This is a genomic window from Nostoc sp. (assembly GCF_036917375.1).
Classification (GTDB): Bacteria; Cyanobacteriota; Cyanobacteriia; order Cyanobacteriales; family Nostocaceae; genus Nostoc.
In genome coordinates, this window is record NZ_JBALDN010000094.1 from 1 (window position 1) to 230,686 (window position 230,686).

Consider the following 230,686-nt stretch of genomic DNA (forward strand, 5'->3'; position numbering starts at 1 on the left):
ACCAATAAGAAATCTTTGAGATGCACCACACGCTCATTTTCATTCTTGGACAATGCTTAATTTACACGACTTTCAGCCTTAACTGAACCGTATTGTGATAAAATTACAAGACAAAATGCAGGAGTATATCGATAACGGTGCATCATTAGGCTGGTTAATTGATCGGCAAAATCGAAAAGTCTACATTTACCGTCCTAATCGAGAACTTGAAGTTTTGGAAAATCCCGAAGCAGTTACAGGTAATCCAGAATTACCAGGGTTTGTCCTACGGATGGCCAAAATTTGGTAATTAGAGTCTTCCTAATGAGAAACTTGTGTTTTCAGAACGCTAGGAATTGCTTCAAGTATTCGCTGAGAGTAAAGTGGTGTTCGTTGTTCGAGGAGCGATCGCATTACGCTACGCCATAATCTGTATACTGACGCTTGTATGGAGCTTGCAAACCCAAGACAATATCCTCTCGCGGTACTCCCATCATCACTAATTCCTCGGCTGGATTGCGATCGGTTAAATTCTGTTGCAGCCAGATTTTGCCATCTTTAATATCAAAATGGATCGCGCATCGATAAATACGATTAAATCCTTGCCAACCAACATTCATCCATTGATAATGATTGCGTTCTGTGTCTAAAATGAGTTGGACTTCGACATCGTTATCTGAGACATCATCACTGGCATATTTCGTCAATAATGTTTTCACCAATTCTTGATATTTGGCTAATTTATCCACTGTATAATCACCTCATTTTCCGGCTCATAAACAATTAACAAGACCTGATACTGTTTTATCGCAGTTTTAGTAAATTCAAGTTGAAAAAATGTTTTGTACGTATCTAATGGAACTGCTAAGTATAATACTCGCTCTGGTTCATATCCTGCTAACGCTAGAGGGTAACTCAGGAATTGTCCCAAGGCTGAATAAAAATCTGTAATTGCAGAGGGATTTAAAAAACTTTTGATTTCAATTGCTATTTTTTCATTTCCTTTTTCTGCGGCAATTATTTTCTCTGCACCTAAATCAATTTGTAAGTTGACTTCCCCAAATTTGAATTTTAATGGATCGCTTGTAATTATTCATTGTTCTTTTTGCAAAGCTTTTTTAACTGATTCATGAAAAATATCTTTTGCAGACACAGTTAGATTAATATTCCCCATTAATGAGAAACAGCTTTTTTCAGGATGCCAGGAATTCCCTCAAGTACTCGCTTGGCAACATCTTCAGGCGTATCTCCCTCTCGCTCGGTGATGTGCAAATCGGCTTGAGAGTAAAGTGGTGTTCGTTGTTCGAGGAGCGATCGCAACTTAGCTTTAGGATCGGCATCTTGCAGCAATGGCCTTGTGGTATCCTCAGCTAAACGGCTGTAAATTATCTCCACTGGTGTATCTAGCCACACTATCAAACCGTGGTGCAAGTAACCCCAATTTTCTCGCCGCAGTACAATGCCCCCACCGGTTGCGATAGTTAACTTTGTAAAAGCACAAACTTGTGAAAGTACGTCGCTTTCTAACTGGCGAAACCTGGCTTCACCCTCTTGGGCAAATAACTGATTGATAGATTTACCTGTTACTTGGGCAATGACATCATCGGTATCTACAAACCCATAACCCAGTTCTTTTGCTAGTAAGCGCCCTACTGTCGTCTTACCAACGCCCATAATACCAATTAAGTACAGGTTGACTCCTTGTAATAAGCTGCTCACCAGTTGCTTCGCTCCAATTATAAGTTTTGAGTGCTGAGTCACAGTTTTAAATTATAAACTCAACGATTCAATCTAGGACTTAAAAATACGGAGTTTTATATTGCGCAAACTCTAACATACTACTACACGACTTGATGCCGATATTAGTAATTTACGCAGGCATACAAAAACAAAATAAATCTCCAATTAATTTATTTTCAACAGATATCAAAGTTTTTCACTTTGTGTATCTCAAATTTACTTGTAGCTTTTATAACTTACAATTATTTTTAAAACCTTTAAATTCATTTTCTATTTAATAGAAACTAACTGTCATAATTACTGTTATTAATGTATTTAAAGTAACTTAAGCAAGAAATTAACGATTCTTCTGTGAAATTACTATCAGTAATAACCGATGAATTTATTAGGAATGTAGTAATTGTTCTGAAGTAACTAGGTAATTGCTGCATAGTAATGCCTATGCTTAACCAAAAAATTAACTTAGCTTGTTTGAAACTTTATCCAAACAATATCTGTCTATCTGAATAATCAGGGTTTTTACTCTGGTGGGTAATTTTAAGTATACAAAATACTGTGTTTCTAACAGCACAGGGTCGTTATTCTAAAAGTTCAGTTATAACAAGACCCACTCAATTAAATGTTTCTAATAAAGGTGTAAATAATGACTGATTTACCGCGATCGCCCAAAAAAAGCTTGCAAAGAAATTGAAGTTTAGACACAAAGACTACTGCATATTCCACCCCGATAAGCCTGAATGAATAAATATAGAATGAATGAGGTGTCAACCATGACTCGAATTCGTGACGTTGTAGAAAGAGCTTTAGCAACTGGATATTTGACAGTTGAAGCTGAAGATCAACTACGACAACTGTTGACTACTCGATATGACTTGGAAGATTTTAATGCTTTCATGACTTTGCAGGAAGCTGCCATGACTGGTAGGGTCAAGCAGGAGTCTAGAGAACGGTGTGGCATTAAATAGAGATGTCGCCTGCTACATCTCACCGACGGGGGCGTTTACCATCATCTTCAAAATCATCATCATCCTCAAAAAATTCCCAATCATCATCATCGGCTTGATTGGTAGTTGGCGGCTGGTAAGGGGGGATAATTACCCGGTAATCAGCATCGTAAATTGATTCAGTTTTTCCCGCAGCTGTATTTTTTGGCTCGCGGTAGCTGTAGGAGTAAACTGAACCAGACCGGGAACTGCTTTTGGCTTCTGATTGACGTTCGTAAGTTGTAGAATCTTTAGGTTGTTGAGCTTGAGAATCAGGAATAGGCGCTTCCTGTGAGTTTTCATCAAAGTTCCAATCATCTCCACTGCTATTTGTCTCCCAATCATCAAATCCCTCACTGCTAGGCTCTTCATTTTTACTAGCTGGTGGTGGAGGACTAGCAGGACGAGATGTCGGTTCTTCTCTTTGGGTTGCCTTCGCACGAGTTGAAGTGGCGGTTGCTCTGCTAGGAGTTTGGCGTTGTCCTGCCACAAAATAATTGGATAAATTAAATAAGGTAGCAATCAATATCGATGTGAAAGCACCAGTGACAGTACTGAACAAAATCCATATCGCTAGTGGTAATGGTTGAGTTCGCACGCCCAAAAATACTAGCGATAGGGCAGGTGAGAAATTTTGGACTAATAACAGCGTTAGTCCTCCCAGTACTGCCACCAATAAAATTAAGCGAATTACAGCCATAGCAATTTTGTCAGTTGTCAATTATCAGTGGTAAGTTGTCAATAGTCAGCGAGCAGTCTGGTTATTCTTCACTAATTACTGTTCGCTGACTACTGACACTATCAGCCATCTCTATCATTACCTTTTTAGGACTATTGTGAAATTTACAATAAATCCACTCAGGGTGTTAGCGACGACCTTGCCACCGCTGAATTGGAATACAGTCAATATCTAGTTGATCTAAAGCACGGGCAACTACAAAATCAACTAAATCCTCGATGGTTTGGGGATTGTGATACCAGGCGGGAATAGCGGGGACAACTCTAACTCCAACTTCTGCTAAAGAGGTTAAGTTACGCAGGTGGATGAGGCTAAAAGGCGTTTCACGCGGTACAATAACCAGCTTTCGCCCTTCTTTGAGTTGGACATCCGCTGCCCGTTCTAGTAAATCGGAACTCAAGCCAACTGCTAGCTTTGCAACCGTACTCATGCTGCATGGAATAATCATCATCCCCAGAGTGGCAAAGGAACCGCTGGCAATTCCGGCTCCGACATCGCTCCAAGGATGACACCGGAGTTTACCAGAAAGTGCAACACCAGCTTGCTCTCGCCAGAATTGTTCTTGCCCGGTTGGTTCTGGTGGCATCCGAATTTCCTGTTCTGACTGCCAAACCATGTAAGTTGATTTAGAGGCAACCAATTCAATGCTATACTCCGCTTCTAGCAAAAATTTGATCGCGCGAACAGCGTAAATCAGACCAGATGCGCCTGATACGCCTAAAATTAAAGGTTTAGTGTTATTTGACACGTAATTATTAGTGGATTTTACTCGTCCTCAGAGTAAGGATCTAGGTCATCAGGCTCCATATCATTTGGTAAGTAGAGGTCTGAAAGGTCGTCACGAGAATCATTGCCAGTTAAACCTTTGGCGACGCCATCGCTGCCGACTGTTACCAAATCAATTTGCTGGCGGTAGTAATCGACACTCTTAACTTGTACGGCGACGCGATCGCCTAATCTATAAGAAGCGCGATTTTTGCGCCCAAATAGTGCCTGTTGTCTGGCGCGATATTCATACCAATCATCTTTGAGAGAACTGACGTGTACCAATCCCTCTACCCGCAAAGGCACACCAGGATTACTGCTAGACTCCACTTCAGCCGCAGGCACTTCAATTTCCACAAAGAAACCGTAGGATTGAACCCCGGTAATCACGCCTTGAAATACCTGACCGATGCGTTGCTTCATCAGTTGGGCTTTTTGCAGTCCGGCTAAATCGGCTTCGGCTTCTTGGACTTCTTTTTCTCGGTCGTTGATTTGAACAATTACCCTAGTTAAATCGCTTTGCAGTTCTTGTTGCAATTCTGGGGGTAAAACGTTCCAGTTAATTTCCTCGTGGCTAGAGGAGTGGCGCAGGTTAACCCGCTCCCTGACACGGGTATTGCGGCGATCGCGTCCGTTTTCGAGTAGCGTGTAATACACTCTCTGCATCAGCAAATCTGGGAAACGCCGCAAGGGAGCGCTAAAGTGGACATATTGCGGTAGTGCCAGACCAAAGTGAGATCCTTTGGTGGTGCTGTACGCAGACGGCTTAAGTGTATCTTGTAACAAGTAAGTAAGAACTTGCTCAGAAGGAGATTCAGCAAAAGCTGTAGTCAAATGTTGGTAATCTAAAGGTTGGATATCGACTTCTGGATCTAATGTGAGGTCAACGCCTAAATTGACTGCCAATTTCAGCATTTCCTGGACATCTTCAACATCAGGAGTACCTTGAACTCGCCAGATAGCCGGAACACCAAGAGCATTTAAGTGAGTTGCGAATAGTTGATTAACTAACAGTACCAACTCCGTGAGTAGCGATCGCACTGGCAAATCATTCACCACCACAGCGCCGAGAATCCCCTCATCATAGTAGGCGTTTTGGCTGGGCGGCAGATTCAACTGGAGGCTTCCACGATTTAAGCGTACCTGTTTCACGGCTGTTTGCAAGGCTTGGAGGTCTTGCAGTATTTGGGAAACCTGCGATGATTTATCTTGAGCTTCACCTGTGAGAATTGCTTGGGCTTGTTCTGTAGTCAGTGCAGTCTCGACATTGATGACGCTGGGTTGGATTTCCCATTCCAGGACTTCTCCCGATTTGGGATCGATGGTAATTAAAAAAGAGATGGTTAAGCGATCGCTCCCAGGTATTAAAGAACAGCGTTCAGCCACAGTTGGGGGTAAAATTGGCAACACCAATTCTCCTAAATAGACTGATTTGCCTCGTTTGAGTGCTTCTCTATCTAAAGCTTCGTCAGGTTGGACATAGTGAGAAACATCAGTGATATGAACGCCCAAAAGCCAATTTCCGGCTAAGTTTTTTTCTAAACTAAAAGCGTTTTCGATAATTTTGGTATCGCCATTTACCCCTTCAATCGTGAAAGTAAACAAATTACGTAAATCTAGCCGATTTTTTAGGTCTGCTTTGAGGAGCTTTTTGGGCAACCTCGCAGCTGCTTCTAGAACATTATCTGGAAAAGTCCGGGAAAGGTCGTGTTTGCACGTAACTAAATCTATATCAGCAGCGGCTTCGGCATCACTGCCGAGGATTTGCACGACTCGACCAAGGGGAGGATATTGTGCCAACGGGTAACGCAAAACTTCCACATGAACCAGATGATCGATCGCTTCTTCTAACTTTGCCCCGTTAGGTTGAATCTTGAGTTCAAACAGTAAGCGATCGTCTAAAGGCACAGCCCGAAAACCAGTTTCCACCTGCTTGATTCGTGCCAGTAAAGTGTGGTTAGAGCGTTCGAGAATCAGCTTCACTTCCCCTTCGGGAGAGCGACGGCGACTGCCTTCTTTCAAAACCCTCACTAAAACGCGATCGCCATTCCAAGCATTACTTAGATGACTTTCGCGGATGTAAATATCCTCAGCGCCTTCCACATCTTGAATAGCAAAGCAAAAGCCTTTACTAGAACAACGGAGTTTTGCCTCGATTATTCCCTCTTCTGAGACACGGCGGTACTTGCCCCGTTCTTTTACTAAAATACCGATTTTTTCCAGAACATCTAAGGCAATGTGAAGTTTTTGTAAACTTTTTTCATCTTCACAGCCAAGTTTCTTTTCTAAAACCTTCCGAGCTACCAATTTATCATCGGTGAAATTGGCAAGGAGTGTAGCGATTGAAAATTCCATGCAGTGAACCGACCTTTGGTCAAAACATCATTTGTTGTTTAATCTGGTTCTTTTCTGTATACCCTCACGGCTTACAGAAACAAGCTGGAAACTAATTGCCCTGAAGCAAGCTTCCTAAGTTCTAAGGAAAGGAAGCCCGACCCAGTAAGAGTGGGAAACTACTCTCGCAGTTCCTTTGCAAAGAAGCCGACCCACGGACAACTCTGGGCGTTTACGAACTTCTCACTGCACAATGCTCTCAGAATTTGCCTGCGTTCAACTTCCTTCACCTAACCAAACTTAAGATTGCACGCCTGATTATAATTTAGCCCCGCTAGGTAATTACGCGACGGGTTTTTGAGAAGTTGGGTTTAGAGAATCCATACTGCCCAAAAGCGCTATGCAGGGGAGCCACTGTGGTTTTTTCTAAGGGGAGACGCTAAAAGCGTTAGCGAATCTGCGAGCGTCTGGGGTCTCCCCCTCCGGGTTCGGTAGTCCCTCTTTGTTGGGACAACAAGACCGGGCTACCTCACCAAGTGGAGCAAGTGGCGTGGAAACTACAGGTGTTTGATTGTCTAGAGAGAAGGTAATTTTACGCCATTAGACTCTGATTTTTAACTAGGAGGAACTGCTGGTGAACCCAATTTTCCCACATGTAGAATCGGTAACAATTAGGTAAGCAGCTTAATTAGCAGCGAGGGCGAACCTTATCTCCATTATTGTAGATTTAGAGCGCACTTCCAGAAAATAGTTCTAGATATCGAGTTGGGTAATCAGTATAGCATTGCAAGCAAGACTACCCAGATAAGTTAGCACTCACTAAAAATTTCGTCAAAAAAGAGCTACTGCTACAATTGGGACACCAGGCAAAGCAAGAATATCACCTTGACGGCTCAGAGCAGAGAATTATACCTACTCATCGCCTGCCAAGAAACTAATGACAGATAGTAAGCAATTAAAAATGAATAAAAGGGGAAAGGGGAAAGGGGAAAGGGGAAGGGATGAACAGGTCGCCCACAAGGGGCGAGGTTTTTACCTTCCCCATAAAATTTGGATTATTTCGCGCCACTTGCGGGCGAGGTTTTTACTTTTTCCCCTTCTTTATAAATGCAATATTGGCAGGCATCCTGAGTATCGAGTGGATGTAAATTAAAGTAAGGGCATCTGAGCTAGCTTGAATAAACAAGCAGTATCAACCCCGTTATTAAAAATATTTAGATTGGTAGCAGTATTATGTTGGCTCAATTCCAGAGCTTGTATCCCCAGGGCAGTTTGATTTCTGAATTAGTGCAAATTTTTCAAGGAAAATATATTGTTCGGGCAAGCGTGCAAGTTGAAGGCGTAACCCGTGCTACGGGTATGGCAGCAGCAGAAACAGTAGAAGCAGCAGAAGACCAAGCTAGAACCAGGGCGCTGATAGTTTTGGGTATTACAAACGCGCCACCAGAATCAGTGGCGTTGACCTCAAATCCAGTTCCCCCAGCACAGCTAAATCCTGACTTGAATACTAAAGGTGGATTGAGTCAGCCTGCTGCTTATTCCTCTCCAAAAGCTGAGGATTTTGTTAGTAGTCAGTGGCCAGCAGTCAGCGACAAAGAAATCTCTATACCGCCTTCCAAAGAACGGAACATCAAACCAGAAGTAGTAACAAGTAGTAACGAACAATACGGGTACAGCAATGCTGCGCCTCTAAACGATACCTATAGCCAGGATTTAGTCCAAAACTTTCCTGTGACTGCCAAGCAGGAGCTAGAATTCGATCCGCCAGTTGAGAACTTGGAAATAAATTTTGATAACCAGCCAGAAAATCAAACCTTTCCGGCAATTTCTGCCAATAATGTCACACCATTTACACCCCGGAGTTACAGCCCTCAAGAAAATGCCACTACCCCGTCAGTGACAGGAAAGAGAAAGAAAAAAGCTGAACCCGTAGATTTATCAGATGTAATTGCTAAAACAGATGTCGAACTTCAGCGTTTAGGCTGGACACCAGAACAGGGAAGGGAGCATCTGATTGAAACCTACGGTAAGCGCGGGCGGACTTTGCTGACTGAAGAAGAATTACACGGATTTCTCAAATACTTACAATCTCAGCCAGACCCAATAGCGGGATTTTGATTAGTCATTAGTCTTTTGTCCTTTGTCATTTGTCCTTTTAATTGCTAAGGGTCAATGACAAAAGACGTAGGCTATTGAAACAGTGACAGACTTATGAAACCTGTGAATTTTTCTGAAGTAATTGCTCAAATACATGTCAAAATCCAGCAATTAGGCTGGACAAGAGACCAAGTACGAGAACATCTCAAAAAAAACTATAGGGGGCATACTTTGCTGACAGAAGTCGAATTACTAGACTTCCTCCAATATCTTGCACCTCAACCGATATCAGGATTAGACGAAGTTCTGATTGCCAAAATTAATCTTGAAATCGAACGGTTATGTTGGACACGACAGCAGGTACGGGAACATCTTAAAAAAACTTATAGGAAGCGATCGCGTACTTTACTGACAGAAGTAGAATTACTAGACTTCCTTCAATATCTTACAACTCTACCTACACCAGCATTAGACGAAGTTCTGATTGCCAAAATTAATGTTGAAATCGAACGGTTATTTTGGACACAAAAGGAGGAAGAACAGTATTTCATAACAACATATAACAAGCCTGTTCGCACTTTGCTTACCCAGGAAGAATTACTGGATTTCCTCAGATACTTGGAATCTCACCCCATACCAGAAGACAACTCCGAGCTTTACGCAGAATATGAAGAGTTACAAGATTTTTCTAGTGATTCAGAAGAATCAGACAATATAATCACTAAAATGTTTCCTGTGCATTTATTGTATCCTGTAGATTTTTTTGAAGTACTGATTAAAACTGATGCTGAAATGCAGCGTTTAGGGTTGACAGTAGAGTGGGGACGGGAACATCTCATAAAAAATTATGGGGAGCGATCGCGTTTTTTGCTGACCGATGAGGAATTGCATGAATTTCTCCAATATCTCCAATCTCAGCCAGACCCAAGAGCAGGATTTTGATTTCCAACTTTTAAATCAAGTTTTGAACTTCTAAATCGAGTTTTGAACTTCTAAATCAGGTTTTTAAATCAAATAACCCCTCTTCAGTTATGAAAAGGGGTTATTTTTAGGGTTTAAGGAAATTAAAAGTGGTAAATCACCATTTACCAATCGTAACTATTAATTAACAGCAGCAACGGCTGGACGGCTACCGGCGGCGTGACGGTCAATCACTTGGTCAATCAAACCGTAGTCCTTGGCTTCCTCTGGCGACATGAAAAAGTCACGTTCAGTATCTTCAGCAATGCGCTCAATTGGTTGACCTGTATGTTCAGCTAAATAGTCATTTAGCCGCCGCTTGTGGTACAGAATTTCCCGCGCTTGAATTTCAATATCAGTCGCCTGTCCTTGAGCGCCGCCTAAAGGTTGATGAATCATAATCCGAGAATGAGGTAGACTCATCCGCTTACCCTTAGCACCCGCGCTGAGGAGAAAAGCACCCATACTCGCCGCCAATCCGGTACAAATTGTACAGACATCAGGGCGAATATGCTTCATAGTGTCAAAAATGCCCATACCAGCCGTCACCGAACCACCGGGAGAATTGATGTACATATAAATGTCTTTCTCCGGGTCTTCAGCATCCAAATACAGCAGTTGGGCAACAATCAAGTTGGCAATATTGTTATCAACTTGTTGTCCCAAAAAGATGATGCGCTCACGTAACAGCCGTGAGTAGATGTCAAAGGCGCGTTCACCTCGACCCGATTGTTCAATAACGATAGGAATCATGGAAGCGTGTTTGTGGCTACTTTAAATACATTTTATCGGTGACAGCACGAAACTGGGGCTGATCTCTACTATTCCCAAGTAGAGATAAGTAAATCTTGGCTATTCTGTCTGATTCAACAAAGGAGCAAATGTGCTTTTGCAATAGATTCAACCTCCAAGGGCACTTTTTAGCAACAACAGCTGTCCAAGAAAATATCCCGGTTTAGGGAAGAATAAATCAAAAAACTTCAATTGTCGCCAATCTTATATCTCGGACTTTGCTGTACAACCTTGGCGATGTATTGACTAGACCGATAACCGAAATCCGATTTGCTTAGGGAATGATGTTAACTAGCAGTAACATTTTAAACATTTTTTTAGGATTTCCTTCGGCATTTATCAAGTTATTTTTGTTAGATTCGGTAAATCGGGAGTACGAGGTGTATTCAGAATAACCAGTCACAGTTGAAATGCTATCCATTCACAAGAGACGTGCCATGTTGGAAAAACTTATACAAGCCGCCATCATCACCTTCTTGCTCCATCTGATAGCAGGACTTAGCCCAAATACTTTAATACAAACAAAGACAGCATCACCTATGCAAGAAACGCCACCAAATATTGTTAGCTTGCTATTGCGATCTTTTCAATAAGAATGTTTCATAGGTTGCAGTGATGCAAGTAATAAGGCGTACATAAACCCAATTATTAGGGACTGACAAAAAATAAATTATCCCAAATTATTTGTAGATTTGTAGAGGCACAAGGCCTTGCGCCCCTACGTTCGCTGAAAGTCCCTTATATAAAGATAATTAATTGCCTTGTAGTTAGCGCTGGCTACAAAACTGCATTTTTTTACACCAACTTATTTAGGCGAGATTAAAAACAAAGGGATAACTTGCTCGTTGAGTTTCTTACTAAATGTATATAGCTGTCTAGGCTCACACTCCTGAGAACAGGCTAGACTGAGCAAAGAAGGCAACTACTTGCGTTTGATTATGACTAATCGCCTTGCTGAAGCTAAGAGCCTCTATCTCCGCAAACACGCCGAAAACCCCATTGATTGGTGGCCTTGGTGTGATGAAGCACTTGCAACTGCAAGGGCGCAAAATAAACCGATTTTTCTTTCCATTGGCTATTCTAGTTGCCACTGGTGTACTGTCATGGAAGGCGAGGCTTTTTCTGATATTGCGATCGCTGACTACATGAATACCAATTATCTTCCCATCAAAGTAGACAGGGAAGAAAGACCAGACCTCGATAGCATCTATATGCAAGCTTTGCAGATGATGAGCGGTCAAGGGGGTTGGCCTTTAAATATTTTTCTTTCCCCAGAAGATTTAGTGCCGTTTTACGCTGGTACTTATTTTCCTGTAGACCCCCGCTATGGTCGTCCGGGATTTTTGCAAGTTTTGCAAGCGCTTCGCCGTTATTACGATACAGAAAAAGCGGACTTACAACAACGTAAAGCCTTAATTGTTGAGTCTCTGCTCACGTCTGCGGTGTTGCAAGACGGTACAACAACCGAGCTTGAAGACCATGAATTACTCCGCCAAGGTTGGGAAACTTGTACAGGTGTAATTACTCCTAGTCAATCTGGCAACAGTTTTCCGATGATTCCCTACACAGAATTAGCTCTGCGGGGAACTCGATTTAATTTCAAATCTCGCTATGATGGCAAGCAAATTTGTACCCAGCGGGGACTAGACTTAGCGCTGGGCGGCATTTATGACCATGTAGCGGGTGGTTTTCATCGCTATACTGTTGACTCGACTTGGACAGTACCCCACTTTGAAAAGATGCTCTACGACAATGGACAGATTGTCGAGTATCTGGCTTCTTTATGGAGTGCAGGAATACAAGAGCCAGCCTTTGAGAGAGCGGTTGCTGGGACTGTGCAATGGCTGAAGCGGGAAATGACTGCGCCTGAAGGTTACTTCTATGCTGCTCAAGATGCCGATAGCTTCACTGAATCCACGGCGGTAGAACCAGAAGAAGGAGCCTTTTACGTCTGGAGTTACAGCGAATTACAACAACTGTTAACGCCTGAAGAATTAACGGAATTACAACAACAGTTTACGGTAACACCTAACGGCAACTTTGAAGGACGTAATGTTTTGCAAAGACGCCATTTAGGTCAACTAAGTGCAACGCTGGAAACGGCACTGAGTAAGCTGTTTACAGTTCGTTATGGCGTTAATTCTGAGTCGCTGGAAACTTTTCCCCCGGCTCGGAACAACCAGGAAGCAAAAACCACTAACTGGCCAGGTCGCATTCCCTCGGTGACAGATACAAAGATGATTGTCGCCTGGAATAGCTTGATGATTTCTGGGCTAGCTAAGGCTGCTGGGGTTTTCCAACAACCTTTGTATCTGGAATTAGCAGCACGAGCGGCAAATTTTATTTTGGAAAATCAGTTTGTCGATGGGCGTTTCCAGAGACTCAATTATCAAGGAGAACCAACTGTTTTAGCGCAGTCTGAAGATTACGCTTTGTTTGTTAAAGCTCTCTTGGATTTACAAGCTTGCAACCCTGAGCATAAGCAATGGTTAGAAAATGCGATCGCTATCCAAGATGAATTTAACGAATTTCTCTGGAGTGTAGAATTAGGTGGATACTATAACACATCAAGCGATTCTAGTCAAGATTTAATTGTTAGAGAGCGCAGTTACGTAGATAATGCTACACCGTCAGCTAATGGAATTGCGATCGCTAACCTTGTCCGTCTCGCCTTACTTACTGATAATCTAGATTATTTAGATTTAGCAGAACTTGGTTTAAAAGCTTTTCGGAGTGTGATGAATCGCGCTCCCCAAGCTTGTCCTAGTTTATTTACAGCGTTGGATTGGTATCGTAATTCTACTTTGATTCGTAGCACCACTGAGCAAATAAACTCTCTGATCCCCAAGTTTTTACCAACGGCTGTGTTTGCCATAACATCTGATTTACCAGAGGGAAGCGTTGGGTTAGTTTGCCAAGGTTTAAAATGTCTTGCACCAGCAGAAAATGTAGAGCATTTATTGCAGCAAGTGGAGAAAAGTCAGAATAGAGGGTAATTTTTAATTCGTAGCGGTTTTTAAACGCAGAGGGACGCTGAGGAAAGCGCAGAGGTACGCAGAGTTTTTTAAGAGAATTTGCTACGAACTTACAAAATTATGACTAACCAAAGCGAATTAACAGCAATTGTGTTAGCTGGCGGAAAAAGTTCTCGCATGGGTAAGGATAAAGCCTTAATTCCCATTGAAGGAGTACCGTTATTGCAGCGAGTTTGTGGGATTGCTCAAAGCTGTGCTGATGTTGTTTATGTAGTAACTCCCTGGCCAGAACGCTATCAAGACTTGCTTTTGCCTGGTTGTCAGTTTATCCGAGAAGTACCTTTATCTGGAGAATCTTTAGCCCACGGGCCTTTAGTTGGATTTGCTCAAGGACTAGCCGAAGTCGAGACAGAATGGGTGTTGTTGCTAGCTTGCGATTTGCCGAGGTTGCGAGTTGAGGTGTTGCAAGATTGGATAACTAGACTCGATGGCGTGGGGGATAATGCGATCGCAGCTTTAGCTTGTCATCCCAAAGGCTGGGAACCTTTGTGTGGTTTCTATCGCCGTAGCTGTTTGCCACAACTCCTAGAGTTTATCAACCAAGGCGGGCGATCGTTTCAGCAGTGGCTTCGGCAATATCCAGTAGAAGTTTTGCCCTTAGCAGAACCCGAAATGCTATTTAACTGTAATACACCAGAGGACTTGGCTTTAAATTGAGTTGAAAAGTGGGGACTTAATCCAATATGGTTCGGTTAAAGGGGAAAGGGACTCATGTTTTGAATACATCCTTTCCCTTTACCCGCAAACCCATTCCCCAGACCATAAGGAAAGTGAAAAATGCTTATCTGAACTATATTGGGACTTAATCGTGAACTGAACCTACGGAAACTCTGGTAATAAATTCATTTTTCGTATATCGAACAGAATTCAGTTGGGTATTCTATGACACTTCTCTACGAGACGCTGTGCGTATGCTTGGAGCGAGTCTACATCCGCACAGCGTCTTGTAGAGAGCGTCTTGATTCTAAATTCTGAATTCTGACTCCTAAATTCTTGCCTATTCAATGTTTTAGCCCTAACGTGGAACTGCTAACTATATGTATTAAGGATGTTAGGAGGAATCATGGGGCAGACACAGGAGCTAGGACAGATTATCATCCTGAATGGTGTCCCGCGATCGGGGAAGTCGAGCATTGTCGCAGTGATTCAGGAGACATTTGATGGTCTGTGGATGAATTTGGGTGTTGATAGATTTATGCAAATGACTCCCGCACGATACCTGCCTGGGATCGGTCTGCGGCCTGGGGGAGAACGCCAGGACATCGAACCCTTTGTTCCCATTCTGTACAGCGCTATGTATGAGTCTATCGCTGCCCACAGCCGCTTGGGTCTGAATGTCGTAGTTGATGTCGGACACCATGACGCCTACGCAATAGAGCGGGGCATTCTAGCTGATAGTGCCCGACGTTTGAAAGGATTGCCGGTCTTGTTCGTAGGCGTTCGCTGCCCCATCGAGATCGTTATGGAACGACGACAAAACACGGGGTGGAATGTGGGAAGTACAGCTGACTCCCCGATACCACATCCGGTTCAGTTATGGCAACGTGAAGTCCACATCCCTGGCATCTATGACCTTGAAGTGGATACCTCTTTGTTAAGCCCAGGTGCGTGTGCTGAGATGATACGCCAGTACCTCGCAGATAGTCCAGCACCGTCGGCATTCCAACGACTCGCTACACACTATACTTAAGCTGTAATTATGACTGTGTTAACTATATTTGGTATAAATTTGTAAAGTGTGTGACTCTATCAGTTAAAAGTTGAAAGGGAAATTCAATCCCTTTTTACTAATTCTGCAAGAAGTCTACTTAATTCGACAGAATTTGCGATCGCTATCATTCTGAGGATATTGCCAAGAATAGGCGAAGTGGCTAACTCCCTTTAATTGGGGGGCAAATTGGCGGAGTGCTTGCATTTGTACTTCTAGGGATGGACGATTACTAACAGATTTTCCCCACTGACCGGCTAAAGCTGGGATTATCTGCGTACCCGGTTTTGCCATACTCAAAACCCGTTGCACTTGGGACACGATACAACTAACATTACCGCAATTCCCATAAGCCATAGGATGCCACTCTAATGTATTGGGGAAACGATCCCAAGGTTGCAAACGGGAATCATACCCTTGTCCAACAGTTTGGTTGCCATCAGGAAAAAATACCACTCCTGTAGAAACACCTTGCTGTTTTGCTGGGTAACTAGCGATGGTGACAAAATCTAGAATTCCTTGCATAGCATGGGCAACGGCAAGCTGCCACAACTCCCATTGTAAAATTGGTTGTCTATCGGTTGCAGACAGGATTGACTTTTGCGCTAGTGGGATGCGTCCTTGCCAAAGAGGTTCTCCTTCCTGGGGATAAAGTTTATCAACTTCAGCTACATCTCCCCCAGTGACGAATCCCTTACTCAAAAAGCGGCGAATTAAGTCCAGCGCTTTGTAATTCTGTGCCCGTTTAAATAAAGCTTCTTGGGTTGCAGGGCTAAATAGCCATAAATCTGAAACTTTGGTGGCGATAGAATCACTTCCCGCTTGGCGGGGATAACGCACGTAATCCAATAGCAAGCCATCTGGGCGACGGCGCAAAACTTCTTGTACCAATTGGTAGTAATCGCGCTTTGCTTGCAGGTTGTAGGGGTCGATAAATACTTGAGAGCCGTTATCTACTACGTATAAACTTGTTTGACCTTTGCCATTACGAGCGATCGCACCTTCTCTATCTGGGCGTAAGGCGTAAGTATAGCCGAAATTTGTGGTAAACATCCAGGCATATACCTTCAAACCACGTTGCCGACCTTTTTTTATTGCTGTGGCAAGTATATCGGTGTTTTCTGTCCCTGGTGTACGAATCACAGCAGGCCAAACCGTCGGGTTAGCTTTTGCTGGTAATAGTACCTGCCCATCGTAAAATACTTCTAAATAAACTTGGTTATAGCCACCATTAACAATCCGATCCATAACCTGATCGATTATTCCTGGCTGAATGTCACAGGGATACAAGCGTAACCAAATGGCTTGGGTTTGCGGCCAAGTTCGAGACCGACATTGCTTTAATTTCTGCGCCTGTTCTTGTATTATGCTTTGGTAGCGTGTTTGAGCATCTTGTTTGCCTTTGAGCGCTGACAAACGTAAGTTTTCTTTTTGTTGCGCCGCTGCTGATGATAACTGACAATACTCAGTTACTTGCGCCCTTGCTGGTTCGCTTCTCAAGTTGGGGAGCAACAAACTACTAGTAAAAACAACAGCGAATAAGCGCCGCCAAAATAATATCGATCTTGCAACCTTCAAGGGACAGTTAGACATACCTACCAGTAGATGAACAAATTCAAAAGAGTTTCAGACAGGGATTTAAATTCCGACTGTAACTTGCTTACCACAGGGTAACTGAGCAAAGACGGAGTGGCTCTAACTCTGAGCTACGTGTTGACGTTCGGTCTTAAAGCCTTTAATTTGCGATAATCATCGATCCCAACTCAAATAATTGTGGGCAACGTGTATCGAATTATATAGTTAAATACTAAGGGTTTTAAAACCTATTTTTTTAAGACTCTCAAAGGTCTATTTCTGTTGCCGTATTCTTGTATAGCGGTTTCCAGTGCATGAAGTAGATATTAAAACTTCACCCTCAATATGAATGCATCGGCTTGCATTATGACAGCAGTTTTCAAGTAAATGAGCTATAAAATGCAGGACTTACGCAAAAGAGTAGACTTCTTGCATAAGTCGGGAAAAGGGAAAGGGGGAAGGGGAAAAGGTTCTGTATTATCCCCTTCCCCTTTAACCTTTACCCTTTTCCCCTCTCTTGCAAAAAGCACTTTTGCAAGAGGTTTAGTTTCTGCCTCCTGCCTCCTGCCTCCTGCCTCGTGCCCGGTTGTTGAGCGTAGTCGAAACACTGCCTCCTGCCTTCTACCTTCTGCCTCCTGCCTTGACAAACAAAATAGTCAGGAATCAAAAGTTTTGACACCTGACTATTGATGATGGAGTAAGCAATAGTTAATAGCTAACCGCCACGTTTCAACGCCGTCTCTACCTGTTGCAACTCTTTTTCTAAACGATTTTTGAGTTTTTCGGGTACGGGACGATTTGGGTAAGAACTGTAGTGTCCAGCTAGGGAATTGAGGGCTGTTCGTATGGTTGTAAACGAGCCAAGACCAGAAACAGAGTTAACCCGCTGGTAGCGAGCTGAAAAGTCATTAATTTTTTGACGCGCTTCTGCTTGAATGGCTGCCTTGTCTGGTGAATCTTGTGAAAGATCCAGAGCTTGTCTCATAATATTGACCACAGCTAAGGTGTCTTGACGATAATCCCCAGTCAAACTATCTGGACTGCCAGAACAACCCATTAAGCCGATAGCTACAACCAAAACCAGCGCAAGCAAACGCGACCAATAGCGCTTCATCTGCATAAGTAAAACAATACGTAAATCAACGTCCATCCTATCTTGGATTGGTAACTTGGGGATCAATTGAGTGAGGAGTGAAGAGTAGGGAGTAGGGAGCAGGGTTGTTTCACTCCCTCAAAGCTCCTAATCTACAAGCATCTTGGGCAAAAATCAGGTGATTAAAAAATCTGAAAAAATCTGATTGGACAATTATCATTGCTATGTTTTCTCTGGGAAGTTATAGAATTAGAGGCTGATAGGATTTAATCAACTAAATTTCTCTGCCTCAATCTTTGCAATTTCAGCATCGTAATACATATCATCAACCACAAAAAACCGACTCCATAACCTGCAATTATATCTGTGGGCCAATGGACTCCTAAATATAAGCGGCTGATACCAATAGCAGCAATTAAAATAACCGTCAAACTGTAAATAATTTTGGCAAAATTAGGATAGTGAATTGCTAATTCGTAAGCAATAAAGCCATAAAGCACCATAGAACCTAGTGCATGACCGCTAGGAAAACTAAAAGATTTTTCAGAAATCAATTGATGCCAGAGTTCCGGGCGAGGTTTAGAAAAAAACAACTTTAGCCCTGTATTTAAAATTAACCCTCCCAAGCAAACAAGTACAAAAATTTTTGCTTCTTCTCGGTAACGTTGCCACCAAAGTAACAAGAAAGTTGCGCCTGCAACTATAACCACTGTACTAGGATTACCAAGATTTGTAATAAACAGCATTAAATTATCTAAATGCGGATTAGCAAACTGATGTAGCCATAACAAAAAACTAGTATCAAATGCAAAAGCTTCTCGCTCCAAAACCTCTTCAGCTAATTTTGCTAAAACAAAAAGTATGAGCAGACAACTAGCAAGTCCAACAATACCAACTGTGGCAATTAAGGGAGCAAAACGAGGATGTATATGACGCAACCAGAAACTAGAAATTTTTCGGAGCATACTTAAATTTTATTCATCATTAGAAGTCTTAGCCATTATTAGTTTTTTCTGATTTAGAGTTGTAAATATAATACAAACTCCAAGTATTGACACAAGGACTATGGATGAGCCGATAGTTCCAAAATCGAGTCCACCTTTTGCGTGTGGTTTTGTCATAATATCCCCCAGTGTTGCACCAAATGGTCGTGTTAGGACAAACGCAATCCAAAACAACATGACTTGGGAAATTTGGGTATAATAATACGCTGCCAATACTAAGGCAAGCAAACCAGCAATTAGGAGCGCTCCTCCTGCAAATCCAAGTCCAGAAGTATCAGCTAGGAAATCGCCCAAGGCAGTTCCCAAAGTATTTGAAAATAAAATTGCAGTCCAATACAGCAACTCAATTTTAGGTGTTTTAATGTTATTAACGGATAGAGATCCAACACTAAATCGCCAGAATAACAAAATAGCCAAGAGAATGGTGACTAAAATTGTAGTCCCCGCAGCGTAGCCCAGACCTAAAGTGCGATCCATGTAATCTGACATTGTTGTACCAGCTGTACTGGTTGAAAGAATGACAGTCCAATAAAGTAATGGGTGATAGCTTTTCGATATCAATTGAGACACAAGAGTAGTTAAAAACACCCCAATTAATATCATGGAGCTAATTGCATAGCCGACATTTAGCGTCATCGATAAAAGGTCTCCTGCCGTCTCTCCCAGAGTTGTGGCACATATCTTCATGATCCAAAAGAAGGCAGTGATTTGTGGAAGTTTACTCATTTTAGCTCCTACTTACTGTCGGGTTATGATAATTTATTGGAACTTACGATTTCACCGTAGTGGAAAGAGTCAATAACCACCAAATTAACAGATTACAAACATAAAAATGCTCAAGATCGAGAAGGCGATCGCTAATTAGTCTTGTCGGTCAATCGGCTGTAAAGCTAATTTCTTTTGTTTAAGGCTTAAGTAAATAACCAGGCTGACGATTATAGAAAGAAAAAGTATACTGGTTCCGACAGTACCAAAACCAAAACCACCATTTGTAGGAGATTGGGATAGTAAATCACCTATCGATGCTCCAAGTGGACGAGTCAAGATGTAAGCTAACCAAAATGCTAAAACTGCATTCATCCACAAGTAATAATAACTGATCGCTATAATTGCAATTAAAGCACCAAATACCAGTGCTGATTGTGTATAACCTAATCTCAAAGACTCTGCCAATAGGTCTCCTGTTGCAGTGCCCAAGGCAAAGGTAAACAAAACAGCTACCCAATAAAAAAGCTCTCTTTTAGCTGTATTGATGGAGTGCATCGCTAATGTCTTTTCGTTTGAATACCAGAACGCAAAAACTGCTAACAAGGAACAACTAAAAATTACAGTAGTTGTTATCAAACTAACTCCAAGCTCGTCTACTAATCTATCAGTAATCAATGTGCCAACGATACTTATCAAAACAACCACAAACCAGAAACTTGCTGGAACATAACGTTTAAGCTTAAACTGATTCAACAGTGCAATCAGTAACACGCTGCTCATGATGTAAGATGTAATGCCTAAACCAAGGTTCAGGGTTGCTGACAGAAAATCTGCTGCGGTTTCACCTACTGTGGTTGCCAAAACTTTAATAATCCAGAAGTAAATTGTAACCTCTGGAACCCTGTTTAGAATCTTATTCATATTCTTTATCCTTCTTAATTTTTCCATAGAAGTGAGATGACATCACATCTTAAAGTTATCTGTGTTGTCAGAAATTACTGAGTGATTGTACTTTACACAGGAAAAGTCAAGAAATAGTCAAGATTTTATTGAAAAAGTAATTTTCTCCTAATATAGGCACTAGGAATAACTGAAATGTCTCATTAAAAATTAATTTCAACACTTGATATTAAATTTGTTAAATTAAAACCAATCTTGACTATTTCTTGACTTTTATTACCTACAGTGAAAATACAAACCCAGACTTCAAGGGATTTTACAAGTATGAAGACTTCAACAAAAATTATTTTGGCAGCAGCTTTTGTTGGTACTTTGGGATTTGCTGGATTGTCGAGAGTTGTTTCTGCAAAACAACCACAATCTTTCGTAGCAATTGCACGTCAGCATCATAGTGCTATCCAAGTTGCTGAAGCCAGTGATGGAGACGGTGAAACCAACGATGATGCACAAGAAGCGGCAAAACTGCAACCGCTAGCTAAAATTACAGCACAACAAGCACAGCAAGCAAGTGAAGCATCGGTGCGAGGTAAAGCCAAAAGCGTCAAACTCGAAAATGAAGATGGCAACTTAATTTATGCTGTAGAAATTGGTCAGCAAGAAGTTACAGTAGATGCTGGTAACGGCAAAGTTCTCTATGTTGAAAATGCCAATCAACAAGATGAGAAGAATGAAGCTACTCGTCCCAAGAGTAGTATTCAAGTTAAAGAAACTAGTGATGGCGATCGCGAAACCAATGATGATGGTAAGTAAGTAGAAAACTTAAAATCACATTACCTTAGTTGCCAGTATATAAGCCAGTAAAAAACTGTTGTAGCGCATACTAAATAAACTTTATGAAAACAAGGTAGAAGGATATGGGAACTAATTTATATGTTGCTATTGGGCATAGTCTGGACACAATTCAGATTTCTAATTTACCAACATCCCTAAACCAGTACTTTGCAGATCATATTGACAAAATTCAGATGCGGATAAGTCATGGTTATTCTGGTAATCTGTTGAACAGGGACAACAATGATTGGGTTTGGGAGCTAGTTGATGAGTTAGACTGGGATGCTCCTCATGAATTAGAAGGTGAAAATTTTTGGACTTGGATCGACAAGCCAAAACCTACTGAATCATTTGAACAATATTTGCAGGAAAATGGATATCTCTATATAAATGGCCCCTACTGTATGTCTATGTTTATTGGAAGGCGAGTAGCTATTCTAAGCACAGATGTTCATTGGGATCACTTTTTGTTTGACGAAATTGTTCAGACAGATATGCGTTGTTTTTCCCACTTTCTAATGAAGTTCTTTGGTAGTTATATTGCTGTATATATGCCAGATGACATTTCACCTACTGGTGACGCTGTTCATAATTGCCTGCATCAGGAATGGGATCTCGATCAAATGCTTTCTTGGTTGAAGAGCCAAAAGCCACCAGCCCAGTCTATCCAAACTATGATAAAAACTGTTTCCTACCAGATGACAGCGTGCTGGAAAGCAGAGGGCTACTACGTAGATGATTTTGCTAAATTTATTGCATGGTTGGGATGAACATAACAAATGTTTATCAAGTTTTGATAGTCAAGAAGTTGGTAAACGCACAGTAAAACAACTACCAACTTCTAATTGACTCGTAACACTAATTAATCCACCGTGATTTTGAGCAATAGTCTGAGCGATCGCTAGCCCTAAACCAGAACCACCTAACCAATAAGCACGAGATCGATCTGCTCGCCAAAAACGCTCAAAAACCTTATTGATATTCTCTGGTGCAATTCCCATACCTGTATCTTGCACGTTGATATAAAGGTGGGAACCGATACGTCTGGTTTTAATTTCTACTACGCCTCCTGATGGTGTATAGTAGATGGCGTTTTCAATTAAATTAGTAAACAGTCGCGTTAAGTGACTTGAATCACCTATTAGCTGAAGATTAGCAATTAATTGAATTTTCAAATTAATTTGTTTGGCTTCAGCTTGAGGTTTATACAGTTGGATTAGGTTCTCTAATATTGACGTTAAATTGAGAGTATCCCTATTTTGATTGGAAACTCTATCAGTGCGTGCTAACATCAGTAAGTCTTCTGTGAGGCGAGTCATCTGGTTGGTAGCGCTGGCGATCGCCTGAAATTTTTCTGCATCTTTTGGGCCTATTTCTTCTGGATATTCTAGCGGTAACTCAGCATTAATTTTGATAGCCATTAACGGACTGCGTAGTTCGTGGGAAGCATCAGCAGTAAATTGTTTAAGCTTTGCAAAACTCTCTTCAATGGGTTGCATTGCTTGATGAGTTAGTAAAATTCCGCCAATACCACTCAGAACCAAAGTTATAATAATCCCACCGCTTAATCCCCAATCCAATTTTTGGAGAGTTTCATCAAATTCTTCTAAAGATTGACTTACTCTTACATACCCAACTAGCTCACCATTATCACTAGCGATAATTGGTACATTTACTGCTTGGATAGGTATTTTACCAGTCTGAAATTGTACTATTTTGTTTGGTAAAAAAGGTAAAGTTAAAACATTTTTTCCCTGTTGGGTAATCAAATTTCCTTGAGTATCAAACCACTGTAATGCTTGATGAGAAGCAATTAAGTCTTGTGGACGAAAGTCACTTTCAACTGTCAGGCGACCTTTTTCCAACTCTACATTTGCAGCAGCACCTTTACCGATGGCTGTAAGTTTATCTGTGATTTGTTCAGTCAAGCTGCGAGTGAAAGCAAATCGGACTGCGATCGCAAATATTCCCAGTAGCGATGCAAACACAATTAAATAAGACAACAATAAACGATATCTAATTCGTTGAAACACATTTTTTCTGCTGTAAAAATTTATATCAATTTATTTTAATTGTGTCCTAAACGATAACCAATGCCATAGATATTTTCAATCAAATCTTCTGAACTTCCAGATGCTCTAAGTTTATTCCGCAAATTTGTGATATGAGTTTTAATACTTCCTTCTCCAGAAGATTTATCAAAATCCCACAATTTATCAAGAATTGCCGAACGAGTGATAACTTGATTTGGATTTTTTAGAAAATATTCTAATATCATATATTCTTTAGGAGTTAATGATATGATATTGCCTGCATAAGTAACCTGTTGAGTTGCTGGGTCTAGTTGCAAATCACCGTGGATTAAAATCTGGGGACGAATCTCTGGAGTTCTTCGAGCTAAAGCTCTGATGCGTGCTGCTAATTCTTTTAATTCAAATGGCTTAACCAAGTAATCATCAGCACCAGCATCGAGTCCGATAATTTTGTCACCTGTTGTATCTCGTGCTGTCAGCATTAAAATCAGAACATTAGATGAAGCAGCACGTAAACGCTTACATAAAGCAATTCCATCTAATTTAGGAAGCATTAAATCTAATAAAATTAGCTCATATAATGCTGATTGCGACCATTCCCAAGCTGCCAATCCATCAGTTGTTATATCCACAATATGGTGTTGTCTTCTTAAAAATTCGGCTAATGGCTTCGCAATGCGATCGTCATCTTCAACTAGCAAAATTCTCATAATACTCCATCCCTAAATTATTAAGGCTTTCTAATACGAACGAGGGTTATCTTACCTACAAGGTTAATCTTAATTTTTTTATCATATATTCTTAATTTGAACTTAATCTTATCTGATTAATGTTTCGTATGAGCGCTCAAGATATGCAATCCCAATCAAGCTGATTCATCAAATGATAAATTCCTAAATTAAATACTTACTTCAATAGGGGTAACGACAAATAGAGGAATTTAAACTTTTGCTATTTAGTAACCAAATACCTTTGTAACCAAGCGTATTCACAAATTTTCGTGTTGTTTTAGCTTAGTCATATTCGACTCTAGAACTGTTAATTGGCGTTGCTTCATAACGCTAATAACCACAAGCCTATAACAATACATAGGGTACTTTATCAGCAAAGGAAATAAATAGAATGACTCGATTTAGCAATTCTCATCTACCTACTGTTTTAAAAACAGTGATTTTTAGCACAGTTATTTTAACAGGGCAGACATTTTTACAATTTAATAACTCAGCAGCAACAGCAGCCAGCTTTTACCAACATGTATTACTCTTATCAGTTGATGGACTGCATGATGCTGACATCAACGATCCTTTGCTTCAACCTTACTTACCAAATATTAATAATTTGCAAGCAAATGGTGTTACTTACACTAATGCCTTTACCAGTACACCCTCCGATTCTTTTCCTGGTGAATTGAACTATCTCACAGGAGCAAGTCCAAAAACGACAGGGGTTTATTATGACAATTCATATAGTCGCTCATTATTAAGTAAAATCGGGAGTCCTGCTGGTACTGGAGTTCTATTTGATGAAAGTATTGATAAAAATCCAAATCTTATTAGTGGAGGTGGTGATTTTGGCAAAGGTAGCATTGATCCAAGTAAGTTGCCAGTAAATAGCACAGGAAAACCCATTTATCCTCATAACTACCTGAATGTTAATACAATTTTTGAGGTAGCTCACGATGCTGGTTTACACACGGCATTTATTGATAAACATCCTGCCTATGACCTTGCTAATGGGCCTTCAGGTAAGGGAATTGACGACTTTTATGCTCCAGAAATCAATGCTAAAGTAGCTTTGGAAAATGGCAAATTAGTCGATCGATCAACAGCCCAAAATCCTAGCAATCTAACATTTAAAACGACAACTAAAAGCACTAGTCTTACAGAAGCTTATGATGATTTGAAGGTAAATGCACTTTTAAACCAAATAGCTGGTAAAGATTCTCAAGGAATTACTACTCCGGGAACTCCTGCTATTTTTGGCATGAATTTTCAAGCTCTTAGTGTCGCTCAGAAAGATGCTACTAGCAATGGTGGAATTGCTGCTGATGGAACACCTTCACCAGGATTAATTAATGCCTTAGAACATACAGATGCTAGTATCGGAAACATAGTTAATGCATTGAAGCAACAAAATCTGTTTGATTCAACATTAGTAGTATTGACAGCAAAACACGGTCAAAGTCCCCGTCAAGGAACAGCTACCCTGATTTCCGAAAACACATTTACAGATGTTTTAGAAAAAGCTGGGATTACCGTAAATCATGCAACACAAGATGATATTGGGTTGTTTTGGCTTGCAGATCAAAGCCAAGCTGATACTGCGACAACTCTTTTAAAAAATCTCAAAAATCCGGCGATTAATGAGATTTTATCTGGTAGCACATTACAACAAGCAGGCTTTGGTAATCCTTTGTCAGATGACCGTACACCAGATTTCATTATCAAATTGAACCCTGGATATGTGATTTCAGATAGTACAAAAAGGGCTGAACATGGGGGTTTTTCAGATGACGATACCCATGTTGGATTGATTGCTGCTAGCGGGATTTTAGCTTCTGGATTTAAAGGTACAATCCAAACACAGGCGGTAAAAACAACTCAAATAGCTGTTACTGCTCTAGATGCGTTGGGGTTAAATCCCGATTTATTACAGGGTGCGGTGAAGGAAGGTACTAAAAAATTACCAGGTTTAGGAATTTCTGATACTCATACAGTACCAGAGCCAAATATAAGTCTTGGCTTGTTATCTTTTATGGGCTTGATGTTAACTGCCTCTCTATGGAAACAATGCAAACAAATCAGTTAAGCGTTGAAGATTAGCTTTTTTAAGCTGACTTGTAAAATCTGTTTTTTCTCTTTGAGCGCTCTGTGCCTTTGCGGTTGAAAAGCAATTTATTTAACCACGGAGGCACAAAGAACACAGACTAAGGAGATTGAAGAGGAATTTTTTCCTAATTCCTAATTTTCTGATAAAGAGTATCCCGTTGTTGATAAGGTCTTCCTAAAGAAGCGATCGCAGTTTGCAAGGTTTCCACTTCCATACACGTACCGCCCAAAGCACCTGCCATTGTGGTAATGTGTTCCTCCATCAAAGTGCCGCCAATATCGTTGCAACCCCAAGCTAAGGATTCTGCTGCACCTGCAAGCCCCAGTTTTACCCAACTCTGCTGATGGTTGGGAATCCAATTACCTAAATAAATCCGCGCCACAGCCCCTAAGAGCAGTGCATCATTCAAAACTGGTTGATCGCGTCCGACACGACGACGTAAGGATTTGGGGGCTTCTTGACCTACGAAGGGTAATAAAATAAACTCTGTGATCCTGGCTGGATATCCCCGATTGATGGCGGTTTTTTGGAGCCATCGCAATTTTTCTAAATGTCCGATTTGCTGTTCGTGGGTTTCAATATGCCCAGATAACATGGTGCTAGTGGTATGCAAGCCTAATTTGTGAGCGGTGCTAACAATTTCTAGCCAAGTAGCTGTGTCAATCTTCTCTGGACACAATATCCGCCTTACTTCATCGTCTAATACCTCAGCTGCTGTTCCCGGCATTGAGCCAACACCAGCATCGCGCAAAGCTGTAATCACATCAGCATATTCCAGTCCGTCAAGTCTGGCGATAAATTGCACTTCTTGGGGAGAGAAAGCGTGTAAATGTATCTGGGGAAATTCCTGTTTAATGGTTTCTACGACTTTCAGGTAGTAGGGCAAAGATTTACCATTTATCAGTGCTTGTGGATTTAATCCCCCCTGCATACAGATTTCTGTTGCACCCCGTTTTACTGCATCTGTGGCTTTTTCCAAAATTTGCGCCGAATCTAACCAGTATGCATCGGTATCACCATCATCTCGACGGAATGCACAAAAACTACAGTGCTGCTCACAAATATTAGTAAAGTTAATATTACGGTTAATTATGTAGGTGACAGTATCGCCTGCTTGAGTGTGGCGGAGTGTATCGGATGTAGTACGTATTGCTGCGATCGCCTCTGGCTCAGTTTGTTGTAACAATACCACTCCCTCTTCGGGGGATAAGTCGTATCCCATCAAAGCACGTTCTAGAATTGTTTCAAACGCAATTTTTGTCAGCATTACTTTCTTAATTTCTCGGTAAATATTAATTTTATGAGCTTGTAAATAATAAAATTCTACTTAATAAATATACCAATTTCTCGAAAATCCCACACTTGAACATAAGTTTTATCTTTAAAGCTATTAAAAGAGCTTATTTTGTTTGAGCGCACTATCTTTATCTAGTTTATACAACCCATTAACAAAAAAATAGTTGTGATTTAACCACAACTATTTTAATTGATTAATTTATATCTTTGTATTGGCAGGAATCTTTAGTACAATGATATTACTAATTTGTCCTTACTTGTGGTTTTCGTCGATGTTGTATTAGCAATCCAATCGCCATGCCAATGCCGACAAAGGCTGTAAAGTAGAATAAACCAATCAATCGGATGTAAATTGGTGGTGCGATCGCTTCAACTTCAACTTCCTGCGCTACCTTCAATGGTGTAAATTGACGGCTAGATCCTGGTAGAGGAGTGGCTTCCACCTCGATTTTGTGGGGTGAACCATCAAAAAACTGTTCAAGCCATGTTAATTTACCTTGTTCGTCGGGAATGCCTTTGTAGTCAAAAACTGTTAAATTGTGTTCTGTAGCGATCGCTTTCACTTGCAAAGCTACATCTGTTACAGGCTGTCCGGTTGCGGCATCTTTCACCTGTAACGCTAAGTTCGCAAGTTTTCCGACAGTTGCGTTTTTATCTCCGCCAAGGTTGATTTCTAATCCCTGAGATTTTTGAGATGATGGTGCAATGGCTTCGGTACTATTTGAGTGATGTTCGCTGCCATGAGCTTCTGCAACTTCTGCACTAATGTTGATAACTATTAGAGTTATTATAGCCACTACAGTTAATGCACTTAATAAAAGGCGGACTGACTGTGGTGCAATTTCTCCTTGTTGTAGTTCTTCTTGACCGCCAATAATCCAACCACCCAACAACCCAAGTGACAGTAAAATAGCTGCAATTACAGCAAAATATTTATATTTGATTGGATTTTCGTGGACATTTAGATTTAAGGTTTGTTCATAAGCAGCAAAAGTATTTGCTACCAAGGGTGATACTTTAACTAACAGTTGGTAATTACCACGGATGGGTAACATCTGCTGAATTTCTAGCTTACCATCAGGTGCATTGGCACTCATTTCCAACAATTTTGTCCCCTCAACAATGGGAAAATCTGTTGTTAACCAAGGATTACGCGGCGGTGTCAGAATTTGTAAACTAATTTTGGCATTTGTTAAAGATTTACCCGCAGCATCAACAGCTTGTACAGTCAAAGTAACAGGAGATTGAGGTTTTTCTGCCTCTGCTTCAAAGGGAAGAATACGTTCTAAAGGTGGGTTGGTAGAAAGTAGGACTCTAGATGCAGGAATTTGGGAACTTCCCACAAAGGAATAAAAAACTGACAAAACAATGCAAACAGCGCTGATAACTCCAAAAAGTCGATATTTTTTCATAAAAACTTACGGTAAATGTGAAGCTTATGTAATTTCTGCAAGTTAAGCTTTCATAGCAGTGGATGAAAGTTACTCCAGATGATTACTAAGTAAAAAAATCCCAGTCAAAGAATTAGTTAGAAATCAGACATCATCTTAAATCAAGTTAGGTGATGTAGAGATGGTTTGTTTATCATCTCTACAAAACCTAAAAGTTATTTTCCAGCAAAAAACTGGCGCGAAATTTGCACTATTTTAGCGTCGTAACTTTGTTATGCGATCTAGCAAAGCTTCATGCACCTAAAAATCTTGGGATTATGAGAATTTAGTGACATGCAACGCCTAATGTGTGGTGACGCGCTGAGTGTGCTGTGTTATGAACCGCAGGATAGGTGGAGAACAAAACAGTCCAGATAACTAAAGAAGATAGCATCATATAAAGTGTTACCTGCACAGGTTTGGATAAGGTAATACCTGCGGTTTTCTGCAATAGTGAAATATGAGAAAAACTAGTCATTTTTGACCTCCTAATAATAAATTTGGGTAATTCATCAATCAAAGGGCATAACGCCGCTTGATTGCAAAAAGATATACCATCAACTTTGTATTTGACAAGTGTGTATCAAATGTCTTGTGTAATTCGACTTTAGTGAATACTATACTATCCTTTGACATCGACCGATCGCGATGCAGAAATCTACACATAAAGTCCATACAAATAACAAAAGAATGACACATGATTTTGAGTGATGGCATTTTCAGCGCTGCTAACACGAAGGTAACAGATAAAAATTAAAAATTCTCATATTACCAAGCATTCAAAATTCCTTGAATAAAGGTAACTTATGTTATCTCTAAACCAATTCAATACACTAAAGATTAACAATAGTTTCTTGCTTGTGTCCATATTCAAGGTGCTATTATACTCATTGTTTATACTGGAAGTATTGCTGAAGCAATCAGCATATCAGGAATATGTATGAACAAGTTAGTTTTATCTGAATATTATTTATACATAGTAAATCGTATAAATACAGTTAAAGTGACGAAAATATTGCGAAAGTTTTTAGAGTTCATCTAGATTTAACAACTTAACTGATATTTATATGCGCTGAAAAATTATTGACAATAATTATTAATTCCTCTAGTATTTAAAAGCAATTGCAAAAGATTTGCAATTCTTTTTTGGTGCTAACCATAACTAAATCTCATGCCCAACAACTTCGCTCTAAGTAACGGAAAACCTTGGAGCCGCCGTCAATTGTTGAAGCTGGGCCTAGCAGGTGCTGGAATAACTGGTGCAGCTGGACTTTGGCAGATGCTAAATATACCAAGTAAGTCAATCGTTAAAGTGCCACCATTCGATAGGTCAGCACCAGACGATGTTACTAACCCAATGAAGATGTTGAGAGATTTTGATTATGGGACAGTGAAGCAAGAGAATGGGCGGACTATCCGGGAATTTCAGTTAACTGCTGGTTCTTCCATCATAAAACTCAATAGTGCTGTCTCTTACAACATCTGGGATTTAAACGGTCGCATACCAGGGCCAACGCTACGGGCAAAACAGGGCGATCGCATCCGGGTACTATTTCTCAACAACGCTGGACATTCTCACTCTTTACATTTTCATGGCGTTCATCCAGCAGAAATGGATGGTGTTCGCCCAATCAGCAATGGTAGCGCCACAATCTACGAATTTGATGCCGAACCTTACGGCGTTCATTTATACCACTGCCATATTGAACCAGTCACCCGTCACATTGCCAAGGGACTGTACGGAATGTTTATCATCGATCCACCGACTCCCCGTCCCCCAGCTGATGAAATCGTACTAGTGATGGGTGGATATGACGTGAATGATGATAGCCATAACGATTATTACGCCTTCAACGGTCTGCCCCACTATTACATGCATCATCCCATTGGCATTTACAAAGATCAGTTGATTCGGCTGTATGTTCTTAACATCATTGAATACGATCCGGCAGTGACGTTTCATCTCCACGCCAACTTCTTTGATGTCTATCGCTACGGCATGACTATGACACCTAGCGAGAAAGCAGATGTGATTACGATGGGTGTCGCAGAAAGACACATCTTAGAATTTGCTTTTCGTTATCCAGGTAAGTATATGTTCCATCCCCATCAAGATGCGATCGCAGAAAACGGTTGCATGGGTCAATTTGAAGTACTTACTGATAACAACTCTCAAAATAATGTTAAACATTCCTGACAATATTCTTAGTAATTTGTAATTAATTTATGAAAATTTTAGCAAACTAGTTGATAAAAAATCTCATTATATGCAACAGTAAAATCTATGACAATCTGTCAAACAAACTACTTTCTAGTAATAGTTTGAAATGTTTCAATTAATACCTTTTAAGTTGTGCGAGGAGCAAAGATGATAAAACTTCGTTATATATGTTTAGCAGCAGCAGCAGCGGTAATAGTTAGCTTGAGTTCCTGTAGTAATACCCCAACCGCAGAAAATCCATCAGCACCAGTTGCTAGCACTCCAGCTACAGAGGCAGTAAGTAATAACAGTCATAGTAGTCACGGTAGCAAAGAAAAAATTAACATTAATAACGCTATATTGTCAGAATTGGATAAATTTGAAGCCAAACTAGGTGTTCCGGCTTTATCCAACAAAATCCAGGCAAATCGTCCCTACGGTAGCCCAGAAGATTTAGTTACTAAAAAAGTAATTACTCAAGAACAGTTCGACCAAATTAAAGACCAGGTTGGCGTTCAAGAAGTGGTACTCACAGGTGAGGCAAAAGATGTTGATTATATGTCTAAATTAGGCTTAATGAAAGGGCATCTTTTGGTAGCCAAAGAACTGCTAGATCAGAATCAGCCGAAACAGGCAGAACCTCATATTGGGCATCCAGTTGAAGAGATTTACGTTGATGTCGAAGATCAACTTAATGAACGCAAAGTCAAAGAATTTAAGACAACTTTGGTGAGTTTGCAAGATTTAGTGAAATCTAGTCCGAAGGATAGCAAAGTTAAAACTAATTTTACTTCTTCAGTGCAAGCAGTTGATGGAGCGATCGCAGCTTTGCCAGAAGCTCAACGCTCAAAACCAGGATTTGCGCTCCAAGTAATTAACGAACTACTAGATTCAGCTAACTCCGAATATGGTGCGGCGATCGCCAATGGTAAAGTAACCGCGCCAATTGAGTATCAAGACTCCCGTGGTTTTGTCTTTTACGCTAATGAATTATACAAGGGGATTTCTAGTCAAGTAGCTCAAGCAGATCCCGAAGCACACAAAGCGATCGATGCTAGTTTTGCTGAACTAATAAAAGTTTGGCCCGCCGCTATCCCACCAGCAAAAGCAGTCAAAACACCTAATGATGTTACCAAGCTAGTGAAAACCATTGAGGAAAACTCTCAAAAAGTGGTTGATAAATCCAATACCCAAGCACAGCGATAACACTTTAATTTAATGGAAAGTATAGGTTAAGGAGTTTAAAATAGTTAGGAGTTAGGAGTTATGAATTATGAGTTATGAATCCCAAACTACTAACTCTTAACTTCCAACTCCTCACTCCTAACTAATACACTCCCTTCGTTACTTTAACTAACAACTGATGCAAGAACTTGACCAGAAAAAGACTATTGACCTGCTGAACGCCATTATGGAATTTGAACTAGCAGGAGTAGTGCGCTACACACATTATTCTTTGATGGTAACTGGCCCTAACCGGATTCCAATTGTGGCTTTTTTCAAAGCACAGGCAAGTGAATCTTTACTTCATGCCGAACAAGTGGGAGAAATTCTCACCGGTTTAGATGGGCATCCCTCCCTGAAAATCGCCCCAATGGAAGAAACCTACCAGCATAAAGTCAAGGATATCTTGGAAGAAAGTTTATCCCATGAAAAAAAGGCATTGGATCTGTATAAAAAATTGCTCGAAACTGTCACCAATGCCAGCATTTACCTGGAAGAATTCGCTCGCGGTATGATTGGACAAGAAGAGATGCATAATCTCGAACTGAAAAAGATGCTACGCGATTTTGGTTAATAGTCATTAGTCATTAGTCCTTAGTCATTAGTCAAAAAGAAATTCAAAGGACAGATGACAAAGGACAAAGGACTAATGACAAAGGACAAAAGACAAAGGACAAAAGATGAATTTTAGTACTGCTCTACCTACTTTTGTAATCACACTTCGAGAAGGAGTGGAAGCTGCCCTTGTTGTTGGTATTGTGCTAGCTTTGCTAAAAAAAGCTAAACAATCCCGACTCAATTCATGGGTATATGCTGGTGTCGGCGTTGGCATTGTCGTCAGTGCCTTAATAGGCGTGTTATTCAGTTGGATAATTCAAGTACTGGGAGCCGCGAATCCTCAATACACCACCGTAGTTGAGCCAGCGCTAGAAGGTGTATTTAGTGTATTAGCGATCGCAATGCTCAGTTGGATGCTAATCTGGATGACTAAACAAGCCAGATTCATGAAAGCTACAGTTGAGGGAGCAGTAACAGAAGCGCTGACACAAAACTCAAATGCTGGCTGGGGTGTTTTTACTTTAATTTTAATTGCCGTTGTCCGCGAAGGCTTTGAAACTGTTCTCTTCGTTGCAGCTAATTTCCAACAGGGATTAATGCCAGCCTTGGGCGCTATTGCTGGTTTGGTAGCCGCATCTGCCATTGGAGTGCTGCTATTTAAATGGGGTGTCAAAATTAACATCCGCCAGTTTTTCCAGGTAATGGGCGTTTTATTAGTGTTAATTGTCGCTGGGTTAGTAGTTTCAGCCTTGAAACATTTTGACGAAGCAGTAGCTAACCTTGCCCTTAGCAGTCGTGCCACAGAAGGACTTTGTTTCTATTACGAACGTTTTACAAAAGTCCACTCCTGTATTTTGGGGCCAATGGTTTCCAATACTTCCACAATCTTGCCTGACGAACAGTTTCCTGGAATTATTCTCAAATCTTTATTTGGCTATAGAGACAATCTCTATCTTGTGCAAGCAGTGGGATACGTGGGATTTTTACTCACCATTGGAGGACTATATTTCCGCAGCCTTGGGGGTGCTTCTCCTGAAAGTAAAAAGAATATCCCTTTTGGTCAAAAACCAATTAGTTCTGCAAAAGATTAAAAGCACAGTCAGTTACCTCGTTTGCAGTCTCCCCTATTCCCAGTCTATGGCTGGGAATCGCCTTTGGGATAGCTACGCTAATGTCCATTTAGAAGTAGCTGCCGTAGTTAAAGCCACAGTTAATATTTTTGCCATTGTAATTGAATACAAATGTTTTCAAGTAATACCAATTTAAAAAATAATGCAACAAATTAACTATTTTTAGAGACGCGATTCATCGCGTCTTTAGCCAAGGATGTGTTGCAATCATTAATTGAATTGGTGTAATCAAAAAAGTAAATGAGCAAAACTTTTATATTAAATTCTTTACTGTTACTTTCTCAAATACCCAATCAAGAAGCAAAATTTTTAGATTTAAAAAATAAACTAGAAAAAAAAGGGTTTCAGGTAGTCATTGCGCTACCACCAAAGCGAGGAGCTTATGGGTTACTAAGAGAAACTGACAAAAAAATCTGGATTAATCCCGTAGTGTTTGAATTACATATTGGAACTCAAACACTAATCCATGAAACTGTTCATGCAGCGCAAGTATGTGCCGGAAAAGGAAAAATAAAAACTTTAGGTTTAGACATTCAACCAAGCAATTATGCTCGTCCATTTTTTAGGCGCTATACCGATGTCAAACGACAAGATTTAGAAAGAGAAGCCTATGCAGTACAAACTCAACCTAATAGTTTTGAATTAGCTGTATCTCTTCTTCAACAACACTGTAAATAGCTAGTTTCGTAGATGCAAAAGCTAAAGCGCCCTGATTTAACTGCTTTCTAATACAAACTGTTGTTGAGTAATAATATAGAGTGCAAAGAATGCTTTAAAACACGAATTTATTAATGATAAATTTTATTTTTGAAAACATACTGACACTGAAAAGCCTGTTTTCTCAGGTTTTTATCTAAAATCACCTCCAATAAATGCATCCTTTATTGACTGTTCTCCCAGTATTGAGCTAATGCCCTATTGTGCAAACAACGCTTGTTTAAGCTGCTGACAAGCCTTTTCTATTGCATCTATACTACCCGGATTCACTAGGCCAAAATAATCAAACACATAGACTCGGTTATTTTTAGTTGCTTGTAGTTGCTGCCAAAAAGTTTCCTTTTTCAACAAATCTAAAAGCGTCGCTTCTGAATTTCCTTGTGGAGGATTAACTAAAATTATCACCTCTGGATTTGCTTCTAAAACTTTCTCAGCCGAAAGCGTCACATAGCCACCAATTGGGCTTTTTCCTTGTAAATCTGCTGCTATATTTCTCGCTTGAAATTTCGCCAGTAAATCTCCTGCCCAACTATTTTTATTTGGTGCTAAAATTGGTTGACGACTAACCAGTGCTAGTGTTGAAATAGTCTGAGTTGGTTTATTTGGTAAGAAAGCTTTATAACTATTTAACAAAGGCTGAGGATCGGCATTAATTAACTCAGCGAGCTTTTTAGTAAGTTCTTGTAGAGATTCCCAGCTATTAACCTTAGTGAGCAAAGTTTGAATACCTAGCTGCTGAAGTTTTTGAATTGGAATATTAGAAAAACCTTCAGCACCAATAACTAAATCTGGTTTTAGTGCTACTACTTTCTCTAAATTTGGCGGATTTTGCCCTTCACTAACGCGGGGAATATCTTTGAATCTTGAGTCATTCTTAAATAATCTACTCCCAGTAATTCCAACAAGTTTTGTTTGATCGAGTCGAGAAATGATATCAGCAGAAAGAGAAGAAAGGGCAACAACTCTTTTTGCCGAGTCTTTTGATAATTGTTGAGAGTTCGTATTAGTCGCCTCAGTACTATTTTCCACTTTGGTTTGTGGTTGCTGAGTATTTGCAGTGGTGCAAGCAACTAAAACTATACTCAACAAAATTGCTAAAGCAGATAAGAGCCAACGACGATACATATTAAAATTCCTTAATTCCTACTAGCAAATTAAATTTGGCAAAACTCTGCGTACCTTTGCGTTTACTTTGCGTTCCTCTGCGTTTAAAAACGCTACTAACTTGTGAAACTCTATGCTAGAGATGTATACCCATTTCAATGTAATTGTCCTAATACCCAATCAAGCTTACTTTGTCTCCATCCAATTGTCACCAACACGCGCCTCCACAAGCAAAGGCACACTCAAATTCGCTGCATTTTCCATCACCGATTTGATTTGTAGTTGTAATTCTTCCCACTCATGAGGGGGAATTTCAAACACTAATTCATCGTGAACTTGCAACAACAAACGCGCCTGATAGTTTTTCAAAACCTCATGCAATCTCACCATTGCAATTTTGATAATATCAGCGTTAGAACCTTGAATTGGTGCATTAGCCGCGGAGCGTAATAAACCTGCATCAAAAGCACCCAAATTCTTCAATTTACTCAAATCGATATCTTCTGGATTGCTGCCTTTTAATTTGCGTAAACTGTTATTAGTAAAGTCAAAATAGCGACGGCGGCCGAAAATAGTTTCTACATAACCAAGAGCGATCGCTTCTTTTTTCACTCGCTCCAAATACGCAAATACTTTCGGATATCGTTCATTAAACCGCTTAATAAACTCGTTGGCAATGGACTTATCTATCCCAGTTGAGCGCGAAAACCTGAGAGAACCCATTCCATAAATTACGCCAAAGTTGATAGTTTTTGCTATGCCTCGTTCTTCTGATGTGATATTTTCTTTTTCAAAAACTAACCGCGCTGTCACACTATGAACATCTTCATTTTGCTGATATGCTTGCACTAATATCGGCTCTTGACTCAAATGAGCCAAAATCCGTAATTCAATTTGTGAGTAATCAGCAGCCACCATTAACCAACCAGGTTCTGGTAAAAACGCCTTCCGAATTTGGCGACTAAAAGCTGTACGAATGGGAATATTTTGCAAATTCGGATTAGAAGAAGATAATCTACCAGTTGATGTTGCTGCTTGGTTAAAATCAGTATGCACTCGCTGAGTATCTGGACGTACTAATGCAGGTAATGCATCAACATAAGTAGACTTTAATTTAGATAGGGTGCGATATTCAACGATCGCTTTAACAAATCCAGTGTTATCATCTTCTTGAAGTCTTTCTAGTGTTGCTGCATCTGTAGAGTAGCCCGTTTGAATTTTACGAGAATGTCTGGTGCTTAACCCCAATTTTTCAAATATAATTAGGCTCAATTGTTTAGGAGAACCCAAGTTAAAATTTTCTCCTGCTATTTCAGTTGCTTCCTCTTTTAATCTGGCTAACTCAGTTTCTAAATGCTGCGAAAGTTCTTGTAAATAAGCGGAATTAATGCGAACGCCTGTATATTCCATTTCGGCTAAAACAGCTTCTAGCGGCTGTTCCACTTCCAAAAATAGCTTAGATAAAGCTGGAATTTTATCCAGATCCTCGCGCAACTTCGACACTAAACCAAAGGTAGAATAAGCATCCATCCCACAGTAATCTGCGACGGCGGGAATATCTATATCAGCGATATTTTTGCCTTTAGGAACTAAATCTAAGTAACTTTTAGCTATCAATCCCAAATATCGCTGCGACAAATCCATCAAATTATGGCTTGAATCGGGATTTAGAATATAACTCGCTAGCATGGGATCGAACACCACTCCCGCCAAGTTAATTCCTTGACTCCTAAGAACTAAGCGGTCAAATTTAGCATTTTGTAAAGCTTTGGGATAATCGGCACTTTCGAGAATTGGGCGTAGTGTTTCTAACACCAAATCTTTATTTATATTTTCTCCAGTTTTGTGCCCTACAGGAATATAGGCTACCTCATCTGGTTGCATTCCCCAACAGCAACCGATTCCTACTAATTCAGCATCTCTTGGTTCTAAATCGGTAGTTTCAGTATCCCAAGCAACGGGTGTTTCTGGATTAGTGAATTTTTGCAAAACTTTCACTAACTCAGTTAATTTGGCTTCGGTATTGATGATATGTGGTGTAATTGGGGAAGTAGATTGTTGTGGAACTGCGGCTGTATCACTAGCACTGAAAAACCACAAATCATTATCTTCATAATCACTGAATTCTAAGTTAGTAAATTTGGGATTATGTACGTCTGTTTTAGTTTCTTGCTTTTCTTCAACTTGGCCACCAAAACGCTGCTGAAGGTCGTTGATTCTCCCTAAAAAAGACTTAAATTCTAACTTTTCTAAAATTGGTGATAAGACGCTTGTATCAAAACCTTTTAATTTGCAATCTTCTAAATCAAATTCTATCGGAACATCTAAAACTATGGTTGCCAAATAGCGAGACTTATCGGCATCCTCTTTACCTGCTGCCAGTTTTTTCTGAGTTGCGCCTTTAATTTCATCTAACGCAGCATAAACATTCTCAAGTGAACCATAGGTATTCAGCAGCTGCACTGCTGTTTTTTCGCCAATTCCCTTGACACCAGGAATATTATCTGATTTATCACCACAAAGAGCTTTAAAATCAACAATTTGTGAAGGTAAAACGCCCATCTTCTCTTTGACTTGTTCTGCTTTAAATTCCGTGATGCTATTTGTAGAGCGCTTTAGGGCATCTGGACTAAAATTTAGAACAGTGATTTCTTTGTCAGAGTCGATTAGTTGAAATAAATCGCGATCGCCAGTGAGAATCTTCACCCTATACCCAGCCGCAGTTACTCGCTGTGCTAAGGTTCCCAAAACATCATCAGCCTCAAAACCAGGGGCAGTGAAAAAGGGTAGATTAAACCCATTCAGCAACTCATGCAGGTTTTCTAAGTCGGGAATGAAGTCTTCGGGCGTTTCCGGGCGATCGGCTTTATAAGTCTCGTCCGCTTCGTGACGAAAAGTTGCCTCAGCCAAATCAAAAGCGATCGCCATTGCTTGAGGCTGTTGTGTTGCCATTACCTCCAACAGGCACTTCACAAAACCAAAACATATACTGGTGGGAATCCCCGTTTTGGTACGCAGTCCTCCATCTCGCCCTTTGGCGAAAGCAAAGTATGAACGATAAGCCAAGGAGTGCCCATCTACAAGGATGAACGTGGGGCGTGTTGTAGTTGCAGAAGTAAAAGTTTCAGACATAGCCCTATTTTAGCCAGAAGCTTTGTCACATAGTCAGCAATTTCAAAGCTTTGGCTACCTTTATTGTCACTCGTTGATGTCAAGAAGCGAGTAAGCCCTCAGTTAACTGGTATCTTAAATTAAAGAACTTGAGGCAGACAACTGATTTAAAGGTAGATAAGCCACCTTCGCAAGCAATCAGGTCATCAAAATAAGAGTGCTGAAATCAGTTATGTATCAATCGATCGAGTAGCAATTTATCGATAAGTTGCCGATCTCGAATGCACTTATCTTTACGATCCGAACCAGATACAGATTGGGAAACGTTCACAATTTACATAAAAGCCACATGAGTACAATCACGACTAAGGATGGTACGCAAATCTATTACAAGGACTGGGGCACAGGACAGCCTATTGTCTTCAGCCACGGCTGGCCACTGAGCGCGGATGCTTGGGAATCGCAGATGTTTTTTCTCGCCTCACACGGCTACCGCTGCATCGCGCACGATCGTCGCGGTCATGGACGGTCGAGCCAACCGTGGAATGGCAATGACATGGATACTTACGCTGACGATCTAGCGGAGCTTTTCGAGGCACTGGATATTAAGGATGCGGTGATGATCGGACACTCTACCGGCGGCGGTGAAGTAGCGCGTTTCATTGGACGGCACGGCACCAAGCGCGTTTCCAAGGCAGTGCTGATGGGCGCGGTGCCGCCACTCATGCTCAAGACGGAGACGAATCCGGGTGGGCTACCCATTGAGGTCTTTGATGGCTTTCGAGCGGCGTTGTTGGCTGACCGATCGCAATTCTTCCTAGATGTACCCAGTGGGCCATTCTTTGGCTTCAATCGACCCGGTGCCAAAGTCTCCCAAGGGCTAATCTATTCGTGGTGGATGCAGGGGATGATGGCTGGACATAAAAACACCTATGACTGCATTAAGGCGTTTTCGGAAACAGATTTCACCGAGGATTTGAAGAAGTTTGATGTGCCGACGTTGATCATTCATGGTGATGACGATCAGATCGTGCCGATTGGTGCTTCTGCCCTCCTGTCTGCAAAGCTCGTCAAGAATTCGACTTTGAAAATCTATCCTGGGGGAGCGCACGCTCTGGGCGACACGAGCAAGGAACAGATTAACGCCGATCTGCTGGAATTTATCAAATCCTGATGCATGGATTTAAAAACCTCAATGGGTGCATTCTTGTAAGTTTGCACCTGTTTTGGACAGATATTTTCAACCCAACAACCACAGGAATCACAGGCATGACAACACTAGAGGGAAAAATCGCAGGCGTTACAGGTGCTTCTAAAGGCATCGGTGCTGCGATCGCCAAACATTTGGCAGCTGAAAGTGCAAGCGTTGTAGTTATGATTTCCACAATCATTGCACCCCTCCCTCAATAGCCCTATCCATTACCCGGATTTTTCTTAACATTTCAAGAGTATTGACTCAGGTTTTTATAACCCTTATTCGTTCGTTGTTCATTCTCAATAAAAACGCAGTTTTAGCGAGAAGATTAAAAGGGAATTTGTCAAGTATACCTAAATTCTCAGTGTCTAAGACGGTTATAGAATATGGGTTTCAAGATTGTAAAGAAAGATGTGGGTAACGCATAGCTCAATAGCCAGAGAGTTTTTAAATTTGAGTGTGAGAATCTGATGAAAGCAAACTATCTCTAAGGAGTTTTGCACTGATGGAAACAGCAGATGTCATTGTCATCGGCAGTGGTCAAGGAGGCATTCCACTAGCGGCTGATCTTGCCAATGAGGGACGTAAGGTTGTCTTGTTTGAGCGGGATGCTTTAGGTGGCAGTTGCATCAACTATGGCTGCACTCCGTCTAAAGCGTTCTTAGCTGCGGCTCATGCAGCAGGGCGATCGCGCCAGGCTCAGAAGTTAGGCATCCACACGGAAGTAGAAGTGGATTTTCCCGCTGTCATGGAGCGAGTTCGGGGAATCCGCAGCAGCTTTAATCAAGGGATTCGCCAGCGATTGGAGACTGCGGGTGTGAAAGTCATTTGTGCCGAAGCTGCTTTTGTGGGCGAACGGACGGTCAAAGGTGGGGATGTTACCCTTCAGGCTCCTCTGGTAATCATTAACACGGGTACGTCATCGCTGATTCCTGACATTCCCGGACTTGCAGGAACTCCCTACCTGACCAACCGCAATTTCTTCGACTTGAACACCTTACCACCCCGTTTATTGGTGATTGGAGGCGGGTATATTGGCTTGGAATTGGGACAAGGGCTAGCGCGCTTGGGCAGTCAGACCCACTTAATTGTCCGGGGCGATCGCGTGCTTGGGCAAGAAGAGTCTGATGTCAGCGAGGTCTTAGCAGAAGCATTAAAGCAGGATGGGATTGGGCTTCATTTCGGAGTTAATGTCAATCACGTTGCCCATGAGAATAATCTGTTTAAGCTGACCCTGAGCAGTGGCGAACAACTTCAAGGAGAAGCGTTGCTGGTTGCGATTGGACGGAAACCCAATACAAGTGCATTAAATACAGCTGCCAGTGGAATTGAGCTAGACGATCGAGGATTTATTAAAATTGACGACCAGTTCCACACTACCTGTTCTGGAGTCTATGCGATCGGGGATGCTGCCAAACAGCCTGCCTTTACGCATGTGTCGTGGGAGGACTATCGCCGCTTAAAAGCAATTTTGTGTGGAGAAAACCGGACACGGAGCGATCGCGTCCTTGGCTATGCGGTCTACACAGAACCCCAGGTAGGGCGAGTGGGTATGACGTTAGAACAGGCTCAGAAACAAGGCATCAACGCGCGTGCTGTCACGTTATCCATGAGCCAAATTGCGCGTGCGATCGAGTGGGGGCATGACCTCGGATTTTATCGTATGGCGATCGACAGCGACACAGACAAAATCCTGGGAGCAACCCTGGTGGGCTACGAAACTGCTGAACTAGTGCATGTTTTTTTATCCCTGATAGAAGCAGGCGCAACCTGGCAGTTGTTAGAGCGATCGGTTCACATCCATCCCACCTATGGTGAAGCTTTACCCAGTCTGGCACGGTTGCTGCTTGGAGATAATATGCCAGGGTGTCCGAATATGTGAAGAGGTTTTATTAGACCTCTTGGCATTTGTGCTTTTTGCACTCTTGGGGAAAAGGTTTTGGTTAAAGGGGAAAGGGACTTTTGCAGAACCTTTTCCAGTTCCCCTTGCCCCTTATCCCCAGAGGGGACCCCACCTTCCCCTTTTCCCGACAAATGCCAAGAAGTCTATTGATGTACAACGTCAGTTGACATTAATAATCTAGATGCACAAGCCAGGAAGACATCCTCCTGACTCGGCTACAAAACTGTTCTCTGTTTCGATTGCTCATTTATCCCCGGTATTAATGAGCTTTTTTGTGCTTTTTATACAACTTAATTTCTACGTATTTGCAGCTTTAGTACGGAAGCCAAGTAGAACCAACTCTTGGCGGGTATATCAGCCCAATTAAGTACGTGAGTATAAGCATAGTAACCAGATAGTAACTAGATCCCTAAGTTATCTACCAGAAGTCGGGAATCTATCTCCTGAGCCTTTTATGTTCAATTAGGTTGACCTAGCTTACATCTCAGGAACCAACAAAAACTAACTTAATATTTCGACATCATATTACCACTATCAAAACCACTTTATCTTAACAAAACTTTATATATACTGTTCAAAAAGTCTATTGTCGAAGGGATTTAAACATAATAACTTTACATAAAGTTACGTGTATTTATCAAGACTACAAGCAAAGTTTCAGAGTTACAAATAGGTTAATAATCCCGTAATGATTCGTTTCAGAAAGGTATCTTTTATCCATGACAACAAAACTATTCAATTCTCTAGCTGCTGCTACAACTTTGGCAGGAATTGTTGCAACATCTGGAGCAGCTAATGCAGCTTCTCTCTCCTACAGTAGTTCCACTAATTACGATTTCACAAATATCATTGATGCACCTCTGAGCGTCCAAAAATTTGACTCATCTTTGGGTACACTCAAGGGTGTAACGATAAGTTTTACTGGGGACATACTTGGAAATGCAGGTTTTGAAAACAGGAGTCCAACCGCGACTCAGGTGACAGTAAATCTCGCTAGTCAACTCAGTTTAAAACTAAATAATCAGTCTCTGTTTGCGCTCAATCCACAAGATATATCGAGTTATCAAGCTGCTAAATATGACGGTAAGACTGATTATCTTGGCACGTCTGGAAAGACTATTTCTAACTTAACTGCCACACAATCTGCTACTCAGTCTTTCACCAATACCCAATTCTTGCAGTCTTTCACTGGTAATGGCGACGTAGACTTTTTGTTCTCAGCTTTAGCCAACTCAGTAGTTACGGGTTCGGGCAATATGAGATCCTATATTGATACTTACGCAAAAGCAGGTATCAAAGTAACTTATGACTACGATGCTAAAGCAGTACCTGAGTCTTCTGCCACACTTGGAATTGGCTTAATTGCTGGGCTTTGTCTATTGTCACAACGTAAAAAAAGCTGGATCAAGATGTTTAATTAATAGACTTTCTTGAAGAGGTAGATTTCTTCTATCCTATCTATCAAGCAGACTCTCTAATTTAAATTAAAAAACCCGATTTTTTCGAGAATCGGGTTTTTTATTGTGTTTATTAGCCAGAATTTTTAATAAGATTTAAAAAATACTATTTATGGCGATCGCCATAAATAATTATTGATATGAAGTGGTTGATTAGATAACCCAATTTTTTATATGACTCTCTACTGGTCGCCAGAGCCTGTTAACCTCTTACTGGAACTTAAAATTTAGGAAATTATGCCGAAAGCATCTACCGATCGTCAGGCTGCTGCAAAAGACATTAAACTACTAGTTTTGGATATAGATGGCACGATCGCTGGACACTCTAACACGATCAGCGAACCTGTAAAGCAAGCAATCTTTGCAGCGCAAGCACGAGGAATTCAAGTGGCGATCGCCACAGGTAGAATGTATCGTTCAGCCTTGCGCTTCCACCAAGATATCGGCTCTACCCTACCATTAATGGCCTATCAAGGAGCCTGGATTCAAGACCCAAACACCCAAAAAATTCATCGCCATTGGGTTGTTTCTAGAGAAATCGCCCACCAGTTACTCGACTATTTTGAAAAGCCTGAGTTGCGATCGCTTCTATCTGTTCACTTTTACATCAACGATCGGCTATACGTTCGTGAGTTAACCAGAGAAACCAAAATTTATGCAGAACGTTCTGGTATTATTCCGATTCCTGTAGGCGATTTGCGTCAAGCCTTAGCGAATGAACCGACAAAAATTCTTGCTTTATCTGATGACACTGACGTAATCGACAAACTATTAGGAAATTTGCGCCGTCAATACACACCTGCTGAACTTTATATGACAACCTCTGTTGCTACCTTTTTTGAAGCAACTAACGCCTCTGTAAATAAGGGAACTGCTGTCCGTTACCTAGCCGAAGAATTGCTGGGATTACAGTTAGGCAACGTGATGGCGATTGGTGATAACTTCAATGATGTGGAAATGCTGGAGTATGCCGGACTTGGTGTAGCTATGGGCAACGCACCAGCAGGAGTGCAAGCGATCGCTAATTGGGTAGCTCCTAGCGTAGAGGAAGATGGGGCAGCTTTAGCAATTGAAAAGTTTTTGCTGTAGTGAAAGTACTTTTTCAAACCTAACCCATACAAATCAGAAAGGACACCGACGACTGGCCGTGTTTCGTCTCGGTGCCCCTGCTGGTTCGCTCCTCACACACCTGCTAATGTATCCGAGGTGGTGCATTGAGTCAATAGCTATATAAAAAGTTTTTATTTTTACCTAAGCGACATTACCGATTTATAGCTCCAAAGGCGCAAAAACCCCTAGATTTTCCTCTAAGACAAATTTTAATACTGACTGAGTAGCCATGAGCAATCCCAGTCTAGCTTGAGCTAGCTCTGGTGACGTAATTTTCACCTCACCCCAAATCCGGCAATTAGACCAAAACTTTTCAAAAGCTTGGCTCAAATTCAGCGCTACTTTTTCCCATTTCACAGAACCGCTAACATCAGGGCATTCTATGTTGTCTACCACTTGTATTAATTCGCCAATGAGACGACGCTCATCTGGGTGATTGAGTTGTAGTGTTCCGTCGCAATTAAGCCAAGGTAAAGGGTTAGGAAAAATAACATCCCAAAAAGCTGGACTAGTATTTGGAACTGGTTCTCTAAGTTTAATCAATCCCTCTCGATGAGCCAGTAGCACTAGCGAACAGCAGCGTGCATGAGCATATTCAACAGCAAACAATGAATTGGGCACTGGGCATTGGGCATCAATTGTCTCCTCTGCTCCTTGGTCACTGAGCGTAGCCGTTCGCGCAGCGTCTCGTAGAGAAGTGCTGCTCTCCTGTTCCCCTGCTCTCCCCAAACTCCCGACTACGAGACTTTGTAACCAAGTCGCTAAGGTTGAGTGAGTTAATTCAAAATTTATCCAACCAGGGGGAACTATTTGAATGCTAAAAACGTCCTCACAAATCCCTGATAAATCTGAAGCGATCGCACTGGCAAGCTCCATCGCTTTTCGATTCTGAGATTTTGATAGTCGCAAAGACACACTTGAGGTATAGATAACTCTATTGTCATCTCTACCTTTATGTAGAGGAATTTTTTCGTTTTTTATGCACTTATTTTCTATTCTATAAGTATCAATGCTTATCGATTTTATTAGATAACTATATAATAGCTGTTTGATTGACGTATATTTGCTAACTGGTAATTTATAATGCACGTAATATTATTGAAATTGTGATGTAAGATATATTTGTTACATTTCTGTCATCTACCTTGCGGTATAAATTTAATTTAGATAAAGAAAAATGAGAAGAGGATAAAATTTGATGAATAATCGATGAATAGTAAGTAAACTTTACTACCATCATTGTACAGTAGGAAGTATAACAAAAGAGTAGAGAGTAATTTGCTTTCTATTCTTTGGATTGGCTGGCGCTGTTAGGCGTTAAGCCTGCCTCGTCAACACAAAGACACTCCTTGCACCCTTTTATTTACGTCTTTGTCTTCAGCCGAACGCTCTTTGTTACCTATGCAATCTCCATCCTCCTTTTCTGAGGCATCACGGCCTTTTTTGACTTGGCAACGCATTCTTGACTGGGCTCAAGAACACTATCGTTGCCGCACCTTTAGCAAAGATGAGCGCATTCCAGCCCGGCCTGGATTGCTGTATTTGGTGCAAAGGGGTGCGATCCGCATGGTAGGAACCGCCCAAGTTAGTGCAACTGCTAGTCAGCTAACGTCTCGACGAATCAACAGAACTCCAGAAGAAGCGTTCTTGGGTTTTGTAGGAGCGGGACAGCCATTTGAAATTGTTGCTCAGTCACCATTCACACTCCAGGCTTATGCCCATGTCGATCAAACTGCGGTGCTGTGGATGTACTGGCATGATTTAGACAATTGGCCTCACTTCCGTCGCGAAGTTATGGATGCCTTTAGGTATCAGCACCAGCGTAAGCTGCTGTGGCTGAGTGCCTTGGGACAACGCCGCACAATTGACCGACTCTTAGGATTTCTCACATTGTTAATTGAGGAATATGGAGAGCCAGCAATGAGCGACACCGATCCTGATGTGATTCGCGGTTATTGTCTGCCCTTTCCCCTCACTCATGCCCAAATTGGTAGCGCGATTGGTTCCACTCGTGTCACCGTCACCCGCTTGATGGGTAAGCTGCGTCAACGCGGTTTAATCTTGACTCAAGGGGATAATCTCATTTGCTTGCCAGCAGAGTCGATTAATAGAGCTGGTTAAGGTAAAGTTCAGAGCGGCGATTTCCGCCACTCTGTCTTGAGTGCGATCCGCAGATGTCAGCGAATTTTGACAAATCCCGCTTGGGTAATCAATTGCTGTCCCTGCTCAGTCAGCAGTAAGTTGGCGTAAGCGACACCTGCTTGCTGCTCATTCTGACCATTCTGTTTGACCACCACAAACAGATTGCGGGTAATCGGGTATTTTCCTGATTGGAAGGCTTCAATGTTCAACTTGTTCCGTTTACCAGGACATTCAGACGGGAGGACAGAAGGTTCTTGGTATGGTGCAATGTATTGCCCTTGCGTGCGTCCCAACGGCAAGGCCTTGATTGAGCATTGAGGAATCACCTCTGGGGCAGAAGCGTAGTAAATGCTACCAGGACTATCAGCCAATTTTTGCAAGGCTTGGGTGGTTGTGGAGATAAATTCTACATTGGAGCTGAAAGCTTGACCACCCAAGATGTCTTGGACAAAAAGTTCGACAGTACCGCCATCAGCAATGCGGCGGGAATAGGGCTTGATCGGGATATTGGGGCCGCCCACCTGGCTCCAATTATTGATTTTGCCTGTGTAAATTGACTTTAATTGTTCTACCGTTAGTCCTGGGATATTCAGGTTTGGGCTAACTGCAACCGCTAAACCATCAATTGCCACAGGAATTTGTTTCAAACTGAACCCACGCTGCTGGGCACGGCTTAATTCCGGATCTAGAACTGGTCGGGAGGACTGGGCAAAAGCTAGTTGACCGTCTATCAAGGACTGAATGCCAGTACCAGAACCAGGCGATGCATTGCTGGGTTCTACATAGCGCAGCCGTAACTCTGGCCGCGCGGCTTGAATTGCCGGATCGACTACTAGTCGAATCGGTGCCCAAGATGTACTGCCTCCGTAATTGAATAATCCTGTAGGAACATCCTTTACTGAAGTGAAAGTATTGCCACTAGGTTGTTCTGAGCCAGTTTGGGGCGTTTTGGTGCTACTAGAATTAATTGTATTTAGATTGACACCAGATTTTCTAGTAAACCACCAAAAACCGCCAGCTATTAGCCCGACGGTGATTAGGATGGATAATACAAGAATAGTTGTTTCATTTTTTTGGGACATAGTATAATTACCCGCGCGTCCATTCAATATAAGTGCTTGACTTGACAAGTGCTTGCTACTTGAGATTGTATTTGGAGGACGGGGATTTTGTTAGCAAATCCTAACTTCTGAGTAATTTAGAAGTCAAGGTATAATAAATTTCATTTGGATTATTCGTTCCGATCTCAAGGTTTGAGTGGTGGTAAGAATAAATTGACAGTAAGATTTTTCTCCATAAAACCTAATTTCTCATCTTGAGAGGTTTTGCAGGTTAAGTATTGGTTAATTTTTGATTTTTTCTTGCTGATTAACGCAGTGGTTCAAAGTCATAACCAGTGCGAGAGCGAGAACCAGGAACAATTTTTACAAGTTGGACTGGGGCATTGCGATCGCCTGATGCTAAAAACCGAATTGTACCAGAAGCGCCAGTGGCAGAAAAGTCAGATGAGAAGAGTGCTTGCTGGACTCCAGCTCGCGTCGGATTACGTTTTAATGCCGCAATTAGAGCTACAGTGGCATCATAACTAAGGGCACTTCGCCAACTCACATCACCGCCCCATAACTGCCGCGATTTCTGGGGAAAATCTGACTTAGGATCGCTATCAATATGCCAGGGAACTGCTAATACCATCCCCACAGCTTGTTCTCTGCCAATTTCCAAAGTTTTAGCGGTGTAAACATCATCTCCCGCCAACAAAGTTAACTTTTTCTGATTAATCTGAATTACTTGCAGCGCTTTATCGAGAGTTTCAGTGTTAGCAGCTAACATCAAAACTTCTGCACCTTGTTTAGTTGCTTGTTCTACACTTTTAGCTGCACTAAAATCCGCCTTGGATAAGTCAAATTCGCTGGCTACCTGTCCACCCTCTAGGGAAACGGATGAAACAAACTCCGACTTTAAAGACTGGCTATAGTTACTCTGAGAATTAAAGAAAACCACTGCATTTTTTTTCTGCAAGGTTCTCACCATATAGTTAGCTAAAGTTCTCGCAGCCATAAAATCACTGGGAACTGTGCGAAAAACGTAGTGGCTAAAGTTAGAAATTTTGACAGATGTACTAGTAGGAGATATAGCTACAAGTTGTCCAGAAGTATAGATAGTACCTGCGGCTAAGGTGGAATCGCTAGTATTCGGCCCGACTACACCCAATACTTCGGAATTGCTGACTAGGTTGGAAGCGATTTGCTTTGCTATTTCTGGATTGTCGTCGTCATTAGCTATCCCTACCCTCAACGGTACTCCCTTGATTCCTCCTGAACTATTAACTTGATTTTGAGCTTGGGCGATGCCACGCAAAATTTCTAAAGCAGCATTAGGGTCAGTGCCAAATGGTACAGAAGCCACGATGGTATAGCTTTTGGAAGAACCGATGCGGGCATTGTTAAGAAAAATTAATGCTTCTGGATCGTTTCGGTTGAGTTTTAGAGCAGCTGTGAAATTGGCGATCGCTCGATCGTAACTTTTAGCTGCGATCGCCTGTACTCCTTCTTTTTTCACCGGAGAAATATCACCTGGAGTAAAAGATTTTTCCCCAAAACTAATACGGTCTTGTAAGGATGGATTGTTACCTGGTTGTTGATTTGGAATAATGTTATTAGCAATTTTGGCCCCATTGTTACTAAACCACCAAAACCCACCGCCAACTATGCCAACTGTCAGCAGCAGAGCCAAAGCTAAAATTGTGGTTTCATTCTTTTGTGACATAAATAAGTTTCAATAAAGTAAAAATATTTATTATGAATAATTCAGAACTCAGTAGCCAGTATGAATTCTGTACGACTGGGTGGTGAATATTGGTTTCAAACTGTACTTCTCTACGAGATGCTACCGCGAACGTCTCGCTACACGCTTTCGCCCTTAGTGGGCAGAACTATTATTAAATATACATTCCGTTTAATTGCGCCCACCGTTCCATAAGAAACTATAGACCACTAAAGATTAAACCAATAGTGATGACAACAGCTAAAAAAGACTAAGTGTTTCCTTTTTATGAGACATTTATTGTAGCTGTTAGCACCAGAAGTTTTTTAAAGTAAGAGAGATAATAATTTATAAATAAGTCGAAATACGGCTGTCAATGAAATAGCTACTAAGCCTGCTCCAACGGCTAAAATCACCACTGACGGAAGGTCAAGACCTCCCCGTAAAAAGGGGATAAAAAAAATAATTGCAAAACTAATTGTGGGAATAATTAATAAATCGAACTTTTCAATCCACCGCCTGGTTTGGGCAAAAATTAATATACCTAAAATCAGGGCAGAAGTAGTTAAAGTAACTATTGGTGATTTTACTAGACTGAAGAGGGCGATCGCGATCAATGCACCCTCAAATCCACTAAATGCCGCCCCACCCAATAATTCCAATGTCGAAAACGCTGGTTGAGTTGGCGGATGGCGGGGAACGACGGGATTAGAACCTTTTGCCGATTGTGGCGGAAGTGTTACAGAGGGTGAATTAATTTGTGTAGGGGCTTGAACCGCCTGTGAGTTAAGTGCATCTATAACCTCCTGGGCTGATTGGAAGCGCTGATTGGCAGCAGGTAGCAGCATTTTGTCTAATATATCAGCAAGGTGAGGGCTGACAGTCACTTGGGTTCGCCATTTCCACTGGTTGCTATAGGCATCAAACAGTTTAACTGCTTCCTGATTTGTCAACAAGGTAATAAGAGTTACAGCTAAGGCGTATAAATCTGTAGATGGGAATACTTGACCCCCAGCCATCTGCTCAGGCGGTGCAAATCCCATCGAATAAATTCCTGTGGAAGAAGCAGCAGACCCTAGTGCAACATTTGTTACTTGCTTAACTGCGCCAAAATCTAGTAAAAAAAGCCTACCATCGCGACGGCGCATGATGTTAGAAGGTTTAATATCTCTATGGATAATGCCTCTATGATGGACAAACTTTAGTACCTTCAGAATTTCTTGCAGCACCTCCAACACTTGCTGTTCAGAAAATTTGCCTTGTTGAACTAATTCTTCTTCTAAGTTTTGCCCATCAATATATTCTTGTACTAAGTAAAAAAATTGGTCTTGCTGTCCTGGTTGCAAACTATTAACTATCACTGGAAAGAAGGCAAACAAGTCTGGTATTTGCTCGTGATCGTTACCAAGTTGTGCTAAAACTTCTGCCTCTCTCTCAAACATCAACTGTGCTTGTTGCAGTTGATTTAAAGTTAAATTTCCCGCTGGTTGAAACTGCTTAACCACGCATTGACGCATTCCCGGTATTCGGCGATCGCGTGCCAAAAATGCTGCCCCAAACCCGCCCCTTCCCAGCAGTTTAGTTGGCACGTATCGACCATCTAGCATCAATGGCATACCACAGGTAGTGCAATACTTTTGCTGGGTTGTTTTCAGTGTCGTAACATCATCTAAATCGGCAAAATAGTTTTGTGGGCGTGGACAACGCGGACGAGTGCAGTAAACTTCCATTTTCGTGATTAGTCAAAATAATTCGTAATTGATAATACTTGCCTTCTCTACGAGATGCTACGCGAATGGCAAGAAGCAAGCTACGTAATTCGTAATTAGTTCAGGTTACAGAGAAACTAAATTTATTAATGGGGAACACGAAACTTTTTTCCTGATGTCAAACCCTTGGCTTGCCTACAGCACTCTGCACGAACACAATGGGTTAATAATTACGAATTAAGTTAGCGACAGAGGAGCGTGATTACGAATTATTTGGTCATTTACAAAAAACAAAGGAAAAATGACAAGGGACTAATAACTTGATTTTAGTCTTCGCCAGATAAAGTGGGTGTTGCTACCTCCAATGTAGTTAACACTAGACTTTTTTGTGTTAATTTTAACACATCTTGATTCCATCCTGGGTTGGCAAACTGGGGCAAAATTTCTTGACTAAAGGCTTCTGCGGCCTTGGATCTATAGCGATTGGGATTACAAATCAGCCACAGCGTCCGTTTGACGACAACGCCTTCAATGGGGGTACGGTGCAAAACGCCCATTTGTAACTCTTTAGCGATCGCACTAGTTGAAACAAAGGCAGCCCCTAAACCAGATTGCACGGCATTTTTAATCGCTTCAATGGAATTCAATTCCATTTCAACTTTAAAACGTCTGGTATCGATTTCACAGCGTGCTAGCACTTGGTCAATGACTTTGCGGATAGTCGATTGGGAATCTAGAGCAATGAATTGTAATTTATATAGGTCTTCTTTCTGGATTTTTTCAAGTTTGGTAAAAGGATGAAAGACAGGTAAAATCAGCGCTAGCTCGTCCTCAGCGTAAGGAATAACTTCTAAAGATTCTGATAGTTCACCGGGAATTTCACCACCGATAATTGCCAGATCGACTTGTCCGTTCGCAACACTCCAAGCAGTCCGCCGGGTAGAGTGGACGTGTAATTGCACTGCCACATCTGGATATTTTTGTCGAAACATACCGATCATTCTGGGCAAAAGATAAGTGCCGGTGGTTTGAGAAGCACCGACAATTAAAGTACCTCCTTGGAGATTTTGTAAATCCTCGATCGCCCGGCAGGTTTCCTGACACAGACTGAGGATTTTTTCACCGTAGTTTAAGAGTAGATGCCCAGCTTCGGTTAATTGGGCGCGTCGTCCTCCACGATCGAATAAGGGGACATCGAGTTGCCGTTCGAGATTTTGGACTTGCAAACTGACGGCAGGCTGGGAGACGTAAAGACTATCAGCGGCACGCTTGAAGCTTCCTTCTTGAGCGATCGCTTTCAGGATACGTAACTGATCTAAAGTGAAAGGAAGGTCAGACATAAGGCTCAACCCACAAACTTTTAAAGGAGCAGATGCACGTAATAAATCCGGTTTGGCAGCAATCAGCCGGACATGATTTGTTGCATATTAAACTTGAAGGCTTGACTCGAAAAAGACAGTAGCACAACATCTTGACTAAAGTCCCCTTTTGAATACTTTGTGGTATTGGTTGTACTGAATTCAGTTTTCTTTAAATTACTTCACCTGTGTATATGCTGCTGATTTCTTGGTTGACACCCAGTCATTTTGTCATACTGGGGTTACAAATAGTTTTTGCGATCGCTCACAGTGGAGGCGCTGCTTTACGCCCTTGGGCAGAAAAATATATTGGCCCAAGGTTTTATCGCATTCTCTTTGCATTAGTCAGCCTACCGTTGGCTGTGATATTAATTATTTACTTTTTTGGGCACCGTTATGATGGTTTGCAAATTTGGCAGGTACAAGGGGTGCCAGGAGTGCGAGAATTTGTTTGGCTGCTGTCAGCAATCTCGTTCTTGTTTTTATATCCTGCTACCTTCAATCTACTAGAAATTGCTGCTATTCAAAAGCCCCAAGTTCATCTCTACGAAACAGGAATTATTCGGATTACCCGTCATCCGCAGATGGTAGGACAAATAATTTGGTGTGTTGCCCACACTCTCTGGCTGGGTACTACCTTTACCCTTGTGACTTCCATTGGATTGATATTGCATCACTTGTTTGGGGTTTGGCACGGGGATCGCCGTTTGAGCGATCGTTATGGAGAAGCTTTTGAAATTGCCAAACAGCGGACTTCAATTATTCCCTTTAAAGCAATTATTGATGGGCGTCAATCTCTCAAATGGCAGGAATTTCTCCGCCCTGCCTATTTGGGAGTTGCCATTTTTATAGCTTTGCTTTGGTGGTCGCACCCTCTGTTACTAGAAGCAACTAGTAGGATAGGATGGTAACTTTAGACGATCCCCAATGTCAGCAGAAAATCCGAAATAGATGGAAATTTCAGCTTATCAATTGCTCCAAATCAATGTAGGATAAATTCAAACATCTATCAGTGGGGGGTACGTTCAGTCAGATTGAGATTTTATTATTGGTAGTCGTTGGTCAGTTGCCTTTGCTTTAAAGAAAGTGGCAGATTCAGTCAAATCCCCAGGCGGTCACGGCAATCAGGAGTTTAACGATCCAAAAAAGCCAACGCGACTTCTAAGGTCGCTTTTCTGTCAGAGACACATTAACGCGCTCAATTTTTGCCAATGATTCTGTGTCCTGAAACTTTTGTCCTGAAAGCATCTATCGGCAGTTACTGACTTGCCAATCCTCCACTGAAGCAGTAGCTGAGTCCTGAGTCCTGAGTAAAAGCAAGCAACTTAGTATTCATTGCTTGGTAAGTAGTCCCAATCCCCGCTTTACTCTAAAAGAAAAAGAAACGAGTTCCTCATTCAATCCTCTAACTTTTTGTTATGGACTTCTACTCAGCAACCAGAACTCGGAACTCAGCACTACTCAATTCAGTACTGATAGCTAGTTTGATATAAAAACCTTATAATCCAAGAGGCGTCATGGTGTTGTCGGTTAGTGAGCGGACATTTACTCAAGAAGTTTTAGAATCACCTATTCCTGTTTTAGTTAACTTTGAAGCACCTTGGTGTGGCTTGTGTCGGATTATCCATCCACTTTTATTGCAATTTCAAGCCCAGTGCGGCGATGAAATTAAATTAGTCGGGGTTAACGCCGATCAAAATTTTAAATTGTCTACTACCTATAGGCTAAAATCACTACCCACTTTACTATTGATTGAAAATGGCACTATTCGCCATCGCTTGGAATGCTTTCGCGGCAGGGAAGATTTACGTCTAGCTTTAGAAGAGATTAAAGCCAGCTACAGCAATTACCCCAAAATTTACAAAAGTTCAAAAACAGTGGACTTAGAATACCGATCGGCCTGATGGATATTGGGTGTGGGGCATGGCGGCATTGGGCATTGGACATTGAACAAATGACCAATGACTAATGACCAATGACTAATGACCAAATCTAAAACCATGCTTAATACCCCACCCAATCAGTCTTGGGTGGGTTATTTTATCCTAAAGGGTGTAGTCACAATTATTAACAGTTTCGACACGCTAATCAAGAATTGTAAAAGTAGGCGTCAGTGATGGAAGTAATCTATCAGTATGCCTGGCTGATTCCGGTGTTCCCTCTTTTTGGGGCAATGCTGGTCGGTCTAGGGTTAATCTCGTTGAATCAGGTGACAAACCGCCTCCGCCAGCTTAATGCTGTGGTGATTATCTCCATGATGGGAGCAGCTATGGCGCTGTCGCTTGCCTTGCTCTGGAGTCAAATTCAAGGACACCCGGCTTATATTCGCACCTTTGAGTGGGCGGCAGCAGGTAATTTTCACCTGAGCATGGGCTACACTATTGACCACCTGACAGCCCTAATGCTGGTGATTGTCACAACGGTAGCCTGCTTAGTCATGGTTTACACCGATGGCTACATGGCTCACGATCCCGGTTACGTGCGGTTTTACGCCTATCTCAGTTTGTTTGGCTCTTCAATGTTAGGTCTGGTGGTCAGCCCCAACCTAGTACAGATTTATATATTCTGGGAACTAGTCGGGATGTGTTCCTACTTGCTGGTCGGTTTTTGGTACGATCGCAAGTCAGCAGCAGATGCCGCTCAAAAAGCGTTTGTAACCAATAGGGTGGGCGACTTTGGTCTATTACTCGGCATTTTAGGGCTGTTCTGGGCAACAGGAAGCTTTGATTTTAATATCATGGGCGATCGCCTCGCCCAACTTGTCGAATCAGGTTCTATCAGCAATTTTCTCGCTGTCCTGTTTGCGATTTTAGTTTTCTTAGGCCCAGTTGCAAAATCAGCCCAATTCCCCCTCCACGTCTGGCTACCAGATGCGATGGAAGGCCCCACCCCCATTTCTGCCTTGATTCACGCGGCAACAATGGTGGCGGCGGGTGTTTTCCTGATTGCCCGGATGTACCCAGTATTTGAAGACGTTCCAGCCGCAATGAATGTCATTGCCTTTACTGGGGCGTTTACGGCGTTTTTGGGGGCAACCATTGCCATTACCCAAAACGACATCAAAAAGGGCTTGGCTTACTCCACCATTTCCCAACTTGGTTACATGGTGATGGCAATGGGAATAGGTTCCTACAGTGCTGGACTATTCCACCTGATGACCCACGCCTATTTCAAGGCGATGCTGTTCTTGGGTTCAGGTTCTGTAATTCACGGTATGGAAGGTGTCGTTGGACACGACCCCGCCTTAGCGCAAGATATGCGCTTGATGGGTGGACTGCGAAAGTATATGCCCGTCACAGCAACTACCTTTTTGATTGGTTGCTTGGCAATTTCTGGTATTCCACCCTTTGCTGGTTTCTGGTCAAAAGATGAAATTCTAGGGAAGGCTTTTGAAGCTAACCCACTCCTCTGGTTTATCGGCTGGCTAACTGCCGGGATTACTGCTTTCTATATGTTTAGAATGTATTTCTCAACATTTGAAGGCAAGTTCCGGGGTACTGACGAGAAAATCAAGGAAAAACTCAAGAAAGCAGCGACAATTGTTCTGGAGTTAGAGTCAGAAGAACTAGCCCCCAATTTTGGGCCTGGGGCGATGAAGAAAGGAGAATTGGCGGCAACTAGTCAGCATCATGATTCCCATGACTCCCACGGGCATCACAGCGACTCTCCCCACGAATCGCCGTGGACAATGACCCTGCCGTTGGCACTGTTGGCTGTGCCTTCGATTTTGATTGGTTTGGTGGGAACTCCTTACGCCAATTATTTTGAAGAGTTTATCTTTCCTCCTAGCGAAACTCTCTCCGAAGTTATAGAAAAAGCTTCCGAGTTCAATCCGACGGAATTCTACATCATGGCAGGTGCCTCAGTGGGAATTTCTTTGGTTGCGATTACCTTAGCCTCGCTGATGTATTTGGGCCGTAAGATTGATCCGGCTGCGATCGCTGCTAAAATCCAACCACTTTACGAGTTATCCCTCAACAAGTGGTACTTTGATGACATTTACCATCGGGTTTTTGTCCTCGGCTTGCGTCGCGTAGCTAGACAAGTTATGGAAGTTGACTTCCGCGTTGTAGATGGTGCTGTTAACCTCACAGGCTTTTTCACCCTTGTTAGCGGTGAAGGTCTGAAGTACCTAGAAAACGGTCGCGCTCAATTCTATGCCTTGATTGTATTTGGGGCTGTTTTGGGTTTAGTGATTGTTTTTGGTGTTACCTAATTTTCATAGGGGTGGGCGACTGTCCGCCCCTACATTATTTTTTATCTCACGCAGAGGCCCGGAGTCGCAGAGAAGAATTGAGAGTTGAGTCTGAAAAGATCACAAGATTTTTTAATACAACCTATATAACCCACATTCCGTTTTTTGAAGCAAATGAATGATAGTAATATCATTGAAAACGGTGACGTATATATAAAAATCTCCAATCCTAACCTTATAGTCTTGCCTATTCCCGAAAAGAATACAAACACCTTTGTGCAGTTTGGTATTTGTATTACTAACAAAAGGTTACAGGATTTTTACCTAAATTTATATGAAGTATTTACACCAGTTCTCGTGACATCGGAGGGACAGGAAATACAGAGGCAATTAATAACCGATCTTTCGCTTCCAAGTATTCAACCAAACATATCTATTTTCCGAAGATGGAAGAATATAGTAGCTGAATTAAGAAATAACTTAACTAGCCAAGTTCAGCATAGTAGTCCTAGAGAAATTTCTTATTTATTAGTCCCTCCTAGAGATTCAAAATCATTTTCGCTAACTGGAAATCTTTATTGGCAAAATAACTTGCTTATTTTTCAGATTTCTGCTGTCCCAGAAGTCTTCCAAAGTCCTAATCTACCTAGCAGATTTTGGTCTTTTACTTCACTTCAGCCCGCAACATATAAGCTTCGATTCATATATAAAAGTGAGCATCAAACTACAGATGGCTTAAAGTTAGCTAAAAGTCAAGAAGAAATAAGATTAGGGCAATTAGCAACACAGGTTGTAAATTTCCATTTAGTTCAACATAATGAACCTGATTGTAGTACTTTAGTTGTCGATGGTATCGGCTTTGAAACTATAGTCCCGGAATTGGTTTTGCTCGCACCAAAAAAAAACTTGCTGTGTAAGTTTTTACACATATTTAAATCTCTGTTAATAATAGGACAGCAACATCCGCAACATCCTTATCCTTATGTGTTCAACCAAATTGGTCTTCGGATTGTTAATAACAAGTCAATTCCACTTCGCTTTAACTTCGGCGACATCTTGATTCCAGAGCTTGTAGAAGCGGATAGACAAATTTTGTGGAATGGCGACTGCATTAGACCTGAAGGCACATTAGACTCTGATTTTCCCTTAGTCATGCCAGGAGAATCTCTCACTTTCTTTCAAGACATTACTATTTTTTGGCTGAAAGATAACCAGTTTGGACTTAGTATATTTGCTCAAAATGGCTTCCACTGGATCTCTGAACCTCTTAGGTTAGGGACATATTATGTTCGATTTACGTACATAAATACAATGGAAGTTGTAACAAGATATAGCTCCATAAATACAGATACTAAGTCAAGAGAAAGTTTCTGGATAGGTCAGGTATCAACTCCTTTTGTGGAGATTCGCTTGGTTTCGTCTTCTTGAAGAAACATTAAATTAATTTCAAGGGAGGTGTAAACCGAACTTCTGCCATAAATCTAGGCTTCGATATCGTCCCAAAGCTCTGAAACGGGGAAAGTTTGTCCTGCTGCTTGTCGCAGGGACTCTTGCAAATCGGCTAATATTTGTGCTTTTGGCTCTTGTTCATCAATCCAAGCTAAACCACTGACGTTATCAGAATTTATGGAACTTATAAGCTGTTGCCAAAGTTCTATAGGGACGAGTACATCTGTTGTTTCTCCATCTACGTTAGTGACATAACAAATTTGACTTTTAATTTGTGCCATTATCATTATGGTTATTTCCTCTTTGATGCATTTTTGCACCAAATCGCTTTTTTCAAGAACCACGCATACAGCATCGTGTATTTTTAGCGATGGGTTAGGCTATGCGTAGACGCAAAACGGCTTGTCCTAGACATCGCACCCCTAAGCTATAATTTTACCAACTTTTTTAGAGTAAATTTTTGACTTGACTGGGAGTATCACAACGCACATCCCGCACCCGCAAATGTCAAAAAAGACTCCCAAGAGTAAAAATCGGGGATTGCCAATTTAATTAAATCAACCTAACGAGGAAGACGAAATCCTCAAAAAGCTGTTACTTAATAACTAGTGACTTTTTGCCAAACATGATTTTGATAGCAGACGAATTGTGATGAATACAGCTAATTTTCCGTGGCTGACGACGATTATTCTGTTGCCGATAGCCGCTTCACTACTGATTCCCATCATCCCAGATAAAGAAGGCAAAACAGTGCGCTGGTACTCCCTGATCGTAGGGCTGATAGATTTTGCACTAATTGTTTATGCTTTTTATACTGGGTATGATTTCTCCAATCCAGATTTGCAGTTGGTCGAAAGTTACGCCTGGGTACCTCAACTAGATTTGAATTGGTCAGTAGGGGCAGATGGCTTATCTATGCCCCTAATTATTTTGACTGGATTCATTACCACGCTGGCGATTTTAGCAGCTTGGCCTGTCACCTTCAAGCCGAAGCTATTTTACTTCTTGATTTTGGCGATGTATGGCGGTCAGATTGCCGTGTTCGCCGTCCAGGATATGCTGTTATTTTTCCTGGTGTGGGAACTGGAACTAGTGCCGATATACTTTCTGCTGTCGATATGGGGAGGCAAAAGACGGCAGTATGCAGCGACTAAATTTATTTTATACACCGCCGGCGGTTCGCTGTTTATTTTGCTGTCTGCCCTGACAATGGGATTTTACGGCGATACGGTGACGTTTGACATGCGATCGCTCGGTTTAAAAGACTTCGCCCTCAATTTCCAACTTGCCGTCTATGCTGGCTTCCTGATTGCCTACGCCGTTAAGTTGCCGATTATTCCCTTGCACACCTGGCTACCTGATGCCCACGGTGAAGCAACAGCCCCCGTACACATGCTATTGGCAGGTATTCTTTTGAAGATGGGCGGTTACGCCTTAATTCGGATGAATGCCCAAATGCTCCCCGATGCCCACGCTCTTTTTGCACCAGTGTTGGTGGTTTTGGGGGTAGTTAATATCATCTACGCTGCCTTAACATCCTTTGCCCAGCGCAACCTGAAGCGAAAAATTGCTTACTCCTCAATTTCTCACATGGGCTTTGTGATGATTGGTATTGCCTCCTTCACCGATTTGGGATTGAGTGGGGCAGTGTTACAAATGGTTTCGCACGGGTTAATTGGGGCGAGTTTGTTCTTCCTGGTAGGGGCAACTTACGATCGCACCCACACCCTAATGTTGGATGAGATGGGCGGTGTTGCCAAAAGAATGCCGAAGATTTTCGCCATGTTCACCACTTGTTCAATGGCTTCTTTGGCATTGCCAGGGATGAGCGGTTTTGTGGCAGAATTAATGGTATTTGTGGGCTTTGCTACTAGCGATGCTTATAGCTCTACCTTCAAAGTTATCGTGGTGTTCTTGATGGCAGTGGGAGTAATTTTAACTCCGATTTATCTGCTGTCAATGTTGCGAGAAATTTTCTACGGTAAAGAGAACGAGGAATTAGTTTCTCATCAAGCTTTGATAGATGCCGAACCCCGTGAAGTATTTATCATTGCCTGTTTGTTAATTCCAATTATTGGTATTGGTTTCTATCCAAAATTGCTGACTCAGATGTACGACGCTACAACTGTACAATTGACTGCAAGATTGCGTGATTCCGTGCCGACATTAGCACAACAAAAAGACGACGCACTAAAGGTTTCTTTGAGTGCGCCTCAAATTGGTAATTAAGTTGCGAGTTTAAATATTAATTACTTTAAGGGCGGGTTTTGTACCTGCCCTTTTTGTTATTCACTCAAAATTTTCGATTCAGTGAAGTAAAAATAACCCATCGAACTTAGTTAAAAAAATTTTGTATTGGTAAATAATGAGATGTATTTTTTACAATTATCATAAAAAGAGATTTTAAGCTGATTGATTTGTTTGGAACCAGTTAAGTAAATCTTCCATAGCAGTAAAATCTAACAAAGCTTCGCCAAGGTTTTCTAACTGATTTAAAGAAAGAGATTGGATGCGCTCTTGCAATTCTGGTGATAATTCTCCCACTCGTCTTTGTAGTAACCTTAAAATAAGTCGTTGTTCACCTTTTTGTTCACCTTCTTGTTTTCCGCGCTCATAGCCGATGCGCTCACCTGTAGTTACATATCTCATAGTCCGCTCCTGTTCAAATTGTTTAACCTCTTCCCAAAACTGATTTTCCAATGCCTTTGGTAATATCATAACCCAATCAATAAATCGATATTGGTTGCGAATATCCTGCTCTCCTAACCCCAAATCATATAGTCTGCGAATTAAGCTGAATTTCCATATTTTGCGTTGTTCGGGTGATGAGCGTGTCTGCTGCGTTTTCAAATGCGCCATGACGACAGTTGCAAATGGATTCTGGCTATTTTCTAACTCATGAAATCGGTTTTCGTAATCCAAAAGTTTAATACTGCCAAACTCAAACTTTAAGCGAGTATTGGGATAATTGTAACTGTAATTGCTTGGTCGCCATTCGCGGTTTGAATCGCAGAGAATTGCAAGACTTATTGCTGGTCGATCGAAGCGGTCAAATATGCGAAAGTTGTAGGTAAACATCCAATACTTTTCGGTTAAGGGGGAAAGGGGAAAGGGAAAGGGTTTGAATTTACCTTTCCCCTTTCCCCTTTAACCTTTTCCCAGACCAAAAGAGAGATTGTTAGGCTTATCTGAAAAGTATTGGGTAAACATCCGCTTAGGAAAGTTATCTTCTTTTTGTCCCTGAATTTCAACATGCATTAATAACCAAAGTTCTTCCCCTTGGGTTTGCCAAACTTTGACTAATTGATCGGCATATCTTTTACCCTGTCAGCTTCACGAGCAAGTTGATTGAAATTCTTTATCTAGAAATTAGTAGGGACGTTCCCAATCAATTAATGCAGAAGTTTCTGGAAAAAAGAAATGCATTGCTTGGGGAAAATAAGCTTCTATTATTTCTTTCCAAGGGCTATCAAAATCAGCGCGTAGGCGTAGCCCGTCGTAGACATCGCTAATATTAGTCATGTCATTTTTCAAATTATGGATAGAGTAGCAGTACTTGCAGTCGCTAGTTTAGAACTTTGCTTAATCGGAATCTCAACCCAAAATTCTGCTCCCTGTCCAGGTTCGGAAATACACCAAATAGCTCCGTTGTGTTTTTCTGTGACTATCTGAGCGCTAATTGCTAATCCTAATCCAGTGCCTTTACCTGCGGCTTTTGTGGTGAAGAAAGGGTCAAATAATCGTTGCTTAACTGCTTCAGTCATGCCAGGGCCATTATCTGCAATTTTTACAGTTATCCGATCCAAGTTGCGTAACTCAGTACGAATTACAATCTGGCTGGGGTTAGCTTCTATCTCCTCCAGAGTTCGCTTACTGTTATAACTATCCAGGGCATCAATGGCATTACTGATGAGATTCATAAATACCTGATTTAGTTGTCCGGCATAGCATTCTACTAAGGGAATATCACCATAATCCTTGACTATTTCAATTCCGGGATTTCCAGACGTTTGTTTGAAGCGATTTTGTAAAATCAGTAGTGTGCTATCAATACCTTCGTGAATGTTGACAGGCTTCATATCTGCTTCGTCAAGTCGAGAAAAATTCCGCAAGGAGAGAACTATTTCACGAATGCGATTAGCTCCCATTTTCATTGAAATTAGTATTTTAGGTAGATCCTCAACCATAAAGTCAAGGTCGATCGCTTCGATATGAGCTTGTACTTCAGATGTTGAATGAGCATTAGACTGTTGATAAAGTTCTACCAATTTCAATAATCCCAATGTATATTCACTTACATGGGTCAAATTACCGTAGATAAAATTAACTGGATTATTGATTTCATGAGCGACACCCGCCACTAATTGACCTAAACTGGACATTTTTTCAGTCTGAATCAGTTGAGCTTGAGTCTGTTTGAGATTGTGTAAAACTTGGTTGAGTTGTTCTGCCTGAGTAGTAGCAGCAGCAGTAGCAGCGCGGCTTTGATTATACAATTGGGCTTGGTCAATAGCGATCGCTAGCTGGTCAGCCACACCTCGAATGATTTCCACCTCATCATCACTCCAGGGGCGAAGCTCTCTACTATGTTCGCAGACAATCACACCCAAGTGACCCGACTGAGTTTGAACCGAAACTGTTAGTAGAGACTTAAGCCCCAATGTCACCAGTAAATTCCGACTCTTGAAATCAAGCCACGAATCTGCGGCAATGTCATCAAAGCAAAGCAAATTCCCTTGCATAACAGCTTCACTCAGCGCTTCCACATTCTGGATAGGAGAACAGCCTAAAGGTTCTGTTAAATCGGGAGCACAAGCTTGCTGACTCAGTTCCAAGCTAATAGATTCATCTTCTTGATGACACCAAAAAAACTGGCATCGATCGATCTGTAGCAGTTGCCGAACTTCAACCACTACTGTACTCAAAATCGTATTTAGATCCAGCGAGTTGCGAATTTGACTAGATAAACGAGTTTTAAGAATTTTCTCCCGTTCAACTAGCTTTCGCAATTCGACTTCAGACTGCTTTAACTCTAGCTGGGCCATCTGACGATTGACACTAGCTTTTGCTAGTAGCCAAGAACCAATGCCAATTAGTCCTACTAACCCAGCATATAGCGGTAGCAATTGACTCAAAAATCGGTTTGATTTGGTTGTCAACGTCTCTGGCGACAACCACGAGACAATCTTCCAGTGATAGGATTTAGGATCAATTTGATTTTGACTTGGTGCAAACGCTTGTCCTGCTCCCGTACTAGATTTTTCTCCTTCGACAAGTGGGTAAACTGTGGTAAAAGTGAACATTCCCTCAGCAGTTTGGAATTGTCCCGATTCTTGTTGAGAAATCTGCTGCCATGCTTGGGGAAAAGTTTTGCCAAAAGTGCGGTTTTTGCGTAAGCGAAGCTCGTCGTAGACATCGGGAAACATAAATCCCCATTCATCTTCGGGCTTTGTCCCTTTTAACCAGTAGCCATCAGCATTCAGTAGCATTCCCTCACTAGAGGCGTTAGCGAAAGCTTGATTAAAATTGTCCAGCAGTTTTGCACCGAAATAATTTAACACCACAATGCCTCGTTTCTGCCCACGGCGATCAAAAACGGGAGTGCCAAAGCGGATCATTGGCTTCAAGGGTTGTTCAACCTGACCTCGTTCGATGTTGAGGTCAAGGGGAGAGACAAATACTTGTCCTTGATTCAGCCGCAAAGTGTCATTAAACCAGTAGCGCTTGGCTTGAACTTGCAGTTTTTCTTCGGGGACAATTGCTGGTTCACCCTGGTTAAAGTTGACTCTGACAACTTCCTTACCCGATCGATCTAAAAAGCGAATTTGGTCGTAAAGTTTTTTATATCCAGAAAATAATAAAAATTCTTGAGAAAGTGCCTGTTGTTGCCCATCCACTCCGTCTAAAATTCTTTCTAGCTCGTTTTGTTTAGAGATAAACATCAAATCTGAGACAACCGAGTGAAAGTCTCCGCTGATTACTTTAGTTTGTAAATCTACCTTACGGAGTTCATTTGTTTTGAACAGAACTTGCTCGGTTTGTACTTGTTGGCAGTAGATAGTCCCAATAACAACCCCAACTAATGCTGATAATGGCAAAAAAACCTTTAGGAAGTTTTTGATTAAAACTCGTGAATGGATCTGTGGTGACATATCTGATACTTAGATACAACTCAAAAATCGGGCTGAAAATTAGCTAAGTTCCAGCTGCGCCACATTTTCTGAGTCAAGGTTGAGAGAAAACTTTTTCTCCTGGTAGATATAGATAATCAGCCTAACTACCAAATTCACCATGAAATTGAATACTCTGCGACCTCTGGAATGTTCTATTTGAACAATGTTCCGCCCTTTTTTGCTATTGTCAGTTAGACGCTCTAGTAATCAGTACCGAAAAACCACGAATCTAATGTAAAGATTTTACACTTATAACTGTTTTCCTACTGAGATGGTTTTTCATTCTTGTGCTGCGATCGCACATCACATATCAATAGATTACCTACAATCTATCTAGAATCAAATTTGGCAAAACCGCTCATGTTAAACTACAATCCACTGCATTGTTTGCCATCTTCCGAAGAACTACCCGACTCAGATGATACTGCTGTGGATAATGAACTCCAAAATTTAATTCCCGGCTTGCTAAAAACGATACTAGCTTTGGTTTGGTGCGATCGCTGGGATTGGTTCTTTGGTGTTGACATGGGTATTTATTATCACCCAGACAAACCAGCTGTTGTTCCTGATGGATTTCTCAGTTTAGGAGTTAAACGCTTCGTTGATGAGGATTTACGCCTAAGTTATGTGCTGTGGGAAGAAAAGCAACTGCCAATTTTAGCGCTAGAAGTTGTTTCCCAAATATATCGAGAAGAATATAGCATCAAGAAAGAATTTTATGCCAAAGATTTAGGAATTTTGTACTACATTGTGTATAGTCCCCTGCGGCGTAAAAAGTCGCCTTTGGAAGTGTATCGCTTAGTCGATGGGGAATATATCTTAATGTCAGGAAATCCCGCTTGGCTACCAGAAATTGGTTTAGGAATTGGGCGAGAACGGGGAATTTATCAAGGTATAGTGCGGGAGTGGCTGTACTGGTATGACGAAGAAGGGCAAAGATTGCTGACACCAGAAGAACGCATTAGAGAAGCGGAAGAACGCACAGCTTTTGAAGAACAGCGACGAGTGGAAGCAGAACAACAGGTGAAAATGTTAATTGAAAAATTGAATGCGCTAGGTGTCGATCCAGAAACTTTGTTATAGATTCACCAAATTTTGTATTTTTTACTGCCTTAATGTTAATTAGCTTCCTAGCTAGGGAATTATATTTATAAAGCAACTAATAGCTTGAGGTACAAATCGTCATGTCTGGTTGCTCAATAAATATATTTACCAAAACCTTCATCAAAAATATGGAAGTTAAATTAGGATTTGGAGCAGTCCCAAAACCTCAATATGTTTTTGTCAGCAGAGAAGCCGATCACTGCTGGTATATGCTTGCTGAAGATGAAAAACGCATCCCAATTTATGAAAAAGCCTTGACTGGGGTAATAACAGGGATAGAAGTTAATAAAAAGGTTGAAAATACATTTGGCCCAGATGAAAAAATAAATCTGTTTATCCTAGCAGATAAACCTTATATTATCCAATCAGGAAACGATACTTACTTTTCTAAAAGTTTATTGCTGTCTTTGGATGCTCTTACTTCTGAACAATTACGTCATCCACTTACTATTGCCGTTAGTCCTGGAGATAAAAAAGTAGTATTCTGTAATATTTACGATCCAGTCACTTATCGCTCTGTAGGTGTTAGTTGGGATGGACATAGGGAAATTTACTGGCAAACTATAGGGCAAAAAGTAAGTTTAAAAGTTCTAATAGCTCAAACCGACAGATATTTAGCTCAATTAAATTGGACTCCAGAGCAGGGAAGGGATTATTTGCAGCGGAAATATGGCAGGCGATCGCGTCTACAACTCACTGATACAGAAATACTGGAATTCATTGATTACCTGAAGCTACAACTAACCCAAAACTGCCCAACTTAGCTACTGTTATCTGAACTTTGGATAATTGCGATCGCTTTTAGTTCAAATCTTCTTCGGTAAGTCCAGCATCTTTCATAATGCTTTTCAAAGTTCCAATCGGTAAATTTCGATTACTATGAACCGGAACGGAGAGGATTACATCAACACCTTCTTTTATGTAGATATGATGACTGCCAGTAATCCGTTTCAATTCCCAACCCTGCCGTTCCAAAATTTTACAAAGTGCTTTACCTGAAACCGCTTTCATAGCGATATTTCAACCAACTCTTTCTCCGGGTCAAGTTCTTCTCGTTCGCTAGCAACTTCCAACCAACCTTGAACTGCATCTTGCAGCATCTCTAACAAATGTTCATAGCTGTCTCCCCAAGTATGGCATCCGGGTAGGGCGGGTACAGAAGCACACCACACACCGTCTTCTTGCCAGATAACTGCTTTAATTTTCATTACCAATCATCTCCACAAGATTGCGACTAATATTCTAGCGTCAAGCCGAGTGCGTAGGCGTAGCCCGTTGTAGACATCGCTTGTCCATTGTATTGAGGTGTTAGCCTCCCTGCGATCGCAGCCACATACTTAATGAAGCGGTAGCCACTTATCTAGATATGTATCAGTGGCAAACCGAGGAAATTCAAAAAGGGATTGGTCAAGCGAATACTGGAGACTTTGCCGATGATGAAGAAGTAAAAGCGACTTTTGCAAGACTCACCAATGTATATTAAGTGGCTGCGTAATGCGTTTCATACCACACAGTCACAATTACACTTATCAAATATCGCTTGCTTCCGGTAGCCAGTCTTCATCTAACACTAACTCTACAGAATATAAACATTCTTCTGGAAACACGGATATAAGTATCCCCGTTTGCTTGGCTGCTTGCCGACGCGCCCTTTGATAACTTTCCTCAAGTTGCTCTGTAGGATAGCTGTTAAGACTAGGACTATCTTCTATTGCTAACTCAATTTGGGTACGAGAATCAGTGATGGAATCGAGCCAACTATCTGAGCGACGCTGGAGTTGATATTGCCACTTGAGCAGATGCAAGAGTAAGCGAGTTAATTGACTGGCAATAGCCCGCCGTTCACTTTTGCCCAAGCCTTCAACCTCTTCAATCAGATTTTCTACATCAACTTCTTGCCAGCGATGCGATCGCAATAGTTGGGCTGTCTGTTGAATCCACAAGTTAAAATCTGCTTTATAAGTTGCGCTCATAGCCTTTATCGATCTTGCATAGTTTAAGCCATAGCACGTAGCTTTTCGGGCAGAAATCAATCTCATCAGTTTTTTTCAAGCCTCAAAAATCTTCATCATCAACAAAAAACTCGGCATCGTCTTCCAATCGAGAATTACGCTGCCCAATACCAGCAAGTCCCCACAGAGGTTGCAGCAGTGCCATACCAATTAACCCGACACCGGCACTAAAAGCTAGCACCAAACCCATTGGTATCTGAATTGATTGGAATGTTAAGAACTTTAACGATACGGGTGTGGCGTTTTGGACTGAAATAATTGCGATCGCAATTACCCAAACTGCTACAACTAGAGATGTCAAAAAAGGCGCAATTTTCATAGTTTGATCGAAATGAGAAGTTAGGAGTTAGAAGTTATATTTTGCTCGAAATTAGAAACGAGGAGTTAAGAATTGTAAATTTACAACTCTTAACTCCTAATTCATAACTCTTAACTTTTAATTCCTAACTCTGGCAAATTAAACTGCTACTGCCTCTAGTTTAGCAATGGCACTCTCTAACTCTTGGGCGATTTGGGTGAGTTTTTCGGGAGTGTTGGTTTCTAGGTAGACGCGTACCAGTGGTTCTGTACCGGAAGGACGCAGTAAAACCCAGCTACCTTCTTCTAAATACAGCTTAATACCGTCTTTACGCCCCACTTCCTTGACTTTAATTCCTGCTACCTCTGTAGGTGGATTTTTGGTAAAGGAGTCGATGACGGCGATTTTGTGCGCCTCTGTGAGGTGCAAGTCTAGGCGGTTGTTGTAAAGTGGGCCATCGGCTTCAGCGATCGCTTCTTTGACAAGTTGACTTAGCGGTTTGCCTTCATAGGCGATCGCTTCTGCCACCAGCATATCGGCTAATACCCCGTCTTTTTCGGGAATATGCCCAATAATACTCAAACCACCTGATTCCTCTCCACCGATTAACACCGCAGTTTCCCGCATTTTTTCGCCGATGTATTTAAAGCCAACTGCTGTTTCGTAAATTTGCAGCCCATTTTTAGCAGCAAAATTATCTAGCAGGTGGGTTGTAGCGACAGTACGGACTATGGCGCCAGTTTTACCTTTGTTTTTGATTAAATGACGTGCCAGAAGTAGCAGCACAGTATTGGGAGTGAGGACATTTCCTTGTTCATCAACGATACCAAAGCGATCGCTATCTCCATCCGTTGCCAAGCCCAAATCAGCTTGATCTCGAACTACTGCTTCCACTAACTCAACTAACTGTTCTCCTTTGGGTTCTGGCATTCCACCCCCAAATAAAACATCTCTCCAATCGTGGAAACTTTCTAGTTGAACGCCACTATGTTGCAAAACTTCATCTAAATAGCCGCGAGAGGTAGAATACAAAGCATCGTACTTTACCTTTAAATTAGCGCTTCTGATCTTTTCTACATCAAGTAGAGTGTAGATAAATTTCAGGTAATCTGGTTTCGGATCGAAAATTGAAATTGAACCTGATGGGTTGCTCCCAGGTAACTCATCCGATGCACCTTCTATATTTGCCACAATAGTATCAGTAATCTCTGGAGTGGCAGGCCCAGCATAATCAGGTATATATTTAATTCCACAGTAGGGTGCTGGATTATGGCTAGCAGTAAACATTAATGCCCCAGCGGAATTTAGGTGACGGGCATTGTAGGCAATTACTGGTGTGGGACAATCCCGATCGGTAATTTTCACAGTCCAACCCAAGTCTGCTAATACTTGGGCCGCTGTTTGGGCAAACTGGTCAGCTAAAAAGCGAGTATCGTAGGCAATAAGTACTGGTCTATCTTTTGTGTAGGCTGTTTCTAAGTAAGTGGCGATCGCCCTTGTCACTTTCCGCACATTGGGGAAAGTAAAGTCATCGGCAATAATCCCTCGCCATCCATCGGTACCAAATTTTATCTTGCTAGACATTTTTGCCACTTGCTCCGGTACATTATCAGTACTATAAAAGCTTCCCGCAAAGCGTGTGTAGCAGCAAGTATCCTCCGAAGTTCTTTTCTAAGCAAGCCTTAGCTTAAACTTCTCCCCACCGTATTTTCTCTCACTGTTTCTGAGCAATGTCAACCCCCGATCGACCTTTTGCCAGTTATCACCTTTGGTCTCTAGTTGCCCCAGCGACTGGGCAAGAACGCTGGCATTGCCAGATGAGACGGGGGTTTATCAAAGCACGGCAACACGAACCACAAGTCAAAGCGCTTTTAACGCAAGCCACTGCGCCTCAGCGGATTGGCATACTAGCCCAAAAAGGCGTTTATGAATTTCATCATCACACGCATCTGTTGAAGCAAGCAGATGGTGTAGAAAGAGTTGCCCAGCTACTAAAATTAGGCAACTCAAGCCTTCAAGTTCAGCAACGCGTGCTGCAAATTTTGCAAAAATATCATGATGCGCCATTGCTTTTGGATAAAGATATTATCCAATTAACACCGGGTGATGAAGGCTTTCCCAAACCGATAGTAGTTGAACAAGAAGATTATTGCTTTCGCTTATACGCGGCTATGGACTGCGTTTTTATTGAGTCTGATAGCACTTTACATATTTTGGATTTCAAAACTGGTAAATCAGCTTTTGACAAACGACAGGCATTAGTTTACTTATTAGCTGCTCGTTATCTTTACCCTGGACGAGAAGCTGTTGCATCATTTTATAATTTAGAAATATGTAAAAAATCAGAGTTAATTAGTATTAATAGTAGCGAATTAGAATCCTTAAAATTTGAGTTAGCGAATATTGCTCATAAACATCAGCACGATTTGCAAAAATATCAGGAAGAAACTACTAACTTCAGTAAAATATTCCCTCCTAATCCTGGCTCTCACTGCCGCTTTTGCCCATTTAACTCCATCTGTGAGTTTGCCGATTTTAAGCAGCATCAATCATATCCACTGCCCAGTTTAAGAAGTTTAAGAGTTAATAGCTAATTAGTTTATTTATTTACCTTGGTTCGATTTTCAAAAAAATCTACTAAATACTCGTATTTTTACTGGACTGATTCTCTTCTCCTATCAGACAACCTAGATGTCAGATACACCAATTTTTATCTTTGGTTGTAAGGAGTTAAGACTAGTGCGATTAACCGCAAATAAATCTGTATTTAGATTAGTAGGAATTTCCACCTTTATTTTACTTCTAATATTTAAGGGGATTTTACCTCAAACTGTTTATGCATTGCTGTCGTCTCTAGATGCTTGTGCTGTTCAACCTGAATGTGCTGCTGCTGGCTCGGAATTAGCTCCTACTGCTAAGGCTACAATTAGCAGTACAACTAAAGCTCAAAATGAGCAGGTTCCAAATAAAGCTCAAGAGAGATATTGTTCTTTCTATCCACTTAATTTAGTTTGTGGGCCACAAGGTCAATCTTCAGTTCTTTATAATTACAAATTTCACCAAACAGTACATTACAGGAGGTCTGGTTCTCCTGACAAATTTGTAACTCATCATTTTAAAAGTTGGCGACCTGCGCCAGGGCCAATTAGAAGTTTAGCTCAACCTCCAGGTATTGAATTTGGTGGTGGTTATCCTCCATCTGGTGATTATGTAACGTGGATTCGTTTAAATGATGGAGATGGTAATAATCAAACTCGTGGAGTCGTTTATGAATATTCAACTGGCGACACCATGACATGGGATGATTATGCAAATTATTATAACAATAATATTGAGGGAGAATGGATTAGTGATGTGGTTCGTGCTGATACACTGCCAGATAATTCATCCCCTCGTGATAGGAAAGATTGACTTCAATAAAAGCGCAATATGGCTGTTCAATTAATAAATCTTCATTAAATTATAGGTTGCTGGCATGAATGAGCTGTTTACACTTCTCCAAAACATTAAAGAAAATCCAGTTATCTACATAGACAAGCCATCAATTACTTGTCTTGATTCATTCTTAACTGGGTATATAGATGGTCTAATCACACTAGGATTTACTGATATAAGCTCTTGTGGAATGGAAGGGTTTCAAGAGTGGATACAAGAAAAAGCAAAAACTAATGTGAGTCAATCTTGGGCTGGGATAATTCTCTTTGGCTCTGGAAGTGAACGAACTGCTTTTTATAGGTTCTTTGAAGAGTTTGAGCAGTTCTTAAAGCAGAAAGATGATTCAAAAATTCAAAAAAGTGAAGATATTTTAAGGCTTAGTGAGGATATGAGTTTTCCTCGGTTTGATATTTACAACGAGATTCTAACTAATATAAAGAAAAGACCAGGAATGTATTTAGGAGCTAATTCACCAATTACTATACTAGATATGCTTTTGCGAGGATTTAGTCTGGCTCGAAGAGAAGTTGGCGTACCCCCAACTGAGCCAGAAAAGGAATTTGCAGGTTTTCAATCATGGGTTGAAGAAAAATATGGAATTAACTCAGGTCAGTCATGGTCTAAAATAATTCTTTTCTATTCTGTAGATGAGCATGAGGCACTACAGAAATTTTTTGAATTATTTGAAGAATACTTGAATAGGAATAAGAGCGTAGATGTAGACGAAAATAGTGGTTAAGCAGAAATTATTAAAGTGCTTTAGCTTACAGCATAATACACTCTAGTCCTTAAATTAAATTGGAATAATCAATATGATGAATCTTTCTACGCTTCTCCAAAAGATTAAAGAAAATCCCGTTATGTATATAGATAAGCCATCAATTACTTGTCTTGATTTCTTTGTTGGTGGGTATTTAGGTCAACTAAGTGATTTAGGATTAACTCCTGAAGGCGACCCAATGGAAGGATTTCAAGAATGGATACAAGAAAGAGCAAAGACTAATTTGACTCAATCTTGGGCTGGAATACTTATATTTTCCTGTGGTAGTGACAGAAATGCTTTCTATAGTTTTTTTGAACTATTTGAAAAATTTTTAAAACAGAAAAATGATTCAAAAAGGCAAGAAAGTGAAGACATTTTAAGGCTTCATCAGGATTTGAGGTTTCCTCGGTTTGATATTTACAAAGAGATTCTAGGTGCTATAAAGAAAAGACCAGGAATGTATTTAGGGACTAGTTCAATCACTAGACTTGATATGTGTTTGCGAGGATATAGTCTGGCTCGAAGAGAAGTTGGCGTACCTCCAACAGAGCCAGAAAAGGAATTTGAAGGTTTTCAGTTATGGGTTCAAGAAAAATATGGGATTAACTCAGGTCAGTCATGGTCTAAAATAATTCTTTTCTATTCTGTAGACGAGCATGAGGCACTACAGAAATTTTTTGAATTGTTTGAAGAATACTTGAATAGGAATAAGAGCTTAGAAGTAGACGAAAATAATAGTTAAGCAGACAGTATTAAGGTGCGTTAGCCTACGGCATAACACACCCTACTTACTTTCTCATGGTCTTTCCCCAATTCCCAATGCCCTAATTTAAAAAGGTGGTAATTCTTTAAGAATTGTGAACCGGATATGATTAATTGCTAAATCACCGATAGGAATATCTTCTTTGGTTAGCCGTTCACCTTGACTTGTGACGGTTTCAAAGGTGATACCTTTGCCAATTTCAATGTGATACCAGCATAAGCCCATAAAAAAGCGCGTTGGATAAGGGCCACCTTCACCTATATCGTCAGGATTTGATTCCATTGGCAACCAGCCAAAATTCGGGACGTAGAATTCTAGCCAAACATGATTAAAGTCTGGTTGTAGCGGTACTCCTACGAAGTCGCTGTGGGGAGGACATTTGTACCTGCCTACGGTGCGGCAAGGGATGCCATTTAAACGGGATAGGGCAAGTAAAACGCCAACATATTCGCCACAAGAACCAACACCCCGCTCTAAAACCGTATCTGGCGTGTCAATGTAAGGTTTAATACCGTAGGATAACTCGTCATAAACGTAGTTGCGGATGCTGTGCATTTTGCGTAGCACATTGGTTTCAGAACCAATCGCTTCTCTGGCAGCACGGCGAACAATGGTAGTATCCATTGCTAAATCGTCGTCGTCCACTAGGTAGCGTGTTTGTAATTCTGGGGACAGTTCGGGTATATTTTCCACATCTCTGGGTGTGATGCGATACTTAATACCTCGAACTTCCAAAAGTGCTTTCCAGCCAAAGATATGCCGTTCGCCTGGGGCAAGAGAATCAAATTTAAAGACTGCTACACGTTGCCCCTGTATCACTTCTTCGGTGAAGGGTATACCAATAGGTTCAACGTGTTTCACCTTTTGACGCTCAGTCTCCGATGGTAGGGCGATGCGCCATTCGACATCGGGTAAATAAACCTCGTCTAGAGGTGCAATTTCCTCAGCATAAGACATTTCAATCAGATAGCCGTTAGAGAGGGCGTAACGCTTATCTGGTTGGTAATGATAATACAGAGGGTGAATAAAAGTGCGATCGCGGAATGTTAATTCATGACTCGGATCGGCATTGGGGTTATCCCGGATATAAGGCTCTTCTGAGGCGTAGGCAACGTAAATACTTTCTTTGCCTGTTTCGGCATTTTTATGGAGTGCTATGCCTGTAGGACATTCAAAGGGTGTGAGAACGCTAAATTGCAGTTCTCCTGTGGCTCTGTCCATTGCGTAAACTGATTGTTCGGTGCGATCGCAAATCCATAGCATTTCTTGGTTGACTGCCAAATTCTCTATCCCAACTCCAGGGGCATAAAATCTGGTAATTTCTTTTCGGGTTTCGCGGTCAAAAACCAGAATGTAGCCTAGCCTTTGGCAACTAACATAAACTGTTGTTTCCCAAACAGCAACGCCATCAGCCGGATAAGGCAATGTCACAAAATGTTCTAGATTCAAAGCATCGAGCTTGCACGAGTAAACACTATTTTCTCGGCTCACCCACAGGGTATCATCCCACGCCGCTAAACCAGTGACATCAGTAAATTCTTCAACTTGATGGGAATTGAGAATTTTACTGTTGTCAGAGGTGGGATCGATCTCTAGTAGATGCCCTTTGATACTGTCAATAGCAATCAATCTATCTTTGATGAAAGTAATGCCACACAGAGCAGCAGCAGTAAGCGGTCGAATTGTTTTTTGCCCAAACATCTGGCTAACGGTCAAAGTGGGGAGTGCAAAACTCATAAAACCTTGTGGTAAGTGTAAAAAACCCTCACCTTTAGGTAGGGGAGGAAACATGACTCAAGCGGTTTTACCGCCGTCACACCAATTGCTGGAGATGGAAAATCCTAGTCGAGCAATGGCTCCCCCGATCGGGGTGGATGAAGAGTGCTGAGTTAAAAGACTGCCCGCAATGGGCGTTGCTCTTACCAAGTACATCAATAGACCTCTTGCAAAAGTAACTTTTGCAAGAGGGGGGAAAGGGAAAAGGTTAAAGGGGAAAGGTTTTGGGAGCCTTTTCCCCTTACCCCTTACCCTTTCCCCGACTTCTGCAAGAAGTCCAATTAGTGGTTTTCGATCGCTACGTTTACAGCGGGGTACTAATAATTATCGGTACTAATGTGTTCCGATCGACTCTTTCGTGAGAAATAATACTATGTCAAAATAGGAGGAATTTACAAATGTTAAGAATTACATATACACTCATACAGCTGGGCGATCGGCTTAATGTAACTTTAGAAGATGGAATTCCTGCCATCACTAAATTATGATCGAATTTTGTAACCATTTGCTGTGACCTACACGATGTCTGCTAATTCTCTGCCTGAAGGTGCCGCCGTTTGGCATAGTTTAGAAGTTGATAAAGCGCTAGACCTGCTTGATAGTAATGCAGACAGCGGCTTAACACCCCAAGAAACTCAACAGAGATTGCAAAAATACGGCCCCAACGAACTTGAAGAAACTGCTGGCCGTAGTGCTTGGGAAATTCTGCTAGATCAGTTCAAGAACATTATGTTGTTGATGCTGATTGGCGTAGCTCTCATTTCTGGGTTTTTAGACCTAATGGCTTTGCGGGAGGGCAGATTAAAGCCCGGTGAAGTGCCATTTAAAGATACGATCGCGATTTTAGCAATTGTCATCCTCAATGGCATACTCGGCTACGTCCAAGAAAGCCGCGCTGAAAAAGCCTTGGCAGCCTTGAAAAAAATGACTTCTCCCTTAGTGCGGGTGCTCCGCGACGCCAGACTGGTGGAGATAGCAGCTAAAGAACTAGTTCCAGGGGATGTAATGCTGCTGGAAGCTGGGATGCAGATAGCCGCAGATGGACGCTTGATCGAACAATCTAATTTACAAGTGCGGGAGTCGGCATTAACCGGTGAAGCCGAAGCGGTGAATAAACAGGCATCACTAAAATTGCCGGAGGAAACATCATTAGGCGATCGCCTCAATGTCGTGTATCAAGGAACTGAAGTAGTCCAAGGACGCGCTAAGGTTCTGGTGACGAACACCGGCATGACTACAGAACTAGGCAAAATTGCCACCATGTTGCAGGCGGTGGAAAGTGAACCGACACCGTTACAACAACGGATGACTCAACTGGGTAATGTCCTAGTTACGGGTTCTTTAATTCTGGTGGCGATCGTTGTTGCTGGTGGTGTAATCAGGGACGGAGGTTTTAAAAACATCCAAGAACTCTTAGAAGTTTCCTTGAGTATGGCGGTTGCTGTAGTTCCAGAAGGTTTACCAGCTGTAATTACCGTCACCTTGGCACTGGGAACCCAGCGAATGGTGCGCCAAAATGCCTTGATTCGCAAATTGCCAGCAGTGGAAACGTTGGGTTCTGTAACGACCATCTGTTCTGATAAAACCGGCACCCTAACTCAAAATAAAATGGTGGTGCAATCGATTTCCACCAATAACAAAACTTTTCGCGTCATCGGCGAAGGTTATGCTCCCACAGGAGACTTTCAGTTAAATGGTCAGAAAATTTCTCTGGAGGAATCTCCAGAAATCTCCGCGTTAGCAGTCGCCTGTGCAGTTTGTAATGATTCAGTATTGCAAAAAGAACAAGGTGAATGGGCAATTTTGGGAGATCCGACAGAGGGAGCATTGTTAACACTGGCGGGAAAAGCTGGAATCGAAAAAGACCAGTGGAACAGTAAGTTACCTCGCGTTGCAGAGTTCCCCTTTTCCTCAGAACGCAAGCGGATGAGCGTGATTTCTCAGGTGGAGGGAGTCGCCACAGGTGAAGCATCTTCGAGAGGTGTTGACCCAGCGATCGCTGGTTTTCTCCAATCGGAACCTTATTTGATGTTTACCAAAGGTTCTCCAGAGTTAACCTTGGCACGTTGCACTCAGATTCATTTGGGTAATGACACGGGTATTTTAACCGAACAACAACGCCAGAAAATTTTGGCAGAAAATGACCTGATGGCGAGTAAAGGTTTACGGGTACTAGGTTTTGCCTACAAACCTTTGTTAGAGATTCCACCGTCAGGTTCAGACGAAACCTCTGAGCAAGGCTTAGTATGGCTGGGATTGGTGGGAATGCTAGATGCGCCACGCCCAGAAGTAAGGGCAGCTGTGCAAGAGTGTCGAGAAGCAGGTATTCGCCCAGTGATGATTACTGGCGACCACCAATTAACAGCACGAGCGATCGCTACCGATTTGGGAATTGCCCAAGAAGGCGATCGCGTTCTCACAGGTCAAGAATTGCAACGGATGACTGACCAGGAATTAGAGCAAAACGTTGACCTGGTGAGCATCTATGCCAGAGTTTCCCCAGAACACAAACTGCGAATTGTCCAAGCACTGCAACGCCGGGGTCGATTTGTGGCGATGACAGGCGATGGTGTTAACGATGCTCCAGCCCTCAAACAAGCCGACATTGGTATTGCAATGGGTATTACTGGCACTGATGTCAGTAAAGAAGCCAGTGACATGGTGTTACTTGATGATAACTTCGCCACCATTGTCAGCGCCACCAAGGAAGGTAGAGTTGTTTATACCAACATTCGCCGCTTTATTAAATACATCCTCGGCAGTAACATTGGTGAAGTTCTGACAATTGCAGCCGCACCCTTAATCGGCTTGGGAGGCGTTCCCCTGACTCCCTTACAAATTTTGTGGATGAACTTGGTGACAGACGGTTTACCAGCCTTAGCATTAGCTGTGGAACCTCCAGAACCGGATGTCATGCAACGTCCACCTTTTAGTCCCCGCGAAAGTATTTTCGCTAGGGGATTGGGTTCTTATATGATTCGTATTGGCATCATCTTTGCCATTATTACCATTGCCTTGATGTGGTGGGCTTATCAACATAGCCATGCTCCAGGCTACCAGGGCGATCGTGATAGTTGGAAAACAATGGTATTTACTAGCTTGTGTATTGCCCAAATGGGTCATGCGATCGCTATTCGCTCCAACAACCGACTGACAATCGAGATGAATCCCTTCTCCAATATTTTTGTACTAGCGGCTGTTGTCGTCACCACAATTTTGCAGTTGATGCTAGTTTATGTTCCACCTCTGCGAGATTTCTTTGGTACTCACTACCTCAATATGCAGGAATTGGGGGTTTGTATTGGCTTCAGTGCCTTAATGTTCGTCTGGATTGAAGGGGAGAAGATATTTTTGCGGATTATGGGCAAGAAGGCTGTGTAACATGGGGCATGGGGCATAGGGAATGGGGCATGGGGAAGAAGCAGGGGAGCAGGGGAGCAGGGGAGCAGGGGAGCAGGGGAAAGTTGCAGTAAGTTTTTCCCTTCTGCCCCTGGTCACTGAGCGGAGCCGAAGTGTGCCCCTCTGCCTTTTGTGCCCAATGCCCAATATTTCGACTTTGCTCAGTACAAGTGCCCAATGCCCAATCCCCAATGCCCCATGCCCAATTATCACCATGTACCTAAAAACTCTAAACCTCCGACAATTTCGCAATTATCAAGACCAAAAGGTTGAGTTTACTGCTGCCAAAACAATTTTGGTAGGTAATAATGCTCAGGGAAAGTCAAATTTGTTGGAGGCGGTGGAGTTACTGGCGACATTGCGATCGCACCGCATGACCCGCGATCGCGATTTAGTTCAAGAAGGGGAAGCCATAGCCCAAATTGATGCCACCCTTGAACGACAAACAGGTGTTAGCGACCTGACCTTAACCCTGCGCCGCAATGGTCGCCGTAGTGTTGCTCTCAATGGCGAATCTATCCGCCGTCAAATGGACTTTCTCGGCGTTCTCAATGCAGTTCAATTTTCCAGCTTAGATTTAGAACTAGTACGCGGCGGCCCGGAAGGTCGCCGCAACTGGTTAGATACACTCTTAATTCAACTCGAACCAGTTTATGCTCACATTTTGCAGCAGTATAACCATGTGTTACGTCAGCGCAATGCCTTTTTAAAAAAAACTCAAGACTCAGCACTGGATACAGAGCAATCAGAACTAGCAGTGTGGGATGCACAATTAGCGACCACAGGAACTAGAGTAATTAGACGACGCGATCGCGCCATCCAAAGATTAGCTCCCATTGCTACCACCTGGCACGGCAGTATTAGCGGTAGTACAGAAGTTCTGCAAATCAAGTACGTGCCGAATATTCCTTTAGAGGATAACCATCCAGAAGAAGTACAGCAAGCTTTTTTAGCAAAAATTCAGCAGCGAGCCGTTGCTGAAATGCACCAAGGCACGACTCTTGTCGGCCCGCATCGAGACGAAATAGAATTAACTATTAACCAGACACCCGCTCGCCAATATGGTTCTCAAGGTCAGCAACGAACGCTGGTTTTAGCCTTAAAATTAGCCGAATTACAATTAATTGAAGAAGTCGTCAAAGAGCCACCATTACTATTACTAGATGATGTTCTTGCCGAACTAGATTTATCCCGCCAAAATCAATTACTTGATGCCATTCAAGACCGCTTTCAAACCCTGATTACTACGACTCATTTGGGTTCTTTTGATTCCCAATGGTTGAAGTCATCTCAAATTCTTTTGGTGAAAGCAGGAGAATTAACAATTAAAAATTAAAAATTAAAAATTTCTTTAAAGACATTTTCATCTGGGCATTTATATAGTACTCATATTTGATTGCGTGAAAAAGCTCAGTAGAACTAGGAAGCCTTCTTTCCCCTTGCAAAAGTGCCTATTCCCTATCTACGCAAATCAGTATGGGTACGCCACGCTGCGCGAACAGAAATCAAAGCGTATTCCTATAGCATCTATCTGTATGCCTCTACTCTGATTTTTTGTGATGTTTTTCAAACCTTTTAAAAACATTGAGAACCAAAAAAGTCAGGATAGCACTGATTAATCCTAACTGCCATAAACCACAGCCAGCAGCAATTCCCAATGCAGACGAAACCCAAATAGCCGCTGCTGAGGTGAGTCCGTGAATTTCAAGTTGCTGTGATTCTTGGGAAGATTGGCGCACAATTTCTCCAGCACCGAGAAATCCTACACCAGCCGCAATCCCTTGAATCACACGGCTAAGTGCATCAGGACTAGCTTGCAGTCCTCCTGTTTGCATGATTATCAAGGTAAATAAGGCTGAACCTAAACTCACTAGCATGTGAGTTCTTAAACCCGCTGGTTTGTGCCTAATTTGACGTTCTAAGCCAATGACTGCTCCAATAAGCAATGCAACACATAGCCGGAAGCTGATATTCAGCCAATCATTAGTTGCAAGGTAGTAAGTGTTTGCCAATGTTTAGTCTGATATGAAGAATTCTATATACTAGGTTAAATCGCAATATTTTTATAAAAATAGTACAAAACTATTCTAATGTTTTATTAATGGAGTTTAATCCAATGGGTATAGTGCAAGAACCTACCTCATATTTGGATTCTATCAATTCAGGAATGGTTTTGAAACTGATAATTAATATTTCCCCTTATGAGGATTATTTTTCAATAAGATATTGTTTTGGTCAATGAATGGAGATTTGCATTATTAAATTGTGGTAACGATCGTATTTGGCCGAACTACATTTAAAAATACTTAGCCAGAGAATTATACCTTAAATTGTTAGATTTAAGCGATACACTCAACAATTAAATATGATAAGGATATGTACAAGTCGAGCAAATCAGCTATAAAACGTATTTAAAGTTACTGAAGTACACAACGATTCGTCTCAAAGCCAGCTATCAAGCCTGTTTTACTTCTGATTTCTGACTTCTGAATTCTGAATTCTCCTCTATCCTGCTTCAAAACCCGTAACTTTGTAATTCATCCAAAAGAAAACTGCTGTCAGCCCTGAGTACTTTTTATTCAGAAGTCAGTGGATTAACCTGATAACATACCAAAAAGAAATGGCTGTGGTTACAAATAGACAACTAACAAATTGAGTGAATAAACTCTACTGGCTAGATCAAATTAAACTACAAGACCGCGCCAAAGTAGGTGACAAAGCCTTTTACTTGAGCAAAATTATCCAGCGTGGCTATCCGGTGATGCCTGGTTTTGTAGTTTCGGCAGAAATTTTGCGGCAATTTCTCGAAAATCTCAATAGTTCAGAATCATTAGTAGCTGACTTACCCCATTCTTCGCTACACCTGGATATCACTAATTGGCGTCAACTTCAGCAGGTAGCAAGTCGCTTGCGCCAAGAAATTCTGACTGCGACTGTAACCCAGGAGTGGGTGAGTCCAATTTTCCAAGCCGCTAGAGAATGGCAAACTAGCTGTTTGATTCTTCGACCTTCCTTGGCAGTATCAACTGCTACGCCAGGTATAAACAACAATATATCGGGTTTACTAGAGTCGGTATTTTGCCAGTGCGAACCGGAAGCGATCGCACTGGCTCTAAAGCGTACCTGGAGCCAAATATTTCGGGCCCGGAGTCTATTATATTGGCAGCACTTAGGAATTAATCTGCAACAAATTAATCTCGCAGTTTTGGTGCAACCTGTTGAAAATGCGATCGCCAGTGGCTCGCTCACAACAAATGCCTCTGGGTGGGAAATTGAAGCTACTTTGGGATTGGGAATTGCGATCGCTCTTGGGGAAGTCCAGCCAGATGTTTACTACATTCAACCGACAACTGGGGTTGTGCTTGAGCAACAACTGGGCAATAAAATGCTGGGTTATGGCGTTGATGATGCAGCCTCTGGAGCTTTTTTGCAATCCTTGCCGAACTCAGCGTTAACACCAGATCGTACCTGTCTGATTACCTATATGCTTCCAGAAGCCCAACAAAAACAGTACTCTTTACAAGAAGAATACTTACAACAAATAATTGCTCTGGGAACTCAACTGGTAAGCGAACTAGGTAAAACCTTTACCATTAAATGGACTATCGCCGGGCAAACTACATCTGGAAAGCTTTTCATCACACAAGTTAGTCCTTCGCAATCTGCAATTCCCCACTCACACTTCATTCGGGGACTAGGGGCAGCCGGGGGACGTGTTGCAGCCACTGCGCTGGTAATTATTAATCCGCAACAGAAACCCGAACAACTACCGAAGGGAGTAATTTTAGTAGTACCAATGATTACACCTGATTGGTTGCCATTATTGCAACAAGTTGGTGGTATTATCACTGAACAAGGGGGATTAACCAGTCACGCGGCAATTCTAGCTAGAGAATTAGGTATCACAGCAGTAGTAAACGCAACATCTGCCACAACTTTAATCCAGACTGGCGAACGATTGCTGCTTGATGGCGACAGAGGAGAAGTTTATCGCATCAAAGGAGACTCAAAGGAAGAGATGGAGAAAGGGAAAGAAGAAAATCTTCTTCCCTTCCATCAACCTAACCCGAAAGCACCTCATTCTGCTGTTACGTCTCATCTACCTATGATTGCTACCCAACTGCTGGTTAACTTGAGTCAATCCACTTTAATAGAACAAGTGCAAAACCTGCCTGTGGATGGAGTGGGATTGTTGCGTTCCGAATTGATGGTACTAAATATATTGAACGGGCAACATCCTAATAGTTGGATTTTAAGCGGGCGTCAGGCAGAATTGTTAGAGCTATGGTCTGAGCAGATTATGCAATTTGCTCGTGCTTTTGCACCAAGACCAGTTTTTTATCGTTCTTTAGATTGGCGATCGCAAGATTTACCATCATTGCGTGATAGTTTAGAATCTTCGCCCCAGTCGATGTTAGGCGAACGCGGCACTTTTAGCTATTTACGAAATCCCGCAGTATTTGAGTTGGAACTGCAAGCTTTGGCGAGTGTACAGGAAGCTGGCTACAGCAATGTCAATCTATTGTTACCCTTTGTGCGGACTGTAGAAGAATTTGTGTTTTGCCGTCGCAAAGTCGAGCAAGCTTTTTTAACCGAGGTGGCGCAGTTTCAATTGTGGATGATGGCAGAAGTGCCAAGTGTACTGTTTTTATTACCAGAATATGTAAAAGCAGGTGTAGCCGGAATTTCTATTGGTACAAATGACCTGACTCAATTATTGCTAGGAGTCGATCGAGAACAAGGACAGCTAGCAAAAGTATTTAATGAGCGTCATCCAGCTGTTATGAGTGCGATCGCTCAACTGATCCAAATGGCTAAAAGCGCCGGTATACCTTGTTCAATCTGCGGTCAAGCACCAGCCCTTTATCCAGAAATTATTGATAAATTAGTGGAATGGGGTATAACTTCGATTTCTGTTGAACCGGAAGCAGTCGAGCGAACATATCAAGCGATCGCTCGTGCTGAACAACGGATAATTTTAGCAGCAGCACGACATGAATTAAAACAGGGAAAAAAGTAATTTTACTTAATGTAGCCAGTTTCGCGCAAAAACTTCCGTAAATCGGCAAAGAATTTGGTGCGATCGCTTTTTTTATAAGCTTGTTGTACTCGCCCCCATCCATCCTGTCCTTGATTCAGCAAATATTTATCTGCCAAATAAGCTGCTAAAAAGCCCTTGCCATCATCACCTTGTTGCTGTGCCTGGGTATAAGTTTGCCATAGCTCTGAAGCATGATTGAAGATTAATTTGGGATAGCTACGAGTCACATCAACCATTTTTCCTTGGCGATAACGCCAAATTTGCAAGGGGTATGCAGAAGCAGCATAAGCTGTAAAAGCATAGGCAAAGCGATCGTCTCGACTATAAAACTCTGGTAGTCCATCTTTGTCTAAATCTTTGAGTTGATAACCACCATTACCCCATTCATGACGAATCTTAAGATACTTTTGAGATTTGCTGTCGTAGCGGTAAATTAATGAATAAGTACAACAGTGCGCTCCACCTGTAAAGAAATCGGCAATTATTTCTGGTTCTTTGTTACCGTCCAAGTCTTGCACTGGTAAGTTGTTTTCTTGTCCAGATATATTCCCCACAGGTCTGTCATATTCATCTTCTTGCGGCAGTTTTTGCTCCAAAACAGTTTTATCTGCTCGGATAATTTTCAATCGGACATTTTTATACTGATATTCCTCTGGTTTTTCGTAAGATATTTCTGCCCGCACATTGCCTGATTGCCCAGTTATTGTTTCTGCTATTGCAGGCTGGGTAAATATAGCCGTTGCACTCAAAAGAGCTAAACCGATTAGAGATTGAGTGCTAAAGGAGCGAATAGTAATCATCGTTGGTGTTGTACATAGCACATTCAACTTTATACAACACCATCAAAATGTCAATATCGATAAATTGCCGCAACGGCTGTGCTATATGGAATCTCTTCAAAGGGAACAGCGTAAACCGTGCCACCGTTTAATAAAGTATGAGCAGCAACAAAATCCAATAAATCTTCATCACCAGCTTCTTTTTCTGGGTGCAAATAAACCGTTTCTGAGGTTGGATCGAATAAACCCCACTGTTGCTTACCAACTGCAACTAGTAATGAATCCACGCGTTGGTAATAAGCTGCTGAGATAACTTCTTGGAGGTTGTTAGATGCTTTACCAGTATCACCACCAAACAGTTCGTGAAATTGCTCCAAAACTGCTTGCTGTGACTTTTGGAAATCAGCCTCGACAATCGGCCAAGCTTGATTGTGTAACTCTTGGGCGCTGAGAATTTCTGGATTACCGGTAATAGCTTCATCCATCAAATGCTGGTAAGTATTTGCCTGTCTATATAAAGGCAAGAGATACTCTACCCCAGCCAGCACCAAAGGCGCTTTTTGCAATTTCAGTTTTTCATGTAATGCGCGATCGACAATTTGAAAGAATTGGAGGATGTCTTCTTGGCGTTTATCCTTGTCAGGGCTTCCTTGTCCGTGAAACGTACCCGGCTGTGAAAAAGAATTAGAGGTTCCCCCTTTTGGTGTTGCAATGCGAAACTGACCTTCTTTAGCAGTTTCGTCTCTTTGCAAAGCTTCATCTAGACTTTTAGGGAGATTTTCTACTTCTACCTCTTTGACGCTGTAGCGTGTTCCTTCAAAGAACCTGACATCTTGTTGGCTCAAAGCCAGGATATAGAAGCGACCATTGCCATTTAAAATTGGCAGCAGTGGCTTGATGTGAAAGCGGTCTGTAACTACAACCAACTCTTGAAAATCAATTGGTAAAGGATAATAGCGAAAAATGTCTTCAGAAATAAAAATCGCCAGCCCTTGTCCCATTTGCTCCCAAAACTCTTGGGTATCAAGTTCCTGGGATTTTTCCAACAATGCGATCGCATCTTCCTGTGTCAAACCCGCATCAATTAAACGAGTCTCTGCTTCTCTGATCAAATTTTTAAAGCGAATTGGGTCTTGTCGCACTTCTGGCCCGGCTGGGTGCGTTGGCATATAAATGGAAACACAATTTCCTTTTGGCTGTTCTATTAATGTCTTGATTTCCTCTTTCGAGATTAATTGCATATTATATCCCTCCTATCAACATGACTAGATACATCAGACCAGACCATTAATATTTAACGATCTGATAGGACGTTATTCTCAGGTGATGGCGGTTGAAGTTCAACCATTTGTTTATTGAGTTTATTTCACTTTAAGGAGGGTTTTGTTGCATCTTTCTTTTGATAGGCAATATTCATCAAGGGAATTACTAATTAAAATTCCTAAATTAAAAGCCAAAATTGCCACATAGATCAAATGTTTGGCGTATTAGAGTTTGTGCGTCCTGAGTTTATCCCTATTCTGCTATTTGATTGGCTAAGACCTAAAGTTACTCGTTTCATAATCCAGTACAAACCTGCAAGTACCACAAAGGTGATAGCAATAATCACCAGGGGTTGTTTTCCCAGAATTTCTTCTACTCCCTTGGTAAGTACGGCATCGGGTTGAGTAATAAAATCCCAACTGTTGAAACGCAAAAATCGCCCCCAATAAACACCAACAGCACAGAGAAAATGTGTAATTGTCTCAACGCGCCAAATCCATTGGCTCTTACCGATACGATGTAAGTAGTAACCCCAATTAATTAGCGATATTACATAAGCTTCAAATCCACTTAAAATTACTAGCAAATACAGAGGAATAAGTACTAAAGTAATCATCCATACCGATTGAATCTTACGGATATCATCTATCAAATGAATTACATCGGTTAACAAATACGGTGCATTTGGTAAGAAAGCATAGAAAACTAAGAATCCTAGCCACCAAAGCCAAGTGCCACCTCGCCTCATGCGAAATAGCCAGACACTCAAAGCCAAAGGTATAAAAGCCAGAAACAAATTCCAAGTCATCCAACTCATATTAATTCGCAAGACCTGCACGACTCTGGCTATCAGTTCTTCTTTCATAGGTGCTTATTCGGAAGATGTTTGATTGATGTATATTCACTCTGTAGTGTTAGTGTTAACCTTAGCGATCGAGTTTTTGGAGCCTCCAAGAAAATTAATTTTCTCCAAGATCGGACAAGATTTTTATGTCAGTTAAAAGTAAATGCATACTGATATATGTCCAAAATTTAGAGTTTTTGTGTATTTTATGCTGGAGGATGAATTTTATCAATCAATCGGCTTAAGTCTACTAGTATAGCCAGAAAATCATCAGGGTAAAAGATACCACCGAAAGGTAGTCTGAGCAACAAAAACGCTGCGAATAAGTGATAGTGGACTTTTTAAATTGCAATGTATGCCTCTGTGCTAACTATTATATTGATTTCATTTTGCCCTACTAGAGTTCCAGAAGCATTCAAAATTTTGGTCAAGTTAGCTTTTGCTTAGGGGCGGACGAGACGCCATTGGTGTCAACTTAACGTGAAACCCCTCGTCCGCCGGGAATTGAAATTCCCGTCTCATAGCTAAAGTCATCTTCAGATGACTAAAATATTGCCAAAAATCTCCAGTCTACTTCAGTAGACTTAAGCTATTAGCCCGAAAATTTATTGACGGGCGGGGATGTCAGCCAACAGATAAGCTATTTCCAGCTTAAGTTGACACCTATGACGAGACGCCTACCCCACAACTAGTAGTTGGATATTTTTATATTGAAAAGTCCCTAACTAACGCAGTAGCACTCGACTACGAGGGCCGATCGCTTGTTTTGGTGAAGTGGGCATTGTACAACTCTTGGCAGTATCTTGCGAACAAGCAGCTTGAGCAAGGGTTGCAGGGTTGACAACTACTTGATTGACTTCTAGAGAATTACCGCTACTGAATTCCATATTAGGTGTAGTAGAAATTGATGGTGAATTAGACCTAGATGTGTACGTTGTAGGTGTCGAGGAAGCGCCACTATCAACTATTGGTGTAACAGTGAATGTGTTACCGCCATCAACTATTGGCGTAACAGTGAATGTGTTTCCACTATCAACTATGGTTGCAAGAGTGGGTGTGCTACCACCACTAACTACAGGTGTAGGAGCGATCGCACTACCATCAATTACTGATGGGGGAATGGGTGTACTACCACCACTAATTACTGGCGGGGGAGTGGGTGTACTACCACCGCTAATTACTGGTGGGGGAGTGGTTGTACTACCACCACCAGTAGTTGGTGTAGGAGTTATGAGAGTTGCTGTTGCAGGTACTTTGATTTGTATTCTTGCTAGGGGTGAGTTAGTCATTTCCAAAGATGTCACCTTTGGCGAACCTGGGAGATCGGATTTGAAATCAAAGACTGTGGGGGTGGCGCTACCATTGCGATCGCTATATCGGACTCCATATCCACTCACTTCAAAAGTACCCTGATACTGGTTTCCAGTGTTTGGATCGGTGACAGTACCAGTGTATAAGGCTTTTGTGAGATTAAATTCATCCTGAACTACTCCTTGAAATGTGGTTCCTGCCAATTGTCCCTGGTATTTATAGGGTGTCAACTCACCGCCAGAAAGAATTGGAGAATTGAGAACGCCATTAAAGGAGACAATCGGAATGCCTTTAAAGTCAACAAAATAATGCAGACTACCATCACTACGCGTTCTTACCTGCACATAGTCTGACTTGTATATAGGAACATAATTAGGATTGTTCTTAGTACCTAAGTTCCGCGAGTAAGTCCCCGTGTCGTCTGTATCAACACGAGTAATGCTTTGATTGAAATTGGGATTATTTCTGGGGAGTTGGATAGTACCCGATAATGTACCAGTACTTTGAATTGTGATTTGAGCAGAAGCACTTGTTCCACCTAAACCGATGAAGACTGCGGCTAAACTGCTGCTGCTAACAAGAAGACAACCCAACTGAACTGATGAATTTAATTTCATGAAAAATTTGCTCCTTTAATCACATACAAAAAAATACGCGTATGTTTACGCATGACTTTTCCTTGCTCCTAACGGATCGTGAAAGCATCTAATACTGAATTAGTCAGTATTTAAATAGCGTATTTTATTACTTTTACATCAGTACAAAATTAAAACCGGAAACTTGCTCTTAATGTCCCAACGATTAAGGCATCGTTAGCGGCATTGTGATCGGGATTGAAAATAACGAATAAGCCTGGAGTCAAGGCGATATTGTCGCTGAGTTGAGCGCGGTAAAAAACTTCTACGTGAATTGATGTGTCACTACGTCCACCTGCTGTCCCCCCATCAGAAAAGTTGGGAAAATTGAAGCCGTCGGGTAAAGTACTGGAAGTAATTTTGGGCGGTTGTCCAACGAGAACGCCCCCTAAATTCCCAGGACGTAGCAAATTAGGAAAAGCCGCGAATACCATCCAGTTGGTAGTTTCTACACTTCCCGAAAGGTTAGATGGCTTGGAGGAAGTAAAGCCACCCCAACCGCCCAAATGTAAGTTAGGGTTAATTCGCCAAGCAACGGTAGCACCAATGGCTTGAGTATCGAAAGCTGTAGGATTTGCAAAAGGTGAAATCAGTTGAGAATCGCCAATACCACCTCCCAGTAAGCCATCTGGGGAGTGGGAATAGAGATAATGTACGCCGACATCGATATTATTTGTGGGTGCTAAACTTAACTGAGCGCCAGCAGTATATCTACCGCCAAATAGTCCGCCCTGCTTGGTGTCGCCAGGGAAATTGGGTATTTCTGCACTATAAACGCCTTGCAAACTGATGCGATCGCTAATCTGCCAGTCAAAGCCTATACCACCACTGCCGTTACCAATACTTAAAATCGGGTTACGCTGACCAAATAGAGAAATTGCACCATCGCTAGAACCTTCTAAAGGGCTAATACCGCGAAAGGTGTTAATCGGGTTGACTCCCGCCGTACCTACGACAATTCCCAAGTTATGCGAGGCGAGAAATCGATAAGATAAGTCACTAATAACTAGATTGTTGCCTGTATTTGACTCGAATCCCAACCGCCCCATATTGGTAGATAACAACGATGCATTAGAACCCAAATTACCCGCAGACAACCCTGTTAACAGCAAATCTCGCCCTGTAAATGAAGTTGCTAAGGTTAGTTGGGCGCTACTTGTGAAAGTCAGATTGGTTTTTCCCTGGCGTTCAGGTACTCCATCTCTCGGAAACAAATCGACATCGGGACTATTGGTTCCCTGAACGCTAAAAATGGCTTGACCAAATAATCTGGTAGTTGTGGAAAACCGATTTCCTTGTAATTCACTAGTCTGCTTTTCCACAGTTTCGACGCGCTGCTGTAATTGCTGCAACTCTGCTTTGAATTCGCCTTGCAATCTTTGCAGCAGGATTAAATCTTCATTATCAACAGTATTAATTTTATTATTAGCGTAGGCGTAGCCCGCCGCAGGCATCGCTTCGTTAATCTTCTCTAAACAAGCATTTAAACCAGCCGCAAATTCATAACGGCTGATGCTGCGATTTCCCAGATAAGTCCCATCAGCGTATCCTGCAATGCAGCCATAGCGTTCTACTAAAGACTGCAAAGCACCAAAAGCCCAGTCGGAGGGTTGCACGTCCTGGAGTTGCGATACTGAGGTGACTTGAGACATTGGGTTGTCTGAGTCTGGAGGATGAAGAGATTGGGAAAATTCTTCTGTACTTTCCTGGTTCTGTACAACTTCTGTTACAGGTTGAGTATCTTTTAATTCAGGTAAGTTAGGTGAACTGATAAGTTGAATTTTGTCTCTACTTTTTCTAAGTATATTCTCGTACTTATTTTTTATAGCTGACGAGGTGGTTATATCTGGTTGCACGAATTCAGGTGGTGTAATTTCAGCAGGTGAGACAACTTCAGATAAATTATTCTGTGTTGACTGCTGCACCGGGTTTTCTGGCAGAATTACGGCCTGTCCTGGTAAATTGACCGCAGATATTGGCACTGTTGTCAGCACACTCGCCATCAGTAGACTCATATCACTCCTGGTATTTCATTTGACTTGCACCAATACTTCTTTTGACAGATAAAGTTGGTGTATATCAGGAAATTTTTTGAAAAAAAAGTGATAAAAGTTACTGTGTTCTGAGAGCGATCGCTGTATCAGTAGGAGAATAGACTTCTTGGCATTTGTGCTTTTTGCACTCTTGGGGAAAAGGGTAAAGGTTAAAGGGGAAAGGGACAATACAGAACCTTTTCCCCTTCCCCTTTCCCCTTTTCCCGACTTATGCAAGAAGTCTAATGAAAGAGCAGAGGAGAAGTTGCAGTAAGTTCTTCCCCTCTGCCCCTCTGCCCCAGATAGATTATTCTGGCTCGCTACAATACTTATTCATCTGATTCACTAATGTATCTGACTGTTTGCCAAGAGTTGTAGCTGTTGTCAGTGCTGAATCAATTTCGGCTCTAGCCTTTTGGATTTTTTCTCTTCCAGATTCTGAGGCTTGTGCTGTCTTGGTTGCACCAAGCGCCTTACCTGCCTTGGCGATCGCTTGGCTAAGATTTTGAAAAATCTTCACAAAACCGCTTTGAAATTCTTTTAGCTTTGGATCTTTTAACTTCAGTTCTCCAATGGATTTAGTCACAAAGTCTAAATCTTTAGATAACTGTATGCTAGTTATCACTTGCGTTCCTTTATTTTTATCAATTAGAGAAGTTCCAGCATTCACAACTCGAATCAGTCGCTGGCACTGGGAAACTTTATTCTCACTGCAACTAGCAACTAACAAAGCAATACTTAGGCTCACAGGAGCAAGAACAGTATATTTACGTAAAACAGACATTAACACCCCAACAGCAATTCAACCCACAATCCCACAATATAGTATCCAATATTACGGGTAAATGAGAGGATTGGGCACAAGAGGCAGGGGGGCAGGGGGGCAGAGGGGCAGAGGGGCAGCACTTCTCTACAAGATGCTGCGCGTAGCTTGCTTCTCCGGAGGGGTACGGCTACGCTCAGTGACCGAGGGGAAAAACTTACTGTAATTTCTCCCCTGCTCCCCTGCTCCCCTGCTCCCCTGCTCCCTTGCCCAATGCCCCATGCCCAAATCACCAATCTATCGGCAAACCCAACTGGTCTAAAGTAGCACCATCTTGTAACAATGCTTGAATATCGCTGTCTATTTGAATACGACCACCAGACAATACCAAAGCGCGTTGAGTGACTCTGCCCAACCAATTTAGATCGTGGGAAGCAATTAAAATCGCTTGCACGGGTAATTTTAATAATACTTGCCCCAAATGACGACGCCATGCTGGATCGAGACCGTTAGTTGGCTCATCCAAAATTAGAATTGTTGGTTCTAGGGCTAAAATTGAGGCTAGGGCGGCTAGGCGTCTTTGTCCACCAGAAAGTTCGTGGGCGGAACGATTGGCGTAAGCTTCTAGACCAAAATCAGCTAATAACTGCCTAGCGCGATCGCTAGCCTCTGCTGCTTTGATCCCATAGTTACGTGGCCCAAAGGTAATATCTTCCAAGATGGTGGGCATAAATAGTTGGTCGTTGGCATCTTGGAAGCTAAAACCAATTTGACGACGCACTTGGGCTAAAGTTTGCGGTTCTACGGGAATGCCATTAATAGTAATTGTTCCTGTTTGCGGTTGTTTTAAACCGATTAAGTTCTCCAACAAGGTGCTTTTTCCAGAACCAGTTACTCCCATCAATGCAACGCGATCGCCTTTGTTCAAGGTAAAAGATATTTCCTGTAATACTGGCTCCTGGCGAGAATATGCATACACCAGGTTCTCAACCTTGACTACAGCGGCATGGGGATTATGGGTTGATAATTGGGGATTAGAAGTTAATGATTTCAAAATTGACAAACTCAATATGTAAGGGAGTAGAGAGGCGATTAATCGCGTCTTAGCTAGAGACACGATTAGTCGCGTCTCTAGTAGGGAGTGGGTTAAATTTTGTAAGAAGTTAGGGTTACACTAGCAGCGATCGCCCAAGCTAGTAACAGAGCAAAACGTTCTTTTGGTCTAAGGGTCGAATCTATAGGTAATTGTCCGTTGTAACCACGAGCTACCATTGCCGCATAGACTCGCTCTGCTCGATCTAAACTGCGGAGATATAAAGCTCCAATCATGGCAGCACTGGCATAGCGCAACCATCCCGTAGTTCCATTCAGACCGCGTAGTTGGGCGCTGCGCCGCATCCGCGTTACTTCTGAGAGCAAAATTTCCATATATTGCCCAGCTAATAACAAGTTTTCCTTTAAAGGTGCTGGTACTGGTAATGTTTTCAAGGCAATGCCGAAACTGTGGGGCGGTAAGGTTAACAAAAAACTATTCATCGTCACTAGACAAACCAGCGAACGAACTAGCAAAAAACTGGCTCGTTCCCATCCCAAAGGCAATGCTAGCAATGACAAAAAAATCAATTCTGTGCCGAGTAATCCTCCCAATTGGCGAATTGGTACGCGCAAGAAGCAAGCCCATAAAAGTGCGATCGCGCCATATACACTTAGTCCATACCAGGCATGATGCTTTAATAAAGCTGCTCCCACCACGATCGCTAGAGACAGTTGTAAGCGTAGCGGTAAGGAAAGTTTAAGCATTATTCGGTTTCACTACTTTGGCAATTCCAAAGGCAACAGCAAAGCAAACCGCAGCTCCCACCAGCCCAGCGATACTAGTGCCAATTGGCCCCAAACCCTCAATTCCATAGTTAGCTAAGGGAGTCGGCATAATTATCCGTACTTGACTTGCTAAGTTGATGAAGCCCTTATTTTGGGCAACTTTCTCCAAACCATCAGGCCATGCTGAGGCAAAGAGTGACAGCACCCCTGCAATCAAAAAAATGGTGACAATAGGCACTGACCAGCCGCGAAACTCTTGCTGTTCGCCTGGTAACAAATCTGGTCGAGCGGTAGCCAGATAAGTCAGCACACCCCCGGTAATCAGCCCTTCGCCAATGCCAATCAAAATATGCACGCCAGTCATGGCTGGTAAAACTATCGCTACCGGTGCAGTTGCAGAGAGGGCTAATTCAATGGCACAAGCGATCGCAGCTACCACTACACTTACACCAGCTGCGATCCCAGCAGCCAAGGGTAAGCGCCCTTTAGACCCCCCAAACAGCCGTTGCAAGGTTTCGGTTAAAACCCAGCCAACCCAAACTCCAACTACTGCCATGTTAAAAATATTTGCTCCCAAGGCTGTAATGCCACCATCAGCAAATAGCACGGCTTGAATAATTAAAACTGTGGCGAGACACAACGTTCCAGCCCAAGGACTACCCAAAACGATCGCAGCTAAGGTTCCCCCTAACAAGTGACCACTAGTACCTCCTGCTACTGGAAAATTGATCATCTGGGCAGCAAAAATAAAGGCGGTGGTTAGTCCCAATATCGGGGCACGACGAATACCAAAAGCCTCTTGCGATCGCCCGAAGGCAACAAACAGCGCTGCCGCACTCGCTAAACCAGTAGCCCCGGCCACCGGAATAGAAACAAATCCATCAGGAATATGCATGATCTAACCTGTATTTTTAGAGGTTCATTTAACTCAAAACAAGCAATAAAACTACGCCATCTAATTTAATAACAAACAAAACTTTTGTCTTTTTTGCAATGCTCTACCGGGGGATTTTCTAGTGCTACTTTTGACATATTTACAATCCACTGTTTACTAAATAGTATACTTATTTAGTAACATATTAGTTTTTGTTAAGCTGGATTTTTTATATTGCTAAACCTTGACAAATATTCCAAAACGAGACTGTACATATCTAGTCTCATTTGGTTCATTAAATTACTCCTAAAAACAGGTAATAAAGAAACATTCACTGCTTGTTACCCTTATGGAGTAGTTAGTTTTTTCAAAAATTAAATAGGAATTTTTAACTGCTCTTACAGTTAATAAATAGCTATAACTATTTATCAAAAGAATGTTTTGATTTTTATTTGTTTTGTAGTGTTTAATTAATTCAATACTTGTTGCATCAATAAATAATTTTTTACGCGTGTAACAAGCTTATGTAATCAGCATTTGCACTTTATTCTTAACCTTGCTATAAAAACAACAATCTATAAGCACATTAATAAAATTTCCGATACTCTATATTAAATTAATATTCTCTGTAGTATCATTAAAAAATTATAAAGAGATGCTGAATAAACTGTATATTTGCTGACTTACTTTACTTAAAAATACAGGATGTTTTGCTTAAAATACGTAATTTTTCGTATATTATCATAAAACAAGGGGTAAGATGTAAAATTTAGATGAAATTTAGGAAAATACGGAAATAGAAGTGCGGAAATTACTAAACTTTCAGGGCAACTAACTGTAACAAAAGGATTCCTCAACTTTTGAGTAACTAGGTTCAGTCACTAAAGTCACCAGATGTTTGATTCTATTTTCCACAGACTTTACACACCCTCGTTTTGCAATTTGCAATATGAAAACAAACTCATCGACCTCGCTGTTAACAGTATCAACTGGCCCGCTAAAGATTTCAGAGTTGCCCCCCAACCCCGTGGGTACAGACGATGATTCTATTCATCTTTCTCTAGTAATTCCTACTTATAAAGAGCGTGACAACATCAAGAATGTAGTCAGCATATTGAGTCAATTACTAGATGAATCGATTGCAGGAAAGTATGAACTAATAGTGGTAGATGATGATAGCCCAGACCGAACCTGGGAGATAGCGCAATCTTTGACGACAGAATACCCCCAGTTGCGGGTGATGCGACGCCAACAGGAACGAGGGCTATCCTCAGCAGTGATTCGTGGATGGCAAGCAGCTACGGGCAGTGTGTTGGGGGTGATTGATGGAGATTTGCAGCATCCACCAGAGGTACTAATACAACTGTTGCGTAATATTGAGCAGGGAGCAGATTTGGCAGTAGCTAGCCGTCATGTAGAAGGAGGCGGTGTTAGTAGCTGGAGTGTTGTTAGGCGTTTCTTGTCTCGTGGCGCCCAGTTGTTAGGCTTGGTAATCTTACCGGGGGTATTGGGCAGAGTTTCTGACCCGATGAGTGGTTATTTTATGGTGCGCCGGAGTGCGATCGCAGGTGTAACACTCAATCCAGTTGGATATAAAATTCTCCTAGAAGTAATTGGCCGGGGAAAAGTAGACCAAGTTGCCGAAGTTGGGTATGTATTTTGCGAACGCAAAGAGGGCGAGAGTAAGGTGACATGGAAGCAATATATAGATTACATCCACCACTTAGTGCGATTGCGGCTTTCCACAGGGAAAGTAGGACGATTGCAAAGAAAAGTCAATTTCCCCATCGGTCGATTTGTCCGTTTTGGGTTTGTTGGCTTTAGTGGTGTATTTGTGGATTTAACGGTGTTTCACTTGCTGCGTACTGTAATTCATTTAGGTTTAACCCGCAGTACGATTCTTTCGGCCGGAGTAGCAATCGTCAATAATTTCCTATGGAATGATATATGGACTTTTAGTGATATTTCTCAGAGGCAACGTGCTTCGCATCAACGTTTCAAGCGATTCTTGAAGTTCAGTGCGGTCTGTTTGGCAGGAGTTATATTACAAGCTCTAATAATTAACTTTCTCTATAATATCTTGGAAATAAATCAGTATTTAGCTAAGTTGATAGCGATCGCAGTTGCTACCATCTGGAATTTCTGGGTTAATTTGAAACTTAGCTGGCGCGTCACAGACGTGAAATAATCACAACGAGGGATTTGAGCTTTAGATTTTTGTTTTTAGATTTTAGAACGAACTTAAATCTCAAACGTCAAATCTACAAATCCATGACTGTGAGGCCCAGCAATGAGAGTTCTTTTCCAAGGTGCATTTTATTTTTACAAAAAAATTATCTCGTTGCTACCTGCATCTGCTATACATTTCCTGCCTCTGGCAGATAAAAACTCTGGCTCACAACGCAAGCATTGGCATAATTGGCATCGCCTTCCTCCTTCCTGGGTTAATCCCTTGCTGATTTTAATATGGTTGATTGTCGGCATCAGCTTGCGCCTAATCAACTTGACTGCAAAGCCTCCTTGGACTGATGAGTTTGCCACCTTGGTGTTTAGCTTGGGGAATACTTTTATATCAGTTCCCCTCGATCGAGCGATCGCACCTGATATCCTATTACAACCACTGCAACTAAACCCAGCGGCTAGTATTGGTGATGTCATTCATAACTTAGCGACACAAGATAATCATCCACCACTGTATTTTGTCCTGGCTTACCTGTGGATGAAATTATTTAAGAGCGATGGAGGATTAATATCGCTGTTTGGGGCGCGATTGCTACCAGCTATATTTGGCGCAGCCTCAATTCCGTGTGTTTACGTATTAGGTAGAGTAGCATTTCGTTCGCGCTTAGTAGGAAACTTGACTGCTGCCATGATGGCAGTATCACCTTATGGCGTATTTTTAGCACAAGAAGCGCGTCATTACACTTTGGCAATCTTATGGGTAATTGGTTCCCTCACCTGCTTAGTAATTGCCACACGTCATATTCAAAACCGCACACCTCTACCTATATGGGTAGCACTTTTCTGGATCGGAATTAATGCTTTAGGTATTGCTACTCATTATTTTTTCACCCTTACCCTCTGCACAGAAGTCGTAGTTTTGATTTTTCTGGCTTGGCTTCAATTGCAAACTAGCAGTTCGCCAAGTGAACTTGGCAGGGTAAAGGGTAAGGGGGAAGGTGGGGTCCCCTCTGGGGATAAGGGGCAGGGGGGAAAAGTTTTAAATCCCTTACCCTTTAACCTTTCCCCTTTCCCCAGCCCTCACCCAGCATTTTTGGGTTGGCAGACTACTAGCAGCAAATTTTCTCTGCTCTTTTCTCCTTCTTGGCGGCGCATCTATGCCGTTGCGATAGGTACTTGTGTAGCAGGTTTAATTTGGATACCAACCTTATTAGAGAATGAAAATCGTGGTGCTTTGACCGAGTGGATTCGAGGTTCGCGCGTTGGACTAGATTGGTTAAGCCCAATTTTTCAAGCTTTAGGAACATTGATTGCAATGATTTCCCTATTACCAGTTGAATCTTCTCAAGCTTTGGTTGTGATTCCTTCTGGAATAGTGATGCTAACTTTCTTTATTTGGGCAGTACCAATTTTGCTGCGTGGGATTAAAATTCAACTACAGCACCCAGAAAACCGGATGATGATTCAGGTACTTGCTGGAGTAGTTATCAGTGCGATCGCAATATTCTTTATCTTTACGTACTTTTTGGGTATTGACCTCACCAGAGGTGCTAGATATAACTTTGTTTACTTTCCCGCGATCGTGGTTTTATTAGGTGCAAGTCTCGCAGTTTGTTGGCATCCTCCCCAAATGGAAACAGAGGCAGGGAAAAATGGGATAACAAGCATCGGGAAATGGGGAATAAACGGGAAAAAAGCCGTAATGGTAATTTGGTTAATGGGATTTTTCAGTGCAGTTACAGTAATTTGCAATCTCGGCTATCAAAAATATTATCGCCCTGACCTGTTTGTGCAACTAATTCAACAAACATCCCCAACACCAGTACTGATTGCCACTACCCACAAAACTTATGTACACACTGGGGAAATGATGGGAGTTGCGAGGGAAATTAAACTTGCAAATTCACTCCAAAATCCTCTGTTTCTCCTTGCTCATCAAGATCGAGATCCAAATGCTTCCACCATTGCTTTGGAAAATACTTTAAAAAAATTACCACGACCTTTTGACTTATGGCTGGTAAACTTTCATGCACCCGTAGCAGAAACCGTCAAAACATGCACTATATCTGATACTCAATCTTTGCCAACCGTAGACGGCTACGAATATGAACTTTACCATTGCCAATAAGCTGAGAACTGGGGGAAATAGGGCAGGGGAAGCAGGGGAAGTAGGGGAGTAGGGGAGCAGGGGAGAAGTTATAGTAAGTTTTTCTCCTCTGCCCCTCTGCCTCTTTCCCATACCCCATACCCAATCTAGTACAGCGCAGCAAAAATCAAGCTATCATTTTAAAACTTGCAAAAGCCTTGTACAAAACTTTTGACTTTTGACTTTTAAATTTTGACTTCCGGCTTGCGGTAATGCATCTTGTGGAAGTTCCTCAAATATGAATATCCATAGGAGACTAGAGAAAGAAAAACAAAATATATCTGACACGCTTTCAAATAGCGAAAGCTGTAACTAGTTAAGGAGGATTTATGCGTGCAGTACTGATGGCAGGCGGTTCGGGAACGCGGCTTCGCCCGTTAACTTGCGATCTGCCGAAACCGATGGTGCCAATTCTAAATCGACCAATTGCCGAACATATTATCAATCTCCTCAAACGACATCAAATTACAGAAGTTATTGCAACATTGCATTATTTACCTGATGTCTTGCGAGACTATTTTCAAGATGGCAGCGATTTTGGCGTCCAAATGACTTATGCTGTCGAAGAAGATCAGCCTTTGGGTACGGCAGGCTGTGTAAAAAACATTGCCGAACTTCTTGATGAAACCTTTTTAGTCATTAGCGGGGATAGCATAACAGATTTTGACCTGACGGCAGCGATCGCATTTCACAAACAAAATAAGTCAAAAGCTACTTTGATTTTAACCAGGGTTCCCAACCCGATTGAATTTGGAGTGGTGATTACCGATGAGGAAGCACGGATTCGGCGATTTTTAGAAAAACCCTCTAGTAGTGAAATTTTTTCTGATACCGTCAACACTGGTACTTACATTCTCGAACCAGAAGTTTTGGAATATCTGCCAGCAAACGTTGAATGTGACTTTTCTAAAGATTTATTCCCTTTACTGCTTGCAAAAGATGAGCCAATGTATGGTTACATTGCTCAAGGTTACTGGTGTGATGTCGGTCATTTAGATGCCTATCGTGAGGCTCAGTATGACGCGTTAGATCGGAAAGTGCAGTTGGATTTTGCCTATAAAGAAGTTTCTCATGAATTATGGGTAGGCCAAAATACTTACATCGATCGCACGGCTGTGATTGAAACCCCGGCTGTGATTGGTGACAATTGCCGTATTGGGGCAAGAGTACAGATTGAGGCAGGAACCGTAATTGGGGATAATGTCACTATTGGCGCTGATGCTAATCTCAAACGTCCCATCGTGTGGAATGGGGCATTTATTGGCGAAGAAGCACATCTTTCTGCCTGTGTAATTTCCCGTGGCACTCGTGTAGACCGCCGCGCCCATGTATTAGAAGCTGCTGTTGTGGGTTCGCTTTCTACGGTGGGAGAAGAAGCCCAAATTAGCCCTGGTGTACGCGTTTGGCCCAGTAAAAAGATTGAGTCAGGAGCAGTTTTAAACATTAACTTAATTTGGGGAAACACAGCCCAACGCAATTTATTTGGGCAACGTGGTGTCCAAGGATTAGCTAATATCGACATCACCCCAGAATTCGCTGTGAAATTGGGAGCTGCTTACGGTTCTACTTTGAAACCTGGTTCTAAAGTAACGGTTTCCCGCGACCAGCGTAATGTTTCTCGGATGGTGACGCGATCGCTGATTGCAGGTTTAATGTCAGTAGGTGTTGACATTCAAAACCTCGATGCCACAGCTATCCCCATCGCCCGTACAGTTATACCCACAATGTCGGTAGCTGGTGGTATCCACGTTCGGGTACACCCCGATCGCCCTGACTACATTTTGATTGAATTCATGGATGCCAAGGGCATTAATATCACCAAAGCCCTAGAAAAGAAAATTGAAGGGGCTTACTTTAAGGAGGATATGCGACGAGCACTAATTCATGAAATTGGCGATGTGTCTTACCCTAGCCAAGTCATGGATCGCTACTGTACTGCTTTTGAGAAACTATTGCATGTGCATACACTCCGTAACAGCCGCGCAAAAGTGGTGATTGACTATGTTTATGCCGTATCAGGGGCAGTTTTACCCCAAATGTTGGATAAATTTGGCGCAGATGCAGTCGTATTGAATGCCAGTGTCAATAAAACGGCGATGTCAATCACCGATCGCGAAGGATTGCTGACTCAGTTAGGCCATGTAGTAGAGGCATTGAAAGCTAACTTTGGGGTGCAAGTTTCGGCTAATGGAGAACAGCTAATTTTAGTTGATGAATCAGGCTACCCAATTCGCGGGGAAATGTTAACAGCACTGATGGTAGACATGATATTAACTGCTAACCCCAGAGGAACAGTAGTAGTGCCAGTTCATGCTTCTAGTGCTATTGAACAAGTCGCCCGTCGCCACGATGGCAGGGTGATTCGCACTAAAGCCAACCCTACAGCTTTAATGGAAGCTTGCCAGAAAAACCCGAATGTGGTGCTTGGAGGTAGTGGAGAGACTGGTTTTATTTTCCCGCAACTGCATCCGGGATTTGATTCCATGTTCTGCATTGCGAAGATAATTGAGATGTTGACTATACAAGAGCGATCGCTTGCTGCTGCGCGGTCAGAATTGCCCCGTGTAATTCACAAAAGTTATACAGTCCGTTGCCCGTGGACAGCTAAGGGTGCTTTGATGCGTTACTTAGTGGAAACTCACCCAGCTCAAAATCTAGAATTAATTGATGGAGTAAAAATTTGTCAACCCTACGATGACAGTTGGCTATTAGTTTTACCAGATGCCAGCGAACCACTGGTGCATTTGTATGCAAATAGCAACGATCGCGAATGGGTAGATGAGACTGTGAGAAACTACCGCACCCGTGTTCAGACTTTTGTGGAAAGACAACAAGAATATCAACCCGCCGAAGTGTAACTCATAATTCGTAATTCGTAATTGAATTCTTTAATTACGAACTACGAATTATGTTGAGGGGATTCTAAATTCTCATTGAGAACATTCTGGTAAATTTTTCTCAGCAAAATTGCAATCAAAATAAATTAAAGCTTCTCTACTAGAAGGGAATGCTCTAGTTGTGGAGTATGGGTTACTTTCTGGACTTGCTTCATATAGCCAAACTTTTAAATAGTAATAACTATTATCATCTGTAGACCATAATTCATAACGGTAATTACCTCCTGAACCCTGACTATTTAAATAGTCAGCTAGTGCTGTATTTGATGTAGACACAAAGCTAAATACAGTCAAAACTGGAATTACAGCTAGTTTTAGTATTTGGATTAATTTCATAAATGCACAAAAAACTTACTCCCTTAGCTTCCTTTACCGAAGTAATTTTTGAAACCAGTAATTATCAGGGATGTTTTGTGAGGATATCGTAAGACGCAATTTAATACGGTTCAGTTAAGCCTAAAAACTAAAACTGGCGTAGGTTGGGTTGAGGAACGAAACCCAACATTATCAAGGCTTTGTTGGGTAACGCTTAAGCTCAACCCAACCTACTATTCTTCTTAACCCAAGCGTATTGAGACATTGAGACGCGATTTATCACGTCTTTACAAGCGTTATCGATATTTATTAGCGATTTAAATTATTTTCTTGCAGAGTGCGTTATTCACTCTTAAGATAAAAATACGGTAACTTGACTGACTTAGCGTAGTTTAGGCGGACAAAGGACGATATCGCATAACTCCAGTCTTGTATCGCTTTTAGTCTAAGCTCTTTTGTTCAGGCGTCACTACTTGTATTCGAGTAAGTGCGAGGTTTTTGACCCAATACAGTTCAGTTAAGCTTTTTTCTCTCCCCCTGCCTCCCCTGCCTCCCCTGCTCCCCCTGCCTGCCTTAACAGATAAATTTGCTTAACTGAACCGTATTGGTTTTTGACCAATTAAGGTATGAAAATTCTTGCTGCCTCGTCTAGTTTGCGGTTTGTTTCCTGAAATACTTAACAAAAGTTAACATAGTTAAATAAAAAAGACTCTCAATAAGTCTGGTAGTATATCTTCAGATTTATTGAGAGTAATATTCATTAAGCAAATCGTGTATTTCAGCTATTTGCAAACTTTCTGAAAAGATAACGCTTTTGACTTGCGTGGCTGTTCAAACACTGGAGTCGATGCCTTGATGGGCAGATTAACCAACCTCTCAGGGCGACTTTTCAGCAGAACACACAACTATTTATCAGGTGTCAATATGTCAAAAAAAATTGGTTTGTTTTACGGTACTCAAACAGGCAACACTGAATCTGATGCTGAAAAAATTCGGGATGAGTTTGGTGATGATATTGTGACATTACATCCCATTTACGAGGCGGATAGTAGCACTTTTGATGAGTATGACTTGCTAATTATTGGCTCTCCTACTTGGGATATTGGTCAACTTCAGAGCGATTGGGAAGGCTTTTTCTCCGATCTGGATCAAATAGATTTTAGTGGTAAGCTGGTTGCCTATTTTGGTGACGGAGACCAATATGGCTATAGCGATAACTTCCAGGATGCAATAGGAATTCTAGAAGAAAAAATTTCCCAACGAGGCGGTAAAACTGTTGGTTACTGGCCAACTGATGGATATGAATTTGAGAATTCTAGAGCTTTGAGAAATGGCAAATTTGTCGGATTGGCGCTTGATGAAGGTAGTCAATCTGATTTAACAGACGAGCGAATTAAAACTTGGGTTGCTCAGTTAAAGACAGAATTTGGTTTGTAGAAGAGATTTGGGGCGCACAGCTAGCTGTGCGCCTTTATTGAAATTGAGAATTTAGAAGTTATAGGTATTTATGTCTGATTCATTTGATATTTTATGGTTAAGTGCCAGTCCTGTTTTGCAGCGTTTTGATAAACCATTACTTGAATATTTATCTGGGTATATAAATGTCGCCCAGTGGGAATATCAGCAAACTAAAGATGAAGCCAGTTCCATAGATCAAGCTGTGGATTTGCTATATGAGTTTTTAGAATGGCGCGATCGCCCCGTGCATTTAGCAGGTCATGCTATGGGTGGTACGATCGCTTTAACCTTTGCGCGGCGATTTCCGCAAAAAGTGCGATCGCTAACCTTGCTAGCTGTAGCAGCTCAACCTGCAAATAATTGGCAAGCTCACTATTACTTTCAACGACAACTTTTTAGCATCAGCCGTGAGCTAGTTTTAGCAAGTAGCGTTCGCAGTCTTTTTGGAAATCAACCAGCTCATACCACTAAAAAGTTAGTAGCTGCCTTAGATAAAGATTTAGAACAATCTCCCTCGTCACACTCTTTATTTAAGTTGGTTTATTTACCCAAGGGTGGAGTTTCTATGCCAATGATGGTATGTGGTAGCAAGAGCGATCCGGTAGTCAACCCAACTGTATTACATGATTGGTTGAATTGGTTGAAGCCAGAAGATAAACTCTGGGAATGCCCACAAGGGTATCATTTTTTTCATTACTTCTATCCTCAACAAGTTGGCGAACAAATTTTGAGTTTTTGGCAACACCACCATCCGCATTTACTGGAAACATCTGCACTATCTTTTAGCAGTTCTACAAATTAGTAACTTTGAGAGTAGGATGTCTAAGGACAAGCCTTACGGCTACGTACTTGTGAAATTTGGGTGTACTGGGTGCGATCGCTACTTTACAGTTGAAAGCACTTTTTTACCAAATTGATTAATAAACTATTTTTACTAAAAATTAAGAATTTTAAACTTTTTTCTAAATTTAACGCAGAATATAGGCGTTAAAGCAGCAACTGTCAATTTTAAGTTGGAACAAAAATTATGCAAAATCTCACTAGAATTACTCGCAATCCTGAAGTGATGGGCGGCAAACCCTGTATTCGCGGAATGCGTGTCACGGTTGGTACTGTCGTTGGCTTAATGGCATCTGGACATAGCAATAGCGACATCCTTAAGGCATATCCCTACCTCGAAGAAGCCGACATCTATGAAGCACTTGCCTACGCTGCATGGAGAGCTGAAGAGATTGAAGTGCCTCTTAGAAGTGCATGAAAATTTTGATTGATATGAATGAACCTTTCTCCTGATTGGGTTGCGGTTTTTGAGAAGTACAATATTTCCTCTGTCCACTGGTCTACAGTTGGCGATCCGCGTGAGAAAGATTCAATAATTATGGAGTGGGCAAGAACTAATGGATATATCGTCTTTACTCATGATTTAGACTTCGGGTCCCTATTAGCTGCTACAGGTGCCGATACTCCCAGTGTCATTCAGGTTCGTACCCAGGATGTTTTGCCGAACAGTATTGAAAATCTAGTTATTTCAGCCCTGAATCAATTTGAGTCTTCACTAGAGACAGGCGCATTAGTCACTGTTGACCAAGCTCAATCTAGGGTGCGTATTCTACCAATTAGGCGCGGATAGTTTTAGGGAAATATCGCTAACTCGGTTTCTGGGTCAAAAAAGTGAATTTTCTCTGGAGTTAGCGATAACCATAGTTGCTCACCAGCTTTTACAAATCGGTCTGGTGGGATTCGTACTTGTAAGTAATTGGCTGTAGTAGCAGGTTTAGATCCTGGTTCGGCAATCTTAACAGCGAGAAAGGAATCGTTACCGAGATTTTCTACCAAATCTACTTGCACGGGTAGATTTTTGGTTGCAGGCATACTCAAATTCAAGTGTTCTGGGCGAATGCCTAAAATTAGAGTTTTCCCATCGTATTTTTGTAAAGCTTTTCCCCAAACTTCGGGCAGGGTGAAACGCAACTGGGAATGAGTAATCAACTGCGGGGCATGAAATTCCACAGGAATAAAATTCATTGGTGGCGAACCAATGAATTCTGCTACAAAAAGATTGGCAGGACGGTTGTAAAGCTCTAGGGGAGAAGCAACTTGCTGAATTTTACCCTCAGACATAATCGCAATGCGATCGCCCATTGTCATTGCTTCTGTTTGATCGTGGGTAACGTAAATTGTCGTCGTCCCCAGTTGGCGCTGCAATTTGACAATTTGGGCGCGGGTTTCCGCCCGCAATTTGGCATCTAAATTAGAAAGTGGTTCATCCATTAAAAATACTTGGGGGTCACGCGCGATCGCTCTCCCCAATGCAACCCGTTGTCTTTGTCCCCCAGATAGCTGTTTAGGTAAGCGATTCAGCAATGTTTCCATTTGTAACAGTTGGGCAACACTACGCACCTGCTCATTCACCGCCCGTTCTTTGTCAGAAATATAGCGCAGTCCTTTAGGTAATTTTCTAGTCGCCCCCACAAAAATATTTTCCGCCCACGTCTGAAGATATTGAGATGAGGTAGTTATTTCTTCCTCTGCTTTCCCAAAACGGCGGCGTAAACCAAAAGCAATGTTGTCATACACCGTCATGTGGGGATAAAGGGCGTAATTTTGAAACACCATTGCGATGTCGCGTTCTTTGGGTGGTAAGTCATTGATCAAGCGATCGCCTACCCAGATATTACCGCCAGTCATTGTTTCCAAGCCAGCGATTAATCGCAGTAGGGTGCTTTTACCACAACCAGAAGGGCCCACCAGCACCATAAACTCGCCATCTGCGATCGTTAGGTTAATCCGCCGCAAGACATTGACACTTTCCGCCCGCTCTTGGGCTACATCGATTTTTTCCCCAGGCGTGAGAGAAGATTGGGTTTGTGAGCTAACATTTTCCCCTTTACGCGAGGAAAAACTTTTATAAACGTTTTCTAAAATAACTTGGGACACAACTAATTATTGTCATTGGGATTTGGCATTGGACATGGAGGAGACGCTAAAAGCGATTGGGTCTCCCCAAGTAGAGCAAGTGGCGTCATTGGGCATTGGATTTGGACTAATGACTAATGACCAATGACAGTTTAGCGCCCATCATAATATACCTTCTATGTAAATACGAAAAGTTAAAAAAACAGCTTGCACTATCAAAAGCAAATTACCCTAACAGGACTTACGTAACTGGCACACTGCGATCGCCCTTTAGTAGTACACAAGTATTACTTAATCCTCGTACTGAAAGTTTTGTATTCGGAATAGAAACAGCATTAGTGAAACACTATTGAAACATTTATGAGAAAATAAGTATCTTAGTGTATTAAATAAAATTTATTCTACAAGTTCGTTGCCAAATTATTTATACAAGTCATAACAAGCACCAGTAATACCAACAATGACAAAGGGCGATGAGGCTTGTTTGATCTGCATCCTAGCCTTTTTGTAGCCCCGTAAGCTCGCACAGAGACGTAAAGGACAGAGAAAGAAACTCTCTGGATTCTCCGCGTCTCTGGGATTCTTTTTATCTTGGGCGTCCCAATGTAGTGATATATAAAACAGCTTCATCAGCAGGAATACCCAAAACTTCATTTACTCGATCGTCAAAGAATCCACCGATACCACTGACGCCTACATTCAGGTGCATTGCTGCTAAATTCAGGCGTTGTCCCAAATGACCGGCATCCATGTGCAAGTAACGGTAAACGCGATCGCCATATTGTGCGATCGCAGCTTTCAAATCGGCTGTGTGAAATAATACCGCTGCCGCATCCCGTCCTAATTCTTGTCCTAAACAGAGAAAATGTAACTCTCGCCGAAAGTTTTTAAACCGAATTTGGCGTAATTCTTGAGCTTTGGGTGCGTAATAGTAACAACCCGCCTCCAGTCCTTTGACTCCGCAAACAGCAATGAATGTTTCGATTAAATTTAAATCGAAGTAATCGGGAGAAATATCTAAACTTTGCTCGATGTAATTTTGCGGTTGGTAAGTGAAATCGAGTAAACTTTTCAATTCATCGAAGCTTAAATCATCACCATTGTAAGCGCGGGTAGAGCGTCGCTTATACATAGTGCTTTCCAGTTCTGATAGTTTTTGTCCCCAATTTATAGGTGCAGTGATAGTGGGAATTTTTAAACAGAAAGGAAAATTGTATTTATCCTCCAAAGATTTTTCTTGCTTAATAGTTGGTAGATTAAGATTACCAGTTACACCTGGTTGGATCTGAGTGTGTCGATGGAAATATGTTAGAAGTTCGCCATCAGGGATTTGAGGATAACTGGTTTCAGTAGCGGAAGGTAAAGCTGTACATCCCAATGGTAAATTTTGATTAATATCTAACAAGTCTGCCAAAGGTAAGACAGCGATCGCACCTTCTTGTTGCGGATCGACATAAAGCAGATCGTTGACCGATTCATCCACAAAGCCGCCGATTAAATGGGGGCGATAATCAGTAATCGCACCAGCTAACTCGATATTGCCCAACAGATGTCCCGTATCCAGAAAAATCCGTCGGTAAGCCCGATCTTCATAGCGCCACGCAGAACGGTAGAAAACCGCAGTCACAATAATTGCTAATTGGGTATTTTCTAAAGAAGGATGCCAAAAACAAGCTGCTTGGAGAGTTTGCCAAACATCACTTTCCCAATAATGCATGAGAGAATGAGTTCGACACTGGTAGTTATATAGACCAGGCGGCAATAACGACGTACCACGGGAAACCACATACACCTCAGCAGGGTATAGTCCGCCTGCACTGGGAGCAGCGCGTAAATACACTGCACTACCCATAGAAGGCATTTTCGCCGTCAATCCATAACTGCGAAACAATAGTCGTGAAAGTCTTTGCCACCATTGAGCATCTGGATTATTAGCATAAGCCTCTGCTTTTTCTTGGATATAGGGTTTGAGATCAAAAGTAGAGCCAATTTTGTACTCTTTGAAGGGCACTGGCTGTTTAGTCCAGTCTAACCGCTGACTTTTGGAAGCGAGAGTTTCAGGGTTGTATTTAGTCCGTTCGTGATAATGCTGGGCAATCGATTGGTGTAATTCTGGCATAGTACTTTTAATATCCTTGGGGCATCCTTTTCTTGATCTTGGCATTCATTAGCCTCATTATTTCGTGTCAATTGGTACAATCCTCAGAGTCATAAAGTGGTAAATGGTAACAATTGAATTGGGCATACGAGGCAGAGGGGCACACTTCGGCTGCGCTCAGTGACCAGGGGCAGAGGGGAAAAACTGACTACAATTTCTTTTCTCCCCTGCTCAAGACTTGTCGGCTTTTGGGGGAAAGGGACTCATGTTCAAGGGGAAAAAACCTTATATATCGAGCCTTCCAATCCTTTTCCCTTACCCTTTTCCCTTTAACCGAGCAGTATTGCTCCCCTGCTCCCCATCTTCTTCCGCAGTACTATATAAACGCAAAACTATCTACGCCTGGATGTGCAATGATGCCTGTACGTCAAACTTTATCAAAGCCTGATATCCAACTTTCTTATTTAGAATGGAATCAAGGTCAAGAACCTTTACTGCTGCTACATGGCTTAGGCGATCATGCTCTAGTGTGGTCTAGTTTAGGAGATTACTTGGCGGCGGATTACCACATAGTTGCGCCAGATATGCGCGGACACGGCCAAAGTAGTAAACCAGAGATAGATTATAGCTTTGAAAGTGCGATCGCAGACCTTGAAGCACTCATGGATAGTCTTGGATGGACTTTTGCCCATATTGTAAGTCACTCTTGGACAGGCAAATTAGCCGCCATCTGGGCAAGACAAAACCCAAAGCGTTTACGGAGTATAATTCTCGTCGATCCGATTTTTATCTGGAAAATGCCCAGTCTTTTCAGGGTAACTTTCCCGATGTTATATCGCTTCTTGCCTTTTCTTAAAAGTATGGGACCCTTTGCCAATCAGCAAGAAGCCGAACAACAAGCACGGCAATTAAAGCAATATCAAGGATGGACTTCTTTACAAGAGCAAGTCTTCCAAGCAGGAATAGAACAAAAACCCGATGGTAGTTGGGGCAGCAAATTTACCATAGCCGCCCGCGACGGAATTTTTGAGGCAGTAATGCAAGTCCCAGGTTTTACAATTCCCCTTGACACCCCTGCCCTATTCGTCCAGCCAAAACAAGGGCTGAACCGCCAAAATTGGCAAATTCAACCTTACAAAACCTATCTTCAAAACTTACGTATCTGCCAAGTTCCCGGCAATCATTGGCCGTTTTTGACACAACCAGAGGCATTTAACCAAACTGTGGCAGCTTTCTTGGCAGAACACAGATCAAAAATCTCATGATTATTAGACGGGATTAGTCATACAGCAACAGAAGAATTAATAGGAGCGATGTCTAGGGGAATTGGGCATCCCTTCTCTGCGAGACGCTACGCGTAGCTTGCTTCCCCGCAGGGGTACGCTCAGGGCAAGTGGGCATAAGAGGCAGAGGTGCAAAGGAGCGGAAAAACTTACTGCAATTTCTCCCCTGCTCAATACTTGTCGGCTTTTGGGGGAAAGGGACTCATGTTAAAGGGGAAAAAACCTTATATATCGAGCCTTCCAATCCTTTTCCCCTTACCCTTTTCCCTTTAACCGAGCAGTATCGTTCCCCTGCTCCTCCACTTCCCACTCCCCACTCCCCTGTCATGAGCCTTTGTATCAACCCTGTTTGCCCTAAACCAAATCACCCAAATAATCATCAAAACCGCTTTTGTCAAAGTTGTGGTTCCCATCTAGAATTGCTAGGGCGTTATCGGGTGACGTGCCTGTTGAGTGACAAAACAGGTTTTAGTAAAGTTTATGAGGCATACGAGCAAGATACCCCCAAAATTCTCAAAATACTCAAAGAGGATTTATCAGGCGACGCCAAAGCAGTAGAACTATTTCAGCAAGAAGTAACGGTGTTGGGACAATTCAAGCATCCCGGAATTCCCAAAGAAGATAGTTACTTCCAGTATCAAACCCGAAATGGTTTAGTATTGCATTGCATTGCAATGGAAAAAATCGATGGCTACAACTTAGAACAGTGGTTACAACAGCAAAATAGCCCCATATCCCAAGAACAAGCCATAGACTGGTTAAGGCAGTTGATAGAAATTTTAGATGTAGTACATAGCAAACAGTACCTACATCGAGATATTAAGCCATCTAACATCATGATTAGATCCCCCCTTGAGGAGGGTTGGGGGAATCTAGTACTGATTGATTTTGGCACCGCCAATGAAATTAATAAAACCTATCAAGACCAAATAAGCAATGGCGACAAGATGACAGCACTTATGTCATCTGGCTACAGCGCCCCAGAACAAATGAATGGTCAAGCAGTACCGCAGTCAGATTTATTTGCTTTGGGACGCACTTTTGTATTTTTGCTGACAGGACACCATCCTTTGGAGATGTATGATGTCCAGCAAAATTTATTGCACTGGCAAAATCATGCTATCCATATTTCACCCTTACTATTGAATTTAATTGATTGGCTAACAGCATCAGATATAGAACAACGTCCTGCCAGTACTCAAGAAATTTTGCATTCCCTAGAAGAAATAGAAACTCAATTAACAGACACGACTCCGACAAATAGTAATATCTTAGAAGCTTCTAACCTTGAAGATTTACCTGTAGATATTAATAACAACTCATTACCTCCAAACAAGCAGCCGGAAAAAGTGCCGCTATTAGCATTTTTTGCAGTTCTATTAGTAATATTAGGATTACTTAGTATAGTGGTTTTAGCCACACGGAAATCAGATGTTTATGAAACATCTTATTACAGACAATATCCAGAAAAAAAAGGTAATATAGATTATTTTCCCTATCAAGAAGGTAGAGATAGTCAGGGAAGGATAGCTGAATTTAATATAGCGGTTTTATCACTAAAGTATAAATGGCTTTTAGGTAGCAACTTTCAAATTAAATCCAATGATGAAATTATTAGTGTTGACCTTTTAAAGTTGAATTTAGAACAAGAAGGTATAGAGAATATAATGGAAGCTCCCAATGAGATTATCTCTGTCGGTACAGCTTCTTGTAAAGGTGATACATCAGTTCAAGAACGTGTGGCTTTAGAACGTTCTAAACAAATACAACTTTTGGTTAAAAAATTATTTATTAATACACCAAGTGTCAAAAGTTATCGCTTATTGAATTTGGGTCAATTTCAACGGAGTGATTGTCAGGCAAATCAGGATTTAACTACATATCAGACAAGTGTGATAATTATTGGGGTTAAAAGAGAATCATCAGGTGTTATTCTTGACGAGGCGCTACGGAATAGGTTAGAAAAGAAGCCTTTTGCTGATTTTAAATTAGAAGATTACTCTTTGGGATCTGCACAGAAGTTTAAGACTATACCGAGTAATTTATAAAATCTCTAGCAAAATAAAAAATCAGTCTATAGGCATATCTCTTATGGCTAGAGCAGCAGATATCAGCACTCATCGATTAATCAGCCTTATAAATAAACAACTGTTGCCTGTTTGGGATGAACCCGCTACCTACCTACTTATTTATCTTTATTGACAAATTACTAGTAGCGTCTTCCAGACTAACTAGGACGGTTATTCGCACCGTGAATTTTTACCATGATTTGTCAAAATAAAAGATAACTGGAGGTTCAGAATATGAAATTTTCAATCCAATCGCTTTACGCCTGGTATCGCAGTGTGCTTCGTAACCCCAAATACCGTTGGTGGGTAATTTTAGGAACGTTGGTTTATTTGGTCAGTCCGTTTGATATTCTCCCAGATTTTATACCCGTTGCGGGACAGATTGATGATGTTTTCCTTTTGACTCTGCTAGTTAGTGAAGTTTCTGGGCTAGTAATTGAGGGCTGGAAAGCTCGTAAGGGTGAGGTGGGTGCTGAAGTACCTAATACTACTGAGGGTTCTACCTCTAGTGGAAGCACTATTGATGTTGATGCTGTTTCTGTTAAGTAGTTTTAATAAAACCCCTGCTTTTGGAATCTGAGGTGGGGGATATTTTTTTTCAACGCATAGGCGCTTCTCTACGAGACGCTACGCGAACGCCTTCCCGCAGGGTAGGGGCGCGGAGGGAAGCGCGGAGGTTCGCGGAGGATGAGAGGGAGTAAGAGGAGGGGTTAGAGGTTGTTGGCTACGCGTTTGATGCCTTCTTTGAGGTGGAGGACGTTAAAGTTAAAGAGAAGACCTAGTTTGCAGTTTGCTAGTTTGAGATAGGTTAGGAGTTGAACGGAGTGAATCGGGTGGAAGGACTCTACAGATTTAATCTCTATAATTACTTGGTTTTCGACAATCAAATCTAATGGATAAACACATTCCAATTGCACATCTTGATAAACTAAGGGCAATGTAATTTGCTTACCAATTATTCAATCCGGCTTTCTTCAACTCATAATCCAAGCACTCTTCATAAGCCGACTCCAATAAACCAGGCCCCAAAGCAGTATGCACCCTCATCGCACACCCAATAATCACCCCACTCAACTCATTCTCTCTCATCCTCTGCGTACCTCTGCGCTTCCCTTTGCGCCCCTCTGCGTTTAAAAATCTTTCACAAATTCCGTTAAGAACCTGAATGCCTTCAAAATATAACTAGCGCAATCTCTAGGTGAAGTATTGTAAAACGATCGCCACGCACTCGCTTTATCCTCGTCATAGCGATCGCTGCGTTGACTATGATTTTCCAGCCACGCCAATCGCACTGCATGGCCGATTAACACATCCAACACGATATATTCTTCAATTTGCAGCTTGGGATTATTGGCAGCGATCGCTCCTAATTCGATTAATGCTTCAATATTTACTTGGCGGTATTCTGGAGCTTCAATTTTATTCAGCAAATGCTCAACTAACAGCGCAAAATTTCTTTCTCCGGCTGTCATTTCCGACAGCATGATCTCGCTATCTAAACGATTGCGGCGCTCTAGTTTATCGCCAATTACTAGACCCTTGCAATGTTGCATTAATAGCCAAACTTGCTTAAAAAATTGTTTTGGTACGCGTCCCGTTGCACCTTCAGCTTGACGAAACCGTCGCCAACCACCTGGCGGAACTTCTATCCCTTCGGCGATTCCTGGTGACACTACCCAAGCAATATCACTTTCTTTTTGTTTGACGTGGAGTGATTCTTGCTGGCGCAACAGGTTACTCATGCCAGTATATCCAGTTAATACCTGACGCAAGCGCATTTTCACTTCAAAGGGTGAAAGTTGCATTAGGTAATCGTAAGCTTCATCTTGAGTAACGTGTAATTCTCGCGCTAGTTCGCTGGTTATTAACAGGATGAGATAGCCGACTCTTACAGTTAGTAATCCCTGAAATAGTTCGGGTTCTGAGCGAATTAAGATACCAACATAGATTAAAATCTCTTGAGTAAGGACGCGATCGCGGATATCTTCACGACAAAAATGGTTAATTTTATCGGCAATTTCATCGTGGGACATGGGTACGGTAATCAAAGACGCTTCGCTGTAAGCTTTACCGACAGCAATTTGCTTACCCCGCACCAAAATACTCGTTACTGCATCTGATAGGCTGATATCAACCATTTGGCGCAACCCCGCAGCCCGACGCACTACTGCCCAAATGCCTAAATCTCCAGCTTTGGTGTAAACTTCATCGAGCAAATCGCCTACTGTAACAGGATATCCTGGGCCACCATATCCCGTATCAAATTTCATTCCCTGCAAGCGAGTTAAAGTTTGCAATAACTCAATTTGTTCGTAGATATTCTCTGATGAGCGCAAATGAAAAAGTAATAACCCAAAGTTGGTTTCACACTCCATTTGAAATTCTTGGGTATGTCCTAAGCGCCAGTTTTTATCAGGATGATAAGCTAGATAATAGCAACGTGGACTAGCATTTTTTACTGGCGATCGCGAGAATTCTGCATTTGGTAGAAAATCAATTCTTTGAATTCCGGCTGTTAGCATTAGCTGATTTAACCGCCCTAATTTCACCCGCACGCCGTTACAAACACCATCTTTGAGTTCTTGCATCAGTTCTAGTAATGCTTCAGAACCACTTTCTAACATGGTGTGCGTCAACATTAAAGTCAGAGTAGGACGCCCTAAATCGCTCCAATATTTTTGAATGTAAGCTAGTTCGCTTCTAATTTGATCCAGCAAAAAATGGTAATCAAGAGTTAAGTAAAATTGTTGAGAGTCGGAAAATGAAGGCAAAAATACAATTGTTTCACCACTAATCCGAAAGATTCTAGATGTTGTTAAACTCCGCAATCTTCGCACTGGCCGTCCAGTTAAACCAAGTTTATCGTTACGTCCAATTTGGGTATAAATAGTTGAAAATTCTCCAGCTTTTCTCACCTGAATCGGTTCTACCTGAGTAGGCGTTTGCGCTTCAATTCCGTGAACTTCTAGTTTCGTCTGTAAATCTTCATCTTCTGCCAATAAAGCAATTTGTACCAACGATTCGCGCTGTTTACCCACACACAAATGTCTTCCCAAAGGGTCGATATCACCAACTGCCAATAATCCTTCACTCAACATTTCACCGAGAAAATATAAGCTCTGTGCCCATACCAAAGGAATATTTTCATTGGGCAAACGTGCTTGCGTTTGAGGTGCTAACTTTTCTGCCTCTATGTTTTCTGCCGGAACATAATAAAGTTCTGGCAATAAACGCAAACCATCTTGTTCTATAAGTAATGATTCTAAAAGCTCTTGGTATTTTTTAACTTGTTCTTGTTCGCCGCGAAATAATCCATCTAGAACTAAATAAGTGAAAAATAACGGCCATTCGCATTCAATATGCTCGAATTGCTTGAGTTCCCACGGTTCGTAGTGTAAGCGGTGATGATCTTCTAAAACGGTTTGGTGTCCATCACGCAGAAAGCGTTTGCAGCCGTATTTACCTGCGAGTTTATTGATAATATCGTTTAAAGTGCGATCGCGTAACTCCAAATCTTCCACTGCAAAGGCAGGATAACTAATAATACTTAACAGCGCCGCATCAATTTCTTTAGAACCAGATTCCCTCGGTAATAGCGATTCTAAAGTAATCCGGGCGCGGGCGATTTCATCTGGTAGCACATGAATCACCGATGCTTGACTACCATGCACACCAAACAAATCCAATCCATTGATAGCTTCTAAAGCAGCTTTTGCCATGCCTACAGAACTGGCATTTAACTCAGCACTACCACGATTAATTTTATTACCGCGTTCCCAAATGCCGTAATCTGGTGTGCGGTAAGCTCGTCCAATGTAGTAAACTAGATTTTGGACGAAATTAACTTCATCAATGCTATAAATTATTGGCAATCCTGCTGCCGTCATTTGCGCCAACATTAGCAAAAATATAGATGTGGCATCAAGTTGCAAATGTCCCCATTCATCATCACCAACAACAATGTCACCGGTTGCGGTATTATATTTGGCGTGCAGTCCATCCAATAGCGACTGAGTATGTTTAAATGTCTCTACTTTATGAGCCTGTCGCATCATCGCAAATAGCAACCCGCGCATCAGTTTGATGACACTGTGTTCTAATTCATAGGTGCGTCCTTTGTCGTCGTCAATCTTGCGGTATGCAAGTCCTAAACCCCAAACTGCCAAAATGCTGTAAACGTTGTCTCGTACCCAGGCATCTGTATAATCGCCGTGGGCTGTAATCGCTGTACTCGCAGGTAGTAAACCAGTAATCGGATTTTGGCGAGTCAGGATAATCGTTTTGATTTGCTGGTAGTAATAGTCTAGGCGAGTTAGCAATTTGGTAGATGTTTTCATGGTTTGGTTTAGAACAACTTGCAAAATTTGACCCTGTGACTGTCAAGTGAATTACCTAAACCAAGCCAGAATAAGTTCTGTAATGGTTGATGGGACAACAGCTAAGGGTGGTGTGAGTTTATTATTATCTCGTGTTAATAGACTTCTGGGTACTTAATTTTGGTGATTCCCAACTAAAATATGATACTTGCTCAAACTCCTTTCAATACTTATAACAATTTATACTTAAATTGCGGTTTTCTTAAGGCATAATGAATGAATTATTTTTGTTGATAGTTTAAATTAGATAAACGAGTGCTAATTTCAGCGAGCGATCGCAGAACGTTTAGGATGTTATGAAGCGGAAAGAATTTATTACGATATCTTTTACAGCACTACTACTGAAAGCCTGCAATCTAAATCCAATAAAAAAAGTTATGAAGGATGAATTTTTCTCTTATGGGCTAGATAACAAAGCTTCTTTACCTTGGATCAAGCTATCTGAAGATGAGAGAAAAAAATATTTATCACCATTAAAACTGTTTAAAGTTTTGCGCTCGCATAAAGTAGGTAATTCAGTTAAAACAATCACAAAGATTGCTATTGATGAATCCCAAGAAGTTATTGCTTGTTCATCAATAGATGGAAAGGTAAGTGTTTGGCATCTTTTATCTGGTGAGCTTATCTCATCTTACTCTCATGAGAGTTATAGTCGTTCGGTTGTAATTGGAGAGCAGGGTAATGTAATTAGTGGAGGTTCAGACAAGAGAATAAAAATCTGGAATTATTTGTCTAATCAGCTTTTACAAACCTTAGAGACACCAAATAATGTGGATGTTTGGCGAACAATCTTAAAGCTAATTACTTGGCTGCGGGGATAAATTACTCAGATAAAGTAATTATATGGAATTTGAAAACACTTAAACAAATTGCTGAAATTAGTGGCGAAAGATTCTGGGAATTTGAGCTATTAGAATTTAATGATACTGGAGAACAGTTATATGCACGATTTAGACTTGGAGAAAATCGAGTCTGGGAAATGCCTTCTACAAAGCTTATTAGAGCTTTCCCTGATAGTCATTATGGAGAATGGAGTTACTCCTCAATTGATGATAGAGGAAGGGTTCTAGCTACTGCATCAGATCGAGAGAACGAAGTTTATCTATGGGATACTGTGAGTGGCAAAAGAATACAAGTAATTGAAGCAGCACCAGCATCGGATGGTGGCCCATTTGATCCCAACGTTCTTTTAAATCATAACGGTAGTATTCTCATAACTGCTGCACTAAACGGAAATATCAGAATCTCATCTACTGAAAGCAAAGAACTTTTGCAAGAATTTCCAGGTGAACACGAATCAGAGATCAGTTCATTAGCTATCAGTAATAAGTATTTGGTATCTGGAGATTATGATGGAAATCTTAAACTTTGGCAATTTACTGCCTAAGAAACCATTTATAAAATTTTTGTTTGTTCTAACTATAGAGAAAACTAGACACACCCAAGAGCGATCGCCAAAGCTCAAACACATTACCACGACTATGAGGTGAAATCTGCTAACCCATTTCTGATTCTCCGTCGTCCAGGTGACTACGTATGAAGTTGCTTGATACCAGATACTACTTGTATAGATGTGGTAATACTCCAGACTAACTCAAAATTTGGTAGATGTTTTCATGGTTGGGTTTAGAAATACTTGCAAAATTTGACCCCTTAAAGGAGTGGGTTTCTTGCACTTGGGCTATGGAGAATGGGACATTGAGATGGGATTCTATGCTGGAGAGCATACGGAAACGTAAATCTTCTCTAGAAATCTCGATCTCTGCGTGGGTGGAAAAATCCCTCCAAGTAAGTCGAGTTTTAGAAAGAGGAACTCTCAAGAGTGGTCTTGGGAATCCACTATTGAATTGATTGGGTGTACTAAATCATATCGTGTCCGGTTGAAGACTTATCATTAAGACCGCCGAGGTGAGGGCTTTTTGGGCTTTGTGCATAGATTCGGGAATTATAATTAATTAGCCGAACATAATATTTCAGTGCTGGGATGATGTCAAAAAATCAAGAGTGCCTAACTCCGAAAGATGAGCTTATGGTAGTCTAAACTAAATCATTACTCCGAGGTTATGCTTATGCTGGTATAAATTAAATCATTTTTTAACAAAAATATTTATTTAAATAAATATAATTTTAATGTAGATATGTTTTAAGATTGATGTGTTTGTGTTAAATATTCAGCAAATAATTGCAGCCAAGAAAGGGAGGCTATCCTCAACCCAATCAAGTTTGATAAAAATAGGGTTTATGCACTTTACAAATAAATCATTTTGTGCATTCACGTCAAAACCTCGGTTCAGCCTTTTACAAAGCATATTTTATTAGTTGCGTAGGCAGCATTTACCGCAGGCATCGCAAAAATTTACCTATAAGCCTTGAAAAGCGTAGTTGCTATTTTGGCTTTCCTGTCAATGCCTAAGTCATAAAAAATTAATCAGTTTTTTGACATAATCAATATCCTAGTTTGCTTTATTAGAGCCTAAGATATTTACTAAATAATAGTTTCAGAAAAAATTATTATTTCACTTACTAACATAAATAACTGAAGCCCTGATTTAGACTAGTCTTAGCTTGAAAAAACTACAAATTGGTATTGTTACTGCTGTTCGGAATAAATCAGGTAATTACCATTTTATACAAAATAGCAGTGGATAAAAGCAAGGGCGTAAATATATAAAGAAATTAAAAGTTTTTTACCAAACATTTTGTTCATTTTTTGGAAAGAGAAATATTAATCTTATAAAAGGAGTAACACAATGAAAACAGTTGGGATGTATCGTCGAGCTTATCCGAGAGTATCAGAAACTTTTATCGGAGAACAAGCTCATAATTTACAAACATACAAACCGTTATTTCTGACTTGTAAACTATTAGCAGAAATTCCTTTTGACAATATTGCTATTAGCGATAATGACCAATGGAAGATTAAGCAATTATTTCATATAATTTCTGCTTCGCCAAATGTGTTTGGAAAAGAAGCGGAACTAAAAAATCTAAAATTAATTCACGGACATTTTGGGCCAGATGGTATTTACGCAATGCGATTGGCAGAGAAATTAAATATTCCATTCCTCGTTACATTTTACGGTTTTGATATCACAGTTTCACGCCGATCTATGTGGCTGTCAGGTAATCCAGCATTCTATCAATTTCTTTTGCATGAAGAAGAATTAAAACAAAAAGCATCTAAATTTATCGCTTTTTCTAGTTTTTTGTATAAAAAAATGATTGAATATGGTTATCCTGAAGATAAAATTATTAAACTAAATAGTGGTATAGATTTAGAAAAATTTGCCCCAGCCAGTGAATCAAAAGGTGAAAGATATATTTTATGTGTAGGCAGACATACTGAAAAAAAAGGAATTGATACCCTATTAAAAGCCTTTGCCCGGATTGCCAGTAAGCATCCAGATGTGTCAGTTATTCAAATTGGAAGCGGCACAATGACTGAAAAATTCAAAACTCTAGCAGATGAGCTTGGTATTAGTAATAGAGTGAATTTTATGGGGGCAAAACCTTATGAAGTGATTCAAAAAACCATGAGAAATGCAGAAGTATTTTCTCTACCCAGCCAAACAGCAAAAAACGGTGATAGCGAAGGTTTACCGCTTTCAATATTGGAAGCCGCCGCTTCTGGTTTACCAATAGCTTCTACCTGGCATAGCGCTATCCCTGATGCTATTTTAGATGGAGAAACTGGCTTTTTAGTTGAAGAAAAAGACGATCGATCTCTCGCGGAAAAATTAGATATTCTTTTGTCCGATCGGGCTTTAGCTAAAAGTATGGGTAAAAAAGGACGAGAGTTTATTTGCGAAAATTTTGATATTCGCAAGCAAACTGCCAAGCTAGAAGCTATTTATGATTTAGTAATTAGTTAATGACACTCAAGTAAGAGTATCTCAATTTAGATTACTGAACCTCAAGCATTTGTTAATGAGCAGAAGTTTTTTAATGCCTTGTTTGGAGACAACTCCCCTTTTTTAGCCATCTGTATGGTTATTTATTCGCGATCGCCAGAGATCGCAGATTCTATAAGTAGAAAAACTTACTCGGATTAGAGAATGATTCCCCCAAAAATCAAGGTAGCAAGCTAAAAATTTATATAAAGCTACTAAAGAGATAAAATTTCCTCAGTATCTACCGGACAGCGCTGTTCCGGGTTAGGATGATGACTAGCAATGCTTTAATTTAGCTATCGATATTGATTTGTTGAAATTTTATGGACCATAGTCCACAAGATGGCAGTATCAACCTCCTCTAAGCTGTGGCGAGGAAGTCTCCCAGCGCGGGGGAGACTTAGGAGATATATATCATGCTTACAGAAGATATTCGTGATTTGTTGACTGATACTACCGATTTAAACCAGTTGAAATGGGATTTAAATCGCTTGCAACCTGTGGATGTGGGAGACTACATTACACAATTGCCCGAACAACAACGCGCGATCGCATTCCGTTTACTCAACAAAGCTCAGGCAATTGATGTATTTGAGTATCTACCCACAGAGGTGCAAGAAGAACTAATTAATTCTCTCCATGATGTCCAAGTAGTGCAACTTGTAGAAGCGATGAGTCCCGACGAACGGGCAGAATTGTTTGATGAACTACCTGCTGGGGTAATCAAACGGCTATTGCAAGAACTCAGTCCAGAAGAAAGGCAAGCAACAGCAACGATTCTCGGCTATCCAGAAGGCACGGCTGGGCGGGTGATGACAACCGAATATGTCCGGTTGCGCCAAGGATTGACTGTAGGTGAAGCCTTGAGCAAAATCCGCCGTCAGGATGAAGATAAGGAGACGATTTACTACGCCTACGTTACAGATGACAACCGGACGCTGGTGAGAGTAGTTTCTCTACGGCAATTGCTGTTTACCTTTCCCGATGTTTTCATTAAAGATATTGCTAGCGATCGCGTCATCAAAGTTAGAACTGAAACTCCTCAAGAAGAAGTGGCGCGAATTATGCAGCGTTACGACTTAATCGCTATCCCCGTTGTAGATCGAGAAGACCGATTGGTGGGCATTGTCACCATTGATGATGTCATGGATATTTTGGAAGAGGAAGCCACAGAAGATATCCAAAAACTGGCGGGTGTAAGTGGTGATGAAGCAGCTTTATCCTCTCCCTTACTCACCATTCGCAATCGCTTACCTTGGCTATTGGGGATCATGGCTCTGTATATTGGTGCAGCCAGTGCGATCGCCCCTTTTCAATCTGTAATTGCCGCAGTGCCAGTTCTAGCAGTAATCATGCCGATATTTTCTAACACTGGTGGTACTGTCGGTATTCAATCATTAACGGTAACAATTCGTGGCTTGGGAGTGGGAGAGGTAACACCCAAAGATACCTTAAAAATTCTCCGCAAGGAACTTCTAGCTGGTTTAGGTACAGCTCTCGCTTTAGCCACAACGATGATCCTGCTTTCCTTAATTTGGGCGCGACCTCAAGAACGATGGGTAGCTTTAATAGCCGGAATGGTAATGGCAACTAATACAATTGTGGCTGTTACACTCGGCACTTTACTGCCAATGGCTTTGAAACGACTGAAGCTTGACCCTGCCTTGGTTAGTGGCCCGTTAGTGACTACAATGCTAGATACAATTGGGTTTTTAACATTCCTCAGCCTAATTTCTCTAGCTTTAAACGTTTTCCATTTACCAGCATGAAGGGATTGGGCATTGGGCATTGGGCATGGAGAAGAGACAAGGTAGACCAAGAAGAGGGGGGAGATAAGGGAGAGACTTGTTCAATAATTCCCCCTTGTCCTCCTTGTCCTCCTTGTCCCCCTTGTCCCCTTGTCCCCTTGTCCCCTTGCCCCCTTGTCCCCTTGTCCCTCCCCAAATCCTATGCCTACTACCACTTGGAATCGTCATCACATTCTTTCCCTAGCTGACTTTACTACTACTGAATACGATACAGTTTTGCAAACTGCTGCCAGTTTTCAAGAAGTGCTATCACGGCGGACAAAGAAAGTGCCAACTTTGCAGGGACAAGTGGTGGCGAATTTATTTTTTGAATCGTCTACCCGCACCCGCAGCAGTTTTGAACTTGCAGCGAAACGCTTAAGTGCAGATACGCTGAACTTTGCCGCCGCCACTTCTTCTATGACCAAGGGAGAAACAATTCTCGACACGGCGAAAACCTATTTGGCGATGGGAACTGATATTATGGTAGTCCGCCATCGAGAGGCAGGAGTACCGAATGCGATCGCGGCTGAAATGGATCGTCTAGGTGTACGAGTTAGCGTCCTCAATGCTGGTGATGGTCAACATGAGCATCCTTCCCAAGCACTCCTGGATTTATTTACCATAACTACTCTCATTGACCCAGATCATCCGCGACTGGAACTTTTGAAGGGGAAAAAGATTGCCATTGTTGGGGATATTCTTCATTCTCGCGTGGCGCGATCGAATATTTGGAGTTTAATAGCTAGTGGTGCCGAAGTGCATCTGGCAGCACCGCCAACCCTCTTACCTAAATTCTTTGCCGAGTTTATCTCGGAGGAAGTAGAAGGCAGAAGTTATTCCCCCAATCCTCAACTATTTGTACATTGGCAGCTAGAACCAGCTTTGCAGAATGCCGATTTTGTCATGACTTTACGTCTGCAAAAGGAACGGATGACAGCACATTTGCTGCCAAGTTTGCGAGAATATCATCAACTGTTTGGCATTACACGCACAAAACTGCAACTTTGTAAACCTAACGTCAAAGTTTTGCATCCAGGCCCAGTCAACCGTGGTGTTGAAATTAGTTCTGAATTGATGGATGACCCAGAGTTTAGTCTCATTCAATCACAAGTTACCAGCGGTGTTGCTGTTCGGATGGCACTCTTGTACCTATTAGGTAGCGGCAAGGCTTAATATAATCTCAGTTGGAAATTTACTCCCATCGGACTACATTACGGAACAATATCTAATCTGATCGAATTTATTATTCCTTTATTATTCCTCCGATCGCATGAGGACAGAATTCTCTAATCTTGGCACACTGGTATCGTAGAAGATCGGGATTTAATGACTTCTAGAAGTGTCGGAGGTAAATTATGAAACGAATTTTTTTGACGGCAGCAGCCTTACTCAGCACGCTATCTTTAGCTGCTCCCATTCCCGTCAAAGCAGAAAATTCCGCCCCTGTCCGCCGCTTGTTAGAAACTAGAGAATGTTCCGGATGCAATCTAGCAGGAGCTAACCTCAAAGGCGCTCATCTAATCGGTGTTGACTTGAGAAATGCAAATTTAAAAGGAGCTAATCTAGAAGGTGCTAACTTAGAAGGTGCAGATTTAACCGGTGCTAATTTAAAGTCTGCTAATCTCACAGAAGCATTCGTTAGCGATACGATGTTAAATAATGCCAATCTTACCAACGTAAATTTGAGTAATTCCCGTTTATATAACAGTGACGTAGATGGCGCTGTTTTAGCTAATATTGATTTAAGCGGTGCTGATGTATTTAATACTGCCATTAGCATTGGTGGTGAATACTAATGATGAGTGATGATTTCCAAGTGAAGAGTTAAGAGTTATATTCAACTCCTAACTCTTCACTTCCTAAGTTTTATTCGCCAGTAATCGATAGTTCATTAACCCAGATTTTCGGGCAAACTCCCCCTGGCGTTAACTCTGGCTCTTTTTCTACATAAATAATTGACTTCAAAAGTTCCAAGAAATCGCCAGCAACAGTTGCTGACTCAATACTCGTCCTCACTCCCTGATTAACTAGCCAACCATCAAACGGCAAAGAAAAGGAACCTTGTAAGGATTTAACTCCAGCATGGAGAGCTTGTAAATCATCGATAAAAATCACATTTTCAGCAGTTTCTAAGCTCAACTCTTGCTCAGGAGTTGCTGTTGAAAATACGTGATAAAAATTGGGACTGACGCTGACTTTTGCACCAATACTAGCATTACCTGTGGGCTGGGCATTTAACCTTTTAGCAGTGCCAGCACTATGAAGAAATCCTGTTAAAATGCCATTTTCAATCAGCGAAATTTGACGAGTGGGAGTTCCTTCCCCATCAAAAGTTTCAGCACCTACGTTAGCTGGGTGCAGTGCATCATCATAAACTGAAAGTAGAGGAGAAGCAATTTCCTTACCTAAATCATCAGGCGTAGATAGACTTTGATTGTCTAAAATACTTTGGGCATTGAATAAGTTAGAAAAAGCACCCAACAGACTTAAGAAAGCTTCCGGTGAGAAAACAACTCGATATTTACCAGTTTTGATTTTTTCATAATTCAAGTGACTGATAGTTTTATCGGCGGTTTCTTTAATGCAACCATGAATATCTAGATTATCTAAACTCTGGTTGATTCTATAAGCGCCTGCACTGCGCGGTTTTTTGCCATCTTCCTCAGTTTTACTATAAAGATAAACTGATGCCAAAGAGTGAGATTCAGTTCTTACTGCACCGTCGCTATTGAGATAAAATCTGTCAATATCTCTTTGAGACAAACCATTATAAGGTACACCTTTAATTGCTGGGTGAGCTGCCAGTAATTCTTTTTCAGCTACCAACAATTTTTCTATAAGTTCAGCAACAGGTGCTTGAGGTGCCTTATGCAGAGGTTTACTTGGAATAGGAACAGTAGCCTCTGGACTAAAATCAGGAACATTTTCTTTAACACCAAAGAAACTGGCTTCGTAGGCAGTTTTCAAAGCTAACTCCAGTCCCTTGGGGTCTACATCTGTGGTGCTGGTGACACCCATTGTATTATCTTCATTCCAAACACGAACAGTAACACCAGAGCGGTTTGAAGCTTTAACTTGTTTTGGCTCACCTTGGTCTACTTGCACGCTAGTGTCATCTACAGTTGAGCCGTAAATGTCGAATTTCTTAATGCCAAGCTTATCAGCATTGTCCTTGGCAGAATTTGCAATCTCATTGATATTCGGCATAGTCAATTTTGGATTTTGGATTTTAGACTTCGGCTACGCTCAGTCGAGCGATTTTGGATTGGAAACGATTCCATTTTTGATATTAGAGTTTGGATTTTGGATGTTATGACTTATATTTTTCTCGTAGTGTTTTTATTGATGCAACAGTCATAGCTAGAATTTCGTTAGCTTCTTGCATTAGGCTTTTTAGTTTTTCTGCTGTCATTAATCCAGAATCAATAACAAGCTCTAACCAGTAAAGCGTTTCATCAGCTTCTTCTTCCACGATACTGAGTTTGGCAATTAAATCAGCTTTTGATTTAGCTCTACAGGCTGCTCGATAATTAGCACCAACTGAAGTTGCGGAACGTAATAACTGTTTGCTAATGACATCAGAAATTCTAGTTTGTGGCAATTGCTCAACTAGACGAATGACTGGTAATGCCAGCTGCTTTGTTCTAGCCTTAAACTCCTGCTCATTCACAATCCAAAATCCAAAATCTAAAATCTAAAATTCTTATCGTCCACCTACGGTAATAGAATCGACCTTGATGTGGGGTTGTCCCACTGTGGTGTAAATACTGCCACTGACGGAGCCACAAAAACCTGGTGCAATTTCCAAATCTTGAGAACACATGGAAATTTTATTCATGATTTCCTTGGCTTCACCGATTAAAATTGCTCCTTTCAGTGGTTTGGTGATTTTGCCATTTTCAATTAAATAAGCTTCATCAACACTAAAGTTAAATTGACCTGTGGCACCAACGCTACCACCACCCATCTTTTTACAGTAAATACCTTTATCAACAGAGGCAAATAATTCATCATTGCTATATTCGCCAGAATCAATATAAGTATTACGCATCCGGCTAGCAGCAGCATAGGTATAATTTTGGCGGCGTCCACTTCCAGTTCTGGGGTGTCCGGTGCGTGAGGAACCTGTTCTATCTGCTAAAAAGTTTTTCAGAACGCCTTTTTCAATTAAGAGGGTTCTTTGAGCGGGCATACCTTCGTCATCCATGTCAATAGTCCCGAAGGCATTTTCAGAGCGCCCTTCATCCCAGGCTGTCAAACTTTCGTGGGCAATTTTTTCGCCTTTTTTGTCAGCAAAGGGAGTGGTATTGCGTTCAATTTGAGTGGTTTCTAATAGGTGTCCGCAAGCTTCGTGAAAGATTACGCCGCCAAAGTGATTGGCCATAATGATGGGATAAGTACCCGATTCCACGTAATCTGCGTAGAGCATTTTTCCAGCCGATTCTGCTATTTTCTCGGCGGCTTGTTGAGAATCCCAAGTTCGCAAGAAGTTGGCATCGCTAGTATTACCCGCGCGATCGCCAATTGAGGTACGATTAGCACCATCAGCACACAACAGGTTAAATCCTACTGACTGGGTGAGGCGAATATCACGAGCAAAAGTCCCGTCACTGGCAGCGATTAAAACTTCTTGCCAATCCCGGAAATAGGTAGCACGGCGCGATTGGATGTGGCTAGCTTTTTGCTTCAGGTGGGCAGTACCATCTAGAAGGATTTCTCCCATTTCTCGGATGGAGCTACACACTGGTAGCCATGCATCTTTACCTCTTTTGGTGGCGTAATCTCTGAGTAATTCTAAGTTGATTTCTGGGATGAAAGCCTTAGCAGTGGGTAGTTGCAATCCCAAGATAGAAAGACCTTTTTCTAAGGCTGCTTTCAAACCGGAAAACGAAAGGTCATTGGTGCTAACGTAGCAGTCAGCTTTACCACGAAAGACTCTGACTCCCGCGCCTGTAGACAGACTGGGTGAAATACTCGTGATGGCGTCATCTTCTGCAAGAGAACTAATATAGTTGCGACGCTCTAAAAATAATTCGATGAAGTCAGCACCAGCGGCGCGTCCTAGTCCCAGAAGGGTAGCCAGGGGGGCTTCCCAGGTTTCATCGAAACGCTCTGGTGTGGAGGAATATTGGAGAGTGGGAAGTTGATTCGAGAGAAGTAGCGTACTTGTAAGCATGGGGTAGCCTCGTCTGCTGGCGTAGTTCAGAGATTTGACTGAAAAAATCCTGGTGTGTTCAGTCTAACAAATGAGCAAAAGCCACAGTTGCTAGAAAAACGTGTGGATTTCCCTCCCCTTTCATAACGCCTTGGCAAATCCGCCCCCAGACTAGAAATTTCGAGCTATTTGACGAAGAATTCAAAAGTCAGAATACAAAAGCGGAGCAAGGAAAGCTCCGCTGAGAGTTTGAGTGTCAAATAAAAAGAATCCAGACTTTTCTTCTCAGGTTTATTTACGATTTGCCATTCTCAGTGGAATTCTGAGTGTTTCTTGCTGTTTGAAAGTCTGACCTAAATTGGGCGTTGGCTCTGTTGATGCTAGATTCTTAAACAAGAGCTTTAGCGTTCGAGTAATAGTTTTAAGAATTTTCATTTTGCTAGCAGTCGGCTTTTCATCGTATCTCAAAACCATTGGGATTTCTACGATTTTTGGTTTGAGGACTTTGGCTTTCAGCAGTAAATCTATCATGCAAGCAAATCCACTTTCAGTGAATAGATTGTCCCCATAATACATATCCAGTTTACTAAGGAAAGTACGGTTATACAGTCTGTAACCGCAAGTGTAGTCTTTTACCCCTGGTACGCGGGCGGCAATTCTGAAAAGCCAGCTGGCTCCATAACTCATCAGCTCTCTAAATTTTGATAAGCCTATGACTTTAGAACCTTTGCGATATCTAGACGCGATCGCTATATCATAGCTACCAGCTATCATAGTGTCATACATTTTTATTAATAGCTCTGGTGGTTGAGTATTATCACAATCCATCGCCGCTAAAAAATCACCTTCTTTGGAAATTTCTAAGAAAGTCGTGAAACCTGTTTTAATTGCTTGGCCTAAACCAGCATTTTTGGGATGTTGGACTAATTTCAGTAATAGACCTAGTGATTGAGATTCATCTATTGCAGTCTGAGCAGTTCGATCGCTACTGCCATCATCGACAAGAATTAGTTCTATCTCTATATTAAAGATTTGCTGCAATGTTTGAAACTTTTTGAACAAGGGTCGAATTGATTCTTGCTCGTTATATGCGGGTAAAAGAACAAAAAGACTCATAAAGACCTCGTGTGATTTTTAAAATAAAGTGCGATTACTCAAATTTCAAGAATTCAGTAATGCTGATTTTTTGAGAAATTCATCGACTTGTCGAACTACTGCGTTGTTGTTGACGCTATCATTGACCAACTGTGAGGTATTGACGACGAAAAAATCATCGTTTTCAGTACTCACTTTTGGAACAAGGCTGGAATAATTTAAAACTTGTAGTGGCTGTACTTTAATCGCTCGATTAATATGTGCTGCTACAATGTCATCGGCTTTAAGTTCGGGGAACATTGAACGTATACCTTGGAAAAATATTGGACGTAATTCCTCATCTGGTTGTTTTAACAACGGGTCAGTGGAAAGGATATATTTTGGTAGAAATGTAATGTTATACCCTGCTGTCTCTTGTAAAGAAACTAAGTTACTCATACCGATAACTCCGGTAAAAGGAATATTTTTATCGGCAATGTTTACTACGTAATAAGGAACTAGAGGCTTACGAGTAATCAGTACCATGCAGATTACACCCAGGTATTCTACTGTTTTACCAGTGTCTGAAACTTTCACCAGTTCCCTCGCAGCAACCTGTTGCAAGATATTAACTGGGCCAGTAAAGATGACTTTATCAAAATGCTCTTTTTTACCCTGAGATTCTACCCACATTCCACCCCCTGGATGAGGTGCGATATATTCAACCGCAACACCTTTGTGGATATGACCTCCAGCCGCGTAAACTAATTTTTCTATATGGTCAAAAACAGTTTTATAACCGCCGGAGACATAACCAAGTTGTTCTTTGTTTAATGAAGAATCGCGCGCTGAAAATAGTCGTTTGATATAAGCCCAGATAAAAACTGCTGAGATTCGCTTATAGTTTTCTCCTAATTTGGATAAAAGCAAAGGTTTCCAGAGCTTTTCGTATGTGTTTTTACCACCTAGTTTCAATAGCCAATCTTCAACTAAAATTTTCTCTAAGCGCCGCCAGTTATTCAGGCGTGAACCATATATAAGAGTAAAAGCTAATCTGATTTTACCTATAAGTCCAAATAGAGGAAAACGCAAGAATTCTATACTATTACTAATAGAATAAAACTTTTTGTTGTCATAAAAACCTGTTAAACTTCGATGCCAACGTAGTTTATCTCCAAGACCAATATCTCTCAGAAAATTTATTAAGTGAGTATCAGAAGGTAAAATAACGTGATAAAAGCGATCCCAGGTAAATAATCCGTAATCATGATAAGTAGTAAGTCCACCAAGCTGCTTGTTGCTATCAAAGACAGTGACTTTATGCCCTTGGTGTGAAAGACGTTGAGCTAATACTAGTCCAGTGATGCCTCCGCCAACTATGCCTATATTCATAAATTAAATTTAGATTTTGTGAAAATGTTTTACAGGATGATGTTCGGAAACTGTTAATATTAATAATCTAATGATAAAAGATTAATGTCCAACTAGAATGACGCCAGTTATAATAACGGAAATTCCTAACCACTGGCTAAAAACAACTTCTTCTTTTAAAATATAGTGAGAAGCAATTGGTACAAATGCATACATTAATCCTAAAACTGGAAATGCTTGACTTAAAGGAATTGTCCGCAATACATAAAGCCATAATATAGTCATAAATGTATAGCAGATAAACCAAATCAAAAAATAACGAGATAATAAGAGATTTTTAAGAGATCCGTTTTCTCCTTTATTAGAGTTAGAGATGTAAAATCCATACTTGAGTGAGAGTTGAGCTGTTGTTCCAAACAAAACAACAAGCATTAAATTGAGCCAAGTAAAAATACTCATTTTTAACTTTTCAAGTAATTACCTAAATTTGAGATTTTTTATAGGGTTAACTACTAAGAGAACACCCAAGAAGATAGTGATGACTCCTACTATTCGAGTTAGCGTAATCACCTCATGAAAAAAGTAGTATGAGCCGAAAAGTATCCCGACATAGTTTAAACTTGTGAGTGGATAAGCAATACTCAATTTTACAGATCGCAGAGCCAATATCCAATTTACTATACCTAAACAATAGACAGTAATAGCTAATGATAATTTTGTAAGAAAATCCCAATTCAATACTCCCTCATTTGTATAAATCATGGCATTTTTCATCAGCAGTTGTCCAGAGATACTAAGTAAAATACTTACAAATAAAATAATATAAGGGATTATATTAAAGTTTGAACTTGGAGACATGGATTTCATAGTACTTTGCCTTAATCAAGATGGTAGGTATGAACCAAATAGTAAAAAACTAGTCGTTTAAAACGTTTTATATCTCAGCAACACTTCTCTACAATTCGATCTTCACTTCAGTACATAGACAACAAATTAGGAAGGCTATGTTGAAGTGACTGATATCAAAATGATCGTTGAAGCTTATGCCCTAGATTTAAAAACTAAATACTATGTAATATTCCAGGATAGTTGCTCTATCATGGCAGCATTCGAGATGATTCGGAGTAAACACTTAATTGTTTTACTAGGTTATACTCTCAAGCAAACCAGTTTATTGCTTGACAATGAGCACAATGAATTTAAAGTTTGCCCAAGTGTAAATTACGGATATTTTCTGTGCTACCCAGTTTTGATCTAACAGTGTTTTCAGCGCGATCGCGATAATCTAATAGTAGATGCAGATATAGAGAAGATTGAGAACTTTGTCATAATTTCTCTATACATACACAAATTTGGCAGTGTGCGTAGGTGTAGCCAGTCTTAGACATCGCTGATGTTGAACTCTGATTCCACCCACATATTCAACAGATGCACCTAAATGAAAATGGATTACCAGAATTTTTGATTAATCCATTCATTAACTTTTATCAGTTGTATGCTGTTTTAAAAATCTTTTGAAGATATTATCGATCTTCTCAAGCTATAAAACCTAGCTAGATTGAGAAATATTCTCTATTTGCTCCAAAAAAGTTGATTAATGTACTGAACATATCATAAAATTTCTCCCAGCTCACAGACATATCTGTAATTTCGGCTGGCAATTAAGCCGATTTATAAAAGTAAAAGTTTTTACTCAAATTGAGTATGTATACGCGCTCTTTTTGGGCATGGGAATACAAGAAGTAATACAAGTCTGGCTGGCTGCGTAAATTATAGAGTGATAAATTAATCTACACTACAGTAATACGCTTTACAGGTTTATGGGGAATTTTACTGGATGTCCAAATGGAGCTTTTTTACAAAACGATTAATGCAAACTAGAGTCGGCTAATCAAGTTTAAATTGACGTTGCTTGCATTGAATTTGAGATATTTCTACATCACCTAGTATTAGGTTGGCTTGGCTTTTCCGCGTAATTTTATTTAAATAGGCTTTTTCCTCCAAATTTATTGTTACATGTAATTACTTACTAGAATACCATGAGAAAGGTATGTTGCAAATTTATCGCTATACTTTATCAAAAATTTATCTACTGACAAATACACTTAAACAAAAACTTCATAAAATAAAAATCTTCCTCTATTATGAATTTTTGCCTGGGAAATTTGTACATATACATATATGAAGTAATTAATGGTATTCAACTTGTATAAGTAAAGAGTTAGTATTAGACTCGATAAATGCAAAGCTAAGAGTTGCTCCAAGGAAGATTGAGACTCGAACAAGACTACTTGTGCTGATAATATTACACAACGCTACACTAAATTACAGCCTGAATTTTTAGATGACAATCGAGAGTTTGAATTGTTTTTGATCTATTCACAAGAATATTCATCTAAATTTACATATTTCAGATAGAGTTAGTAGTCTGCCAATTTTCCTTCGCTGGGTAGAGGTTTTTTTATTATTTGGACTGATTTTTTTCATCAAAGTCTATTGGTAATCATGATTAACAATCCAAACGGAATCTGCCAAGATATTAATGCTTGAGATAAAATCAAGCTAATAGCTGCAAAGTAGGCAATTTCATTAGTACTCTTTTTGAACGAGTAGGCAGTAGTTTGAACAGTATATAGTAGTATAAAGAAAAACAACGCTAAGTTTCGTTGTCTCTCTAGGTTGTTTTCCTATTGTTTGGACTCATTATCCTGCAAAAGTCTGTTGGTAATGACGAAGACAATGATTAATAATCCAAACTGAATCTGCCAAGGTGCTAATACTAAACTTAAGATCAAGCTAATCGCTGCGAATACACCTGCAAGATATGCTATTTCATCAGTACTCTTTTTGAACAAGTAGCCTGTAGCTAAAGCAGTACATAGTGGTATCAAGAAAAACAAAGGCATTTTACTAACCTCTGAACTAAAGGTTGTAGTGTTTTTAGAACAAATTTTTTGGAAGTGTGGTTAATCTTACATCCAATAAGGTTTTGGCTACAACAGTCGAGCGAAATAAATATTATAGAAAATTAAGATTATGCAAGGTTGTATTTTATGCCAATTGGAATAATTATTGCAATAGATAAAGCGCCAAAAGTTTGACAACTCTTTTTTCTGTGTTCGGGTGTGTACGTAGTAAGCTTTACAATTAGGTATGAGATGTTACGCGAGATTGCGTGGTGTTTAGTAACAGACAATTCCTGTGGGTGATGCTACTTTTGTCCTTCTCTTGACTCAGCCTAGACAAATTCTCGTTCATCTAAGCAAATTGTAAGGGTTATAAAACTTGCGTAGGTGAATTTTGTCTATTTCGCCAATTGCACTCTTGCGAGCAATCATTTGGTAAATTAGCTTAAAACTTTGGACTTGCGCCAGGATAAGGATCTAGCATATTACCTTTAGAAGTAGCATTTTCATTTTAGACACTTAATGCTGAACATTCCTCAAATACTGGCAACTGAAATAAACCTCAAATCCCATCAGGTGCAAAACGCGCTGGAACTTTTGGCGGAGGGTGCAACAATTCCTTTTATTGCACGTTACCGCAAAGAACGCACTGACGAGATGAATGAAGTGCAACTACGCGAACTGGCCGATCGATATACTTATTTAACAGAACTGGAAGAACGAAAATCGGTGATTTTAAGTGCGATCGCACAACTTGGTAAACTTACAGATGAACTCAAAGCCAAAATCTCATCCTGCTTACAAAAAACCGAACTTGAGGATTTATACTTACCCTATCGTCCAAAGCGCCGCACCCGTGCCACTATCGCCAGAGAAAAAGGACTCGAACCACTAGCAGAGTTCATCAAGTCGTTAAATGTCAAAAATGCTGCAATTGCATCCTTGAATGAAGAAGCGGCTAAGTATATTTCGGAAACGCAAGGAGTAAAAACAGTAGAAGAAGCGCTCAAAGGTGCTGCTGATATTTTGGCGGAAGAAGTAGCTGAAAAAGCTGAGTTACGTGCATATATCCGCGATTATCTTTTAGAAGAAGGGGTATTTGTCTCTCGCATCAAAGATGATTATCCTGAAGGTACAACCAAATTTGAGATGTACCGTAACTATCAAATTAAGGTAAAAAATATTGCACCACACAATATGCTGGCGTTGTGTCGGGGTGAAACTGAGAAAGTATTAAGCTTTGAAATTGCTTTCGATGAAGATACGGTACTTTACTATCTTGAGTCAAAAGAAATTAAAACCAAAGTACGGACAATTCGAGATTTTTATCAGGCAATGCTGAAGGATGCATTCAATCGTTTGATGAAAGTCTCTCTTATGGGAGAGGTTATTGCTGAGAAAAAAGTTTATGCAGACATAGAATCAATTAAGACATTTGAAACTAATCTGCGGGAGTTGCTGCTATCTGCACCAGCAGGAATGAAACCAACCCTAGCGATAGACCCCGGATTTAGAACTGGGTGTAAGGTTGCTGTCCTCGACCAAACCGGACAATTTTTGGAATATCAGGCAGTATTTCCCCACCAAGCAGCTGAACAGCGACTCAAAGCTGCACAAACTCTCAAAAATCTGATTGAAAAGTACAAAATTGAGTTAATCGCCATCGGTAACGGTACAGCGTCCCGCGAGACAGAAGAATTTGTCACGCAAGTATTGCAAAATATAGAACGCAAACCAGTTAAGGTGATGGTGAATGAATCCGGCGCATCTATATATTCTGCTAGTATTGTAGCGCTAGAAGAGTTTCCCGATTTAGATGTTACCGTGCGCGGTGCAATTAGTATCGGTCGCCGTTTGCAAGACCCCTTAGCAGAACTAGTGAAAATCGATCCCAAATCTATTGGTGTGGGACAATATCAGCACGATGTCGATCAGAAGTTGTTGAAAAAGAAATTGGATGACACTGTAGAAAGCTGCGTCAACTACGTCGGCGTAGACTTAAACACGGCCTCTAAAGAACTTCTGACATCCGTCTCTGGGATTACGGCAACAGTTGCCAATAACATTGTCGCTTATCGTAACCAGCATGGAGCCTTTAAAAATCGCCGACAACTGTTAAAAGTTCCGAAGTTGGGGCCAAAAGCCTATGAACAAGCGGCGGGTTTTCTGCGGATTCGCGGCGGTGATAACCCATTGGATAATACAGCAGTGCATCCAGAGAGTTATTCTGTAGTAGAAGCGATCGCATCCGATCTAAATGTGCCATTAAATCAGGTAACACAAATTGCCGAAAAACTCAAAAAGACCAACCTGAAGAAATACGTTACCGATAGCGTCGGCGAACCCACACTGCGCGACATCCTCAGCGAACTAGAAAAACCAGGTAGAGATCCTCGTGCTGAGTTTAAGTATGCCACCTTCAGAGAAGGAATTAAAGAAATCAGGGACTTAAATGTGGGCATGGAATTAGAGGGAATTGTGACAAACGTCGCCAACTTCGGTGCTTTTGTCGATATCGGCGTACATCAAGATGGCTTGGTGCATATATCCCAACTTGCTGATAGATTTGTAGACGATCCCAACAAAATTGTCAAAGTTGGCCAAGTAGTCAAAGTGCAGGTGTTAGAAATCAACGAGAAACTCAAACGGATTAGTTTGTCGATGAAAGCAGTCAAACAATAATTAGAAACAGCAGATGGCAGTTTATCAAGTTCGATTTATCAATCCTACACTTGGATTAGATCGCACCATTCCAGTACCAGACGATCAATATATTCTAGATATGGCGGAAGAAGCTGGTATCCGCCTACCATCTGGGTGTAAACAAGGCGAATGTTCTGCGTGTATTGCTAAACTTATTAGTGGTGAAATCGATCAAAGCGAGCAAAAATTTTTACGCCCAAGTGAAATACAGGCTGGTTATGTTGTTACTTGTGTAACTTATCCTTTGTCTGATTGCACTTTAGAAACCCATCAAGAACAAGTCTTATATAAATCAGCCCTTTACTATAAGCCTGAGTCTGGAAAATCTGAGCGATCGCCATAATAATCGGTTCAGAAAATTTGTAGGTTGGGTTAAAGGTAGTGAAACCCGACAAAGCATGAAAATGTAGGGTTTCGTTCCTCAACCCTACCTACTCAGAGTGCTTTTTGAAGTAAAACCTACGCAGTATTAAAACAGCTATATTTTTCTCAACGATCGGTCTAACGGTAGAAGCAAATTCTATCTTGCAAGAGAGGTTAAAACCTAGAACATAGCTGAAGATGAGATAAGAAGTTACAAAAAATCTTTAGTGATTAGGTAAGAAAAATGTTAACACCATTATTAACCGCCCTAGCTACTGCTTTAAGCTTGTTGATTGTTGATTTAGTTGTTCCAGGCGTTAATATTGCTAACTTTCCCGCAGCTATCATTGCTGCTTTAGTAATTGGTCTAATTAACGGTTCAGTTAAACCAGTTCTGTCTGCTCTTTCTCTACCACTTAACTTTCTCTCATTTGGAGCATTTTCGCTCGTCGTTAACGGTTTATGTTTTTGGTTAGCAGCAGTAATAGTTCCGGGGTTCGCAGTTCGCGGAATTATTGGTTTCCTGCTTGGACCAGTAATTCTAACTTTTGCTAACACATTTATTAACAACTACTTTGTTGAAAGAAACCTTTTGACTAGTAGTGGTGATGTAAAGAATCAAGGCGAATTACCTTCTTCTAGATAATTTGAGAACGAGTAGAAGTGCTTGTGAGAGCGCGTTTCTCACCTAGATAAAATCTCCGAAGGTGGATTTCCTAATTCGGCATCCTCAAATGAATGTAATTAAACAAAATCACAAAGTTGTAAAATCATGAAATTAGTTCGTTTTCTTCTAGGTTTGTTAGTTCCTCCTTTAGGCGTTTTCTTGACAGTTGGAGTAGGCCCTACTCTGTTTATTAACATTTTGCTCACAGTTCTAGGTTGGCTTCCTGGTAGTATTCATGCGATTTGGGTTATAGCCAAGCATGACGAACAACTTAATCGAGAAGGGCGTATTTACTAATACGCAATATTAAAGCCCTCATTCCCCAACCCCTTCTCCCAAATTGGGAGAAGGGGAGTCAATTTTAAAGTCCCTCTCCCAAGCTTGGGAGAGGGACTTTAATTCATGTCAGAAGTCTAATGAATGAAAAATGCTATTTCAACAAAAAAAATAGGGTGAGAATTTCCCACCCTATTTTTTCTAAGTCAATAAAATACCAAAGCAGTCTATTTATGAATAGTCTCGCGTTCTTTAGCAGCAGGTTCCTTATCTTTGAATAAGTCAGCCGCCGTTAAAAGTAACTCTCTTAAGGTTTGTTTGATTTGGCGCTCTTTTCTGGCTAGAGATGTACCAGCTTCACCCAGTTTATCTTCTAACTGCGATCGCTTCTGTTCTACCTGTACAGCCATCGATTCTGCTTGAGGACGAGCTTTATCGTACCAGTGTTTAGCCTCGTTTAGATAATCTTGAACCTCCATATTACGTCCGCCGTAGCGTGCAGCCATATTAGCTCGGACAATGGCTAGCTGTGCTTGCAGTTGCGCGTAACGTTTCTTTAATAATCCGACTTCTTCACTATCTTTAAGAGCATTGACAGCAGAATCAATTGCAGTTTTAGTACTAGCAGGTTTTTCCTTACCCGTCTCTTCAATCTCTGCCAAAATTACATCAACCTCTTGTTGGAGTTGTTCTTCTTCACCATCTAGTTGAGCTTGTAACCTTTTTATATCTGTTTGAGTTTGAGCAATACTTTCGTGTCTTTTGCTATTAATCCCTTCCAGCGCTCCTTCAATGGAAGCTGTCACTTCATCTTTGAGTTCAGTACCCTTTTCTTTAAGTTCGCTACCTTTTTCTTGGAAGTTTTCAATTACAGCAGAAACTGCATCTCTCACAATGCCACGAACTTCACTAGAACCTTGTTTAAACTCAGAAGCTACTTGAGAAACTGCGGATTTTACAATTTCTCGAATCCGCTCAGTTCTTAATTGTCCAGTTTCTTTTGCTTGTTGCAAGTCGGCTTGAATTTGTTGCTTGATATTGTTAGGCATTTTCAACTCTTGGGATTTAACTAATTTGGATAAAATTTTCTAGAAATGTTCCTACATCCACATTATGGCGTAGCCCGATCTGGCTCGGTACTTCCTTTAGATAGAAAATTCTAGCCCCAAAGAGGTGATGTGTAGTATGTTGCCCATTTATGAGATGATGAATATTTAGTGGTAGTAATTGGGAGTGAAATATGTGGCAAGTCAATATTACTTGTTCGGATGATGCCTGGAAAATTTATAGTACTGAATTTAAAGCGATCGCAGAGAAATATCAAGGTGAATTGATTGGTTCCAAAAAGATGCCAGATGGTACGCGCATTATGTCTTATAAAATTGAGGATGTTAGTGATGCAGAGTCTTTTCAAGAAGATTGTGCAAATTTTGCTGGATTTACAACTGACTTTGAATCCCTCTAGTATTGGTTCTGATACTTATGCCTACAACTAGTCTGTCCAAATATGGAGAAATTAATTGAAGAAACTACTTACATTAGTATTAGTAACTTTTTTGTTATTAATCAGTACTTTTACTTTGCCTGTTAGTGCAGCAGACACAGTTAACGGCGAACAAATATTTAGCGTTCATTGTGCTGGTTGTCATATCAATGGCAGCAACATAATTAGGCGAGGTAAAAACCTTAAAAAGCCAGCCCTGAAAAAGTATGGCATGGATTCAATAGAGGCAGTTACATCTATAGTTACCAATGGTAAAAATAATATGTCAGCCTACAAAGAACGCCTCAGCGAACAGCAAATTCAAGACGTTGCTGCTTACGTTCTCGAACAAGCTGAAAAAGGCTGGCGTTAAAAAGTTAGGAGTTGGGAGTGAGAAGTTGGGAATTAGGAATTATCAGTTATGATTTATCTATTAGTAATTGTTAAGTCTTCCCATTCCTAACTTTTCACTCATAAATTGAAAATGAACTTACCCGCAGCTAGTCGTCTCCAATTTACTCCCGATTTGAACATCTGCCGTATATTAAATGGTATGTGGCAAGTATCCGGCGGACACGGACAGATCAATCCCCAAGCCGCTATTGAGACTATGTTCAAATATTTAGATGCTGGCTTTACTACTTGGGATTTAGCTGATCATTATGGCCCTGCGGAAGACTTTATTGGTGAGTTTCGTTGCCAACTAATTGATACTCGTGGGAAAGATGCTTTATCTCAGGTACAAGCCTTTACGAAATGGGTACCTCGTGCAGGCAAAATGACGAAAAAACTCGTCGAGGAAAATATTGATATTTCCTTGAGAAGAATGAATGTACAATCGTTAGATTTGATGCAATTCCACTGGTGGGAATATCAGGATAAAAATTATCTAGATGCCCTCAAATATATGGTAGAACTTCAGACTGAGGGTAAAATTAAGCATCTAGGTTTAACTAATTTTGACACGGAAAACTTGAAGATTATTACTGAAGCAGGGATCAAAATTGTTTCTAATCAAGTGCAATTTTCACTTATTGACCGCCGTCCTGAAGTTAATATGGTAGAGTTTTGTCAACAGCATGACATAAAGCTTTTTACTTACGGTACGCTGTGCGGCGGTTTGTTATCAGAAAACTATTTAGGTAAACCGGAACCACAAGGATTTGATCTCTCCACTGCTAGTTTGAAAAAATATAAAAATATGATCGATGCTTGGGGTGGTTGGCGATTATTTCAAGAGTTGCTGGCTATCCTCAAAGAAATTGCTAATAAGCAAGGGGTAAGTATTTCTAATGTGGCAGTGCGTTACATTTTAGATCAGCCAACTGTGGGCGGTGTGATAGTTGGTGCCAGACTTGGTGTCTCTGAACATATAGAAGATAACGCCAAAGTATTTAGTTTTAGTTTAGATGCAGACGATCGCGATCGCATCAGTGCAGTATCTCGCCAGTCACGTGATTTGTACCAGCTAATCGGCGATTGCGGCGACGAATATCGGCGATAACCATTAAGGCGTTGGCTTTGTTGACGATTGAATTTCCTGATAATACGGTGAAGGTTATTGTGCAATCTACCCTTGCAAACCATGCCGCTAAACTTTGCCTTCGCTCTCAGTCAACAGCAAACTTTTGAACTGCGCTGTGATTATGGCTCACGTCGCCTGGATAAAACGGAGTTGGTAGCGCTGATTGATTTGTGTGAGCAAAATTACTATGCTCAACAAAGAGATCATTTACCCTATCTCATCCAGTTGGGACGGCAACTTTATCAATGGCTGGATGGTAAAGAAGGATGGCTGAGAAGGGCGCTGGATGAGGCGGATGAGCAAACGATTAATCTAGATTTGATTAAAACCAGCGAAGCACAGGGGTTAAACCCAGAAACAGAACGGGTAGCGTTGGGATTGGCACATTTGCCTTGGGAATTGCTACATGATGGTGCAGGGTTTTTAATCGAACGCCAGAACCTTTCCGTCTTACCAGTGCGTTCTGTGCAACAGCGTCAAACCCAAGTTATCGGCGTGCAAAATCGCCCGTTGCGGTTGCTGTTCATGGCGACTTCTCCTGAAGATCCCAGAGTTCCACCACTAGGGTTTGAGCAGGAAGAAGCGAACATTCTGCAAGCAATCAAAGATCAGAATCAGACCATAGATTTGATTGTCGAGGAAAGCGGCTCGGTTGTAGAGTTTGCTAACTTGGTAAAATCCTATCCAGAAAACTATTTTGATGTCTTTCATCTCACGGGACACGGGATAATTTATACCCAAAAAGATTACGGCTCTTTGCTGCCAAAAGGTACAAAACTGGCAGACAATGCCCCCTGCTTCATCACTGAGGATGAGGTGGGGAATATGCAACTTACTACTGTTAATGATTTAGCTAGAGCCTTTCGGGGACGCTGGCCGCGTGTAACTTTTCTCTCTGGTTGTCATACGGGACAGGTTCCTAACCAGGGGACAGTACCCTCGATGGCGCAAGCATTGGTGAAGGCGGGGGCAGGTATAGTTTTAGGCTGGGCGCGTCCGGTGTATGACCGCACAGGTATTGTAGCGGCACAGGCACTTTATCAAGCTTTAGCGACGGGGGCAAGTGTTGAAGAAGCAGTCAAAGCAGCGCAGCAGAAGATGATTGAGAAAGAATGCACCGACTGGCATCTGTTGCGGATGTATCGGGATACACGCCCCATTGCAGAACTGGTAACACCTCTGAGAACAAGAAATCGTGAAAAGCTGAAGTTTACACCGTCAGAGCAAGAATTTTTGGATGAGAATAATCAAGTTAAAGTTGCCAGTCGGTTCGAGTTTGTGGGACGCAGGCGGCATTTGCAACGGTGTCTCAAAGCTTTGCAGGAAACCAGCGACCAAATCGGCGTGTTTATTGCGGGGATGGGTGGACTGGGTAAAAGTAGCTTGGCGGCGCGGTTATGTACGCGGGTGCAGATGCAGCGTCCCAATTTTGCGCGAGTCGTGTTGATTGGCACTCTGGATGAGAAAGGTTTGCTGAATAAGCTTTCTAATAAGTATGAGCGGTTTGCAGATGTTCCCGCACTGTTGAACGAACCAAAGGTGTCTCTTAAAGGACGGTTGCAAAACTTTTTTGAAGCAATTGAAAACGAACACAACCAACCTTTGCTGCTGGTACTGGATGACTTTGAGCAAAACATCCCCATAGCTAACGTTGAAGATGGCTCACTGCGGATAACGGTTGAAGCTTACGAGATTTTAGAGGCGATTTGTGCAGCATTGGCAGAAACCGGGGCAGAAAGTCGGCTGATTGTCACCTGTCGCTATTTGAAAGAAGACACCTTGCCAAATCATCGCTTGCGCTCAGAATCTTTGGCACCGATGAGCAGTAGTGATATAGATAAAATCTGCTTTCCCTTAGATAAAGAAGTTAGGCAACAGTTAAAAACTCAGAGGATTATCCACATTGCCGATGGTAATCCCCGGTTGCTGAAGTGGTTGTTAGAGGTGATTCAGCAACCAAGTATAGAGGCGGATGAATTATTGAATCGGCTGGAGGCGACTGAGGATAAGTTCCTCCGCGAAAATATCTTGGCACAAACTCTGCTGGATGCTTTGGAACCCGAAGAACAAAAGTTTCTGGCACAGTTGAGTGTGTTTCACCTTCCCGTTACTGTTGAAATCATCAATGCCATTTCCCCCTCTGCCTCTTTTCTGCAAAAACTTATCAGTCTTAGCCTAGTCGAGTCTGCCATCACTCACCCCACCCAGCCAGCTAATTACCGGGTAACGACAATTTTAGAACCTTTGTTGGAAAACTTATTGAGTGAGAAAGAGTGGCAAAAGACACGGCAGAAAGCGGTAAGGGAAGTCTATCAAGTTTGGTGGGAGGAGACAAATAAGTCCTGCGCGGATGACAAAGCAATTGAGATTATACGATTAGGACTGCTGGCAGAACAATGGGAGATTGCCATCCGTGTTGGTGATATCGTCGCTGTTGATTGGGACAACAATTATCGCTTTTTAGAAGCTCTAGAACTATGCCAGCAAATTTTAGCAGTTGTTCGGGACTACCGCATATTGGGAAGTATAGCCCGTGCTAAATACAATTTAGGTTTAGTGGAAGACGCTTTTGCTAATTATCAGCAAGCTTTAGACCTTTGCCCTACCGATGACTTGAAAGAAAAATCTATAATTTTAAGCAACATGGCATGGTTAATTGCCCAACAAGGAGATACTAATACAGCAGTTTCTTATTGGCAGGAATCCTTAGAAATAGATGAGCGCATTGGGAATGTCCTTGGCAAATGCGCGACTCTTAATAACATGGCAGATGTAATAGCTCGTCAAGGGAAGATAGAACAAGCGCTTTGTTTCTGGCAGCAATCTTTGGAAATTGCAGAACATATTGGAGAGTTTAAACATAAAGCCACCATACTCAACAATATGGCAAATGCAATTGTCAATCAAGGAGATATTGAGCAAGGGCTATCTTTGTTGGATCAATCTTTAAACATAAATAAGAACGTTGGTAATATTTTAGGACAAGCTGAGAATCTGGTGAATATAGGTTGTGTTGCTGGTAAAACTAGAGATATACCCAGACAAATAGAGTTAAATCTGCAAGCAATTGAATTATTTGCACAGGTTAAGGCTTATGGGCAGATGGCTACAGTTCTCCGTTATATAGGCGTAGCAGATGAAAGTAACGGTTTGGTTTACCTAGCTCAAGCAATCTGGTTGACGCTGAGAATTCAAGCACCTTTAGTAGATACCATTCAGTTAATCCGTGTTTTATATAATAAAGTGCCTCAAGGAGATGAACTAGAAGCTGTGTTAGGAGCAGCGGCAATATTTTTTTGTACCCGCCGAGATGAAGGTCATCCCCAGTTAGAGGAACTTCAGGAGGATAGTTTCAAAATTATATTAGGTGCAGCAAATGCCCAAGGAATTGAAACAGAGGAAGCGTTTGGTAATTGGTTTACTCAGCAACGGCTAAATGATCCAGAATATTTCCTCCCCCGACTTAATCAACGCCTAGAGGAGATTGTCGGCGATGGGTGGTTGTTTGACCGTAGTCAATTTGAGGTGGAGGGATAAGGAGAAATGCGATCGCGATTACACCGTAAAGTCAAAAATTCACTCTGCTGTAAAAGCAAATACCGCCCTTAGTGTTTCTGAGGTAAGAGTCGGATAATTTTTTAACACTTGTTGTTGTGTCCATCCCGCAGCAAATAAACCCAACAAAAACTCTACAGATAAACGAGTTCCTTTCACAGTGGGCTTACCTAGCAGAATCTTAGGGTCTGAATGAATGTACTGTCGCCAGTCCATAGTTTGTACCCTGACTAAACTACAGCTATTGTTGCACAGTCTGCTGTATGTTGTATTGCTGAGGGTAAATGCGATCGCGTTTTTCTTAAATTAATTGCCGACAAGACCACGTTCACGAGTATCAAACACTCATTAATGAAGCTCAAAGACTCATTAAAGGAGATCAAAGGCTCATTCACAAGACTTCAAAAGCAACGCGGGGACTCTCACAAAAATAACTTTAACTTGACACACAGCTAGTTTACTTCATACATCTGCTTATGCTTGGCTAAAAGCTCTTGATATTTCTCGTTTGTCTTTGCTTCTATCCACTTAGCTTTAAATATTGCTGCTGATTCCGCTTTAACTGGATCTACTTCATAGGGAAGAATTTCTTTTTTGTCACCTGAATCTTCCGAATTTTGTTTATACTTCCTGCCGCTTTTATGATTGGCATAACGGCGAGAGCGAGTATAACCCATTTGGATAAACTTGCGTGCCATATCTGCGCCGACAAAATCATCTTTCTCTAAATAATCAAGAAAAATCTCGTAGATTTTTTCACTCGAATCTCTAGCAATCTCAGGATTTTTGAACCGCCAGTAAGGAAGAATTTCTGATTTGTATGGTTCAACCAAAAGTACACCCTGCTCGCCCTTCCCAACGCGATAGAGTTCAGGATGTTGGCGAAAATCAATATTTTTAAAGTCTAAAGAATAATCAAAAGCCATGATAGATTTTTATTAGCAATAGTAAACTTTAAATAAAAGTTCAACTTCTATCTAAGTATTGAGATTTTGTTGATTATGCTATCTAGCACCCAATCTCTAAACAGTGTGCTTGCGCCAGGAAATCTGCGCAAAGTACATCACATTGCCCTCAACGTCAAGGATATGCAAGCTTCCCGCTACTTTTATGGCACAATCCTGGGTTTGCACGAACTTACAGGCGACGAAGTACCCGCAACCCTGGTGGAACTAGTTGCATCTGGGAAAGTAGCCAACTTCATCACCCCCGATGGAACAATTTTGGATTTATTTGGGGAACCAGAGTTATCACCACCAGATCCCAATCCAGAAAAGACCTTCACTAGAGCGTACCATCTTGCCTTTGATATCGATCCGCAGTTATTCGATCGCGCGGTGACAGTGATCGGAGAAAATAAAATAGCGATCGCACATGGCCCAGTCACTCGTCCTACTGGTAGAGGAGTGTATTTTTACGATCCAGATGGCTTTATGATTGAAATTCGTTGCGATCCAGAAGCTAGTTAACTTAAGGGTAATAACAAAAGTATCTACTATGACCGCGAAACTCACGGAAATATTTAAAGTAATTGAAGACACGATCGCAAAACCACCAATTCCACACGAACCATACAAGCAATCATTGAAAGCCTGGGCGATGTATTGTTTACGAGACAAAGGTTTTATAGTCTCTTATGCTCAAAATGCCGACTTTGCCATTGAAAGAAAACGTGAAGAAAAGCTATATTTCAAAGTTTCAAACAGCCGCGATGATTTAGATAATTCTTTTAACTGGATTGTTTGGGATAGTGTCACCAAAAGCGCCAGTCTTATTCCCCAAAAAATAGACTGATGCTAAAGTATTGCGTCGTTCAAATTCGTGGCGAGTGAGGCGATCGCCATTTTCTAAATGAGGAATTCGCTGCTTGAATGATAGGTTGACTATGATTTTTTGCTCTGGCAAGGAGTCTTAATTTATTATGGCTTGGTAGATATTTTTATTGTGATGTACTGCCTAAGCTCGATCGGGTTTCTCAAACACCATTAAATGCTGTTGAGGTAACGAGTTTTTAGTTTCCCGCCAAACTAAACCAACAGCTTGCATTTCTTTGCGAACTTGCTTTTGAGTCATCTTGTGCAGACGTTTAATCGTGATAAAAGGATTTTCACCCCGATACTCAACCAGCACCACCTTCCCACCTGGTTTAAGTGCTTTGACAATTCCTTGCATCACTTCTTGGGGATACTCAAGTTCATGATAAGCATCCACCATTAAGGCTAAATCGATACTTTCAGATGGTAAATTAGGGTCAGTAAAAGTGGCTAAAACAGGCTCAACATTGGTGATATTTTTCTCTTTTTTGAATAACTCAATAATATCCAACATTTCTGGCTGAACATCTACAGCCAACACCTTACCTGTTGTTAATAACGGCGCGATACGAAAGCTTAAGTAACCTGTACCGGCGCCAATATCCGCCACCACATCATTAGGTTTCAGATTGAGGAGGCTGACTACTTTACTTGGCTGTTCTTCTCGCTCTCGGCTGGAACGTTCTAGCCAGCCAGCGCCAGTGTATCCCATAACGTGGGCAATTTCGCGCCCCATGTAGTATTTGCCGATACCATCTGGACTATGGATAAAACGCTGTTCGTAAACAGTGGTAGATGAAGACGCAGCTTGTGCTGTCAGGGTTGGGTTCAGCAGCAAACAACTCAAGATCGCAACAAGGGTTACTATAAAGTGGAGAAAATTTGACATTTGGTTATGACCGATATGGATATTTATAAGCAGCAACTAAAAGAATTTTATGGTAGTAGAACGACTTATGACCATGAAAAAGATACTCGCCATCCTCTAGAAGCCAAGCTTTTAATTGAATTTGTTGGGCTACATCCGGGACAAAAAATCCTTGATGTGGCAACTGGAACGGGTTTAGTTGCGATACCCGCAGCTGAAAAAGTTGGTTCAGATGGCTCTGTGATTGGAATTGACATGACCCCTGGAATGTTGCATCAAGCAAGACAAAAAATTGCAGCAGCAAAATTACAAAACATCGAGTTGATTGAGGCAGATGCAGAATATTTCAACTTTAGTGATAGTAGTTTTGATGTTGTCTTTTGCTGTGAGGCAATTGTACTTTTTCCCGATCTAATTGCTATTTTAAAAAAGTGGTATCGCTTCTTGAAACCAGGAGGATTTGTGGCATTCACCTGTCCTCCTGAAAATGCTATTATGGCATCTCTTCAGCAGAGGATCTGCGCTAGAGTTTTGGGTGTATCGCTACCACATATCCTTGAACCACTGGGAACTCCAGAAAAATGTCGGAAATTGCTTGCTCAGGTAGGTTTTAGAGATATCGAAATTAAGATTGAGCCATCAGGACGTTATCACCCTCTTAGTGATAACAGATTATCGATGACAGTAATTAATATAAATTTTAAAAGCAATCCTCTGTTGTCAAAATTATCACAAGAACAATTAAATCAATTGCAAGTTGAGTACAAAGCAGAAATTGAGAAATTAGCAACCGATCGAGGTCTTTGGATAGACACTACAAAGTTCTTTGTTCGCGCTCAAAAATAAGTTGATGAGCAAAGCTTTGTTCTTGAACTTACAGCTTCGGGCGATCGCAGATGATAATCTTGCGATTAATAATGACAATCACAGTTTAATCTCCTAGACCGATGTGCAAGTAAACATTTTCAGGATTTACTTGAACAGCCCCTTTAAAAATTTGTAATCCAGCCTTTGGACGCTTATATGCAAAACCTGTCCCTAATATTAGTGCCTGTACTCGCTGCCCAGAAAGCAGCAGGTGACGGTTTAATTAAACCTCTCGGTCATCACGAGCTGCTGTTGGTGCTAGTGCAACTGTCACTATTGCTTCTGGTAGCGCGGGGATTAGGTGAGTTGATGCGCCGGATTAGCCTACCGCCTGTTGTTGGGGAATTACTGGCGGGTGTGCTACTTGGCCCTTCTCTATTTGGTTTGCTCCTTCCAGACTTACAGGCGCACATCTTTCCCAAAAGTCAAGAACAGTCTAATTTACTTTCGGTGATTTCTTGGTTAGGCGTGTTATTTTTGCTGATTGTAACTGGGTTGGAGACGGATCTCAAGCTGATTCTTCGTAAGGGTAAAACGGCTCTTTTGATTTCACTGGGCGGAATTATTATCCCGTTTATCACCGGATTTGGACTGGGCTGGCTATTGCCAGATAGTTTTTTAGCCGACCCAGAAAAACGATTGGTATTTAGTCTATTTATCGCCACAGCAATGAGTATTTCAGCAGTACCAGTGATTGCGAAGGTGCTGATGGACTTAAACCTGATTCGGCGTGACATTGGTCAAGTCACCTTAGCTGCTGGAATGACTGACGACACCATCGGCTGGATTTTACTTTCTGTGGTTTCAGGTTTAGCTAGTAGCGGCAAATTTGACCTGGGGACAATTTTCCATTCTGTGAGCGCGGCCATATTATTTTTAGCGATCGCCTTCACAATTGGGCGTACCATTGTAGACCAGATTTTACGCTGGGTTGATGACTACGTTGGCGGCATCGCCGCTAGTATGTCGGTTGTGCTGATTCTTGCGCTCTCGGCAGCAGCATTTACCCACGCATTAGGTTTAGAAGCAGCATTAGGTGCTTTCGTGCTGGGGATTCTAGCAGGTCAATCCCGCCGCTTTAGCAATGAAGCTGGACACATGTTAGAAGTCTTCACAGCAGCCTTTCTAGCGCCAATTTTCTTTGCTTCAGCGGGCTTGAAAGTTAATTTACTCGCTCTGTTAGTCCCTCAAACATTGATATTTGGCTTGATTGTTCTCGCTGTCGCTTGTGTTGGCAAATTTACAGGTGCTTACCTTGGTTCTCGTGCGGGTGGCTTGAGTCATTGGGAAGGTTTGGCGATGGGTTCCGGGATGAATGCTCGCGGGGCGATGGAAATTGTCGTTGCCACCATTGGTTTATCTTTGGGAGTGCTAAATCCCCAGATGTATTCGATTATTGTCATGGTAGCGATCGTCACTTCCTTAATGGCTCCACCCTTGCTGCGGTGGTGTTTGTCGAAGGTGGTTATGGGTGAAGAGGAAGCTCGACGTTTGGAACAAGAAGAACAGGATAGCCGCAGCTTTATCAAGCAGATTCACCGTATCTTAATACCTACTAGTGGTGGCCCCAACATCCAACTGGCGGCGCAACTAGTCGGTTACATGGCTCACCAAAACTCGATAGAAGTTACATCTCTATATGCCCTGAGTGATAAGCAACCTCAAAGCAAAGCCCGCCGGATGGAGGCAACCCAGGTTAAAGATACTGCCGCAGACCTTGCTCTGGCTGCTGTTACTGAGGAAATGCAGCTACCTGCTGATACCACCCTGCAAACAAAAACGGAGTCGGGGCGTAATAAAGCAGAAGTAATTTTGAATGAAGCGAACAAAAACTATGACTTGATTGTACTGGGAGCTTCGGAACAGATCCGCCCCCAGAAAGCATTGTTCAATTTGCTTGTCGATCGGGTTGTTCAAGAAGCACCTTGTGCAACGATGGTGGTAAAGTCGCACCTACCCCAATCGAAAGGCGAGATATGCAAAATTCCTCAACAACAACTCAAAAAGATTTTGGTGCCAACGGTGGGGACAGAATATAGTAAAAATGCTGTAGAGATCGCAAGTACGATCGCAGCTCAAACCGGGGCATTAGTAACGATCGTTAACGTGATTAATTTGCCACAGGTTGAGTATATTCTTTACGAACAGCGATCGCTAGCTCCAGTCAAGGAAATTGCTCACGATATGCTCGAACAGCAAGCAGAAATTGCCCGCAATCTGGGTGCTGATGTCAAAACCTATATTCTTCAAGGAAGTAGCCCAGAAAGGGAAATCCTCAAGTTTGCCAAAACTCAGGAAGTTGACCTAATTATTCTAGGGAGTAATATCCGCATGGTTACGGGTCGCGTTTTCTTCGGTCATAGAGTCGATGCAATTCTGAGTAAAGCTCATTGCCCAGTAGCGGTAATTACTGTACCTTAAGAGTGCTGAGTGATGAGTGATGAGTGATGAGTAATGAGTAATGAGTAATGAGTGATGAGAGTTATCAAAAAAACTCAACCCCCACCACTAAAAAAGTGTTGAGTGCTGAGTAGTGAGTATAAACCCAGTTGCTTCAAAGCTTTGAGCAATCAACTATACATTAATTTGATAGACATTGCAGTCAAAAAGAATGTAGAGACGTAGCACTGCTATGTCTCTATAAGGGTTCTGGATAACGCATATTTAATTTCACCAGATATAGCAGTTGCCAGGTAGATTAGGACATAATGACAAGCGTAAATCTCAGGAATAGCAGGGTTTTACATCCTGCCTTCTGCCTCCTGCGCGGTTGGTGAGCGAAGCCGAACCACTGCCTCCTGCTATATCTAATGATTTGGTCTTAGCGCGAAGCTCTGGATGTTACGGATCTTTGTAAATTAGCTAGAGCGCGATTGTAATCCAAAATAGCTGCGACTCGATTACCTTCTGCTCTTGTCAGGTCATTTTCAGCATCAATTACCTCTGTTTGAGTACCCACACCAGCTTGAAACCTCAACCTTGCTAAATTCAGAGCTTCCCTGGCTTGATTTAAAGCCACACTAGAAGTCTGCACATTATTTAAATTGGATTGCAATTGAGCGTAGTACTGTTCTACATCAAAGCGAATTTGGTCGCGCTGGGTAGCAAATTGAGTCTCTGCGATCGCAATATTAGCTCTCGACTGAGCTGCCCTTGCTCTTGCTGCTCCCCCATCAAACACCGTTAGATTTCCTGCAAGTCCCACTGAATAACCATCAGTAATGCTCGCGCCATCGTTATACCGATCTAGGAGATTGTAGTTTCCTGCTAAACTAACTTGCGGCCCTAGCTGTGAAAGTGCCTGTCGTCGCTGTTGCTCGTAAATATTACGTTGTCCCAAATACTGTTGCAACTCTGGACGATTTTGAAACGCTTGGACAATACTTTGTTCTACCGTCTGCGGCCAAAGACCTGCTAACTGTACGGGATCTGAGGCACTGATATCAACTGACTGCGACAAACTTAACAACGTGGCAAGCTGACGACGGGCAATTTGCTGCTGTGAGATCGCATTAGTCAGTTGTTGTTGGGCGTTTGCTAAATTCACCTGAGCTTGCAGCACATCGAACCGCGTCCCCACTCCAGCCTGCTCTCTAGCTTGAGTATCCCGCAAACTAGCCTGGGCATTTTGCACAGCAGACCGATTAATTCGGACTTGTTCATCTGCTTGTTGCAAATCGTAGTATTGAGTGGTCGCATTCAAACTTATTGTTAAAGACTGACTTTCAACATTTAATTGATCTATTCGTAGCTGTTCTTCTGCGGCTCGGATAGTCGCTTGTGTGTTCCCAGAAGTATAGAGATTATAATTCAGTTGTGCTGAACCATTGAAAGAGGTGCTGCTTTGAGATGAACTGTTACTAAAACCATTACCATTATTAGTCACACTACTGTTAATACCAAGAGTAGGAAATAAAGCAGCTTGAGACTCGCGGAGCGCCGAGCGACTGCGTTCTAGCTGTAATATAGCTACCTGTAAGTCTCGATTGTTGCGTTTTGCGAGTTCCAAAGCTTGTGCCAAACTGATTGGTACAGTTCCCTGAATCCTTACTTCCTCCGGTTTAGTTGGAAATTGCAGAGGATTGGGATTGGGGTTGAGGCGATCGGGAACTTGTACGGAGCTTGAAGAATTCTGTGCTTTAGGCGGAGTTGCTGCACTTACTAAAGTTGGAAGAAGAATCGCGATCGCGACAGGAACCCAGGCAGAATGCACGAATAATAAGCTGAAATTCATAATCTAGATATAGTCATTAATTAGGTTTTTTGAGGATATAATCAAAAGTTTTCATCCTGATTGACCTACAGAGATTTAAATCTTAAATTCCTCCTCCAAGGGTTGATCTTAACAAATCAGCCGACAATCAAACCATCCTGAACTCGAATAATCCGTTGGGTTTGAGCAGCGATATCAGGTTCATGAGTGACAATCACAATTGTGATCCCTTGGTTATTAAGTTCAGTTAGTAAATTCATCACCTCATGGGAAGTTTCAGTATCTAAAGCTCCTGTTGGCTCATCTGCTAAAACTAATGCAGGTCGGTTGACCAAAGCACGAGCGATCGCTACCCGTTGTTGTTGTCCCCCAGAGAGTTGACTGGGACGGTTAGCGATGCGTCCTCCTAATCCCACCTTTTCTAAGGCTTCTAATGCCCTTTCCCGGCGTTTTGGCTTGGGTAAATTGGCGTAAACCATTGGCAACATGACGTTTTCCAATGCTGTCGCCCGCGCCAATAGGTTAAATTGTTGGAAAACAAAACCGATCCTTTGGTTACGAATATAGGCTAATTCATCATCATCAAAAGTCGTCAGGTTTCTGCCTTCAAAAATATAATCTCCAGTTGTCGGACGATCCAGACATCCCAAAATATTCATGAGTGTAGATTTACCCGAACCTGACGCACCCATGATTGAGACATATTCCCCTTCCTCAATAGAGAGTTCAATTCCCTTGAGTATGGGAACACTAACTTCTCCCAAGTGGTAAGTTTTAGTAATAGATTCCATCCAAATCATTGTTGGCATAAGTGAGTGCTGAGTGGTGAGTGCTGAGTAGTAAGTGGTAGTGATGAATAATGAGTAATGAGTGATAAGAGTTCATTTAGTGGTGGTGACTGAATTTTTTTGATGTTTTTGTTTACTAACTGAGACCCGAAGACCGCCAATAATTTTGCCCACTTCTTCTGCTTGATTTAAAAGTTGGTTGAATTTGATTTGATCGAGGTAGCCAACATCTAGAGCTACATAAAGTTGAGAACGCAATTCTGCACAAGATGACTTCGCTATCGAAAGAAACTGAAAAAATTCTCCTAAATAACTTCTTTCAAAACCCTCAGCAATGTTAGACATGATAGATACTGCTGCCCTTTGTATTTGTCCTGATAGTCCAAAGTCTCTAGCAAATGCACCCTGCTGAGTAACCTGATAAATATCTTTAGTAAGGATTCTTGCTTTTTGCCAAGCAATCAAATCTTCAAAACGCTCAACTTTACTCATTCTACTAAATACTCAAATTTAAAAATTGACACTCAACACTCAGCACTCAGCACTCTTAGTCACTACGTAAAGCATTGATTGGATCTAATTTAGATGCGTTCCGTGCTGGAATTACCCCAGCCACTAAGCCAACGCTCAATGAGAGTGCAAAGCCAGCAACGATCGACAATAAAGAAATTACAAAGGGAAATTTGAAAGTGTTTGCAGCTATAAAGGCTAATAAAACACCAGTGACCATGCCAATACCTCCGCCGACAATGGAAATCACGATCGCTTCGGCTAAAAATTGATTGAGAATGGCTGAATTAGTTGCTCCTACGGCTTTGCGAATCCCGATTTCTCGCGTCCGCTCGACCACAGAAACTAGCATAATGTTAGCAATACCAATGCCACCAACTACCAGAGAAATTCCAGCGATCGCTACCACCATGACTGTAAATAAACCCACAATACTAGTGAAGGTACTAACAATATCAGCTTGATTAGTCAGCCGAAAATCATCAGCTTGTGGCGGATAAATATTATGACGCAGCCGTAAGAGATTGGTGACTTGAAACTGAGCGGCTTCTAACTGCTCCTGATTAGCGCCTTTGACTAAAATTCCACTTACAGAAACGCCCACCAGAGCATTGTTCCCAACTAATCTCTTCGACATACTAGTTAGAGGAATAAAAATCTGGTCATCTCGATCCATCGGCCCCTGAGCGCCTTTAGGTTCCATCACCCCAATCACTTCATAAGCCTCTCCTTGAATCCGAATTCTCTCACCGATCGGATTTACACCCTGTGCAAAAAGTGTTTTTTGAACTGTTGGGCCAAGAATGGCAAGCTGTGCGGCAATATCTAGTTCTTCTTGGGTAAAATATCTCCCTTGTTGGGGGTGAGTATTTCTGACTTCTGGGTAGTTCAAATCAGTGCCATAAATGGTTGTTGAGGTGTTCTGTCCTGCATAGACAACTTGAGCAGTCCGTTGGAGATAAGCAGAAACCAACTGTGCTGATGGCGCTTGTGTAGCGATCGCCTTCGCATCTTCCCAAGTCAAGGTACTGCTAGAACCTACTCCTTGACGGACATTTCCGCTTCTTGCCGCACCAGCTAAGATTTGGATCACATCTGTACCCAATGCTTGTATCTGTTGCTCAACCCCTTTTTGTACTCCCTGACCGACAGAAGTAATGGCAATAACTGAAGAAATCCCAATAATCACGCCCAACATAGTTAGACCTGTGCGTAATTTGTTACTCCACAGAGTCTCTGCCGCCATTGTCAATATTTCCAGCAATGGTACTGTGCGGGTATTCTTCGCTTTATAAAAGCCCTTAAATATCTTAAACATAATGTTCTATTTAAAGAAGAATGCAGAATTCAGAATTCAGAATCCAGAAGCAATTAGTGGAGGAATTAAACCCACATATTTACCCGCCAGTCAAACTTGAATTCATACTGAATTCTGACTTTTTACTCCTGAATTCTTTATTGTTAAAACTAATTTTAAGGGGAACCACCGCCTTGAGAACGACCACCACCGCTAGAACTGCCGCCGGAACGACTTCCCCCGCCACCACCTCCGGCTCCTCCACCTCCACCTAGACCAGGGAAAACTCCTCCTCTTGGTGTTGATTGCGGACGCGATCCTGGTGGGAAACTGAGCAATACCCTTTCGTCTCCTGTCAATCCAGACTTAACTTCGGTAAAGTTATTCGCAGTAACGCCAGTCTCAATGCGAGTGAACACAGGTTTGTTATTTTTTCCTTGCACAAACACGCCTGTGGCATTTTCTTGGCGTACCACTGAGGCTGTTGGCACTACTAAAACATTTTGAACTTGACCGACTTGAAAATCTACTTCTGCATTCATCCCAGATCGCAGTAGTCTTTGAGGGTCTGAAAGTGATACTCTCACTTCAAAACTGGTGACGTTTTGCTCTACTATTGCTTGGGCAGCAATTTGGCTTACTTTACCTTCAAAGGTTTTTCCTGGGTAGGCATCTGCTTTAATCGAGACTTTTTGACCAAGGCTGATTTTGGAAATATTTGTTTCCGCTAGATTGGCGACAACTTCATTTGTGGAAGCTAGAGACAAGATTGAAGAAGAAGAAGAAGAAGCTACTTCACTACTGGCAGTTGTGGGTGTCACGAAAGCACCGGGATCGGCATATTTCTTTGTCACCACACCATCAAAGGGTGCGCGAATAATCGTGTCATTGATTTCGGCTTGGATGTTTTGCAGCGAACCACGAGCCGATGTTACTTGGGCACGAGCGGCATTAATATCTTCTTGACGCGTTCCGGCTTTCAGGAGTGCCAAAGCTTGCTGTCTCTGCTTCACTACAGCTCGTGCTTGCTCAACGTCTTCTGGACGCGATCCGGCTTTTTGCAGAGCCAGTGCTTGCTGTGCTTCATTTACATTAGCTTGGGCGCTATCGCGATTGGAGCGGTTTTGGTTAAGAGTCTGAAGGGAAATACCGCCTGCATTGTAAAGTTGCTGATTGCGAGCAAAATCATCTTCTGCTTGGCGCAGAGCGGCTTGAGCGCTTTGCAAGCGTGCCTGTGCTTGGGCAATATCTTGAGAGCGATTACCTGCGATCGCTTTTTGCAGATTCGCTTCGGCTTCGTCTAATGCTCCCTGTGATTGGGCAATATCTTGAGGGCGATTACCTGCGATCGCTTTTTGCAAATTCGCCTCGGCTTGTGCCAATTGTCCTTGTGCAGAGGTAAGTTGCCCTCGGAGGTTGGAATCATCCATGTAAGCGACAATCTGTCCTTGTTTGACGATATCTCCTTCTTTCGCCAGCAGGCTTTTCAAGATGCCGGAATTTTTCGGGCTGAGGTTGATTGACCGCTCAGGCTTCACCGTTCCGTTTGCTGAAACTGTGATTGTTAAACTCTGCCTTTGTACAGGTCTTGTCAGCACCCGGCGGCTGGCTTGTTGACGGGGAGCAACCGTTACTTGGTAATAAACGGCATAGCCAATTCCACCCAAAAGGCAAAGAGCAATTACCCAAGAGAGCCAATTACGTCTGCCCTTTTTTTTCTTTACCTCTGGAACTAAAACTGATGATGAGGAATCTACGGTATTTGGTGTATCAATTTTCATATCCATTTTGTCTATAAGGAACGGCTACCGAGCTACTTATTCACGGCTAAAACTATAGCCTGGTAGCCTAATACTGACAATGATTTTGAGTTTTTAGTGTTTTAAAGGTTTATTTGCAGTACTAATCCACTAGGAAGTCTGAAGTAATCATCACGCACTCTCACTAATCTCCCAGCAGGAACAATTTCCTGATTGGGAAGCAGAATATCTCCGTTAGGAAGTCTGAAGTAACCTCGATCGCGCAGTCTAACTATGGATCTAGCAGGAATAATTTGCCCATTAGGATATCTGATATCACCATTACCAAGTCTGACTACTCTGTTATAGGATTGGTTGTCACGGTTCCAATTATCCCGATCTCTAGGGTTTCTGACTTCTACAGGATAGGATCTGCTGTCGCGGTTCCAATTATCCCTGTCTCTAGAGTTTCTGATTTCCCTAGAATTGGATCTGCCGTCACGATCCCAATTATCCCTGTCTCTAGCATTGGATCTGCCGTCGCGGTTCCAATCTCGATCGCGATCGCCACCAACGTAGACTTTCGTCTGGGCACTTGCAGGCGCAGTCAAGAGAGTAGGAACAATTATCAAGGCAGCAGCAGCTAATACTATCGATATACGATTTGGTTTCAACATGAAATTGACTCCTTATTTGTATTAAAGTTCTAGTTTGCTGAGGTATGGATTAAGCAATCTTAGACAGTTGCTTTTTTGCATATCAAAGTGTTTAATATTCACCTCATCGTATAAATTCATACATAATAATTATCATTCAAAATATCTAAACTGATGTATGACCAAAGTCACTAGTAATTCCAGACTGATGTATGACCAAAGTCATCAATTGTTTAATGGGTATGGGCCAAACAGGGCATGGGGAAGAGACAAGGTAGATGAAGAAGACAGGGGAGAAAAGGGAGAGACTTGTTCAATAATTCCTCCTTGTCCCCCTTGTCCCCTTGTCTCCCTCATCTCCCCAAGATTGGTAAGATTTTGCTACCGTCAAGAGCGCAGATCGTTTAAGCTAGCTGAAAGATTCTTTGATTAGTGGCTTAAAGGCGGTAATGTGCCTAAACATGTTCGTTTGATTTCTCTTTTAATGGTCTGTAGTTTATGGAGTATGCCAAAAGCCGCTAACGCGCAGGCATTAATACCCCATACACTGCAACTAGATGCGACAAAGTTAGAAAAACAGGGGTTGAGCTTGGCACAAGAGGCGGCTCAACTAGCTCAGTTTCAACAGGTTGACTTAGCTTTGCCACGAGCGCGGCTGGCTAGTCAACTGGCTCCTGGGAATGATAAAGTGTGGTTGCTGTTAGGTGGATTGCAGTTGCAATCCAAAGAGTATGATGGGGCGATCGCTAGTCTGAAAAAAGCACAATCTCTCAACCCTAAAAATGGTGATATTCTGTTTGCTTTGGGTTCAGCGAATTTCCAGCAGAAAAATTACCAAGCTGCTGTTGTCAATTATCAAGATGGTTTGAAATTAAAACCCAACGATCCAGAGGGGTTATTTGATTTGGGTAATGCTTACTATTTGCTGGGGAAATTGCCAGATGCGATCGCCCAGTACGATAAAGCCGTCTCCCAAGATAAAAAATTCTGGCCCGCGCTCAACAATATTGGCTTAATCAACTACGAACAGGGTAATATCCCCGAAGCGATTAAGCGATGGCAATCTGCTGTAACCCTTGAGAAACAAGCCGCAGAACCTTTATTGGCCTTAGCCGTGGCACTGTACACTAAAGGCGATCGCCAACAAGGACTAACCTTGGGAGAAGCTGCACTCCGTATCGATTCGCGCTATGCTAATTTGAATTTCCTCAAAGAAAATCTCTGGGGCGATCGTCTACTGTCTGATACGAAAAAATTCCTAGAATTACCCCGTATTCAAACAGCCATACAGCAACGAGAAAATTCATCATCAGCGCCTACGCCTAGAAAACAGCCGACTCAATAGATAGTGCTGAGTAAAGAGTGCTGAGTGCTGAGTAAAGAGTACTGAGTGAGGAATTATGAATTTACAAGTTCAAATATTTAACTGTTAATTCCAAACTTCTAACTCCAAACTCCAAACTCTTTACTCAGCACTCACTACTCAGCACTCCTCCTTACCACTTGCCTAATAGTACCTTTTCGTAGTACATCTATACTAGATAAATACAGGAACTAATCGCCCAAAAACATTTGCGGGCGAGTATTCCTGAAATAAGTCTTTAATTCTCAGTGTTAGTCTGTGGGTAGAAGTGCGATGATTTGGTCAACGAACTGTTGATGGTCAACAACTGGCTTAGAAATGTAGCCATCAGCACCGCTTTGCTTGAGAAAGTTCTCGCGATCGCCTTCCATAGCATGTGCTGTCACCAGAATCACAGGTAAGTTTGCTGTTTTTGGATCGGATTTTAACATTTGTGTAATCTTAATTCCATCAACCGACTTGCCTTGGTAAACACTTCTGGAGAGAGAAACATCCATCAAAATTAGGTCGGCTTCTCCTGATTGGGCAATTTTGATGACTTCTTCCACATTTTCAGTGTGTTTTACACCCAAGCCACCACGCTTGGACAAAATTTTGGAAAAAACACGAGCATTAATTAGATCGTCTTCGACAATTAAAACAGTTTTCATGAGAATTTTAGTTATAGAGGTGAGGAGATTCAAGAATTCCAGAATACAAAATTAAAGATTTGCAATCATGGTAAGTATTATGGCTACTAAGTTTATGTAGATTATACTCGTGTGCATCCTTTTTAATAGTCAATGTGGATCTTCGTCATCAAGGATGATACTACTGCTTTTTCTTCTGTGACTATCAAAATTTTGTTATGAATCTCATTTCATCCGTTATGCTGTGGTTGCCGCAGTGTTGAGTTCCATCGGCTTTTGTGTAGTTAAATTTCAGGGAAAAAACTCATGGCAAAACAGTTAAACCTTCTCTCAACGGGACAGGTAATTCCAACAGCCCTGCACACCGAGATGCAACGGTCTTATCTAGAATATGCCATGAGCGTGATTGTCGGGCGAGCGCTACCAGACGTGCGTGATGGCTTAAAACCAGTGCATCGGCGCATTTTGTATGCAATGCACGAACTCGGTTTGATCCCAGATAGACCTTATCGGAAATGTGCCCGTGTAGTGGGTGATGTGTTGGGTAAATACCATCCCCACGGCGACCAATCAGTTTACGATGCTTTAGTCAGGCTGGTACAGGATTTTTCTAGTCGCTATCCTTTACTAGCAGGACACGGTAACTTTGGCAGCGTCGATAATGACCCGCCAGCAGCGATGCGCTACACAGAAACGCGCCTCGCACCCATCAGTCATGAGGGAATGCTGACAGAAATTGGTGAAGAAACTGTGGAATTTGTCGGGAACTTCGATAATTCCCAGCAAGAACCAACAGTATTACCTGCTCAGTTGCCGTTTCTGTTACTCAATGGCTGTTCTGGTATTGCCGTGGGAATGGCGACAAATGTCCCACCCCATAATTTGGGGGAAGTTGTCGATGGGTTAATTGCTTTAATCGACAACCCAGATTTGCCAGATGAAAAATTATTTGAGCTAATTCCAGGGCCAGATTTTCCCACTGGTGGGGAAATAGTTGGTGAAGCGGGAATTCGGGAAGCATATACCACTGGTAAAGGTGGAATTCTGCTGCGGGGAGTCGCAACTCTAGAGGAAATTCCAGCCGCGAGGGGAAGCAAGCGACGGACGGCAATTATCATTACAGAATTGCCTTATCAAGTTAATAAAGCTGCCTGGATTGAGAAGGTAGCGGACTTAGTAAATCAAGGACGCTTGCAAGGAATTTCCGATCTTCGGGATGAAAGCGATCGCGAAGGGATGCGGGTGGTAATTGAACTCAAACGCGATACCAATCCTCAAGAAGTTCTCCAGAATTTATATCACCAAACTGCTTTACAAATGACTTTTGGGGCGATTCTGCTGGCAATAGTGGATGGACAACCCCGCCAGTTAAGTTTGCGTCAACTGTTGCAGGAGTTTTTGAGATTCCGAGAAGAGACGCTGAACCGTCGCTACAATTACGAGTTGGGTAAGGCCCAAAGTCGCGTACATTTGGTAGAAGGTTTGCTGAAAGCGCTGTCTAATTTGGATGAGGTAATTCAAATTTTGCGCCAAGCTCCCGATGGTAGTACGGCAAAAATTAACCTTTGTAGCCGACTCGACTTGAGTGAGGTACAAGGAGATGCAATTCTTGCTATGCCGTTGCGTCGCCTCACTAGTTTAGAACAGCAAAATTTGCAGCAGGAATTTGAGCAGATCAGCGAACAAATTAGTTTATTAGAGCAATTACTCAACGATCGCCGCGAATTATTGAAGGCGCTGAAAAAAGATTTGCGATCGCTCAAGCGCAAGTACAACGATCCCCGGCGGACGAAAATTGCAGAGGAGCAGAAGTCTAAGGTAGAGGAGCAGAGGGGCAGAGGAGCAGAGGGGCAGAGGAGCAGAGGGGCAGAGGAGCAGGAACTTAAATCTTCTGAACCAGTAGAGGAAGCAATTTTAGAATTTACTCAACGGGGTTATGTCCGCCGCACCCAGCCATCTGGGAGAAAGTCAAAAGGTGAAAATGGTCTACACGATAATGACTTCATTATCCAAACTGTTTTAACTGACACAGGGAAAGACTTGCTAATACTAACTGGTGGTGGCAAAGTGTATCCGGTGAATGTGGGAGAAATTCCGCCAACGACTGGGCGTTCTCCACGCGGAAAACCTTTGATTACAATGCTCAGTAGTACTGCTCAAGGCGCTCAAGAAGCTGTAGTTAGCCGCTTTTTGCTGCCGGAAAATCTCGAAACTAGGCAGATGATTCTTCTAACAAAACAGGGAAGAATTAAGCGTCTGTCTCTGGAAGAATTTACTAACCTGACTCGGCGCGGAATCACGATTTTGAAGCTCAAAGACGATGATGAATTGTCATTTACCCAGTTCACCAAACCAGGGGATCATCTGATTTTAGCTAGTTCCGGTGGGCGACTGTTGCGCTTTGCAGTTAATGATGAACAATTGCCGGTCATGGGACGTACAGCAATGGGTTTACAAGCATTTCGACTATTGAGAAATCAGCAAATGGTTGGCTGTGTCACTGTCGGTAAAGATGACCAACTGTTGCTAGTTACTCAAGAAGGATATGCCAAGCGAATGGCTGCGAGTCAGTTAAGAGCGGCTAATCGCGGTGATTTAGGCACGCAAGCGCTGAAATTTGCTAGCAAAACTGATAACTTAGCTGGTATGGTCATGGCGATGCCAACTCTTGGAGACGCTACGCGAACGGCGGGCTACGCTAACGCATCTGGCGAGATAGCTTTAGTAACGAATAAGGAGCGGGTCGTGCGGATACCTGTGGAAACAGTGCCGCTTTTAGGTAGAGATGTCAAAGGTGAAAGCATCCTCCAACTCAACCGCGATGAAAAAATCATCACCGTGGCGGAAGTGCGATCGTAAATTAGGGTGATGTTCAACTTGCGACAAGCGAACTTGCAGGATTTAGAGGCGCTAATCCAACTAGCGTCTCGAACTCCTGCGGGAGGTTGGCGAAATTAAATGTGATTCTGACACTGCAAACCTAGCAAAAGCAACTCGAAAATATCTTGGCGAAAAAATGCCGTCGGGTGAGTTTTTAGCTTGGGTAGCTGAAGTGGATTGTCAAATTATTGCCACTAGCGGCTTGGTATTTTTTCAACGACCCCCTTACAACGGCAATCTCTCAGGCTTAGAAGCTTACCTTATGAACGTTTATACAATTCCGATGTGGCGAGGACAGGGAATTGCAACAGCATTATTAAAGGAAATTATCAGCTTTGTGAGAGCAATTTGAAAAATGATTGCGACAGATGGAAAACTGAAACACTTATCCAATAGATGTTTCACAATCCAAAATCTAAAATCTAAAATCCAAAATAGTATGAGGCAAAACGCCTCTGGCTTCACGCCACTGAGGATGGTAAACATATCTACGAAAAGCTTGGTTTTATCTTGACTGCAAAAGAAATGGAAATTGTCTGGTACTAACTTAAATTATCAATAATTTTTCTATTTTAAAAGGCAAAATATATTTAAAATCAAGCAATTTAACTAAAATAGTTGATAATTATTTTCAATAAACTTATATGTTTATAAAACTAAAAATCTATACAACATTTCTTCTACGTCAGTAAATCTCACTGAAGGCTGATGTTTTAATACGTATAAATAGCTATTTCTATTTATGTCAAGGTCTGGAAATAAAAGTATAGAAAATGTTGCCTTTATGAAAATATTTGTTATATTAGTTTACATAAGGCAATAAACCTTAAAAATTAAATTTGGAGTTCTAACTATGACAAATGCAACCACAACAAAAGTCACTACTCCCGTAATTGAAGATCGCAACGCTTGGCGTTGGGGCTTTACTCCCCAAGCAGAAATTTGGAACGGTCGCTTGGCAATGATTGGCTTTTTAGCTGCCGTTTTGGTTGAGCTTTTTTCTGGTCAAGGCTTTCTACATTTTTGGGGCATCCTATAAGTTTTAATATCCAAGATGACTTATAAATAAAAAAACCTGGAGTGCTAATTCACTACCAGGTTTTTATTTTTTTGTCATTTGTTAGTTGTCATTAGTAATTTGTTTATTCACTAATGACCAATGACTAATGACTAATTGACTACCGAATATATTCTTTGAGAACGCTGTTACGATTTGGGTGGCGTAACTTGCGGAGTGCCTTCGCCTCAATTTGACGAATCCGTTCGCGGGTGACGTTGAAAATCTGGCCGATTTCCTCAAGGGTTTTCATCCGACCATCATCCAAGCCGTAACGCAATCTAAGAACATCGCGTTCGCGGGGGCTGAGACTGTCGAGGACTTTTTCAAGGTCTTCGCGCAGAAGATTTTTGGAAACTTGGTCTTCTGGTGTCTCACCATCGGATTCAATAAAATCGCCCAATCGAGAATCTTCTTCTTTACCAATTGGCGTTTCTAATGAAATTGGTAACTGGGCAGATTTCGCAATGAACCGCAACTTCTCAATGGTCATTTCCATGCGAGTGGCGATTTCTTCTTCAGTGGGTTTGCGACCCATTTCTTGAGATAGTAACTTGGTAGTTTTCTTAATTCGAGAAATGGTTTCGTAAAGGTGAACTGGAAGACGAATTGTGCGAGATTGATCTGCGATCGCGCGGGTAATTGCTTGACGAATCCACCATGTAGCGTATGTAGAAAACTTATAACCTTTTTCGTGGTCAAACTTTTCAGCGGCACGAATCAAACCGAGACTGCCTTCCTGAATTAAGTCCTGGAACGACAAACCACGATTCATGTATTTCTTAGCAATTGAAACTACAAGACGGAGGTTAGATTGCACCATCTTGTCTTTCGCCCGACGACCAACATGGAGGCGATAACGAAAGGCTGGTAGTGGCAGTTGTACTGCTTCTGCCCATTCGCTATCTCGAGGATCGCGATCTAATTGCTCGCAGAGTCTTTCGCGTACTCTCTCTAATTCCAGCAAATCGGCGATTTTCCGCGCCAATTCAATTTCTTCGTCTGCCCGCAACAGACGAATTCTACCAATTTCTTGCAAGTAAAGCCGAATTGAATCTTCGGTATAGTGCTTTTTCTTGCTTTGTGTCCGACGACGCGATTTAGCGGCTTTTCCAGACTTTGCGTCGTCCTCATCAGACTGAGGCTCTAAAAATTCCTCGTCACCTTCATCTACGATCAGCAAGTCCTCTTCATCGTCTATTAAGAGTTCTTCTAACTCGAGCTCAGGCTGATTCATTATTTCTAGGTCAGGCTGATATATGCTTTCGAGTACGTTGTTAGCCTGGTTCATGCCGCGTTCCTCATGCTCCTTGCAGAATCAATTACTCAAGATGTGTTTACTGCTCTTTTAAACGAGCCAATTGACAACCGAAAATAAGCTTTTTGGCAGATTTGCCAGAGATATTTTCGGAGGTTTTAGACCTCCGGTAGGAGGGTTTTTACTTTAGTTTAAGCAACTACTAAAGGTGATTTGCTCACTTTAGTAAATGTTATATGTGTTGCTATCACATATTGCTTTCAACTAACTGGTCAAAAGAAAGACTCGCCATTATCAAAAAATTTGCCACTCTATACAAATGAGTTCATACTGTTGGCAGATTTTTGTATAAAGACTCTTCCGATTGTAGCCTGTTTCACAGAAATTGCACTCTTTTTGTGTATTAATCATGAATTCATTAAGCAACTTTTAGCTACTTTCACCAAAAAGACATTGAAAACGGGATTTATACCCTGAAATTTTTTCTCTACTTTTCGGAATTGCAGTGACGCTCTTATTACATTACGAAGTAAGTACGCTTGCTCCTGCCGAATTTCATGTATTTTACACAACATTAATTACTGAGAAAGAGTGCATTATATGTTAACTCAGACTATCGTCTTAACCTACCCATTTTTACATTTCCTTCATAAATTAAGCATCCCTTAGACTAAAACGGGTATTGTCCTTGGGTAAATACAACAACAACGGTGGTGCTTGCCTGAAAGCAGTTAACCTTCTGCGTACTAACTACCTTAACTGAGGAGTTGAGGCGGTGGCAGAATCGACCCGATCGCAGATCAATTTAGGTTTACTAATTTGGTCTTATTCACACGTTAGCGCACTGTGGTGATTTCAGCCCTATGAAACTTGACAAACTTTTTTTATTGTATACAAGGATATTTTAATCAATTAAAAAACAATTTGTCCTGCGAACTTGCCAATCTCGTCTTATCTTAGGCAAAAGTACATTAGATACATATAAGACGATCGCGATCGCCACAGCACTACATGAAGATATTAACAAGTTTTCAGCCTTATGGTGTGTACTTTCAACAGCTATTACCTCGAACACAGAGAACCTAGCAGATTACCTGATGATTTAGTTACAAAGATTTTTTGCGTAAATCAGTTGTAAATTTAAATACTTTTATTTCGGTAATTTTCTGTCATCTGATGATGAGAAATCCTCAAAATACTTATTAATTGCTGTTGGATAGATGATATTTAGTTATTTTCTTAAAGCATAACAAATGTGTTTCTAGCTGGTGGTTCAAATTAATCAGCGAGTCAGAGCAAAAAGTATTATCTGGACTAACTTTCCAATAAAGTTGGTAGTTTTGCTAACAATCGAGTATTGATTGTTTCGACAATATTGACAATTGGTAAATTATATGGTTTTGCAAGCAGAAAAATTGAAGTATTTGTAACTTTTGTAGTGTAAATTGATCGCTTGTATGACAAGTCAACTTAATTTTTTTAATTGATTAGTAGAGATTAATTCAAAATCACAGTGGCTTTCAAAGTTGAAAACTGGAGACTATGAACTTTGCAAAACTAGCGTGGTGTTGGGGTGGTGTTTAGACTTGCAGGAAAATTAGGTGGCACAAGTACCTGGTCAACTACATGAACAATGCCGTTGCTAGCTGGGATGTCTGGCTGAGTCACCTTAGCGTTGTTGACTGTGATTGAGTTGCTGGCGCCATCGACTGTGATTTTAACGGGACTACCCTCAACTGTTTTAACTTCTCCAGATGTCAATTGCTGGGAGGTAATTCCTCCAGGTATGACGTGGTAGGACAGAAGCTTGACTAATTGTTGTTTGTTTGCTGGTTGTAAGAGTTGGTCTAGAGTAGCTTTTGGTAAAGCCGAGAAAGCGGCGTCAGTAGGTGCAAATATTGTATAAGGGCCTGGTGTAGCCAATTGTTCAGTTAATCCGGCAGCTTGCACTGCTTGGATGAGAGTTTTAAACTGTCCTTGACTAGCTGCTGACTTTGCCAATTCTGCTAAATTTTGGGTGGCAATAGTGGGAGTAGAAGTTGGCGTGACCGGCGGGACAGTTGTTGAAGGGACAGTTGCTGTAGGAGTTTCTACAACAGGTTGAGCGCAGGCAGACAAAGCAACTAAGCTACCGATGCCAATAATATTGAACAATATTCCTACTATAGACTTCTTGCATAAGTCGGGAAAAGGGAAAGGGGGAAGGGGAAAAGGTTCTGTATTATCCTCTTCCCCTTTAACCTTTACCCTTTTCCCCTCTCTTGCAAAAAGCACTTTTGCAAGAGGTTTTATGCCTTTGCTCGCTTTCATAGCTTTGTGTAGAATCCAGTTAAATAAATAAGGAATTATTAACAATAGTTAATGAATTTGTGAATATAGTCACTCATCTAACGACATAATTTGTAGTGGTAAAAATATTAATACAATAAATTTATAAATTACATAGTTTGCCATCAGCCAAAAGAAATAGTTTTTACAAAAGTTTTGGATATAAAGTCTTTATTAAAATCTGTTGCAGGAATGTCAAGCAATATTTCAAAGTTAAAGATCCCCGATTTCTGTGGTAAATCGGGGATCTTAATTTTTTACGAATGATTTAGGACTGCTGAGATTAGATATCTAAATCGGTGAAGTTGAGTTTAGAACCATAGGTTTCGATAAATTCTCGTCTGGGTGCGACCCGATCGCCCATTAAAATTGTGAAGATGCGATCGGCTTCGGCAGCATCTTCAATTTCGACTTGCTTCATTTTACGAGTTTCTGGGTTCATGGTGGTGTCCCAGAGTTGTTGTGGCATCATTTCACCCAAACCTTTGAAGCGTTGGATGGTATAGTTGGCGTTAGCCGGGAATTTGGCGATCGCTTGATTTTTTTCGCGATCGCTATAGCAATACTCGTGATTACGTCCCCGTTCTACTTTATACAGTGGGGGACAAGCAATATAAATAAAGCCTTGTTCGATGAGCGATCGCTGATATCGATAGAAGAATGTTAACAACAAAGTCCGAATGTGCGCTCCATCTACGTCAGCGTCCGTCATGATGACTATCCGGTGATAACGTAGTTGGGTAGAATCAAATTCATCACCTTTGACACCTAAACCGAGTGCTGTAATTAACGCTTGAACTTCGTTGTTTTTATAAATTTTCGCGTCGTCGGTTTTTTCAATGTTGAGAATTTTACCACGTAGAGGCAAGATAGCTTGAGTACGGCGATCGCGTCCTTGTTTTGCACTCCCGCCTGCTGAGTCCCCTTCTACGATGAATATCTCAGATTCGCTAGGATCGCGAGAACTACAGTCTGCTAATTTACCAGGTAATGGCGAAGATTCTAGTACAGATTTGCGGCGAACTAATTCCCGCGCATGACGCGCTGCTTCAGCGGCTTTGAAAGCTTGGATAGCTTTATCTAAAATTGAATCTGCTATGGCAGGATGAAATTCTAAATACTCGGTGAGGACTTCTCCCACTAAAGAATCGACAATCCCGCGAACTTCGGTGTTACCGAGTTTGGTTTTGGTTTGTCCTTCAAATTCTGGATCGGGGACTTTAACGGAAATAACGGCTGTCAAACCTTCGCGGACGTGTTCGCCACTGAGGTTAGGTTCATTCTCTTTAATTTTATTGCGCTTGCGAGCGATCGCATTTAATGTCCGAGTCAGAACTGCCTTCAAGCCTTCTAAGTGCGTACCACCATCCACTGTCCGAATATTGTTGGCAAAACCTAGCACGTTATCCGTATAAGCATCAGTACACCACTGTAATGAAACTTCCACTTGTACGTTATTGCGTTCGCCCTGCACATAGATAATTTCTTCATGCAGTGGTTGCTTCTCGCGGTTCATGTACGCAATGTACTCTTTAATCCCACCCTTGTACTCGTAGGTTTCTACCTTGGCTGTATCGCTTTTTAGTAGTTCTAAACGGTGGTCAGTAAAAGTAATTTTGACACCTGCATTCAGATATGCTAATTCCCGTAGGCGACCTGATAAAGTGATGTAATCAAACTCAATGCTAGTTGTAAAGATTTGGGTATCTGGCTTAAAGGTGACAGAAGTTCCAGTTCTAGCTTCTTTATAAGGCTTGACTTGCAGTTCGCTAACTGGGACACCACGTTCATAGCGCTGAAGATGAACCTTTTTATCTCGCCAAACCGTAACTTCTACAACTTCAGATAGGGCATTAACAACAGAAATACCAACCCCGTGCAATCCTCCAGAAACTTTGTAACCACCACCGCCAAACTTACCACCGGCGTGCAGTACCGTCATTACAGTTTCCAAAGCCGATTTTCCGGTGCGCGAGTGAGTATCGACGGGAATACCGCGACCATCATCTGTTACAGTCACCGAACCATCAGCGTTGATATCCACTTCTATATGAGTGCAATGACCCGCCAAAGCCTCATCGATTGAATTGTCCACCACCTCGTAAACTAAATGGTGGAGTCCTCGCGGCCCAGTGGTACCGATGTACATTCCTGGTCTTTTGCGGACGGCTTCCAGACCTTCCAGAACTTGAATCTGATCGGCACTGTAACTGCTCGTCATGTAAACTCTCCTGATGCGTGGGGTTAAAATCGCCGAAAGGCAAATAAAAGTAAAAACACTCCAAAATTGTAACACAAAAGCCTTGCTGGCGTCTGTAGGGCATTTTCAAGAGAAGTTTATACTGGGGTTGCAGTACCGTGGAAGAGGGGCAGAGGAGCAGAGGGGCAGGGGAGCAGGGGGAGATGAGGGGTCAAGGGAGAATTATTGAACAATTTTATGCCTTATGCCCAATGTCCCATAACAAATGACTAATGACTAATGACTAATGACCAAATTAATTGTGATTTGTGGGGCGACGGCAACGGGGAAATCGGGTTTGGCTTTGGCTTTGGCGATGCGGTTGGGTTCTGTAATTCTTAGTGCTGATTCTCGTCAAGTTTACCGTGAATTTGATATTGGGACGGCGAAACCAACTGTAGCTGAACAAAAATTGGTGGCGCACTATCTAATAGATATCTGCGATCCAACAGACATGATGACAGTAGCAGACTACCAGGAACAAACACAAGCCTTAATTGCTTCTGTTGGTGTTACACCACCGTTGCTGGTTGGTGGCACTGGTTTATACATCCGTTCGATTGTTCAAGGGATGAAAATTCCGAGAGTTGCACCACAAACGGAATTGCGATCGCAGCTTGAATCTCTCGGACAACCACAACTCCACGCAATTTTACAACAAGTTGATCCAGTTGCAGCACAAAAGATTCATGGAAATGATTCAGTGCGAACTTTACGAGCATTAGAGGTATTTTACGTCACCGGATATCCAATTTCCGAACAGCAAGGGGAAAATCCACCCGATTATCCGATTCTGCAAATTGGTTTAGATTGCGATGTTGAAAAATTGGATGTTCGGATTAAACAGCGTACTGAGGAAATGATAGCAAATGGTTTGGTTGCTGAGGTGGAGAATCTTTGTCAAAAATATGGCGCTGATTTGTCTTTGTTGAATACTTTGGGCTATCAAGAAATTAAACAATATTTGGCTGGGGATATTTCCTTAGATGAAGCGAAAGAATTAACAATTTTGCATACACGACAATTTGCCAAGCGACAACGTACTTGGTTTCGAGCCTATCCACAAATTGAATGGTTTGATGCAGATGATCCTAATTTATTAGAGAAGGTTTGGCATCGGATAAATGAGTTTATAAGTTGCACAATTTCCTGAGAATTATAAACTCATGCAAAGACGCAAAAAACTTTGCGCCTTTACAGTGAGTGTTCTACAGATTGTCGGGATCTACGCCCATAGCCCGTAGCCTGTCTGCTAGTAATTGGGTACGTTGTTCTGCTTGTTCGGCACGTTGTCGTTCCTGTTCGGCGCGTTCATCTCCAGTCGATAAAACATTACCATCTTGGTAGCACCAGCGTAACCAAGTATCTTGTCTGTCTTCAAATTTCCCTTCCCACAAAGTTACACCTATATCAACTTGTTCTAACCAATTTTCGGAAGTTTCAAAGTAGCGCCTTCCTCTAAGTTCATAAACGCGTAATAGTTTTTCTCCTAATTGCTGGTTTTGGTCATATACGATGTAGTAACTAGCCCGCATATGTTCATAAATTTCCAGCTTTTTGCCAAGTTCATCACCTTCTTTATTAGAGACAATTTCTAGGATAACTTCTGGAGGTTTGCCAAAACGCCAAACCATATAACAACGATTTTGTTTTTCCCACCAATTTTGAGGTACTTGTACATCCAAGCTGAGAAAAACGTCAGGTACAATTGCGGGTTGAGCGTCTGCATGGTAAATACCGACATTAGCTGCTGCTAAAAAAGTCTGCTGCTGTAGAGTACTGTAAAGAGAGCCAATTAAAAGGCGTTTCTGTTTAGAAGTAGCAAAATTATCTAAAGTGTCATTTTCAGTGATTAACTGGTTGGCATCTGGCACATAGTAATCATCATTATTGATTAAAACTTCCTGAACCATGATTTTATCCAGTATTTGAGAGCGTTATTTCTAGGTTAGTTAATTGTAAGTGAGGCGGTGCAATTACAGATCATCTACTTGTATTCACAACATGGTTTTGATTAAATGCGTGTCAAAATATACTTTATATTTTATATTAAAACAGGCCAATTATCAGGTAAGGAAGCTTAATGACTAACAACTTAGAACCATTCCAGCTAGACAACAAGTGGGGCTACAAAGACCAGAAAAGACTGGAAGTTATAGAACCAAAATTTGATTATGCTCGTAACTTTTCCGAAGGGTTGGCAGCAGTCAAAATTAATGACAAGTGGGGTTATATCAATCAGACAGGGGGTGAGGTTATCTCATTCTGGTTTGATAAAGCAGATAGCTTTTCTGAAGGGCTAGCACGGGTCAAAGTTGGTTCAAAGTGGGGCTATATCGACAAGAACAAGAAGATGGTTATTGATCTCCAGTTTGATTGGGCTGGGGACTTTGCTGAAAGAGTAGCCCCTATCCAAGTTGGTGAGAAATCCGGCTACATTGATCATTCAGGGAAAATTGTCATTCCCTTGCAGTTTGACAGGGCTTATAGCTTTTTTGAGGGGCTAGCAGCAGTCAAAATTAATGACAAGTGGGGCTATATAGACAAGAAAGGGCGGGTAGTCACCGAACCCCATTTTGATGAAGCAGATAATTTTTCCGAAGGGATGGCGCGGATTAAACTTGGTTCCAAGTGGGGCTATATAGACAAGAAAGGGGAAGTGTTTATCCAGCCACAGTTTAATGAAGCTGACAGCTTTTACAATGGCATGGCAAGGGTTAAGGTTGATAACGATGAACGCTATATTGATACTATGGGAGATTTTATGTGGTAAGCCTATAAAAGAGTGATTTGATGATGCCATCGTTACCCATTGAAATCATCACTTATCCAAATCTTACCTTGATTTAAACCTAGTACCCGTTTCTGTGGTGGTTGTTGGGATTGAGCATATTTTTGTGCTAAAAATTCAACAAAATCTAACACCTGTTGTTGCTGTTCGGGTGCTAGGGTTTGCAGCTTTGCAATTAATTTTGAGGTGGAATCTAAAACTTGGTAAGGCATTTCACCCTCTGCTGTTAAATGGCTGACTCTATGTTACTGTAACCCTACAATTTACAAAATATCTGAATCCTACATCATTCAACGCATTCGTTAAGAGACATCGCACCTTCCGTACTCAAATTATGCGATCGCTTTTACTTACCTTTGACTGCTATTCTTGCAACAATAGTAATTACAGCTATACTAACCAGCCTGCAACATCTACCTTGAAGTTTAAAAACTATGCTTACCCAAGATAAAAAACAACGCAACTGGAAACCCATTCTCAAAGCATTCGAGGCTGTCCTTGGCAAAAATGGTGTGGTGCAACGCCGCGAAGAACTCATTACCTATGAATGTGATGGTTTAACTGGTTATCGCCAACGTCCGGCTGTGGTAGTTTTACCCAGAACTACAGAACAAGTTGCCCAAGTTGTGAAGATATGCAATCAATATTCTATACCCTTCATCGCACGCGGCTCTGGTACTGGTCTATCTGGTGGCGCTTTACCAGTAGAAGATTCTGTTCTAATTGTCACTTCATTAATGCGGCAAATCCTCAACATTGATTTAGAAAATCAACGGACAGTTGTACAACCAGGGGTAATTAATAGTTGGGTAACACAAGCTGTTAGTGGTGCTGGATTTTACTACGCTCCTGACCCTTCCAGTCAAATTATCTGCTCTATTGGGGGTAACATTGCCGAAAATTCTGGTGGCGTACATTGTCTTAAATACGGTGTTACTACTAACCACGTTTTAGGATTAAAAATTGTCACGCCGGAAGGGGAAATTATCGATTTAGGTGGACAAATCCCAGAAATGCCTGGTTATGATTTAACAGGTGTTTTTGTTGGTTCAGAAGGCACTTTAGGAATTGCCACAGAAATTACTTTGCGAATTCTCAAAAGTGCAGAATCAATTTGTGTGCTATTGGCAGATTTTACTAGCATTGAAGCTGCGGGAGCAACTGTTTCTGACATTATCAGCGCCGGGATTATTCCTGGTGGTATGGAAATGATGGATAACTTCAGTATCAATGCAGTTGAAGATGTTGTCGCAACTAATTGTTATCCCCGCGATGCTACTGCTATTTTACTAATAGAAATTGACGGTTTAGAAGTGGAAGTCGCAGGGAATAAGCAGCGAGTTACCGAAATTTGTAAAAAGAATGGTGCGCGGAATGTCACTTCTGCTACTGACCCAGAAACTCGTTTGAAATTATGGAAAGGACGCAAAGCTGCTTTTGCTGCGGCTGGACATTTAAGCCCAGATTATTATGTGCAAGATGGTGTAATTCCCCGGACTCAGTTGCCTTATGTTTTACATGAAATTGAGGCATTAAGTGAACAATATGGTTATCGTGTCGCTAATGTATTTCATGCTGGCGATGGCAATCTTCATCCGCTAATTCTTTATGATAATTCTGTGCATGGAGCATTAGAGCAAGTAGAAGAAATGGGTGGAAAAATTCTTAAACTTTGTGTCCAAGTTGGTGGTAGTATTTCTGGTGAACATGGCATTGGTGCAGAGAAAAGGTGCTATATGCCACAGATGTTTAGCCAGGTTGATTTAGAAACTATGCAATGGGTGCGGCAAGTTTTTAATCCTAAAGGGTTAGCAAATCCTGAAAAGATATTCCCTACACCACGGACTTGTGGTGAAGCAGCAAATGCATCGGCACTCAAACAATTTGAAGGTGTGGAAAGATTTTAAGAAGAAAGAATTCAGAAGTCAGAATTCAGGAGTCAGGAGTTAAGAATTACAAGTTAGGAGTAAGAGTTAGAGTTTTAAGTCCTAATTTATTAGGTTTTGATATCGTTAGGTATATTCATAACCAGAACTGGCTCCGTATTATTTCAACTATTCTGACTCCTGAGTTCTGAATTCTGAGTTCTTAATCATCATTTCTTTACATCATCCGGAGGATTACAACTTTATTTTGTAGTTATATATATTCCGATCGCACTAGGTCACGCTTACAAATGAATCGGGTTGCTCGCCGTTGTGTTGCTTACTTGCTGTGTTTGGGATTAGTAGTCACTTTAACAGTTTTTTTACCCTCTTCACTGCCAGTTTATTCCCAAAAAACCAGCCCTTTAACTACAGAAATTCGCGGCGTTTGGCTTACTAATGTTGCTAGTGGTGTACTATTTGTTCCTTGGGGTATTAATCGTGCCATAAATCAATTATCGACTCTTAACTTTAATACGATTTATCCTGTAGTTTGGAACCGAGGACATACTTTTTATAAGAGTACTGTAGCCAAAATCACTACAGGTTCAGAAACTCAACCTTTGCTTAACTTCATGCACGGGGGACAAGATGTCTTAGCAAAAATAGTAACACTTGCCAAAAATAAAGATTTGAGAGTCATTCCCTGGTTTGAATACGGATTCATGACGCCGCATTATTCACAATTAGCAAGGCGTTATCCTGACTGGCTGACAATTGGGCAAGAAGGTATAAATTCTATTCAAGATGCCCCACCAGAAGAAATCGACAATCTTTTAATCACTAAACAAGCTTGGTTGAATCCCTTACATCCACAAGTACAAGAGTTTATCCAAGGGTTAATTTTAGAAGTAGTCAGGGATTACGATGTGGATGGTATTCAGCTTGACGACCATTTTGGGATGCCTGTACAGTTCGGTTACGATCGCTTCACTATAGAACTCTACCAGCAAGAACATCAAGGCAAAAGTCCCCCTAATGACCCTTTTAACCCAGAATGGATGCGGTGGCGGGCAGATAAAATTACTGATTTTATGGCAGAAATCTATCAAGCTGTGAAGGCAGTTAAGCCCAAACTCAAAATATCTCTGTCTCCCAACTATCAAGCTTTTGCCTATAAATACTATTTGCAAGATTGGGAAAATTGGGTAAAAAAAGGTTTAGTTAATGAGTTAATTTTGCAGGTGTATCGAAATGACAAAAAGTCTTTTATCGCTCAACTAGAACTTCCATCGATAAAATTGGCTCAAAGTCTAATTCCTGTAGGTATTGGGATATCAACAGGAACGGTAGGTAATCCGGTGAAAATGGCACAAGTTAGAGAACAGGTTCAAGTAGTGCGCGATCGCAATTTTGATGGTATCTCCTTTTTCTACTGGGAGAGTCTGTGGGGTTACATCGTACCAGAATCACCCCAACAGCGACGCAAAGGTTTTTTTGAGATGTTTAATGCAAAAACTGTCAGACTATTACAAACAAAGAAACTTTGATGCCATTCGCGCCTAATAATACTAGATTTGGCTTTACATTGCTGTGGACTTTAGCTACTTTTGGCGGATTTTTATTGAGTTTACTCTTAATTGAAGTCGGCGAAAAGCCAGATGTTGGAGTGGTAGAGGCTGCTATCGGCGGATTTGCGATCGCACTTCCTCAAGGTTGTCTTCTCAAACAACCTATATTTTGCATCAGGTGGATTTTGTCAAGTCTGTTGGGTTGGAGTATTATCACTGCGATCGGTATTGGTGCGGTGGGTTGGATTGTACCTAGCACTCAGATTCTTCCCCTGAGAATTTTGTCTGGGGCGGTTTATGGTGCCCTTGGCGGCTTGGGGATCGGATTGGCACAATGGTTAGCAATTCCTCAGCCTGTAGCGTGGCGATGGATATTTGTCTCTGCGGCAAGTTGGGCTGTTGCTGTCCCCGTTGGTTCTGCTGTGGGGATCATCTGGCGCTACTTAAGCCAGTTATTTTTAGGTGAAGTCATCGGCTTAGGCATCACTTGGCTACTAGTTGGTATCCTCACAGGAATCAATGCTCACAAATTGCGATTGTAAGTTGCCACAGACGCGATTAATCGCATTTCTCCTCTTATTAAGAATTATAAATTTAATTGATGTATACTGAAGTTTGCACTTAGATATATGCAAAAATTTTGAAAAACTGTTAAAAAATTTCAGTAAATTTGCCCTAACCTGCAAATGTATTTTCACCTTCAAAAAGCAGGATTTTGTTAAGCTGACTCCTATTAGCTTTCCTAGATTTCTGACAAGAAGTAGAGAAAGATCAAAATTTCGATGAGCAACAGCTGACAATACTTTGCTATAGGCGCTAAAGTGCATCTACTACAAACTTAACGACAAGAGAGCGCCTAGAAGAGTCAGTAATACAAGAGTGGGACTCTCGCATGAATATAAATCCAGTGGAATCAACTATGGAGTTGACAAAATTATCACCACCTCAAATTCTTTTTGGCACAGAAGTAGATGAAAAAAGTAGTAGCGAGCAGTTTCTACTCAGCATGTATGATTCTGTACAGGCATCAATATTTGTAGTTGATGTTTTGGAGGATGGAGATTTTCAATATGTAGCCCTTAATCCTACTCATGAGCGGTGGATAGGGATTCGCTCAGACGATCTCCGGGGCAAAAAGCCAGAGGATATCCTCTCTGCTATTGATGCTGCAAAGGTGCGTCAACATTATGTGGACTGCGTGCAATTTGGCACAACTATTTCTTACGAACAATGTTTGCAATTTCAAGGAGTTCCCACTTGGTGGAGTACGACTCTCACCCCACTAAAAGATGCTAACTCCAAGGTTTATCGATTGATTGGTACTAGTAGCAATATTACCCCTGTGAAGCAAGCAGAACAAGCAGTTGGACTCCAGGTTGAACGAGAGCAACTGCTAGAAGCGATCGCTGGACGGATTCACCAATCTGTAGAATTAGAGACAATTCTGCATCAAACTACAATTGAACTGCGGCAAGTTTTGAATTGCGATCGCGTGTTGATTTATCGTTTCGAGGCTGATGGCAGTGGAGTAATCATTGCCGAATCAACTGTAGTTACAAGCGATTCACTATTGGGCAAAAACATCACCGATCCCTGCTTGGGTGGCAAACATCCAGAACACCACGGACAAGGTTGCATTCAAGTTATCGAAGATATTTATGCAGCAGGCTTGCATCCTGGCCATATAGATTTCCTGACATCTTTGCAGATAAGAGCCAATGTCGTCGTGCCGATTTTCCAAGAGCAAGATATGTGGGGGCTATTGATTGCCCAGCATTGCCGTGAATCGCGGCAATGGCAGCAAACGGAAACTGACTTACTCAAGCAGTTGGCAACTCAAATCGGCATTGCAGTCCAACAGGCAGAACTGCATCAGCAACTCCAGAATCTCACAGCCAAGATGGAGTTACAGAAGCAGAAGCACATTAGTCAGTTGCAGCAGGTGCGAAACTTTGAAGCCTTGGTGCGACGGATGACAGAACAAATCCGCGACAGTCTGGATCAAACTCAGGTATTGCAGACACTTACCCAGGAATTAGCAAAGTTACTAAACCTTGAGCGTTGCCAAATTGAACTCTACAGTACCTGTCAAACTCTAGTTACTATTATTTACGAATACAGTATTAATTTACCTCAGTGTCAAGGATTAACCAAACAGATTGCAGACCATCTTGAAGTTTATCAGCCGCTGTTGCAAAAACAACCATTGCAATTTTTGGAAATTTTACCAGGATGGGAACCAAAGTTGCGAGTTATGTCCCAGATGGCTTGTCCAATTTTTGATACTCAAGGGATTTTGGGAAATATTTGGTTGACAAGGCCATCGCAAGAGGCTTTTGACGAATTTGAAATTGAGCTAATGCAACAGGTAGCAAATGAATGTGCGATCGCTATTCGTCAAGCCCAGCTTTACAAACAAAACCAGGCACAGGTAAAAGAACTAGAAAAAAGCGATCGGCTCAAAAACCAATTTCTCAGAACCCTATCCCAAGAACTGCGGACACCAATAACAAGCATTAGCCTTGCAGTCCAAACTCTAGAAAGTGTCCTCACACCAGCAGAAATATCAGAGATAGAAATAGTGCCGCAACTCTTGCAGATTCTGCATAACGAGTGTGGGCGAGAAAGCAAGTTAATTAACGACCTACTCACACTCACATATCTCGAAGCCGAACCCGATCCCCCAACCTTGATTGCCATTGACTTTCAAAGCTGGCTTCACCCCATTATCGAGTCTTTTCGAGACCTCACCAACTGCCAGCGACAACAGTTAAACCTGACTGTCGATCGGGCGCTGCCCCCTTTGGAGACAGATATCACTGATTTGGAGCGGATTGTCACCGAACTGCTCAACCATGCCTGCAAATACACCCCAGCCGGGGAAGCGATCGCAGTCTCTGCTCAGTTGATCGGGGATGCAGTCGAGCTTAATATTACCAATTCGGGAATAGAGCTTACCAGCAATGAACTCTCGCGGATTTTTGAACCTTTCTATCACCTTTCCAAACACGATCCTTGGAAACATAGCGGTACGGGGCTTGAATTGGCATTAGTGCAAAAAATGGTCAGACATTTAGGCGGCTCAATTTATGTAGAGAGTGCAGCAGGTCAAACCACCTTCACCGTCAAATTCCCCTTTTAATTCCTTTTTTGGGCATAGCACTAGCTAAATTGTCAGAAGTTATGCTAGTATTGTTATTCGTGTGGGTGACTAGCTCAACGGTAGAGCAGTAGACTCTTAATCTATTGGTTGCGGGTTCAAATCCCTCGTCACCCACTCTCTTCAGCCTTCCAAAATTTACCCTTGACTAATTCTTGACTAAATCGAGCGAAGGCTCTCCTCCCAAAGCCTTGTTTGTCAAGGATAAACAGTAATAAAGCTTTGACCAATTTCAAGAAAAACGCTTACTGCCCAGTGGACTTTCTCTCGTGTCCACTGGGCAGTTAAAATGTGACTTGAAGTTTTACTCTCGAACCTTAGTGACGCCCCACGTGCCGAGTCGAACGGCGCACCACATTCCCTGTTTGGGCGAGGACAGCTACCGGCTGATATCCTCCCACTGGATGTAGGGCAATCAAAAATCATTATAAAATTCTTAAAATGGATGGCTGTTATCATTCCTTTCTCTATTTCAGAAAGTGTCATCCGAATGAAATTTTTTGTATTTAAAATTAATAAAAGTTGAACGCAAAAAATCTTTAATGGCAAGGTTTTTAGCGATTGATCTGATTTCTTAGCGTATAAAACTCCCAATTTGGCACAGTCTAGCCTATAATAAATGTCTTATTAAAAAAAATTGTATTATGAATAATAATATTAAGGTTAAAGTCCCGGATAATTTCAATCAAAACTATTTACATCCTTTCTTTGAATCTCTGTATAACGTACAAGATGAAGAAGAAGTTATTATTGACTTTTCTCAACTATCTTATTCATTTCCAATAGGTATGTTAGTCTTTGGAAGTTATTTAAGGCGGTGGGCAAGAAATAGAAAAAAAATGGATTTCGTACATCAGCAGAAGGAATCGACACCTCAAAAAGCGTACATAACTATCTTATGCACCTTGGGTTTTTCCAATTTATAAACATTAATCTAGGTAAAGCTATCGGTGAAGCTAGTGGTTCAAATACGTATATCCCGATACGGCAGATTACACGTACCGAATTAGAAAATTATGCTATAAAAAATAATGAACAATTGGTGGATGCCATCGAGTTTCAGTCTCGAAGTCTAGCTTTTATTTTAGCTGGTTCTAATCAGAACAGCCAAGATATTACTACATATAGCTATGCAATAAGAGAAATACTTAGAAACGTATTTGAGCATTCTGGAATTGATAAATGTTTTTTGTGTGGGCAGCGTTGGCATGACGGAAGTTCAGAAATTGCTATTGTTGATGAGGGTGTTGGGATATATGAAACAATTAAACAAGCATTTAGTGTAAGTAATGCTGAAGAAGCAATTCAACTTGCTATCCAACCAGGAATTACAAGAGCTATTTCACTATCCGAACAAGAAAATATTTATAATAATTCAGGGTATGGATTATATGTTCTTTCTGAGCTTGGAAACAGCTTTGGGTGGTTTTGTATTGGAAGCGATTCTGCAAAACTTACATATAAATCAAAAAATAAATCTATAGAATCTTTCAACTTTAAAGGCACATTTATTGGTGTTCATCTTGATAGGACACCTTTTAATTTTAAAGGTGTTTTAGACGATATTATTTTTGAAGGTGAACAGGAAGCTTTGTCTAAAGGTAGGTTAAGTCTTGCTTCTTCAATTTCAAAATCACTGAGTTATAATCAAACTGAGCAGCAGTTATAGATACAGCAGTTTTCATTTGCATGAAGTACAAAGTTACGGGTTTTGAGGCAGCAGGCAGAAGGTAGAAACTCTTTATATCTGATGAATCATTCCTGCATTTTGTACCTCACTTACTTGCAATCTGCTGTATTAATAAAAAGTTAATAAAATGACTGGTTTTTAAAAAAACTCTACTATCGGCTGAATACCCCTACATTATTCAAAAGTCCAAAGCAGAGATCGCGTTTTGCCTCTGCTTCTCAGTTACACCCAGATATCGCTCTAAAGCTGCCAAAGTCCGATGTCCCGATATCTCCTGAATGTGGATATGTAAGAGTCCATGCCTACCGTTAACGAGGGATTAAAGGAATTGGGGCTAAAGTGACAAAATGGAGATTATGTTTAGTCGTTATTGCAAGCTGGAAGGACAAAGCCCAGTTATCGCTGAATCTTTTATAGATTGATGCTTATGGATGGTATCAGCCGACACTAGGGTTATGGTCAACGAGATTAATGATGTCAACATTTCAACTGTTTTTCTTAGGTCGACTTAACGAGCTTTACTTCTGACTCAATACGGTTTAGTTAAGGTTTTTTGATGAAAATTCTAGATCGCAAAGATGCAATAAATCGCCGTCAAGACGAAAGACTAATTATTATAGAAACGGCGATTCATCGCGTCTATTGCCTTAACCGAACAGTATTGACTCCCAACTAATCTCAAAGTACACGCAGTAAGCTGGGAATGCTTTCGATCGCTTCTAAATTCTGAATTTCTGCCAAAGCTTGCCGAAAGTTGCCTTCTAGCACATCATGAGTGACAACCACAATCTCTGCTAGTTCCCCTTGAAAGCCAGTTTGGACAACTGACTCTAAGCTAACGCCATAGTTGCCAAAGCAAGTACCCAATTTACCGATAACTCCAGGTTGGTCATTAGTAAGAAAACGGGTGTAAAATCGAGTTATCAATTCTGCCATCGGCGCAATTTGGCAGTATTCCTGATGCCCACAAGCCAATAATGGATTTGTAACTGCTGTATTAGTTTTGAGGACAGCAACTAAATTCAAAATATCTGACGTGACAGCACTGGCGGTTGCACCAGCACCAGCACCGGGGCCAAAAAACATTACTTGCCCTATAGGTTCTCCTTCGACAAGAATGGCATTGTAAACGCCGTTGATGCTAGCCAAAGGGTGGGCTTGAGGCACTAAAGTAGGATGAACTCTGACAGAGAGGGGAGATGAAGGAGTATCACGTTTAGCGATCGCTAATAATTTAATCACAAATCCCAATTTTTCGGCGTAGGCAATATCTGTTTTGCTTACTTGCCGAATCCCCTCAGTATAAACATCTTGTAAGTTGATGCGTCCGCCAAAGCCTAATGATGCGAGGATGGCAATTTTATCGGCTGCGTCTAAACCATCTACATCAGCTGTCGGGTCAGCCTCAGCATAACCCAAACGTTGGGCATCAGCTAAGACATCATTGAAGTTACTGCCTTCTGTTTGCATCCGCGTCAGGATGTAGTTTGTTGTACCGTTAACAATACCCGTTACAGTATGAATTCGGTTAACACTTAAAGATTGCTTTAGGGGTTGAATCACTGGAATACCACCACCCACGGCGGCTTCTAGCATGACGTATACACCTGCTTGATTGGCAGTTGTGAAAATTTCTGCTCCGAAGCGGGCGATCGCTGCTTTATTGGCTGTGACTACATGCTTACCATTACTTAAAGCTTTGAGAATTAGCGATCGCGCCGGCTCCAATCCACCCATCACCTCGACAACTATATCTACCGCCGGATCGTTGACAATAGATTCTAAATCTGTAGTTAAAACTCCTGTAGACAATTCTACTGTACGGGGTTTCTCTAGCGATCGGACTCCCACCCGATAAATTTCTATCTCTTGCAACAATGGGTGACGCCCAGCGCTATCTTGCAACAACTGCACTGTTCCCGTTCCCACGGTGCCTAATCCCAGTATTCCTAGTTTCACACCCACAATTTTTGCACCTAATTCATTTTTAAGTGCTGAGTGCTGAGTGCTGAGTGCTGAGTAGTTATCAGTACTTAGTACTTGACCACACAGAACTGAGAACTCTTTCCTCAGCTATTTACAATATTCATAACAAAACAATTGTAGGGTGAGCATTGCCCACCCTACTAATTCATAACTTAGAACTCAAAACTCAGCACTTAGTAAGTTTCTACTTCATAATTTAGAACTCAAAACTCAGCACTCAGCACTCAGCACTTAATAAGTTTCTACGTGCCAGCGATGAGCTTTCTTAAGTTGCTTCTGGTAATCACTCCAGGTTACGCCTTCCTTAGCAGCAGCAGTAGTTAAGGCTGCATCAATACCTTCTTCCATACCTCGCAAACCGCAGATGTATGTGTGGGTTTTTTCATTTTTAATCAACTGCCACAATTCATCAGCATGTTCTGCTACGCGGTCTTGGATGTACATTCTACCGCCTTGAGGATTTTTTTGTTCCCGGCTAATGGCAGCAGTCAGGCGGAAGTTATCAGGATATTGTTGTTCAATTTCTTCCAGTTCTTCCTTATATAAAAGGTTTGGAGTTGTCGGCACACCAAATATTAGCCAAGAAAATCCTTTAAATTGGTATTCTGGATTAGCTGCTCTTTCCGCATCTTTGAACTGACGCCACAGATAAGCCCGCATCGGCGCAATACCTGTTCCAGTTGCCAACATGATCACATTAGCTTCAGGGTCATCGGGTAACAACATTTCCTTACCCACAGGCCCTGTAATTTTTACCTCTTCCCCTGGCTTGAGGAAACATAGGTGTGTAGAGCAAACACCGTAGACTGTTTCGCCAGTTTCTGGGTGCTTATATTCTAATTGGCGGACGCACAGTGATACTGTCTTATCATCCACATCATCGCCATGACGAGTTGAGGCGATGGAATAGAGTCTAAGTTTTTCTGGCTTACCGTTCTTGTCTAATCCTGGTGGAATAATCCCAATACTTTGACCTTCTATATACTTCAAATCCCCGGCGGAAATGTCAAATTTAAGGTGTTGAACAATACCAATACCACCTTCTTTGACTAGCGGTTCATTAGATATTACCTTGCCAATAAACGGAGCATTGGGACGGTAAGTGTTAACAGGAACGTCACCGTGGTCTTTTTTGGCTTTCGCTTGAGTCATGGTGTTGCCTTTCTTGTCCTTGTTCTTGAGCTGTTCTTCAGCTGATGATTTAGCGAAGCCTTTGGCTTCACTACCAGCATTTACAGGTGTGGCTTTACCATTTCCTTCACTGTCAGCAGTTTCCCCAGATGTCGCTAACTCGCTGACAACGCTTGTAGCATTCCCATGTGAGGCTTTACCATTAACTGGCTCTAGAGCAGTTACGGGTTGGATGCTAACAATTGTGCCGCCTAGACGAGTGATACGTCGCATTTCTTGATTCATGCGGTTGTAAGGCACTCTGATGAACACACTGCCACTTTTCCGAATTGGGTAGTTAGTTTGATCGGTTTCTTCACTCTGACGCAAACCCACTACTTCATAAAGGAAGATGCGGCTACCTAATTCTGTGTTGGCAGCACCCTCAACAGCACCTTGATTGTACATTCGTTCTACCACTCCGATAATTTACTTAACCGTTTTTCAAAAAAAACTATTCCCATCCCATGCCAGCTTTAGTTTACCGGATTTTCGTTTCACAAAACTGGCCCTGGAGGAAAAACGGCATCATTAAATTAATGCCTTGCTAAGTACACTCACCAAAGACATGCAGGCATAGCAAAAAACACACCTGTTCACCTTCTAAAGTAAAGGATAAGTCTTGTGGAGAATGTTAATAATGAATCAATTTAATCTTTTTTTCGTTAACTACCACCCCCATTAGGGAGATAGCTTTTTACCTTAGTACCCAATGAGCAACTCACAATAGTAGATATTCTTGGAGGGCTACCTCGATCGGTGGAAGCTACCGCTCAGTTTACCTCCAAAAGCTTCCCTTGTGCTTGCTTACTCCAGGGGTTTAAATCGGAGAATGCCAAAAAAAGAAGGTTTTCTTCCGATTGGTTTTACTTGTCCAAATCTACTACTCTTCTGGAATGTTGTTAGCTATCTTCATTACCTATCTATGGACAATTACATAACTAGGACAACTCCAGCCACAAAGATCGCAAGATAGACAATCATAATTTAAGCAACTGTAATTAGTTTCACTTGATGTGAAAAATCTGTCAACCTTCTGTCAGTACTTTGCCATAACGTCAACGCTTCTATATGATCATATTCATAAATTTACAGCCAATAATTTGAGTCATGCAACTTATTTCCTCATTCGTTGGATAGATTTTTGCTTTGAATATATTTAAGTATTGTCGAGCAGGAATTATAATTTGGAAATATTAGAAAATTTGCGGCAATTTTGCGGCAATAATAAATTATACCTTATAGTCATGATTCTATAGAGTCACAAGTAGCAGACTGATAAAGGTGCAACGCTGATGAGCAGTACTGATCCCCATTTTTAAATTAACAACTAAATTAACAAAAAAATGATTGAGGAACCACGCTAATTCTTCTTGACAGCAATCTTGTATGGGATACCCCCTTCTGTTAAAATCAAATATATCACTAGGATTAAATACTTACCGGCACCAACATTCAGGCTAGTCCGACGAGTAGCAACTTAATTACTTTGTTGTCTACCCGCTTGGTGTCTTATAGATGTGCTAGGTAGCAAGAACGCAGGATAAACCAAAGGGGTAAACTCCTGGCTTCAGAATCTGCTGTGTGAAAAATTATTGACACAACTTTAGTATTTTAGAGGAGATTTATGACAAGTAAGCCGGAACGCGTGGTACTGATTGGAGTAGCCGGAGACTCTGGTTGCGGTAAATCTACGTTTTTGCGTCGTTTGATAGATTTGTTTGGTGAAGATTTAATGACAGTCATCTGCTTGGATGACTATCACTCCTTGGATCGCAAACAGCGCAAAGAAACGGGGATAACGGCACTAGACCCCAGGGCGAACAATTTTGACCTGATGTATGAGCAAATTAAAGCGCTCAAAAGTGGTCAAGCGATTGATAAGCCGATTTACAACCACGAAACCGGCTTGATCGATCCGCCAGAGCGGATAGAGCCGAATCATATTATAGTTGTTGAAGGGCTGCATCCTTTATATGATGAGCGGGTGCGATCGCTAATCGACTTCAGTGTTTATTTTGACATTAGCGATGAGGTCAAAATTGCTTGGAAAATCCAGCGAGATATGGCTGAACGCGGTCATCGCTACGAAGATGTGTTAGCGCAAATCAATTCCCGCAAACCTGACTTTGATAAATTTATCGAACCACAAAGAGAATTTGCCGATGTGGTTCTCCAGGTATTGCCCACAAACTTGATCAAAAATGACACCGAACGTAGAGTCTTACGGGTACGTATGCTACAGCGAGAAGGTAAGGAAGGCTTCGATCCAACCTACTTATTTGATGAAGGGTCAACAATCAATTGGACTCCCTGTGGACGCAAGCTGACCTGTTCTTATCCTGGTATGCAACTGTACTACGGTTCCGATGTGTACTACGGTCGCTATGTCTCAGTACTAGAGGTGGATGGTCAATTTGACAACTTGGAAGAAGTCATTTATATCGAAACCCATCTCAGCAATACATCCACAAAATATCAAGGTGAATTGACTCACTTGTTACTCCAGCACCGCGAGTATCCAGGTTCCAATAATGGAACTGGTTTCTTCCAAGTGCTTACAGGTTTGAAGATGCGTGCTGCTTATGAGCGGTTGACAGCTACGGAAGCAAAGTTAGCGATTCAGGTTTAAAGCAGCAGTGTTTGTGTCAAAGCTTGTGGGGGCGCTTCCGGGTACCCCCTTTTTTTTGTGTTATTAAATACATTTAAACTACAAAATAATTAGCATACATTTATCTTACTTACGGATATTTACCTTATAGTTAGTGGTTTTTATCAATATCAAGAAGATACTAACGACTGAAGTATAAATATTGTTATGATTTCAGAAATTAGTAGTTAAACTAAATACTCACATTTGGTTAACGAAAAAACTCTCGATGGAGGAATTTCCTTTGTCTCGTCGATATCTATTTACCTCTGAGTCAGTCACCGAAGGTCATCCAGATAAAATCTGCGATCAGATTTCTGATACTATTCTGGATGCCCTATTGACACAAGATCCGAGCAGTCGTGTCGCCGCTGAAGTCGTAGTTAATACTGGTTTGGTGCTAATCACTGGTGAAATAACCACCAAAGCTAATGTAAATTTCGTCAATCTCGCCCGGAAAAAAATTGCCGAAATTGGTTATACCAACGCTGATAATGGCTTTTCTGCTAACAGCACTAGCGTTCTGTTAGCTTTAGACGAACAATCACCCGATATCGCCCAAGGCGTTAACACCGCCCAAGAAACCCGCGAACAAGATAGTGATGAACAATTCGATAAAATTGGCGCGGGCGATCAAGGTATAATGTTTGGCTTTGCCAGCAACGAAACACCCGAACTGATGCCTTTACCCATCAGTCTCGCCCACCGCATTGCTCGCCGATTGGCAGCAGTCCGTAAAACAGGTGAATTGTCATACCTGCGTCCTGACGGTAAAACCCAAGTAACTGTAGTCTACGAAGATGGACGCCCCGTAGGTATTGATACGATTCTAATTTCCACTCAGCATACAGCTAGTATTGGGGAAATTACGGATGAGGCGGCAGTACAAGCCAAAATTAAACAAGACCTCTGGTCAGCAGTGGTTGAACCTGTTTTTGGCGACATTGACGTTAAACCTAATCAGGAAACACGTTTTTTAGTCAACCCCACTGGCAAATTTGTCGTTGGTGGTCCTCAAGGAGACTCTGGTCTGACAGGACGGAAAATAATCGTTGATACCTACGGTGGCTATTCACGGCATGGTGGCGGCGCTTTCTCTGGCAAAGACCCCACGAAAGTAGACCGTTCTGCTGCTTATGCGGCTCGCTACGTCGCAAAAAATATTGTCGCTGCCGGGTTGGCAGAAAAAGTTGAAATCCAACTATCTTATGCTATCGGTGTAGCACGACCAACAAGTATCTTAGTGGATACCTTTGGTACTGGCAAAGTGGATGAAGAAACCTTACTGGAATTAATCAACAAGCACTTTGAACTACGTCCAGCAGGAATTATCCATACCTTCAACTTACGCAACTTACCAAGTGAACGAGGCGGACGTTTTTATCAGGACGTCGCGGCTTACGGTCATTTTGGGCGGGCTGATTTAGACTTGCCTTGGGAACAGACCGATAAAGCCGAATTGTTGAAGCAAGCAGCGAATGAGTCACTTTCGGCAGTAGTTGCTCAGGCACTGACTTAGACCTATACGCTACTGTAAAAACTTAGTTTATCTACATGAGGGTATTGGCAACTTGACAAGTTACAATACCCTTATTTTTTAGTAACCTCCTGAATATCGAAAAAGAAAACAGGAGTCAGAATTCAGAATACTCTAACCATGTTCGTTCAGCGTAGGGTTGACAAATGACAAATGACTAATAGACTTCTTGGCATTTGTCGGGAAAAGGGGAAAGTGGGGTCCCAAGAAGGGGATAAGGGGCAAGGGGAAGGGGAAAAGGTTCTGTATTGTCCCTTTCCCCTTTGACCTTTACCCTTTCCCCCAAGAGTGCAAAAAGCACTTTTGCCAAGAGGGCTAATGACTAAATCCAAAAATAAGTCAGGATGAGAGTCAGGACAGTCAATGGTAAACCAAAACGTAAATGCTCCCAGAATGATAACTGATAACCAAGTTTTGCGACAGCCTCAGCAACAATTAAATTAGCAACTGAACCTAACAAAGTGAGATTACCTGCTAAGGTAGATCCTGCTGCTAATAGTAACCAGGTTTTCGTGTCTGGATGGGGAATTAAATGTTGTAGTAATAATACTGCTGGAACATTAGAAACTAAATTTGAAAGCAGAGCAGTAATTCCTAATATGCTCAGTGGATTATAAACTAAACCGCTAAATAAATTCAATATTCCTAATTTTTCTACTCCAGCAGTCACAACAAATAGTCCAGAAAACATCACTAATAAATCCCAATCTACTTTATTTAAAACTCGTTGCGGTTTGATTCGTCTAGTAATGAACAGTAAACTGGCAGCTATGAGTGTTGCTTGGGCTGGGGGTATGCCAATTAAGAATGCAATTAATAGTCCTCCTGTTATCAATAGACTTTTAGTAAGTAACGGTTTAAATATGCGGTAACGCACGGAGGTTACACTCGGACAAGACTTAGTAGAACGGACATCAGGATAAAGCCACCACAATAACCCAATTTGGATTAACAAACTTACTAATGCGATGGGAGTCAATGCTTTCGCAAAATCAAGATAGCTGATACCAGAGAAGGAACCAATCAAAATATTTTGCGGATTACCACTTAAGGTAGCTACTGAACCCAAATTAGTTGCTCCCGCCAAGGCAAGTAAGTAAGGAATAGGATTGAGGTTCAGAGTTTGGGTTAAACCAAGAACCAAAGGAGTCAAAATTAGAGCAATGGTATCGTTTAGAAAAAAAGCCGAGAGAATTCCACTGCCAAAAGTTAAAACAATCAGCAAACCCAAAGGGCTGCGGGTAAAGTGTGTAACGGTATCAAGGGTTAATTGAAAAAAACCAGCGTAAGCTAAGTTTGTGCTGATTACCATCATGCCAAACAAGAAAATCAGCGTTTTATAGTCTATCGCTTGCCATGCTTCTTTAAGGTCTAATACCCCGAATGCCATCAGCAAAGATGCACCAACTAAAGCAATACTGGCTCGGTTCATCCGCAAACCAGGGAGATATCCTAAACCCAAACCGATATAAGTCAGCCCAATGATGATGTATCTGAAAACAATCATGATTTCGCTAGATGCTTTTGATGTGATGCCTTTCTATTAACTCCTGTTTTTGTTTCAGGTACACAGAACCAAAAAACTGCCAAAGCGACAACTGCGATCGCTGCTAAAATCAAAAAACCAACATTGTAACCAGCACTTTTAACCACAAATCCAGCCAGCACGTTGCTCAAACCCGCACCAATGCCAATGGCAGTGTTGAGAATCCCTTGGGTAACATTAAAGCGTCCAGTGCCTTTAGTGAAATCAGCTACCATCAATACTGAAAGCACACCAAAAATCCCGGCTCCAATACCATCCAGAATTTGCACAGAAACGAGAAAATAAGGATTGTCTGAAAGCGTATACAGCACTCCTCGAATCGGTAAGACGGCAAAGCCAAGCAAAAATATAGGTTTTCGGGCTGTATGTGCGAAACGCCCAGCCAAGTTGGATACTGGAATCATCACTAACTGAGCGACAATAATACAAGCAGACATATAAACTGTGTCACTTGTCCCTTTACCCTGTGCCAATTCTTGACCAACTAGCGGTAACATAGCAGCATTGGCAAAGTGAAACAGAACCACTGCAACAGTAAAAAATAAGATTTGGCGATCGCTTAATAATTCCAATATGCCTTCGTAGCGGTGTTGATGCTTTTCTTTGTCTTCCTCCTCGCTTTCTTCTCCATCTCCACGCGCTAGTTCGTGGTCAATTTCTCTTTCACGAATCATCCTCACTGAAATAATACTGCCTACAGCCATAGCTGCAACCAGGAAAAATATTGCCTTACGTGCAATAAAGTAACCTGCTAAACCGGCGAGAGTGGCGGCTAGCAAATTGCCTGCATGGTTGAATGTTTCATTACGACCTACGCGCCTATCTAATCTCTCATGTCCTACGAGTCCCAGAGTAATAGCAGTAATAGCAGGTGGAAAAATTGCTGCTGCAATCCCAATCATAATCTGAGAGCCGATGACAACAGGCAAGGTGGGGAATAAGCCCATAGCTATACAGCCGATAGAAACAAACACAGCAGCCAGTACAATCAACATCCGTTTCTGATTTAGCCTGTCAACCAATGCACCAGCTGGTGTTTGGGCAATAACTGTGGCAATTGTCGAAACTGACATTGCCATTCCAATCTGAACAGGGTTCCAATTTGCTGAAGCTTTCAGGTAAATGCTCAGATATGGCCCAACACCATCGCGCACATCCGCGAGAAACACATTCAAGTAATCAAGCGATCGCAAACTCTTGTTACTCGGTCTTCGCTGTAGTTGCATAAGTCTTTAGTGATATTCTGTGAGCAATGGAGAGGTCAAAATAGTTTTATACAAAAATCGTGCCAAATCAATAGGCATCTAGGAAGAAAACCTTCTTTGTGCATCTAATGGAAAATAACAAGCAAAGATTTTCAGATTTTGATTGCCCTTTTTTGTGTCGATATTATCAGTGCGATCGCAAAAAGAAACCCCCTCTGCTTTTGCCATAGTAAAGTGATTACAATGCAGAGGGGTCTCATTTATTTTAATATTTTTTGTAGAGGCAGGTTTTAAGGACAATTCTGGCAAACACTAGTCTATTTGATTTAAAACCCGCCAAAACCTATGTTGTATTGATTTGGACTTGTCTACTCAGATGGGCCTATTTCCAATCGGGAATTTCAGCGTCTTCTCCACCAATCCCGATTCCAGTGTTAAATACTTCCGCATCAGTGAGATTGAGATCGTTCATTGATGCTTGATACACATTAGAATCGTGAATTGTAGCGCGAGTAAAGTTTACTCCGTTAAGATTGACTTGCTTCAAATTCACATTGCTTACATAAGCGGATGTTAAGTTAGCACCTGCCAAGTTTGCACCAGTTAAATCAGCACCTTCGAGGTTAGCTCCTACAAGGTTGGCTCCTTGGAGCTTCGAGCCTCTCAAGTCAGCACCAATTAAATGAGCGCCACTAAGGTTAGCTCCTGATAGATCGCACTTAACACATGCCCCAGTTGAAAGCAGCTTTTGTAAATCCTGTGGATTCTCGGCTCTAACCGAGCTAGCGAGAAATAGGGGTGTTGCTAAGGCCATGGCCGCTAATAGCTGGAGTTTCATAATTTTCCCCCTTAATAATCGAGTTGCGTCCGTTCTGTCCCTCACAACTCTATTATCTCACTAAACTTCGTGAGGTCAATCTCTCTTGTGACAATCTATCTCCTGACAGCTTAGTTACGATCTAAAACCCAGATAAAACTGATGTCAAAAATGCCATTAATTTCGATTTTTTAGCAACTTTTACCCAATAATTCCTCAAAAATCCCCATTCTTAAATCACTATTAAATCTTTTCAAAAGTAAAATCTAGCGCTACTCGCCATAGCTAATTTGATAAGTATTTATACTTTATCAATTGATGGTTCAGCTTAAGTCCTCAGAAATTCTTGCATATACTGATTAACCAATTCCGGCTGTTCTTGCTGCACCCAATGACCACAATTTGGGATGTACTTGATTTGAAAATCTCTGACATAAGCTGCGGTGTCGTAGGTTAGTTCTTTGCCAAGTGCAGTGTCATTTTCTCCCCAAATCATCAGTGTTGGTACTTCCAGAACGCCCCAATTTGGATTTAGCATTCTCTGCTGAAAAATATTGCGGTAATAGTTCAACATTGCTGTCAAGGCACCGCGTTTTGCCGCAGCATTTTTATATGCGTCAATATCGGCTTGTGTGAAAGCACTCTTGTTAACTGCTGTACCTTTAAAAGCTGTTTCAATAGCTTGGTAGTCGGAAGATTGTAAAAGTAATTCTGGTATCCACGGTAGTTGAAAGAGGAATATATAGTTGCTACGTAGCAACTGTTGGGGAGTGCGTAACCCTTGAGCAAATTTGGCAGGATGAGGCAGGTTAAGAATAATTAATTGTTCTAACATTTCGGGGTGAGTGTATGCAAAATTCCAAGCGATCGCACCTCCCCAATCATGTCCAACTAATACACATTTTTGGTATCCTAATCCTTTAATTACTCCCTCAATATCTTTGATAAATTCATCCATGACATAAGCTGATTGCTCATTTGGTTTGTCACTATCGTTGTAACCACGCAAGTCAAGGGCGACGACTTTAAAATTTTGGGCAAATTCTGGTATTTGATGCCGCCAAGAGTACCAAAACTCAGGAAAGCCATGCAACATCAACATTAAAGGGCCTTCGCCTTGAGTTACGTAGTGTAGCTTTACCCCATTGGTAGCTATATATTCGTGTTTCCAAGAAGTTTCTATTAAAGACATAATTAATCTAGATTCAGCATTAAATAACACTAAATAATAATACTGTACTTAATAAATTTAATATTATTTCGAGCAGCCTTACATCTATTAAAAGACAGTATTACAATAGTGATTTTTGCCAAAATATTAGACCATTTGCCTTACGGTAGATGTGAATCGTGGGTAAATTTTGGTAAAAGGTAGATATTAATAATTTTCTCCAACTACCATGACACAACAGTTGACAAACCATGCTTCATTGTGGGTTGAGCGACTGGGACGATTTGGCTATGTTTCTAAAGGAGTAGTTTACGGTATCGTTGGACTACTGGCAGCACAGGCGGCTTTTGGCAGTGGTGGTAAAACAACTGATACCCAAGGCGCTCTCCAAACAATCGTTAACCAGCCATTTGGTCAATTTTTGCTGGCTTTAGTTGCAATCGGCTTGATTGGATACGTAATCTGGCGTTTTGTACAGGCAATTAAAGACCCAGAAAATAAAGGTAATGATGCCAAAGGTTTAGCAATACGAATTGGGTACGCAGTTAATGGCTTGATTTATGCAAGTTTAGCCTTAAGTGCAGTGAAAATCGTTACGGGTACAGGCAGCGGTAAAAATAGTAGTGATTCTACTGAAGATTCAACAGCAAGTTTGCTTTCTCAACCTTTTGGTGAATGGTTAGTTGGAACTGTGGGGGTGTTTGTAATTGCTCTAGGCTTCTATCAGTTTTATCAAGCTTTTAGTGGCAAATTTCGTAAAGAACTCAATTTAACTGAATTAAGCAACACACAAGCCCAATGGGTAATGAGGATTTCCAGATTTGGTTTAGCAGCACGGGGTATAGTATTTTGTATTATCGGTTGGTTTTTAATTGAAGCTGCAAGACAGTCGAATGCCGCTACCGCCGAAGGTTTGGATGAAGTATTACAGACGCTAGCGCAACAGCCTAACGGGGCATGGCTTTTGGGTATTGTGGCACTAGGTTTAGTTGCCTATGGGATTTACACGATAATACAGGCGCGGTATCGGCGGCTAGTCAATGTTTAGATGGTGCAGTGCCGAGAATTTAAATTTATAGAAATGGCAATAATAGAAACCCGTGGTATCTGGCTGACTACTACTGATAGTAAGGTTCTCAGGTCAAAGCAACGCATTGCCGAGGCGATGGATTTCCTGGCCGAAACGGGATTTAATGTGGTGTTTCCCGTTATTTGGAACAAGGCAGTAACTTTATATCCCAGTCAAACAATGCAGCAGACTTTTGGAGTCGAAATTGACCCTATGTCTGTAGGCCGCGACCCTTTAGAAGAAGTGATAGTTGAAGCGCAGCGAGTCGGGTTGAAAGTTATTCCTTGGTTTGAATACGGTTTTGCCAGTTCCTACAATTTAAATGGTGGTGTACTTTTACAAAAAAAACCGGAATGGGCTGCGCTTGATTGTAATGGTAACTTACTGAAGAAAAACGGCTTTGAGTGGTTGAATGCACTCGATAGACAGGTGCAGGAATTCTTCTTGAGCTTGGTGCTGGAAGTTGTAAAGAATTATGATGTAGATGGTGTTCAAGGAGACGATCGCTTCCCAGCATTACCCTCTGAAGGTGGCTATGATATGGGAACTGTCAACCGCTATCGCCAGGAATTCGATCGCAATCCGCCACAGAACCCCAAGGATAGGCAATGGTTACAGTGGCGTGCAGATATTCTGACTGACTTCTTGGCCCGTCTCTACCAAGAAGTGAAAGCGGTGAATCCTAATTTATTAGTAGCGATCGCACCTAATATTCATGATTGGGCATTCCAGGAATATCTGCAAGATTCACCCACATGGCTGAAGCGGGGAATAGTTGATATGATTCAGCCGCAGATTTATCGCCGTGACTTTAGGAGTTATCAGGCGATCGCTGATAAACTGGTAAACCAGCAGTTTACAGGTACAACACTGCCCAAGTTAGCACCAGGAATACTGATGAAGCTTGGCTCTTACTGTATTAGTCCAGAATATCTGGTGCAGACAATTGAATACAATCGTCAACTTGGCATTCAAGGAGAGGTATTCTTTTTTTACGAAGGTTTGCGCGAGAATAACAATGCCCTTGCTAAAGTTTTGCGAAAAGGGCCTTATGGTAAGTCTGCATCATTTCCTACTCTGTCAGATTTGAGTGCAGGTGGTGTGAGTCACAAGACGACATCTTCTATTTGGTCAAAAGTAGAAAATTTGTTAAAAAAGATTTTTTAAGGGAAAAGGCGCGTGGAATATAAATTGCCAGTGGAAAAGGTAATTAATACTTTAAAAGAAGATTTACCGACACTTTTTCAAAAAGATATTTCTTATGAAATTTATACACAGGATATCTATTTTAAAGACCCCGTGAATACATTCAAATACAAATTTAACTATCGCATTATATTTTGGACTTTACGATTTCACGCTCGGCTATTTTTTACTCAGATTTACTTTGATGTACATGAAGTTTATCAATCAGCCGAAGACACGATTTTAGCAAAGTGGACGGTGCGGGGAGTGTTGCGCGTTCCCTGGAAAGCAGGGTTACTTTTCAATGGCTATTCAACGTATAAACTCAATCAAGATAATTTGATATACGAGCATATCGACACCTGGGATAGAAAGCCAAAAGAGATTTTACGGCAGTTTTGGCAAAGGGAAGGAGATATTTAGTTACATATTATATCATTAACAGACTAGTAGGGTAGGTTACGGAGTTTGGCCAAACATACTCTAATAGTCTATGAAGGGTGCTGAGTTCAGTTAGTGGTAGCGCTGCGTTTGGCCCGTACCTTCTAATAAGAATAGCTTAACCTCACCCGGATAAAGCTGTGCTTTATCTCCTCAAAATATTAAGACTAAGACGCAGACAGGAAAGTTGATTTTTAAACAATTACGAACCTTGCAAAAGATCATTAATTGAACTTATACTCTGTTTTATTTGTTCTGTCAGAGAAGTTCTTAAGAAGTCCAGGTTTGCTGTTGAAAAATTAAGTAGCCCCAAAGCATATAATAGGCTCGAAAGCCCAATAAATAAAGCCAAAAATCTCCCAAAACAACCAGGATTGATTTCAATGAAAGCTAATTTAGATTGCCCGATAACAGCAATCGTTATAAAAACAATTCCTACTATTAAAAAGGTGCTGTTTGGAGTTAAATCTGTCATTTTTCGATTAAGATGCCTCAGTAATTTTATTGTAGCTACTATTAGTTCAAATTTCTGTCCCTGCTATATGCAAAAACATAAAAATTTTGCAACTCAACATTTACCCTAAGCTAATAAGGCCCTGGCTATTGTACTATCGGTGTTGTAACTTCTCGTGTGCTATGATTTAGAAAGATATATTTTGATTTGAAAACTTATTGAGCAATAAATAGCGCTAATTGTCTCAATTGTGTATAAATTTTTCTATCTCACTCAGATATTTAAGGAAAAACCTAGCTTCTGCAAGAAGCGCACTAACCGATGTGCGTCTAGCAGAAATTCAGATATCGTGAATTTGCAGTTGATTTAAACTCAATTCTACTTCTTACGATTTTGCTGAGACTATGCAGTGGTAAAAGCTTCAGCATCAAAAAGCCAAAATTTAATCACTCGTGTACTAGACGTTGATTTAGTTTATATATTAAACTACACTAAGACGACAGGAATAGTGGGTTTTTATGGAAAGCGTCCAAAACGTTAGTCAAGAGTTGAATGGAACAACAGACACAGCACTAGAGCAACTACAAAAGTCTACTCCAGTAGAGTTCAAAAAAGATATTTTCAAAAAACTCAGAGGTGGATTTTTTGTAGTACTAGGATATTTATTATCACCACTATGTTGGTGGAATGACCTACTATTCAATCTGCCAATAGCTTATGGGTTTGGGTATGCATGTAGTTTACTTTCCCCAAAATTGCTTCTACCTTGTTCGATTATCGGATACTGGCTTTCTAATATTGTGGGAATTCTCTTGATGCAATTCGGTTCCAAAGACATTTTTCAAAAAGAACCTCAAGAGCATAATCTCAAAAAAGAATTGTTTACAGGTTTAATTTCTTCAACACTTTATACCCTGTTGATTATGCTATTGATACAGTTGAAGATTCTTGATTCTCCTATTTTATTCTCCAACAGTTAATTTAGTTTATCACTTTTCTACAAAGGAATCGATTGTATGGATGCACATCTGTGTGTCCATACTACGTATGTGTAGTAGATATACATAGTATGGAAGAGTTACAAACAAAAAAACCCTGACTTCTTGAAGAAATCGGGGTTTTGAGTCTCTTGATGGAGAGCAAGTCAACGAGCATGAAGATCAATTTTCATCAAATTTTAAAAATTCACTTAAATTCAATAATTTTGGAGCCTCCTTACTTACAATTAATGGCAGCTTACCATTCCATTTTTCTATTGTTTGCCTTTGCAGAATTTCTGGAGTTAAACCATCACGTAATAATCTGTGCATCTCAGCTTCTCCTTTGGCTAAATTAACTTTTGCTTCAGCCTCTTTTGTCGCTTGCAGTGCTATAAACTCTGCTCGTTTTGCTTCTTGTTCAGCAATCTGCTTTGCCTCCACCGCCTCACCAAACCGTTCAGAAAAATGGACATGAACTAGAGAAATATCATCAACTGCAACGTGATAGCTACCCAGCCGTGTGGACAATGCATCATCTATTTCACTTTTGACTTCTGCTCGTTTAGTAATAATTTCTTCGGCAGTATACTTTGCTATTACTGCTTTTAATACTTCTTCAATAGCTGGGTTAATAATCCTAATAACTACATTTTGTTCATCTCCAATTTCTTGAAAAAGGGCATTTGCTTCCTGGGGGATAATATGCCAATTGAGAGCTACATCAGCAAAAACATTTTGTAAATCTTTGGAAGAAGCCTCAGTGGAAATTTCCTGTTTTTGGACTCTAATACTCAACTTTGTCACAGTATTAACTATAGGAATAATTAAGTGAAGCCCTTCTCCTAATATCTGGTTTTGTACTTCACCAAATTTCATTAATACACCACGTTCTCCTGCGTTTACAATCACACAAGGCGTCAGGAAGAGAGTTATCAGGAACAAAAGAGCGGTCAGTTTACCGGCACTGTTGAAATTTGTAAATTTTATCATCTGTGTGAACCATGTATGCGTCTTCTCTAGAGACACATATTTTAGGAACTATGGGCTTCTTTCCGTCATGATTTTAGCTCGACTTTATCCCAAATTAAGAACATTTTCGACTTAATGGCAACTGGTCATTATTCAGCCGATATACACCAGTAGGTTCGATAATCGGATCGCCTTTATTCCAGCGACGGGCTGTAGTTTCCACACCTCTCACCTGACTGTAGGTAGAAACTAAAACATCAGGACGATTAGTAGTCAAAGCACCAGAACCTGTATATGAAGTCGCACTTAATAAAGCTTTTGTGATGTAATCCCATCCACAAATCGAAGCGATCGCTCCTACCTTAATCCATCCACTAGAGCATCTATAGCCAATATTAGGTTGTTGCTGTTACTGGATCGCGCAATCGGTGTTGTAGTTCTTCTTGACTTCGGATACTTCAACTTGGCAGCTATTTACCATACCCTTACACCCTGTTTCTGCTTCTACTAATTTAGTCCATCTTCATGGATAGCTGGTATAAGCTTATGTAACAAAAAATAAGCTTATTACCCTGACAAAATGACGATCAAATCCAGTTATTAATCTAACACTGTACAAATCGCGAGTTAACAAATTTTACTTAATGAAATTTGGCAATATTTTTAAATACAATACATACTAAATACATCACATTGATACAGTAACTTTATATAAAAAAGTGATTATTGTCTTAGCTATTCCGTAATCATCTACTATAATGTTGGATACTTCAATTTCCCGATTAAAACGATAAATATTACATAGTAGGTACTAATGATACAACCGACTATCGGACAATTAGAAACAGAAATATCACAGCGAATCATAAATTTATATAATAATAAATTAGGAAAGTCTCCTAGCCAAATCATTTGTCATTTTTTTGATACTGAAATCGTAATTTCTATAGAAAACTCTGTTACCCAAGCTGAACAAACCTTACTGAAAGGAGGATATGCTACTTTAGCTGAACAAGTACGATTATATTTAGAGAAAATAATTAAACCAGATTTAAAAAATTTGATTGAGGAAATTATTGGTCAACCTGTCCTCTACCTGATGACAAACACAAATTTAACAACAGGTCGTAGTGGGATTGTTGTAATTCTCAAAGAATTACCTGAACTTCGCAATCCCGAACCTATTCCCAAGATAAATGTTAGGAATTTAGCTGAGTGATGTGGCGACTGATTACCACTTCTAATTGATTAAAATCATAGGGTTTAGTAATGCAATCATCAAATGCTGTAAGCATTGTGGAGCGATCGTCTTGTACCGTTGTTAGAGGTGTAACTGCAATGATTGGAATGGTAGCAGTTTTGGAGTCATGTTTAAGATCGTCAATGACTTGGTTCGCACTCAAATTAGATAGTTTCATATCTAGCAGAATTAAATCTGGTTGATGAGTTTGTGCCAACATCACAGCTCTCACTCCTTGTTTAGTACAAATACATGAAAAATTTAATATTCCTAGATGAGAATTAAGTAGCTCTAAATCATGTAAACTCTGTTCTACAACCAAAATTAAAGGCTGTTCATTCATAAGCAGTTAGTCCTGTTTAAAAAAAGCTATTTCTAAAAACTCCATCTATCAGGAAAACTTGAAAGTCTTTATTTATAGTAAGTGTTTAATTGAATGTACGAACGACAAACTAAAGCATAAAAATTAATAGGTTAATGTATAGTTCATTCGGTTGTCCATCGGCGCTAAATTTTAGGAAATAACATAGCAAAGCAGTCATAACATCAAGCAAATATTAGCATAATTGATGTATGTAATTGCAAGGATTGACTATAAAGATCAGTACTTTATGGTAATAAGTGATACTTAATGCACTGAAAGTTGCATATTTACTAGCCTTAACCAGGAGTGCCCAAATTGCGTAGGCATCGCCTTTGTTACATTACCATAACTTAATTAAGTATATTTAATCATCAAGCAACTTACGTGCATAAGCGATCGCCTCTGTTGGAGTTGAAACTTTCCCCTCAGCTTGTGCTACGCCAATTTCAGTTAGCAGTTGACCGATAATTGGCGAAGCTGGAATATCTAATGTTGTAATCAACTCCTTTCCGCTTACTAATGGAGTGGGATGAGCGATCGCATCATCAGGATTGAGGTAGCGGTCGATCAAAGGTCCTAAGACTTGGTAACTCATTGCTTTCGTTTCCACTGCTGTGTGTAGTGGCTTGTCACCAGATATTGCCTCTACCAAATTATTAATTGCTACAGCTAGCACTGCCGTAGCGGGGAACACAATATCTGCGTTATGAAACAAAAAGTATTGTTCTCGCAAGGACATATCAACTACTTGAAATTGCGGTAACAATTTCAGAGCAGTAATTACACCTCGGATTTCGGCACGACTATAAGTTAGTTCCTGTAGCTCTATTTCTGCTAATACTGGATCTGGGTTGACGAGACAAGCAAGTTTGGCAATACCTAGCCAAGTAGTTTTAATACTATCGCGGACATATTCTTGCAGTTGTACACCTAGTTGTTGCCAATTCTCTGTGAGTAAGCTGGCGGCTGTGTCAACTGCTGCTAGTTTGAGCAAGCTTTCACGGGTGGCATTTTTGAAGAAAGGGGCAAGTAAACCATCTTCCCAAGCCATTGTAATCCAAGGAGTACCCTGAGAATTTGCCAGTAGATAGCCAATTTCTACCCTAACTCTTTCGGCCGCAACTTTGCTCAGATGTGATGCCAAAGAACGAATTGCGGCTTGGGTAGCTGGCTCAATAGTAAAACCTAGTTGGGCGGCTTGGCGATAACCTCGCATTAACCGCAAAGGGTCATCTTCTAGGTTCGCGGGTGATACCATTCGCAAAATGCCCTGTTGTAAGTCTACATAACCTTGCAGAGGATCGATAATTTCTTGCGTATGGGGATTATAAGCGATCGCATTTACTGTAAAGTCCCGTCTGTGCAAATCAACTTCTAAACTATCTCCTTCCTGTTGGGCAAAATCAGCCGTGGCGTGGGGAAAAACCACACGCGCAATTTTTCGTTTTGCATCGAGTAACACAAAACCAGCTTTGTAATGATGAGCGATCGCTCTTGCTACCTTTACCGCCTTGGATGGTATAACAAAATCTAAATCTAGATATTCGCGGGTTTTGCCCAGGATTGCATCTCGGACAGCGCCACCTACCATGTAAGCGGGTTGTGGTAAGAATTCTAAGCTAAAAGGCCAATTTTCGGGAGCGAGGGTAGAAGGAATTGATTCGTGCATTGTAATAAAAATCAACCCAGCAACTCATGAATAACAGTTGGGCTTAAGTTAGATTAACAATAAAGGCCCCTGGAGTTGGTTCTATTATGTGTATTTGCGTGAATTGCCACTATGTAGACAGCTGTGTTACCTATCATGCCGTAGAAGGGCAGCACCAACAGCCTCACTTGACTGAAACACCAGATTTTGATCCGAATGAACCTTCTATCAATGTCAACATTCGGACTAAAGATGATGTGATTGAAATGGAATGGGATGTTGTTGGTTGTCTGAGCTTCAAGCGAGAAACGGGTAAGTGGTCGAAGTTGCGTCCTGGTGAATTAGTGCCGACTTGAAACGTCAAGGTATATTATGCCTCAGTCCATTAATAACAGAATCTTGACAATTCAATCCCAAGTTTCCTAGTGCAAGCAAAAGTATTTATTTAAACTTTGCACACGTAAGTTTTTCGCGGGGGTATAGCGATCGCTAAAACCCTGTTTCTTTCGTTGAACCCCTCGAAAAGCTGCTGTGTAAGCGTTTGAGGGGATTTATTATCTTTTTGTCAATAATTTTAGCTTATTGACGAATCAATTAGACCTCCTCTAAAATTACTTTTCAAAACCATTCACAGTAAGGGTTATATAAGGGTGAGTTTTTCAATCACTTACCCATCACGGGGATGGAAACGCATTAGTGTTAATGAAAATTTCTTCATCAAAAGCAAAGTTTTTCAATCACTTACCTCTTATGAGGATGGAAACTTGACTATGATGTGGTTGAATATATAAATCAAGTCATCTCTAAAAAATAAATATTTTAATTAACTTTGACCACAGAACTAAAACACCTCACAGCAACAAAATACGCTTTAGCCCTGCACACCACCACTCCCGAATTAGGACTAGCAGTTAGTAATTTTTCAGGTGATACTCGCTCTCAAATTTGGAATTTAGGGCGTGATTTATCTAGTTTAGTGCATCAATCTTTAATTGAATTTATCAAACCGCAAACTTGGGCAGATTTGTCCTTTATCGCAGTTGCAAAAGGCCCCGGCGGCTTTACAGGAACTCGAATTGGTGTTGTTACTGCTCGTACTTTAGGGCAACAGTTAGATATTCCTGTATTTGCGATTTCAACTTTGGCTGCGGTAGCTTGGTCAGAAGCCAGAAAAAGCCAAAATTTAACAACTTTTGCTGTGGAAATGCCAGCACAACGGGGTCAAATTTTTGCTGCTATTTATCAGTTTGAGCCAGATACTTCTAAACTAAAAGTTGGTTTGTCAGATAGAGTATTGACACCAGAAACATGGCGGGAAACTTTAGCGAATTGGAACACTAGTTATCAGTTGATTCAAGCCCAATCTGGGTTAGCAGCGACGGTGACAAGTATTTTGGAACTAGCTAACCTCGATTGGCAAGAGGGCAAATTTCCTAATTGGTCTGAGGCTTTGCCATATTATGGGCAGCATCCAGTAGAAGTTTAACTGATATGTACACAGTGCATAAATCCAAAATCAAAACAGCCACAGCCAAACTGGGAGAGTAACCAGCAATACTATAGCCCCAGCAGCTAAGGCAGTAACTGCCAGATCGCGATCGAGATTGAATGTCTCAGCAATTACCAGTGTGGCAAAAGCTGGAGGCATGGCGGTTTGTAGGACGATTATCTTTGCGATCGGCCCAGCTAATCCAAATAGGGGTAAGATGCTACCCAATATCAAGGGAACTAGCAGCATTTTGATTCCTAAGCTCATCCCTACTTGTGGTAGGCTACGCCAAGATTTGAGCAACGCCAGACGCATTCCAATTAATACCAGGGATAAAGCTACACTACTCCAAGCAAATTTTTCTAACCAGAATTCTGCAACTGTGGGAATTGTCACCTGCCGAAACAGCAAGCCAAATCCAAAACCCCATAGCGCAGGATTAATTAAAATCGCCTTAGTAATCTGCCAATGATTCTGGACACTACCACCAAAACTAACTGCTAGCAACACGCCCAGAGCATAAGTTCCTGGGAATGAACCTAACAAATCGTAAAATAGTGCCCAAGCAAAGTATTCTTTGCCTACCATTGCTAAGGTAATGGGAAAACCAAGATAACCAGTATTACCCAACATTGCGGCTAATATCAAGCTAGCCTGAGTTGGTGGTTGGGGGATAGTCTTTCTAAAATAGGCTTGTCCTTTAATGGCTAACCAAGCTAAAAATGCTCCTAGTAAAATGGCTAGGTAAGCGATCGCAGGTGCAATCCAAATTTGCCCTGATAAACTGGATTGACGCAAAAACGATACTATGCTTATGGGTACTCCCACCCAAAAAAGAAACAGTCCTAAACGTGTAGGAACTGTTACAGGTAGTTTGCGTCCCAGTATAAAACCTACCAGGACTAATCCTCCCAGCTTGACGTATAGTTCTAAAAGGTTTGTCAAGATTGCGCCTAAGAACCACAGATGTAAAATGCTACCTGTTACGTTTACTTTTGTCCAGTGCAAAATCTGTTATGGCTATTCCACAAAAACAGGAGTTTACCCTTGAATAAGGCAGGGTTTTCTGGAAAACCGCAAAACTCATCGAACGATCTTAGTGATGATATTCCAGTGGCTGTACGCGATACCCCTGTTGCAGCACCTAAAATTTGGTTGCAACCCCGAATTATTTTGATTGGGGGATTTGCGGGATTTGTCTTGCTCGCTTTAATTAGCGGTTTTTTGTTTTTCGTCACAGCACCCAAAAAAACCGCCGATTCTCAACCTTTACCAGCTACTTCTGCTCCTGTAACTCCAACAGCATCTAATAATTCCAGCGATACTGTATTAGGGCATTTTCCATACCCAGAAGCCCCTGAGTCAGAACTAGTAACCATCTCCGCAAATAGGGGCATTAGAATGCGAAAAGCTGCTGCCCAAAAGTTTGAGGAGATGGTAGCAGCAGCCCGGAGTTCAGGTGTAATTTTAGTACCAATTTCTGGCTTTCGCTCAGTCAAAGACCAAGAGCAGTTGTTTTTTGCTGTTGGTGCGCAGCGAAATCAAACGCCAGCACAACGAGCTGCCCTCAGCGCTCCTCCTGGGCATAGCGAACATCATACGGGTTATGCAGTGGATGTTGGAGACGGAGCAGTACCAGCAACTAATCTTCAAACAAACTTTGACAATACCAAGGCTTATCGGTGGCTGCAAGCAAATGCACCGCGTTTTGGCTTTGAAATGTCATTTCCTAAAGATAATGCTCAAGGTGTGAGTTATGAGCCGTGGCACTGGCGTTTTGTAGGCGATCGCAATAGCTTAGAAATGTTCTATAAAGCCAGAAATTTAAAACCCGCTAAAATATCACCATAGGAGACAGGAGAAACAGGAAAGTTAAGAGTATTGTTATATCGATCGCGCTAAATACTAGCTTTTTTCAGAACTGTATTGGCTCTGTAGGGCTACTTAAAAAAGCTATCAATAAAGTCAGAGGTGACGTAATAATCACCTCAACCATTTTTACTTCTACATGATGCCAATTCAGAAAAGTGAATTGATGAATCGATGAATCATGCACAAGGGTAACGCCAAATCATATCCCATTATGCAATTCCAACCAACTTGGCGCTTAGTTCCCATAAGCGATCGCCTTTGTCGTCATCGCGAGCTTGAGGAGAGACTTTTTGCACAAAAGACTTGCCATCTTTCTTCTGACGATTTCCCCAACTCCAATAAACACCAGATTGATTATACTCAGGATCGGCAACCACGGCAGCAACCCGTTCTCCCGCCAACTCTTGAGACACGTATCCCCCAGTGATGTACTTCTGGAATAAGGGGAAGATTTTCTGAAACAGGGGATAGTGGTTTCTAAATAGCGGCGTTTCTGCAACACATCCCGGATAAAGAGAACTGAAGACGATACCAGTTGACTTGTGATACCGCTCGTGCAGTTCCCGCATAGTCAGCACGTTGCAAACCTTACTGTCTTTGTAAGCTTTAACTGGTTCAAATTTTTTGCCATCAATCATCGATATTGGCTCTTTAAACCCTTCTGCAAAGCCTTGCAAATCGCCTAAGTCGGGACGTGGTGGAATCTTTCCACCGAGTTCGTCTGGATTGTGCGTGACTGTTCCTAAAATTACCAGCCTTGGCTCTAAAGATGATTTCTTCAGATCCTCTATCATCAGGTTGCACAATAGGAAATGCCCCAGATGATTAGTAGTGACAGTTAACTCATAACCTTCTGGACTGCGTAACGGCTCTTTGATTAAAGGCATATAAATTGCAGCGTTGCACACCAAAGCGTCTAAAGACTTGCCAGTGGCTCGGAAGTTCTTCACAAATTGTCGAACACTTTCCAAGGAGCCAAGGTCAATATGTATGCTGGTATAACTGTTGTAGGGAATTTCCACATCTTGAGCAGCTTTTTGTGCCTTCGCTAAATCCCGACAGGCTAACACCACATACCATCCTTTCTCAGCAAGAGCTTTTGCAGCATACAAACCCACCCCCGAAGAGGCACCTGTAATTACAACCGTTGGCTTCTGATGTTGTTCCATTGTGTTCGCACTCCATTGACTGTCTCTAGGATCTCATACCAGCGAGCCATCATTGTCACCAGGTTTTTCAGGGCTGTATTTAGGCTGAACTAACGCCCTTCCATCACTCTCAGAAAACAATAATCGAAGCAGAAAACTGAAACTATGATTAAATCAAGGTTTGAGGCTTTATTTTCTAATATAAATTTAAATTCAAAAATGCAGCTAAAACCTGGAAAGTAAGGTCTCGTAAGCCTTGCAGCGATTGCTTTCTCCAAGAGTTATGGAAGAGGGATAAGAGTGATGGAAGAGCGCTAAATAAGTGGGCTAGAAAATCCCCAAGTATTTTACGAAATGTAAATACAGCACATACTTTGCAAATTCGTTATTTCACCGTTTTTACAAAACTAAATATATATTGGTTTTATCGTGCTTACCGACTTAACCTCGATACAAAAAACCTTCAAACAAGTAATTATAATAACTTTTTTTGTATAGTGATGAATGCAATATCAACTTTTTTTGATTTCAAATATATTTTTTTCAGATATATTTCAGATGTATATTATTACTAGACTGAAAAGTATAAATAAATTGCCTAGCTGTTTAACAATTTCTTCTCTGTGGATAAGCTTCTACAATCTGTAAAAAAAATTCTCCAAGACAAGCCTCTCGATCCAATTCAGTGGTTTGTGCTTTATCAATCGTGGTTGGGTAAAACTTATAGTGAGATGGCAGAGGTATCAGGCTACGGCAACAATTACATCAAGGAAGTTGGTTCTGAGTTGTGGCAAGACCTTTCTATAGCACTTGGAAAAAGAATAACGAAAAAAAATCTACATTTAGCCTTGAATAAACACTTGCAAGACGAGATAGATAATCAAAAAAATCAGATCCAAGAAAAGTTTGGTGAAGAATCTAGCTTAGAAATTGTTTCTCCAGACTTTTTTTCAGCAAGCAAGATAGAATTTCCTAGCGGCCCTGTAGCACTGGATTCTCCTTTTTACATCAATCGCCCTTCGCTGGAAGAACTTGTTTGTAATGAGGTTTTACAACCTGGTTGCTTAATCCGGCTCAAAGCACCTAGAAAGATGGGAAAAAGTTCTCTACTCAATCGGATGATTGCTTATGCTAGAGAGCAAGATTATCAAATTGTCTGTTTGGACTTTCAAGAAGCGGATCGAGACGTTTTTGCTTCCCTGGATAAATTTTTGCGTTGGTTTTGTGTAAATGTCAGTAGGCAGTTAAATCTATTTCCTTGTATAGATGATTTTTGGGATATAGAAATGGGCAGCAAGGTAAGCTGCAAAATCTATTTTGAAGCTTATCTATTGCAATACATTGATGATAGTCCTTTAGTTTTGGCTTTGAATGAAGTCCATCGGATTTTTGAACATCCCAATATTGCCCAAGACTTTCTGCCAATGCTGCGATTTTGGCATGAACAAGCAAAGCAAGATCGGACTTGGCAAAAACTACGGATGATAGTGGTTCACACCACAGAAATTTATATTCCGCTTAAGCTCAACCAATCGCCTTTCAATGTAGGGATAACAATTACACTGCCACCATTTACCCTTAAGCAAGTACAGAGTTTAGCATTACGTTACGGACTAGATTGGGCAGGAAACTCGGAAGGCGCAAAACGCCTTGCACCCCTACAAGCTATGGTAGGAGGACATCCCTATCTGGTGAGCCTTGCATTTTATCATCTATGCCAGGGTGGAATGACGCTAGAGGTGTTATTAGAAACTGCATCTACACCAGTAGGAATTTACGGTCAGCATTTACGAGAACTGTTGACACTATTGCAAGAAGAACCAGAATTAATGTCAGCTATGCAACAGGTAATTGCAACAGATGAAAAAGTGGAGTTAGACGCGATCGCTGCTTACAAACTAGAAAGTATGGGTTTGGTTCAACTAAACGGCAATCAAGCTAGTGCCATGTGTGAGTTATATCGTCTTTATTTTAGTCAACAGTTTGGAAAGCAAAATAGCGCTAATGCTTCTATTAAATTTTCACACTAGTTTTGAGAGTTCATAGTAAGTTATAATTTTTTTACTATGAACCTAATATTTTATCGAAATTATGAGCATTTTTTCAAATTTACCTATGCCCGTTTCTTGATTGAGATATAGAATAAATTTAAAATTAAAAAACAATTAAATGAAAAATTATCGATATCAAGTTGGTGGTACTCTTACTAATGACGCTCCTAGCTATGTTCAGCGCCGAGCGGATGTAGAACTTTACGAAGCTTTAAAACAGGGTGAATTTTGCCACATTTTAAGCTGTAGACAAATGGGTAAATCCTCACTTATGGTGAAAACAAAGCACCGCTTGCAAAAAGAGGGCTTTAGATGTGCCACCGTTGATATGACTAATATTGGTTGTGAAAATATAACTCCAGAACAGTGGTATAAAGGAGTTGTCGGCGATTTATGGTTGAGTTTTAAACTTTTAGGAAAAGTTAATTTAAAAACCTGGTGGCAAGAACAAAACGATCTTTCTTTAGTTCAAAAAACCAGTCGATTTATTTCAGACATTTTGTTAACTCAGTTTCCTAACGAAAAAATATTTATTTTTATTGATGAAATTGATAGTATACTTAGCCTCGATTTCTCTGTTGATGATTTTTTTAATTTGATTCGGTTTTGTTACAATCAACGAGCAATAAATCCAGAGTATTATCGGATTACATTTGCAATTTTCGGGGTTGCTACACCTTCAGACTTAATTATATATCAAAATAATACTACCCCTTTTAATCTTGGTAAAACCATTCAAGTAAATGGTTTCACCTTTGAAGAAGCTCAACCACTTTCTTTAGGACTAGATATTAAAGATAATCATCCTCAGAAAGTTTTGAAAGAAGTATTAGCTTGGACAGAAGGGCAACCATTTCTTACTCAAAAGCTGTGTCGGCTACTTGTGAGTTTATCTCAAGATGATATGGGTAGAAATTTGAAAATTCCTCCTGGCACAGAAGAATTTTGGATAGAAAATGTGGTGCGATCGTACATCATCGAGAAATGGGAATCACAAGATGAGCCAGAACATTTACGAACTATTCGCGATCGCATCCTCAGAAATGAAAAATTTGCCGCCAGATTGTTAGGAATTTATCAACAAATCCTCCAAGGATTGAAAGTACCAGCCGATGATAGTCGAGAACAGGTAGAACTGTTGCTGTCTGGTTTGGTAATCAAAAAACAAGGTTGTCTCCAAGTAAAAAACCGAATTTATCAAGAAGTTTTTAACTTAGAATGGGTTGGAAAAAAATTAGCTTATTTGCGCCCGTACTACGAAAGTTTTAATGCATGGGTAGCCTCAGAAGAAAAAGATAAATCTCGCCTATTGCGTGGACAAGCCTTGATCGATGCTCAAACGTGGGCCAATGGTAAAAGCTTGAGCAATTTAGATTATCGGTTTTTAGCTGCTAGTGAAGAATTAGATCGGCGAGAAGTACAGCAAGCATTAGAGGCTGAACGCGCTCAAGAAGTCGAAGCACGACTTTTTGAGCAACAAAAAAGGCTGGCTCAACAAAAGAAAAATGCCACAATAGTGACACTTTTGCTCGTAGGTATGACTATCAAGTTGGTGATTTCTATAGTGTGGGGAGTATCGCTTTTACGAAAGATTGATGTTTTGGAATCACAGCTAAAATGTGCCGAGCCGACTACAACCATTCAATTTACTCACTGTCCAAAGTCAAGAGCTGCTAGGGAAACCTCAGAATAACGAGCGTTAAAAAACTCTCAATACTCCAAGTGCGGCCGATGTATAGGTTAATTATCACGAGCAAATTTAAAACAGCTTTCCGAAAATTTACTTGTCGTAATGCTGACTTATTTATGACGATGTTTATTAGCTCAATATGCGATCGCTAATATTGTAGCGGCAGTCTTTAAAGTCAAATGTAGCGTAGCCCGTCGTAGACATCGCTAATGTATGATGATTGGTTTAGTGCATTAGCGTTCGCAGAGCGTCTCGTAGAGAAGTTCACCGTAGGTATCGCAAACAGAGACCAAAGCTACCAATGATGTGAGTTAAAATCCTGATATCTTCAATCACTACTAACGCAGACAGCCTCCGAAAAAGCGATCGCTATGCTTCAGTATCCCCATCTCGAACAAGCGCTAAAATATCACTTCGGTTATGACCAATTCCGCCCCGGACAACGGCAAATTATCGAAGATGCGCTGCAAAATCGAGATTTAATGGTTGTGATGCCGACTGGCGGGGGAAAATCTCTATGTTTTCAACTACCAGCATTGTTGAAAAATGGACTAACTGTGGTGGTGTCGCCGTTAATTGCTTTGATGCAAGATCAAGTAGAAGCACTGCGAAATAATAATATTAATGCCACATTTCTCAATAGCAGTTTGAATGCTTACCAAGTGCGATCGCGGGAAGAAGCCATCCTCAGTGGTAAAGTAAAATTACTCTACGTCGCCCCAGAACGTCTCCTGAGTGAAAGGTTTCTTCCGTTTCTCGATTTAGTTAAAGAAAAAATCGGTATTTCTAGCTTTGCTATTGATGAAGCGCATTGTGTTTCGGAATGGGGACACGATTTTCGTCCAGAATATCGCCAGTTGAAATCTCTGCGAAAACGCTATCCTGATGTGCCTACAGTTGCTCTCACTGCCACAGCAACCGATCGCGTCCGCAGTGATATCATTCAACAACTAGGACTAAAGCAACCAAGCATCCATCTTGCCAGCTTTAACCGTGAAAATCTTTATTACGAAGTTCGTCCTAAAACTAAATATGCTTACGCTGAATTGTTAGAACTCATTCGAGAAACTGAAGGTTCGACAATTATTTATTCTTTAACTCGTAAAAAAGTTGATGAATTAACTTTTAAACTACAAAATGATAAAGTTATTGCTCTGCCTTATCATGCTGGATTAAGTGATGAAGAACGTAGTAGTAATCAAACGCGATTTATTCGAGATGATGTCCGGGTGATGGTGGCAACAATCGCCTTTGGAATGGGAATTAATAAACCCGATGTGCGGTTGGTAGTTCACTTCGATTTGCCCAGAAATATAGAAAGTTATTACCAAGAATCGGGTAGGGCTGGTAGAGACGGAGAACCATCTCGGTGTACGATATTTTTCAGCTTTGGTGATGTTAAAACAATTGAATGGAGTATCGATCAAAAAACCGATCCTCAAGAACAGTTGATTGCTAAACAACAACTGCGTCAGATGATCGATTACGCTGAAGGTACTGATTGTCGGCGAACAATTCAACTGGGTTATTTTGGAGAAAGGTTTCCAGGAAATTGCGGTAATTGTGACAATTGTCGTCACCCCAAACCCGTGCAAGATTGGACAATTGAAGCTATGAAGTTTTTATCTTGTGTGGCGCGTTGCAAAGAAAGGTTTGGGATGTTACACATAATTGATGTGTTGCGGGGGGCAAAAAAAGACAAAATTATCCAGTACGAACACGATAAGCTTTCTACTTACGGTATTGGTAAAGATAGAACTGTCGATGAATGGCGAATGTTGGGGCGATCGCTTTTACATCAAGGGTTAATAGAACAAACTAGCGATGGTTACTCAGTTTTAAAACTAAATGCCTTAAGTTGGCAAGTCATGCGAAAACAACGCACAGTTTCGCTAGCTGTAACCACAGTGCAAAAGATTACCTGGGAACCGGAGAGTGAAAAAGCAGAAGTTGCAGAAATATTATTACAGAAGTTGCGATCGCTACGTAAACAATTAGCTGATGAGCAATCTGTACCACCTTACGTCATCTTTCACGATTCCACTTTAAAATTGATGGTACAGGTGCAACCTCAAAACTTAGCTGAATTTGCCAAACTTTCTGGTGTAGGTAGTCACAAACTCGCTCAATATGGCGAAAAGTTCATTACAGAAATTCGCGCCTACCGCCAAGAAAAAGGTATGCAAAATAAATCGGTTACTTCCGCTTCCGTATCATCTGCAAACTCATCTTCTTCTTATACTGAATTGCAGACATTACAATTGCATCAACAAGGTTTAAATATTGCTCAAATTGCCCAAAAACGCAACCTTAGTCCAGCAACAGTTAGCAATCATCTAGAAAAACTAATTGAAAAAAATCAGCCAGTTGATTTAAATCAATTAGTACCTTTAGAACATCAACAAAAAATTTGGCAAGTTTTAGAAGTACTCGGTGACATTTCCCTTACTCCCATCAAAGAACAATTAGGCGAAAGCTACACTTTTGATGAAATTCGTTTAGTACGGAGTAAGTGGCGGCGTGAAAATCGTAAGAGATAATTTGCTCAGAACAAGTAATAAACAAGATTAAAGGAGTTAGCCGATGAGTGAGATGCTTAATACAGGAGTACGTTGGACAATTCACGATGTGGAACTCTTCGCAGAAAATGAAGGGACGCGCTACGAGATAGTTGATGGAGAATTATTTATGACCAGGGCACCTCACTTTAAACATCAGCAAACTTGTGGCAAGATTTTCCAACAGCTTAACATTTGGTCAGAATCTACTGGTTTAGGAGAAGCTGTAATCAATCCCGGTGTTTTGTTTTCAGAATCAGATAATGTGATTCCTGATGTGGTTTGGGCTACTAAAGAAACCTTGGCGCTAACATTGGATGAAGCGGGACATTTAACTGGCGCACCAGATTTAGTAGTCGAAGTTTTGTCTGCCAGCAATGAAGATCAAAGACGAGATAAAGAAGCTAAACTTAAACTTTATTCTTCCAGAGGAGTAAAAGAATATTGGATTGCTGATTGGCGATCGCGTAAATTAGAGGTCTATCGGCGCGAACAAAGTCAACTGAACTTGGTAGCAACCTTATTTAGTAGCGATCTTCTCATTTCTGGGCTATTGCCTGGTTTTAGCTGTACTGTAGACCAGTTTTTTCCTGTATAAATTTTAAGTTGAATGGAAAAATAGCTCTCGTTCTTTTCCCAAAACACAATTTGTATAATTTATTGTTCAGATATCGCCTTGCACCAATAACTAAGTTTTCTCCTCATCAAGGCGATATCTATAGATCGTCAGTTTACATTAAGAAAAACTGGGAATTTCAGAGTTAGAATCTTGTGATGTCATAACAGACTTTGAAGACTCAGTGTTTTGGTTTTTGACAGGCAGAATTACAGATAGCAGCTTAGGCAGTGCTAGACAGGCAACAGTATTTAACAGCGTCAGAAATATACCATCTATCAAACTCATATATTAATCTTCTCCGTTTGAAAATTGGTGGTGACTATCTATATTTATTAGTTTGAAGCAAAATCAGTAGAATTGCGTAAAAACAGAATTTAGATTTCTTTTAGAAAATATAAGCTAAATAAATATATTTTTATCAAAACAGAATAAAGGCGTCAGTCGCCAGAATTCAGTTGGGTATTTTAAACGAAAAAGCAGATAGCGTCGCGTCTTGATTCTGAATCCTGTTAGCGTAGCGGGGCATAAGCCCATTCTGAATTCTGACTTCCTTGCGCTGAGAGGTCTTAGGGGGTCAAACCCCCTATTCACCAGATATATCTTCACACAAGTCAGGGATCGGAGTCTCTAGGTAAAGAGCAAATTAAAATTGCCATATCTATGAAATTAGGCTAGACATGAATGAAAATATCCGCTCTTTATCTATCAAAAGGATGAAATATAGGTATAACAATTTCCTATATCTAAAGAAACTAAATGTTTATCTCTAACTTAAAAGTATACTTCTGACAGAAGATGTTAAAAAAAATTAGGCATAGTAAATTAACATCAATAAAAATCAAAGTTCCTAAACAATTCGGGCAAGTGTGCTATACACGTGCTTGGAACAGCCTAAAACTTTGTTAAAATCAGCAACACACAAACTATGAACTCTACCACCGAAAAACGTATCGCCTTGATTTCCGTCCACGGAGACCCAGCGATTGAAATAGGGAAAGAAGAAGCTGGGGGACAAAATGTTTATGTGCGTAATGTGGGTGAAGCACTAGCGCAGCTGGGATGGCAAGTTGATATGTTTACCCGCAAAGTGAGTCTGGAACAAGACTCGATAGTTGAACATAGCAACAATTGTCGAACTATCCGTTTAAAAGCTGGCCCCCTTGAGTTTGTGCCGCGAGATGAAATTTTTGAATATCTGCCAGAATTTGTGGATAATTTCCTCAAATTTCAAGTAAAAAATGATTTTACATACGAGTTAGTTCATACTAACTACTGGCTCTCTAGTTGGGTGGGGATGGAGTTAAATAAAATCCAACAGAGCAAACAGGTTCACACCTACCACTCCTTAGGAGCAGTCAAGTACAACACTATAGAAAATATTCCTTTGATTGCTAGTCAGCGATTAGCAGTGGAAAAACAAGTGTTGGAAAAAGCAGAGCGAATTGTAGCGACAAGTCCGCAAGAACAAGAACACATGCGATCGCTAGTTTCCACTAAAGGCAACATCGACATCATTCCCTGTGGTACAGATATTCAGCGCTTTGGTTCGATTGCACGAGAAGCAGCCAGGGCTGAATTAGGGATTGATAAAGAAGCCAAAGTTGTACTATACGTGGGGCGCTTTGACCAACGCAAAGGTATAGAAACTTTGGTACGGGCGGTAAACGAGTCTCAACTACGCGACTCCAAAAATATCCAGCTAATTATTGGTGGTGGTAGCACTCCAGGTAACAGCGACGGCATTGAACGCGATCGCATTGAGCAAATCGTCAACGAATTGGGAATGAGCGACTTTACCACCTTTGCGGGTCGTTTGAGTCAAGATATTTTACCAACTTATTATGCTGCTGCCGATGTTTGCGTTGTTCCCAGCCACTATGAACCCTTTGGATTAGTAGCGATCGAAGCGATGGCAAGCGGTACACCAGTGGTAGCAAGTGATGTCGGCGGACTTCAGTTTACTGTAGTTAATGAAGAAACTGGTTTATTAGCTCCACCGCAAGATGTAGATGCTTTTGCGTCTGCTATTGACCGAATTCTCTTAAGTCCAGAATGGCGAGATGAATTGGGTAAAGCTGGTAGAAAGCGCGTCGAAACTAAGTTTAGCTGGGATGGCGTAGCACATCAACTGAGTGAACTTTACACCCAACTGTCGCAGCCACAACCAGTAGCGGCAACAGCAAAAGAATTAGTACACTCAACCGCCGAACTAGTTCAATCAGCAGCAAAAGAACTAGTACATTCAACCACAGAACTAGTGCAGTCAGCAGCAAAAAAGCCAGTTTTAGCTGCTAAATAATGCTTTTGTGTAACAGATAATGGTGAGTGAGTAACTCGGATAATATTTTGGGTTTAAATTTGGCAGCGATTGCCTGAGCTTGGAAAACTCAACACCAAAAACAAACTGTATAAAAAACGAACTTATCACTTAAACGCAGAAATTATCATAAGATAAGGTTCTGCGTTTTTTGATTCGCAGCTATCACCAAAGCGAGTAACCGCTATGATAGTTGAGGTCTGCTATGCTTTGACTGAACAAAAATAAAAGTATAGCGATCGCTACCATTTGAATGTTAACAAGTAATCGCTTTGCAACCAGTTGACTTTACCACTCTTACAGCTGCTTGTAGCGAAATCCGCGCTAACTGGCTACCATCACGCTTAGAACAAGTTTACCAGCGCGATCGCTACACGATTGCTATGGCATTACGCACCCTGCAACAGCGAGATTGGCTACAAATTTCTTGGCATCCCCAAGCTGCACATATTTGTATTGGCGATCCGCCACCGCGATCGCCAGATACCTTTACCTTTAGCCAACAATTAATCCACCAATTGGGTGGTTTAGCGCTGGTGGCGATTGAAGCGATCGCTCCTTGGGAGCGGGTGATTGATTTACAATTTGCCCGTCGTCCTGGAGAAAGCGCCCTGTATCATGTCTATGCAGAAATCATGGGCAAGTATAGCAACGTCATTCTCACCGACGCTAACAATATAATTATCACTGCCGCCCATCAAGTCAGTCAGCAACAATCTAGCGTCCGTCCCATCCAAACCGGACAACCTTATGAAACACCACCCAAGCTGACTGGAACTGTCCCCAGTTTGAGCGAATCTCAAGAACGTTGGCAAGAACGGGTAAGTTTAGTGCCAGGAGCAATCAAGCGGCAATTGCTCAAAAGTTATAGTGGTTTGAGTGCTGCATTAGTGGAGTTAATGCTGCTAGAAGCAAGTATTGCACCAGAAACATCCACCGATACTCTCAACCCCGACGACTGGCGACGGCTGTTTGAGCGTTGGCAAGAATGGCTGCAAGCCCTAGATTCCAAACAATTTCAACCTGCTTGGACAAAAGATGGTTACACCGTAATGGGTTGGGGTGCAGTTGAAAAGGTCAAAAATATCCAGGAGTTACTTAACCGATACTACAGTAATCAAATTGACCAACAGTTATTTTCCCAATTGCGCCATCAGTTGAGTCAGAAGTTGAATAATATTCTGGCGAAATTACGCAATAAAGCTCAAACCTTTCAGACGCGCTTGCAGCAATCAGATCGAGCCGATGAGTATAGGCAAAAAGCAGATTTATTGATGGCTCATTTGCAAAACTGGGAACCAGGGATGAAAGAAATTATCCTTGCTGATTTTGATACAAATTTACCAATTGCGATCGCTCTCCAGCCAGATAAAAATGCCGTCCAAAATGCCCAAAGTCTTTACAAACAGCACCAAAAGCTCAAACGCGCTCGTGCTGCCGTCGAACCGCTACTATTGGAAGTGCAGACAGAAATTGAGTATTTAGAACAAGTAGAAGCTGCGATCGCTCAGATAGAAACTTACCAAACAGCAGAAGATTTACGAGCTTTAGAAGAAATCCGCGAAGAGTTAATTGGGCAAAAGTATCTGGAAGATCCAGAATACCGCAGCCGCAGTGCCAATGAACCCCCCAGCACCAACTTTCATCGTTACCTTACCCCCAACGGCTTTGAAGTATTAATCGGTCGTAACAATCGCCAAAATGACCAATTAACCTTTCGTGTAGCAGGGGATTATGACATCTGGTTCCACGCTCAAGAAATTCCAGGTAGCCATGTGTTACTACGTTTAGAACCGGGTGCTGTGGCAGAAGAAGCTGATTTGCAATTTGTAGCTAATCTCGCTGCATATTACAGTCGCGCCCGTCAGAGCGATCGAGTGCCAGTAGTTTACACTCAGCCAAAACACGTCTACAAACCCAAAGGAGCAAAACCGGGAATTGCCATTTACAAGCAGGAAACTATACTTTGGGGAAAACCGCAATTAAAATAATTCAAAATTCAAAATGACGCTTTCTACTTCACCAAAACCTAAATCAGTTATTTTAGTTTTTCTCCGCTTGCTTTTTTCTATGGGTGCAAATTGATTAAATTAATCAGTTTTGAGTTGCCCGTAGATATTAGCAGTTTCTTTTTCTTGGTTATGCGCCTGCTTTTTCTAAATGGGAATTTACTGCGCCTTCAAGATGATGTATTTTTTGATTTTGAACATATATAACAGCTTGCTCAAGTTGCTTACTGCCCAAAGAGAATATACCATATCCTTCTTGCCAAGCAAATTTTTCTGATGTAGGGCAAAGATTGTGGTTGAAATGGTGAGAACTACTTCCTTTAATTTTTTTCACAAACTCTGCAATCGCTATTGTTGGCTGGATAGATACTACTAAATGTATGTGGTCTTCAATACCTCCAATGACATGGAGTCTACAATTTAAACTATTGGATTTATTAATGATGTAATTATAAAGCTCAGTTTCTTTATCGGAGGTAATTAGAGGTTGGCGTTTTTTTGTTGCCCAAACAATATGATAATAAAGTCGCCACAGAGACATAATATTTTTTAAATTTTGTATTTATTTACATACATTTATGTTTCCCATATTGCTGAAAAAAATTATCATATTAGCAGTGTCAGTCAGCCAGTGAATCAGGAATCAGCCAGAAAATCAGCCCAGCCAGTTCACGAAGCCAGCCAGAAGGCAGCCAGCAGCCAGGCAGCCAGCCAGGGAATGAAATTCCCTGTCTGAAAGCTAAAGTCGTCTGAAGACGACTATCTGAAACTAGAGAACAATTAAACCAAGTTTTTTTAGTCCTCTTCTAGAGGACTTGCACTATTAGACAGGGAATTCTATTCCCTGGCTTGCTATTCCCTGGCTTGCTATTTCTGGCTATTCCTGGCTATTCCTGGCTATTCCTGGCTATTCCTCAATTATCACTACCTCTCCTCTCAATTAGGCAAACCCTCAACCCGCATTAAATCTAATTCGCGTTCAAATATTTCATCAATTGGCAACATTTGACCATCAACAGTCATAAATTTATGGTCTTTTGTTGCCCGAATTATTGAACCATCTTCCAAGCAATATTCAAATACCTCTTGTTCTCCGCGATCGTGCCACTGTGCCACAGGTTGCGTATAAATATTTCCATGATTATCAACACTGTACACACTGCATTCAATGCCTTTTTCGACAATTTCTCCAATCGGCATTAATCCATATTCTACCGTCAATATTTCCGTGTCATAGCTTAAACAATATTCCGCAAACTTCAACATTTGCTCAAATAATTCATCCGCAACCTTTTTCTGAACACCATTCTTCGCTGCGCCATCCACGAATTTTTCTCGCTGCTTTTGCATCTCAGAAACTTTCTTTTTACCCATCGCCCGACGCAGCAAGTCAGCTTGTCCTAAAGAATATCCCGCCATATCTTGAGCAATTTTCATGATTTGCTCTTGATAGACCATAATTCCATAGGTTTCGTCTAATATTGGTTCTAAAACTTGGTGTTGATAATCAATCTTTTCTCGACCATGTTTGCGGTTAATAAATTTAGGAATTAGCCCCGCATCTAACGGGCCTGGTCGATAAAGAGCCAAAATTGAAGAAATGTCTTCTATATTAGAAGGCTTCAAATCTCGCACGATCTGACGCATCCCAGAAGATTCTAATTGAAATATCCCTTCTAACTCACCTGCTTCTAATAACTCATAAGTTTTTTGGACATCTTTTGGTAAACTGCTATGTTCGCCTTTCGCTAATATCCTCTGGGCTTTTCTTTCCTGGCGAGGAATTTCATCAGGATCGACCCGATATCCTCTCGTTTCTTGAATCAAATCAACGGTCTTTTGAATCAGCGTCAAGTTCCGCAAACCCAGAAAATCCATTTTCAGCAAACCCATTGATTCCAGGTCTTCCATGAAATACTGAGTAATTACGGAACCGTCATTATTCTTCTGTAACGGCACAATTTCATCAAGTGGATCGGCAGAAATTACCACACCTGCGGCATGAACACCAAAAGTTTTGTTAGTTCCTTCAATTCGCATTGCCATATCAAGCCAATGGCGAACATGGGGTTCTTTATCATATTTCTCTTTAAATTCTGGTTCTGGAGTTTTATCGGAAACCATCACCTTGAGTTTCGTTGGTTTCCCCCGCACCACAGGAATCATTTTCGCCATTTTGTCAGCTTCCCCATAGGGAATATTTAATACTCTGGCGACATCTTTCAAAACTGCTTTAGAAGTTAGACGGTTAAAAGTAATAATTTGGGCAACTCTATCTGCACCATATTTCTCAGTGACATATTCAATCACTTTATCCCGTTGTTCAATACAGAAATCCGTATCAATATCAGGCATGGATTTCCGTTCTGGGTTCAAGAAACGCTCAAATAGTAACCCATGATGCACAGGGTCAATGTTAGTAATTCGCATCGCATAAGCAACTAATGAACCAGCCGCCGAACCGCGACCTGGCCCCACAGGAATATTATTATCTCTAGCAAATTTGATGTAATCCCATACAACTAAAAAGTATTTGGAAAAACCCATCTGCTGAATCATTTTTAGTTCGTATTCCAATCTTTCTTTATAGACGGAATCGACTTCTTGGCGAGATTTGCGATTTAAGCGTTCTAAAAGTCCACTCCATGCAACATCTTCGGCATAAGTATCAGCAGTATGGCCGGAAGGAATGGGAGGTGTAGGAATCTGAGGCTCACCCATGATATGGTAAGGCTCGACTTTATCGGCGACTTCTTCAGTAGTAGCGATCGCTTCGGCAATTACATCATCCGGCAAATGGTCGCGAAATAGCTGCCGCATCTCTTCACCAGATTTGAGATACTCTGTGCCGCTATAACGCATCCGTTTATCTTCAATAATTAACTTGCCAGTTTGGATACATAGCAAAGCATCGTGGGCTTCTACGTCAAAACAAGAAATAAAATGTGAATCATTAGTAGCAACAATTTTAATCCCTAGCTCCCGCGCAATTTTGACTATTTCTACATTCACAATCCGGTCTTCTTGGGAGCCGTGGTCTTGAATTTCTAGATAATAATCATCACCAAATACATCTTTATACCACTGAGCAACTTTTCGGGCGGCATCTGGTCTATTACTGAGAATCGCTTGGGGAATTTCTCCACCCAAACAAGCGCTGGTGACAATCAAGCCTTCATGATATTGTTTTAGTAAATCTTTATTAATACAAGGACGAGAAAAAATTCCTTTACCTTGAACACCTTTAAGGTGAGAAATTGTAGTTAATTTGACTAAATTTTTGTAACCTTTGGTATTTTTAGCTAAAACTACTTGATGATATTTGGGTCGGCGTTCTTGTTTCTCAATATCGCCGTTAATTACATACATTTCATTGCCGATAATCGGCTTAATATTTTGACTACGGCAGATTTTGATCAGTTCAACGGCTCCATACATGACACCATGATCGGTAAGAGCGATCGCTTTCATTCCCAGTGCGATCGCTTGATCTACCAACTCTGGTAGCTGACTTGCTCCATCGAGCAGACTGTAGTCACTGTGAATATGTAAAGGAACAAAGGACATAAGCATCTCCAACCACAAGCCAAGACACCTCTAGGGGCCTACCTTGTGGTATACCCTTTTGAGCTAGATTTTGCAAAGCAACGGAATCTTAGATTAACAGTTTTTAACCAAAATTAAAGCTGTTCTTTTTCAGGAATTATCAATATCATTAGTGTTGTTTTAATAGTTACAGCAGTTAACCAGTACCTAGCCAATGAGTCAAACAGAGAGAACTACTTCGCCTGAAACCAAAGCTAGCCCTTGGTGGCAGCGTATCCCTCTCACGTTGCAAATTCTGATCGCCTTAATAGCGGCAGTCAGCGTCGGAATTGCCCTTGGTGCAGGGAATCCCAATCCCAGCAACGCGGCTTTAATCAACAATTTAGCAATTCCGGCTGAATTGGTGCTAAAGGCTCTCCGCGCCTTGGCTACACCCCTAATTTTGGTAGCGGTGCTGCATACTTTGATGACTACCAACATCCCTGGAACAGCTGGACGGCGGCTGGCAGTGCTACTTTTAACCAATACTACTGTAGCTATTTTGGTGGGGCTTTTTGTAGCGAATGTCCTGCGTCCAGGAACTTGGGGGAATGTAGCCACCTCAACAAGTACGGCAATAACTGCTCAAAGTCTCGATCCTTGGGGAATACTCAAAGATGCTGTACCGGAAGCTGTTCTCAAGCCATTGGTTGATAATAATGTCATCCAGCTGATTGTGATTGCCCTGAGTTTTGGTATCGTTCTACGGGCATTAAAATCTGAACAAATCGCTCAAGGCAAGAATGGATTCCAGCCGATAGAGGATGTCATCGGAATTTTATTTGAAGCGGTAGTCCGCATCCTCAACTGGGTAATTGCTTTAGTGCCGTTCGCAGTCTTTGGGATTGTGGCTAAAACTATTGCGATGCAGGGCTTTGCACCATTTAAATCTTTGGGTGCATTTATTGTCGCCGTATTGTTAGCACTGGTATTGCAAGCGTGCTACTACCTGATCAGAGTAAAATTTGGTTCTTGGGTACACCCGCTAAAATTCCTCGCTGGCGGTTCTGATGCCTTTTTGACAGCTTTCTCAACTTCTTCCTCGGCGGCGGCAATGCCCGTAACCTTTGAAGTTTTGCAAACAAAAGTCGGTTTAAGGGAATCTTCTGCGGCTTTGGGCGCATTAGTCGGGGCAAATTTCAATAATGATGGTACTGCCCTCTATGAAGCAATGTCTGCCTTATATATTTCCCAACTGATTGGACAACATCTGAGTCTGACACAGCAGTTAATTGTCATCCTTACCTCGATTTTTGCATCTGTGGGTGCGGCAAATATTCCCAATGCAGGACTGGTAACTATGACACTGGTGTTCACTTCTGTTGGCTTACCTACGCAGTACATCGCTTTACTAGTTACTGTAGACTGGTTTTTGGATCGCTGCCGCACCGCGATTAATGTTATGGGAGATATGACTGTCAGTGCTTTACTTGATGGCAAAAAGCCACGTTCTGTAGACGAGGCTTAGTTTGCCAGCTTTTAGTTGAATTCAGCAGCTTTTTAAATATTTAATGCTGTTGAGGTCCTTTGGCGTCACATGCTTTAGTCCAGCAACGTTCTAAAAGTTGCAGACGCCAGATTAATACAAAGCGTTGGGGATTCAATACTAATTTAGTATCCCGACTAAATAAGGGCTGGTTCAGATACTGCCAAAGAGGAAATTTAATTTTGGTGTGTTTTGGAGTCATAAGAACAAGAAAAATAATATAAAAGTTGTGTCTAGGAATTACCTAATACTGTTTTTCTAGTTAAAGGCTACCCTGCGTTTTTGCTATTGTCTTTGTGGCAATTGCGGAATTTCAGCAAGTGAATTTATGTTGTTTCCGCTTTAATACTGAGAATTGCACGCACCATTTTTCTAATTCCATATACTGTGAAATCTTATGACTTTTCACAAAATTCTTGCTTCAAAGACATTGCTAGGGGCGTACATAATAAGGTTCGCTTGAGGCAAACTGTTATATAAAGACCTTGCTGCCGTTGAAATTAAATAGGTGAAAAATTGCTGAATTAGTCATAAATTTTGAATTGCTTTTCATCCGACTGTTACCACCCGCCGAATTTCGTCGCTGCCAAACCCGATCGCCATTGGACGATGTACTCCCAAACCACCCCTTCTATCCGCAAGGAATGGACGATACCACCGCTTTTCAGGTCAATCACTAGTAACCCACAGCTTTTTCGTCTAAAGCCAAGCCGCTAAATGTCTTGTTATGCCTGGGTTTGAAAATTCCCACTACTGCAAAGTTGCCATCGCAGATTTAGAAATCCAACTGAATGGATTGTCAACGATCGCTGCGACTAATTTCATCTTTTAAGTTTGGGAAATATTGGAATGACTCTTTAATAAGCATAAAAAATTGGGATGGGCATCTTGCCCATCCCAGAAAAAGAGAATTTTCTTATCAAACACCTTCGCTATATTCGAGCTAAGGCGATTTCGTTGTATCTAATAATGAGTGCCTGTTTTCCGATGGTTGATGGCAGTCACAGCATCAGGCTTGAGTAATTTCCCTTCGTCCACAGTTGCATACACAACCCAATGATCGCCACATTCCAGACGTTGGTTGACTGAACATTCCAAATATGCTAATGAATCGGTGAGGATGGTACAACCGTTATCTGCAACTGCTGTGCTAAAGTTGGCAAATCGATCTTCCCCAGGCGCGAAAGATTTACGGAAATGTTTCATGTAGTCTTGATGATTGCCTTCAGGTAAAATATTTAAGGCAAATTTACCACCTGGATACATCAAAGATTCGATCGCTCGCTCTTTAGCGATCGCCACTGTTATCCCTGGTGGGTTGAAGGTGGCTTGAGAAACCCAAGCGCCTAACATTGCGGTAGACACTTCTCCTTGTTTCGCTGTCACCACGCAAACGGAACCAACAATCCGGCCAACAGCCTGTTCCACTGGAGTAGCGGCTTGTTGGGGTACGCGTACCTTTTTAGCCTTTTTCAGTGCTTGGGCAAAGTCTGTACCTAATTCTTCACAGAATTTGAGAGTGACATCATCAGGTTTAAATTTCACCTTCAGAGTGTCAAAACCAAAGCGATACCCAGCATCCCGGAGTTTACCTTCGATTAAGTCAAAGGCTTCGCCACTCCAGCCATAAGAACCAAAGACCCCAGCGAGTTTACTGTTGTCACCACTCGATAACACAATCCCTAAAGCAGTATGAATCGGAGTTGGCGCATGACCACCAATGGTAGGAGAACCGATGATAAAACCCTCTGACTGTGCGAGGTTGATGCGAATTTCATCAGGGGTAGCAAATTCGCAGTTAATCGATTTAACTGCGACTCCACCTTTAGTTAATCCCAGAGCGATCGCTTGTGCTAAAGTCGCTGTATTTCCATAAGCTGAAGCGTAAAGTAGGGCAACGGAAATTTCGCGATCGTTATGAGAACGGCTCCACTCTCCATAAGCTTTGGTGAGTTCGATTAAGCTGCTGCGTACCAAAGGCCCGTGACCCACAGCATACATTCTCACCTGTAAATCTGATATTTTCTCCAAAGCTGCTTGCACATGAGGAGTTTGGGGAGCCATCAGGCAGTTAAAGTAGTAACGCTGGTCTTCTTTAAGCGCTTCCCAGTTATCATCAAACACTTCATCACCACAAAGATGAGTTGCAAATAACTTATCTGTGTAGAGAATTTGGGTTTGCTGGTCGTAGGTACAAAGTCCTTCCGGCCAACGCGGACTGGGAGTGGGCAAGAATTTCAAAACATGACCCTTACCTAAATCCAGAGTTTCTTTCCCCCGCATCACCAAGACATTTAAATCTTGCTCTAAGAAAGCAGCACGCAAATTGTTCGCACCAGGAAGAGAACAGACAAAAGTTACCTGTGGTGCCAGTTCTAAAATTGCTTTGAGGGTTGCAACTCGATTGGGGCTAAAATGACCCAGGATGATATAATCCAAACTTTGCAAATTTAAAGTCTGCCGCAATGCCTCTAAATAAATTTCGGTAAAGCTTTCTGGTGGTGGATCGATCAGTGCGGTTTTATCAGCTTCAATTAAATAGCAATTGGAGGTTGTACCTCTTTCAAGTGCGTATTCAATTTCAAACCGCAGACGTGACCAACTACGCGCTCTGATAGCTTTAGTATTGGTAGCAATTGGTAAAACTTGTACGTCGCGTGGCTTGGAATTGGTCATAGCTGTTGGATAAAGTTAGGGAACAGAGAACAGGGAATAGGTTATGGGGCAATAGGGTTCGGATAAGCATTTTTCACTTTCCTTGCGATCTGGGGAATGGGGTTGGAGATATTGGGTAAAGGATGTATTCAAAACCTTTCCCCTTTTCCCTTTCCCCTTTAACCGAACCGTATTGGGTTATAGGGTATAGATCGTAGGAAACAGGGGATAGTTTTCTTTGCTGTCCCCTGTCACCTGTTACCTCTTGCTTCTTTCTTAGTAGTAATTACCTACTTTGCGATGGCGAACAGCTGTCAATCCATCGTTTTTGGAGACACGACCTTCTTGAACGGTGCAGTATAAAATCCAGTGGTCGCTGCATTCCATGCTGGTCTGTATTTCACATTCCATGTATGCCAGAGCATCAGTTAGAATCGGCGAACCGTTTTTCGCGGTTTGAGTTTTTACTCCTGCAAAGCGGTCAGCACCAGGATGCAAGCGCTTGAGGAAGTGTTTCTTGAGTTCTTGATAATTGCCTTCTTCCAAAACGTTGAGGACGAAGCGATCGCCTACTTGCATTAAGGAATCAATGGCGCGGTCTTTAGCAACGGCAATTGTGAATCCTAATGGTTGCAAACTCGCTTGCGTTACCCAGGATGCCAGCATAGCACTTGAGACATTATCTTTTTTTGTAGTGACTATATATAGTCCACTGCTAATGCGACCCAGTGCCTTTTCCATGTTGACATCGAGGGACTTGATTTGCTTGATGTTGCGATCGCGCACTAGCAATTGTCCGATGTCTTTACCCGCTTCTTCACACAACTGGAATGTTGATGCGCTGGGAGTCTCTTTAATCCGAATGGGTGGGAAAGCTTCTTTGATGCCAGAGTCAAGAAATTGTCTGCGCAGTGTATCAATGGGTTCATCATCCCCACCGTAACATTCAAACAGCCCAAGAAATTGCTTGTTCTTGGCGACAGCTAGCACTGAACTGATACTAGCTTGGGCGGCGGCGGAGGTAGTTGGGGGCATCCCGATAATGATGCCAGCTGCTCTCCCGGCTAGTTCTTGAATTTCTTGGCTTTCAGCAGTACTCAGATCCAATACTTCTACGCCAACGCCAGTTTTCAGGATACCTTCGGCAATTGCGTGACCAAGGCGCTCGCCATACCCATATTCTGAGACAAAAAACAAGCCAACTGTGGTTTCTGCTTTCGCTTGTTTTTGGCTCCAATTTTCGTAACACCCGGTCAGAACATCTAAATGGTGGTATAATAATGGCCCGTGACCATTGGCGATTATATTAATCTTCCCTAGTTCGCCCATCCGCTTCATCGCATTCAGCAACGAACGAGCGTTAGGACCCATCAAGCAATCGTAGTAAAATCTAAAGTCAGCTTCAATCGCTTCTAAATCTTCGTCGAAGGTGCGATCGTCACAAAAGTGCATCCCAAAAGCATCACAGGTGTAGAGAATTTGGGTTTTGCGGTCAAAGCTAAAGATTGTATCCGGCCAGTGCAGGTTAGGCGCACTCACGAATTCCATTTCGTGTCCTTTGCCGATCTCGATGCGATCGCCAGTTTTTACAACCCGCTTGGAAAAAGGATCGTGTACTAATCCCTCAAGGAATTGCAGCGCAACTTTTGAGGCTAAAACAGTAGCTCTAGGAGCTAACTGGAGGACATCTTCTACTAAGCCGCTATGGTCTGGCTCTGTGTGACTAACAATTATGTAATCAATTGTTTTGGGGTTGACAAGACCTTTGAGAGTCTCTAAATAAAGATCGCGAAACTTCTGGTGAGAAGTATCGATCAAAACTGTTTGTTCGCCCCTAATTAGATATGAATTGTAGGTTGTACCGTTTTGCAGTCCGAATTCGATATCAAAGCGATCGCGATCCCAATCAAGAGAGCGAATCGCCGTTGTGTTAGGGGCAATTTCTACAGTTTGTATAGTTAACCGATGTTGAACGTTCTCTGCGTTGGCCTTGCCGGTCGTAGACATCGCTACCATTATTCGTCTCCGAGCGCAAATTAACAGGTTTTTCTTCTGCCCCCATTGTCTCTATTATTTTTATTTGAAGTTGTAATGAATATCAGTTTTTGAGAAATTTAACTTGTATCAATTATTGCTGTTTTTCAGCAAAAAATATGACTCAAAAAATATACTAAATATTAATTTATCTCTAAACTTTACTGAGTACTTGTTTTTGCTATTTATTTGGTTTTATTTTAATTCAAAAATATCATATCAATTATATTTTTTCAATATAAAAGCATAATTTAAACAATATTAATTTGCTGTCGAACTACCAGGAATAAAGTGCTTTTAAGACTTAAGATTGTTGGAGAATATATTTATTTAGTAGAAAATTTATTTTTTCGGGTACTTCCGTAATTATAAAAGGTAGGAAAGGTAGGAAAGGTAGGAAAAGTAGGACAAACCTTATTAGGCTTCCAAAAAGCATCGATTAGCTGTTAACATTAGTTTATTAAAATGGGTATTCAATATGTTGTTGTCTCAGTCAAAAATATGGTGCATGGAATATAAATTTTATGTAAAGTCGGTAAAACAGATGTTTTTTGGAGATTATCAAGTCAAATTTCTAGAGCCTAGCTAAATAAAAAGGAACTAGGCTTGTATTTGTTTTTCCACTTATCGAAACGGAAACTAGACTAAAAATAATTTTTAAAGTTTCGATAAACCTGCGTAAGCATAAGAATAATCTCAGGAATTTAATGATACAGTCCTTTATTATCGACTTTAAACATTAATCAAGATAACGCCAACAAATTTTTCTTGTCATAGCTATAAGTTACAGCTTCAAGCTATCGGATAAGTTTGCCTATATAGGTTAATGTGTTATCTCGATGTGCCGAACTTTTTATAAAAATCCATTGTTGATGAAAAATTGCAAACTTTGATAGTGTTCTCAAGCCAATACCTATCGTGTAGCAGCCTTATAGACGCTGACATCCTTAATACTTGTAGTTCAGTTTTTCGAATGTATGATGAAATACTTAAGTAATTCAGTATACAGACGGAAATAGATATAAAAACGACAAAAATTGATTTTGTGAAAGGTTATTGTTTATGGGATGCCGATTAAAAGTGTTTCTCACAGAAGAAGAAAAGCTAACTTTAGAAGAGTTGAGAAAAGCCAAAGATGTTCCTCAACGCACTAAGGATCGCGCTCAAGTGTTACTGCTGAATACTCGTGGCTTAAAAAATGAGCAAATTGCAAAAGGCTTGAACTGGGCGATTTCAACAGTGCGTCAAACCCTTCATCGCTGGGAAAAAATGGGTTTGGCAGGTTTATGGGATGCTCCTGGTCGAGGAGGAAAACCCCGATATTCAGAATCAGATTTGGTTTATCTCGAAAATTGTTTAGCTCAAGAGTCAGAGACTTATAACTCTAAACAATTAGCAAAAAAACTGGCCTCTGAACGTCAAGTAAACTTGAGTGCAGATCGACTACGACGAGTACTGAAAAAAAGAGGAAGGAGGTTTGGAAGCGCACGCACACAAACCCAGAAACAGCATAATTATTAGCTGATTACACCATCTTGGAATCGAATCATTTGTTTGATTTGGGCAGCGATCGCTAGATTCTGGTTGAAAATCAAGATTATTTTCTTGACAAGTTCCTGCTTTTTGCAGAGAAGATAATACTTGTTGCGCTTGTTTCTGTTAGTTGGGCTTGGGCGCTGTTGAGGTGTACACATTTTTGGTTTAAGGTTTGCTGAGAAACTTGTAGAGACACCTTAGCGCAGCAGGATAACAGTTTAGTTTCGCATCTTTACCAAAAATTTTGGGCTTCACTAAACGGTATTGCTATTTTAGCCGTTGAACTGTGCATTATAGAAAATTCTGATGGAGTTTCCCATAAAACAAAGTCCACTTACACATCACAGTGTCAAGTGGACTTGTTAACTATTTTTAGTGGATCCGAGCAGAGTCGAACTGCTGTCCAAATTGGGTATTGACCCCCCGCTCATTCACAGGTTTAGCCTTTCTAATCCTCAAGGCGGGAATCGTTCATTATCCCGAACGTAGGATGCTCTGATTTAATCTTAGCTAGCAAGCCAACCAGAGAACGCTTGCTAGAGCATCCGTTGGGGGTTGGTCTTCAGTCCTTAACGGAGTCAAACCGAAGACGCTCGAACCTGTAAGAGGTGTTTTAGGCTGCTACTAGAGCATCCTTACGAGCAAAGTTAACGATGTTATTCGCATTTACTTTTTGTTTGAGCCTTTGATTTTCGAGAGGAGACTCACTCTCGACCTGAATCACAGAGCAGCGTTCGCCAACCTGTCGAAACCGTGACGGACCCATGCGCTTCATACTTCAATTATAATACGCAATTCTGGAAATGTGTTAATAGACAAAAATTTTTACTTTATGTTGAAAGTTCCAAATACTCAAATAGCCAATTGCTAATCTTAAAATAATTAGCAATTGGCTATATATTACAACGCACTACAAATAAATAATTAGTTATACCCTAAGTTAGTGCTTCAGCACCGCCCACAACTTCAAGGAGTTCTTGGGTAATTGCAGCTTGTCGAGCTTTGTTGTAGGACAGCGTGAGGGTGTTAATCAGTTCACCAGCATTTTCACTGGCATTACTCATAGCTGTCATCCGCGCTGCTAGTTCGCTAGCTGCTGATTCTTGTAGCGCCCGCAATAGCTGGTTACTCAGATACAGGGGCAATAGAGAATCGAGAATCTGCACGGGATCTTGCTCGAAAATCATGTCAGGAGCCAACGTGCGGACTTGGCTAGTTACTTTCTCCCGTTCGACTTCAAATTTACCGCCACGGGTTGTCAAGCGGAAGATTTCATCATCGCCTGCTTCTAGACCTTGTGGATCGAGGGGTAGTAAGGTTTGAATCACAGGACGGGAGCTAACCAAGGAAAGGAATCTGGTATAGATTAATTCGATACGGTCAACTTCTTCGGAAAGGAACAAGGAAAGTAGTTGATCGGCAATCTGATTGGCTTCAGCTGCGGTGGGAATTTGCTCTAAGCCACTGTAGGTGGCATCAATTGGCTGATTGCGGCGTTGAAAGTACTGTGTAGCTTTGCGTCCGACGATCACAAATTGATAGTTTAAACCTTCTGCCTGGATTTCTTTAGCGCGGTTTTCTGCACGACGGATAACGTTACTATTGTAGCCGCCGCATAGACCGCGATCGCCTGAAATAACCAACAACCCAACTGACTTAACTTGGCGTTTTCTCAGTAGTGGTAGGTTAGCTTCTTCAAAGCGCAGACGGCTTTGCAAACCATATAATACTTGTGCCAAGCGATCGGCAAAGGGACGAGTTGCTAGCACTTGTTCTTGCGCCCGGCGCACTCTAGCCGCAGCTACGAGACGCATGGCTTCTGTGATTTTTTTGGTGTTTTTGACCGACTGAATGCGATCGCGTATTGCTTTTAGATTGGCCATATTCTTGTCCTTAGTCCTTAGTCATTTGTCATTTGTCCTCTCTTACAAAGTTTTGATTGGAGGAAACCTCCGATCGGACTTTGCGCTTTGTCACTAGTCATTAGCTATTTACCAATGACTAATGACTAATGACTGATGACTAATTACGCTGCTGCTTTGAAGGTCTTCTTGTATTCGGTAAGTGCTTCTTTTAAGGCAGCTTCTTCTGCATCACCTAGTGCTTTGGAGGCTCTTACTCCTTCGGCATACTGGGTTTTACCAGTCTTTAAGTACTCCCGCAGACCTTGGGTAAAGGTTGTGACTTTATCTACAGGAACGTCATCCAAGTAACCATTGATACCAGCGTAAAGAATTGCTACTTGCTCGTATACCGAGAGTGGCGAATTTTGTGGCTGCTTGAGAAGTTCGCGCAACCGTTGACCCCGTGCCAACTGGTCTTGAGTGGCTTTATCTAAGTCAGAAGCAAATTGAGCGAAGGCTTGCAGGTCGTCAAATTGGGCTAGTTCCAATTTAATCTTACCGGCAACTTTTTTCATTGCCTTGGTTTGAGCAGCAGAACCCACGCGGGATACAGAAATACCTGGGTTCACAGCCGGACGGATACCAGCGTTGAACAAGTCAGAAGATAGGAATATCTGACCATCGGTAATGGAAATTACATTGGTGGGGATGTATGCTGAAACGTCACCAGCTTGGGTTTCGATAATTGGTAAGGCGGTCATACTGCCTTTACCTAATTCGTCACTCAGCTTTGCAGCTCTTTCTAACAAGCGGGAGTGAATGTAGAATACATCTCCAGGGTAAGCTTCGCGTCCGGGTGGACGACGCAGCAGTAGTGACATTTGGCGATAAGCTTGGGCTTGCTTGGAGAGGTCATCATAAATTACCAGGGTAGCTTTGCCTTTGTACATAAAGTACTCAGCAATAGTTGCGCCTGTGTAAGGAGCTAGGTATTGTAGTGTTGCTGGTTCACTGGCACTAGCTGCGACGACGATAGTGTAATCCATCGCGCCTTTTTCTTGCAATGTCTGCACCACGTTAGCGACGGTGGAAGCTTTTTGACCGATCGCAACGTATACACAAACTACATCTTCTTCTTTTTGGTTGATGATTGTGTCGATCGCGATCGCAGTTTTACCGGTTTGGCGATCGCCAATAATCAATTCCCGTTGACCACGACCGATGGGAATCATTGAGTCAATAGCTGTGATACCCGTTTGCATGGGTTCGTGTACTGACCGACGAGCAATGATACCGGGTGCTGGAGATTCAATCAAACGGCTGTCTGAAGTCTTGATGTCTCCCTTACCATCAATGGGACGACCCAAAGCGTCTACAACTCGTCCAATTAAGGCTTCTCCTACAGGTACTTGGGCAATTCTACCGGTAGCGGTTACAGAACTACCTTCTTGAATTTCTAGCCCTTCACCCATCAGTACCGCGCCCACGTTGTCTTCTTCTAAGTTCTGGGCGATACCAATTGTACCATCTTCAAATTCCAAAAGTTCCCCAGACATAGCCTTTTCCAGACCATAAATCCGGGCAATACCGTCACCAACTTGGAGAACAGTACCAACGTTAGCAACTTTGACCTCTTGATCGTATTGCTCAATTTGTTGTTGGATAATGCTACTAATTTCGTCAGGTCTAATTGATATGCTCATGTGTCTATCTTTTTTGCTTTCGAGACTGATATTTAGTGCTGGGTGCTGTTAGCGGGGCGTTTGTCCCGTGCTGAGTTAAAAAAGCAAAGGTTAAAAGTTAAAATAAATTACTATTTACTTAACTTCTAACTATTGTACAGACGCGATTAATCGCGTCTCTATTGTACAGACGCGATTAATTGCGTCTGTACTCCTAACTCCTAACTATTAGTTAAGCGCAATGAAAGGCGGCGCAACTGACCCCGGATACTAGCGTCAATTACCTGTGAACCTACTTTAATGATCACACCACCAATTAACTCGCTGTCCACCCTGGTTTCTAGTTCTACCTGGCGAGCATTGGAGATGGCGACGACCTTTTGGATGATTGCCTGCTGTTGAGCTTCTGTGAGGGGAACGGCTGAAATTACTTCCGCTAATACGGTTTGATTCAGCTGCCGCAACAGGGCTAGATACTGTTGAAAAATATCTTCCAAGAACGCAATGCGTCGCTTATCTACCAGTATCAGTAAAAAATTGCGTAAGTAGGGATTAGAGCCTTCACCGAGTATTTGTTTGATGAGAGCTTTTTTGTTCTCAGCCTGAATAAACGGGTTGCTGAAGAAGTTGTGTAGCTGTTTGTCTGCCCTGAGCAGTCCCAGGAAAGTACGCGCATCTTCCCCGAACTCTTCTGTCAAATTTTTCGATTGCGCTATTGACAAAAGTGCCTGTGCATAGGGCTGGGCTACTTCGGCTGTTGCTACCTGACTTGTCATACATTGCCTCCGAGTTGTGCGATGCTGCGGTCAATTAAACTTTGTTGAGCATCGTCAGCAATCCCGCCTTTGAGTTGCGATTCGACTTTTTGCAATGCTAGTGCAGCAACTCGTTGCCGTAGTTGAGCGATCGCTCGCTCTGTTTCGGTGTTTAAATCTGCTGCTGCCGTTTGTTTCAGGCGTTCTACGTCTTGCGCTGCCTTCGCTAACAAGGCTTCTTTCGTCTTTTGGGCGTTTTCTGTGGCAGATTGGCGGATGCGTTCTGCTTCTGCTTGAGATTGCTTCAACTGCTCTTGCGCTTGGGAAAGGGCAGTCTTTGCCTCTTTTAAGCGCCCTTCTGCTTCCTGAATTGCGGTGGCAATATTGGATTGTCGCTCGTTCAGGATATTGCTTAAAACCTTACGTCCGAAGTAGAATAATATGCCAATCAGAATCGTTAGATTGATCAGATTGGTTTCAAAAATGTCTAGGTTTAGACCGAAACCACCTTCTGCTGCGCCTTCTGCCAATTCAGAGTGAACAGCGTTCGCTTCTGCGGCAAGTAATAAGAATGTCCCCATGATACCCATTTACAAGTGCGCTGCTTGCTTGCTAATACGTTGTATTTTTCCCAAGGGAAGGAAATTTAAGTATCTTTTCCCCGTAAGGAAATTAAGTATCTTTCCCCAGAAGGGAAAAAGTGCCTTTATTTGACACTTAAATTTTGCGCTCTGGACTAGGGCCCAGCTGCGCGTATGCTTTCACAGAGCCAGTCTAGTTAGCTTATCTAACTGGAGTTGGCCCCAATAGTTTTTCTAGAATCTGCCTGCTTAGAGCATCAACTTGTTGCTCTAAGGTGCGAAAAGCTTCTTGCTTTTGTTGTTCTATTTCAACAGAAGCTTGTTCTCGTTGAGACTGAGCTTCCTTTTGGGCCTCGGCGATTTTCTCGGCAGTAATTTTCTTAGCTTCAAGTTGAGCTGCTTCTACGGTAGCTTGCGATTGTCTGCGAGCGTCTGCGAGTTGTTGCTCATATTCGGCGGCTAAACGCTCGGCTTTTGCCAAGCTTTCTTTCGCCTCAAGGGTATTCGTTCGGATATAACTATCGCGATCGTCTAGTACCTTGGTCAGTGGCTTATAGAAAATTGCATTCAACAAAGCTGCTAATAGCAGGAATTGCAATGCCATGAAGGGCAAGGTAGCATCGAAATCAAACATTTGTCTCCTCTTTGGCTGGAGTAGCAGTTTTCATGGCTAGCAACATCATCCAACCTTTCATATTTTAGAGACCCATAGCCAACAAGGGTCAACTGAACATTATAACTATTGAGATACCTAAAACGTTTTGATTGTAGAGGCGTGATGATTCACGTCTCCACACTCAGAAAAATTTCAGGTATTAGCCGAAAGGATTAGCGAACAGCAATACCAGGGCAATTACTAGACCATAGATAGTCAAGGATTCCATGAATGCCAAGGTTAATAGCAGAGTACCGCGAATTTTTCCTTCTGCTTCAGGTTGACGAGCAATACCTTCTACTGCTTGTCCAGCAGCATTTCCTTGACCAATACCAGGGCCAATTGCAGCTAAACCAATCGCTAAA

The 230,686-nt window shown here is 41.4% G+C and carries 187 protein-coding genes, 1 tRNA gene, 1 other RNA gene and 7 pseudogenes (1 of these 196 cut by a window edge); 96 read left to right on the forward strand and 100 right to left on the reverse strand.

All coding sequences use genetic code 11. The annotated features are described in order from the left end of the window. Positions 1-103: 103 nt before the first annotated feature. Positions 104-289: pseudogene (locus V7K45_RS24540) on the forward strand (Uma2 family endonuclease); the annotation flags it as partial. A 103-nt stretch (positions 290-392) separates the two neighbouring features. Here the strand turns inward: V7K45_RS24540 and V7K45_RS24545 are convergent. The 3 genes from V7K45_RS24545 to V7K45_RS24555 all read right to left on the reverse strand — a co-directional run bounded on the left by V7K45_RS24545 (position 393) and on the right by V7K45_RS24555 (position 1,698). Further along, complete coding sequence (locus V7K45_RS24545; protein ID WP_335007568.1) at positions 393-728, reverse strand: XisI protein; 336 nt, start codon at positions 726-728, stop codon at positions 393-395. Beyond that, the gene (locus V7K45_RS24550) at positions 716-1,072 is read right to left on the reverse strand and encodes an element excision factor XisH family protein (protein ID WP_335007743.1); all 357 of its coding nucleotides are present in this window, start codon (positions 1,070-1,072) and stop codon (positions 716-718) included. The genes V7K45_RS24545 and V7K45_RS24550 overlap by 13 nt, the downstream gene beginning before the upstream one ends. An 80-nt stretch (positions 1,073-1,152) precedes the next feature. Beyond that, positions 1,153-1,698: a shikimate kinase gene (locus V7K45_RS24555; RefSeq protein WP_335007569.1), complete on the reverse strand. Its 546-nt coding sequence runs from the start codon at positions 1,696-1,698 to the stop codon at positions 1,153-1,155. 791 nt (positions 1,699-2,489) lie between these two features. Between V7K45_RS24555 and V7K45_RS24560 the strand changes: the two genes are divergently transcribed. Further along, positions 2,490-2,684: a hypothetical protein gene (locus tag V7K45_RS24560; RefSeq protein WP_194042092.1), complete on the forward strand. Its 195-nt coding sequence runs from the start codon at positions 2,490-2,492 to the stop codon at positions 2,682-2,684. Between the two features lie 19 nt (positions 2,685-2,703). Here V7K45_RS24560 and V7K45_RS24565 read toward each other — a convergent pair whose 3' ends face one another. The 3 genes from V7K45_RS24565 to V7K45_RS24575 all read right to left on the reverse strand — a co-directional run bounded on the left by V7K45_RS24565 (position 2,704) and on the right by V7K45_RS24575 (position 6,561). Continuing rightward, positions 2,704-3,402 (reverse strand): LapA family protein, encoded by a 699-nt coding sequence (locus V7K45_RS24565; protein WP_335007744.1) that lies wholly within the window; start codon positions 3,400-3,402, stop codon positions 2,704-2,706. A 166-nt stretch (positions 3,403-3,568) separates the two neighbouring features. After that, positions 3,569-4,189 carry a flavin prenyltransferase UbiX gene (locus tag V7K45_RS24570; RefSeq protein ID WP_194042094.1) on the reverse strand — a complete coding sequence of 207 codons (621 nt, stop codon included), beginning with the start codon at positions 4,187-4,189 and terminating at the stop codon, positions 3,569-3,571. A 17-nt stretch (positions 4,190-4,206) separates the two neighbouring features. Then, a complete protein-coding gene (locus tag V7K45_RS24575; RefSeq protein WP_335007570.1) occupies positions 4,207-6,561 on the reverse strand; it encodes a ribonuclease R family protein in 2,355 nt (784 codons plus the stop codon). A 1,212-nt stretch (positions 6,562-7,773) separates the two neighbouring features. On the opposite strand from V7K45_RS24575, the gene V7K45_RS24580 reads away from it, so the two are divergent. After that, complete coding sequence (locus tag V7K45_RS24580; protein ID WP_335007571.1) at positions 7,774-8,658, forward strand: hypothetical protein; 885 nt, start codon at positions 7,774-7,776, stop codon at positions 8,656-8,658. Between the two features lie 93 nt (positions 8,659-8,751). Beyond that, positions 8,752-9,579: a hypothetical protein gene (locus tag V7K45_RS24585; RefSeq protein ID WP_335007572.1), complete on the forward strand. Its 828-nt coding sequence runs from the start codon at positions 8,752-8,754 to the stop codon at positions 9,577-9,579. A 159-nt stretch (positions 9,580-9,738) separates the two neighbouring features. Here the strand turns inward: V7K45_RS24585 and clpP are convergent, their stop codons facing one another. Continuing rightward, complete coding sequence (clpP, locus tag V7K45_RS24590) at positions 9,739-10,350, reverse strand: ATP-dependent Clp endopeptidase proteolytic subunit ClpP (protein WP_335007573.1); 612 nt, start codon at positions 10,348-10,350, stop codon at positions 9,739-9,741. Positions 10,351-10,826: 476 nt separating this feature from the next. Here clpP and V7K45_RS24595 point away from each other — a divergent pair, with 476 nt between their 5' ends. From V7K45_RS24595 to V7K45_RS24610, 4 genes are all read left to right on the forward strand, one after another. Then, positions 10,827-10,982, forward strand: coding sequence for a hypothetical protein (locus V7K45_RS24595; protein ID WP_179065022.1), 156 nt, complete (start codon positions 10,827-10,829; stop codon positions 10,980-10,982). A 345-nt stretch (positions 10,983-11,327) separates the two neighbouring features. Continuing rightward, complete coding sequence (locus V7K45_RS24600; protein ID WP_335007574.1) at positions 11,328-13,385, forward strand: thioredoxin domain-containing protein; 2,058 nt, start codon at positions 11,328-11,330, stop codon at positions 13,383-13,385. Positions 13,386-13,484: 99 nt separating this feature from the next. Beyond that, positions 13,485-14,081 carry a molybdenum cofactor guanylyltransferase gene (locus V7K45_RS24605; protein ID WP_335007575.1) on the forward strand — a complete coding sequence of 199 codons (597 nt, stop codon included), beginning with the start codon at positions 13,485-13,487 and terminating at the stop codon, positions 14,079-14,081. A gap of 406 nt (positions 14,082-14,487) precedes the next feature. After that, on the forward strand, positions 14,488-15,114 hold the full coding sequence (locus V7K45_RS24610; RefSeq protein ID WP_335007576.1) for a chloramphenicol phosphotransferase CPT family protein: 627 nt from the start codon (positions 14,488-14,490) through the stop codon (positions 15,112-15,114). Positions 15,115-15,228: 114 nt separating this feature from the next. Here V7K45_RS24610 and V7K45_RS24615 read toward each other — a convergent pair whose 3' ends face one another. The 5 genes from V7K45_RS24615 to V7K45_RS24635 all read right to left on the reverse strand — a co-directional run bounded on the left by V7K45_RS24615 (position 15,229) and on the right by V7K45_RS24635 (position 20,460). Further along, positions 15,229-16,725 (reverse strand): family 10 glycosylhydrolase, encoded by a 1,497-nt coding sequence (locus V7K45_RS24615; RefSeq protein WP_335007577.1) that lies wholly within the window; start codon positions 16,723-16,725, stop codon positions 15,229-15,231. Between the two features lie 697 nt (positions 16,726-17,422). Continuing rightward, a complete protein-coding gene (psb27, locus tag V7K45_RS24620; RefSeq protein ID WP_335007745.1) occupies positions 17,423-17,827 on the reverse strand; it encodes a photosystem II protein Psb27 in 405 nt (134 codons plus the stop codon). Between the two features lie 239 nt (positions 17,828-18,066). Beyond that, entirely contained in the window at positions 18,067-18,765 is a 699-nt protein-coding gene (locus V7K45_RS24625) for a phosphatase PAP2 family protein (RefSeq protein WP_335007578.1), read from the reverse strand. Between the two features lie 9 nt (positions 18,766-18,774). Then, positions 18,775-19,530: a COG4705 family protein gene (locus V7K45_RS24630; protein WP_335007579.1), complete on the reverse strand. Its 756-nt coding sequence runs from the start codon at positions 19,528-19,530 to the stop codon at positions 18,775-18,777. A 135-nt stretch (positions 19,531-19,665) separates the two neighbouring features. Continuing rightward, a complete protein-coding gene (locus V7K45_RS24635) occupies positions 19,666-20,460 on the reverse strand; it encodes a COG4705 family protein (RefSeq protein WP_335007580.1) in 795 nt (264 codons plus the stop codon). Positions 20,461-20,736: 276 nt separating this feature from the next. Between V7K45_RS24635 and V7K45_RS24640 the strand changes: the two genes are divergently transcribed. Next, positions 20,737-21,222 (forward strand): PepSY domain-containing protein, encoded by a 486-nt coding sequence (locus V7K45_RS24640; RefSeq protein ID WP_335007581.1) that lies wholly within the window; start codon positions 20,737-20,739, stop codon positions 21,220-21,222. A 104-nt stretch (positions 21,223-21,326) separates the two neighbouring features. Continuing rightward, on the forward strand, positions 21,327-22,013 hold the full coding sequence (locus V7K45_RS24645) for a hypothetical protein (protein ID WP_335007582.1): 687 nt from the start codon (positions 21,327-21,329) through the stop codon (positions 22,011-22,013). A gap of 30 nt (positions 22,014-22,043) precedes the next feature. Here V7K45_RS24645 and V7K45_RS24650 read toward each other — a convergent pair whose 3' ends face one another. Both V7K45_RS24650 and V7K45_RS24655 read right to left on the reverse strand, forming a co-directional pair. Next, positions 22,044-23,276 (reverse strand): HAMP domain-containing sensor histidine kinase, encoded by a 1,233-nt coding sequence (locus V7K45_RS24650; RefSeq protein ID WP_335007583.1) that lies wholly within the window; start codon positions 23,274-23,276, stop codon positions 22,044-22,046. Between the two features lie 35 nt (positions 23,277-23,311). Then, a complete protein-coding gene (locus V7K45_RS24655; RefSeq protein WP_335007584.1) occupies positions 23,312-23,986 on the reverse strand; it encodes a response regulator transcription factor in 675 nt (224 codons plus the stop codon). A gap of 412 nt (positions 23,987-24,398) precedes the next feature. Here V7K45_RS24655 and V7K45_RS24660 point away from each other — a divergent pair, with 412 nt between their 5' ends. Then, a complete protein-coding gene (locus V7K45_RS24660) occupies positions 24,399-26,084 on the forward strand; it encodes an alkaline phosphatase family protein (protein WP_335007585.1) in 1,686 nt (561 codons plus the stop codon). A gap of 145 nt (positions 26,085-26,229) precedes the next feature. Here the strand turns inward: V7K45_RS24660 and cofH are convergent, their stop codons facing one another. The 3 genes from cofH to V7K45_RS24675 form a co-directional block, all read right to left on the reverse strand. Continuing rightward, positions 26,230-27,372, reverse strand: coding sequence for a 7,8-didemethyl-8-hydroxy-5-deazariboflavin synthase subunit CofH (cofH, locus tag V7K45_RS24665; protein WP_335007586.1), 1,143 nt, complete (start codon positions 27,370-27,372; stop codon positions 26,230-26,232). Positions 27,373-27,643: 271 nt separating this feature from the next. Then, a complete protein-coding gene (locus V7K45_RS24670) occupies positions 27,644-28,813 on the reverse strand; it encodes a hypothetical protein (protein WP_335007587.1) in 1,170 nt (389 codons plus the stop codon). Between the two features lie 304 nt (positions 28,814-29,117). Then, the gene (locus V7K45_RS24675) at positions 29,118-29,309 is read right to left on the reverse strand and encodes a CbtB domain-containing protein (protein WP_335007588.1); all 192 of its coding nucleotides are present in this window, start codon (positions 29,307-29,309) and stop codon (positions 29,118-29,120) included. Between the two features lie 693 nt (positions 29,310-30,002). Between V7K45_RS24675 and V7K45_RS24680 the strand changes: the two genes are divergently transcribed. The 5 genes from V7K45_RS24680 (at position 30,003) to V7K45_RS24700 (ending at position 34,621) form a co-directional block, all read left to right on the forward strand. Continuing rightward, entirely contained in the window at positions 30,003-31,028 is a 1,026-nt protein-coding gene (locus tag V7K45_RS24680) for a multicopper oxidase domain-containing protein (RefSeq protein ID WP_335007589.1), read from the forward strand. 171 nt (positions 31,029-31,199) lie between these two features. Then, complete coding sequence (locus V7K45_RS24685) at positions 31,200-32,237, forward strand: helix-hairpin-helix domain-containing protein (protein ID WP_335007590.1); 1,038 nt, start codon at positions 31,200-31,202, stop codon at positions 32,235-32,237. A gap of 157 nt (positions 32,238-32,394) precedes the next feature. Next, the gene (locus V7K45_RS24690; protein WP_335007591.1) at positions 32,395-32,829 is read left to right on the forward strand and encodes a ferritin-like domain-containing protein; all 435 of its coding nucleotides are present in this window, start codon (positions 32,395-32,397) and stop codon (positions 32,827-32,829) included. Between the two features lie 106 nt (positions 32,830-32,935). Then, positions 32,936-33,904, forward strand: a complete 969-nt coding sequence (locus tag V7K45_RS24695; RefSeq protein WP_335007592.1) for an FTR1 family iron permease — start codon at positions 32,936-32,938, stop codon at positions 33,902-33,904. A 279-nt stretch (positions 33,905-34,183) separates the two neighbouring features. Then, positions 34,184-34,621, forward strand: coding sequence for a hypothetical protein (locus tag V7K45_RS24700; RefSeq protein WP_335007593.1), 438 nt, complete (start codon positions 34,184-34,186; stop codon positions 34,619-34,621). A gap of 237 nt (positions 34,622-34,858) precedes the next feature. Here V7K45_RS24700 and V7K45_RS24705 read toward each other — a convergent pair whose 3' ends face one another. After that, a complete protein-coding gene (locus tag V7K45_RS24705; protein WP_335007594.1) occupies positions 34,859-35,785 on the reverse strand; it encodes an ABC transporter substrate-binding protein in 927 nt (308 codons plus the stop codon). Between the two features lie 165 nt (positions 35,786-35,950). Further along, complete coding sequence (polA, locus tag V7K45_RS24710; protein ID WP_335007595.1) at positions 35,951-38,896, reverse strand: DNA polymerase I; 2,946 nt, start codon at positions 38,894-38,896, stop codon at positions 35,951-35,953. A 328-nt stretch (positions 38,897-39,224) separates the two neighbouring features. On the opposite strand from polA, the gene V7K45_RS24715 reads away from it, so the two are divergent. From V7K45_RS24715 to V7K45_RS24735, 5 genes and pseudogenes are all read left to right on the forward strand, one after another. Continuing rightward, entirely contained in the window at positions 39,225-40,049 is an 825-nt protein-coding gene (locus V7K45_RS24715; RefSeq protein WP_335007596.1) for an alpha/beta fold hydrolase, read from the forward strand. A gap of 95 nt (positions 40,050-40,144) precedes the next feature. Continuing rightward, positions 40,145-40,249 (forward strand): annotated as a pseudogene (locus V7K45_RS24720) (oxidoreductase); the annotation flags it as partial. A gap of 326 nt (positions 40,250-40,575) precedes the next feature. Further along, a complete protein-coding gene (locus V7K45_RS24725; protein WP_335007597.1) occupies positions 40,576-41,952 on the forward strand; it encodes a dihydrolipoyl dehydrogenase family protein in 1,377 nt (458 codons plus the stop codon). A 740-nt stretch (positions 41,953-42,692) separates the two neighbouring features. Further along, positions 42,693-43,394 (forward strand): choice-of-anchor E domain-containing protein, encoded by a 702-nt coding sequence (locus V7K45_RS24730; RefSeq protein ID WP_335007598.1) that lies wholly within the window; start codon positions 42,693-42,695, stop codon positions 43,392-43,394. A gap of 273 nt (positions 43,395-43,667) precedes the next feature. Beyond that, positions 43,668-44,519 (forward strand): Cof-type HAD-IIB family hydrolase, encoded by an 852-nt coding sequence (locus tag V7K45_RS24735; protein WP_335007599.1) that lies wholly within the window; start codon positions 43,668-43,670, stop codon positions 44,517-44,519. A 180-nt stretch (positions 44,520-44,699) separates the two neighbouring features. On the opposite strand, the gene V7K45_RS24740 is transcribed toward V7K45_RS24735, so the two are convergent. Beyond that, positions 44,700-45,629 carry a DALR anticodon-binding domain-containing protein gene (locus V7K45_RS24740; RefSeq protein WP_335007600.1) on the reverse strand — a complete coding sequence of 310 codons (930 nt, stop codon included), beginning with the start codon at positions 45,627-45,629 and terminating at the stop codon, positions 44,700-44,702. A gap of 312 nt (positions 45,630-45,941) precedes the next feature. On the opposite strand from V7K45_RS24740, the gene V7K45_RS24745 reads away from it, so the two are divergent. After that, positions 45,942-46,661, forward strand: coding sequence for a Crp/Fnr family transcriptional regulator (locus tag V7K45_RS24745; protein WP_012412419.1), 720 nt, complete (start codon positions 45,942-45,944; stop codon positions 46,659-46,661). A 56-nt stretch (positions 46,662-46,717) separates the two neighbouring features. On the opposite strand, the gene V7K45_RS24750 is transcribed toward V7K45_RS24745, so the two are convergent. Together V7K45_RS24750 and V7K45_RS24755 are read right to left on the reverse strand one after the other, a co-directional pair. After that, positions 46,718-47,764, reverse strand: a complete 1,047-nt coding sequence (locus tag V7K45_RS24750) for a PstS family phosphate ABC transporter substrate-binding protein (protein ID WP_335007601.1) — start codon at positions 47,762-47,764, stop codon at positions 46,718-46,720. Positions 47,765-48,050: 286 nt separating this feature from the next. Then, positions 48,051-49,448, reverse strand: a complete 1,398-nt coding sequence (locus V7K45_RS24755) for an ABC transporter substrate-binding protein (protein ID WP_335007602.1) — start codon at positions 49,446-49,448, stop codon at positions 48,051-48,053. A 60-nt stretch (positions 49,449-49,508) separates the two neighbouring features. Here V7K45_RS24755 and V7K45_RS24760 point away from each other — a divergent pair, with 60 nt between their 5' ends. Next, entirely contained in the window at positions 49,509-49,661 is a 153-nt protein-coding gene (locus V7K45_RS24760; protein WP_335007603.1) for a hypothetical protein, read from the forward strand. A gap of 110 nt (positions 49,662-49,771) precedes the next feature. Here V7K45_RS24760 and V7K45_RS24765 read toward each other — a convergent pair whose 3' ends face one another. Continuing rightward, a complete protein-coding gene (locus tag V7K45_RS24765; protein WP_335007604.1) occupies positions 49,772-51,175 on the reverse strand; it encodes a serine/threonine-protein kinase in 1,404 nt (467 codons plus the stop codon). Between the two features lie 305 nt (positions 51,176-51,480). Further along, complete coding sequence (locus V7K45_RS24770; protein WP_335007605.1) at positions 51,481-52,494, reverse strand: LysR family transcriptional regulator; 1,014 nt, start codon at positions 52,492-52,494, stop codon at positions 51,481-51,483. 212 nt (positions 52,495-52,706) lie between these two features. On the opposite strand from V7K45_RS24770, the gene V7K45_RS24775 reads away from it, so the two are divergent. From V7K45_RS24775 to V7K45_RS24790, 4 genes are all read left to right on the forward strand, one after another. After that, the gene (locus V7K45_RS24775) at positions 52,707-53,423 is read left to right on the forward strand and encodes an NnrU family protein (protein ID WP_335007606.1); all 717 of its coding nucleotides are present in this window, start codon (positions 52,707-52,709) and stop codon (positions 53,421-53,423) included. Between the two features lie 606 nt (positions 53,424-54,029). Then, a complete protein-coding gene (locus V7K45_RS24780) occupies positions 54,030-54,416 on the forward strand; it encodes a thioredoxin family protein (protein ID WP_335007607.1) in 387 nt (128 codons plus the stop codon). Positions 54,417-54,628: 212 nt separating this feature from the next. After that, positions 54,629-56,728 carry an NAD(P)H-quinone oxidoreductase subunit 5 gene (locus V7K45_RS24785; RefSeq protein ID WP_335007608.1) on the forward strand — a complete coding sequence of 700 codons (2,100 nt, stop codon included), beginning with the start codon at positions 54,629-54,631 and terminating at the stop codon, positions 56,726-56,728. Between the two features lie 153 nt (positions 56,729-56,881). Next, positions 56,882-58,135, forward strand: a complete 1,254-nt coding sequence (locus V7K45_RS24790) for a hypothetical protein (protein ID WP_335007609.1) — start codon at positions 56,882-56,884, stop codon at positions 58,133-58,135. Positions 58,136-58,188: 53 nt separating this feature from the next. On the opposite strand, the gene V7K45_RS24795 is transcribed toward V7K45_RS24790, so the two are convergent. Further along, a complete protein-coding gene (locus V7K45_RS24795; RefSeq protein WP_335007610.1) occupies positions 58,189-58,437 on the reverse strand; it encodes a hypothetical protein in 249 nt (82 codons plus the stop codon). 370 nt (positions 58,438-58,807) lie between these two features. On the opposite strand from V7K45_RS24795, the gene V7K45_RS24800 reads away from it, so the two are divergent. After that, positions 58,808-60,385 (forward strand): NAD(P)H-quinone oxidoreductase subunit 4, encoded by a 1,578-nt coding sequence (locus V7K45_RS24800; RefSeq protein ID WP_335007611.1) that lies wholly within the window; start codon positions 58,808-58,810, stop codon positions 60,383-60,385. A gap of 174 nt (positions 60,386-60,559) precedes the next feature. Here V7K45_RS24800 and V7K45_RS24805 read toward each other — a convergent pair. From V7K45_RS24805 to V7K45_RS24815, 3 genes and pseudogenes are all read right to left on the reverse strand, one after another. Next, positions 60,560-61,234 (reverse strand): annotated as a pseudogene (locus V7K45_RS24805) (DUF4351 domain-containing protein); the annotation flags it as partial. 132 nt (positions 61,235-61,366) lie between these two features. Then, a pseudogene (locus tag V7K45_RS24810) lies at positions 61,367-61,678 on the reverse strand (hypothetical protein); the annotation flags it as partial. 8 nt (positions 61,679-61,686) lie between these two features. Continuing rightward, positions 61,687-64,308 (reverse strand): ATP-binding protein, encoded by a 2,622-nt coding sequence (locus tag V7K45_RS24815; RefSeq protein WP_335007612.1) that lies wholly within the window; start codon positions 64,306-64,308, stop codon positions 61,687-61,689. A gap of 381 nt (positions 64,309-64,689) precedes the next feature. Between V7K45_RS24815 and V7K45_RS24820 the strand changes: the two genes are divergently transcribed. Both V7K45_RS24820 and V7K45_RS24825 read left to right on the forward strand, forming a co-directional pair. Continuing rightward, on the forward strand, positions 64,690-65,412 hold the full coding sequence (locus V7K45_RS24820; protein ID WP_335007613.1) for a Uma2 family endonuclease: 723 nt from the start codon (positions 64,690-64,692) through the stop codon (positions 65,410-65,412). 149 nt (positions 65,413-65,561) lie between these two features. Beyond that, complete coding sequence (locus V7K45_RS24825) at positions 65,562-66,197, forward strand: hypothetical protein (RefSeq protein ID WP_335007746.1); 636 nt, start codon at positions 65,562-65,564, stop codon at positions 66,195-66,197. Positions 66,198-66,234: 37 nt separating this feature from the next. Here V7K45_RS24825 and V7K45_RS24830 read toward each other — a convergent pair whose 3' ends face one another. The 5 genes from V7K45_RS24830 to V7K45_RS24850 all read right to left on the reverse strand — a co-directional run bounded on the left by V7K45_RS24830 (position 66,235) and on the right by V7K45_RS24850 (position 69,327). Further along, positions 66,235-66,444 carry a type II toxin-antitoxin system HicA family toxin gene (locus V7K45_RS24830; protein ID WP_335007614.1) on the reverse strand — a complete coding sequence of 70 codons (210 nt, stop codon included), beginning with the start codon at positions 66,442-66,444 and terminating at the stop codon, positions 66,235-66,237. Further along, positions 66,441-66,641: a type II toxin-antitoxin system HicB family antitoxin gene (locus V7K45_RS24835; protein ID WP_181929383.1), complete on the reverse strand. Its 201-nt coding sequence runs from the start codon at positions 66,639-66,641 to the stop codon at positions 66,441-66,443. The genes V7K45_RS24830 and V7K45_RS24835 overlap by 4 nt, the downstream gene beginning before the upstream one ends. Before the next feature lie 321 nt (positions 66,642-66,962). Continuing rightward, entirely contained in the window at positions 66,963-67,406 is a 444-nt protein-coding gene (locus tag V7K45_RS24840) for a DUF29 domain-containing protein (protein ID WP_335007615.1), read from the reverse strand. 82 nt (positions 67,407-67,488) lie between these two features. Next, entirely contained in the window at positions 67,489-67,764 is a 276-nt protein-coding gene (locus V7K45_RS24845; RefSeq protein WP_334869588.1) for a LapA family protein, read from the reverse strand. A 138-nt stretch (positions 67,765-67,902) separates the two neighbouring features. Then, the gene (locus tag V7K45_RS24850) at positions 67,903-69,327 is read right to left on the reverse strand and encodes a phosphoglucomutase/phosphomannomutase family protein (RefSeq protein WP_335007616.1); all 1,425 of its coding nucleotides are present in this window, start codon (positions 69,325-69,327) and stop codon (positions 67,903-67,905) included. Positions 69,328-69,473: 146 nt separating this feature from the next. Between V7K45_RS24850 and V7K45_RS24855 the strand changes: the two genes are divergently transcribed. The 4 genes from V7K45_RS24855 (at position 69,474) to V7K45_RS24870 (ending at position 72,683) form a co-directional block, all read left to right on the forward strand. Further along, positions 69,474-70,337: a PD-(D/E)XK nuclease family protein gene (locus V7K45_RS24855; protein WP_335007617.1), complete on the forward strand. Its 864-nt coding sequence runs from the start codon at positions 69,474-69,476 to the stop codon at positions 70,335-70,337. A gap of 97 nt (positions 70,338-70,434) precedes the next feature. Continuing rightward, the gene (locus V7K45_RS24860) at positions 70,435-71,154 is read left to right on the forward strand and encodes a hypothetical protein (RefSeq protein ID WP_335007618.1); all 720 of its coding nucleotides are present in this window, start codon (positions 70,435-70,437) and stop codon (positions 71,152-71,154) included. 64 nt (positions 71,155-71,218) lie between these two features. Then, a complete protein-coding gene (locus tag V7K45_RS24865; protein ID WP_335007619.1) occupies positions 71,219-71,917 on the forward strand; it encodes a hypothetical protein in 699 nt (232 codons plus the stop codon). Between the two features lie 73 nt (positions 71,918-71,990). Then, a complete protein-coding gene (locus V7K45_RS24870) occupies positions 71,991-72,683 on the forward strand; it encodes a hypothetical protein (RefSeq protein WP_335007620.1) in 693 nt (230 codons plus the stop codon). Positions 72,684-72,770: 87 nt separating this feature from the next. Here the strand turns inward: V7K45_RS24870 and V7K45_RS24875 are convergent, their stop codons facing one another. Next, entirely contained in the window at positions 72,771-74,441 is a 1,671-nt protein-coding gene (locus V7K45_RS24875) for a transglutaminase family protein (protein WP_335007621.1), read from the reverse strand. 561 nt (positions 74,442-75,002) lie between these two features. On the opposite strand from V7K45_RS24875, the gene V7K45_RS24880 reads away from it, so the two are divergent. Together V7K45_RS24880 and recF are read left to right on the forward strand one after the other, a co-directional pair. Continuing rightward, the gene (locus tag V7K45_RS24880; RefSeq protein WP_335007622.1) at positions 75,003-77,861 is read left to right on the forward strand and encodes a cation-translocating P-type ATPase; all 2,859 of its coding nucleotides are present in this window, start codon (positions 75,003-75,005) and stop codon (positions 77,859-77,861) included. Positions 77,862-78,093: 232 nt separating this feature from the next. Beyond that, entirely contained in the window at positions 78,094-79,215 is a 1,122-nt protein-coding gene (gene recF / locus V7K45_RS24885) for a DNA replication/repair protein RecF (protein ID WP_335007623.1), read from the forward strand. Between the two features lie 205 nt (positions 79,216-79,420). On the opposite strand, the gene V7K45_RS24890 is transcribed toward recF, so the two are convergent. Next, the gene (locus V7K45_RS24890) at positions 79,421-79,891 is read right to left on the reverse strand and encodes an MgtC/SapB family protein (RefSeq protein ID WP_335007624.1); all 471 of its coding nucleotides are present in this window, start codon (positions 79,889-79,891) and stop codon (positions 79,421-79,423) included. 644 nt (positions 79,892-80,535) lie between these two features. Between V7K45_RS24890 and V7K45_RS24895 the strand changes: the two genes are divergently transcribed. Next, on the forward strand, positions 80,536-82,899 hold the full coding sequence (locus V7K45_RS24895; protein ID WP_335007625.1) for a putative PEP-binding protein: 2,364 nt from the start codon (positions 80,536-80,538) through the stop codon (positions 82,897-82,899). Positions 82,900-82,901: 2 nt separating this feature from the next. Here the strand turns inward: V7K45_RS24895 and V7K45_RS24900 are convergent, their stop codons facing one another. The 9 genes from V7K45_RS24900 to V7K45_RS24940 all read right to left on the reverse strand — a co-directional run bounded on the left by V7K45_RS24900 (position 82,902) and on the right by V7K45_RS24940 (position 93,264). After that, positions 82,902-83,720 carry a hypothetical protein gene (locus V7K45_RS24900; RefSeq protein ID WP_335007626.1) on the reverse strand — a complete coding sequence of 273 codons (819 nt, stop codon included), beginning with the start codon at positions 83,718-83,720 and terminating at the stop codon, positions 82,902-82,904. Positions 83,721-83,770: 50 nt separating this feature from the next. Then, positions 83,771-84,940 (reverse strand): baeRF3 domain-containing protein, encoded by a 1,170-nt coding sequence (locus V7K45_RS24905; RefSeq protein WP_335007627.1) that lies wholly within the window; start codon positions 84,938-84,940, stop codon positions 83,771-83,773. Between the two features lie 230 nt (positions 84,941-85,170). Beyond that, a complete protein-coding gene (locus tag V7K45_RS24910) occupies positions 85,171-85,827 on the reverse strand; it encodes a DUF1361 domain-containing protein (RefSeq protein ID WP_335007628.1) in 657 nt (218 codons plus the stop codon). Between the two features lie 704 nt (positions 85,828-86,531). Further along, positions 86,532-87,734 carry a hypothetical protein gene (locus V7K45_RS24915; RefSeq protein WP_335007629.1) on the reverse strand — a complete coding sequence of 401 codons (1,203 nt, stop codon included), beginning with the start codon at positions 87,732-87,734 and terminating at the stop codon, positions 86,532-86,534. 149 nt (positions 87,735-87,883) lie between these two features. Further along, positions 87,884-89,767, reverse strand: coding sequence for an iron uptake porin (locus V7K45_RS24920; RefSeq protein WP_335007630.1), 1,884 nt, complete (start codon positions 89,765-89,767; stop codon positions 87,884-87,886). A gap of 325 nt (positions 89,768-90,092) precedes the next feature. Beyond that, the gene (locus V7K45_RS24925; RefSeq protein ID WP_335007631.1) at positions 90,093-90,569 is read right to left on the reverse strand and encodes a hypothetical protein; all 477 of its coding nucleotides are present in this window, start codon (positions 90,567-90,569) and stop codon (positions 90,093-90,095) included. A gap of 268 nt (positions 90,570-90,837) precedes the next feature. After that, on the reverse strand, positions 90,838-91,602 hold the full coding sequence (locus tag V7K45_RS24930; RefSeq protein ID WP_335007632.1) for an energy-coupling factor ABC transporter ATP-binding protein: 765 nt from the start codon (positions 91,600-91,602) through the stop codon (positions 90,838-90,840). Between the two features lie 92 nt (positions 91,603-91,694). Continuing rightward, positions 91,695-92,348 carry an energy-coupling factor transporter transmembrane component T family protein gene (locus V7K45_RS24935; RefSeq protein ID WP_322699492.1) on the reverse strand — a complete coding sequence of 218 codons (654 nt, stop codon included), beginning with the start codon at positions 92,346-92,348 and terminating at the stop codon, positions 91,695-91,697. Next, the gene (locus V7K45_RS24940) at positions 92,341-93,264 is read right to left on the reverse strand and encodes an energy-coupling factor ABC transporter permease (RefSeq protein WP_335007633.1); all 924 of its coding nucleotides are present in this window, start codon (positions 93,262-93,264) and stop codon (positions 92,341-92,343) included. The genes V7K45_RS24935 and V7K45_RS24940 overlap by 8 nt, the downstream gene beginning before the upstream one ends. Positions 93,265-94,192: 928 nt before the next feature. Between V7K45_RS24940 and V7K45_RS24945 the strand changes: the two genes are divergently transcribed. The 3 genes from V7K45_RS24945 to V7K45_RS24955 all read left to right on the forward strand — a co-directional run bounded on the left by V7K45_RS24945 (position 94,193) and on the right by V7K45_RS24955 (position 100,428). Then, positions 94,193-95,431: a glycosyltransferase family 2 protein gene (locus tag V7K45_RS24945; protein ID WP_335007634.1), complete on the forward strand. Its 1,239-nt coding sequence runs from the start codon at positions 94,193-94,195 to the stop codon at positions 95,429-95,431. A gap of 102 nt (positions 95,432-95,533) precedes the next feature. Continuing rightward, positions 95,534-97,552, forward strand: coding sequence for a glycosyltransferase family 39 protein (locus V7K45_RS24950; RefSeq protein WP_335007635.1), 2,019 nt, complete (start codon positions 95,534-95,536; stop codon positions 97,550-97,552). Positions 97,553-97,899: 347 nt separating this feature from the next. Further along, a complete protein-coding gene (locus V7K45_RS24955; protein ID WP_335007636.1) occupies positions 97,900-100,428 on the forward strand; it encodes a mannose-1-phosphate guanyltransferase in 2,529 nt (842 codons plus the stop codon). A gap of 72 nt (positions 100,429-100,500) precedes the next feature. On the opposite strand, the gene V7K45_RS24960 is transcribed toward V7K45_RS24955, so the two are convergent. Next, positions 100,501-100,803 carry a hypothetical protein gene (locus V7K45_RS24960; protein ID WP_335007637.1) on the reverse strand — a complete coding sequence of 101 codons (303 nt, stop codon included), beginning with the start codon at positions 100,801-100,803 and terminating at the stop codon, positions 100,501-100,503. A 903-nt stretch (positions 100,804-101,706) separates the two neighbouring features. Between V7K45_RS24960 and fldA the strand changes: the two genes are divergently transcribed. From fldA to V7K45_RS24980, 4 genes are all read left to right on the forward strand, one after another. Further along, a complete protein-coding gene (fldA, locus tag V7K45_RS24965) occupies positions 101,707-102,219 on the forward strand; it encodes a flavodoxin FldA (RefSeq protein WP_335007638.1) in 513 nt (170 codons plus the stop codon). 70 nt (positions 102,220-102,289) lie between these two features. Beyond that, positions 102,290-103,042 carry an alpha/beta fold hydrolase gene (locus V7K45_RS24970; protein WP_335007639.1) on the forward strand — a complete coding sequence of 251 codons (753 nt, stop codon included), beginning with the start codon at positions 102,290-102,292 and terminating at the stop codon, positions 103,040-103,042. A gap of 225 nt (positions 103,043-103,267) precedes the next feature. Beyond that, positions 103,268-103,498 carry a DUF433 domain-containing protein gene (locus V7K45_RS24975; protein WP_292741094.1) on the forward strand — a complete coding sequence of 77 codons (231 nt, stop codon included), beginning with the start codon at positions 103,268-103,270 and terminating at the stop codon, positions 103,496-103,498. Positions 103,499-103,516: 18 nt separating this feature from the next. Further along, positions 103,517-103,870, forward strand: coding sequence for a DUF5615 family PIN-like protein (locus V7K45_RS24980; RefSeq protein WP_335007640.1), 354 nt, complete (start codon positions 103,517-103,519; stop codon positions 103,868-103,870). Positions 103,871-103,872: 2 nt separating this feature from the next. Here the strand turns inward: V7K45_RS24980 and V7K45_RS33080 are convergent, their stop codons facing one another. The 3 genes and pseudogenes from V7K45_RS33080 to V7K45_RS24990 form a co-directional block, all read right to left on the reverse strand. Next, on the reverse strand, positions 103,873-104,511 hold the full coding sequence (locus tag V7K45_RS33080) for an ABC transporter ATP-binding protein (RefSeq protein ID WP_442942048.1): 639 nt from the start codon (positions 104,509-104,511) through the stop codon (positions 103,873-103,875). A gap of 45 nt (positions 104,512-104,556) precedes the next feature. Continuing rightward, positions 104,557-105,006 (reverse strand): annotated as a pseudogene (locus tag V7K45_RS33085) (ABC transporter ATP-binding protein); the annotation flags it as partial. 736 nt (positions 105,007-105,742) lie between these two features. Continuing rightward, positions 105,743-107,275, reverse strand: coding sequence for a SagB/ThcOx family dehydrogenase (locus V7K45_RS24990; protein ID WP_335007747.1), 1,533 nt, complete (start codon positions 107,273-107,275; stop codon positions 105,743-105,745). Positions 107,276-107,670: 395 nt separating this feature from the next. On the opposite strand from V7K45_RS24990, the gene V7K45_RS24995 reads away from it, so the two are divergent. The 3 genes from V7K45_RS24995 to V7K45_RS25005 all read left to right on the forward strand — a co-directional run bounded on the left by V7K45_RS24995 (position 107,671) and on the right by V7K45_RS25005 (position 111,155). After that, positions 107,671-108,519 (forward strand): alpha/beta fold hydrolase, encoded by an 849-nt coding sequence (locus V7K45_RS24995; RefSeq protein WP_335007748.1) that lies wholly within the window; start codon positions 107,671-107,673, stop codon positions 108,517-108,519. Between the two features lie 344 nt (positions 108,520-108,863). Further along, complete coding sequence (locus V7K45_RS25000; protein ID WP_335007642.1) at positions 108,864-110,585, forward strand: serine/threonine-protein kinase; 1,722 nt, start codon at positions 108,864-108,866, stop codon at positions 110,583-110,585. A 255-nt stretch (positions 110,586-110,840) separates the two neighbouring features. Continuing rightward, a complete protein-coding gene (locus tag V7K45_RS25005; RefSeq protein WP_334928629.1) occupies positions 110,841-111,155 on the forward strand; it encodes a YkvA family protein in 315 nt (104 codons plus the stop codon). Between the two features lie 161 nt (positions 111,156-111,316). Here V7K45_RS25005 and V7K45_RS25010 read toward each other — a convergent pair. Both V7K45_RS25010 and V7K45_RS25015 read right to left on the reverse strand, forming a co-directional pair. Next, positions 111,317-111,695, reverse strand: a pseudogene (locus tag V7K45_RS25010) (GxxExxY protein). 41 nt (positions 111,696-111,736) lie between these two features. Further along, complete coding sequence (locus V7K45_RS25015) at positions 111,737-114,943, reverse strand: glycoside hydrolase family 15 protein (RefSeq protein WP_335007643.1); 3,207 nt, start codon at positions 114,941-114,943, stop codon at positions 111,737-111,739. Positions 114,944-115,278: 335 nt separating this feature from the next. On the opposite strand from V7K45_RS25015, the gene V7K45_RS25020 reads away from it, so the two are divergent. From V7K45_RS25020 to V7K45_RS25045, 6 genes are all read left to right on the forward strand, one after another. Then, the gene (locus V7K45_RS25020) at positions 115,279-115,803 is read left to right on the forward strand and encodes a WD40 repeat domain-containing protein (RefSeq protein WP_335007644.1); all 525 of its coding nucleotides are present in this window, start codon (positions 115,279-115,281) and stop codon (positions 115,801-115,803) included. A 29-nt stretch (positions 115,804-115,832) separates the two neighbouring features. Beyond that, a complete protein-coding gene (locus tag V7K45_RS25025; protein WP_335007645.1) occupies positions 115,833-116,369 on the forward strand; it encodes a WD40 repeat domain-containing protein in 537 nt (178 codons plus the stop codon). A 1,363-nt stretch (positions 116,370-117,732) separates the two neighbouring features. Further along, on the forward strand, positions 117,733-118,854 hold the full coding sequence (locus V7K45_RS25030) for a glycosyltransferase (protein WP_335007646.1): 1,122 nt from the start codon (positions 117,733-117,735) through the stop codon (positions 118,852-118,854). Positions 118,855-119,288: 434 nt separating this feature from the next. Beyond that, positions 119,289-120,641: a magnesium transporter gene (mgtE, locus tag V7K45_RS25035; RefSeq protein ID WP_335007647.1), complete on the forward strand. Its 1,353-nt coding sequence runs from the start codon at positions 119,289-119,291 to the stop codon at positions 120,639-120,641. Between the two features lie 180 nt (positions 120,642-120,821). Continuing rightward, complete coding sequence (locus tag V7K45_RS25040; protein ID WP_335007648.1) at positions 120,822-121,835, forward strand: aspartate carbamoyltransferase catalytic subunit; 1,014 nt, start codon at positions 120,822-120,824, stop codon at positions 121,833-121,835. A gap of 182 nt (positions 121,836-122,017) precedes the next feature. Further along, on the forward strand, positions 122,018-122,458 hold the full coding sequence (locus V7K45_RS25045; protein ID WP_335007649.1) for a pentapeptide repeat-containing protein: 441 nt from the start codon (positions 122,018-122,020) through the stop codon (positions 122,456-122,458). Between the two features lie 70 nt (positions 122,459-122,528). Here V7K45_RS25045 and V7K45_RS25050 read toward each other — a convergent pair whose 3' ends face one another. From V7K45_RS25050 to V7K45_RS25085, 8 genes are all read right to left on the reverse strand, one after another. Continuing rightward, complete coding sequence (locus V7K45_RS25050; RefSeq protein WP_335007650.1) at positions 122,529-123,869, reverse strand: TldD/PmbA family protein; 1,341 nt, start codon at positions 123,867-123,869, stop codon at positions 122,529-122,531. 103 nt (positions 123,870-123,972) lie between these two features. After that, the gene (locus V7K45_RS25055; RefSeq protein ID WP_335007651.1) at positions 123,973-124,332 is read right to left on the reverse strand and encodes a four helix bundle protein; all 360 of its coding nucleotides are present in this window, start codon (positions 124,330-124,332) and stop codon (positions 123,973-123,975) included. A 33-nt stretch (positions 124,333-124,365) separates the two neighbouring features. Beyond that, positions 124,366-125,838 carry a TldD/PmbA family protein gene (locus tag V7K45_RS25060; RefSeq protein WP_335007652.1) on the reverse strand — a complete coding sequence of 491 codons (1,473 nt, stop codon included), beginning with the start codon at positions 125,836-125,838 and terminating at the stop codon, positions 124,366-124,368. 270 nt (positions 125,839-126,108) lie between these two features. Continuing rightward, complete coding sequence (locus V7K45_RS25065) at positions 126,109-126,933, reverse strand: glycosyltransferase family 2 protein (protein ID WP_335007653.1); 825 nt, start codon at positions 126,931-126,933, stop codon at positions 126,109-126,111. A gap of 45 nt (positions 126,934-126,978) precedes the next feature. Next, the gene (locus V7K45_RS25070; RefSeq protein WP_335007654.1) at positions 126,979-128,283 is read right to left on the reverse strand and encodes an NAD(P)/FAD-dependent oxidoreductase; all 1,305 of its coding nucleotides are present in this window, start codon (positions 128,281-128,283) and stop codon (positions 126,979-126,981) included. Positions 128,284-128,364: 81 nt separating this feature from the next. Further along, positions 128,365-128,721: an EamA family transporter gene (locus V7K45_RS25075; protein WP_335007655.1), complete on the reverse strand. Its 357-nt coding sequence runs from the start codon at positions 128,719-128,721 to the stop codon at positions 128,365-128,367. Positions 128,722-128,739: 18 nt separating this feature from the next. Further along, positions 128,740-129,129: an EamA family transporter gene (locus V7K45_RS25080; protein ID WP_335007656.1), complete on the reverse strand. Its 390-nt coding sequence runs from the start codon at positions 129,127-129,129 to the stop codon at positions 128,740-128,742. Positions 129,130-130,949: 1,820 nt separating this feature from the next. Further along, positions 130,950-131,168: a hypothetical protein gene (locus V7K45_RS25085; protein WP_094353216.1), complete on the reverse strand. Its 219-nt coding sequence runs from the start codon at positions 131,166-131,168 to the stop codon at positions 130,950-130,952. A gap of 522 nt (positions 131,169-131,690) precedes the next feature. On the opposite strand from V7K45_RS25085, the gene V7K45_RS25090 reads away from it, so the two are divergent. From V7K45_RS25090 to V7K45_RS25105, 4 genes are all read left to right on the forward strand, one after another. Continuing rightward, a complete protein-coding gene (locus V7K45_RS25090; RefSeq protein ID WP_335007657.1) occupies positions 131,691-133,850 on the forward strand; it encodes a Tex family protein in 2,160 nt (719 codons plus the stop codon). A gap of 13 nt (positions 133,851-133,863) precedes the next feature. Next, positions 133,864-134,214 (forward strand): 2Fe-2S iron-sulfur cluster-binding protein, encoded by a 351-nt coding sequence (locus tag V7K45_RS25095; protein ID WP_335007658.1) that lies wholly within the window; start codon positions 133,864-133,866, stop codon positions 134,212-134,214. A gap of 264 nt (positions 134,215-134,478) precedes the next feature. Further along, on the forward strand, positions 134,479-134,880 hold the full coding sequence (locus tag V7K45_RS25100) for a phage holin family protein (RefSeq protein ID WP_335007659.1): 402 nt from the start codon (positions 134,479-134,481) through the stop codon (positions 134,878-134,880). A 126-nt stretch (positions 134,881-135,006) separates the two neighbouring features. Then, positions 135,007-135,198, forward strand: coding sequence for a YqaE/Pmp3 family membrane protein (locus tag V7K45_RS25105; RefSeq protein WP_292745009.1), 192 nt, complete (start codon positions 135,007-135,009; stop codon positions 135,196-135,198). 206 nt (positions 135,199-135,404) lie between these two features. On the opposite strand, the gene V7K45_RS25110 is transcribed toward V7K45_RS25105, so the two are convergent. After that, a complete protein-coding gene (locus V7K45_RS25110) occupies positions 135,405-136,226 on the reverse strand; it encodes a histidine kinase (RefSeq protein WP_335007660.1) in 822 nt (273 codons plus the stop codon). A gap of 191 nt (positions 136,227-136,417) precedes the next feature. Between V7K45_RS25110 and V7K45_RS25115 the strand changes: the two genes are divergently transcribed. The 4 genes from V7K45_RS25115 to V7K45_RS25130 all read left to right on the forward strand — a co-directional run bounded on the left by V7K45_RS25115 (position 136,418) and on the right by V7K45_RS25130 (position 141,722). Next, positions 136,418-136,642, forward strand: coding sequence for a hypothetical protein (locus V7K45_RS25115; RefSeq protein WP_335007661.1), 225 nt, complete (start codon positions 136,418-136,420; stop codon positions 136,640-136,642). A 55-nt stretch (positions 136,643-136,697) separates the two neighbouring features. Further along, complete coding sequence (gene petJ / locus V7K45_RS25120; protein ID WP_334896159.1) at positions 136,698-137,033, forward strand: cytochrome c6 PetJ; 336 nt, start codon at positions 136,698-136,700, stop codon at positions 137,031-137,033. A gap of 111 nt (positions 137,034-137,144) precedes the next feature. Next, a complete protein-coding gene (locus tag V7K45_RS25125; RefSeq protein WP_335007662.1) occupies positions 137,145-138,164 on the forward strand; it encodes an aldo/keto reductase in 1,020 nt (339 codons plus the stop codon). 81 nt (positions 138,165-138,245) lie between these two features. Next, entirely contained in the window at positions 138,246-141,722 is a 3,477-nt protein-coding gene (locus V7K45_RS25130; protein ID WP_335007663.1) for a CHAT domain-containing protein, read from the forward strand. A gap of 39 nt (positions 141,723-141,761) precedes the next feature. Here the strand turns inward: V7K45_RS25130 and V7K45_RS25135 are convergent, their stop codons facing one another. Together V7K45_RS25135 and V7K45_RS25140 are read right to left on the reverse strand one after the other, a co-directional pair. Then, positions 141,762-141,956 carry a DUF433 domain-containing protein gene (locus tag V7K45_RS25135; protein WP_335007664.1) on the reverse strand — a complete coding sequence of 65 codons (195 nt, stop codon included), beginning with the start codon at positions 141,954-141,956 and terminating at the stop codon, positions 141,762-141,764. A gap of 236 nt (positions 141,957-142,192) precedes the next feature. After that, on the reverse strand, positions 142,193-142,666 hold the full coding sequence (locus V7K45_RS25140) for a DUF4385 domain-containing protein (RefSeq protein ID WP_335007665.1): 474 nt from the start codon (positions 142,664-142,666) through the stop codon (positions 142,193-142,195). A 75-nt stretch (positions 142,667-142,741) separates the two neighbouring features. Here V7K45_RS25140 and V7K45_RS25145 point away from each other — a divergent pair, with 75 nt between their 5' ends. Then, on the forward strand, positions 142,742-143,209 hold the full coding sequence (locus V7K45_RS25145; protein WP_335007666.1) for a VOC family protein: 468 nt from the start codon (positions 142,742-142,744) through the stop codon (positions 143,207-143,209). A 28-nt stretch (positions 143,210-143,237) separates the two neighbouring features. Continuing rightward, a complete protein-coding gene (locus V7K45_RS25150) occupies positions 143,238-143,534 on the forward strand; it encodes a hypothetical protein (protein ID WP_335007667.1) in 297 nt (98 codons plus the stop codon). A 162-nt stretch (positions 143,535-143,696) separates the two neighbouring features. On the opposite strand, the gene V7K45_RS25155 is transcribed toward V7K45_RS25150, so the two are convergent. After that, positions 143,697-144,443, reverse strand: a complete 747-nt coding sequence (locus V7K45_RS25155; RefSeq protein ID WP_335007668.1) for a class I SAM-dependent methyltransferase — start codon at positions 144,441-144,443, stop codon at positions 143,697-143,699. Positions 144,444-144,449: 6 nt separating this feature from the next. On the opposite strand from V7K45_RS25155, the gene V7K45_RS25160 reads away from it, so the two are divergent. Then, a complete protein-coding gene (locus tag V7K45_RS25160; protein ID WP_335007669.1) occupies positions 144,450-145,268 on the forward strand; it encodes a class I SAM-dependent methyltransferase in 819 nt (272 codons plus the stop codon). 177 nt (positions 145,269-145,445) lie between these two features. Further along, positions 145,446-147,710, forward strand: coding sequence for a cation:proton antiporter domain-containing protein (locus tag V7K45_RS25165; protein ID WP_335007670.1), 2,265 nt, complete (start codon positions 145,446-145,448; stop codon positions 147,708-147,710). 400 nt (positions 147,711-148,110) lie between these two features. Here the strand turns inward: V7K45_RS25165 and V7K45_RS25170 are convergent, their stop codons facing one another. The 6 genes from V7K45_RS25170 to V7K45_RS25195 all read right to left on the reverse strand — a co-directional run bounded on the left by V7K45_RS25170 (position 148,111) and on the right by V7K45_RS25195 (position 154,513). Next, positions 148,111-149,523: a TolC family protein gene (locus tag V7K45_RS25170; RefSeq protein WP_335007671.1), complete on the reverse strand. Its 1,413-nt coding sequence runs from the start codon at positions 149,521-149,523 to the stop codon at positions 148,111-148,113. A gap of 116 nt (positions 149,524-149,639) precedes the next feature. After that, a complete protein-coding gene (locus tag V7K45_RS25175) occupies positions 149,640-150,311 on the reverse strand; it encodes an ABC transporter ATP-binding protein (protein WP_335007672.1) in 672 nt (223 codons plus the stop codon). A gap of 72 nt (positions 150,312-150,383) precedes the next feature. Then, entirely contained in the window at positions 150,384-150,782 is a 399-nt protein-coding gene (locus tag V7K45_RS25180) for a four helix bundle protein (protein WP_335007673.1), read from the reverse strand. Between the two features lie 55 nt (positions 150,783-150,837). Beyond that, the gene (locus tag V7K45_RS25185; RefSeq protein WP_442942044.1) at positions 150,838-152,118 is read right to left on the reverse strand and encodes an ABC transporter permease; all 1,281 of its coding nucleotides are present in this window, start codon (positions 152,116-152,118) and stop codon (positions 150,838-150,840) included. 155 nt (positions 152,119-152,273) lie between these two features. Beyond that, positions 152,274-153,878, reverse strand: a complete 1,605-nt coding sequence (locus V7K45_RS25190; protein ID WP_335007674.1) for an efflux RND transporter periplasmic adaptor subunit — start codon at positions 153,876-153,878, stop codon at positions 152,274-152,276. Positions 153,879-153,979: 101 nt separating this feature from the next. After that, positions 153,980-154,513: a hypothetical protein gene (locus tag V7K45_RS25195; protein WP_335007675.1), complete on the reverse strand. Its 534-nt coding sequence runs from the start codon at positions 154,511-154,513 to the stop codon at positions 153,980-153,982. Between the two features lie 430 nt (positions 154,514-154,943). Here V7K45_RS25195 and V7K45_RS25200 point away from each other — a divergent pair, with 430 nt between their 5' ends. Continuing rightward, positions 154,944-155,837 carry a tetratricopeptide repeat protein gene (locus tag V7K45_RS25200; protein ID WP_335007676.1) on the forward strand — a complete coding sequence of 298 codons (894 nt, stop codon included), beginning with the start codon at positions 154,944-154,946 and terminating at the stop codon, positions 155,835-155,837. Between the two features lie 269 nt (positions 155,838-156,106). Here the strand turns inward: V7K45_RS25200 and V7K45_RS25205 are convergent, their stop codons facing one another. After that, positions 156,107-156,505, reverse strand: a complete 399-nt coding sequence (locus V7K45_RS25205; RefSeq protein WP_069073372.1) for a response regulator — start codon at positions 156,503-156,505, stop codon at positions 156,107-156,109. A 285-nt stretch (positions 156,506-156,790) separates the two neighbouring features. On the opposite strand from V7K45_RS25205, the gene gyrA reads away from it, so the two are divergent. From gyrA to V7K45_RS25220, 3 genes are all read left to right on the forward strand, one after another. After that, positions 156,791-159,343, forward strand: coding sequence for a DNA gyrase subunit A (gyrA, locus tag V7K45_RS25210; RefSeq protein ID WP_335007677.1), 2,553 nt, complete (start codon positions 156,791-156,793; stop codon positions 159,341-159,343). Between the two features lie 157 nt (positions 159,344-159,500). Then, on the forward strand, positions 159,501-159,716 hold the full coding sequence (locus V7K45_RS25215) for a GNAT family N-acetyltransferase (RefSeq protein WP_335007678.1): 216 nt from the start codon (positions 159,501-159,503) through the stop codon (positions 159,714-159,716). Between the two features lie 501 nt (positions 159,717-160,217). Then, the gene (locus V7K45_RS25220; RefSeq protein ID WP_109009401.1) at positions 160,218-160,403 is read left to right on the forward strand and encodes a chlorophyll a/b-binding protein; all 186 of its coding nucleotides are present in this window, start codon (positions 160,218-160,220) and stop codon (positions 160,401-160,403) included. 139 nt (positions 160,404-160,542) lie between these two features. Here the strand turns inward: V7K45_RS25220 and rpoD are convergent, their stop codons facing one another. From rpoD to gyrB, 3 genes are all read right to left on the reverse strand, one after another. Further along, positions 160,543-161,712, reverse strand: a complete 1,170-nt coding sequence (rpoD, locus tag V7K45_RS25225; protein WP_104904896.1) for an RNA polymerase sigma factor RpoD — start codon at positions 161,710-161,712, stop codon at positions 160,543-160,545. Between the two features lie 1,524 nt (positions 161,713-163,236). After that, positions 163,237-163,836 carry a fasciclin domain-containing protein gene (locus tag V7K45_RS25230; protein ID WP_335007750.1) on the reverse strand — a complete coding sequence of 200 codons (600 nt, stop codon included), beginning with the start codon at positions 163,834-163,836 and terminating at the stop codon, positions 163,237-163,239. A gap of 454 nt (positions 163,837-164,290) precedes the next feature. Further along, the gene (gene gyrB, locus V7K45_RS25235; protein ID WP_335007679.1) at positions 164,291-166,228 is read right to left on the reverse strand and encodes a DNA topoisomerase (ATP-hydrolyzing) subunit B; all 1,938 of its coding nucleotides are present in this window, start codon (positions 166,226-166,228) and stop codon (positions 164,291-164,293) included. Between the two features lie 265 nt (positions 166,229-166,493). On the opposite strand from gyrB, the gene miaA reads away from it, so the two are divergent. Further along, complete coding sequence (miaA, locus tag V7K45_RS25240; protein WP_335007680.1) at positions 166,494-167,399, forward strand: tRNA (adenosine(37)-N6)-dimethylallyltransferase MiaA; 906 nt, start codon at positions 166,494-166,496, stop codon at positions 167,397-167,399. 55 nt (positions 167,400-167,454) lie between these two features. Here the strand turns inward: miaA and V7K45_RS25245 are convergent, their stop codons facing one another. Then, on the reverse strand, positions 167,455-168,159 hold the full coding sequence (locus tag V7K45_RS25245; protein ID WP_335007681.1) for a Uma2 family endonuclease: 705 nt from the start codon (positions 168,157-168,159) through the stop codon (positions 167,455-167,457). A 170-nt stretch (positions 168,160-168,329) separates the two neighbouring features. On the opposite strand from V7K45_RS25245, the gene V7K45_RS25250 reads away from it, so the two are divergent. Continuing rightward, positions 168,330-169,019: a WG repeat-containing protein gene (locus V7K45_RS25250; RefSeq protein WP_335007682.1), complete on the forward strand. Its 690-nt coding sequence runs from the start codon at positions 168,330-168,332 to the stop codon at positions 169,017-169,019. A gap of 32 nt (positions 169,020-169,051) precedes the next feature. Here V7K45_RS25250 and V7K45_RS25255 read toward each other — a convergent pair whose 3' ends face one another. Further along, positions 169,052-169,249 (reverse strand): DUF2281 domain-containing protein, encoded by a 198-nt coding sequence (locus V7K45_RS25255; protein WP_335007683.1) that lies wholly within the window; start codon positions 169,247-169,249, stop codon positions 169,052-169,054. 222 nt (positions 169,250-169,471) lie between these two features. Here V7K45_RS25255 and glcD point away from each other — a divergent pair, with 222 nt between their 5' ends. From glcD to V7K45_RS25285, 6 genes are all read left to right on the forward strand, one after another. After that, positions 169,472-170,944: a glycolate oxidase subunit GlcD gene (gene glcD, locus V7K45_RS25260; RefSeq protein WP_335007684.1), complete on the forward strand. Its 1,473-nt coding sequence runs from the start codon at positions 169,472-169,474 to the stop codon at positions 170,942-170,944. Between the two features lie 269 nt (positions 170,945-171,213). Continuing rightward, positions 171,214-172,452: a glycoside hydrolase family 10 protein gene (locus tag V7K45_RS25265; protein WP_335007685.1), complete on the forward strand. Its 1,239-nt coding sequence runs from the start codon at positions 171,214-171,216 to the stop codon at positions 172,450-172,452. Next, positions 172,452-173,015: a hypothetical protein gene (locus V7K45_RS25270; protein WP_335007686.1), complete on the forward strand. Its 564-nt coding sequence runs from the start codon at positions 172,452-172,454 to the stop codon at positions 173,013-173,015. The genes V7K45_RS25265 and V7K45_RS25270 overlap by 1 nt, the downstream gene beginning before the upstream one ends. 350 nt (positions 173,016-173,365) lie before the next feature. Continuing rightward, positions 173,366-175,615 (forward strand): PAS domain-containing sensor histidine kinase, encoded by a 2,250-nt coding sequence (locus tag V7K45_RS25275; protein WP_335007687.1) that lies wholly within the window; start codon positions 173,366-173,368, stop codon positions 175,613-175,615. A 63-nt stretch (positions 175,616-175,678) separates the two neighbouring features. Next, a tRNA-Lys gene (locus V7K45_RS25280) sits at positions 175,679-175,750 on the forward strand. 781 nt (positions 175,751-176,531) lie between these two features. Beyond that, positions 176,532-177,302 (forward strand): hypothetical protein, encoded by a 771-nt coding sequence (locus V7K45_RS25285; RefSeq protein ID WP_335007688.1) that lies wholly within the window; start codon positions 176,532-176,534, stop codon positions 177,300-177,302. 699 nt (positions 177,303-178,001) lie between these two features. Here V7K45_RS25285 and V7K45_RS25290 read toward each other — a convergent pair. Together V7K45_RS25290 and petH are read right to left on the reverse strand one after the other, a co-directional pair. Next, on the reverse strand, positions 178,002-179,288 hold the full coding sequence (locus V7K45_RS25290; RefSeq protein WP_335007689.1) for a homoserine dehydrogenase: 1,287 nt from the start codon (positions 179,286-179,288) through the stop codon (positions 178,002-178,004). Positions 179,289-179,540: 252 nt separating this feature from the next. Continuing rightward, positions 179,541-180,887: a ferredoxin--NADP reductase gene (gene petH, locus V7K45_RS25295; protein WP_335007751.1), complete on the reverse strand. Its 1,347-nt coding sequence runs from the start codon at positions 180,885-180,887 to the stop codon at positions 179,541-179,543. Positions 180,888-182,106: 1,219 nt separating this feature from the next. Here petH and V7K45_RS25300 point away from each other — a divergent pair. Together V7K45_RS25300 and metK are read left to right on the forward strand one after the other, a co-directional pair. Further along, positions 182,107-183,111 (forward strand): phosphoribulokinase, encoded by a 1,005-nt coding sequence (locus V7K45_RS25300; protein ID WP_194044767.1) that lies wholly within the window; start codon positions 182,107-182,109, stop codon positions 183,109-183,111. Positions 183,112-183,373: 262 nt separating this feature from the next. Next, a complete protein-coding gene (gene metK / locus V7K45_RS25305) occupies positions 183,374-184,648 on the forward strand; it encodes a methionine adenosyltransferase (RefSeq protein WP_334931188.1) in 1,275 nt (424 codons plus the stop codon). 340 nt (positions 184,649-184,988) lie between these two features. Here metK and V7K45_RS25310 read toward each other — a convergent pair whose 3' ends face one another. The 4 genes from V7K45_RS25310 to V7K45_RS25325 all read right to left on the reverse strand — a co-directional run bounded on the left by V7K45_RS25310 (position 184,989) and on the right by V7K45_RS25325 (position 189,426). Then, the gene (locus V7K45_RS25310; RefSeq protein ID WP_335007690.1) at positions 184,989-186,173 is read right to left on the reverse strand and encodes an anion transporter; all 1,185 of its coding nucleotides are present in this window, start codon (positions 186,171-186,173) and stop codon (positions 184,989-184,991) included. Continuing rightward, a complete protein-coding gene (locus V7K45_RS25315; RefSeq protein WP_335007691.1) occupies positions 186,170-187,438 on the reverse strand; it encodes an MFS transporter in 1,269 nt (422 codons plus the stop codon). Before V7K45_RS25315 ends, V7K45_RS25310 begins: the two co-directional genes overlap by 4 nt. A 361-nt stretch (positions 187,439-187,799) precedes the next feature. After that, positions 187,800-188,255 carry a pentapeptide repeat-containing protein gene (locus V7K45_RS25320; RefSeq protein WP_335007692.1) on the reverse strand — a complete coding sequence of 152 codons (456 nt, stop codon included), beginning with the start codon at positions 188,253-188,255 and terminating at the stop codon, positions 187,800-187,802. A 307-nt stretch (positions 188,256-188,562) separates the two neighbouring features. Beyond that, a complete protein-coding gene (locus V7K45_RS25325) occupies positions 188,563-189,426 on the reverse strand; it encodes an alpha/beta fold hydrolase (protein ID WP_335007693.1) in 864 nt (287 codons plus the stop codon). 208 nt (positions 189,427-189,634) lie between these two features. Here V7K45_RS25325 and V7K45_RS25330 point away from each other — a divergent pair, with 208 nt between their 5' ends. The 3 genes from V7K45_RS25330 to V7K45_RS25340 are packed head-to-tail and all read left to right on the forward strand — an operon-like array spanning position 189,635 to position 192,082. Further along, complete coding sequence (locus tag V7K45_RS25330) at positions 189,635-190,453, forward strand: DUF1206 domain-containing protein (RefSeq protein WP_335007694.1); 819 nt, start codon at positions 189,635-189,637, stop codon at positions 190,451-190,453. Positions 190,454-190,486: 33 nt separating this feature from the next. Further along, positions 190,487-191,641 carry a glycoside hydrolase family 10 protein gene (locus V7K45_RS25335; protein WP_335007695.1) on the forward strand — a complete coding sequence of 385 codons (1,155 nt, stop codon included), beginning with the start codon at positions 190,487-190,489 and terminating at the stop codon, positions 191,639-191,641. Positions 191,642-191,653: 12 nt separating this feature from the next. Then, positions 191,654-192,082, forward strand: coding sequence for a DUF2358 domain-containing protein (locus V7K45_RS25340; protein ID WP_335007696.1), 429 nt, complete (start codon positions 191,654-191,656; stop codon positions 192,080-192,082). Positions 192,083-192,302: 220 nt separating this feature from the next. Here V7K45_RS25340 and V7K45_RS25345 read toward each other — a convergent pair whose 3' ends face one another. After that, positions 192,303-192,575, reverse strand: coding sequence for a hypothetical protein (locus V7K45_RS25345; RefSeq protein WP_335007697.1), 273 nt, complete (start codon positions 192,573-192,575; stop codon positions 192,303-192,305). A gap of 497 nt (positions 192,576-193,072) precedes the next feature. On the opposite strand from V7K45_RS25345, the gene V7K45_RS25350 reads away from it, so the two are divergent. After that, the gene (locus V7K45_RS25350; protein WP_335007698.1) at positions 193,073-193,534 is read left to right on the forward strand and encodes a hypothetical protein; all 462 of its coding nucleotides are present in this window, start codon (positions 193,073-193,075) and stop codon (positions 193,532-193,534) included. 180 nt (positions 193,535-193,714) lie between these two features. Here V7K45_RS25350 and V7K45_RS25355 read toward each other — a convergent pair whose 3' ends face one another. Both V7K45_RS25355 and V7K45_RS25360 read right to left on the reverse strand, forming a co-directional pair. Further along, a complete protein-coding gene (locus V7K45_RS25355) occupies positions 193,715-194,524 on the reverse strand; it encodes a prohibitin family protein (RefSeq protein ID WP_335007699.1) in 810 nt (269 codons plus the stop codon). A 94-nt stretch (positions 194,525-194,618) separates the two neighbouring features. Beyond that, entirely contained in the window at positions 194,619-194,780 is a 162-nt protein-coding gene (locus V7K45_RS25360; protein ID WP_335007700.1) for a hypothetical protein, read from the reverse strand. 537 nt (positions 194,781-195,317) lie between these two features. Between V7K45_RS25360 and V7K45_RS25365 the strand changes: the two genes are divergently transcribed. Beyond that, positions 195,318-195,722: a DUF2294 domain-containing protein gene (locus V7K45_RS25365; protein ID WP_335007701.1), complete on the forward strand. Its 405-nt coding sequence runs from the start codon at positions 195,318-195,320 to the stop codon at positions 195,720-195,722. On the opposite strand, the gene V7K45_RS25370 is transcribed toward V7K45_RS25365, so the two are convergent. Together V7K45_RS25370 and V7K45_RS25375 are read right to left on the reverse strand one after the other, a co-directional pair. Then, entirely contained in the window at positions 195,703-196,086 is a 384-nt protein-coding gene (locus tag V7K45_RS25370; RefSeq protein ID WP_335007702.1) for a response regulator, read from the reverse strand. The genes V7K45_RS25365 and V7K45_RS25370 overlap by 20 nt on opposite strands. 385 nt (positions 196,087-196,471) lie before the next feature. Then, on the reverse strand, positions 196,472-197,776 hold the full coding sequence (locus V7K45_RS25375; protein ID WP_335007703.1) for a CCA tRNA nucleotidyltransferase: 1,305 nt from the start codon (positions 197,774-197,776) through the stop codon (positions 196,472-196,474). Between the two features lie 86 nt (positions 197,777-197,862). Between V7K45_RS25375 and V7K45_RS25380 the strand changes: the two genes are divergently transcribed. Further along, a complete protein-coding gene (locus tag V7K45_RS25380) occupies positions 197,863-198,111 on the forward strand; it encodes a Ycf34 family protein (RefSeq protein ID WP_251960287.1) in 249 nt (82 codons plus the stop codon). A 473-nt stretch (positions 198,112-198,584) separates the two neighbouring features. Next, on the forward strand, positions 198,585-199,241 hold the full coding sequence (gene tsaB, locus V7K45_RS25385; RefSeq protein ID WP_335007704.1) for a tRNA (adenosine(37)-N6)-threonylcarbamoyltransferase complex dimerization subunit type 1 TsaB: 657 nt from the start codon (positions 198,585-198,587) through the stop codon (positions 199,239-199,241). A gap of 30 nt (positions 199,242-199,271) precedes the next feature. Here tsaB and V7K45_RS25390 read toward each other — a convergent pair whose 3' ends face one another. Beyond that, positions 199,272-200,189, reverse strand: coding sequence for an AEC family transporter (locus tag V7K45_RS25390; RefSeq protein WP_335007752.1), 918 nt, complete (start codon positions 200,187-200,189; stop codon positions 199,272-199,274). Positions 200,190-200,291: 102 nt separating this feature from the next. Here V7K45_RS25390 and V7K45_RS25395 point away from each other — a divergent pair, with 102 nt between their 5' ends. Continuing rightward, the gene (locus tag V7K45_RS25395; protein WP_335007705.1) at positions 200,292-201,095 is read left to right on the forward strand and encodes a M15 family metallopeptidase; all 804 of its coding nucleotides are present in this window, start codon (positions 200,292-200,294) and stop codon (positions 201,093-201,095) included. Between the two features lie 230 nt (positions 201,096-201,325). On the opposite strand, the gene V7K45_RS25400 is transcribed toward V7K45_RS25395, so the two are convergent. Then, a complete protein-coding gene (locus tag V7K45_RS25400) occupies positions 201,326-202,285 on the reverse strand; it encodes a protochlorophyllide reductase (RefSeq protein WP_335007706.1) in 960 nt (319 codons plus the stop codon). A gap of 602 nt (positions 202,286-202,887) precedes the next feature. Between V7K45_RS25400 and V7K45_RS25405 the strand changes: the two genes are divergently transcribed. The 4 genes from V7K45_RS25405 (at position 202,888) to V7K45_RS25420 (ending at position 209,161) form a co-directional block, all read left to right on the forward strand. Further along, positions 202,888-204,294 (forward strand): AAA-like domain-containing protein, encoded by a 1,407-nt coding sequence (locus V7K45_RS25405; protein ID WP_335007707.1) that lies wholly within the window; start codon positions 202,888-202,890, stop codon positions 204,292-204,294. Positions 204,295-204,433: 139 nt separating this feature from the next. Then, the gene (locus tag V7K45_RS25410) at positions 204,434-206,008 is read left to right on the forward strand and encodes an AAA-like domain-containing protein (protein WP_335007708.1); all 1,575 of its coding nucleotides are present in this window, start codon (positions 204,434-204,436) and stop codon (positions 206,006-206,008) included. Between the two features lie 368 nt (positions 206,009-206,376). Next, a complete protein-coding gene (recQ, locus tag V7K45_RS25415) occupies positions 206,377-208,545 on the forward strand; it encodes a DNA helicase RecQ (protein WP_335007709.1) in 2,169 nt (722 codons plus the stop codon). Positions 208,546-208,597: 52 nt separating this feature from the next. Beyond that, positions 208,598-209,161: a Uma2 family endonuclease gene (locus tag V7K45_RS25420; RefSeq protein ID WP_442942049.1), complete on the forward strand. Its 564-nt coding sequence runs from the start codon at positions 208,598-208,600 to the stop codon at positions 209,159-209,161. A gap of 138 nt (positions 209,162-209,299) precedes the next feature. Here the strand turns inward: V7K45_RS25420 and V7K45_RS25425 are convergent, their stop codons facing one another. Further along, complete coding sequence (locus V7K45_RS25425; RefSeq protein ID WP_335007711.1) at positions 209,300-209,467, reverse strand: hypothetical protein; 168 nt, start codon at positions 209,465-209,467, stop codon at positions 209,300-209,302. 640 nt (positions 209,468-210,107) lie between these two features. Here V7K45_RS25425 and V7K45_RS25430 point away from each other — a divergent pair. Together V7K45_RS25430 and V7K45_RS25435 are read left to right on the forward strand one after the other, a co-directional pair. Next, positions 210,108-211,343: pseudogene (locus V7K45_RS25430) on the forward strand (glycosyltransferase family 4 protein); the annotation flags it as partial. Positions 211,344-211,771: 428 nt separating this feature from the next. After that, positions 211,772-213,490 (forward strand): Rqc2 family fibronectin-binding protein, encoded by a 1,719-nt coding sequence (locus V7K45_RS25435; RefSeq protein ID WP_335007712.1) that lies wholly within the window; start codon positions 211,772-211,774, stop codon positions 213,488-213,490. Positions 213,491-213,638: 148 nt separating this feature from the next. Here V7K45_RS25435 and tnpA read toward each other — a convergent pair whose 3' ends face one another. Next, entirely contained in the window at positions 213,639-214,049 is a 411-nt protein-coding gene (gene tnpA / locus V7K45_RS25440) for an IS200/IS605 family transposase (RefSeq protein ID WP_335007713.1), read from the reverse strand. Positions 214,050-214,064: 15 nt separating this feature from the next. Here tnpA and V7K45_RS25445 point away from each other — a divergent pair, with 15 nt between their 5' ends. Further along, positions 214,065-214,244, forward strand: a complete 180-nt coding sequence (locus V7K45_RS25445; protein ID WP_335007714.1) for a hypothetical protein — start codon at positions 214,065-214,067, stop codon at positions 214,242-214,244. Positions 214,245-214,444: 200 nt separating this feature from the next. Here V7K45_RS25445 and V7K45_RS25450 read toward each other — a convergent pair whose 3' ends face one another. Then, positions 214,445-217,075 carry a DNA polymerase III subunit alpha gene (locus V7K45_RS25450; protein WP_335007715.1) on the reverse strand — a complete coding sequence of 877 codons (2,631 nt, stop codon included), beginning with the start codon at positions 217,073-217,075 and terminating at the stop codon, positions 214,445-214,447. Positions 217,076-217,268: 193 nt separating this feature from the next. Between V7K45_RS25450 and V7K45_RS25455 the strand changes: the two genes are divergently transcribed. Continuing rightward, positions 217,269-218,561, forward strand: coding sequence for a dicarboxylate/amino acid:cation symporter (locus V7K45_RS25455; protein WP_335007716.1), 1,293 nt, complete (start codon positions 217,269-217,271; stop codon positions 218,559-218,561). A gap of 40 nt (positions 218,562-218,601) precedes the next feature. Here V7K45_RS25455 and V7K45_RS25460 read toward each other — a convergent pair whose 3' ends face one another. From V7K45_RS25460 to V7K45_RS25470, 3 genes are all read right to left on the reverse strand, one after another. Beyond that, positions 218,602-218,781: a hypothetical protein gene (locus tag V7K45_RS25460; protein ID WP_228013468.1), complete on the reverse strand. Its 180-nt coding sequence runs from the start codon at positions 218,779-218,781 to the stop codon at positions 218,602-218,604. Positions 218,782-219,542: 761 nt separating this feature from the next. Then, the gene (locus tag V7K45_RS25465; RefSeq protein WP_335007717.1) at positions 219,543-221,255 is read right to left on the reverse strand and encodes a diflavin flavoprotein; all 1,713 of its coding nucleotides are present in this window, start codon (positions 221,253-221,255) and stop codon (positions 219,543-219,545) included. 255 nt (positions 221,256-221,510) lie between these two features. Next, positions 221,511-223,250, reverse strand: a complete 1,740-nt coding sequence (locus V7K45_RS25470) for a diflavin flavoprotein (protein WP_335007718.1) — start codon at positions 223,248-223,250, stop codon at positions 221,511-221,513. A gap of 1,080 nt (positions 223,251-224,330) precedes the next feature. Between V7K45_RS25470 and V7K45_RS25475 the strand changes: the two genes are divergently transcribed. Next, the gene (locus V7K45_RS25475) at positions 224,331-224,789 is read left to right on the forward strand and encodes a helix-turn-helix domain-containing protein (RefSeq protein WP_335007719.1); all 459 of its coding nucleotides are present in this window, start codon (positions 224,331-224,333) and stop codon (positions 224,787-224,789) included. A 388-nt stretch (positions 224,790-225,177) separates the two neighbouring features. On the opposite strand, the gene ssrA is transcribed toward V7K45_RS25475, so the two are convergent. From ssrA to atpE, 7 genes are all read right to left on the reverse strand, one after another. After that, positions 225,178-225,568, reverse strand: a transfer-messenger RNA (tmRNA) gene (gene ssrA / locus V7K45_RS25480). A 171-nt stretch (positions 225,569-225,739) separates the two neighbouring features. After that, a complete protein-coding gene (locus V7K45_RS25485) occupies positions 225,740-226,687 on the reverse strand; it encodes a F0F1 ATP synthase subunit gamma (protein ID WP_335007720.1) in 948 nt (315 codons plus the stop codon). Between the two features lie 143 nt (positions 226,688-226,830). After that, positions 226,831-228,351, reverse strand: a complete 1,521-nt coding sequence (atpA, locus tag V7K45_RS25490; RefSeq protein WP_335007721.1) for a F0F1 ATP synthase subunit alpha — start codon at positions 228,349-228,351, stop codon at positions 226,831-226,833. A 200-nt stretch (positions 228,352-228,551) separates the two neighbouring features. Then, on the reverse strand, positions 228,552-229,106 hold the full coding sequence (atpH, locus tag V7K45_RS25495; RefSeq protein WP_335007722.1) for an ATP synthase F1 subunit delta: 555 nt from the start codon (positions 229,104-229,106) through the stop codon (positions 228,552-228,554). Further along, positions 229,103-229,675: a F0F1 ATP synthase subunit B gene (locus V7K45_RS25500; protein WP_322679161.1), complete on the reverse strand. Its 573-nt coding sequence runs from the start codon at positions 229,673-229,675 to the stop codon at positions 229,103-229,105. Before V7K45_RS25500 ends, atpH begins: the two co-directional genes overlap by 4 nt. Positions 229,676-229,868: 193 nt before the next feature. Continuing rightward, entirely contained in the window at positions 229,869-230,300 is a 432-nt protein-coding gene (locus V7K45_RS25505; RefSeq protein ID WP_335007723.1) for a F0F1 ATP synthase subunit B', read from the reverse strand. Positions 230,301-230,481: 181 nt separating this feature from the next. Beyond that, positions 230,482-230,686, reverse strand: the 3' portion of a protein-coding gene (atpE, locus tag V7K45_RS25510) for an ATP synthase F0 subunit C (RefSeq protein WP_012411162.1). 41 nt of this gene lie beyond the right edge of the window; only the last 205 of its 246 coding nucleotides appear in the window; the start codon falls outside the window, past its right edge; its stop codon occupies positions 230,482-230,484.

What these genes read in the sequence shown, in the direction of transcription:
- V7K45_RS24560 (WP_194042092.1), top strand. Translation starts at nt 2,490, where the DNA reads ATGACTCGAATTCGTGACGTTGTAGAAAGAGCTTTAGCAACTGGATAT.
- V7K45_RS24565 (WP_335007744.1), bottom strand. Translation starts at nt 3,402, where the DNA reads ATGGCTGTAATTCGCTTAATTTTATTGGTGGCAGTACTGGGAGGACTA.
- V7K45_RS24575 (WP_335007570.1), bottom strand. Translation starts at nt 6,561, where the DNA reads ATGGAATTTTCAATCGCTACACTCCTTGCCAATTTCACCGATGATAAA.
- V7K45_RS24580 (WP_335007571.1), top strand. Translation starts at nt 7,774, where the DNA reads ATGTTGGCTCAATTCCAGAGCTTGTATCCCCAGGGCAGTTTGATTTCT.
- V7K45_RS24585 (WP_335007572.1), top strand. Translation starts at nt 8,752, where the DNA reads ATGAAACCTGTGAATTTTTCTGAAGTAATTGCTCAAATACATGTCAAA.
- clpP (WP_335007573.1), bottom strand. Translation starts at nt 10,350, where the DNA reads ATGATTCCTATCGTTATTGAACAATCGGGTCGAGGTGAACGCGCCTTT.
- V7K45_RS24595 (WP_179065022.1), top strand. Translation starts at nt 10,827, where the DNA reads ATGTTGGAAAAACTTATACAAGCCGCCATCATCACCTTCTTGCTCCAT.
- V7K45_RS24600 (WP_335007574.1), top strand. Translation starts at nt 11,328, where the DNA reads ATGACTAATCGCCTTGCTGAAGCTAAGAGCCTCTATCTCCGCAAACAC.
- V7K45_RS24605 (WP_335007575.1), top strand. Translation starts at nt 13,485, where the DNA reads ATGACTAACCAAAGCGAATTAACAGCAATTGTGTTAGCTGGCGGAAAA.
- V7K45_RS24610 (WP_335007576.1), top strand. Translation starts at nt 14,488, where the DNA reads ATGGGGCAGACACAGGAGCTAGGACAGATTATCATCCTGAATGGTGTC.
- V7K45_RS24615 (WP_335007577.1), bottom strand. Translation starts at nt 16,725, where the DNA reads ATGTCTAACTGTCCCTTGAAGGTTGCAAGATCGATATTATTTTGGCGG.
- psb27 (WP_335007745.1), bottom strand. Translation starts at nt 17,827, where the DNA reads ATGCAGATGAAGCGCTATTGGTCGCGTTTGCTTGCGCTGGTTTTGGTT.
- V7K45_RS24625 (WP_335007578.1), bottom strand. Translation starts at nt 18,765, where the DNA reads ATGCTCCGAAAAATTTCTAGTTTCTGGTTGCGTCATATACATCCTCGT.
- V7K45_RS24630 (WP_335007579.1), bottom strand. Translation starts at nt 19,530, where the DNA reads ATGAGTAAACTTCCACAAATCACTGCCTTCTTTTGGATCATGAAGATA.
- V7K45_RS24635 (WP_335007580.1), bottom strand. Translation starts at nt 20,460, where the DNA reads ATGGAAAAATTAAGAAGGATAAAGAATATGAATAAGATTCTAAACAGG.
- V7K45_RS24640 (WP_335007581.1), top strand. Translation starts at nt 20,737, where the DNA reads ATGAAGACTTCAACAAAAATTATTTTGGCAGCAGCTTTTGTTGGTACT.
- V7K45_RS24645 (WP_335007582.1), top strand. Translation starts at nt 21,327, where the DNA reads ATGGGAACTAATTTATATGTTGCTATTGGGCATAGTCTGGACACAATT.
- V7K45_RS24655 (WP_335007584.1), bottom strand. Translation starts at nt 23,986, where the DNA reads ATGAGAATTTTGCTAGTTGAAGATGACGATCGCATTGCGAAGCCATTA.
- V7K45_RS24660 (WP_335007585.1), top strand. Translation starts at nt 24,399, where the DNA reads ATGACTCGATTTAGCAATTCTCATCTACCTACTGTTTTAAAAACAGTG.
- cofH (WP_335007586.1), bottom strand. Translation starts at nt 27,372, where the DNA reads ATGCTGACAAAAATTGCGTTTGAAACAATTCTAGAACGTGCTTTGATG.
- V7K45_RS24670 (WP_335007587.1), bottom strand. Translation starts at nt 28,813, where the DNA reads ATGAAAAAATATCGACTTTTTGGAGTTATCAGCGCTGTTTGCATTGTT.
- V7K45_RS24675 (WP_335007588.1), bottom strand. Translation starts at nt 29,309, where the DNA reads ATGACTAGTTTTTCTCATATTTCACTATTGCAGAAAACCGCAGGTATT.
- V7K45_RS24680 (WP_335007589.1), top strand. Translation starts at nt 30,003, where the DNA reads ATGCCCAACAACTTCGCTCTAAGTAACGGAAAACCTTGGAGCCGCCGT.
- V7K45_RS24685 (WP_335007590.1), top strand. Translation starts at nt 31,200, where the DNA reads ATGATAAAACTTCGTTATATATGTTTAGCAGCAGCAGCAGCGGTAATA.
- V7K45_RS24690 (WP_335007591.1), top strand. Translation starts at nt 32,395, where the DNA reads ATGCAAGAACTTGACCAGAAAAAGACTATTGACCTGCTGAACGCCATT.
- V7K45_RS24695 (WP_335007592.1), top strand. Translation starts at nt 32,936, where the DNA reads ATGAATTTTAGTACTGCTCTACCTACTTTTGTAATCACACTTCGAGAA.
- V7K45_RS24700 (WP_335007593.1), top strand. Translation starts at nt 34,184, where the DNA reads ATGAGCAAAACTTTTATATTAAATTCTTTACTGTTACTTTCTCAAATA.
- V7K45_RS24705 (WP_335007594.1), bottom strand. Translation starts at nt 35,785, where the DNA reads ATGTATCGTCGTTGGCTCTTATCTGCTTTAGCAATTTTGTTGAGTATA.
- polA (WP_335007595.1), bottom strand. Translation starts at nt 38,896, where the DNA reads ATGTCTGAAACTTTTACTTCTGCAACTACAACACGCCCCACGTTCATC.
- V7K45_RS24715 (WP_335007596.1), top strand. Translation starts at nt 39,225, where the DNA reads ATGAGTACAATCACGACTAAGGATGGTACGCAAATCTATTACAAGGAC.
- V7K45_RS24725 (WP_335007597.1), top strand. Translation starts at nt 40,576, where the DNA reads ATGGAAACAGCAGATGTCATTGTCATCGGCAGTGGTCAAGGAGGCATT.
- V7K45_RS24730 (WP_335007598.1), top strand. Translation starts at nt 42,693, where the DNA reads ATGACAACAAAACTATTCAATTCTCTAGCTGCTGCTACAACTTTGGCA.
- V7K45_RS24735 (WP_335007599.1), top strand. Translation starts at nt 43,668, where the DNA reads ATGCCGAAAGCATCTACCGATCGTCAGGCTGCTGCAAAAGACATTAAA.
- V7K45_RS24745 (WP_012412419.1), top strand. Translation starts at nt 45,942, where the DNA reads ATGCAATCTCCATCCTCCTTTTCTGAGGCATCACGGCCTTTTTTGACT.
- V7K45_RS24750 (WP_335007601.1), bottom strand. Translation starts at nt 47,764, where the DNA reads ATGTCCCAAAAAAATGAAACAACTATTCTTGTATTATCCATCCTAATC.
- V7K45_RS24755 (WP_335007602.1), bottom strand. Translation starts at nt 49,448, where the DNA reads ATGTCACAAAAGAATGAAACCACAATTTTAGCTTTGGCTCTGCTGCTG.
- V7K45_RS24760 (WP_335007603.1), top strand. Translation starts at nt 49,509, where the DNA reads ATGAATTCTGTACGACTGGGTGGTGAATATTGGTTTCAAACTGTACTT.
- V7K45_RS24765 (WP_335007604.1), bottom strand. Translation starts at nt 51,175, where the DNA reads ATGGAAGTTTACTGCACTCGTCCGCGTTGTCCACGCCCACAAAACTAT.
- V7K45_RS24770 (WP_335007605.1), bottom strand. Translation starts at nt 52,494, where the DNA reads ATGTCTGACCTTCCTTTCACTTTAGATCAGTTACGTATCCTGAAAGCG.
- V7K45_RS24775 (WP_335007606.1), top strand. Translation starts at nt 52,707, where the DNA reads ATGCTGCTGATTTCTTGGTTGACACCCAGTCATTTTGTCATACTGGGG.
- V7K45_RS24780 (WP_335007607.1), top strand. Translation starts at nt 54,030, where the DNA reads ATGGTGTTGTCGGTTAGTGAGCGGACATTTACTCAAGAAGTTTTAGAA.
- V7K45_RS24785 (WP_335007608.1), top strand. Translation starts at nt 54,629, where the DNA reads ATGGAAGTAATCTATCAGTATGCCTGGCTGATTCCGGTGTTCCCTCTT.
- V7K45_RS24790 (WP_335007609.1), top strand. Translation starts at nt 56,882, where the DNA reads ATGAATGATAGTAATATCATTGAAAACGGTGACGTATATATAAAAATC.
- V7K45_RS24795 (WP_335007610.1), bottom strand. Translation starts at nt 58,437, where the DNA reads ATGGCACAAATTAAAAGTCAAATTTGTTATGTCACTAACGTAGATGGA.
- V7K45_RS24800 (WP_335007611.1), top strand. Translation starts at nt 58,808, where the DNA reads ATGAATACAGCTAATTTTCCGTGGCTGACGACGATTATTCTGTTGCCG.
- V7K45_RS24815 (WP_335007612.1), bottom strand. Translation starts at nt 64,308, where the DNA reads ATGTCACCACAGATCCATTCACGAGTTTTAATCAAAAACTTCCTAAAG.
- V7K45_RS24820 (WP_335007613.1), top strand. Translation starts at nt 64,690, where the DNA reads ATGTTAAACTACAATCCACTGCATTGTTTGCCATCTTCCGAAGAACTA.
- V7K45_RS24825 (WP_335007746.1), top strand. Translation starts at nt 65,562, where the DNA reads ATGGAAGTTAAATTAGGATTTGGAGCAGTCCCAAAACCTCAATATGTT.
- V7K45_RS24830 (WP_335007614.1), bottom strand. Translation starts at nt 66,444, where the DNA reads ATGAAAGCGGTTTCAGGTAAAGCACTTTGTAAAATTTTGGAACGGCAG.
- V7K45_RS24835 (WP_181929383.1), bottom strand. Translation starts at nt 66,641, where the DNA reads ATGAAAATTAAAGCAGTTATCTGGCAAGAAGACGGTGTGTGGTGTGCT.
- V7K45_RS24840 (WP_335007615.1), bottom strand. Translation starts at nt 67,406, where the DNA reads ATGAGCGCAACTTATAAAGCAGATTTTAACTTGTGGATTCAACAGACA.
- V7K45_RS24845 (WP_334869588.1), bottom strand. Translation starts at nt 67,764, where the DNA reads ATGAAAATTGCGCCTTTTTTGACATCTCTAGTTGTAGCAGTTTGGGTA.
- V7K45_RS24850 (WP_335007616.1), bottom strand. Translation starts at nt 69,327, where the DNA reads ATGTCTAGCAAGATAAAATTTGGTACCGATGGATGGCGAGGGATTATT.
- V7K45_RS24855 (WP_335007617.1), top strand. Translation starts at nt 69,474, where the DNA reads ATGTCAACCCCCGATCGACCTTTTGCCAGTTATCACCTTTGGTCTCTA.
- V7K45_RS24860 (WP_335007618.1), top strand. Translation starts at nt 70,435, where the DNA reads ATGTCAGATACACCAATTTTTATCTTTGGTTGTAAGGAGTTAAGACTA.
- V7K45_RS24865 (WP_335007619.1), top strand. Translation starts at nt 71,219, where the DNA reads ATGAATGAGCTGTTTACACTTCTCCAAAACATTAAAGAAAATCCAGTT.
- V7K45_RS24870 (WP_335007620.1), top strand. Translation starts at nt 71,991, where the DNA reads ATGATGAATCTTTCTACGCTTCTCCAAAAGATTAAAGAAAATCCCGTT.
- V7K45_RS24875 (WP_335007621.1), bottom strand. Translation starts at nt 74,441, where the DNA reads ATGAGTTTTGCACTCCCCACTTTGACCGTTAGCCAGATGTTTGGGCAA.
- V7K45_RS24880 (WP_335007622.1), top strand. Translation starts at nt 75,003, where the DNA reads ATGTCTGCTAATTCTCTGCCTGAAGGTGCCGCCGTTTGGCATAGTTTA.
- recF (WP_335007623.1), top strand. Translation starts at nt 78,094, where the DNA reads ATGTACCTAAAAACTCTAAACCTCCGACAATTTCGCAATTATCAAGAC.
- V7K45_RS24900 (WP_335007626.1), bottom strand. Translation starts at nt 83,720, where the DNA reads ATGATTACTATTCGCTCCTTTAGCACTCAATCTCTAATCGGTTTAGCT.
- V7K45_RS24905 (WP_335007627.1), bottom strand. Translation starts at nt 84,940, where the DNA reads ATGCAATTAATCTCGAAAGAGGAAATCAAGACATTAATAGAACAGCCA.
- V7K45_RS24910 (WP_335007628.1), bottom strand. Translation starts at nt 85,827, where the DNA reads ATGAAAGAAGAACTGATAGCCAGAGTCGTGCAGGTCTTGCGAATTAAT.
- V7K45_RS24915 (WP_335007629.1), bottom strand. Translation starts at nt 87,734, where the DNA reads ATGAAATTAAATTCATCAGTTCAGTTGGGTTGTCTTCTTGTTAGCAGC.
- V7K45_RS24920 (WP_335007630.1), bottom strand. Translation starts at nt 89,767, where the DNA reads ATGAGTCTACTGATGGCGAGTGTGCTGACAACAGTGCCAATATCTGCG.
- V7K45_RS24925 (WP_335007631.1), bottom strand. Translation starts at nt 90,569, where the DNA reads ATGTCTGTTTTACGTAAATATACTGTTCTTGCTCCTGTGAGCCTAAGT.
- V7K45_RS24935 (WP_322699492.1), bottom strand. Translation starts at nt 92,348, where the DNA reads ATGCTTAAACTTTCCTTACCGCTACGCTTACAACTGTCTCTAGCGATC.
- V7K45_RS24940 (WP_335007633.1), bottom strand. Translation starts at nt 93,264, where the DNA reads ATGCATATTCCTGATGGATTTGTTTCTATTCCGGTGGCCGGGGCTACT.
- V7K45_RS24945 (WP_335007634.1), top strand. Translation starts at nt 94,193, where the DNA reads ATGAAAACAAACTCATCGACCTCGCTGTTAACAGTATCAACTGGCCCG.
- V7K45_RS24950 (WP_335007635.1), top strand. Translation starts at nt 95,534, where the DNA reads ATGAGAGTTCTTTTCCAAGGTGCATTTTATTTTTACAAAAAAATTATC.
- V7K45_RS24955 (WP_335007636.1), top strand. Translation starts at nt 97,900, where the DNA reads ATGCGTGCAGTACTGATGGCAGGCGGTTCGGGAACGCGGCTTCGCCCG.
- V7K45_RS24960 (WP_335007637.1), bottom strand. Translation starts at nt 100,803, where the DNA reads ATGAAATTAATCCAAATACTAAAACTAGCTGTAATTCCAGTTTTGACT.
- fldA (WP_335007638.1), top strand. Translation starts at nt 101,707, where the DNA reads ATGTCAAAAAAAATTGGTTTGTTTTACGGTACTCAAACAGGCAACACT.
- V7K45_RS24970 (WP_335007639.1), top strand. Translation starts at nt 102,290, where the DNA reads ATGTCTGATTCATTTGATATTTTATGGTTAAGTGCCAGTCCTGTTTTG.
- V7K45_RS24975 (WP_292741094.1), top strand. Translation starts at nt 103,268, where the DNA reads ATGCAAAATCTCACTAGAATTACTCGCAATCCTGAAGTGATGGGCGGC.
- V7K45_RS24980 (WP_335007640.1), top strand. Translation starts at nt 103,517, where the DNA reads ATGAACCTTTCTCCTGATTGGGTTGCGGTTTTTGAGAAGTACAATATT.
- V7K45_RS33080 (WP_442942048.1), bottom strand. Translation starts at nt 104,511, where the DNA reads ATGGATGAACCACTTTCTAATTTAGATGCCAAATTGCGGGCGGAAACC.
- V7K45_RS24990 (WP_335007747.1), bottom strand. Translation starts at nt 107,275, where the DNA reads ATGCCAGAATTACACCAATCGATTGCCCAGCATTATCACGAACGGACT.
- V7K45_RS24995 (WP_335007748.1), top strand. Translation starts at nt 107,671, where the DNA reads ATGCCTGTACGTCAAACTTTATCAAAGCCTGATATCCAACTTTCTTAT.
- V7K45_RS25000 (WP_335007642.1), top strand. Translation starts at nt 108,864, where the DNA reads ATGAGCCTTTGTATCAACCCTGTTTGCCCTAAACCAAATCACCCAAAT.
- V7K45_RS25005 (WP_334928629.1), top strand. Translation starts at nt 110,841, where the DNA reads ATGAAATTTTCAATCCAATCGCTTTACGCCTGGTATCGCAGTGTGCTT.
- V7K45_RS25015 (WP_335007643.1), bottom strand. Translation starts at nt 114,943, where the DNA reads ATGAAAACATCTACCAAATTGCTAACTCGCCTAGACTATTACTACCAG.
- V7K45_RS25020 (WP_335007644.1), top strand. Translation starts at nt 115,279, where the DNA reads ATGAAGCGGAAAGAATTTATTACGATATCTTTTACAGCACTACTACTG.
- V7K45_RS25030 (WP_335007646.1), top strand. Translation starts at nt 117,733, where the DNA reads ATGAAAACAGTTGGGATGTATCGTCGAGCTTATCCGAGAGTATCAGAA.
- mgtE (WP_335007647.1), top strand. Translation starts at nt 119,289, where the DNA reads ATGCTTACAGAAGATATTCGTGATTTGTTGACTGATACTACCGATTTA.
- V7K45_RS25040 (WP_335007648.1), top strand. Translation starts at nt 120,822, where the DNA reads ATGCCTACTACCACTTGGAATCGTCATCACATTCTTTCCCTAGCTGAC.
- V7K45_RS25045 (WP_335007649.1), top strand. Translation starts at nt 122,018, where the DNA reads ATGAAACGAATTTTTTTGACGGCAGCAGCCTTACTCAGCACGCTATCT.
- V7K45_RS25050 (WP_335007650.1), bottom strand. Translation starts at nt 123,869, where the DNA reads ATGCCGAATATCAATGAGATTGCAAATTCTGCCAAGGACAATGCTGAT.
- V7K45_RS25060 (WP_335007652.1), bottom strand. Translation starts at nt 125,838, where the DNA reads ATGCTTACAAGTACGCTACTTCTCTCGAATCAACTTCCCACTCTCCAA.
- V7K45_RS25065 (WP_335007653.1), bottom strand. Translation starts at nt 126,933, where the DNA reads ATGAGTCTTTTTGTTCTTTTACCCGCATATAACGAGCAAGAATCAATT.
- V7K45_RS25070 (WP_335007654.1), bottom strand. Translation starts at nt 128,283, where the DNA reads ATGAATATAGGCATAGTTGGCGGAGGCATCACTGGACTAGTATTAGCT.
- V7K45_RS25075 (WP_335007655.1), bottom strand. Translation starts at nt 128,721, where the DNA reads ATGAGTATTTTTACTTGGCTCAATTTAATGCTTGTTGTTTTGTTTGGA.
- V7K45_RS25080 (WP_335007656.1), bottom strand. Translation starts at nt 129,129, where the DNA reads ATGAAATCCATGTCTCCAAGTTCAAACTTTAATATAATCCCTTATATT.
- V7K45_RS25085 (WP_094353216.1), bottom strand. Translation starts at nt 131,168, where the DNA reads ATGCCTTTGTTTTTCTTGATACCACTATGTACTGCTTTAGCTACAGGC.
- V7K45_RS25090 (WP_335007657.1), top strand. Translation starts at nt 131,691, where the DNA reads ATGCTGAACATTCCTCAAATACTGGCAACTGAAATAAACCTCAAATCC.
- V7K45_RS25095 (WP_335007658.1), top strand. Translation starts at nt 133,864, where the DNA reads ATGGCAGTTTATCAAGTTCGATTTATCAATCCTACACTTGGATTAGAT.
- V7K45_RS25100 (WP_335007659.1), top strand. Translation starts at nt 134,479, where the DNA reads ATGTTAACACCATTATTAACCGCCCTAGCTACTGCTTTAAGCTTGTTG.
- V7K45_RS25105 (WP_292745009.1), top strand. Translation starts at nt 135,007, where the DNA reads ATGAAATTAGTTCGTTTTCTTCTAGGTTTGTTAGTTCCTCCTTTAGGC.
- V7K45_RS25110 (WP_335007660.1), bottom strand. Translation starts at nt 136,226, where the DNA reads ATGCCTAACAATATCAAGCAACAAATTCAAGCCGACTTGCAACAAGCA.
- V7K45_RS25115 (WP_335007661.1), top strand. Translation starts at nt 136,418, where the DNA reads ATGTGGCAAGTCAATATTACTTGTTCGGATGATGCCTGGAAAATTTAT.
- V7K45_RS25125 (WP_335007662.1), top strand. Translation starts at nt 137,145, where the DNA reads ATGAACTTACCCGCAGCTAGTCGTCTCCAATTTACTCCCGATTTGAAC.
- V7K45_RS25130 (WP_335007663.1), top strand. Translation starts at nt 138,246, where the DNA reads ATGCCGCTAAACTTTGCCTTCGCTCTCAGTCAACAGCAAACTTTTGAA.
- V7K45_RS25135 (WP_335007664.1), bottom strand. Translation starts at nt 141,956, where the DNA reads ATGGACTGGCGACAGTACATTCATTCAGACCCTAAGATTCTGCTAGGT.
- V7K45_RS25140 (WP_335007665.1), bottom strand. Translation starts at nt 142,666, where the DNA reads ATGGCTTTTGATTATTCTTTAGACTTTAAAAATATTGATTTTCGCCAA.
- V7K45_RS25145 (WP_335007666.1), top strand. Translation starts at nt 142,742, where the DNA reads ATGCTATCTAGCACCCAATCTCTAAACAGTGTGCTTGCGCCAGGAAAT.
- V7K45_RS25150 (WP_335007667.1), top strand. Translation starts at nt 143,238, where the DNA reads ATGACCGCGAAACTCACGGAAATATTTAAAGTAATTGAAGACACGATC.
- V7K45_RS25155 (WP_335007668.1), bottom strand. Translation starts at nt 144,443, where the DNA reads ATGTCAAATTTTCTCCACTTTATAGTAACCCTTGTTGCGATCTTGAGT.
- V7K45_RS25160 (WP_335007669.1), top strand. Translation starts at nt 144,450, where the DNA reads ATGACCGATATGGATATTTATAAGCAGCAACTAAAAGAATTTTATGGT.
- V7K45_RS25165 (WP_335007670.1), top strand. Translation starts at nt 145,446, where the DNA reads ATGCAAAACCTGTCCCTAATATTAGTGCCTGTACTCGCTGCCCAGAAA.
- V7K45_RS25170 (WP_335007671.1), bottom strand. Translation starts at nt 149,523, where the DNA reads ATGAATTTCAGCTTATTATTCGTGCATTCTGCCTGGGTTCCTGTCGCG.
- V7K45_RS25175 (WP_335007672.1), bottom strand. Translation starts at nt 150,311, where the DNA reads ATGCCAACAATGATTTGGATGGAATCTATTACTAAAACTTACCACTTG.
- V7K45_RS25180 (WP_335007673.1), bottom strand. Translation starts at nt 150,782, where the DNA reads ATGAGTAAAGTTGAGCGTTTTGAAGATTTGATTGCTTGGCAAAAAGCA.
- V7K45_RS25185 (WP_442942044.1), bottom strand. Translation starts at nt 152,118, where the DNA reads ATGTTTAAGATATTTAAGGGCTTTTATAAAGCGAAGAATACCCGCACA.
- V7K45_RS25190 (WP_335007674.1), bottom strand. Translation starts at nt 153,878, where the DNA reads ATGAAAATTGATACACCAAATACCGTAGATTCCTCATCATCAGTTTTA.
- V7K45_RS25195 (WP_335007675.1), bottom strand. Translation starts at nt 154,513, where the DNA reads ATGTTGAAACCAAATCGTATATCGATAGTATTAGCTGCTGCTGCCTTG.
- V7K45_RS25205 (WP_069073372.1), bottom strand. Translation starts at nt 156,505, where the DNA reads ATGAAAACTGTTTTAATTGTCGAAGACGATCTAATTAATGCTCGTGTT.
- gyrA (WP_335007677.1), top strand. Translation starts at nt 156,791, where the DNA reads ATGGCAAAACAGTTAAACCTTCTCTCAACGGGACAGGTAATTCCAACA.
- V7K45_RS25215 (WP_335007678.1), top strand. Translation starts at nt 159,501, where the DNA reads ATGCCGTCGGGTGAGTTTTTAGCTTGGGTAGCTGAAGTGGATTGTCAA.
- V7K45_RS25220 (WP_109009401.1), top strand. Translation starts at nt 160,218, where the DNA reads ATGACAAATGCAACCACAACAAAAGTCACTACTCCCGTAATTGAAGAT.
- rpoD (WP_104904896.1), bottom strand. Translation starts at nt 161,712, where the DNA reads ATGAACCAGGCTAACAACGTACTCGAAAGCATATATCAGCCTGACCTA.
- gyrB (WP_335007679.1), bottom strand. Translation starts at nt 166,228, where the DNA reads ATGACGAGCAGTTACAGTGCCGATCAGATTCAAGTTCTGGAAGGTCTG.
- miaA (WP_335007680.1), top strand. Translation starts at nt 166,494, where the DNA reads ATGACCAAATTAATTGTGATTTGTGGGGCGACGGCAACGGGGAAATCG.
- V7K45_RS25245 (WP_335007681.1), bottom strand. Translation starts at nt 168,159, where the DNA reads ATGGTTCAGGAAGTTTTAATCAATAATGATGATTACTATGTGCCAGAT.
- V7K45_RS25250 (WP_335007682.1), top strand. Translation starts at nt 168,330, where the DNA reads ATGACTAACAACTTAGAACCATTCCAGCTAGACAACAAGTGGGGCTAC.
- V7K45_RS25255 (WP_335007683.1), bottom strand. Translation starts at nt 169,249, where the DNA reads ATGCCTTACCAAGTTTTAGATTCCACCTCAAAATTAATTGCAAAGCTG.
- glcD (WP_335007684.1), top strand. Translation starts at nt 169,472, where the DNA reads ATGCTTACCCAAGATAAAAAACAACGCAACTGGAAACCCATTCTCAAA.
- V7K45_RS25265 (WP_335007685.1), top strand. Translation starts at nt 171,214, where the DNA reads ATGAATCGGGTTGCTCGCCGTTGTGTTGCTTACTTGCTGTGTTTGGGA.
- V7K45_RS25270 (WP_335007686.1), top strand. Translation starts at nt 172,452, where the DNA reads ATGCCATTCGCGCCTAATAATACTAGATTTGGCTTTACATTGCTGTGG.
- V7K45_RS25275 (WP_335007687.1), top strand. Translation starts at nt 173,366, where the DNA reads ATGAATATAAATCCAGTGGAATCAACTATGGAGTTGACAAAATTATCA.
- V7K45_RS25285 (WP_335007688.1), top strand. Translation starts at nt 176,532, where the DNA reads ATGCACCTTGGGTTTTTCCAATTTATAAACATTAATCTAGGTAAAGCT.
- petH (WP_335007751.1), bottom strand. Translation starts at nt 180,887, where the DNA reads ATGTACAATCAAGGTGCTGTTGAGGGTGCTGCCAACACAGAATTAGGT.
- V7K45_RS25300 (WP_194044767.1), top strand. Translation starts at nt 182,107, where the DNA reads ATGACAAGTAAGCCGGAACGCGTGGTACTGATTGGAGTAGCCGGAGAC.
- V7K45_RS25310 (WP_335007690.1), bottom strand. Translation starts at nt 186,173, where the DNA reads ATGATTGTTTTCAGATACATCATCATTGGGCTGACTTATATCGGTTTG.
- V7K45_RS25315 (WP_335007691.1), bottom strand. Translation starts at nt 187,438, where the DNA reads ATGCAACTACAGCGAAGACCGAGTAACAAGAGTTTGCGATCGCTTGAT.
- V7K45_RS25320 (WP_335007692.1), bottom strand. Translation starts at nt 188,255, where the DNA reads ATGAAACTCCAGCTATTAGCGGCCATGGCCTTAGCAACACCCCTATTT.
- V7K45_RS25325 (WP_335007693.1), bottom strand. Translation starts at nt 189,426, where the DNA reads ATGTCTTTAATAGAAACTTCTTGGAAACACGAATATATAGCTACCAAT.
- V7K45_RS25330 (WP_335007694.1), top strand. Translation starts at nt 189,635, where the DNA reads ATGACACAACAGTTGACAAACCATGCTTCATTGTGGGTTGAGCGACTG.
- V7K45_RS25335 (WP_335007695.1), top strand. Translation starts at nt 190,487, where the DNA reads ATGGCAATAATAGAAACCCGTGGTATCTGGCTGACTACTACTGATAGT.
- V7K45_RS25345 (WP_335007697.1), bottom strand. Translation starts at nt 192,575, where the DNA reads ATGACAGATTTAACTCCAAACAGCACCTTTTTAATAGTAGGAATTGTT.
- V7K45_RS25350 (WP_335007698.1), top strand. Translation starts at nt 193,073, where the DNA reads ATGGAAAGCGTCCAAAACGTTAGTCAAGAGTTGAATGGAACAACAGAC.
- V7K45_RS25355 (WP_335007699.1), bottom strand. Translation starts at nt 194,524, where the DNA reads ATGATAAAATTTACAAATTTCAACAGTGCCGGTAAACTGACCGCTCTT.
- V7K45_RS25365 (WP_335007701.1), top strand. Translation starts at nt 195,318, where the DNA reads ATGATACAACCGACTATCGGACAATTAGAAACAGAAATATCACAGCGA.
- V7K45_RS25370 (WP_335007702.1), bottom strand. Translation starts at nt 196,086, where the DNA reads ATGAATGAACAGCCTTTAATTTTGGTTGTAGAACAGAGTTTACATGAT.
- V7K45_RS25375 (WP_335007703.1), bottom strand. Translation starts at nt 197,776, where the DNA reads ATGCACGAATCAATTCCTTCTACCCTCGCTCCCGAAAATTGGCCTTTT.
- V7K45_RS25380 (WP_251960287.1), top strand. Translation starts at nt 197,863, where the DNA reads ATGTGTATTTGCGTGAATTGCCACTATGTAGACAGCTGTGTTACCTAT.
- V7K45_RS25400 (WP_335007706.1), bottom strand. Translation starts at nt 202,285, where the DNA reads ATGGAACAACATCAGAAGCCAACGGTTGTAATTACAGGTGCCTCTTCG.
- V7K45_RS25410 (WP_335007708.1), top strand. Translation starts at nt 204,434, where the DNA reads ATGAAAAATTATCGATATCAAGTTGGTGGTACTCTTACTAATGACGCT.
- recQ (WP_335007709.1), top strand. Translation starts at nt 206,377, where the DNA reads ATGCTTCAGTATCCCCATCTCGAACAAGCGCTAAAATATCACTTCGGT.
- V7K45_RS25420 (WP_442942049.1), top strand. Translation starts at nt 208,598, where the DNA reads ATGCTTAATACAGGAGTACGTTGGACAATTCACGATGTGGAACTCTTC.
- V7K45_RS25425 (WP_335007711.1), bottom strand. Translation starts at nt 209,467, where the DNA reads ATGAGTTTGATAGATGGTATATTTCTGACGCTGTTAAATACTGTTGCC.
- tnpA (WP_335007713.1), bottom strand. Translation starts at nt 214,049, where the DNA reads ATGTCTCTGTGGCGACTTTATTATCATATTGTTTGGGCAACAAAAAAA.
- V7K45_RS25450 (WP_335007715.1), bottom strand. Translation starts at nt 217,075, where the DNA reads ATGTCCTTTGTTCCTTTACATATTCACAGTGACTACAGTCTGCTCGAT.
- V7K45_RS25455 (WP_335007716.1), top strand. Translation starts at nt 217,269, where the DNA reads ATGAGTCAAACAGAGAGAACTACTTCGCCTGAAACCAAAGCTAGCCCT.
- V7K45_RS25460 (WP_228013468.1), bottom strand. Translation starts at nt 218,781, where the DNA reads ATGACTCCAAAACACACCAAAATTAAATTTCCTCTTTGGCAGTATCTG.
- V7K45_RS25465 (WP_335007717.1), bottom strand. Translation starts at nt 221,255, where the DNA reads ATGACCAATTCCAAGCCACGCGACGTACAAGTTTTACCAATTGCTACC.
- V7K45_RS25470 (WP_335007718.1), bottom strand. Translation starts at nt 223,250, where the DNA reads ATGGTAGCGATGTCTACGACCGGCAAGGCCAACGCAGAGAACGTTCAA.
- V7K45_RS25475 (WP_335007719.1), top strand. Translation starts at nt 224,331, where the DNA reads ATGGGATGCCGATTAAAAGTGTTTCTCACAGAAGAAGAAAAGCTAACT.
- V7K45_RS25485 (WP_335007720.1), bottom strand. Translation starts at nt 226,687, where the DNA reads ATGGCCAATCTAAAAGCAATACGCGATCGCATTCAGTCGGTCAAAAAC.
- atpA (WP_335007721.1), bottom strand. Translation starts at nt 228,351, where the DNA reads ATGAGCATATCAATTAGACCTGACGAAATTAGTAGCATTATCCAACAA.
- atpH (WP_335007722.1), bottom strand. Translation starts at nt 229,106, where the DNA reads ATGACAAGTCAGGTAGCAACAGCCGAAGTAGCCCAGCCCTATGCACAG.
- V7K45_RS25500 (WP_322679161.1), bottom strand. Translation starts at nt 229,675, where the DNA reads ATGGGTATCATGGGGACATTCTTATTACTTGCCGCAGAAGCGAACGCT.
- V7K45_RS25505 (WP_335007723.1), bottom strand. Translation starts at nt 230,300, where the DNA reads ATGTTTGATTTCGATGCTACCTTGCCCTTCATGGCATTGCAATTCCTG.